Annotated in this window: 214 protein-coding genes and 6 pseudogenes (2 of these 220 cut by a window edge); 107 read left to right on the top strand and 113 right to left on the bottom strand. The window is 58.9% G+C overall.

Annotated features, from left to right (window positions below; all coding sequences use genetic code 11):
• Positions 1-218: the 3' portion of a class I SAM-dependent rRNA methyltransferase gene (locus tag ACP7BE_RS13865; protein ID WP_094999786.1), read on the top strand. 979 nt of this gene lie to the left of the window's left edge; 218 of the gene's 1,197 nt are visible here — the last part of the coding sequence; its start codon lies off the left edge, out of view; it ends in the stop codon at positions 216-218.
• A gap of 167 nt (positions 219-385) precedes the next feature.
• On the opposite strand, the gene ACP7BE_RS13870 is transcribed toward ACP7BE_RS13865, so the two are convergent.
• Entirely contained in the window at positions 386-2,077 is a 1,692-nt protein-coding gene (locus tag ACP7BE_RS13870; protein WP_426106215.1) for a DUF4153 domain-containing protein, read from the bottom strand.
• 381 nt (positions 2,078-2,458) lie between these two features.
• Between ACP7BE_RS13870 and ilvD the strand changes: the two genes are divergently transcribed.
• Positions 2,459-4,306 (top strand): dihydroxy-acid dehydratase, encoded by a 1,848-nt coding sequence (gene ilvD / locus ACP7BE_RS13875; RefSeq protein WP_094999784.1) that lies wholly within the window; start codon positions 2,459-2,461, stop codon positions 4,304-4,306.
• A 210-nt stretch (positions 4,307-4,516) separates the two neighbouring features.
• Here the strand turns inward: ilvD and ACP7BE_RS13880 are convergent, their stop codons facing one another.
• Positions 4,517-5,572 (bottom strand): phosphorylcholine phosphatase, encoded by a 1,056-nt coding sequence (locus ACP7BE_RS13880; RefSeq protein WP_095017836.1) that lies wholly within the window; start codon positions 5,570-5,572, stop codon positions 4,517-4,519.
• 219 nt (positions 5,573-5,791) lie between these two features.
• Between ACP7BE_RS13880 and ACP7BE_RS13885 the strand changes: the two genes are divergently transcribed.
• On the top strand, positions 5,792-7,183 hold the full coding sequence (locus ACP7BE_RS13885; protein ID WP_083369724.1) for an L-cystine transporter: 1,392 nt from the start codon (positions 5,792-5,794) through the stop codon (positions 7,181-7,183).
• 121 nt (positions 7,184-7,304) lie between these two features.
• On the opposite strand, the gene ACP7BE_RS13890 is transcribed toward ACP7BE_RS13885, so the two are convergent.
• Positions 7,305-7,817: a dihydrofolate reductase gene (locus tag ACP7BE_RS13890; RefSeq protein ID WP_094999782.1), complete on the bottom strand. Its 513-nt coding sequence runs from the start codon at positions 7,815-7,817 to the stop codon at positions 7,305-7,307.
• Between the two features lie 90 nt (positions 7,818-7,907).
• Here ACP7BE_RS13890 and ACP7BE_RS13895 point away from each other — a divergent pair, with 90 nt between their 5' ends.
• Together ACP7BE_RS13895 and ACP7BE_RS13900 are read left to right on the top strand one after the other, a co-directional pair.
• On the top strand, positions 7,908-9,290 hold the full coding sequence (locus ACP7BE_RS13895) for a DUF2868 domain-containing protein (protein WP_138738380.1): 1,383 nt from the start codon (positions 7,908-7,910) through the stop codon (positions 9,288-9,290).
• Positions 9,283-10,647 (top strand): GTPase/DUF3482 domain-containing protein, encoded by a 1,365-nt coding sequence (locus ACP7BE_RS13900; protein WP_426106219.1) that lies wholly within the window; start codon positions 9,283-9,285, stop codon positions 10,645-10,647. The genes ACP7BE_RS13895 and ACP7BE_RS13900 overlap by 8 nt, the downstream gene beginning before the upstream one ends.
• A 106-nt stretch (positions 10,648-10,753) precedes the next feature.
• Here the strand turns inward: ACP7BE_RS13900 and ACP7BE_RS13905 are convergent, their stop codons facing one another.
• The 7 genes from ACP7BE_RS13905 to ACP7BE_RS13935 form a co-directional block, all read right to left on the bottom strand.
• Positions 10,754-11,311, bottom strand: a complete 558-nt coding sequence (locus tag ACP7BE_RS13905; RefSeq protein WP_426106221.1) for a phosphonate degradation HD-domain oxygenase — start codon at positions 11,309-11,311, stop codon at positions 10,754-10,756.
• On the bottom strand, positions 11,311-12,438 hold the full coding sequence (locus ACP7BE_RS13910; RefSeq protein WP_095024868.1) for a TIGR03364 family FAD-dependent oxidoreductase: 1,128 nt from the start codon (positions 12,436-12,438) through the stop codon (positions 11,311-11,313). Before ACP7BE_RS13910 ends, ACP7BE_RS13905 begins: the two co-directional genes overlap by 1 nt.
• Positions 12,439-12,577: 139 nt before the next feature.
• A complete protein-coding gene (locus tag ACP7BE_RS13915; RefSeq protein WP_094999977.1) occupies positions 12,578-13,600 on the bottom strand; it encodes a putative 2-aminoethylphosphonate ABC transporter substrate-binding protein in 1,023 nt (340 codons plus the stop codon).
• Between the two features lie 38 nt (positions 13,601-13,638).
• Positions 13,639-15,363 (bottom strand): putative 2-aminoethylphosphonate ABC transporter permease subunit, encoded by a 1,725-nt coding sequence (locus tag ACP7BE_RS13920; protein ID WP_095017840.1) that lies wholly within the window; start codon positions 15,361-15,363, stop codon positions 13,639-13,641.
• Between the two features lies 1 nt (position 15,364).
• Positions 15,365-16,441 (bottom strand): putative 2-aminoethylphosphonate ABC transporter ATP-binding protein, encoded by a 1,077-nt coding sequence (locus tag ACP7BE_RS13925; RefSeq protein ID WP_095017841.1) that lies wholly within the window; start codon positions 16,439-16,441, stop codon positions 15,365-15,367.
• A 217-nt stretch (positions 16,442-16,658) separates the two neighbouring features.
• On the bottom strand, positions 16,659-17,522 hold the full coding sequence (locus tag ACP7BE_RS13930) for a LysR family transcriptional regulator (protein WP_094999777.1): 864 nt from the start codon (positions 17,520-17,522) through the stop codon (positions 16,659-16,661).
• 16 nt (positions 17,523-17,538) lie between these two features.
• Positions 17,539-19,800 carry a heavy metal translocating P-type ATPase gene (locus tag ACP7BE_RS13935; protein ID WP_426106225.1) on the bottom strand — a complete coding sequence of 754 codons (2,262 nt, stop codon included), beginning with the start codon at positions 19,798-19,800 and terminating at the stop codon, positions 17,539-17,541.
• Positions 19,801-19,886: 86 nt separating this feature from the next.
• Here ACP7BE_RS13935 and cadR point away from each other — a divergent pair, with 86 nt between their 5' ends.
• The 6 genes from cadR to ACP7BE_RS13965 all read left to right on the top strand — a co-directional run bounded on the left by cadR (position 19,887) and on the right by ACP7BE_RS13965 (position 25,055).
• The gene (gene cadR / locus ACP7BE_RS13940; RefSeq protein ID WP_094999775.1) at positions 19,887-20,336 is read left to right on the top strand and encodes a Cd(II)/Pb(II)-responsive transcriptional regulator; all 450 of its coding nucleotides are present in this window, start codon (positions 19,887-19,889) and stop codon (positions 20,334-20,336) included.
• Between the two features lie 105 nt (positions 20,337-20,441).
• The gene (locus ACP7BE_RS13945) at positions 20,442-21,482 is read left to right on the top strand and encodes a DUF5924 family protein (RefSeq protein WP_426106227.1); all 1,041 of its coding nucleotides are present in this window, start codon (positions 20,442-20,444) and stop codon (positions 21,480-21,482) included.
• Positions 21,483-21,561: 79 nt separating this feature from the next.
• Positions 21,562-22,692 (top strand): ABC transporter permease, encoded by a 1,131-nt coding sequence (locus ACP7BE_RS13950; protein ID WP_094999773.1) that lies wholly within the window; start codon positions 21,562-21,564, stop codon positions 22,690-22,692.
• Positions 22,693-22,700: 8 nt separating this feature from the next.
• Positions 22,701-23,492, top strand: a complete 792-nt coding sequence (locus tag ACP7BE_RS13955) for an ABC transporter ATP-binding protein (protein WP_153326752.1) — start codon at positions 22,701-22,703, stop codon at positions 23,490-23,492.
• 1 nt (position 23,493) lies between these two features.
• Positions 23,494-24,432, top strand: coding sequence for an MlaD family protein (locus ACP7BE_RS13960; protein WP_094999771.1), 939 nt, complete (start codon positions 23,494-23,496; stop codon positions 24,430-24,432).
• Positions 24,429-25,055, top strand: a complete 627-nt coding sequence (locus ACP7BE_RS13965) for an ABC-type transport auxiliary lipoprotein family protein (protein WP_094999770.1) — start codon at positions 24,429-24,431, stop codon at positions 25,053-25,055. The genes ACP7BE_RS13960 and ACP7BE_RS13965 overlap by 4 nt, the downstream gene beginning before the upstream one ends.
• A gap of 230 nt (positions 25,056-25,285) precedes the next feature.
• Here the strand turns inward: ACP7BE_RS13965 and ACP7BE_RS13970 are convergent, their stop codons facing one another.
• From ACP7BE_RS13970 to ACP7BE_RS13980, 3 genes are read right to left on the bottom strand one after another with little or no spacing between them, the layout of a single operon-like run.
• Complete coding sequence (locus ACP7BE_RS13970) at positions 25,286-28,348, bottom strand: efflux RND transporter permease subunit (RefSeq protein ID WP_095017844.1); 3,063 nt, start codon at positions 28,346-28,348, stop codon at positions 25,286-25,288.
• On the bottom strand, positions 28,345-29,412 hold the full coding sequence (locus ACP7BE_RS13975) for an efflux RND transporter periplasmic adaptor subunit (RefSeq protein ID WP_094999768.1): 1,068 nt from the start codon (positions 29,410-29,412) through the stop codon (positions 28,345-28,347). The genes ACP7BE_RS13970 and ACP7BE_RS13975 overlap by 4 nt, the downstream gene beginning before the upstream one ends.
• Positions 29,409-30,500 carry an efflux RND transporter periplasmic adaptor subunit gene (locus ACP7BE_RS13980; RefSeq protein WP_426106231.1) on the bottom strand — a complete coding sequence of 364 codons (1,092 nt, stop codon included), beginning with the start codon at positions 30,498-30,500 and terminating at the stop codon, positions 29,409-29,411. Before ACP7BE_RS13980 ends, ACP7BE_RS13975 begins: the two co-directional genes overlap by 4 nt.
• 117 nt (positions 30,501-30,617) lie before the next feature.
• Here ACP7BE_RS13980 and ACP7BE_RS13985 point away from each other — a divergent pair, with 117 nt between their 5' ends.
• On the top strand, positions 30,618-31,781 hold the full coding sequence (locus ACP7BE_RS13985; RefSeq protein ID WP_095020495.1) for an AAA family ATPase: 1,164 nt from the start codon (positions 30,618-30,620) through the stop codon (positions 31,779-31,781).
• Positions 31,782-31,832: 51 nt separating this feature from the next.
• Here ACP7BE_RS13985 and ACP7BE_RS13990 read toward each other — a convergent pair whose 3' ends face one another.
• The 3 genes from ACP7BE_RS13990 to ACP7BE_RS14000 form a co-directional block, all read right to left on the bottom strand.
• Positions 31,833-32,615, bottom strand: a complete 783-nt coding sequence (locus ACP7BE_RS13990) for a MetQ/NlpA family ABC transporter substrate-binding protein (RefSeq protein WP_095017848.1) — start codon at positions 32,613-32,615, stop codon at positions 31,833-31,835.
• Between the two features lie 224 nt (positions 32,616-32,839).
• Entirely contained in the window at positions 32,840-33,736 is an 897-nt protein-coding gene (locus tag ACP7BE_RS13995) for a sigma 54-interacting transcriptional regulator (protein WP_426106234.1), read from the bottom strand.
• 49 nt (positions 33,737-33,785) lie between these two features.
• The gene (locus ACP7BE_RS14000) at positions 33,786-34,367 is read right to left on the bottom strand and encodes an alpha/beta hydrolase (protein WP_426106236.1); all 582 of its coding nucleotides are present in this window, start codon (positions 34,365-34,367) and stop codon (positions 33,786-33,788) included.
• A gap of 121 nt (positions 34,368-34,488) precedes the next feature.
• Here ACP7BE_RS14000 and ACP7BE_RS14005 point away from each other — a divergent pair, with 121 nt between their 5' ends.
• Positions 34,489-34,968 carry a DUF962 domain-containing protein gene (locus tag ACP7BE_RS14005; RefSeq protein ID WP_094999762.1) on the top strand — a complete coding sequence of 160 codons (480 nt, stop codon included), beginning with the start codon at positions 34,489-34,491 and terminating at the stop codon, positions 34,966-34,968.
• A 100-nt stretch (positions 34,969-35,068) separates the two neighbouring features.
• Here the strand turns inward: ACP7BE_RS14005 and ACP7BE_RS14010 are convergent, their stop codons facing one another.
• Together ACP7BE_RS14010 and ACP7BE_RS14015 are read right to left on the bottom strand one after the other, a co-directional pair.
• Entirely contained in the window at positions 35,069-35,716 is a 648-nt protein-coding gene (locus tag ACP7BE_RS14010; protein ID WP_426106238.1) for an HAD family hydrolase, read from the bottom strand.
• A gap of 22 nt (positions 35,717-35,738) precedes the next feature.
• The gene (locus tag ACP7BE_RS14015; RefSeq protein ID WP_095017850.1) at positions 35,739-36,287 is read right to left on the bottom strand and encodes a gamma carbonic anhydrase family protein; all 549 of its coding nucleotides are present in this window, start codon (positions 36,285-36,287) and stop codon (positions 35,739-35,741) included.
• A 75-nt stretch (positions 36,288-36,362) separates the two neighbouring features.
• On the opposite strand from ACP7BE_RS14015, the gene prlC reads away from it, so the two are divergent.
• Positions 36,363-38,441, top strand: coding sequence for an oligopeptidase A (gene prlC, locus ACP7BE_RS14020; RefSeq protein WP_426106241.1), 2,079 nt, complete (start codon positions 36,363-36,365; stop codon positions 38,439-38,441).
• Complete coding sequence (locus ACP7BE_RS14025) at positions 38,438-38,716, top strand: YheV family putative zinc ribbon protein (RefSeq protein WP_094999759.1); 279 nt, start codon at positions 38,438-38,440, stop codon at positions 38,714-38,716. Before prlC ends, ACP7BE_RS14025 begins: the two co-directional genes overlap by 4 nt.
• Positions 38,717-38,842: 126 nt before the next feature.
• Here ACP7BE_RS14025 and ACP7BE_RS14030 read toward each other — a convergent pair whose 3' ends face one another.
• From ACP7BE_RS14030 to oscA, 5 genes are all read right to left on the bottom strand, one after another.
• Positions 38,843-39,823 (bottom strand): sulfate/molybdate ABC transporter ATP-binding protein, encoded by a 981-nt coding sequence (locus tag ACP7BE_RS14030; protein WP_094999758.1) that lies wholly within the window; start codon positions 39,821-39,823, stop codon positions 38,843-38,845.
• 3 nt (positions 39,824-39,826) lie between these two features.
• Entirely contained in the window at positions 39,827-40,699 is an 873-nt protein-coding gene (gene cysW / locus ACP7BE_RS14035; protein ID WP_094999757.1) for a sulfate ABC transporter permease subunit CysW, read from the bottom strand.
• A gap of 13 nt (positions 40,700-40,712) precedes the next feature.
• Positions 40,713-41,531, bottom strand: a complete 819-nt coding sequence (gene cysT, locus ACP7BE_RS14040; RefSeq protein ID WP_095017851.1) for a sulfate ABC transporter permease subunit CysT — start codon at positions 41,529-41,531, stop codon at positions 40,713-40,715.
• A gap of 90 nt (positions 41,532-41,621) precedes the next feature.
• Positions 41,622-42,635 carry a sulfate ABC transporter substrate-binding protein gene (locus ACP7BE_RS14045; RefSeq protein WP_095017852.1) on the bottom strand — a complete coding sequence of 338 codons (1,014 nt, stop codon included), beginning with the start codon at positions 42,633-42,635 and terminating at the stop codon, positions 41,622-41,624.
• A 65-nt stretch (positions 42,636-42,700) separates the two neighbouring features.
• Positions 42,701-42,883, bottom strand: a complete 183-nt coding sequence (gene oscA / locus ACP7BE_RS14050; protein WP_016782652.1) for a sulfur starvation response protein OscA — start codon at positions 42,881-42,883, stop codon at positions 42,701-42,703.
• Positions 42,884-43,313: 430 nt separating this feature from the next.
• Between oscA and ACP7BE_RS14055 the strand changes: the two genes are divergently transcribed.
• Positions 43,314-43,562 carry a TIGR02647 family protein gene (locus ACP7BE_RS14055; RefSeq protein ID WP_094999754.1) on the top strand — a complete coding sequence of 83 codons (249 nt, stop codon included), beginning with the start codon at positions 43,314-43,316 and terminating at the stop codon, positions 43,560-43,562.
• A gap of 36 nt (positions 43,563-43,598) precedes the next feature.
• Positions 43,599-44,840 (top strand): annotated as a pseudogene (locus ACP7BE_RS14060) (class I adenylate cyclase); the annotation flags it as partial.
• Between the two features lie 23 nt (positions 44,841-44,863).
• On the opposite strand, the gene rnk reads toward ACP7BE_RS14060, so the two are convergent.
• The 3 genes from rnk to cyaY all read right to left on the bottom strand — a co-directional run bounded on the left by rnk (position 44,864) and on the right by cyaY (position 46,117).
• Positions 44,864-45,277, bottom strand: coding sequence for a nucleoside diphosphate kinase regulator (rnk, locus tag ACP7BE_RS14065; protein ID WP_019828269.1), 414 nt, complete (start codon positions 45,275-45,277; stop codon positions 44,864-44,866).
• Between the two features lie 292 nt (positions 45,278-45,569).
• Complete coding sequence (locus tag ACP7BE_RS14070; RefSeq protein ID WP_153326713.1) at positions 45,570-45,788, bottom strand: DUF1289 domain-containing protein; 219 nt, start codon at positions 45,786-45,788, stop codon at positions 45,570-45,572.
• On the bottom strand, positions 45,785-46,117 hold the full coding sequence (cyaY, locus tag ACP7BE_RS14075; RefSeq protein ID WP_094999751.1) for an iron donor protein CyaY: 333 nt from the start codon (positions 46,115-46,117) through the stop codon (positions 45,785-45,787). The genes ACP7BE_RS14070 and cyaY overlap by 4 nt, the downstream gene beginning before the upstream one ends.
• A gap of 203 nt (positions 46,118-46,320) precedes the next feature.
• Here cyaY and lptM point away from each other — a divergent pair, with 203 nt between their 5' ends.
• The 6 genes from lptM to ACP7BE_RS14105 are packed head-to-tail and all read left to right on the top strand — an operon-like array spanning position 46,321 to position 50,878.
• Entirely contained in the window at positions 46,321-46,476 is a 156-nt protein-coding gene (gene lptM, locus ACP7BE_RS14080; protein ID WP_019828266.1) for an LPS translocon maturation chaperone LptM, read from the top strand.
• A gap of 9 nt (positions 46,477-46,485) precedes the next feature.
• Positions 46,486-47,733: a diaminopimelate decarboxylase gene (gene lysA / locus ACP7BE_RS14085; protein WP_094999750.1), complete on the top strand. Its 1,248-nt coding sequence runs from the start codon at positions 46,486-46,488 to the stop codon at positions 47,731-47,733.
• Between the two features lie 4 nt (positions 47,734-47,737).
• Positions 47,738-48,568, top strand: a complete 831-nt coding sequence (gene dapF / locus ACP7BE_RS14090) for a diaminopimelate epimerase (protein WP_094999749.1) — start codon at positions 47,738-47,740, stop codon at positions 48,566-48,568.
• 13 nt (positions 48,569-48,581) lie between these two features.
• Positions 48,582-49,298 carry a DUF484 family protein gene (locus ACP7BE_RS14095; RefSeq protein ID WP_094999748.1) on the top strand — a complete coding sequence of 239 codons (717 nt, stop codon included), beginning with the start codon at positions 48,582-48,584 and terminating at the stop codon, positions 49,296-49,298.
• Positions 49,299-50,195: a tyrosine recombinase XerC gene (gene xerC, locus ACP7BE_RS14100; RefSeq protein WP_426106248.1), complete on the top strand. Its 897-nt coding sequence runs from the start codon at positions 49,299-49,301 to the stop codon at positions 50,193-50,195.
• The gene (locus ACP7BE_RS14105) at positions 50,192-50,878 is read left to right on the top strand and encodes an HAD family hydrolase (RefSeq protein WP_094999746.1); all 687 of its coding nucleotides are present in this window, start codon (positions 50,192-50,194) and stop codon (positions 50,876-50,878) included. The genes xerC and ACP7BE_RS14105 overlap by 4 nt, the downstream gene beginning before the upstream one ends.
• A gap of 168 nt (positions 50,879-51,046) precedes the next feature.
• Here the strand turns inward: ACP7BE_RS14105 and sutA are convergent, their stop codons facing one another.
• From sutA to glnK, 3 genes are all read right to left on the bottom strand, one after another.
• Positions 51,047-51,373: a transcriptional regulator SutA gene (gene sutA / locus ACP7BE_RS14110; protein WP_094999745.1), complete on the bottom strand. Its 327-nt coding sequence runs from the start codon at positions 51,371-51,373 to the stop codon at positions 51,047-51,049.
• A gap of 482 nt (positions 51,374-51,855) precedes the next feature.
• Complete coding sequence (locus ACP7BE_RS14115; RefSeq protein WP_094999744.1) at positions 51,856-53,193, bottom strand: ammonium transporter; 1,338 nt, start codon at positions 53,191-53,193, stop codon at positions 51,856-51,858.
• 33 nt (positions 53,194-53,226) lie between these two features.
• Positions 53,227-53,565: a P-II family nitrogen regulator gene (glnK, locus tag ACP7BE_RS14120; RefSeq protein ID WP_002555808.1), complete on the bottom strand. Its 339-nt coding sequence runs from the start codon at positions 53,563-53,565 to the stop codon at positions 53,227-53,229.
• Between the two features lie 416 nt (positions 53,566-53,981).
• Here glnK and ACP7BE_RS14125 point away from each other — a divergent pair, with 416 nt between their 5' ends.
• Entirely contained in the window at positions 53,982-54,242 is a 261-nt protein-coding gene (locus ACP7BE_RS14125; protein ID WP_094999743.1) for an accessory factor UbiK family protein, read from the top strand.
• A 46-nt stretch (positions 54,243-54,288) separates the two neighbouring features.
• Positions 54,289-54,717, top strand: a complete 429-nt coding sequence (locus ACP7BE_RS14130; RefSeq protein WP_094999742.1) for a bleomycin resistance protein — start codon at positions 54,289-54,291, stop codon at positions 54,715-54,717.
• Between the two features lies 1 nt (position 54,718).
• Here ACP7BE_RS14130 and ACP7BE_RS14135 read toward each other — a convergent pair whose 3' ends face one another.
• On the bottom strand, positions 54,719-55,024 hold the full coding sequence (locus ACP7BE_RS14135) for a HigA family addiction module antitoxin (protein ID WP_094999741.1): 306 nt from the start codon (positions 55,022-55,024) through the stop codon (positions 54,719-54,721).
• Positions 55,025-55,031: 7 nt separating this feature from the next.
• Positions 55,032-55,310: pseudogene (locus ACP7BE_RS14140) on the bottom strand (type II toxin-antitoxin system RelE/ParE family toxin).
• Positions 55,311-55,485: 175 nt separating this feature from the next.
• Here ACP7BE_RS14140 and ACP7BE_RS14145 point away from each other — a divergent pair.
• Positions 55,486-56,979 (top strand): YifB family Mg chelatase-like AAA ATPase, encoded by a 1,494-nt coding sequence (locus tag ACP7BE_RS14145; RefSeq protein ID WP_150629344.1) that lies wholly within the window; start codon positions 55,486-55,488, stop codon positions 56,977-56,979.
• Between the two features lie 9 nt (positions 56,980-56,988).
• On the opposite strand, the gene ACP7BE_RS14150 is transcribed toward ACP7BE_RS14145, so the two are convergent.
• Positions 56,989-57,909: a LysR substrate-binding domain-containing protein gene (locus tag ACP7BE_RS14150; protein WP_094999739.1), complete on the bottom strand. Its 921-nt coding sequence runs from the start codon at positions 57,907-57,909 to the stop codon at positions 56,989-56,991.
• Positions 57,910-58,061: 152 nt separating this feature from the next.
• Between ACP7BE_RS14150 and ACP7BE_RS14155 the strand changes: the two genes are divergently transcribed.
• The gene (locus ACP7BE_RS14155) at positions 58,062-59,459 is read left to right on the top strand and encodes a NorM family multidrug efflux MATE transporter (RefSeq protein WP_095026821.1); all 1,398 of its coding nucleotides are present in this window, start codon (positions 58,062-58,064) and stop codon (positions 59,457-59,459) included.
• Between the two features lie 45 nt (positions 59,460-59,504).
• On the opposite strand, the gene ACP7BE_RS14160 is transcribed toward ACP7BE_RS14155, so the two are convergent.
• The gene (locus ACP7BE_RS14160) at positions 59,505-61,172 is read right to left on the bottom strand and encodes a putative bifunctional diguanylate cyclase/phosphodiesterase (RefSeq protein ID WP_094999737.1); all 1,668 of its coding nucleotides are present in this window, start codon (positions 61,170-61,172) and stop codon (positions 59,505-59,507) included.
• 261 nt (positions 61,173-61,433) lie between these two features.
• Between ACP7BE_RS14160 and rep the strand changes: the two genes are divergently transcribed.
• Positions 61,434-63,443 carry a DNA helicase Rep gene (rep, locus tag ACP7BE_RS14165; protein WP_016782673.1) on the top strand — a complete coding sequence of 670 codons (2,010 nt, stop codon included), beginning with the start codon at positions 61,434-61,436 and terminating at the stop codon, positions 63,441-63,443.
• 56 nt (positions 63,444-63,499) lie between these two features.
• Positions 63,500-64,072 (top strand): xanthine phosphoribosyltransferase, encoded by a 573-nt coding sequence (locus ACP7BE_RS14170; RefSeq protein WP_016782674.1) that lies wholly within the window; start codon positions 63,500-63,502, stop codon positions 64,070-64,072.
• A gap of 82 nt (positions 64,073-64,154) precedes the next feature.
• Here ACP7BE_RS14170 and ACP7BE_RS14175 read toward each other — a convergent pair whose 3' ends face one another.
• The 6 genes from ACP7BE_RS14175 to dadA form a co-directional block, all read right to left on the bottom strand.
• Positions 64,155-66,083: an acetyl-CoA hydrolase/transferase C-terminal domain-containing protein gene (locus ACP7BE_RS14175; protein ID WP_426106255.1), complete on the bottom strand. Its 1,929-nt coding sequence runs from the start codon at positions 66,081-66,083 to the stop codon at positions 64,155-64,157.
• Positions 66,084-66,198: 115 nt separating this feature from the next.
• Positions 66,199-66,612 carry a c-type cytochrome gene (locus tag ACP7BE_RS14180; protein ID WP_094999735.1) on the bottom strand — a complete coding sequence of 138 codons (414 nt, stop codon included), beginning with the start codon at positions 66,610-66,612 and terminating at the stop codon, positions 66,199-66,201.
• A gap of 180 nt (positions 66,613-66,792) precedes the next feature.
• Positions 66,793-67,341: a cupin domain-containing protein gene (locus ACP7BE_RS14185; RefSeq protein ID WP_016782677.1), complete on the bottom strand. Its 549-nt coding sequence runs from the start codon at positions 67,339-67,341 to the stop codon at positions 66,793-66,795.
• A gap of 127 nt (positions 67,342-67,468) precedes the next feature.
• Complete coding sequence (alr, locus tag ACP7BE_RS14190; RefSeq protein WP_094999734.1) at positions 67,469-68,542, bottom strand: alanine racemase; 1,074 nt, start codon at positions 68,540-68,542, stop codon at positions 67,469-67,471.
• Between the two features lie 100 nt (positions 68,543-68,642).
• Positions 68,643-68,996, bottom strand: a complete 354-nt coding sequence (locus ACP7BE_RS14195; RefSeq protein ID WP_095038491.1) for a RidA family protein — start codon at positions 68,994-68,996, stop codon at positions 68,643-68,645.
• Complete coding sequence (gene dadA, locus ACP7BE_RS14200) at positions 68,968-70,269, bottom strand: D-amino acid dehydrogenase (RefSeq protein ID WP_095017863.1); 1,302 nt, start codon at positions 70,267-70,269, stop codon at positions 68,968-68,970. The genes ACP7BE_RS14195 and dadA overlap by 29 nt, the downstream gene beginning before the upstream one ends.
• A gap of 155 nt (positions 70,270-70,424) precedes the next feature.
• Here dadA and ACP7BE_RS14205 point away from each other — a divergent pair, with 155 nt between their 5' ends.
• Entirely contained in the window at positions 70,425-70,913 is a 489-nt protein-coding gene (locus ACP7BE_RS14205) for an Lrp/AsnC ligand binding domain-containing protein (protein ID WP_016782681.1), read from the top strand.
• A 122-nt stretch (positions 70,914-71,035) separates the two neighbouring features.
• Here the strand turns inward: ACP7BE_RS14205 and ACP7BE_RS14210 are convergent, their stop codons facing one another.
• Positions 71,036-71,389 (bottom strand): YkgJ family cysteine cluster protein, encoded by a 354-nt coding sequence (locus ACP7BE_RS14210; protein ID WP_003437837.1) that lies wholly within the window; start codon positions 71,387-71,389, stop codon positions 71,036-71,038.
• 147 nt (positions 71,390-71,536) lie between these two features.
• On the opposite strand from ACP7BE_RS14210, the gene ACP7BE_RS14215 reads away from it, so the two are divergent.
• On the top strand, positions 71,537-72,838 hold the full coding sequence (locus ACP7BE_RS14215) for an NAD(P)/FAD-dependent oxidoreductase (RefSeq protein WP_095038490.1): 1,302 nt from the start codon (positions 71,537-71,539) through the stop codon (positions 72,836-72,838).
• A gap of 31 nt (positions 72,839-72,869) precedes the next feature.
• Here the strand turns inward: ACP7BE_RS14215 and ACP7BE_RS14220 are convergent, their stop codons facing one another.
• Positions 72,870-73,103, bottom strand: a complete 234-nt coding sequence (locus ACP7BE_RS14220; RefSeq protein WP_094999731.1) for a DUF1127 domain-containing protein — start codon at positions 73,101-73,103, stop codon at positions 72,870-72,872.
• A 169-nt stretch (positions 73,104-73,272) separates the two neighbouring features.
• Between ACP7BE_RS14220 and ACP7BE_RS14225 the strand changes: the two genes are divergently transcribed.
• Together ACP7BE_RS14225 and ACP7BE_RS14230 are read left to right on the top strand one after the other, a co-directional pair.
• The gene (locus ACP7BE_RS14225) at positions 73,273-74,694 is read left to right on the top strand and encodes a PLP-dependent aminotransferase family protein (RefSeq protein ID WP_094999730.1); all 1,422 of its coding nucleotides are present in this window, start codon (positions 73,273-73,275) and stop codon (positions 74,692-74,694) included.
• Between the two features lie 32 nt (positions 74,695-74,726).
• A complete protein-coding gene (locus ACP7BE_RS14230; RefSeq protein WP_426106263.1) occupies positions 74,727-76,277 on the top strand; it encodes a phospholipase D family protein in 1,551 nt (516 codons plus the stop codon).
• A gap of 246 nt (positions 76,278-76,523) precedes the next feature.
• On the opposite strand, the gene ACP7BE_RS14235 is transcribed toward ACP7BE_RS14230, so the two are convergent.
• Entirely contained in the window at positions 76,524-78,017 is a 1,494-nt protein-coding gene (locus ACP7BE_RS14235; RefSeq protein ID WP_094999728.1) for an aldehyde dehydrogenase, read from the bottom strand.
• A gap of 169 nt (positions 78,018-78,186) precedes the next feature.
• On the opposite strand from ACP7BE_RS14235, the gene ACP7BE_RS14240 reads away from it, so the two are divergent.
• Both ACP7BE_RS14240 and ACP7BE_RS14245 read left to right on the top strand, forming a co-directional pair.
• Positions 78,187-78,549 (top strand): cupin domain-containing protein, encoded by a 363-nt coding sequence (locus tag ACP7BE_RS14240; RefSeq protein ID WP_094999727.1) that lies wholly within the window; start codon positions 78,187-78,189, stop codon positions 78,547-78,549.
• Positions 78,550-78,760: 211 nt separating this feature from the next.
• Positions 78,761-79,054: an I78 family peptidase inhibitor gene (locus ACP7BE_RS14245; RefSeq protein WP_094999726.1), complete on the top strand. Its 294-nt coding sequence runs from the start codon at positions 78,761-78,763 to the stop codon at positions 79,052-79,054.
• Positions 79,055-79,124: 70 nt separating this feature from the next.
• Here the strand turns inward: ACP7BE_RS14245 and rpmG are convergent, their stop codons facing one another.
• Entirely contained in the window at positions 79,125-79,280 is a 156-nt protein-coding gene (rpmG, locus tag ACP7BE_RS14250) for a 50S ribosomal protein L33 (RefSeq protein ID WP_003437824.1), read from the bottom strand.
• A gap of 11 nt (positions 79,281-79,291) precedes the next feature.
• Positions 79,292-79,525 carry a 50S ribosomal protein L28 gene (gene rpmB / locus ACP7BE_RS14255; protein WP_019410280.1) on the bottom strand — a complete coding sequence of 78 codons (234 nt, stop codon included), beginning with the start codon at positions 79,523-79,525 and terminating at the stop codon, positions 79,292-79,294.
• A gap of 512 nt (positions 79,526-80,037) precedes the next feature.
• Here rpmB and ACP7BE_RS14260 point away from each other — a divergent pair.
• Entirely contained in the window at positions 80,038-81,624 is a 1,587-nt protein-coding gene (locus ACP7BE_RS14260; protein ID WP_426106267.1) for an ABC transporter substrate-binding protein, read from the top strand.
• Between the two features lie 3 nt (positions 81,625-81,627).
• Here the strand turns inward: ACP7BE_RS14260 and radC are convergent, their stop codons facing one another.
• Entirely contained in the window at positions 81,628-82,302 is a 675-nt protein-coding gene (gene radC / locus ACP7BE_RS14265) for a RadC family protein (protein WP_095017867.1), read from the bottom strand.
• 122 nt (positions 82,303-82,424) lie between these two features.
• Here radC and coaBC point away from each other — a divergent pair, with 122 nt between their 5' ends.
• The 4 genes and pseudogenes from coaBC to argB all read left to right on the top strand — a co-directional run bounded on the left by coaBC (position 82,425) and on the right by argB (position 86,502).
• The gene (gene coaBC, locus ACP7BE_RS14270) at positions 82,425-83,633 is read left to right on the top strand and encodes a bifunctional phosphopantothenoylcysteine decarboxylase/phosphopantothenate--cysteine ligase CoaBC (protein WP_094999723.1); all 1,209 of its coding nucleotides are present in this window, start codon (positions 82,425-82,427) and stop codon (positions 83,631-83,633) included.
• A gap of 5 nt (positions 83,634-83,638) precedes the next feature.
• Positions 83,639-84,094: a dUTP diphosphatase gene (dut, locus tag ACP7BE_RS14275; RefSeq protein ID WP_016782694.1), complete on the top strand. Its 456-nt coding sequence runs from the start codon at positions 83,639-83,641 to the stop codon at positions 84,092-84,094.
• Positions 84,095-84,149: 55 nt separating this feature from the next.
• Positions 84,150-85,571: pseudogene (locus ACP7BE_RS14280) on the top strand (phosphomannomutase/phosphoglucomutase); the annotation flags it as partial.
• Positions 85,572-85,596: 25 nt separating this feature from the next.
• Complete coding sequence (gene argB, locus ACP7BE_RS14285) at positions 85,597-86,502, top strand: acetylglutamate kinase (RefSeq protein WP_016782696.1); 906 nt, start codon at positions 85,597-85,599, stop codon at positions 86,500-86,502.
• 62 nt (positions 86,503-86,564) lie between these two features.
• Here argB and pyrE read toward each other — a convergent pair whose 3' ends face one another.
• Positions 86,565-87,206, bottom strand: coding sequence for an orotate phosphoribosyltransferase (gene pyrE / locus ACP7BE_RS14290; RefSeq protein ID WP_094999720.1), 642 nt, complete (start codon positions 87,204-87,206; stop codon positions 86,565-86,567).
• Between the two features lie 83 nt (positions 87,207-87,289).
• Between pyrE and ACP7BE_RS14295 the strand changes: the two genes are divergently transcribed.
• Positions 87,290-88,069 (top strand): exodeoxyribonuclease III, encoded by a 780-nt coding sequence (locus ACP7BE_RS14295; RefSeq protein ID WP_016782698.1) that lies wholly within the window; start codon positions 87,290-87,292, stop codon positions 88,067-88,069.
• A 76-nt stretch (positions 88,070-88,145) separates the two neighbouring features.
• On the opposite strand, the gene ACP7BE_RS14300 is transcribed toward ACP7BE_RS14295, so the two are convergent.
• The 3 genes from ACP7BE_RS14300 to rph form a co-directional block, all read right to left on the bottom strand.
• Positions 88,146-89,420, bottom strand: a complete 1,275-nt coding sequence (locus tag ACP7BE_RS14300) for a hypothetical protein (protein WP_130872188.1) — start codon at positions 89,418-89,420, stop codon at positions 88,146-88,148.
• Between the two features lie 639 nt (positions 89,421-90,059).
• Positions 90,060-90,428, bottom strand: coding sequence for a DUF4870 domain-containing protein (locus ACP7BE_RS14305; RefSeq protein WP_094999718.1), 369 nt, complete (start codon positions 90,426-90,428; stop codon positions 90,060-90,062).
• 49 nt (positions 90,429-90,477) lie between these two features.
• Positions 90,478-91,200, bottom strand: a complete 723-nt coding sequence (gene rph / locus ACP7BE_RS14310) for a ribonuclease PH (protein ID WP_016782701.1) — start codon at positions 91,198-91,200, stop codon at positions 90,478-90,480.
• Between the two features lie 206 nt (positions 91,201-91,406).
• On the opposite strand from rph, the gene ACP7BE_RS14315 reads away from it, so the two are divergent.
• The 6 genes and pseudogenes from ACP7BE_RS14315 (at position 91,407) to ACP7BE_RS14340 (ending at position 96,731) form a co-directional block, all read left to right on the top strand.
• Positions 91,407-92,270 (top strand): YicC/YloC family endoribonuclease, encoded by an 864-nt coding sequence (locus tag ACP7BE_RS14315; protein WP_095017870.1) that lies wholly within the window; start codon positions 91,407-91,409, stop codon positions 92,268-92,270.
• Positions 92,271-92,283: 13 nt separating this feature from the next.
• Positions 92,284-92,904, top strand: coding sequence for a guanylate kinase (gene gmk, locus ACP7BE_RS14320; protein ID WP_016782706.1), 621 nt, complete (start codon positions 92,284-92,286; stop codon positions 92,902-92,904).
• Positions 92,905-93,072: 168 nt separating this feature from the next.
• Complete coding sequence (gene rpoZ / locus ACP7BE_RS14325) at positions 93,073-93,336, top strand: DNA-directed RNA polymerase subunit omega (protein WP_016782707.1); 264 nt, start codon at positions 93,073-93,075, stop codon at positions 93,334-93,336.
• A 60-nt stretch (positions 93,337-93,396) separates the two neighbouring features.
• Positions 93,397-95,502: a bifunctional GTP diphosphokinase/guanosine-3',5'-bis pyrophosphate 3'-pyrophosphohydrolase gene (gene spoT, locus ACP7BE_RS14330; protein ID WP_016782708.1), complete on the top strand. Its 2,106-nt coding sequence runs from the start codon at positions 93,397-93,399 to the stop codon at positions 95,500-95,502.
• A gap of 24 nt (positions 95,503-95,526) precedes the next feature.
• Entirely contained in the window at positions 95,527-95,907 is a 381-nt protein-coding gene (locus ACP7BE_RS14335; RefSeq protein WP_016782709.1) for a RidA family protein, read from the top strand.
• Between the two features lie 67 nt (positions 95,908-95,974).
• Positions 95,975-96,731 (top strand): annotated as a pseudogene (locus ACP7BE_RS14340) (hypothetical protein).
• A gap of 33 nt (positions 96,732-96,764) precedes the next feature.
• Here ACP7BE_RS14340 and ACP7BE_RS14345 read toward each other — a convergent pair.
• On the bottom strand, positions 96,765-97,622 hold the full coding sequence (locus ACP7BE_RS14345) for an NAD-dependent epimerase/dehydratase family protein (RefSeq protein WP_094999714.1): 858 nt from the start codon (positions 97,620-97,622) through the stop codon (positions 96,765-96,767).
• 189 nt (positions 97,623-97,811) lie between these two features.
• Here ACP7BE_RS14345 and exbB point away from each other — a divergent pair, with 189 nt between their 5' ends.
• The 6 genes from exbB to ACP7BE_RS14375 all read left to right on the top strand — a co-directional run bounded on the left by exbB (position 97,812) and on the right by ACP7BE_RS14375 (position 104,607).
• Positions 97,812-98,792, top strand: coding sequence for a tonB-system energizer ExbB (exbB, locus tag ACP7BE_RS14350; RefSeq protein WP_426106275.1), 981 nt, complete (start codon positions 97,812-97,814; stop codon positions 98,790-98,792).
• Positions 98,793-98,798: 6 nt separating this feature from the next.
• Complete coding sequence (gene exbD / locus ACP7BE_RS14355; RefSeq protein ID WP_016782713.1) at positions 98,799-99,224, top strand: TonB system transport protein ExbD; 426 nt, start codon at positions 98,799-98,801, stop codon at positions 99,222-99,224.
• Complete coding sequence (locus ACP7BE_RS14360) at positions 99,221-99,967, top strand: TonB family protein (RefSeq protein ID WP_094999712.1); 747 nt, start codon at positions 99,221-99,223, stop codon at positions 99,965-99,967. The genes exbD and ACP7BE_RS14360 overlap by 4 nt, the downstream gene beginning before the upstream one ends.
• A 162-nt stretch (positions 99,968-100,129) precedes the next feature.
• Positions 100,130-101,050, top strand: a complete 921-nt coding sequence (locus ACP7BE_RS14365) for a hydrogen peroxide-inducible genes activator (RefSeq protein ID WP_094999711.1) — start codon at positions 100,130-100,132, stop codon at positions 101,048-101,050.
• An 11-nt stretch (positions 101,051-101,061) separates the two neighbouring features.
• Positions 101,062-103,137 (top strand): ATP-dependent DNA helicase RecG, encoded by a 2,076-nt coding sequence (recG, locus tag ACP7BE_RS14370; RefSeq protein ID WP_094999710.1) that lies wholly within the window; start codon positions 101,062-101,064, stop codon positions 103,135-103,137.
• A 75-nt stretch (positions 103,138-103,212) separates the two neighbouring features.
• A complete protein-coding gene (locus ACP7BE_RS14375; RefSeq protein WP_169916456.1) occupies positions 103,213-104,607 on the top strand; it encodes an aminoacyl-tRNA deacylase and HDOD domain-containing protein in 1,395 nt (464 codons plus the stop codon).
• A gap of 127 nt (positions 104,608-104,734) precedes the next feature.
• Here ACP7BE_RS14375 and ACP7BE_RS14380 read toward each other — a convergent pair whose 3' ends face one another.
• The 4 genes from ACP7BE_RS14380 to ACP7BE_RS14395 all read right to left on the bottom strand — a co-directional run bounded on the left by ACP7BE_RS14380 (position 104,735) and on the right by ACP7BE_RS14395 (position 107,127).
• Positions 104,735-105,115 carry a helicase gene (locus ACP7BE_RS14380; protein ID WP_094999708.1) on the bottom strand — a complete coding sequence of 127 codons (381 nt, stop codon included), beginning with the start codon at positions 105,113-105,115 and terminating at the stop codon, positions 104,735-104,737.
• Between the two features lie 190 nt (positions 105,116-105,305).
• Entirely contained in the window at positions 105,306-105,581 is a 276-nt protein-coding gene (locus ACP7BE_RS14385; protein WP_016782719.1) for an HU family DNA-binding protein, read from the bottom strand.
• 189 nt (positions 105,582-105,770) lie between these two features.
• Positions 105,771-106,919, bottom strand: coding sequence for an NAD(P)/FAD-dependent oxidoreductase (locus ACP7BE_RS14390; RefSeq protein ID WP_094999707.1), 1,149 nt, complete (start codon positions 106,917-106,919; stop codon positions 105,771-105,773).
• Positions 106,920-106,959: 40 nt separating this feature from the next.
• Positions 106,960-107,127: a rubredoxin gene (locus tag ACP7BE_RS14395; RefSeq protein ID WP_003437744.1), complete on the bottom strand. Its 168-nt coding sequence runs from the start codon at positions 107,125-107,127 to the stop codon at positions 106,960-106,962.
• 203 nt (positions 107,128-107,330) lie between these two features.
• Between ACP7BE_RS14395 and ACP7BE_RS14400 the strand changes: the two genes are divergently transcribed.
• From ACP7BE_RS14400 to ACP7BE_RS14420, 5 genes and pseudogenes are all read left to right on the top strand, one after another.
• A complete protein-coding gene (locus ACP7BE_RS14400) occupies positions 107,331-107,894 on the top strand; it encodes a chorismate--pyruvate lyase family protein (RefSeq protein WP_094999706.1) in 564 nt (187 codons plus the stop codon).
• Positions 107,894-108,784 (top strand): 4-hydroxybenzoate octaprenyltransferase, encoded by an 891-nt coding sequence (gene ubiA / locus ACP7BE_RS14405; protein WP_094999705.1) that lies wholly within the window; start codon positions 107,894-107,896, stop codon positions 108,782-108,784. Before ACP7BE_RS14400 ends, ubiA begins: the two co-directional genes overlap by 1 nt.
• A gap of 322 nt (positions 108,785-109,106) precedes the next feature.
• Positions 109,107-109,451, top strand: a complete 345-nt coding sequence (locus ACP7BE_RS14410; protein ID WP_353884538.1) for a hypothetical protein — start codon at positions 109,107-109,109, stop codon at positions 109,449-109,451.
• Positions 109,452-109,489: 38 nt separating this feature from the next.
• A complete protein-coding gene (locus ACP7BE_RS14415) occupies positions 109,490-109,762 on the top strand; it encodes a type II toxin-antitoxin system Phd/YefM family antitoxin (RefSeq protein WP_094999704.1) in 273 nt (90 codons plus the stop codon).
• Positions 109,759-110,096, top strand: a pseudogene (locus ACP7BE_RS14420) (type II toxin-antitoxin system RelE/ParE family toxin). The gene ACP7BE_RS14415 and the pseudogene ACP7BE_RS14420 overlap by 4 nt, the downstream one beginning before the upstream one ends.
• A gap of 18 nt (positions 110,097-110,114) precedes the next feature.
• Here ACP7BE_RS14420 and ACP7BE_RS14425 read toward each other — a convergent pair.
• Together ACP7BE_RS14425 and ACP7BE_RS14430 are read right to left on the bottom strand one after the other, a co-directional pair.
• The gene (locus ACP7BE_RS14425; RefSeq protein WP_426106282.1) at positions 110,115-112,496 is read right to left on the bottom strand and encodes a penicillin acylase family protein; all 2,382 of its coding nucleotides are present in this window, start codon (positions 112,494-112,496) and stop codon (positions 110,115-110,117) included.
• Positions 112,497-112,536: 40 nt separating this feature from the next.
• Complete coding sequence (locus tag ACP7BE_RS14430; protein WP_426106284.1) at positions 112,537-113,121, bottom strand: DUF6436 domain-containing protein; 585 nt, start codon at positions 113,119-113,121, stop codon at positions 112,537-112,539.
• Positions 113,122-113,229: 108 nt separating this feature from the next.
• Here ACP7BE_RS14430 and ACP7BE_RS14435 point away from each other — a divergent pair, with 108 nt between their 5' ends.
• A complete protein-coding gene (locus tag ACP7BE_RS14435; RefSeq protein ID WP_426106286.1) occupies positions 113,230-114,171 on the top strand; it encodes an alpha/beta hydrolase in 942 nt (313 codons plus the stop codon).
• A 19-nt stretch (positions 114,172-114,190) separates the two neighbouring features.
• Here ACP7BE_RS14435 and ACP7BE_RS14440 read toward each other — a convergent pair whose 3' ends face one another.
• Positions 114,191-114,943, bottom strand: a complete 753-nt coding sequence (locus ACP7BE_RS14440; protein WP_094999700.1) for a hypothetical protein — start codon at positions 114,941-114,943, stop codon at positions 114,191-114,193.
• 153 nt (positions 114,944-115,096) lie between these two features.
• Here ACP7BE_RS14440 and ACP7BE_RS14445 point away from each other — a divergent pair, with 153 nt between their 5' ends.
• Genes ACP7BE_RS14445 through ACP7BE_RS14455 form a run of 3 tightly spaced genes read left to right on the top strand, consistent with a single transcriptional unit; the run spans position 115,097 to position 116,979 of the window.
• Entirely contained in the window at positions 115,097-115,732 is a 636-nt protein-coding gene (locus tag ACP7BE_RS14445) for a 2OG-Fe(II) oxygenase (RefSeq protein WP_094999699.1), read from the top strand.
• Positions 115,729-116,223 (top strand): DUF523 domain-containing protein, encoded by a 495-nt coding sequence (locus ACP7BE_RS14450; RefSeq protein ID WP_094999698.1) that lies wholly within the window; start codon positions 115,729-115,731, stop codon positions 116,221-116,223. Before ACP7BE_RS14445 ends, ACP7BE_RS14450 begins: the two co-directional genes overlap by 4 nt.
• Before the next feature lie 42 nt (positions 116,224-116,265).
• Complete coding sequence (locus ACP7BE_RS14455; protein ID WP_094999697.1) at positions 116,266-116,979, top strand: carbonic anhydrase; 714 nt, start codon at positions 116,266-116,268, stop codon at positions 116,977-116,979.
• A gap of 116 nt (positions 116,980-117,095) precedes the next feature.
• Here the strand turns inward: ACP7BE_RS14455 and ACP7BE_RS14460 are convergent, their stop codons facing one another.
• Positions 117,096-117,731, bottom strand: a complete 636-nt coding sequence (locus tag ACP7BE_RS14460) for a hypothetical protein (RefSeq protein WP_094999696.1) — start codon at positions 117,729-117,731, stop codon at positions 117,096-117,098.
• A gap of 346 nt (positions 117,732-118,077) precedes the next feature.
• Between ACP7BE_RS14460 and coxB the strand changes: the two genes are divergently transcribed.
• The 9 genes from coxB to ACP7BE_RS14505 all read left to right on the top strand — a co-directional run bounded on the left by coxB (position 118,078) and on the right by ACP7BE_RS14505 (position 126,286).
• Positions 118,078-119,202, top strand: a complete 1,125-nt coding sequence (gene coxB, locus ACP7BE_RS14465; RefSeq protein WP_094999695.1) for a cytochrome c oxidase subunit II — start codon at positions 118,078-118,080, stop codon at positions 119,200-119,202.
• Positions 119,203-119,284: 82 nt separating this feature from the next.
• Positions 119,285-120,874, top strand: coding sequence for a cytochrome c oxidase subunit I (gene ctaD / locus ACP7BE_RS14470; RefSeq protein WP_094999694.1), 1,590 nt, complete (start codon positions 119,285-119,287; stop codon positions 120,872-120,874).
• Positions 120,875-120,931: 57 nt separating this feature from the next.
• Positions 120,932-121,504, top strand: a complete 573-nt coding sequence (locus tag ACP7BE_RS14475; RefSeq protein WP_094999693.1) for a cytochrome c oxidase assembly protein — start codon at positions 120,932-120,934, stop codon at positions 121,502-121,504.
• A gap of 12 nt (positions 121,505-121,516) precedes the next feature.
• Positions 121,517-122,404 (top strand): cytochrome c oxidase subunit 3, encoded by an 888-nt coding sequence (locus tag ACP7BE_RS14480; protein WP_094999692.1) that lies wholly within the window; start codon positions 121,517-121,519, stop codon positions 122,402-122,404.
• Positions 122,401-123,138 carry an SURF1 family protein gene (locus ACP7BE_RS14485; protein ID WP_150628793.1) on the top strand — a complete coding sequence of 246 codons (738 nt, stop codon included), beginning with the start codon at positions 122,401-122,403 and terminating at the stop codon, positions 123,136-123,138. The genes ACP7BE_RS14480 and ACP7BE_RS14485 overlap by 4 nt, the downstream gene beginning before the upstream one ends.
• Positions 123,113-123,706, top strand: a complete 594-nt coding sequence (locus ACP7BE_RS14490) for a hypothetical protein (protein ID WP_094999690.1) — start codon at positions 123,113-123,115, stop codon at positions 123,704-123,706. Before ACP7BE_RS14485 ends, ACP7BE_RS14490 begins: the two co-directional genes overlap by 26 nt.
• A gap of 11 nt (positions 123,707-123,717) precedes the next feature.
• Complete coding sequence (locus ACP7BE_RS14495; protein ID WP_094999689.1) at positions 123,718-124,767, top strand: COX15/CtaA family protein; 1,050 nt, start codon at positions 123,718-123,720, stop codon at positions 124,765-124,767.
• The gene (cyoE, locus tag ACP7BE_RS14500) at positions 124,767-125,654 is read left to right on the top strand and encodes a heme o synthase (protein WP_153399017.1); all 888 of its coding nucleotides are present in this window, start codon (positions 124,767-124,769) and stop codon (positions 125,652-125,654) included. The genes ACP7BE_RS14495 and cyoE overlap by 1 nt, the downstream gene beginning before the upstream one ends.
• Entirely contained in the window at positions 125,651-126,286 is a 636-nt protein-coding gene (locus ACP7BE_RS14505) for an SCO family protein (protein WP_153399008.1), read from the top strand. Before cyoE ends, ACP7BE_RS14505 begins: the two co-directional genes overlap by 4 nt.
• A 138-nt stretch (positions 126,287-126,424) precedes the next feature.
• Here the strand turns inward: ACP7BE_RS14505 and ACP7BE_RS14510 are convergent, their stop codons facing one another.
• The 3 genes from ACP7BE_RS14510 to ACP7BE_RS14520 form a co-directional block, all read right to left on the bottom strand.
• On the bottom strand, positions 126,425-127,195 hold the full coding sequence (locus tag ACP7BE_RS14510; RefSeq protein ID WP_094999686.1) for a MetQ/NlpA family ABC transporter substrate-binding protein: 771 nt from the start codon (positions 127,193-127,195) through the stop codon (positions 126,425-126,427).
• Positions 127,196-127,276: 81 nt separating this feature from the next.
• A complete protein-coding gene (locus ACP7BE_RS14515; RefSeq protein ID WP_094999685.1) occupies positions 127,277-127,951 on the bottom strand; it encodes a methionine ABC transporter permease in 675 nt (224 codons plus the stop codon).
• On the bottom strand, positions 127,951-128,958 hold the full coding sequence (locus tag ACP7BE_RS14520) for a methionine ABC transporter ATP-binding protein (RefSeq protein ID WP_094999684.1): 1,008 nt from the start codon (positions 128,956-128,958) through the stop codon (positions 127,951-127,953). The genes ACP7BE_RS14515 and ACP7BE_RS14520 overlap by 1 nt, the downstream gene beginning before the upstream one ends.
• A gap of 199 nt (positions 128,959-129,157) precedes the next feature.
• Here ACP7BE_RS14520 and katE point away from each other — a divergent pair, with 199 nt between their 5' ends.
• Complete coding sequence (gene katE, locus ACP7BE_RS14525) at positions 129,158-131,350, top strand: catalase HPII (RefSeq protein ID WP_254925214.1); 2,193 nt, start codon at positions 129,158-129,160, stop codon at positions 131,348-131,350.
• Between the two features lie 60 nt (positions 131,351-131,410).
• Here katE and ACP7BE_RS14530 read toward each other — a convergent pair whose 3' ends face one another.
• From ACP7BE_RS14530 to ACP7BE_RS14545, 4 genes are read right to left on the bottom strand one after another with little or no spacing between them, the layout of a single operon-like run.
• Complete coding sequence (locus ACP7BE_RS14530) at positions 131,411-132,130, bottom strand: PA5502 family lipoprotein (RefSeq protein WP_095020625.1); 720 nt, start codon at positions 132,128-132,130, stop codon at positions 131,411-131,413.
• Between the two features lie 37 nt (positions 132,131-132,167).
• On the bottom strand, positions 132,168-132,956 hold the full coding sequence (gene znuB, locus ACP7BE_RS14535; RefSeq protein WP_094999681.1) for a zinc ABC transporter permease subunit ZnuB: 789 nt from the start codon (positions 132,954-132,956) through the stop codon (positions 132,168-132,170).
• Entirely contained in the window at positions 132,949-133,737 is a 789-nt protein-coding gene (gene znuC / locus ACP7BE_RS14540; protein ID WP_426106293.1) for a zinc ABC transporter ATP-binding protein ZnuC, read from the bottom strand. Before znuC ends, znuB begins: the two co-directional genes overlap by 8 nt.
• Entirely contained in the window at positions 133,737-134,219 is a 483-nt protein-coding gene (locus ACP7BE_RS14545; RefSeq protein WP_094999679.1) for a Fur family transcriptional regulator, read from the bottom strand. Before ACP7BE_RS14545 ends, znuC begins: the two co-directional genes overlap by 1 nt.
• Positions 134,220-134,285: 66 nt before the next feature.
• Between ACP7BE_RS14545 and ACP7BE_RS14550 the strand changes: the two genes are divergently transcribed.
• Positions 134,286-135,206, top strand: coding sequence for a zinc ABC transporter substrate-binding protein (locus ACP7BE_RS14550; protein WP_413052282.1), 921 nt, complete (start codon positions 134,286-134,288; stop codon positions 135,204-135,206).
• 159 nt (positions 135,207-135,365) lie between these two features.
• On the opposite strand, the gene ACP7BE_RS14555 is transcribed toward ACP7BE_RS14550, so the two are convergent.
• Both ACP7BE_RS14555 and ACP7BE_RS14560 read right to left on the bottom strand, forming a co-directional pair.
• Positions 135,366-136,316 carry a homoserine kinase gene (locus ACP7BE_RS14555; protein ID WP_095020623.1) on the bottom strand — a complete coding sequence of 317 codons (951 nt, stop codon included), beginning with the start codon at positions 136,314-136,316 and terminating at the stop codon, positions 135,366-135,368.
• 56 nt (positions 136,317-136,372) lie between these two features.
• A complete protein-coding gene (locus tag ACP7BE_RS14560) occupies positions 136,373-136,663 on the bottom strand; it encodes a DUF2782 domain-containing protein (protein ID WP_019828138.1) in 291 nt (96 codons plus the stop codon).
• A 74-nt stretch (positions 136,664-136,737) separates the two neighbouring features.
• On the opposite strand from ACP7BE_RS14560, the gene polA reads away from it, so the two are divergent.
• Positions 136,738-139,506, top strand: coding sequence for a DNA polymerase I (gene polA / locus ACP7BE_RS14565; RefSeq protein WP_094999676.1), 2,769 nt, complete (start codon positions 136,738-136,740; stop codon positions 139,504-139,506).
• 331 nt (positions 139,507-139,837) lie between these two features.
• On the opposite strand, the gene yihA is transcribed toward polA, so the two are convergent.
• Complete coding sequence (gene yihA, locus ACP7BE_RS14570; RefSeq protein WP_094999674.1) at positions 139,838-140,488, bottom strand: ribosome biogenesis GTP-binding protein YihA/YsxC; 651 nt, start codon at positions 140,486-140,488, stop codon at positions 139,838-139,840.
• A 190-nt stretch (positions 140,489-140,678) separates the two neighbouring features.
• On the opposite strand from yihA, the pseudogene ACP7BE_RS14575 reads away from it, so the two are divergent.
• The 7 genes and pseudogenes from ACP7BE_RS14575 (at position 140,679) to ACP7BE_RS14605 (ending at position 146,896) form a co-directional block, all read left to right on the top strand.
• Positions 140,679-140,926: pseudogene (locus tag ACP7BE_RS14575) on the top strand (c-type cytochrome).
• Positions 140,927-140,972: 46 nt separating this feature from the next.
• Entirely contained in the window at positions 140,973-141,593 is a 621-nt protein-coding gene (locus ACP7BE_RS14580; RefSeq protein WP_094999673.1) for a c-type cytochrome, read from the top strand.
• A 200-nt stretch (positions 141,594-141,793) separates the two neighbouring features.
• Positions 141,794-142,432, top strand: coding sequence for a thiol:disulfide interchange protein DsbA/DsbL (locus ACP7BE_RS14585; protein WP_016782754.1), 639 nt, complete (start codon positions 141,794-141,796; stop codon positions 142,430-142,432).
• Positions 142,433-142,447: 15 nt separating this feature from the next.
• Positions 142,448-143,326 carry an endonuclease/exonuclease/phosphatase family protein gene (locus ACP7BE_RS14590; protein ID WP_094999672.1) on the top strand — a complete coding sequence of 293 codons (879 nt, stop codon included), beginning with the start codon at positions 142,448-142,450 and terminating at the stop codon, positions 143,324-143,326.
• On the top strand, positions 143,323-145,311 hold the full coding sequence (locus ACP7BE_RS14595) for a diguanylate cyclase (protein ID WP_426106299.1): 1,989 nt from the start codon (positions 143,323-143,325) through the stop codon (positions 145,309-145,311). Before ACP7BE_RS14590 ends, ACP7BE_RS14595 begins: the two co-directional genes overlap by 4 nt.
• A 271-nt stretch (positions 145,312-145,582) precedes the next feature.
• A complete protein-coding gene (locus ACP7BE_RS14600; protein ID WP_094999670.1) occupies positions 145,583-145,984 on the top strand; it encodes a hypothetical protein in 402 nt (133 codons plus the stop codon).
• Positions 145,985-146,116: 132 nt separating this feature from the next.
• Positions 146,117-146,896: an N-acetylmuramoyl-L-alanine amidase gene (locus ACP7BE_RS14605; RefSeq protein ID WP_150628800.1), complete on the top strand. Its 780-nt coding sequence runs from the start codon at positions 146,117-146,119 to the stop codon at positions 146,894-146,896.
• Between the two features lie 4 nt (positions 146,897-146,900).
• Here ACP7BE_RS14605 and ACP7BE_RS14610 read toward each other — a convergent pair whose 3' ends face one another.
• Complete coding sequence (locus tag ACP7BE_RS14610; protein WP_094999668.1) at positions 146,901-148,691, bottom strand: ATP-binding protein; 1,791 nt, start codon at positions 148,689-148,691, stop codon at positions 146,901-146,903.
• A 7-nt stretch (positions 148,692-148,698) separates the two neighbouring features.
• Positions 148,699-150,045, bottom strand: coding sequence for a sigma-54-dependent response regulator transcription factor AlgB (gene algB, locus ACP7BE_RS14615; protein ID WP_094999667.1), 1,347 nt, complete (start codon positions 150,043-150,045; stop codon positions 148,699-148,701).
• Positions 150,046-150,582: 537 nt separating this feature from the next.
• On the opposite strand from algB, the gene ACP7BE_RS14620 reads away from it, so the two are divergent.
• The 4 genes from ACP7BE_RS14620 (at position 150,583) to ACP7BE_RS14635 (ending at position 154,378) form a co-directional block, all read left to right on the top strand.
• A complete protein-coding gene (locus ACP7BE_RS14620; RefSeq protein WP_094999666.1) occupies positions 150,583-150,867 on the top strand; it encodes a hypothetical protein in 285 nt (94 codons plus the stop codon).
• A gap of 82 nt (positions 150,868-150,949) precedes the next feature.
• Complete coding sequence (locus tag ACP7BE_RS14625) at positions 150,950-151,114, top strand: DUF1328 domain-containing protein (RefSeq protein WP_019828122.1); 165 nt, start codon at positions 150,950-150,952, stop codon at positions 151,112-151,114.
• A gap of 610 nt (positions 151,115-151,724) precedes the next feature.
• Complete coding sequence (gene gltP, locus ACP7BE_RS14630; protein WP_094999665.1) at positions 151,725-153,044, top strand: glutamate/aspartate:proton symporter GltP; 1,320 nt, start codon at positions 151,725-151,727, stop codon at positions 153,042-153,044.
• Between the two features lie 104 nt (positions 153,045-153,148).
• Entirely contained in the window at positions 153,149-154,378 is a 1,230-nt protein-coding gene (locus tag ACP7BE_RS14635) for a nucleoside recognition domain-containing protein (protein WP_094999664.1), read from the top strand.
• A 102-nt stretch (positions 154,379-154,480) separates the two neighbouring features.
• Here the strand turns inward: ACP7BE_RS14635 and ACP7BE_RS14640 are convergent, their stop codons facing one another.
• The 8 genes from ACP7BE_RS14640 to ACP7BE_RS14675 form a co-directional block, all read right to left on the bottom strand.
• Entirely contained in the window at positions 154,481-155,110 is a 630-nt protein-coding gene (locus ACP7BE_RS14640) for a class I SAM-dependent methyltransferase (RefSeq protein WP_426106304.1), read from the bottom strand.
• Positions 155,111-155,151: 41 nt separating this feature from the next.
• Positions 155,152-155,796 carry a methionine ABC transporter permease gene (locus ACP7BE_RS14645; protein ID WP_094999662.1) on the bottom strand — a complete coding sequence of 215 codons (645 nt, stop codon included), beginning with the start codon at positions 155,794-155,796 and terminating at the stop codon, positions 155,152-155,154.
• On the bottom strand, positions 155,786-156,907 hold the full coding sequence (locus ACP7BE_RS14650) for a methionine ABC transporter ATP-binding protein (protein ID WP_426106306.1): 1,122 nt from the start codon (positions 156,905-156,907) through the stop codon (positions 155,786-155,788). The genes ACP7BE_RS14645 and ACP7BE_RS14650 overlap by 11 nt, the downstream gene beginning before the upstream one ends.
• 2 nt (positions 156,908-156,909) lie before the next feature.
• The gene (locus tag ACP7BE_RS14655; RefSeq protein ID WP_094999660.1) at positions 156,910-157,701 is read right to left on the bottom strand and encodes a MetQ/NlpA family ABC transporter substrate-binding protein; all 792 of its coding nucleotides are present in this window, start codon (positions 157,699-157,701) and stop codon (positions 156,910-156,912) included.
• Between the two features lie 114 nt (positions 157,702-157,815).
• On the bottom strand, positions 157,816-159,177 hold the full coding sequence (locus tag ACP7BE_RS14660; RefSeq protein WP_095017893.1) for an LLM class flavin-dependent oxidoreductase: 1,362 nt from the start codon (positions 159,175-159,177) through the stop codon (positions 157,816-157,818).
• On the bottom strand, positions 159,177-160,373 hold the full coding sequence (locus ACP7BE_RS14665; protein ID WP_094999658.1) for an SfnB family sulfur acquisition oxidoreductase: 1,197 nt from the start codon (positions 160,371-160,373) through the stop codon (positions 159,177-159,179). The genes ACP7BE_RS14660 and ACP7BE_RS14665 overlap by 1 nt, the downstream gene beginning before the upstream one ends.
• Positions 160,374-160,387: 14 nt before the next feature.
• Positions 160,388-161,629, bottom strand: coding sequence for an SfnB family sulfur acquisition oxidoreductase (locus ACP7BE_RS14670; RefSeq protein ID WP_095023164.1), 1,242 nt, complete (start codon positions 161,627-161,629; stop codon positions 160,388-160,390).
• Positions 161,630-161,802: 173 nt separating this feature from the next.
• Positions 161,803-162,612 carry a hypothetical protein gene (locus ACP7BE_RS14675; RefSeq protein WP_095031551.1) on the bottom strand — a complete coding sequence of 270 codons (810 nt, stop codon included), beginning with the start codon at positions 162,610-162,612 and terminating at the stop codon, positions 161,803-161,805.
• A 488-nt stretch (positions 162,613-163,100) separates the two neighbouring features.
• On the opposite strand from ACP7BE_RS14675, the gene ACP7BE_RS14680 reads away from it, so the two are divergent.
• Complete coding sequence (locus tag ACP7BE_RS14680) at positions 163,101-164,033, top strand: SdiA-regulated domain-containing protein (RefSeq protein ID WP_094999655.1); 933 nt, start codon at positions 163,101-163,103, stop codon at positions 164,031-164,033.
• A gap of 98 nt (positions 164,034-164,131) precedes the next feature.
• Positions 164,132-165,046, top strand: coding sequence for an SdiA-regulated domain-containing protein (locus tag ACP7BE_RS14685; RefSeq protein WP_150628803.1), 915 nt, complete (start codon positions 164,132-164,134; stop codon positions 165,044-165,046).
• 103 nt (positions 165,047-165,149) lie between these two features.
• Here the strand turns inward: ACP7BE_RS14685 and rpiA are convergent, their stop codons facing one another.
• The gene (gene rpiA / locus ACP7BE_RS14690; protein WP_048361307.1) at positions 165,150-165,821 is read right to left on the bottom strand and encodes a ribose-5-phosphate isomerase RpiA; all 672 of its coding nucleotides are present in this window, start codon (positions 165,819-165,821) and stop codon (positions 165,150-165,152) included.
• A gap of 143 nt (positions 165,822-165,964) precedes the next feature.
• On the opposite strand from rpiA, the gene ilvA reads away from it, so the two are divergent.
• On the top strand, positions 165,965-167,479 hold the full coding sequence (ilvA, locus tag ACP7BE_RS14695) for a threonine ammonia-lyase, biosynthetic (protein WP_094999653.1): 1,515 nt from the start codon (positions 165,965-165,967) through the stop codon (positions 167,477-167,479).
• Positions 167,480-167,519: 40 nt separating this feature from the next.
• Positions 167,520-167,948, top strand: coding sequence for a DUF2269 family protein (locus ACP7BE_RS14700; protein WP_095017898.1), 429 nt, complete (start codon positions 167,520-167,522; stop codon positions 167,946-167,948).
• Between the two features lie 109 nt (positions 167,949-168,057).
• Here the strand turns inward: ACP7BE_RS14700 and ACP7BE_RS14705 are convergent, their stop codons facing one another.
• Positions 168,058-168,714, bottom strand: coding sequence for an HAD family hydrolase (locus ACP7BE_RS14705; protein WP_094999651.1), 657 nt, complete (start codon positions 168,712-168,714; stop codon positions 168,058-168,060).
• Between the two features lie 143 nt (positions 168,715-168,857).
• Between ACP7BE_RS14705 and ACP7BE_RS14710 the strand changes: the two genes are divergently transcribed.
• A complete protein-coding gene (locus ACP7BE_RS14710; protein ID WP_019828104.1) occupies positions 168,858-169,337 on the top strand; it encodes an RNA pyrophosphohydrolase in 480 nt (159 codons plus the stop codon).
• Positions 169,338-169,358: 21 nt separating this feature from the next.
• Positions 169,359-171,638 carry a phosphoenolpyruvate--protein phosphotransferase gene (ptsP, locus tag ACP7BE_RS14715; protein ID WP_094999650.1) on the top strand — a complete coding sequence of 760 codons (2,280 nt, stop codon included), beginning with the start codon at positions 169,359-169,361 and terminating at the stop codon, positions 171,636-171,638.
• 57 nt (positions 171,639-171,695) lie between these two features.
• Here the strand turns inward: ptsP and ACP7BE_RS14720 are convergent, their stop codons facing one another.
• The gene (locus ACP7BE_RS14720) at positions 171,696-172,442 is read right to left on the bottom strand and encodes an NRDE family protein (protein WP_426106313.1); all 747 of its coding nucleotides are present in this window, start codon (positions 172,440-172,442) and stop codon (positions 171,696-171,698) included.
• 131 nt (positions 172,443-172,573) lie between these two features.
• On the opposite strand from ACP7BE_RS14720, the gene ACP7BE_RS14725 reads away from it, so the two are divergent.
• The 3 genes from ACP7BE_RS14725 to ACP7BE_RS14735 are packed head-to-tail and all read left to right on the top strand — an operon-like array spanning position 172,574 to position 175,197.
• Positions 172,574-173,356 carry a sulfite exporter TauE/SafE family protein gene (locus tag ACP7BE_RS14725; RefSeq protein ID WP_095020617.1) on the top strand — a complete coding sequence of 261 codons (783 nt, stop codon included), beginning with the start codon at positions 172,574-172,576 and terminating at the stop codon, positions 173,354-173,356.
• 12 nt (positions 173,357-173,368) lie between these two features.
• Positions 173,369-174,172, top strand: a complete 804-nt coding sequence (lgt, locus tag ACP7BE_RS14730; protein WP_094999647.1) for a prolipoprotein diacylglyceryl transferase — start codon at positions 173,369-173,371, stop codon at positions 174,170-174,172.
• A gap of 53 nt (positions 174,173-174,225) precedes the next feature.
• Complete coding sequence (locus ACP7BE_RS14735; RefSeq protein ID WP_095020616.1) at positions 174,226-175,197, top strand: thymidylate synthase; 972 nt, start codon at positions 174,226-174,228, stop codon at positions 175,195-175,197.
• 51 nt (positions 175,198-175,248) lie between these two features.
• On the opposite strand, the gene ACP7BE_RS14740 is transcribed toward ACP7BE_RS14735, so the two are convergent.
• Positions 175,249-175,914: a fumarylacetoacetate hydrolase family protein gene (locus ACP7BE_RS14740; RefSeq protein ID WP_094999645.1), complete on the bottom strand. Its 666-nt coding sequence runs from the start codon at positions 175,912-175,914 to the stop codon at positions 175,249-175,251.
• A gap of 31 nt (positions 175,915-175,945) precedes the next feature.
• Complete coding sequence (locus tag ACP7BE_RS14745; protein WP_094999644.1) at positions 175,946-177,340, bottom strand: FAD-binding oxidoreductase; 1,395 nt, start codon at positions 177,338-177,340, stop codon at positions 175,946-175,948.
• Positions 177,341-177,546: 206 nt separating this feature from the next.
• Here ACP7BE_RS14745 and serA point away from each other — a divergent pair, with 206 nt between their 5' ends.
• Entirely contained in the window at positions 177,547-178,776 is a 1,230-nt protein-coding gene (gene serA, locus ACP7BE_RS14750) for a phosphoglycerate dehydrogenase (protein ID WP_426106317.1), read from the top strand.
• Between the two features lie 58 nt (positions 178,777-178,834).
• Here the strand turns inward: serA and ACP7BE_RS14755 are convergent, their stop codons facing one another.
• Positions 178,835-179,272 carry a DUF4399 domain-containing protein gene (locus ACP7BE_RS14755; RefSeq protein WP_094999643.1) on the bottom strand — a complete coding sequence of 146 codons (438 nt, stop codon included), beginning with the start codon at positions 179,270-179,272 and terminating at the stop codon, positions 178,835-178,837.
• A gap of 139 nt (positions 179,273-179,411) precedes the next feature.
• On the opposite strand from ACP7BE_RS14755, the gene ACP7BE_RS14760 reads away from it, so the two are divergent.
• Positions 179,412-180,053 carry a transporter substrate-binding domain-containing protein gene (locus ACP7BE_RS14760; RefSeq protein WP_094999642.1) on the top strand — a complete coding sequence of 214 codons (642 nt, stop codon included), beginning with the start codon at positions 179,412-179,414 and terminating at the stop codon, positions 180,051-180,053.
• 107 nt (positions 180,054-180,160) lie between these two features.
• Here the strand turns inward: ACP7BE_RS14760 and ACP7BE_RS14765 are convergent, their stop codons facing one another.
• Genes ACP7BE_RS14765 through ACP7BE_RS14775 form a run of 3 tightly spaced genes read right to left on the bottom strand, consistent with a single transcriptional unit; the run spans position 180,161 to position 183,951 of the window.
• Entirely contained in the window at positions 180,161-181,411 is a 1,251-nt protein-coding gene (locus tag ACP7BE_RS14765) for a cytochrome c (protein ID WP_095026757.1), read from the bottom strand.
• A gap of 12 nt (positions 181,412-181,423) precedes the next feature.
• Complete coding sequence (locus ACP7BE_RS14770; RefSeq protein ID WP_094999640.1) at positions 181,424-183,208, bottom strand: GMC family oxidoreductase; 1,785 nt, start codon at positions 183,206-183,208, stop codon at positions 181,424-181,426.
• A gap of 2 nt (positions 183,209-183,210) precedes the next feature.
• Positions 183,211-183,951, bottom strand: a complete 741-nt coding sequence (locus tag ACP7BE_RS14775) for a gluconate 2-dehydrogenase subunit 3 family protein (protein WP_094999975.1) — start codon at positions 183,949-183,951, stop codon at positions 183,211-183,213.
• Between the two features lie 300 nt (positions 183,952-184,251).
• Here ACP7BE_RS14775 and ACP7BE_RS14780 point away from each other — a divergent pair, with 300 nt between their 5' ends.
• Entirely contained in the window at positions 184,252-184,884 is a 633-nt protein-coding gene (locus ACP7BE_RS14780; RefSeq protein ID WP_426106321.1) for a dual specificity protein phosphatase family protein, read from the top strand.
• Between the two features lie 6 nt (positions 184,885-184,890).
• Here ACP7BE_RS14780 and ACP7BE_RS14785 read toward each other — a convergent pair whose 3' ends face one another.
• A complete protein-coding gene (locus tag ACP7BE_RS14785; RefSeq protein ID WP_426106323.1) occupies positions 184,891-186,897 on the bottom strand; it encodes a M3 family metallopeptidase in 2,007 nt (668 codons plus the stop codon).
• A gap of 112 nt (positions 186,898-187,009) precedes the next feature.
• Positions 187,010-188,056 carry an aminopeptidase gene (locus ACP7BE_RS14790; protein WP_426106325.1) on the bottom strand — a complete coding sequence of 349 codons (1,047 nt, stop codon included), beginning with the start codon at positions 188,054-188,056 and terminating at the stop codon, positions 187,010-187,012.
• 74 nt (positions 188,057-188,130) lie between these two features.
• On the opposite strand from ACP7BE_RS14790, the gene ACP7BE_RS14795 reads away from it, so the two are divergent.
• Complete coding sequence (locus tag ACP7BE_RS14795; protein ID WP_133144125.1) at positions 188,131-188,547, top strand: hypothetical protein; 417 nt, start codon at positions 188,131-188,133, stop codon at positions 188,545-188,547.
• Here ACP7BE_RS14795 and ACP7BE_RS14800 read toward each other — a convergent pair.
• Positions 188,539-188,784, bottom strand: a complete 246-nt coding sequence (locus ACP7BE_RS14800; protein WP_094999635.1) for a DUF1161 domain-containing protein — start codon at positions 188,782-188,784, stop codon at positions 188,539-188,541. The two genes, ACP7BE_RS14795 and ACP7BE_RS14800, sit on opposite strands and share 9 nt — an antisense overlap.
• Before the next feature lie 147 nt (positions 188,785-188,931).
• On the bottom strand, positions 188,932-189,363 hold the full coding sequence (locus ACP7BE_RS14805) for an OsmC family protein (RefSeq protein ID WP_094999634.1): 432 nt from the start codon (positions 189,361-189,363) through the stop codon (positions 188,932-188,934).
• Between the two features lie 215 nt (positions 189,364-189,578).
• Here ACP7BE_RS14805 and ACP7BE_RS14810 point away from each other — a divergent pair, with 215 nt between their 5' ends.
• Positions 189,579-190,583, top strand: a complete 1,005-nt coding sequence (locus ACP7BE_RS14810) for an LLM class flavin-dependent oxidoreductase (protein WP_095020613.1) — start codon at positions 189,579-189,581, stop codon at positions 190,581-190,583.
• A gap of 120 nt (positions 190,584-190,703) precedes the next feature.
• Here the strand turns inward: ACP7BE_RS14810 and ACP7BE_RS14815 are convergent, their stop codons facing one another.
• Positions 190,704-190,928, bottom strand: coding sequence for a DUF1161 domain-containing protein (locus tag ACP7BE_RS14815; protein ID WP_094999632.1), 225 nt, complete (start codon positions 190,926-190,928; stop codon positions 190,704-190,706).
• Positions 190,929-191,047: 119 nt separating this feature from the next.
• Positions 191,048-191,263 carry a dodecin gene (locus ACP7BE_RS14820; protein ID WP_094999631.1) on the bottom strand — a complete coding sequence of 72 codons (216 nt, stop codon included), beginning with the start codon at positions 191,261-191,263 and terminating at the stop codon, positions 191,048-191,050.
• 154 nt (positions 191,264-191,417) lie between these two features.
• Here ACP7BE_RS14820 and ACP7BE_RS14825 point away from each other — a divergent pair, with 154 nt between their 5' ends.
• Positions 191,418-191,744: a DUF883 family protein gene (locus ACP7BE_RS14825; RefSeq protein ID WP_016782799.1), complete on the top strand. Its 327-nt coding sequence runs from the start codon at positions 191,418-191,420 to the stop codon at positions 191,742-191,744.
• Here the strand turns inward: ACP7BE_RS14825 and ACP7BE_RS14830 are convergent.
• Positions 191,741-192,637 carry a LysR family transcriptional regulator gene (locus ACP7BE_RS14830; protein WP_095038472.1) on the bottom strand — a complete coding sequence of 299 codons (897 nt, stop codon included), beginning with the start codon at positions 192,635-192,637 and terminating at the stop codon, positions 191,741-191,743. The genes ACP7BE_RS14825 and ACP7BE_RS14830 overlap by 4 nt on opposite strands.
• 113 nt (positions 192,638-192,750) lie before the next feature.
• On the opposite strand from ACP7BE_RS14830, the gene trpB reads away from it, so the two are divergent.
• A complete protein-coding gene (gene trpB, locus ACP7BE_RS14835; protein ID WP_094999629.1) occupies positions 192,751-193,971 on the top strand; it encodes a tryptophan synthase subunit beta in 1,221 nt (406 codons plus the stop codon).
• Positions 193,971-194,777, top strand: coding sequence for a tryptophan synthase subunit alpha (gene trpA / locus ACP7BE_RS14840; RefSeq protein WP_150629112.1), 807 nt, complete (start codon positions 193,971-193,973; stop codon positions 194,775-194,777). The genes trpB and trpA overlap by 1 nt, the downstream gene beginning before the upstream one ends.
• A gap of 113 nt (positions 194,778-194,890) precedes the next feature.
• Here the strand turns inward: trpA and epsC are convergent, their stop codons facing one another.
• The 7 genes from epsC to phoB form a co-directional block, all read right to left on the bottom strand.
• The gene (gene epsC, locus ACP7BE_RS14845) at positions 194,891-195,817 is read right to left on the bottom strand and encodes a serine O-acetyltransferase EpsC (RefSeq protein WP_094999627.1); all 927 of its coding nucleotides are present in this window, start codon (positions 195,815-195,817) and stop codon (positions 194,891-194,893) included.
• Positions 195,818-195,912: 95 nt separating this feature from the next.
• Complete coding sequence (locus tag ACP7BE_RS14850) at positions 195,913-197,289, bottom strand: M16 family metallopeptidase (protein WP_426106332.1); 1,377 nt, start codon at positions 197,287-197,289, stop codon at positions 195,913-195,915.
• An 83-nt stretch (positions 197,290-197,372) separates the two neighbouring features.
• On the bottom strand, positions 197,373-199,031 hold the full coding sequence (locus ACP7BE_RS14855) for a Na/Pi cotransporter family protein (RefSeq protein WP_094999625.1): 1,659 nt from the start codon (positions 199,029-199,031) through the stop codon (positions 197,373-197,375).
• Positions 199,032-199,326: 295 nt separating this feature from the next.
• Complete coding sequence (locus ACP7BE_RS14860; protein WP_094999624.1) at positions 199,327-200,634, bottom strand: CitMHS family transporter; 1,308 nt, start codon at positions 200,632-200,634, stop codon at positions 199,327-199,329.
• Between the two features lie 207 nt (positions 200,635-200,841).
• Complete coding sequence (locus tag ACP7BE_RS14865) at positions 200,842-202,182, bottom strand: hemolysin family protein (protein ID WP_094999623.1); 1,341 nt, start codon at positions 202,180-202,182, stop codon at positions 200,842-200,844.
• A 99-nt stretch (positions 202,183-202,281) separates the two neighbouring features.
• Positions 202,282-203,604 (bottom strand): phosphate regulon sensor histidine kinase PhoR, encoded by a 1,323-nt coding sequence (phoR, locus tag ACP7BE_RS14870; RefSeq protein ID WP_094999622.1) that lies wholly within the window; start codon positions 203,602-203,604, stop codon positions 202,282-202,284.
• A 44-nt stretch (positions 203,605-203,648) separates the two neighbouring features.
• Positions 203,649-204,341, bottom strand: a complete 693-nt coding sequence (phoB, locus tag ACP7BE_RS14875; RefSeq protein ID WP_094999621.1) for a phosphate regulon transcriptional regulator PhoB — start codon at positions 204,339-204,341, stop codon at positions 203,649-203,651.
• 151 nt (positions 204,342-204,492) lie between these two features.
• Here phoB and ACP7BE_RS14880 point away from each other — a divergent pair, with 151 nt between their 5' ends.
• A complete protein-coding gene (locus ACP7BE_RS14880) occupies positions 204,493-204,873 on the top strand; it encodes a COG4315 family predicted lipoprotein (protein WP_426106335.1) in 381 nt (126 codons plus the stop codon).
• 193 nt (positions 204,874-205,066) lie between these two features.
• On the opposite strand, the gene ACP7BE_RS14885 is transcribed toward ACP7BE_RS14880, so the two are convergent.
• The 8 genes from ACP7BE_RS14885 to ACP7BE_RS14920 form a co-directional block, all read right to left on the bottom strand.
• A complete protein-coding gene (locus ACP7BE_RS14885) occupies positions 205,067-205,957 on the bottom strand; it encodes an ABC transporter permease subunit (protein ID WP_016782811.1) in 891 nt (296 codons plus the stop codon).
• The gene (locus ACP7BE_RS14890; protein ID WP_029611643.1) at positions 205,954-206,874 is read right to left on the bottom strand and encodes an ABC transporter permease subunit; all 921 of its coding nucleotides are present in this window, start codon (positions 206,872-206,874) and stop codon (positions 205,954-205,956) included. The genes ACP7BE_RS14885 and ACP7BE_RS14890 overlap by 4 nt, the downstream gene beginning before the upstream one ends.
• Positions 206,871-208,013 carry an ABC transporter ATP-binding protein gene (locus tag ACP7BE_RS14895; protein WP_094999618.1) on the bottom strand — a complete coding sequence of 381 codons (1,143 nt, stop codon included), beginning with the start codon at positions 208,011-208,013 and terminating at the stop codon, positions 206,871-206,873. The genes ACP7BE_RS14890 and ACP7BE_RS14895 overlap by 4 nt, the downstream gene beginning before the upstream one ends.
• 69 nt (positions 208,014-208,082) lie before the next feature.
• A complete protein-coding gene (locus tag ACP7BE_RS14900; RefSeq protein WP_094999617.1) occupies positions 208,083-209,177 on the bottom strand; it encodes a polyamine ABC transporter substrate-binding protein in 1,095 nt (364 codons plus the stop codon).
• Between the two features lie 236 nt (positions 209,178-209,413).
• Positions 209,414-210,526, bottom strand: a complete 1,113-nt coding sequence (locus ACP7BE_RS14905) for a polyamine ABC transporter substrate-binding protein (RefSeq protein WP_095017910.1) — start codon at positions 210,524-210,526, stop codon at positions 209,414-209,416.
• Positions 210,527-210,710: 184 nt separating this feature from the next.
• Positions 210,711-212,075: an aspartate aminotransferase family protein gene (locus ACP7BE_RS14910; RefSeq protein WP_426106339.1), complete on the bottom strand. Its 1,365-nt coding sequence runs from the start codon at positions 212,073-212,075 to the stop codon at positions 210,711-210,713.
• 61 nt (positions 212,076-212,136) lie between these two features.
• Complete coding sequence (locus tag ACP7BE_RS14915) at positions 212,137-213,495, bottom strand: glutamine synthetase family protein (protein WP_094999614.1); 1,359 nt, start codon at positions 213,493-213,495, stop codon at positions 212,137-212,139.
• 36 nt (positions 213,496-213,531) lie between these two features.
• Complete coding sequence (locus ACP7BE_RS14920) at positions 213,532-214,308, bottom strand: gamma-glutamyl-gamma-aminobutyrate hydrolase family protein (protein ID WP_095017911.1); 777 nt, start codon at positions 214,306-214,308, stop codon at positions 213,532-213,534.
• A 278-nt stretch (positions 214,309-214,586) separates the two neighbouring features.
• Here ACP7BE_RS14920 and ACP7BE_RS14925 point away from each other — a divergent pair, with 278 nt between their 5' ends.
• Both ACP7BE_RS14925 and ACP7BE_RS14930 read left to right on the top strand, forming a co-directional pair.
• The gene (locus tag ACP7BE_RS14925) at positions 214,587-215,963 is read left to right on the top strand and encodes a glutamine synthetase family protein (RefSeq protein WP_094999612.1); all 1,377 of its coding nucleotides are present in this window, start codon (positions 214,587-214,589) and stop codon (positions 215,961-215,963) included.
• Positions 215,964-216,061: 98 nt separating this feature from the next.
• Positions 216,062-216,709, top strand: a complete 648-nt coding sequence (locus ACP7BE_RS14930) for a TetR/AcrR family transcriptional regulator (protein ID WP_426106342.1) — start codon at positions 216,062-216,064, stop codon at positions 216,707-216,709.
• 134 nt (positions 216,710-216,843) lie between these two features.
• On the opposite strand, the gene tauD is transcribed toward ACP7BE_RS14930, so the two are convergent.
• From tauD to tauA, 4 genes are read right to left on the bottom strand one after another with little or no spacing between them, the layout of a single operon-like run.
• Positions 216,844-217,677 carry a taurine dioxygenase gene (tauD, locus tag ACP7BE_RS14935; RefSeq protein WP_095017913.1) on the bottom strand — a complete coding sequence of 278 codons (834 nt, stop codon included), beginning with the start codon at positions 217,675-217,677 and terminating at the stop codon, positions 216,844-216,846.
• A gap of 49 nt (positions 217,678-217,726) precedes the next feature.
• Positions 217,727-218,563, bottom strand: coding sequence for a taurine ABC transporter permease TauC (gene tauC, locus ACP7BE_RS14940; RefSeq protein WP_094999609.1), 837 nt, complete (start codon positions 218,561-218,563; stop codon positions 217,727-217,729).
• Positions 218,560-219,354, bottom strand: a complete 795-nt coding sequence (gene tauB / locus ACP7BE_RS14945; RefSeq protein ID WP_094999608.1) for a taurine ABC transporter ATP-binding subunit — start codon at positions 219,352-219,354, stop codon at positions 218,560-218,562. The genes tauC and tauB overlap by 4 nt, the downstream gene beginning before the upstream one ends.
• A 26-nt stretch (positions 219,355-219,380) precedes the next feature.
• Positions 219,381-220,364 (bottom strand): taurine ABC transporter substrate-binding protein, encoded by a 984-nt coding sequence (tauA, locus tag ACP7BE_RS14950; protein ID WP_094999607.1) that lies wholly within the window; start codon positions 220,362-220,364, stop codon positions 219,381-219,383.
• A 499-nt stretch (positions 220,365-220,863) separates the two neighbouring features.
• Between tauA and ACP7BE_RS14955 the strand changes: the two genes are divergently transcribed.
• Positions 220,864-222,225, top strand: coding sequence for an OprD family porin (locus ACP7BE_RS14955; protein WP_426106345.1), 1,362 nt, complete (start codon positions 220,864-220,866; stop codon positions 222,223-222,225).
• A gap of 293 nt (positions 222,226-222,518) precedes the next feature.
• Positions 222,519-222,904, top strand: partial view of a peroxiredoxin gene (locus tag ACP7BE_RS14960; protein WP_083369699.1) — the 5' portion only. The gene runs 253 nt beyond the window's last position; only the first 386 of its 639 coding nucleotides appear in the window; it begins with the start codon at positions 222,519-222,521; its stop codon lies off the right edge, out of view.

Genomic DNA, 222,904 nt, shown 5'->3' on the forward strand with positions numbered 1-222,904 from the left:
TGCTCAACAAGGACGGCATTCTGGTCAGCGCATCGTGCTCGATGCACCTGCCCGAAGACGACCTGCAAAACATCCTGCTGACCAGCGCCCGCCATCTGGACCGCAACATGCAGCTGCTGGAGCGCGGCGGCCAGGGCCCGGACCACCCGGTGCACCCGGCCATCCCGGAAACACGCTACATCAAGAGCATCACCTGCCGTTTGCTGCCTAACAGCTAAGACGCACATCACCTCGTAGCAGCTGCCGAAGGAACGAGGCTGCGTTCGATTGCGAAGCAATCGTAAAACCTGAACTCCCGGTCTGTTAGTTAAACCGCGGGCTCAGGTTTTACGACGGCTGCGCCGCCGAACGCAGCCTTCGTTCCTCGGCAGCTGCTACGGGGGGCTCAAGGCTTGCGAGGCTTCTCCAGCTTCGGCGTCAGCTCAACCTCGCCAATCTGCAACGATTGATAAGTCGGCTTCACCACCTTCACATTGCCCTGGCGGATCTTCTCGATCAGCTCCAGCGCACTCTCATCCCCCAGGTAAGTGCCGGCTCGCCGCCATTTGCCCTGAGCATCACGCTTGAAGAAGTGCAACGGTTCGGACCACTTGTTCTTGGGTAATTGCAGGACCTCCGGCTGCCCATCCTGATCCAGATCAACGGCCCACAGGGCGCAACCTGGCGCCAGGCACAACTGCCCGTCAAACCCCTTGTCCTCAAACTGCTCACTGCCCTCGACCTTGGGCCCGATCCATTCCAGCAACCGCTCCGACCCTCTGGGGCCATTACCCGAACCTGCTTCCTTGAGGCGTTTCAGCAAGACTTGCCGCTGCGGCCCGGTCAGTACCAGCCCTTGCTCGACTTGCACCAACAACGCGTCATACGCCTGCTTGCCCTGAGGCCCCAGACGATTGCGCAAGGTATCTGCATCAAAGGTATCCACCGCAGTCTTGCCGCTGAGCAAGCGCTGCACCTGATTGTTCGCACTCAACTTGAGCGGGCTGAACCACGGCGTATGCAACCCCAGCAGCAGCACCACGCACAGCAGCGCAATCAGCGGATTGCTGGCGCGCAAGCTGCCCAGCCAGACGGCCCTTGAAGCAAACACGGCCCAAACCGCCGCCAGGCTGTGAACAAAAATAACCAGCACCAGCACCATGGCGAGGATCCGTGACGGGGTCAGGCCGTACTGCTCGATACGCAGCCAGGTCGAATACCCTGCCAACACCACCAGCACCGGTAAACACAGCAGGCACAGGTCGATCACCCGCACCAGCCAGACCGGGTACCCGCTGCCCTGGGTGCCATCCTGAAACACGCCATTGAGCAAAAACAAACTGACCGCCACCAGCCACAGCATGATCGGCGTCGAATAACCGGTATCCCAGATCGGCTCCAGCCCGGTAAAGGGCAAAGCGAAGGTGAACACAATGACAATCAACGCACTCAACGGCAGCAAAAAGCGGCATAGCGCCAGCAGAATCCCGCGCAGCAGCCCGATCACCCGGTCCTTTTCACGCCCCATATGAACGCCCAGGGCAAACACCATCGCCGAACTGACATACATAAACCCGTCAGTTGAGAACAGCTTGTTGAGCGCCACGATGCCGAGCATCTTGAACAGCCCGCCCCACAACAGCAGCAATGCCCAGAACACGCCATTCAACAGCAACCCCAGAAGCACGATAAACACCGTGTCCCAAGCATGGCGAAACAGGTCCTGGTAGCGTGGGTAGCGCCCTTCACGGGTCGGCCAGCTCAGAATAAAAACCGTACACACATAGGTAACGACTACGGCAAAGAAGGTCCAGCTGCCCACCAGCCAGCTGCCTGAGCGCCAATACTCATCGCCGTCCCAAAATACCCAGGCACTGATTGACGTCATGACTGCCGTGAGTCCGAGCACCCGCCATACCGTGCCACGCTGGCGGATATTCTCATCCAGCAGCAACAGGTTGATGCCACCCACCAGCACTGCCGTCATCAGGCCATAACGGACTCCCGGCTCGCCTATGGCGGTGCTCAGCCACAGCAACAGCCCTTGCACCAGGCCGATGACCAGATACGTTTTGACAGATCGCTCAAGCGTCAGCATTTGGAACCCTCACTACAAAACCAATCGCACACTATTACTTGATTGCCGTTAAATGGTCGTGCCACTTATTAAAAATAGTTCTTTCCCACACAAAAGCAGGCCAGGCCTTACTAGAGCTGATTGCCTCATGCAGTATCCCAAGTCGCTCATTTGTACCCTGGCGCAACCCTCGGGCCCATTCCCTCCCGCCGCCAGCCGTGTAGAATCGACGCATTCATCGCCAATCATCCCCGGCGGGTTTATGAGCTCAAGCCCAGACGCGCGGCGATCCCGCAGCGTTTACGGCAACTCGCGGATACGTGGTCATTTTCTGTGTGATCCGCCTGTCATTAGAAGCTCACTTCCCTGTTTGTTACCTGATTAGCCGCCCGGAGTTGCTCCATGCCTGACTATCGTTCGAAAACCTCCACCCATGGCCGCAACATGGCCGGTGCCCGCGCTTTGTGGCGCGCCACGGGGATGAAAGATGCCGACTTTAAAAAGCCGATCATCGCCATTGCCAACTCCTTCACCCAGTTCGTACCCGGCCACGTCCACCTCAAGGACATGGGCCAGCTGGTAGCCCGCGAGATCGAGCGCGCAGGCGGCGTTGCCAAAGAATTCAACACCATTGCCGTCGACGACGGCATCGCCATGGGCCATGACGGCATGCTGTACTCGCTGCCTAGCCGCGAGATCATCGCCGACTCCGTGGAGTACATGGTCAACGCCCACTGCGCCGACGCCATTGTGTGCATTTCCAACTGCGACAAGATCACCCCTGGCATGCTGATGGCCTCCTTGCGCCTCAACATCCCGGTGATTTTCGTTTCCGGCGGGCCGATGGAAGCAGGCAAGACCAAGCTCGCCAGCCACGGTCTGGATCTGGTAGACGCCATGGTGATCGCCGCCGACTCCAGCGCTTCTGACGAGAAAGTTGCCGAGTACGAGCGCAGCGCTTGCCCGACGTGCGGTTCGTGCTCCGGCATGTTCACTGCCAACTCGATGAACTGCCTGACCGAAGCCCTGGGTCTGGCCTTGCCGGGCAACGGCTCGGCACTGGCTACCCACAGCGACCGCGAACAATTGTTCCTGCAAGCCGGACGCACCATCGTTGATCTGTGCCGCCAGTACTACGTCGAGAACGACGAGTCGGTGTTGCCGCGCAATATCGCCAACTTCAAGGCGTTCGAAAACGCCATGACGCTGGACATCGCCATGGGCGGTTCGACCAACACCATCCTGCACTTGCTGGCTGCGGCCCAAGAAGCCGAAATCGACTTCGACCTTAAAGACATCGACCGCCTTTCACGTCATGTGCCGCAGCTGTGCAAAGTGGCGCCGAACATTCAGAAGTACCATATGGAAGACGTGCACCGCGCCGGTGGTATTTTTTCCATCCTTGGCTCGTTGGCCCGCGGCGGCCTGCTGCACACCGATTTGCCGACCGTACACAGCAAGACCATGGCCGAAGGCATCGCCAAATGGGACATCACCCAGACTGACGACGAAGCCGTGCACACGTTCTTCCGTGCAGGCCCGGCCGGTATTCCGACGCAGACTGCATTCAGCCAGTCTACCCGCTGGGACACCCTCGACGACGATCGTGAAAACGGCTGCATCCGCAGTGTCGAGCATGCCTACTCGCAAGAAGGCGGCCTGGCCGTGCTGTACGGCAACATCGCTCTGGATGGTTGCGTGGTTAAAACCGCGGGCGTCGACGAGTCGATCCACGTGTTCGAAGGCAACGCCAAGATCTTTGAAAGCCAGGACAGCGCCGTGCGCGGCATTCTGGCGGACGAAGTACAGGCCGGCGACATCGTGATCATCCGTTACGAAGGCCCTAAAGGCGGCCCGGGCATGCAAGAGATGCTCTACCCGACGTCGTACCTGAAATCCAAAGGCCTGGGCAAAGCCTGTGCGCTGCTCACCGACGGTCGTTTCTCGGGCGGTACTTCGGGCCTGTCCATCGGTCATGCTTCACCGGAAGCAGCCGCTGGTGGCGCGATTGGCCTGGTGCAGGACGGCGACAAAGTGCTGATCGACATCCCGAATCGTTCGATCAACCTGTTGATCAGCGACGAAGAGATGGCAGCCCGTCGTGCCGAGCAAGACAAGAAAGGCTGGAAGCCGGTGGAAGTGCGTCCGCGCAAAGTCACCACGGCCCTCAAGGCCTACGCGTTGCTGGCCACCAGCGCCGACAAGGGCGCGGTGCGTGATAAAGCGCTGTTGGACAAATTGGTGCCATAAGCCAATACGTTGAACAAAAATCCCGGCCATGTGCCGGGATTTTTGGTTCATACACCAACTCTGTAGCAGCTGCCGTAGGAACGAGGCTGCGTTCGGCGGCAAAGCCGTCGTGAAATCAGACACTTCGGAACATTAGAAATATTGAAGACTCAGGTTTACGACGACTACGTCGCCGAACGCAGCCTTCGTCCCTCGGCAGCTGCTACGTCACTACTGGATCTGATCCGGCTTGACGATTACCCAGTTTTTATCCGCCGTTACCGGCAACCCCTCTTTGGCTTGCGCCGCCGCATTCTTGGCCATCATGCCTTCCAGTTGCGCCATGTATTTGTCTTTGCGGTTGATCCACAAGTGCACCCCGCCCTTGGCCACGTCCACGCCGTGAAACAGCATATAGCCATCACTGGACGGCGTGTCGCCGCCCACCAGCACCGGCTTTTTCCACTGGTCGATATAGGTCAGGATCGCCGCCTGCTTGCCCGCCATCCATGTCGCCGGAGTCCACAGATAAGGGGTCAACTCCAGCCCCAGGTTGGCTTTCTCGTTGTATGTACCGGCGCTGATCTGTTTGCGGGCAGTGGTCAGCTCACCAGTTTTGCGGTCCTTGAGCAGCGTACTTACGCCAATCACGTTTTGCGGTTTGACGTTGTAACCGTACTTGGGATCGGCCGCGACCATGCGCACCAGCTCTTCCGAAGCCGCGGTCATGACATAGACCTCAATGCCGTTTTCCATCAGTTTGTTGAACAGTTCGACCTGTCCGGTAAACACCTTGGGCGGCTGAACCTCGGAGGTCTTGACCACATCCCCCTCGAAGTAAGTCACTGGCACCGGTTTGCCCGAGGCCATCAGCTCATCCACGTAACCCTTGAGCTGTTGCAGGGTAAAGCCGGAAAACACCTGGGCCACCCACGGGTAACACACCATGTCGTCCACTTCGCACAAGCGATAGTAGTAACTGAACAGGCTTTCTTTATGTTCGGCAGTGTCTTTGAACGGGATCAGTTTGAGCGACGGGTCGAGACTGTCACGGGTGATCAGGCCCTTGTTTTCCATAAACGGCAGCAGCGCTTCTTCCAGATCGTTGCGGTAGCTGGTGTTATCCATGTCAAAGACCGCGAAATTACCCTTGTTCGCGTTGGCAGCAATCATGGCGTCCAGTTGCCTGGCCTGATCGGCGGGCCAGTGTTTGAGTTCTGTGGCCAACACCTGGCCCGCAAGCCCCATACACAGAGTTAACGCTGTCAGCTTGGCGGTCAGGTTCATCAGCTATGCTCCTAGTCAAAAGCACAGACGCTAACAAACCTGTATGACAGTTTTTGGCTTGGGCACGACTGTCATCGTCCTGTCTGCGTCACCTGCTTATTCCAAAAACCTTGGTTGTCATTCCACATCGGTATATTTGTAGATATATCAACCTGTTACGATTTCCGGTTCGCAATAGTTACATCCAAGACTGGTACAAGTCGTCCCCTCGGAGCTTTCATGAATTTCCCGCTGATCCTCAATCTGCTGGTGTTCCTCGCGTTGCTGTTCGGCTTGTCGCTGACCCGCCACACTGCGTGGAGCCTGGCGAAAAAAGTCTTGCTGGCACTGGTTATAGGCGTGGTCTTCGGCCTGTGCCTGCACCTGACCTACGGTACAGACAGCCCGACACTGAAAGCCTCCATTGGCTGGTTCGACCTGGTCGGCAGTGGCTACGTACAATTGCTGCAAATGATCGTGATACCGCTGGTATTCGCCTCGATCCTCAGCGCCGTAGCCCGTCTGCATAACGCTTCGTCCCTCGGCAAGATCAGCTTCCTGACCATTGGCACATTGCTGTTTACCACCATGATCGCGGCACTGATCGGTATCGGCCTGACCAACCTGTTCGGCCTCACCGCCGATGGCCTGGTGGCCGGTGCTGCAGAAATGAGCCGCCTGCAAGTGATCCAGAGCGACTACGCGGGCAAGGTGTCGGACCTGAACGTGCCGCAACTGCTGCTGTCGTTTATCCCACAAAACCCGTTTGCCGACCTGGCGCGAGCCAAGCCGACCTCGATCATCAGCGTGGTGATTTTCGCGGCATTCCTGGGCATCGCCGCGTTGCAGCTGTTCAAGGACGAGCCGGAAAAAGGCGGCAAGATCCTCAGCGCCATCGATACCCTGCAAGCCTGGGTGATGCGCCTGGTGCGCCTGGTGATGAAACTGACCCCCTACGGCGTACTGGCCTTGATGACCAAAGTGGTCGCCATGTCCAACGTGCAGGACATCATCAAACTCGGCAGCTTTGTGGTGGTGTCCTACATCGCCCTGGCGCTGATGTTTGTGATTCACGGCGTGATCGTGTCGTTTTCCGGGGTTAACCCGCTGCGCTTCTTCCGCAAGGTATGGCCGGTTCTGACCTTTGCTTTCACCAGCCGTTCGAGCGCGGCCAGCATCCCGTTGAGCATCGAAGCGCAAACCCGACGCCTGGGCATTCCGTCTTCGATCGCCAGCTTTGCCGCTTCGTTTGGCGCGACCATTGGCCAGAACGGCTGTGCCGGTCTGTACCCGGCCATGCTGGCGGTGATGGTTGCCCCGACCGTGGGCATCAACCCGCTGGACCCTGTGTGGATCGCATCGCTGGTGGCCATCGTGACCTTGAGTTCGGTAGGCGTGGCCGGTGTGGGCGGTGGTGCAACCTTCGCTGCACTGATCGTGTTGCCGGCCATGGGCTTGCCGGTGTCGCTGGTGGCATTGCTGATTTCGGTCGAGCCGTTGATCGACATGGGCCGTACGGCACTGAACGTCAGCGGTTCGATGGTGGCCGGTACCGTGACCAGCCAGATCCTGCACCAGACCGACAAGGCCATCCTGGCTGAAGACGATCATGGTGATCTGGCGCACGCCTAAAAGCTTGCCCTAACCCTCTCCCGGAGGGAGAGGGGATTAAAGGCAAAAGCAGATTTGCGTAACACCACAGATCAGCCCCCTCTCCCTCCGGGAGAGGGTTGGGGTGAGGGGCTTTTTGTAACTAAGCCCTTTCCCACACCTCAAAACTGAACGCCGGCTTGCCCTCTGCAGCCTCGTGCAATTCCTCTGATACCCGTTTCCACTGCGCCTGATCAAACTCAGGGAACCACGCATCGCCTTCCGGGCTCAGGCCCACTCGCGTCAGGTACAACCGGTCGGCATCCACCAATCCCTGGGTGTACAACTGCGCGCCGCCAATCAGCATCACTTCACTGACGCCTTGCTCGATTGCCCACGCCTCGGCACGCTCCACGGCCGCCTCAAGGGATGCAAATACCTCGGCACCTTCAAGCTGCAAGCCGGTCTGACGACTGACCACCAGATTAAGCCGGCCCGGCAACGGGCGACCGAGCGAATCCCAGGTCTTGCGACCCATGATGATCGGCTTGCCCAGGGTGGTGGCCTTGAAATATTTGAAATCCGCTGGCAAATGCCACGGCATGCTGTTGTCGACGCCAATCACGCGGTTTTCAGCGAGTGCCGCGATCAGGCTAAGGGGGAGTGTTTTTTTCATGGCGCCGAGGATACCAGAGCCACCCGCGCCGACAGTACCCTGCCTGACTAACAGCGGTTATGCTCATGGCTCACTTGAATGGACTGGCCTGTGAATCAACTTTCCCCATTACAACGCCTCTGGCTGACCGAGACCGTGCGCCTGCGCGAAGAACACGCCGGCCCGCTGGACGATCTTGAAGCCAATCGGCGCGCCCGCACCAGCGCCGGCGACCTGCCCACACGCCTGCAAAACCGTGCCCTGTGGCTGGCGGAACGGGATGGCTTGCTCGCCGCCATGCAGCACTGGCTGCAAGGTGCGCGGCTGGCGCTGCTGGTATTGGCCGTACTGACGGTACTCAGCGGCGCCGGGCTGGCCTTTGCCGCCCTGGGCAACGGGCAAACCCCGGTCAATGTGTTCTGGGCGCTGGGCAGCCTGCTTGGCCTCAATCTGATCCTGCTGTTGAGCTGGGCGCTGGGCCTGCTGTTTGCCGGTGAACACGGCGCCAGCCTCGGCCGCCTGTGGCTGTGGCTCAGCGAAAAACTCGCCCGCGACGCCAAGGCCGCACAACTGGCCCCCGCCCTGGTGCTGTTGCTGCAACGGCGCAAGCTCAATCGCTGGGCACTCGGCACGCTGGTCAACGGCCTGTGGTTGCTGGCGATGCTCAGCGCGTTGGTGATGATGCTGCTGCTAATGGCCACCCGCCGTTACGGGTTTATCTGGGAAACCACGATTCTTGGTGCCGATGTGTTTGTCGCCGCCACCCGCGCCCTTGGCGCCCTGCCCAACTGGCTGGGCATGAGCGTACCCACCGTGGAGATGATCCGCATCAGCAACGACACCAACCTCTATGACAATGAACTGGTGCGTCAGGCATGGGCAGTCTGGCTGGTGGGCGTGGTCCTTATTTACGGGGTGATTCCGCGTCTGCTACTGGCGGCATTCTGCCTGTGGCGCTGGAATGCCGGGCGCAACGCACTGCAACTTGACCTTAATCTGCCCGGTTACAGCCAGCTGCGCGAGCGTCTGATGCCCAGCAGCGAGCGCCTGGGCGTAAATGACATAGCCCCCGAGCAGTTGCATAACGTGCAGGCCGGGCACAGCGACCTGCACACCGATGGCGCCTTGATCGTGGCCATCGAGCTGGACGATCAACACCCTTGGCCACCCACGTTGCCGGCTACGGTCAAGGATGCGGGCATTCTCGACAGCCGCGAATCCAGGCAAAAACTGCTCGAACAAATGACCCGTTTCCCCCCGGCGCGCCTGGCCATTGCCTGCGACCCGCGACGCTCGCCGGACCGTGGCAGCCTGGCGCTGATCGGCGAACTGGCCCGCAGTGCCCGCGAAACCCGCATATGGCTACTGCAAGCCCCCCCCGGCCAGGCACTGGACGCTGATCGCCTGGGCGACTGGCACACGGCGCTGGAGAAACTGGGTTTACCGTTCGCCGCCAGCGCCCCCCTGAACTGGCTGGAGACAGGCCATGACTAAGCCACTGACGCTGGCCGTGGTGGGCCATACCAATGTCGGCAAAACCTCGTTGCTGCGGACCCTGACCCGAGATGTCGGTTTTGGTGAAGTGTCCCATCGTCCCAGCACCACGCGCCATGTCGAAGGCGCACGGCTGTCGATCGACGGCGAGCCGTTGCTGGAGCTGTACGACACGCCGGGGCTGGAAGATGCCATCGCCCTGCTCGACTACCTTGAGCGCCTCGACCACCCCGGCGAACGCCTGGATGGGCCGGCGCGGGTGGCGCGCTTTCTCGAAGGCAGCGAGGCGCGCCAGCGCTTTGAGCAGGAAGCCAAGGTGTTGCGCCAACTGCTGGCCTCGGACGCCGGGCTGTATGTGATCGACGCCCGCGAGCCGGTGCTGGCCAAGTACCGCGACGAACTCAGCGTACTGGCCAGTTGTGGCAAACCGCTGCTGCCGGTGCTCAACTTTGTCAGCAGCCCGCAGCACCGCGAACCCGAGTGGCGCGAAGCCCTGGCCCGTCTGGGCCTGCATGCACTGGTACGCTTCGACAGCGTGGCCCCGCCCGAAGATGGCGAACGCCGTTTATATGAAAGCCTGGCGCTGCTGCTGGAGCATTCGCGGGGCGCGCTGCAACGACTGATTACCGACCAGGAGGCCCAGCGTGAAGCCCGCAAGCACAGCGCCCTGCGCCTGATTGCCGAACTGCTGATCGACTGCGCCGCTTGCCGACGCAGCGTGGCCAGCGAAAAAACCGCCGAACAACAAGCTACCCAGCAGTTGCGCGAAACGATTCGCCAACGCGAGCAACGCTGCGTAGAAGCCATGCTCAAGCTGTACGGTTTTCGCACCAGCGATGCGGCGGCCAGCGACTTGCCGCTGCTCGACGGGCGCTGGGGCGATGACTTGTTCAACCCCGAGACGCTCAAGCATCTGGGCGTGCGGGTCGGTAGCGGGATTGCCGCAGGGGCTGCGGCCGGGGCAGGCGTGGACTTGATGGTGGGCGGCCTGACGCTGGGCGCGGCGGCGCTGGCCGGGGCCATTGCCGGCGGTGCGCTGCAAACCGCGCGCAGCTACGGCAGCCGCTTGCTGGGCAAGTTCAAGGGCCAGCGCGAGTTGACCGTGGACGACAGCGTGTTACGCCTGCTGGCGTTGCGCCAACGGCAATTGCTGCACGCTCTCAATGCTCGCGGGCATGCGGCGGTGGACAGCATCAAGGTCGCCACCCCGCAGGACAAGACCTGGCGCGAAGGCAAACTGCCCGAAGCCCTGAACAAGGCGCGGGCGCACCCGCAATGGTCGTCGCTCAACCCGCATCCGAAGTTGAGCCAGGCTGAGCGTCAGGAGCAGATTGAGTTGTTGGCCGGGCAGATCTAAGTACCGGCTTACCCCCCGTGGGAGCGAGCCTGCTCGCGATTGGATCATCACTGATACACCGCGTCGTTTGTTTCGCGAGCAGGCTCGCTCCCACAAGAATGGGTACTTAACCCTCTAACAGGCGGACGGCTTTGGCCTTGAGGATTTGCAGGTCGATAACTGGCACATGCATCTGCTTGGCCTGTTCATCCCATACCCGCATGCGCAGGCTCAACCCGCACAACGGGTCCTGCTCGAAGGCATCCGCCTCGGCCTCGCTCATCACCCCGCCCTGATAACCCAGGGTGCGAATGCTCGCCTCACTCAACAAATCGAAATACCCCGGCTGACGCAAGGTCAGGTAACGCTTGGCCTGTACATGGTATTCCACCAGTTTGGCCAGCCGCTCGCTAAACCCGGCACGGCGCAGATAATCGGCGCCCACCCGCTCATGGCTGACTACACCGTATCCATCCATGTTCTTCGCATCATTGACGCAAAAGTGCCCGATATCGTGAAAGAACGCGGCCAACACCACTTCATCGTCATAACCTTCATCCAGCGCAAGCTGCGCGGCCTGGGACATATGCTCGATCTGTGACACCGGCTCGCCGATGTAATCATCGGTACCGAATTGCCGGTACAAGCCAAATACCTCTTCAACCACTTGCTGTGCGTGTGTCATCACATCTCCTCCAGCATCCGGGCGATATTGCCCTCGGCCATTGCCGGGCCCACGCTCATGCCCACGCCCGTGTGCATCAGCGCCGCATTCAGACCGGGCGCCACCTGCAGCCAGGTAAAAGGCCTGGCCCCTTTGGCACCATAGACGCCCTGCCAGCGCTCGACCACCTGCACTTCACAGCCCAGTGTGTCTTCGCACAGTTGCAGCATCCAGTTATCCACCTGTTCGCCGTTGAAGGGTGAGGGATCCTCACTGTAATCATGAGAATCGCCGACGATCAAATCACCATAAGGCGTCGGGCTGATCAGCAGGTGAATGCCGTGCTGCTCCAGATGCGGGCTGTCACGCTGGATTTCGGCCTGCACTGGCGCCGCTTCGGGCAAGTCGGCAAAAGCGCCGTAATGCACACAGCTCAGGCCGGTCAGCAGGGCGTGTTGCAGCCTCAAGTTGACCTTGGGCCGCACGCGCAGCATTTGCAGGCGACAGATCCTCGGGTTGAGCCGGGCCAGTGGCTCGGCCAGCAGGGTCAGGTAATCGTGCCCCGAGCACACAATCACCTGCGAACCCTTGAAACTCCCCGCCGTGGTATGGACCTGACCGGGTTCGACCTCGCGCACCAGGGTCGAAAAATGAAATTCGACGCCCAGCTCACACTGCAAATAGTTGATAAGGGCCGGAATGGCTTCGCGTGAATACACCTGCTGGTCGTCAAGGCCATGCAAAGCGGCGCGATGATGGCTGAACTGGCCACCGTACAGCGCATCCATTTCTGCACCGCGCAATAATTCGGCGCGGTAGCCGAACTCGCGAGCACGACCTTGGCAGAACGCCTCAAGCAAGTGCTCTTCGGCTTCGGTGCGGGCGAACAGGTACGAGCCGTTGCGCTTGAGATCAAAGCCTGCGCGCTGCGCCCAGACTGCCCAAATGTCGCGGCTGGCACGGGCCAGATCGAGCATCACGCCCGGTGGTTGGCCGGTGACCAGCGCCTGGCCGAAATTGCGCACCGAGGCGCCCAGTGGCGTGGCGGTGCGTTCGAAGACGCGTACCTTGAGACCGCGTCTTGCAGCGGCGTAGGCGTGGGACAAGCCCAGAATGCCGGCGCCGACGATAAGGATTGGTTGAGTCATCACGATGTCCTGAAGGGCAACTTCACTTCCCTTGTGGGAGCGGGCTTGCTCGCGATACAAGCGCCGCGGTGCGGCTGTCCAACCGCAGCGATCCAATCGCGGGCAAGCCCGCTCCCACAGGTCTTTTGTGGCTACAAAACTACTGCGCCGCTTTCTCGGACTTGCCGTCATAGCGCTTGCGCCATTCGGCCAGGATGCTGTCGCGGTTCTGCGAGGCCCAGGCGAAGTCGTTCTTGATCAGGCGCTGCTCGTAATCGGCTGGCAGCTCGGTCTGTGGCTTGGCGATGCCGGGCTGGGCGAGTACCGCGAAGTTCTCTTTATAAAGCTCCATCGCCGCGGGGCTTGCGGAGAAGTCAGCCAGCTTTTTTGCTGCCTCTTCGTGCGGCGTCCCCTTGATTACAGCCGTCGCTTCGATTTCCCAACCCAGGCCTTCTTTAGGCAACACGATATCCAGCGGTGCCCCCTGACGCTTGAGCTGTACGGCCGGGTATTCAAAGGAGATACCGATCGGGAATTCCCCCGCAGCTGCCAGCTTGCAAGGCTTGGAACCTGAATGAACGTACTGGCCGATGTTCTGGTGCAGGTCGTCCATAAATTGCCAGCCCTGTTTCTCGCCGAAGGTCTGCAGCCAGGCGCTCACATCCAGAAAGCCGGTGCCGGACGAGGCCGGGTTGGGCATCACGATTTTGCCCTTGTATTCAGGCTTGGTCAGGTCCTGCCAGCTCACCGGCTTGCTCAGGCCCTGTTTTTCCGCCTCGATGGTGTTGAAGCAAATGGTCGCGGCCCACACGTCCATGCCCACCCAGGCCGGCGGGTTGGCTGCATCGCGGTAGTTGCCGCCGATCTTGGCCAGGTCCCTGGGGGCGTAGCTTTGCAGCATGCCCTGCTGGTCGAGGATCGCCAGGCTGGATGCCGCCAGGCCCCACACCGCATCTGCTTGAGGACGGGCTTTTTCCGCCAGCAGCTTGGCGGTGATGATGCCCGTGGAATCGCGCACCCACTTGATCTCGATGTCCGGGTTGGCCTTTTCAAAGGCCTGCTTGTAGGTCTTGAGCTGTTCGGCTTCCAGGGCCGTGTACACGGTCAGTTCAGTTTTGGCAGCGAACGCATTGAAGCTAAAAGCAGTGAGGACAGCAGCGGCAAGAGCAAGAGGCTTGAACATGGTGCGGTTCCTTTTGGGGTGTAGGGGCAGGGTTGTTGTTATTGCGCGGGCGCACCCTGGCGCCAGGCCTGGGAGCGGCGCAGCAAACCGCGCGAAGCCCATGCCAGCAGCAAGGACATACCCGCCGAAGTGAACAGGATCAGGGTCGACATCGCCGCCGCGCCGCCAACGTTGCCGGCGTCGTCCATGTTCAGCACCGCCACCGCCGCGAGGATGGTGTCGGGGCTGTAAAGGAAGATCGCCGCCGACACGGTGGTCATCGCCGAGACAAACAGGTAGCGCATGATGTCCAGCAGTGCGGGTAGACAGATCGGCACTGTGACGCGCCAGTAATGGCGATAGAGCGGCGCCTTGAGCGACAGTGCGGCGGCTTCGAATTCGCCGTCGAGCTGGCGCAGGGCCGTGGTCGCAGTCATTTGTGCAGTGGTCAAATAATGCGCAATGGTGCAGGCCACCAGCAGGGTCATGGTGCCGTAGAGCACATGCAGCGGGTTGCCCGGCAGGTTGAAAAAGAACACGTAGCCCAGTCCCAGCACCAGCCCCGGCACGGCCATCGGCACAAAGCTGAGCATGCGCAGGGCCAGGTTGAGGCCTTTCTGGCTTCTGGTTTTCTCCATCAGATAGGCGCCGGTGAAGATCACCAGACTGCCAATCACCGCCGTACACAGCGCCATCGTTACACTGTTGCGATAGGCCAGCCAGCCGCCGCCTGCGGTGTCGTTGAACTGGTAGTGGTTGAGCGATAGCGACAGGTTATATGGCCAGAACTTGACCAGCGACGAGTACACCGCCATCCCGAAGACCAGCAACAGGGTGGCGCAAATCAGCAGCACAATGGCCAGATAACAGCGGTCACGGCCCTTCGACGGCACGGGTTTGAACACCTGGGCGCGGCCACTCATCGAATCGCCATGCTGGCGGCGCAGCCAGGCATCAACGCCGAAACTGAACAGTGCAGGCAACAGCAGGACCATGCCGATCAAGGCGCCGCGACCGAATTGCTGCTGGCCGACCACGGCCTTGTAGGCTTCAAGCGCCAGCACCTGATAGTCGCCACCCACCACCACGGGCACACCGAAGTCGGTGATGGTCAGGGTGAAGACCAGGCAGAACGCGGCAAACACGGCCTGTTTGGTGCCCGGCCAGGTAATGCTGCGAAAGGCCTTGAAAGGCCCGGCCCCCATGCTCGATGCAGCGTCAAACAAACGTGCATCGGCCAGAGACAAAGCCGACAGCAAAATCATCAAGGCGTGCGGGAAGGTGTAGATGGCCTCACCGAGAACGATGCCCCAGAAGCCGTAGATATTGTCGCTAACCAGCCCACGTAACATGCCCTGGTTACCAAACAGATACACCAGCGCGATGCCCGGCAGCATTGAAGGTGCCATCAGTGGCAGCAACGACAACCCGCGCCAGATGCGTTTGCCGGGGATCATTGTCCTTTGCAGGGCGTAGGCAAACAGATACGCCAGCGGTACGACGATGGCCGCCACGCTGAGGGAAACCTTAAGGCTATTACCCAGTAGCCAGTGAAAGTTGGCGCTGGTGACCAGTTCTCGCGCCGCGACCCAGCCGCCGCCCTGGCCGTCTTCGGCACTGAAGCCGCGCCAGAAGATTGCCAGCAACGGCATCAGCACCGCCACGCTCAACAACAGCAGTAACAGCAGCTTGCCGCCGACCACGAAGATACGGTCACCTAGTTCCGCTCTGCTGGCTTGGCGGGACATTTTGCCGGGCAATGGCAGGGCCATTTCAGCGGCCATGTCAGGCAAACACCTGCAGGCTGCCGGGTGGCAGGGCGACAAAAATATCCGGTGTGCCGAGGCGCGGCAGGTCCTGACTGCCGACTTCGGCCGTCAGGGCATGACCCGGCAGGTGGTTGAGTTCGAAGCTCATGCGGCAGCGATTGCCAAGAAAGGTAATTTCCCTAACCCGGGCCGGGAACAGGTTTTCCTGATGCAGTACCGGATTGACGCTGATGGCTTCGGGACGGCAGAACAAACGCCCCGAGGCGGCGCGGCCAGCGTCATCTGCCAGGCGCATGTTCATGCCGCCGACCTGAGCGTGGGTGGCACTGTTGCGCAAAAACGGTAGCCAGTTGCCCTGCCCCACAAATTCGGCGACAAACGGCGTGGCCGGCTTGTCGTAGATTTCTTGCGGGGTGGCGTACTGCTCGACCTTGCCGTTGTTCATCACAGCAATACGGTCGGCCATCAGCATGGCTTCGTCCTGATTGTGGGTGACCATCAGCGTGGTGATGCCCAGGCTGCGCTGCAATTGGCGCAGTTCGGTACATAAATGCTCACGGACGCGGGCATCCAGGGCCGACATTGGCTCGTCGAGCAATAGCAGAGACGGCGATGGCGCCAGGGCACGGGCCAGGGCGACCCGCTGCTGCTGGCCACCGGAAAGCTGACCCGGGAATTTCTTTTCGCTGCCGGTCAGGCCCACCAACTCCAGCATGTCGCCGACGCGCTTGCGCACCACCTCACGATTGCTGCCAGCCAGGCCGTAGGCAATGTTGGCCTCAACAGTCAGATTTGGGAACAAAGCATAGGACTGAAACAGAATCCCGTAATCACGGGCCTGCGGCGCCAGCTCGGAGACATCGCGATCACCCAGGTACAGTGCGCCCTTGTCCTGATGCTCCAGGCCTGCGATACAACGCAACAGCGTGGTCTTGCCGCAACCGGACGGGCCGAGCAGACACACCAGCTCGCCTGCAGCCACCTCCAGCGAGACGTTATCCAGCGCGGTAAAGGCGCCAAAGCGCTTGCTCACATTGCGCACCTTCATCGGCACGCCGGGCTGGGTAAAAGCGGTTGTGTTCGAGCTGTTCATGGATGCACCTCATCAAGCAGATAAGGGCCATCCTAGAGATGCAATGCGTACAAGATGTGGCAGCAAGGCCAAAGCAGCCGATAGTGGTATTGGTGGATTTGGGTATGGGTGCAGGGTCATTGTGGGAGCGGGCTTGCTCGCGATGGCCTTACCGCGTTTTGCCTGACACACCGCATCGTCTGCATCGCGAGCAAGCCCGCTCCCACAGTGGTTGTGGTCAGGCCGGGGCCATTTCCTGCGCCAGCCCCAGAAACGCCGCCGGCAAACGCGCGGCTTTTCGCTCTTTGAGGCAGTACAGGTATTCGTGGATGACCGGCGCATTTTCCAGGGTCAGCACCCGAAGCTGCGGGTCGTGGGGTACTTCTTGCCGGGCAATGATGCTGATGCCGATGTTGCGCAGCACGGCCTCGCGGATTGATTCCCGGCTACCGATTTCCAGCAGCGGGCCAAAGCTGACACCGGCGCTTTCAAGCAGTCCTTCCGTCAACTGGCGCGTGGTCGAGCCTTGTTCGCGCATCAACAGGCAATGCCCGGCAAGCGCACTCAACGGCACATGCTCAAGCTTGGCCAGCGGGTGATTGCGATGCACCGCCAACACCAGCGGATCGGCACCCAGGACGCGGCGGATCAGGCGCGGGTCTTCCACCAGTTGTGAGGAAGCCGCGATATCGACCCGGTATTCGTCCAGTGCCTCCAGCACCTGCTGGGAGTTGCCGATATCCACCGCCACCTCGATCTGCGGCAAGCGTTCGCGAAAGGCTTTGACCAGATCCAGGATGTAATACGGCGCGGTTGCGGCAATACGCAGCATGCCGGTGCCCTGGCCGCTGTTGCGCAAAAAGAATTCGATATCGGCTTCTTGCTGCAGCAACGCCTTGACCATCGGCAGCAGGCGTACGCCGTCATCGCTGAGGGTCAGGCGCCGGCCGCCACGGTAAAACAGCTCTACACCGTACTGGCTTTCGAGGTTGCGGATTTGCGTGGTCACAGTCGGCTGGCTCAGCCCGAGCTTTTTGGCGGCCTGAGTAATGCTGCCCAGTTGGGCCACCCGGTAAAACGCTTTCAGCTCGGCACTCAGCACAACAGCCCCTCTTGATCTATTTGCGCAACAGGCGCAAACCGTTGAACACCACCAACAGGCTGACGCCCATGTCGGCAAACACGGCCATCCACATGGTGGCCAAACCGAGGAAGGTTACCGCAAGAAAGATCGCCTTGATGACCAATGCCAAGGCAATGTTCTGTTTCAGGATGCTGGAGGTCTGCCGTGACAGGCGAATAAAAGCCGGGATCTTGCGCAGATCGTCGTCCATCAGGGCAACATCGGCGGTCTCGATCGCGGTATCCGTACCTGCCGCGGCCATGGCAAAACCGATCTCGGCACGGGCCAGGGCCGGAGCGTCATTAATGCCGTCGCCCACCATGCCTACATGATGGCCCTTGGCATACAGCGCTTCGATCGCCTTGAGCTTGTCTTCCGGGAGCAGGTTGCCCTGGGCTTCGTCGATACCGACCTGGGCGGCAATGGCGTTGGCCGTGTGAGGATTATCGCCGGTCAGCATCAGGGTCTTGATGCCCAACTCATGCAACTCGCGGATCGCTTCACGGCTGGTTTGCTTGACCGTGTCTGCCACGGCGAACAGCGCCAGCGGGCCTGCGCTGTCGCACAGCAAGATCACGGTTTTGCCCTGTTCTTCCAGCGCAAACAGCTCGGTCTCGAGTTCAGGAGAGCACAGGCCCAATTCTTCAACCAGGCGGTGATTGCCCAGGTGGTAGAGCTTACCGTCGATTTCGCCACGCACTCCGCGCCCCGCCAGCGCGGTGAAGTTATCCACAGCACTCAAAGGCAGATTCTTATCCACAGCAGCATTAGCCACAGCCAGCGACACCGGATGATCGGAACGGCTTGCAAGGCTGGCGGCCAACAGCACCGCGCTGTCAGTGACCAGCGGATCAAGGGGCAGGTAATCGGTTTGCACCGGTTTGCCGTGGGTGATGGTGCCGGTCTTGTCCAGGGCCAGGAAGTCGAGCTTGTGGCCGCCTTCCAGGTACACCCCGCCCTTGACCAAAATCCCCTTGCGGGCCGCAGCCGCCAGGCCGCTGACGATGGTTACCGGCGTCGAAATCACCAGCGCACAAGGGCACGCCACCACCAGTAACACCAGCGCACGGTAGATCCAGTCAAACCATACGCCGCCCATAAACAACGGAGGGATCACCGCCACTGCCAGGGCAAAGGCAAACACCAGCGGGGTATAGATTTTCGCGAAGCTGTCGACGAAACGCTGGGTCGGTGCCCGGGCGCCCTGGGCCTGCTCCACGGCGTGGATGATGCGCGCCAGCGTGGAGTGGCTGGCCTCGGCCGTCACCCGGTATTCCAGGGCGCCGGACTGGTTGATGGTGCCCGCGAACACCTTGTCTCCCACGGTTTTTTCGACAGGCAGGCTTTCACCGGTGATCGGCGCCTGATCGACTGTGGAGTTGCCCGCTACCACTTCACCGTCCAGGCCGATACGCTCGCCCGGCCGTACCCTGACCAGGCTGCCCAGGGCAATGTCTTTGACCTCTAGCTCAATCCAGCTGCCATCCGCCTGCTGCACGGTGGCCTTGTCCGGCGCCATTTGCATCAGACCACTGATGGCATTGCGCGCACGATCGAGGGATTTGGCTTCGATCAGTTCGGCCACGGTAAACAGGAACATCACCATCGCCGCTTCCGGCCATTGGCCGATCAACACGGCCCCCGTCACGGCGATGCTCATCAGTGCATTGATGTTCAGGTTGAGGTTTTTCAGGGCGATCCAGCCCTTTTTATAGGTGGTCAGGCCGCCGCTGAGGATCGACACCAGCGCCACCAGCGCAATCACCCAGGTGGGTGCAGCATCGGTAAAGTGCAGCACTTCAGCCGCCAACGCGCCCACACCGGCCACGGCCAGAGGCCACCAGTGTTTTTTCGCTGGCAGTGCAGGCGGGGCCGCATCCGCACCGGAATCGATGGGCTCGGCGTGCATGCCGAGGGATTTGATTGCGTCGACAATCGGCCCGACGGACGGCAGGTCGTGGGTCACGCCCAATACCCGGTTGATGAGGTTGAATTCCAGTTGCTGCACACCCGCCAGCTTGCCCAGCTTGTTCTGGATCAGGGTCTGCTCGGTGGGGCAGTCCATCGCTTCAATGCGAAAGCTGCTCAGGCGCGCGCCCGCAGTGGCCGCGGCGGCCAGCTTGACGACGCTCGGTCCCGCTGCGCCAGGGCAGCAGCTATGGGCGTGAGCGTGCGTGTCGCCATGCCCATGTTCGTGATCGTGATCGTGATCGTGATCGTGATCGTGCTTGTTCGGTGCGTGAATGGAATCGCTCATCAGATTGCGTCCGGGAAAGGTGCCTGTTGCCAAGTAAAGACCCTGTAGCCACTATAGGGTCAAGCATCCTTTTGGAGATCTGCTTGATGAAAATTGGCGAACTGGCGAAATTGACCGACTGTCAGGTCGAAACCATCCGTTATTACGAACGCGAAGGGCTGCTGCCAGAGCCTGCGCGCAGTGAAGGCAACTACCGTTTGTACACCCAGGCCCATGTTGAGCGGCTGACGTTTATCCGCAATTGCCGCAGCCTGGACATGACCCTGGAAGAAATCCGCAGCCTGCTCAACCTGCGTGACAGCCCCCAGGACCAGTGCGAAAGCGTGAATGCGCTGATCGACGAACATATTCATCACGTCAAGGCGCGGGTCGACAGTTTGCTGGCCCTGCAGGCGCAATTGCTCGACCTGCGGCAAAAGTGTGGCGAGGGGCCTGACGGGGAGCATTGCGGGATTTTGCAGCAGCTGGAAGTCAGCGGCTCGGTCAGCCCGCCGGAAGGCGAGCCCAGCCATGTGGGCAGAAGCCACGGGCATTGATTGCAGGGCGCCGATGCAGGCCTTGGCCCTTCAATCGTGCCGGACGCGGAGCGCCTAAAACGCTATTCTGTCCAGGTTTTCCCCTTACAGAATGTGAACTGCCAAATGCCAGACTGGAACCACTACCTACAGCGCATCCTTGAGTTGATGAAGCGCTATCCAGGGCTGATCGCGGCGTTTGGCTTTTGCTCGGGGGTGGGCAGTTTCATTCTGGTGGACCGCCAGCAAGGCATGGCCCGCTGGATTGCGGTGATCCTGCTGGTGAGCTGGGTCTGGTTGATGCTGGAAAACACCTTCACCCGGCTGTTCAACCGGGTGTTCAAGCGCGAAATACCTGAACCGCTGCTGCGCTATGCAACCCAGATGATCCACCAGGAAAGTTTTTTTTTCGTCCTGCCATTTTTCTTTATCACCACCACCTGGAACAGTGGCCAACTGGTCTTTACCGGACTTCTGGGCGTGTGCGCACTGATCGCCATCACTGACCCGCTGTATTACAAATGGCTGGCCCCCCGGCGCTGGCTGTTTCTGGCCCTGCACACCCTGGCCCTGTTCGCGGCCATGCTGACGGCGTTGCCGATCATCCTCAACCTCACCACCTCCGAGAGCTACAAGCTGGCGCTGGGCACCGCCGTGCTACTGTCCATTCCCAGCCTGGCCGTGAGCCTGCCGCTGAAAACCTGGCGTGGCTGGCTGGTATTGCCCTTGATAGTGCTGGCCCTGGGCGGCACCGGCTGGCTGCTGCGATCCTGGGTGCCACCAGCTACGCTGTGGATGACCGAAGTGGCCGTCACCACCCAGTTGCAGGACCGCACGCCGGGCGAGAGCATCAAGCACATCAGCGTCAGCGAGCTGCGCAGTCGTGGCCTGTACGCCTATACCTCGATCAATGCGCCCCGGGGTTTGAATGAGCGGATTTACCATGTGTGGCAACTCAACGGCCAGGAGGTCGACCGCATCGCCCTGGATATTCATGGCGGGCGCAAAGAGGGTTATCGCGCCTGGACCCACAAGCAGAATTTCCCGCCGGACCCGGTGGGTCGCTGGCAAGTCCGGGTGTTGACCGAGGATGGGCAACTGATCGGCGTTTTGCGCTTCAGGGTTAACCTGGATCAATCTGCGCCTGCGGTTGTTAAGGCAAACTGAAGCACTTTTGCCGGATTGTGCTATTACATAAGGTCTGCGTTCAAACGTACCGAGCTGGGAGCTTAAGACTATTACGGCCATGGCGGGCAATGCCCAACTAGACACTTCCGGTAATCCGGCGCGACTGCTGATCAGCGGCGACTGGACGCTTGCCCATTACACACGCCTCAAGCAGCAGACCGAACAGCTGGTCGGCAAGTACGATGCACAGACCGCCATCAACCTGGACGACGTGTCCAGCATCGATACGGCCGGGGCTTCGCTGCTGGTGGAGCTGCTGGGGGCAGAGCGCGTCAGCCAGTTGACCGACACCGCCCAAAAACTCCCCGCCGCCGACCGCGCCTTGCTGCAAACGGTCTATTCCTCGATGCGCGATTTTTGCGTGCCGGTCGCAGCCCAGGAACAGAACGTCGGCATCCTCTTGCTCAGCCGCATCGGCAGCGCGGTCTACAAGCTGTGGCAAGACTCCCTGCAACTGCTGGGGTTTATCGGCCTGATCCTGCAGACCCTGGCGCGCAACCTGTTTCGACCCAAACAATGGCGCATTACCCCGGTGGTGGCGCATATCGAGCAGATCGGTCTTAACGCCGCGCCGATCGTGGTGTTGCTGACCTTTATGGTGGGCGCCGTAGTGGCGTTTCTCGGGGCCACGGTACTGGCCAACTTTGGTGCGGGGATTTTTACCGTTGACCTGGTGGCGTTTTCCTTCCTGCGTGAATTCGGCGTGTTGCTCACCGCCATCCTGCTCGCCGGGCGCACGGCCAGTGCCTTTACCGCACAAATCGGCTCGATGAAAGCCAACGAAGAAATTGACGCGATCCGCACCCTGGGCCTCGATCCGATGGACTTGCTGGTGTTGCCACGGGTGCTGGCGCTGTTGATTTCCCTGCCGCTGCTGACATTCATGGCCATGATGGCGGGCATCCTCGGCGGTGCCGTGGTCTGCGTGGTGTCCCTGGGTATCTCGCCGGACATGTTTATTTCGCTGCTGCACTCGGATATCGGCGTGCAGCACTTTTTGGTGGGCATGGTCAAAGCGCCGTTCTTTGCCTTCCTGATTGCCGCGGTGGGCTGCCTTGAAGGCTTTAAAGTCAGCGGCAGCGCCGAGTCGGTGGGCGCCCACACCACGTCCAGCGTGGTCCAGTCGATCTTTATCGTGATCGTCCTCGACGCCGTGGCCGCGTTGTTCTTTATGGAGATGGGCTGGTGAGTACGTCCCTGCGCAAACCCGGCGAGACCGTGATCGAGGTGCGTGACCTGTGCAACCGCTTTGGTAGCCAGACCGTGCATGAACACCTCGACCTTGATGTGTACAAAGGTGAGATTCTCGGCGTGGTCGGCGGCTCCGGCACCGGCAAATCCGTGCTGCTGCGCAGTATTGTCGGTTTGCGTCGGCCCACTGAAGGGCAGGTCCGGGTGTTTGGCCAGGACTTGATGAGCCTTGATGAACAGGCGCGCTCGATGATCGAACGGCGCTTTGGTGTGCTGTTTCAGATGGGCGCGCTGTTTTCTTCGCTGACGGTAAAAGAGAACATTGCCCTGCCCCTGATCGAGCACGCCGGCCTGAGCCGGCCTGATGCCGAGCACCTGGCGTGCGTCAAGCTGGCGCTGTCGGGATTGCCCCTGTCGGCAGCAGACAAGTACCCGTCTTCACTGTCCGGTGGCATGGTCAAGCGCGCAGCGCTGGCCCGGGCGCTGGCGCTGGACCCGGACATCCTGTTTCTGGACGAACCCACCGCTGGGCTGGATCCGATCGGCGCGGCGGCCTTTGACCAACTTATCCTGACACTGCGCGATGCGCTGGGGTTAAGCGTGTTCCTGGTCACCCACGATCTCGACACGCTGTACACCATCACTGACCGGGTGGCGGTGCTGTCGCAAAAACGGGTGCTGGTGGCGGCACCCATCACTGAGGTCGAAGACTACGACGACCCGTGGATTCATGACTATTTCCATGGCCCCCGTGGCCGCGCCGCGTACGAAGCGGCAACCCACCTCAAGGAGCAATGACATGGAAACCCGTGCCCATCATGTATTGATCGGCCTGTTCAGCGTCCTGATTGTCGTCGGGGCCATGCTGTTTGGCCTGTGGCTGGCCAAGGCGAGCATGGACAGCACGTTCAAGGATTACGAAGTGGTGTTCAACGAAGCCGTCAGCGGCCTGTCCAAAGGCAGCTCGGTGCAATACAACGGCATCAAGGTCGGCGACGTGATCGAACTGCGCCTGGACGACAAGGACCCGCGCCGGGTACTGGCGCGCATTCGTCTGGCGGCCAACACCCCGGTCAAGGTCGACACCAAGGCCAAGCTGGCACTGACCGGCGTGACCGGGACTTCGATCATCCAGCTCAGTGGCGGTGACCCCAACAGCCCGCCCCTCAAGGGCAAGGACGGCAAGCTGCCGGAAATCGTGGCTTCGCCCTCGCCCATTGCCCGCCTGCTCACCGACGGCTCTGACGTGATGGCCAACGTCAATATGCTGCTGCATAACGCCAATGCGTTGTTCTCCGAAGACAACGTCAACCGTGTCAGCAAGACCCTGGACAACCTTGAGCAAACCACTACGGCCATTGCCGGTCAGCGCGGCGATATCAGCCAAACATTGAAACAGCTGGCCCAGGTCGGTAAACAGGCCAGCGTCACGCTTGAGCAAACCAACGTGCTGATGCGCAACGCCAACGGCCTGTTGAGCACCGAAGGCAAACAGATGTTCAACAGCGCCGAGCAGGCCATGAACTCGCTGCAGCAGAGCACGGCGACGATCAACAAACTGATCAACAACAATGAGGACTCGCTCAACAGCGGCCTGCAGGGGCTGAATCAGCTCGGCCCTGCAGTCAATGAACTGCGCGAAACCCTTGGCACATTGCGCTCGATCTCACGGCGCCTGGAATCCAATCCAAGCGGTTACTTGCTGGGCCGCGAGCAGAACAAGGAATTCACCCCATGAAGCGCACCTATCGCCTGGCAGGTTCCATCGCCCTTGCTACTGGCCTGAGCCTGCTCAGCGCCTGCTCGATTTTGCCCAAACCCGAGATAGTCGACGTGTATCGGCTGCCGGCGGCGCAAGCACCCATGGCCGTCAGCCAGAGTACGCCAGTGAAGTGGTCATTGCGTCTGGAAAAGCCGATGACCACTGGCGCGTTGAACAGCCAGAACATCGTGGTGGTGCCTGAGGGCAACCTGATCAGTAACTACAAAGGTGCCCGCTGGAGCGATACGGCCCCGGTGCTGTTGCGCAACCGTCTGCTTGAGGCCTTCTTGCAGGATGGCAGGATCCAGGGCTTGAGCACCGATGACAGCAACTTGCAGTCCGATTACGAACTGGGGGGCGAATTGTTGGCGTTTCAGACCCACTACAACGGCAAAAGCCCGGAAGTGCTGATCCAGTACAACGCCCGCCTGGTACGCAGCAGCGATCAGCGGGTGATTGCTTCCAAACGCTTTGAGACGCGCCAGCCGCTGAGCAACCCGATGGTACCAGGCGTGGTCGCAGGTTTTGGCCAGGCCAGTGATGTGCTGATGCCACAAGTGGTGCAGTGGGTGATGCAGCAGGGGCAGGCGCAGCGTTAAAAACGCCCGAAGCAAGAGCCCAAAGCCCCTCCCCCCAACCCTCTCCCTGCGGAGAGGGTTGAAACCAGGTTCACACCTCCCTTCAATTAAAGACCGCTGTCTTGATACCGGCATTCGTAAATTCACACTAATCACCCTGCTGTAGGAGCGGGCTTGCTCGCGATGGGATCGACGCGGTGTGTCTGTCAGACCACGTCATCCGAATCACGAGCAAGCCCGCTCCCACTGGGTTACGCATGTTCTGGCGGCGGGTTCTTGTTCTCCTTGATCTTGTACGAAGCCACATACAGCGCTGGCAAAAACAACAGCGTGAGCAAGGTGGCCGATAGAATGCCGCCGATCATGGCGTAGGCCATCGGCCCCCAGAACACGTCCCGGGCAATCGGAATCATGCCCAGGCTGGCCGCTGCCGCGGTCAGCAGAATTGGCCGACGACGATGCTGGGTGGCTTGCATCACCGCGTGCCACGGATCGAAGCCGTCGCGTTCGTACTGGTCGATCTGGGTCACCAGGATCACCGAGTTACGCACGATGATGCCCACCAGCGCCAGAATCCCCAAGATCGCCACAAAGCCCATCGGCGTGCCGGTGGGCACCAGCGCCAGCACCACACCGATCAGCCCCAGCGGCGCGACACTGACCACCAAGAACATCTTGTGCACGCTTTGCAGCTGGATCATCAGGAAGGTTGCCATCAAGAACAGCATCAACGGCACGACTTTGGCGATCGGGCCCTGGGCCTTGGCGCTCTGCTCTACCGTACCGCCGGTTTGCACGTTGTAGCCTTCTGGCAGGTTGGTGGCGAACTTGTCGACCTCGGGCTTGAGCACCTTGACCAGATCGGTCGGCTGCATCGAGCCGCGCACCGAGGCCTTGAGGGTCAGGGTGGGGATCCGGTCACGGCTCCAGATCAGCGGCTGCTCAAGCTCGTAGCGCACCGTGGCAAAGGCCAATAGCGGGATCGAGGTGCCGCTGGGGGTGGTGATCTGCAGGTTGAGCAGGGTTTCCGGGGTACCGCGCTCGTTGCTGTTGGCCCGACCGACGATATTGATCAGGTAAATGTTGTCCTTGACCTGGCTGACGGCGGCACCGCTGACGATGCTGTTCATCACATGGGCCACGTCTTCGGATGACAGCCCGAACTGGCGGGCCTTGTCCTGGGCAATGTCGATACGCAGCACCTTGCCGGGCTCGTTCCAGTTGAAGATGGTTTCACCGACATTGGGGTTGGCGTCGAGCACCGAGGCCAGGTCGATCGAGTACTTGCGCACCAGGTCGATATTCGGCCCGCTGACCCGATATTGCAGCGGCTGGCCCACCGGCGGCCCCAGTTCCAGGGTGTGCACGAAGCTGCCCACCCCCACAAAGTCCTCGCGCAAGCGTTTGTTGAGCCGTTCGATCAGGGCATCACGGCTTTCCAGGCCTTTGCTGACAATCACCAACTGGGCATAGAAAGGGTTTTGCAGTTGCTGATCGAGCGGCAGGTAGAAACGGATCGCGCCTTCACCGATGTACGAGCTCCAGCGCACGATATCGTCATCGCCCTTGAGCGACTCTTCAAAACGCTGGGTGACCTTGAGCGTCTCCTGGATCGAGGCGTTTTGCGGCAGGTTCAGGTCCACCAGAATCTCGGGGCGGTCAGAGGCCGGGAAAAACTGGTTCTGCACCAGGCCCATGCCGAACACCGCCAGTACAAACATCAGCACTGTCGCACCAATGGTCGTCCAGCGATAACGCATGCACCACAGCAGCGCGGTGTCGAAGGCCTGGGCCAGGCGCCCGGGTTTCTCGGGCTTGGGTTTGACCTTGGCGCTGAGGATATGCACGCCCAGCACCGGCGCGAACAGCACGGCCACCACCCACGACACCAGCATTGCCACGGCAATCACCGCGAACAGGGTGAAGGTGTACTCCCCCGCCGAGCTGTTGTTAAGGCCGATGGGCACAAAGCCTGCCACGGTCACCAGTGTCCCGGTGAGCATCGGGAACGCCGTGGAATGATAGGCAAAGGTCGCCGCCTGCTCCTTGGTTTCCCCAAGTTCCAGCCGGGTGATCATCATCTCCACCGTGATCATCGCATCGTCCACCAGCAGGCCCAGGGCGATGATCAGCGCACCCAGCGACACGCGCTGCATGGCGATGCCGGTAAATTCCATAAACACGAACACCAGCGCCAGCACCAACGGGATCGAGATCGCCACCACCAGACCGGCGCGCAGGCCCAGGCTGATAAAACTCACCGCCAGTACAATCACCACCGCCTCAAACAGGGCGCTGGTGAAGCCGCTGACAGCTTCCTCGACCACTTGCGCCTGATCGGACACCATATGCACGCCCACACCCACCGGTAACTGCGCGGTCAGGTCGTCGATGCGCTGCTGTAGTTGCTTGCCGAACTCCTGAATGTTGCCACCATCAATCATGGCGATTGCCAGACCAATGGCCGGCTTGCCGTTGTAATGGAACATGGGGGCCGCGGGGTCGACGTAGCCACGGGTGATTTCGGCAATGTCGGCCAGGCGGTAAAAACGGTCGTTGACCCGCAGATTCACGGCGGCCAGATCCTCAACGCTGTGGAACTGCCCAGAGGTGCGTACCGACATGCGCTCCGGCCCGGCCTCGATTACCCCGGCGGGAGTGACGGCGTTCTGCTCTTGCAGGCTTTCCAGAATGTGCTGTTGGTCGAGGCCCAAAGCTGCCAGTTTGCGGGTCGAGAAATCCAGATAGAAGGTTTCGTCCTGTTCACCGATGGTCATCACCTTGCCGCGATTGGGTACATCGCGAATGCCGGTGCGCACTTGCTCTACATAGTCGCGCAGCTGACGCATGGTGAAGCCGTCGCCGGTGAAGGCGAAAATGGTGCCATAGACATCACCGAACTCATCGTCGAACCCCGGGCCTTGAATGCCCTGGGGAAAGTCGCCGCGAATGTCGCCGATCTTTTTGCGCACCTCATACCAGATATGCGGGATGGCATCGGCTTTGGTGGTGTCCTTGAGGAACACAAACACCGTCGACTCACCGGGCCGGGTGTAACTTTGCACGTAGTCGAGAGAATCCAGCTCCTCAAGCTTTTTCTCGATGCGGTCGGTGATTTGCAGGCGGGTTTCGTCGACCGTAGCACCGGGCCATTTGGACTGGATGACCATGGTTTTGATGGCGAAGGACGGGTCTTCAGCGCGTCCGAGATTGATGTACGAAAAAATCCCGGCGACCACCGCGACAAACATCAAATACCAGACAAATGACTGATGCTTCAGAGCCCACTCGGACAGGTTGAACTTCCCATTCATTGCGAGCTTTCCTTATCGAGTCTGACTTTCTGCCCGGGGGTGAGGCTGTACACACCTGCACTGACCACCCTGTCGCCGGTTTTGATGCCACCCGACAACAGCACGTTGCGGGCGTCGCGGCGCAGTACGCTGACGTCACGCGGGCTGACGGTTTGGGTGGCGCTGTCAATGATCCATACGCGGCTGTGGCCGTCGACTTCCTGCAGGGCAGTGAGCGGCAGCTGGAAGTGCTCGGCTGTCGGGCTGCTGACGGTCACGCTCACCGAGCTGCCAAGACGGAATGCCGCCGGCGTCTGGTCCAGTGTCAGGCGGGTGCGGCGGGTGCGGGTGGCGCTGTCGGCTTGCGGGGCGATTTCGCGGACATGGGCGCGGGTGTTGATAGTCGGGTCGAGCTGGCCGGCGACGAGGAATTCGATACCTTTGGGCAGTGCTTCGGCCAACGGACCCGGGAGGTCGATGACCGCCTCCTTGATTTCAGGGCGGGCCAGTGTGACCACTTCCTGGCCAATGCTCACCACTTGCCCGGCCTCGGCATGCCATTGGGTAATCACGGCATCATGGTCGGCGCGCAGGTTGCAGTAGCTGAGCTGGTCCTGAGCCTGATTGACCGCAGCCTGCGCCTGCTGCATCGAAGCCTGTGTGGTCTTGAGGTCGGCTTGCGCGGTGTCCAGTTGGGCCTGGGCGCCCACACCACGGTCGAACAGCTCTTGCTGACGACGGGCATTGGCCCTGGCGTTGATCAATTGTGCCTGTACCTTGGCCAGATCACCCTGGGCCGCACGCAGCTGGTTTTGCTGATCGGTGGGGTCGAGGTTGGCCAGAATGTCACCCTGTTTCACCACCGCACCCACATCGTAATAACGGCGCACGATGCGCCCCGGAACACGAAAGCCCAGGGTGCTTTCATAACGAGCTTCGATACTCCCAGCAAAGCGGCCCAGATCCTGGACCAGCTCGGGCCGGGCAATCACATACAGCGCCGGGCGAACGGGTTCCGGCGGCTGTTTCTCCGAGCAGCCCATCAGCATCGCAGCAGCCAGCGGCATCATCCATAAACGCCTCATAACTGCACCCCTTCGGCCGGTGCGGGAACGATTTCAACTTTCATGCCCGGGTGTAACAACTGCCCCCCTGCAACCACGACTTTTTCTCCATCCTTGAGGCCTTCGCTGACAATCACGCTGCCGGTCAGGTAGCGCCCGACCTTGACCCGTTGCAGGCGTACATTGCTTTGCTCGTCGGCGATCCATACGGCGGGCTCGCTGATGTCCTTGGTCAGGGCCGACCATGGCAGTTCAATGCTGGCGCTGGGCGGCGGGGTCAGGTTGACGCTGACAATCGAGCCCAGGTCCATGCCCTTGGGCAAGGCGTCGAGCTGCACCTTGATCTGCAACGTACCGCTTTGTGCCGCAACCGTGGGAGTGATTTCACGGATCTGGCCGTTGACCTTGATTGTCGGATCGCTCAGCAGCGTGACCTGTACCGTGGGGTCTTTGGGCGGTTCGATAAACAGCGATTCATACACGTTGAATACGGCATCCCGTGCGCCATCGCGGGCCAGGGTAAAAATCGGCATGGTGGCCTGTACCACCTGCCCGACTTCGGCCTGGCGCGCGGTGATGATGCCCGGTGCCTCGGCCTCCAGGTTGCTGTAACTCAGTTGTTCGCGGGCGTTGGCCAATTGCGCCTGGGCCGCTGCGAGGGCACTTTTGGCGCTCAGTTGGGCGGTATTGGCAGCATCGTATTCGCTTTGGCTGGTGTAGCCCTTTGGCAGCAGCTTTTGCTGACGCACAAACGCCGCGCGGGTTTGCACCACTTGCGCCTGTTGCGCGTTAACGCTGGCCTGGGCGGTCTCGACCTGGATCTTCAGGTCTTTGGGGTCGAGACGGGCCAGCACCTGATGGGCCTGGATATGGTCACCTACATCCACCTTGCGCTCGATAATCTTGCCACCCACCCGGAATGACAGCTGGGTTTCGACCCGGGCCTGAATATCACCGCTGAGCTGGATCGGTGGGGCGAACTCACGGGTACTCACCTGTTGCACATACACCCGGGGGGACAGAGGCTCTTTGGGGCCCTCCTTGCCGCACGCGGTGAGAAGCGCCAACAGGCTCAAGCCCAAAATGCCCGTGTTCAGTGGACCAGCCATGCAAGCTCCTTTGCGTGATGCCGTTTAACATGCGGATACGGTTGATAGCGTAGAACAGTGTTCAGCGTCTGTGGGACTCTATTACCGCCTATCAGTTTCACGAAATGAGGTCACCCCATGCTCACCACCCTGGCCGTGGCCAACTACCGTTCCATCAATCAGTTGGTGGTGCCCCTGGCCCGGCTGAATCTGATCACCGGCCCCAATGGCAGTGGCAAATCCAACCTTTATCGCGCCCTGCGCTTGTTGGCCGAAACCGCCCAGGGGGGTGTGGTCAATGCCCTGGCCCGTGAAGGCGGCCTGAGCTCGACGTTCTGGGCCGGGCCTGAGGTGATCTCCCGCCGCATGAAGCTGGGCGAGGTTGATGTCAACGCCAGCGTGCGCCAGGAAGCCAAGCGCCTGCGCCTTGGTTTTGCCGGAGAAGACTTCAGCTACGCCATCGCCCTGGGCTTGCCGATACCCGGACGCACGCAGTTCAACCTCGACCCGCAGATCAAGCATGAGAGCCTATGGGCAGGGCCTTTTTACCGCCCGGCCAGCGAGCTGGTTGAACGTAAAGGCCCCATGATCCGCGCCCGTGACGGCCGCAACTGGCAGGTGTTGGCACAGCACACGCCGCTTTTCGACAGCCTGTTCGATCAGGTCGGCAGCTTGCAGGCCTCGCCCGAAGTGTTGCAGTTGCGCGAGTCCATCCGCGGCTGGCGTTTCTACGATCACTTTCGCACTGACCCCGACGCGCCTGTGCGCCAACCACAACTGGGCACGCGCACGCCGGTGCTGCATCATGATGGCCGTGATCTGGCCGCTGCGTTGCAAACAATCCTTGAGGTCGGCAACCCTGAAGCCTTGCATGCCGCGATCAGCGATGCATTCCCTGGCGCACGGCTGGAAATCGAATGTGTGCCCGGCGGGCATTTTTATATCGAGTTTTATCAAGAGGGGCTGTTGCGCCCGTTGTCTGCCGCCGAGCTCTCGGACGGTACCTTGCGCTATCTGCTGCTGGTTGCGGCTTTGCTGACCCCGCGTCCGCCGAGCATGATGGTGCTCAACGAACCGGAAACCAGCCTGCACCCCGACTTGTTGCCCGCGCTGGCGCGGCTGATCATCAGTGCTTCGCAGCACTCGCAGGTGTGGGTGGTATCCCATGCCCGGCGTCTGATCGCCGCCCTGCAACAAGACCCTGAGTGCAACTGCATCGTGCTGGAAAAAAACCTTGGCCAGACAGAAGTGGTCGGCCAACGCATGCTGGACCAGCCCGCCTGGTATTGGCCCGACAAATAAAAACGCCGACGCTATAAAAGCCGTCGGCGTTTTCAGTAGCCTGGCGTGTAATCAGAACGCTGGCAGTACCGCACCTTTGTATTTTTCAGCAATAAAGGCTTTTACTTCAGGGCTGGTCAGGGCCTTGGCCAGCTTCTGGATTGCGACGCTGTCCTTGTTGTCAGGGCGGGCAACCAGGAAGTTCACGTATGGCGAATCAGCACCTTCGATGATCAGCGCGTCAGTGGCCGGGTTCAGGCCTGCTTCCAGCGCGTAGTTGGTGTTGATCATGTCCAGGTCAACCTGGTCCAGCACCCGTGGCAGCAGTGCGGACTCAAGCTCTTTGAACTTGAAGTTGTGCGGGTTCTTGGCGATGTCCTTCGGGGTCGACACAGCGTTGGTCGGGTCTTTGAGTTCGATCAGACCGGCCTTTTGCAGCAGGATCAGGGCACGGCCGCTGTTACTGCCTTCGTTAGGGATAGCGATGGTTGCGCCGTCTTTAAGCTCGGACAGGTTTTTGACCTTCTTCGAGTAGCCACCGAAGGGTTCAACGTGAACACCGATCACGGTGGTCAGGTTGGTGCCTTTGCCTTTATTGAAGCTTTCCAGGTATGGAAGGGTCTGGAAGTAGTTGGCGTCCAGGTGTTTTTCGGCCACTTGCACGTTAGGTTGCACGTAGTCGGTGAACACTTTGATTTCCAGATCCACGCCTTCTTTGGCGAGGGTTGGTTTGATCAGCTCAAGGATTTCGGCGTGAGGCACCGGCGTTGCGGCAACCACCAGTTTTTCGCCAGCCTGTGCCAGGCCTGCAGTCAAAGCAGCCGCCAATGCGGTAAACAACAGAACCTTTTTCATGCGATACCCTTATGTGTGTGACCGTTCGTATGACGGTTTTCCTGGAAGACGAAGCGGACAATACCGAGTTTCTTTATTCCAGAACAATAATATTTATTCAGCTTCTTATGCCATTTTGTTCACTTGAGTTTTTTTTGGGGAGCGGGCTTGCCCGCGACAGGAACGCCGTGGTGTGACAGATACACCGCGTCGCTGCCATCGCGGGCAAGCCCGCTCCCACAGGGTCAAGGCAACAACTGCCTGATCGCCGCCAACTCCTGTGCCGTGGCGCCTTTTACAAACAGCTCGATCTGGCTCAGGGCGTCAGGCAGGTTCAAGTGCTCGGGCTGGATCTCCTCGCCGGTGCTCACCAGCAAGGCAAAATGAATCACGTTTTCCAGCTCACGGGTATTGCCCGGCCAGCTGTGGCGCTCAAGTACCCGCTGGGCTCTGTCGCTGATAAACGGCACGGGCAGGTTCAGGCGCTGGCTGTAAATACCCAGGAAATATTCGGCCAGCGAAAGGATGTCCCCCGGCCGCTCGCGCAACGCGGGCAAGTCCAGCCGCCCTTCGCTGAGGTAGTGATACAGCCGCTCGTGGAATTTTCCGGCAGCCACCGCCTGCGCCAGATCGATACTGGTGGCCGCCACCAGGCGCACGTCCACCGGGCTCGGTTGATGGGCGCCCACACGGGTGACTTCGTGGGTTTCCAGGGCAGCCAGCAGCTTGGTCTGGATTGCCCATGGCAAGTCGCCGATTTCGTCCAGATAAAGAGTCCCGCCATTGGCCGAACCAAACCACCCGGCGCGGCTGCTGGCCGAACTGCTGTGTGTTCCGGCGGCATAGCCAAACAGCTCGGCGTCAGCGTAAGTGGGGCTGATGGCACCGCAATTGACTGACACAAACAGGCCGGTGCGGTCACTGGCGCGGTGGATATGTCGAGCCAGCAGCTCTTTGCCGCTGCCGGTTTCACCACGAATCAGCACGGGCAAGGCGCGCGGCGCGAGCAGCTCCAGATCGTTGCGTAATTGGCGCGAGCGGGGGTCGACAAACACCAGCGCTTTGGCGCGAATGCTCAGCGGGCTTTTTTCCGCGTCAGGAAAGGTCAGCAGCGGCTGACCGAAGGTTTCATGCAGGCTCATGGCAGGCTCCCGCCCGCCGCCGGAGGGTGGGCGCGGGCGTTACAGGAATTCACGCGCGACGCAGGGCGCCGTGCTCGATACGGGTTTGCAGGCGGTATAAAAAGGCGAAGCCTTGCTCCCAGCGCTGGTGTCCGGATTTAACGTTGATATGCCCGGCGCCGCTGATGATGCCGATCTCGGCGCCCCATTGACGGGCAAATTCCATAGCCCGTGGCGCGCTGACAGCACCATCGTTATCCGAGCTGACGATGTGGCTTGGAAAAGGCAACGACCGGGTCGGGATCGGGGCAAAGTTGCGCAAGGCCGGCGCACAGGCCGGGCGCTCGACGTCTGCCGGGGCCACCAGCAACGCGCCGCGCACTTGGTTTAACAGGCTTTCTGGCGCACGCTCGGCCCAATGGGCTACGGTAATGCAACCCAGGCTGTGGGCGATCAGGATCACGGGGGTGCTGTCGGCAGCAATGGCTTCGGCCAGGGCGGCGATCCAGTCTTCGCGGCGGGGCGTCAGCCAGTCGGCCTGCTCCACCCGAGCACTGTTCGGCAAGTTGTTTTGCCAGTGGGTTTGCCAATGATCGTCGGACGAACCTTGCCAGCCCGGCACTATCAAATAGCGAATCGAATCGTTGCCCATGGGTGTGCGCCTCCAGCGGTATGTGTGTTACCGAGTCAGTATAGGGACGGTTTTTAGATTCGCTAAGGAATAAGAAGCTATTTGTTTATAACTAAAAATAAAAACTTGAGGGTTGTGCACCATGAAAAGCCTGGTCGACCATTTGAGCCAATATGCTGCCTATCACCGCGACCCGCACAATATCGCCACGCATTTCGTGGGCATCCCGCTGATCGTGATTGCCGTTGCAACGCTGCTGTCGCGCCCGCAATGGATGGGTATTTCACCGGCAGTGCTGGTGATGCTGGCCAGTGCCGTGTTTTACCTGCGCCTTGAGTTGCGCCTGGGGTTGTTGATGACGCTGCTGCTGGCTTTGACGGTGTGGCTGGGGCACGCGCTGGCGGGGTTGGGCACCGCTGCCTGGCTGGGCTGGGGAATTGGACTGTTTGTGGTGGGCTGGGTGTTCCAGTTTGTCGGGCACTATTACGAGGGGCGCAAGCCGGCGTTTATCGATGACGTCACCGGGCTGATCGTGGGACCGCTGTTTGTGGTGGTGGAACTGGGGTTTTTGCTGGGCTGGCGCGAGGATTTGCGTCGAGAGATGGCGCTGCGCGCCGGTTAGCGCATTGTGGGAGCGGGCTTGCTCGCGATTGGGCCACCGCAGGGTGAAAGAGTCACCGCGTCGTGGCCATCGCGGGCAAGCCCGCTCCCACAAGGGCAGGTCAGCGCTTGAACGCCTGATGCAACTGCGCCAGGGTTTCGAAGTGGTACTTGGGTGCAAACGAGTTCAGCTCTTCAAAGCTGCCAAAGCCATAGCCCACCGCCGCTGCGTCCATGCCGTTGTCGCGGGCACCGATCAGGTCGTGCTTGCGATCACCGATCATCAGGGTTTGCGCCGGGTCCAGTCCTTGTTCGTTGACCAGATGGGCAATCAGCTCAACCTTGTTGGTGCGGGTACCGTCCAGTTCGCTACCGTAGATCACCTTGAAGTGCCTGGCGAAATCAAAGTGGCGGGCAATTTCGCGGGCATAGATATGCGGCTTTGAGGTAGCGATAAACAGTTGGCGGCCCTGTGCAACCAGCTCTTCCAGCAAGGGAGTGACACCCTCGAACACTTCATTTTCGTACAGCCCGGTCACGGCAAAACGCTCGCGGTAAAAGCCCATCGCTTCCCACGCCTTCGCCTCGTTGAAGCCATAACTGGCCATGAACTGTTGCAGCAGCGGCGGGCCTATGAAGTGCTCGAGTTTGCTCAGGTCTGGCTCATCAATGCCCAGTTTGCTCAAACCGAACTGGATCGAGCGGGTGATCCCTTCCCGTGGGTCGGTCAGGGTGCCATCGAGGTCGAACAATACGTTCTGGTAATGCATGCAGGGCTCCAAAAAGGGGGGCTTAAACGGGCTGGGCGTAGCCTTCGGCCAAGTGCTGGTCCTTGAGCTTGACGTAATTGCCGGCACTGTAGGTAAAGAAGGCCTTTTCTTTTTCGGTCAATTCGCGCACTTGCTTCACCGGGCTGCCCACATACAGAAAGCCGCTGGCCAGGCGTTTGCCCGGTGGCACCAGACTGCCCGCACCGACGATCACGTCGTCTTCAATCACGGCGCCGTCCATCACGATGCTACCCATGCCGATCAGGATGCGGCTGCCCACGTTACAGCCGTGCAACATGACTTTGTGGGCGATGGTCACGTCATCACCGATCAGCAGCGGGAAGCCTTCAGGGTTGAAGGGCCCGGCGTGGGTGATGTGGAGTACGCAACCGTCCTGCACGCTGGTGCGCGCACCGATGCGGATGCGGTGCATATCGCCGCGAATCACGGTCAGTGGCCAGATGGAACTGTCGGCGCCGATTTCGACGTCACCGATCACCACCGCCGAGCGATCGACAAAGGCACGCTCGCCCAAGGTCGGTGTGTGCTGCTGGAATGGACGAATGGACACAAATAGCTTCCTTCTTTAGCCGTAATAGGGCGTTGCAATGCTGCGGTCAGCGTCGATTGTAATTAAGATGAGCCAATGTTTCTTCCAGCCAAGGTGCCAAACGTGAGCGAGAACAACCCTCTATTGCAGCCCTATGACCTGCCGCCGTTCTCGGCGATCCGTCCTGAGCACGTACAGCCGGCCATCGAGCAGATCCTCGCCGACAACCGTGCCGGCATTCAAGCCATCCTCAAGGATCAGGGCCAGAACCCGACATGGGCAGGCCTGGTATTGGCGATGGATGAGTTGAACGACCGGCTGGGCGCGGCCTGGAGCCCGGTCAGCCACCTTAACGCGGTGTGCAACAGCGCAGAGCTGCGTGAAGCCTATGAGGCCTGCCTGCCGGCATTGAGCGCTTACTCCACCGAGATGGGCCAGAACCGTGAACTGTTCCAGGCCTTTGAAGCCCTGGCCCACAGCCCGCAAGTCGGCGACTTCGACCAGGCCCAGAAAACCATTCTTGAGCATTCGCTGCGCGACTTCCGCCTGTCGGGTATCGACCTGCCGGAGGCCGAGCAAAAGCGTTACGCCGAGGTACAAAGCAAGCTTTCCGAGTTGGGCAGCAAGTTCTCCAACCAGTTGCTGGACGCCACCCAGGCCTGGACCAAGCACATCACCGACGAAACAGCACTGGCGGGCCTGACCGACTCGGCCAAGGCGCAAATGGCGGCTGCCGCACAGGCCAAGGGCTTGGACGGCTGGCTGATCAGCCTCGAGTTCCCCAGCTACTTCCCGGTGATGACCTACGCCGAAGACCGCGCCCTGCGCGAAGAAGTCTACGCGGCTTACTGCACCCGCGCCTCGGACCAGGGCCCGAATGCCGGCAAGTTCGACAACGGCCCGGTAATGGAAGAAATTCTCGACCTGCGTCAGGAGCTGGCCAAGCTGCTGGGTTTTGCCAGCTTCGCCGAGCTGAGCCTGGCCACCAAAATGGCCGAGACACCGGATCAGGTGCTGACCTTCCTGCGTGACCTGGCCAAGCGCAGCAAGCCGTTCGCTGCCCGCGACCTTGAGCAACTGCAAGCCTACGCCAGCGAGCAAGGTACCCCTGAGCTGAAAAGCTGGGACACCGGCTTCTTTGGCGAAAAGCTGCGTGAGCAGCGCTACAGCGTGTCGCAAGAAGCCCTGCGCGCCTACTTCCCGATCGACAAGGTACTGGGCGGGCTGTTCGCCATTGTCCAGCGCCTGTACGGCATCGAAATTGCCGAAATCAAAGGTTTCAATACCTGGCACCCGGATGTTCGCCTGTTCGAAATCAAGGAAAACGGCCAGCACGTCGGGCGCTTCTTCTTCGACCTCTATGCCCGCGCCAACAAGCGTGGCGGTGCCTGGATGGACGGTGCTCGCGACCGTCGCCGCACCGCAGCCGGCAAGCTGCAAAGCCCGGTGGCCAACCTGGTGTGCAACTTCACTCCAGCCGTTGCGGGCAAGCCTGCACTGCTGACCCACGACGAAGTGACCACCCTGTTCCACGAATTCGGCCACGGCTTGCACCATATGCTGACCGAGATCGAACACGCGGGTGTGTCGGGCATCAACGGCGTAGCCTGGGATGCGGTCGAACTGCCGAGCCAGTTCATGGAGAACTGGTGCTGGGAACCTGAAGGCCTGGCGCTGATTTCCAGCCACTACGAAACCGGCGAAGCACTGCCAAAAGACCTGCTGGATAAAATGCTCGCAGCCAAGAACTTCCAGTCCGGGCTGATGATGATTCGTCAGCTGGAGTTCTCGTTGTTTGACTTCGAACTGCACGCCACCCACGGTGACGGTCGCAGCGTTGCGCAGGTGCTTGACGGCATCCGCGACGAAGTCTCGGTGATGCGTCCGCCTGCCTACAATCGCTTCCCGAACAGCTTTGCGCATATTTTCGCCGGCGGTTACGCCGCGGGTTACTACAGCTACAAGTGGGCAGAAGTGCTGTCGGCCGATGCGTTCTCGCGTTTTGAAGAAGAAGGCGTGTTCAACCCGCACACCGGCAAAGCGTTCCGCCAGGCGATCCTGGCCCGCGGCGGCTCGAAGGCCCCGATGGAGCTGTTCAAGGACTTCCGTGGCCGTGAGCCGTCGATTGACGCCCTGTTGCGTCACAGCGGCCTGACCGAGGACTCGGCAGCATGAGTGATGCACCGGTGAACGTGAGCAAAAAACGCTTTATCGCCGGGGCTGTCTGCCCGGCGTGCAGCGAACCTGACAAGTTGATGATGTGGAACGAAGACGAAGTGCCGCACCGCGAATGCGTGGCCTGCGGTTATTCGGATACGTTGAATGAACAGGGTTTGTCGGTGCCCAAGGAGTTGGGTACGCGGGTCAATACGTCAGCGCTGAAAAAAGCACCGGATCCCAAGGTGCAGGCGGTGCAGTTTTTTCCTAATCCGAAACTGAAAAAGCCCTGAAGATCAACAGCCCCTCACCCTCTCCCGGAGGGAGAGGGGACTGAAGTCAAAAGCAGATTCACGCAACGCCATAGATCAAGCCCCCTCTCCCTCCGGGAGAGGGTTGGGGTGAGGGCGCTCGTGCTTTTAAGCCTTCTGCCACACCTTGGGCTTGAAGAACAACGTCTCGCCGCGCGCCAGATCGGTCAGGCTGTCATGGTCCTTGACCACTTCCACTTCGATCAATTCGCTCTGCCCTTCAACCTTCAATGTCACCCGTGTGGTTGCACCCAATGGGCGAATGTCACGCACCTCTGCAGCATGATGGTCTTCGATCTCGTGACGCGACAGTGACACTTCATGCGGACGGAACAGCACATGCTGGTCCTCACCGATATGCAGGCGGTTGGAGTCACCCAGGAAGTGATACACAAAGTCGCTGGCCGGGTTTTCATAAACTTCGCCCGGTGAGCCGATCTGCTCGATTACACCCTTGTTCATCACCACGATACGGTCGGCGACTTCCATCGCTTCTTCCTGGTCATGGGTCACGAACACGGAGGTCAGGTTGATATCTTCGTGCAGGCGCGCCAGCCAGCGGCGCAGTTCTTTACGCACCTTGGCGTCCAACGCACCAAACGGCTCGTCCAGCAGCAGTACCTTGGGTTCGACGGCCAATGCTCGGGCCAGGGCGATACGCTGACGCTGACCGCCTGACAGCTGCTCAGGGTAGCGATCCGACAACCAGTCCAGCTGCACCATGTTCAGCAACTCGTGGACTTTTTCAGCGATGCGGGTTTCGCTCGGGCGTTCCTTTTTCGGCTTCATGCGCAGGCCGAAAGCCACGTTATCGAACACCGTCATATGGCGGAACAAGGCGTAATGCTGGAACACAAAACCGACGTTGCGATCACGCACATCGTGCCCAGAGACGTCTTCACCGTGGAACACGATGTTGCCTTCGTCCGGGGTTTCGAGGCCGGCGATAATGCGCAGCAAAGTGGTCTTGCCGCAGCCCGACGGGCCGAGCAGGGCCACCAGCTCACCGCTATGAATGTCCAGATTGATGCTGTTCAGGGCCTTGAAGGCATTGAAGTTCTTGCTGACGTTACGGACTTCGATCGACATGGTTTATTCCTCCGCGGCGCTGGCGCGCAGGCGGTTAATACGGGATTCGCTCCACTGCTTGAGCAGCAGGATGAAGAGCGCCAGGATCAGCAACAGGGTGGCCACGGCGAAGGCGGCAACGTGGTTGTATTCGTTGTAGAGAATCTCGACGTGCAGCGGCAGGGTGTTGGTCACCCCGCGAATGTGCCCGGAAACCACCGACACCGCACCGAACTCACCCATCGCCCGCGCAGTACACAGCACCACGCCGTAGATCAGGCCCCATTTGATGTTGGGTACGGTCACGTGCCAGAACATTTGCCAGCCGTTGGCGCCCAGCAGGCGTGCGGCCTCCTCTTCCTGAGTGCCCTGCTCCTGCATCAGCGGGATCAGTTCCCGGGCCACAAAGGGCACGGTCACGAAGATGGTGGCCAGCACGATACCCGGCAAGGCGAATACGATCTGGATGTCGTGGTCCTGCAACCACGGACCGAGAAAGCCCTGCGCGCCAAACATCAGCACGTAGACCAGACCGGCGATCACCGGTGAGACCGAAAACGGCAGGTCGATCAGGGTGACCAGGATGCTCTTGCCGCGAAAGCTGTACTTGCTCACGCACCAGGCCGCGCTGACGCCGAAGACCACGTTCAGTGGCACCGAAATCACCACGGCGATAATGGTCAGCTTGAGGGCCGACAGGGCGTCGGGTTCGAGGATGGCGTCGAAAAAAGTACCTACCCCCATTTTCAAACCCTGGGACACCACGATCAGCAGCGGCAGCAGCAGGAACAGGGTGAAAAACAACCAGCCGAAGCCGATCAGCAGGCGCCGCGACAGCGGGCTGCCACGGCGGGCGGCATTGGCCACGGATGAAGCGCTCTGTGTTGAGCTGGACATGGTCAGGCCTCCTTCACGGTTTTTCGATGCGACGCTGAATCAAATTGATGATCAGCAGCAAAATGAAGGAAACCACCAGCATCATCACGCCAATGGCCGTGGCGCCGGTGTAGTCGTACTGGTCCAGCTTGACCATGATCAGCAGCGGCAGGATTTCGGTTTTGAACGGCATGTTACCCGCGATAAAAATCACCGAGCCGTACTCGCCCACACCGCGGGCAAAGGCCAGGGCAAAACCGGTCAACCAGGCGGGCAGCAAGGCTGGCACCAGGATGTAGCGGAACACTTGCAGGGGCTTGGCGCCCAGGCAGGCAGCGGCTTCTTCGATTTCACGGGGGATATCGGCCAGCACTGGCTGCACGGTACGCACCACAAACGGCAGCGTGACGAACGTCAGTGCCAGGGTGATGCCCATCGGGGTGTAGGCAATCTTGAAACCCAGGTCGTTGGCGAACTGGCCGATCCAGCCGTTGGGGGCGTACAGGGCTGTCAGGGCGATACCGGCCACGGCAGTCGGCAGGGCAAACGGCAGGTCGATCATGGCATCGATGACCTTGCGTCCGGGGAAGGTATAGCGCACCAGCACCCAGGCCAGCACGGTGCCGATCACGCCGTTGATAATGGCGGCGACAAAGGCGGTGCCAAAGCTCAGTTGCAGGGCGGCCAGCACCCGGGGGGCAGTGATAATGGCCCAGAACTGGTCCCAGGTCAGTTGGGCGGCATGCACGAACATCGCAGCCAGCGGGATCAGTACAATCAGACTGAGGTACACCAAGGTGTAGCCCAGTGTCAGCCCGAAGCCGGGTATGACGGGGGAGATACGACGAGACATAAGAGTCCTTGGTTAACGCACGAAGCCCGCAACTCGGTCGCGGGCTCTATGTTCTAGCTTTCAGCGAGGCCAAAGGCCCCACCCCACAGGTTACTGCGCCTGGTAGATCTGGTCGAACACACCACCGTCATTGAAAAATTTCGGCTGCGCAGTTTTCCAGCCACCGAAGTCTTTGTCGATAGTCACAAGCTCCAGTTTCGGAAACTGCTGTGCGTACTTGGCAGCGATTGCTGCGTCACGCGGGCGGTAGAAATTTTTTGCAGCAATTTCCTGGCCGGCCGGGCTGTACAGGTGTTCGAGGTAGGCTTTGGCGATTTCGGCATTGCCCTTTTTATCGGCGTTTTTGTCGACTACAGCCACTGGCGGCTCAGCCAGGATCGACAGGGAAGGTACGACGATGTCGAATTTATCGGTACCGCCATCCTCCTTGAGTGCCAGGAATGCTTCGTTTTCCCAGGCCAGCAACACATCACCCTGACCGTTGTTGACGAAGGTGATAGTCGAACCCCGGGCGCCGGTGTCCAGTACGGGCACATGCTTGAACAGAGTCTTTACATATTCTTTGGCTTTTTCTTCGTTGCCGCCGTTGGCTTTCAGGCCGTAAGCGTAGGCTGCAAGGAAGTTCCAGCGCGCGCCGCCGCTGGTTTTAGGGTTCGGGGTAATGACCGATACGCCGTCCTTGGTCAGGTCGCCCCAGTCCTTGATGCCTTTAGGGTTGCCCTTGCGCACCAGGAACACGATGGTCGAGGTGTACGGGGTGCTGGCGTCCGGCAGGCGGGTTTGCCAGTTTTCCGGCAGCGAGCCCTTGTTCAGCCTGGCGATTTCGTCGATGTCACCGGCCAGGGCCAGGGTTACCACGTCAGCGCGCAGGCCGTCGACCACGCCGCGGGCCTGTTTGCCCGAGCCGCCGTGGGATTGCTGGATTTTGACGTTGTCACCCGGGTGGCTGGCTTTCCAGAACTGGGTGAACTCAGTGTTGTAATCCTGGTACAGCTCGCGGGTTGGATCGTAGGAAACGTTCAACAACTCGTAATCTTTGGCTACAGCGGAGCCAGCAAAAATGGCACTGGCCAGCGCGGCCAAAGCGTAACGGCGTAGGGACATAGGTGAGGCTCCAAAGCATTTTTTAATTTTTATTGAGCGCACTCAGGTGAATGCGCTTGAACGATTCAGGCGTTTTTCTGACTCGGGTTTTGCAGGCGGAATTTCTCTTTGCGTTCGATCTGCACCACTTGCGCGTTATGCACAGTGATTTCCACAGCACCAAAGCGCAGGTCTCGCAGCGCGCTCTGGATTTCCCGCAGGATGGTTGCTTCGTCCTGGCCGTCAACGCTACGCAGAGATGCGCTCATGGTGCTGCTCCTGAAAATGGGGTGCCGACAGGGTTGCTGGCGTAGGGGCAATAGTAGTGAGGTGTAGATATTCTTAAAAATACTATTTAAGAATGTTTATATAACTGAAAGCTCAAAACAGGCGCTTGAGCACCATGTGTAGCAGCTGCCGAAGGCTGCGTACGGTTGCTAAGCGACCGTAAATACTGCGCGCGATGTTTTTCTGACACAGCCCAGGGTTCGGTTTTACGACCGCGGCGCGGCCGGACGCAGCCTCGTTCCTTCGGCAGCTGCTACGAATTTCCCAGCGGCAAAGTGGGACGCGACTACACTCCAACTGCCTTATAACGACAGGATGTTTTGCAAAGGTGGGAACTGTTGCTGGACAGTCAGCACAAGTGGGATCACCTTAGAGCGGCTGTCGTCTTTTCCTGCATAGTCTGGAGTCTTTATGTCGTTTACCCCTGAGTTGGTTGCCGAACTGGAAGTCCTTGCACTGTTTGACTTGGAAAGTACCCTTGAGGGCCTGAAGATTCATCAACATGCCGCGCCAGAAAAAGTCGCCGCGGCGCAGCGCCTGTTCGAGAAAAAACTGATCGATCAACCCGATGGTGGCTATCTGACAAGCCTGGGACGTGATGCTGCCGAAAGTGTCCAAGTACTGCTGTCGATTCTTGTTGAATCCAAAGAAGTTGCCTGACGCCACGCCCCGCCCTCGGGATCTGAACGATTAATGATTCCGCGGGCACACTTATCTCCGCCCGCACTGAACCAGAGAACTGAGCGACAGGTTCTCCAGCAGTTGCGTGGGCGCTTTTTGCGCGTCAATCAGGGTCGCCTGGCCCGAGCGGTAGAGGGGCTGGCCCCTCGCCAACAAGCGCTACTGAACCTGTTGGCGCTGCTCTTTCATATCAATCACCCGCTCTTGCCCGGTTATGTGTCTGACTGCACTCCCGCCGGGGTGTCGGGTTATAAACCTGACGCACTCGCCCTCGCCTCTGCCCGACATCTGGTTCACGACTTTTCTTGCAGCATGGGCAGCGCTTGCCAGTCACAACCGATCCATGGGCTTTTTTTGATGGGCAGCCTCGGCACATTGGCCCAGACCGCGCAAAGCGATATGGACGTGTGGGTTTGCCTCGCTCCGGACTTGAATGATGCCGCCGTGTCGGCCTTGCGCAAAAAATGCCGACGCCTGGAAGCCTGGGCGACGAGCCAGGGCTGTGAAGCACACTTTTATTTGATCGATGCACAATTGCGCAACGACGAGGGCGACGAGCCACGACAGAGGTTGCTGCTCGATGAGTTTTATCGCACCGCCATCTGGCTCGCCGGGCGCACACCGATGTGGTGGTGGGTGCCGGTGCATGAGGAAGCGCGGTACGCTGAATTCGCCTGTGGGCTACTGGAAACAGGGGTAATCGACCGTGACGAAACCATTGATCTTGGCCACCTGGCCCATATTGCCCCCGGCGAGTTTCTGGGCGCCGGGCTGTGGCAATTGCTCAAGGGCATTGAGGCGCCCTACAAGTCGCTGCTCAAGCTGCTGCTGATTGAGGTGTACGCCAGCGAGCACCCGCAGGTGAGCTGCCTGAGCCTGGGGTTCAAACAGAGGGTGTACGCCAATCAACTGGACCTGGATGAGATGGACCCCTACGTGGTGGTCTACCGACGTATTGAGCGTTACCTCGAGGGCCGGGGCGAGTTGCAGCGACTGGAACTGGTTCGCCGCAGCCTCTACCTGAAGGTCGGCCACGAGTTGAGCAATGGCGAGGCAGGCATGTTGTGGCAGCGGCGGTTACTCAAGCGCCTGACCCGCGAATGGGGCTGGGATGAGCAGCACCTGGCAATGCTCGACAATCGCTCGCAATGGCAGGCGCAGCAGGTCAGTCATGAGCGTCGGGCCCTGGCCCGGGAGCTGAGCGTCAGCTACCGGTCTTTGCGTCAGTTTGCCCGTGACGAGCAGACGCCTGCGCTGTGACATGACTGATCCGGAAGGTCTTAAGCGCTGAAATCGCTTGCTGCTTTTGGCTGGTATTCCACTTCAAGCAGTTCCAGCTTGAGGGTCTTGCCACCCGGAGCAGGCCAGTTGATGTGCTGGCCAACTTGCAGCCCCAGCAACGCGCTGCCCACAGGGGCCAGAATCGAAATCTTGCCTTCGTCGGCGTTGGCGTCTTTTGGGTATACCAGCGTCAGGCGGTAGTCCTTGCCACTGCTTTCTTCGCGACAATGCACACGGGAATTCATGGTCACGACGCCGGCAGGCACTTCTTCGTGGCCAACGATGGTTTCGGCGCGATCGAGCTCGGCTTGCAGTGCCTCAATGCCAGGAGTCGTTTCTGGCAAGCTGTCGATCAATTGCTCCAGACGCTGTACGTCCAGGCGGGTGAGGATGAGTGGGGTTGGTGTGCTCATGACCTGGCAGACTCCTTTTTTCTGCACGAAAAAGCAAAACCCCGCCGGAATATGGCGGGGTTTTGACGAACCTCGTTAGTGCGAGGCGAACCCGGACACTACCACAGCAAAATAAATACACAAGCAGGGGGGACACTGCCCCCTGATTGCGTACGACGATTATCCGTAGCAGCTGCCGCAGGCTGCGTTCGGCGACGCAGTCGTCGTAAAGTCAGGCTCTGCGGTGTGTCAGTTGAACAAAGGGCTCAGGTTTTGCGATTGCTACGCAATCGAACGCAGCCTGCGGCAGCTGCTACGGGAGCCGCTGCCGCAATTGGGCCTGTTCACAAATCACCCGGCGCCGCTGGTCGTCTGCCGAGCGCCACTCGCGAATATCTTCAACGTGGCGAAAACAGCCCAGGCAGACTTTGTGCTCATCCAGCCGGCAGGTGCTGATGCAGGGGGACGGCACTGCCGGACTGACGTTACTGTAGAGCGGTTTTGCAGGTTTAGCAGAAGCGGTCACTGTCAGATCTCTTCAAATTCCAGCTCGGCGCCTGCGTGTTCCAGTGTCAGGCGCTGAACCATTTCGCTGAGCAGCTCGTCGCTTTTATCGCACTTCCACGAACTGCGTTTTTCATCGTAGTCGAAGTGAAAACCGCCGCTGGGTGCCGCCAGCCAGAGCTGCAGCAGCGGCGCCTGACGGCTGAAGATCAGGGCTTTGCCATTCTCGAACTTGATAGTCAGGATGCCGGCGGAATTCTCTACATCTACATCCAGATCAGAGTCATCAAAGATGTCTTCCAGATTTTCCTGGGTGGCATCGACCAGATCGTGAAAACGGGCTTCAGTCAAACTCATGGTGGAACCTCGTAATATCTAGTCATGCTCGGAGCTCGCAAGATACGGGCGCTCCAGGCCGATTGCAAACCCCATAACAGCCATCTGCCCGCGACCACTGATCATCCACACAGGACGTAACGCTCGGCCGCTCTGCTGCATAGGCAAGCTGGTGGGTGCTCGGTATACTCGGGCGCAATTAATGCTTTTCAAAGGATTTCGCCATGAAGCGCCTGATCTCTTCTATTGCTGCGCTCGTCGCGGTCGCCTGCCTTGTTTCTGCCTGTGGTCAAAAAGGACCGCTGTATCTTCCCGATGACAGCAAATCCCCTGAAGACCAAGCGAAGTCGTCGCAATCGCAATCGCACAAGCACCAATAAGGGAACACCATGGACGCTTTTAATTACCGGGACGGCGAGCTGTTCGCCGAAGGTGTTGCGCTGACGGCCATTGCCGAGCGTTTTGGCACGCCGACGTATGTTTATTCCCGGGCACACATCGAGGCGCAGTACAACGCTTTCGCCGATGCCCTGAACGGCATGCCGCACCTGGTGTGCTTCGCGGTCAAGGCCAACTCCAACTTGGGCGTGCTCAATGTCCTGGCGCGTCTGGGCGCCGGTTTTGACATCGTGTCCCGTGGCGAGCTGGAGCGTGTTCTGGCCGCTGGCGGCACGGCTGACAAGATCGTGTTTTCCGGTGTCGGCAAAACCCGCGATGACATGCGTCGCGCTCTGGAAGTGGGCGTGCACTGCTTCAACGTCGAGTCCACCGAAGAGCTTGAGCGCTTGCAGGTGGTGGCCGCCGAAATGGGCGTTCGCGCCCCGATTTCGCTGCGGGTCAACCCGGACGTCGATGCGGGAACCCACCCGTACATCTCCACCGGTCTGAAAGAAAACAAGTTCGGCATCGCCATCGCTGACGCCGAAGATGTCTACATCCGTGCCGCTCAATTGCCGAACCTGGAAGTGGTCGGTGTCGATTGCCATATCGGCTCCCAACTGACCACCCTCGAACCGTTCATCGACGCTCTCGACCGCCTGCTGGCACTGATCGACCGACTGGGCGATTGCGGCATCTACCTGCGCCATATCGACCTCGGTGGCGGCCTGGGCGTGCGTTACCGCGATGAAGAGCCGCCACTGGCCGGTGATTACATCAAGGCCGTGCGTGAGCGCCTCGACGGGCGTGACCTGGCGCTGGTGTTCGAGCCGGGTCGTTACATCGTGGCCAATGCTGGCGTGCTGCTGACTCAGGTCGAGTACCTCAAGCACACCGAGCACAAGGATTTCGCCATCGTCGATGCGGCGATGAACGATCTGATCCGCCCGGCCCTGTACCAGGCCTGGATGGACGTGACTGCCGTTCGCCCGCGTGACAGCGAAGCCCGCGCCTACGACATCGTCGGCCCGATCTGCGAAACCGGTGACTTCCTGGCCAAGGACCGCCAGCTGGCGCTGGCCGAAGGTGATTTGCTGGCCGTGCATTCGGCCGGTGCCTATGGTTTTGTCATGAGCTCGAACTACAACACCCGTGGCCGCGCCGCCGAAGTACTGGTGGATGGCGATCAGGCGTTTGAAGTGCGTCGTCGCGAGACTGTTGCCGAGTTGTTTGCTGGCGAAAGCCTGCTGCCGGAGTAAACCCATGTTGCTGCGTTTTACCAAAATGCACGGCCTGGGCAATGATTTCATGGTTCTCGACCTGGTCAGCCAGCACGCGCACATCCTGCCCAAGCATGCCAAGCAATGGGGTGACAGGCACACGGGTGTCGGCTTTGATCAGCTATTGATCGTTGAAGCACCGAGTAACCCGGAGGTGGACTTCCGTTACCGGATCTTCAACTCCGACGGTTCCGAAGTGGAGCAATGCGGCAACGGGGCGCGCTGCTTTGCGCGCTTCGTGCTCGACAAGCGCCTGACCACCAAGCGCCAGATCAAGGTCGAAACCAAGAGCGGCATTATCGAACTGAACGTGCGCAGCGATGGGCAAATCAGCGTCGACATGGGGCCGCCGCGCCTGGTTCCGGCAGATATCCCGTTTGTGGCCGACGCCCAGGCGTTGAGCTATGAGCTGGATGTCGATGGCCAGACCGTCGAGTTGGCTGCCGTTTCGATGGGCAACCCCCATGCGGTGCTGCGCGTAGACGATATCAACGCTGCACCGGTGCATGAACTGGGCCCCAAAATTGAACACCATCCGCGCTTTCCCGCACGGGTCAATGTCGGTTTTCTGCACGTGATAGATCGTCAGCGCGGGCAACTGCGGGTCTGGGAACGCGGCGCCGGGGAAACCCAGGCCTGCGGCACCGGTGCCTGTGCAGCGGCCGTGGCAGCCATCAGCCAGGGCTGGATGGACTCACCGCTGATCCTCGATCTGCCTGGCGGCCGGTTGTCCATCGAATGGGCAGGCCCTGGCCACTCTGTGATCATGACCGGCCCGGCCATGCGTGTTTACGAAGGACAAGTCCGTTTATGAGCGAGCGCAACCGATGACCGACAAGACGCAGCCAGCAGCACTCGACGTACCTGTGGATAACTCGCAAGCCGCAACGGTTGCAGCGTATCTGCAGGAGCATCCGGATTTCTTCAGCCAGCGCGAAGAGCTGTTGCTGTCGCTGCGCATTCCGCATCAGCGTGGCGACACCATTTCGCTGGTGGAACGTCAACTGGAGCTGCTGCGCAGTCGCAATATCGAGATGCGTCATCGCTTGTCGCAACTGATGGACGTGGCCCGTGACAACGACCGTCTGTTCGAAAAAACCCGTCGCCTGAACCTGGCCCTGATGGACGCCACCAGCCTCGAAGAGCTGGTGATTGCCGTCGAAGACAGCCTGCGCCAGGACTTCCAGGTGCCCTTTGTCAGCCTGGTGCTGTTTGGTGACAACCCGATGCCGGTCGGCCGTTGGGTCAGCAGCGCCGATGCGCAACGGGCGCTGGGTGGCTTGTTGACTGAAGGCAAGACCGTCAGCGGCAGCTTGCGCGAGCACGAGCTGGACTTCCTGTTTGGCGAAGAGCAGCGCAAGCAAATCGGTTCCACGGCCGTGGTAGCCCTTAATCATCTGGGGTTGCACGGTGTACTGGCGATTGCCAGTCGCGATCCGCAGCACTACAAAAGCTCGGTGGGCACGCTGTTCCTCGGCTATATCGCCGAAGTGCTGGGCCGGGTGCTGCCGCGCTTTACCAACGCGCTGCGCTCGGTGCGCTAGATGGAACGGCAACTGGACGCTTACTGCATTCACCTGCGCAGTGAGCGCCAGGTGTCCCCCCATACGCTTGAGGCCTACCGCCGCGACCTGAACAAGGTGCTGGCGTTTTGCGCCAAGGAATCAATCCCCAGCTGGGCGGCACTGGATATCCAGCGCATGCGCCAACTGGTGTCGCGTCTGCATCAGCAAGGGCAGTCCTCGCGCAGTATTGCCCGTCTGCTGTCGGCGGTACGCGGGCTTTATCACTACCTCAATCGAGAAGGCCTGTGCGACCACGATCCGGCAAACGGCCTGGCCCCGCCAAAAGGCGAACGTCGCCTGCCCAAGACCCTGGATACCGATCGCGCCCTGCAATTGCTGGAGGGTGGTGTCGAGGACGATTTTCTGGCCCAACGCGATCAGGCCATTCTGGAGCTGTTTTACTCGTCGGGCCTGCGCTTGTCGGAGCTGACCGGGCTAAATCTGGAACAGCTGGATCTGGCGGACGGGCTGGTCGAAGTGCTCGGCAAAGGCAGCAAGACCCGCGTGCTGCCCGTCGGCAAGAAGGCCCGGGAGGCGCTTCAGGCCTGGCTGGCAGTGCGGTTGCTGACCAACCCCAAGGACGACGCCGTATTCGTCAGCCAGCGTGGTACGCGCCTTGGGCCAAGGGCAATTCAAATGCGGGTCAAGGCAGCCGGTGAGCGTGAGCTGGGACAGAATCTGCACCCGCACATGCTGCGCCATTCATTTGCCAGCCATCTGCTGGAGTCCTCCCAGGACTTGCGTGCCGTGCAAGAGTTGCTCGGGCATGCGGACATCAAAACCACGCAAATTTATACTCATCTGGATTTCCAGCATCTGGCATCGGTCTACGACAGCGCCCATCCAAGGGCCAAACGCAGTAAGGACAGTGAATGACGATTGAGCTGATTACCTTCGACCTCGACGACACTCTGTGGGACACCGCCCCGGTGATCGTCAGCGCTGAAGCCGTGTTGCGTAACTGGCTGACGGATAACGCACCAAAATTGGGCGCTGTTGAGGCCGGGCATTTCCAGGCGATTCGCGAGCGGGTATTGAGTGAGGAGCCGCAGCTCAAGCACCGGATCAGTGCCCTGCGTCGGCGCATTCTGTTTCATGCGCTGCACGGTGCGGGTTACGCCAACGCTGCGTCTTTGGCCGATGACGCCTTTGAGGTGTTTATTGAGGCGCGTCACGCCCTGGACGTGTTCCCCCAGGCCGAGCCGACCCTGATGGTGCTGGCGCGGGATTACGCCCTGGGTGTGGTGACCAACGGTAACGCCGATGTGCGAAGAATAGGTTTGGGCCATCACTTCAAGTTTGTGTTGTGTGCTGAAGACATTGGCATTGCCAAACCGGACGCGCGCCTGTTTCACGAAGCGCTGGCGCGCGGTGGCGTGGCAGCAGGGGCGGCGGTGCATGTGGGCGATCACCCCGGTGACGATATTGCCGGAGCGCAATTGGCAGGCCTGCGTGCAGTGTGGTTCAACCCCGGCGGCAAGCACTGGGACGGGGACAAGGCTCCCGATGCGGAAATTGGCTGTTTGAGCGAGTTGCCGCTGGTGTTGAAGCACTTGTAACTGTGGGAGCGGGCTTGCTCGCGATGCAGGCACCGCGGTCGCCAGACAAACCGGAATGTTGCAATCACGATAAGCCCGCGCCACAGGGATGTGAAGTTTTCCAACGCCCACAAAAAAACCCGCAGCGACGGCGGGTTTTTTCTTCAAGCATGCAAGCGGTCCTTATCCTTAGATAGGACGGCTGCCGTACTTGTTGTCAGGCTTTTTGGGCGGGTCAGCCACCACATTGGCCTCAACTTCCTGCACCTTGCCGCCCTTGGACAAAAACTCTTCCATGGCGCGGGCCAGAGCATCACGCTCCTTGTTTTTGGCTTCTACGCTCGGCAGGTCATCAACCGACACAGCGGCCTTTGACTTGCCTTTGGCCGCAGGGGCCGGCGCATCATCGCCACCATCGTCGTCAGCAACATCCTCGGCGGCCGTTTCCAGGCCCTCTTCGGTATCGTCGTCTTCGCCTACTTCGAGGTCATCGTTTTCCAGATCGTCGTCGCTCATGTTCTACCCCATGACATACGTATAGCAGATTAGTTATAGACCAGCTGTGGCGACTGTCGACCACCGCTGGTGAAAAAGTAGCCTTGGGCAAACCGCGGCTTACGCCTCTTCATCGTTGTAAGGTGAAGAGGGTTTGGCGAATACCACCATCATTACGGCATCCGCCTGAATTAACACCTCGCCAGGCGCCCTGTGCCGAATGCTCCAGCACACGGATCACGGGCCTTGAAAGCGTCGGGAGATCATCCTCGCCTTCGTCGTACTCGAGCATTGTTTTCTGCCCTCGGCGCGCATTCTAGCGTGCTGAAGAAAAAAGCAAAGCGGCTAATAGTCGAGTTGTGTCGCAAGCACGGGTCGCATAAACAAGCGTAGAACTTCGCAACCCCAATAACCTGTAGGGGAAATCATTTCATAGCACCGAATATCGCCTTATTACCGGCAAAAAAAAACCCGGCACGCCGGGTTTTTTTATAGAGGGAACCTTACAGGTTGTAACCACGCTCGTTGTGCTGAGCCAGGTCGAGGCCCACAGCCTCTTCCTCTTCTGTCACGCGCAGCCCCATCACGGCATCCAGTACCTTGAGGATGATGAAGGTGACGATCGCGGTGTAGACCACAGTGAAGGCTACGCCCTTGAACTGGATCCAGACTTGCGCTGCGATGTCGGTCACGGTGCCGAAGCCGCCCAGTGCCGGGGCTGCAAACACGCCGGTGAGGATTGCACCGACGATACCGCCGATACCGTGCACACCGAACGCATCCAGCGAGTCATCGTAGCCCAGCTTGCGCTTGAGGCTGGTGGCGCAGAAGAAGCAGATCACGCCAGCCGACAAGCCGATCACCACCGAGCCCATCGGGCCTACGGTGCCGGCAGCCGGGGTGATTGCCACCAGGCCTGCTACCACGCCCGAGGCGATGCCCAGTGCGCTAGGTTTGCCATGGGTAATCCACTCGGCAAACATCCAGCCCAGGGCTGCGGCTGCGGTGGCGATCTGGGTCACCAGCATGGCCATGCCGGCAGTACCGTTGGCGGCCGCTGCAGAGCCTGCGTTGAAGCCGAACCAGCCGATCCACAGCATGGCAGCGCCCACCAGGGTGTAACCCAGGTTGTGTGGCGCCATCGGGGTGCTTGGGTAGCCTTTGCGCTTGCCGAGCACGATGCACGCTACCAGGCCGGCGATACCGGCGTTGATATGCACCACCGTGCCGCCCGCAAAGTCGAGTACGCCCCAGTCCCACAGCAGGCCGCCGTTGCCGCTCCACACCATGTGCGCAATCGGTGCGTACACCAGGGTGAACCACACGCCCATGAAGATCAGCATGGCGGAGAATTTCATGCGCTCTGCAAAGGCACCGACGATCAGCGCCGGGGTGATGATGGCGAAGGTCATCTGGAAGGTGATGAACACGGCTTCCGGGAACAGCGCGGTGGATGAGGTCAGGCTTTCAGGCGTTACACCCGCCAGGAATGCTTTGCCAAACCCGCCGATAAAGGAATTGAAGTTGGTGACGCCCTGCTCCATGCCCGTGGTGTCGAACGTGATGCTGTAGCCGTAAATGACCCACAGAATGCTGATCAGACCGGTAATGGCGAAGCACTGCATCATCACGGAAAGAATGTTTTTGGAGCGCACCATGCCGCCGTAGAACAGCGCCAGGCCGGGAATGGTCATAAACAGCACCAAGGCTGTAGCAGTCAGCATCCAGGCGGTGTCGCCGGAGTTGAGGACTGGAGCAGCCACTCCGTCTGCCGCCATGGCCAGGCCAGGCATTACGACGGACAACAGGGCTCCGAGCCCTGCGATTTTACGCAGAGTCATAGTGTTTTCTCCTGGGGCGTTGGGTTTGGCGGCTTAGATTGCGTCGGTATCGGTTTCGCCGGTACGGATGCGAATAGCCTGTTCCAGATTGACTACGAAAATCTTGCCGTCACCAATCTTGCCGGTGTTGGCAGCCTTGGTGATCGCCTCGATAACCCGATCAAGATCCTTGTCGTCAATGGCGACATCAATCTTCACCTTTGGCAGAAAATCGACCACATATTCCGCACCGCGATACAGCTCGGTATGGCCCTTCTGACGGCCGAAGCCTTTGACCTCAGTAACGGTAATGCCTTGTACGCCGATCTCAGACAGCGACTCGCGCACGTCATCCAACTTGAACGGCTTGATAATGGCGGTGACTAGCTTCATGAAACTTCTCCCGAATTGGTGGACTTGCCCCAGGAAAACAAACCCGGCTCAAGTCTAAGCGCAGTGTCTGGCTTTGTAACGCATCGTCAGCCTTCTTCAGGCTGTACAACGTGTGTAAATCGCTGGTGACGAAAACACTCCTTGAACCACCTGCCGCACTGCCTTCGTCACAGCTACTGCATCAGTGCATGAGTCATGTTGGTCTTAGCAGAAACCTTGCCATGTCTGGAAAAATCAATAATTACAGCGATTTAGAGGAAGTTGATGGCTTTTGGCCTGATTTCTCGGGGTATTTGTGCTCGATGATGGTGCGCAGCTTGCGGGGGTGGTGCGCGAAAAATGTGCAGAAAGCCCCCGCCAATGGGGGCCTACACCCCGTGATACACTCGTCACCATCAGTTTTAAGGACCTTATCCATGCTCGCGCCCAAAGATTTTCTCGACGCCCTTGGCGGCCATGCCTCCCGCTTGTTCAGTGGCGAAACCGCGCTGCCGCGCAATGAAATCGAAAGCCAGTTCAAAGCCTTGCTGCAAAGCGGTTTCAGCAAGCTTGATCTGGTGAGCCGCGAAGAGTTCGACAGCCAGATGGTGGTTTTGGCGCGCACCCGTGCTCGCCTCGAAAGCCTGGAGGCCAAAGTGGCCGAAATGGAAGCAAGGCTGTTGCCGCCGAGCGAATAACGCTCAAAGGCGGTGCATTCGCCTGTATTAACAAGGATGTTTTTATATGCTGGTGATGAACCCGCTAGTGCCCGAGATGATCGTCTCGAACCTTTCGCGCAGTCTGCATTTTTACTGTGAAGTGCTCGGTTTCAAGATCGAGTACCAACGGCCCGAGCATCTTTTTGCGTTTCTGTCATTCCATGGCAGCCAGTTGATGCTGGAACAGGACGACCTCGAAGAGTCTTCCTGGCGGGTCGGCCCGCTGGAGCAGCCGTTCGGCCGGGGCATGAACCTGTCGATCAAATGCCCGGATGCCGATTGCCTGATCGAGCGCCTGCAAGCCGCTGGCCATACCCTGCGCAAACCCCTGGAAGAACGCTGGTACCGCAGCAATGAAGTGCTGTTTGGTGAGTGCAACTTTTTGGTGCTCGACCCCGATGGCTATTTGTTGCGCTTTGCCGAGGATCTGGGGACCCGAGCACTGGAGCAGTGAGTCAGGCGCAGTGGTGAATGGGTTGCACCTGTTCGCGAATCGCTGCACCGCGGTCGATTTCTGCCGTGCGCAGGTCGTAAGTGGTTTGCAGGTTAAGCCAGAACTCCGGGGTGGTTGCCAGGCAAATTGACAGGCGCAGTGCCATATCGGCACTGACGCCACGGCGCTGCAGCACGATATCGTTGACCGTCGGCGCGGACACCCCCAGCGCCCTGGCCAAAGCAGCAGACGAGAGGCTCAGGGGCTCAAGGTATTCTTCCTTGAGAACTTCACCCGGGTGAACCGGGCGCATGCCATTTTTGATCATGATGACCTCAGTGGTAATCAACTATTTCTACTGCTTCAGGGCCATTGGCGCCCCAGACGAAGCAGATCCGCCATTGTGCGTTGATGCGGATGCTGTGCTGGCCCTTGCGTGTACCGCTGAGAGCCTCGAGCCGGTTGCCAGGTGGTGACGCTAGATCTGTCAGCACGCTTGCAGCGTCCAGCATGGTTAATTTTCATTCAATGACATTGAGAATGTCTGACCATAAGCGCGTCTTGCCATTTCGATACAGACTTTCAGTTCTGTTGCATTTAAAACTTACAATCATGATTAATGAATAACGTTATTGATTAATAGTCGGGTCTTATAATTTTTTCGCCACCGCACTTTGGCAGTTCATTGGCCGTGCTCCCATACCCGTTAACATCCCGTATCCATTCCATGCCTGCCCCTGGCTTAAGATTCGCGCACCATGGTTTTTTTGCGAACTCAAGGAAAGAGTCATGGCTCTGGCGATTGTTTACAGCCGCGCCCAGGTGGGCGTCGAGGCGCCTGCCGTTACGGTCGAGGCGCATCTGGCCAATGGGTTGCCAGCGTTGACGCTGGTCGGTTTGCCCGAAACAGCGGTCAAGGAAAGTAAAGACCGGGTACGCAGCGCAATCATCAACTCCACCCTGGATTTCCCGGCCCGGCGTATCACCCTCAACCTCGCGCCCGCCGACCTGCCCAAGGACGGCGGGCGTTTTGATGTGGCCATTGCCCTGGGCATTTTGGCGGCCAGCGGGCAACTGCCGGCTGTGGCGCTGGAGCAGGTGGAGTGTTTGGGCGAACTGGCGCTATCGGGCGCAATCAGGCCAGTGCAGGGCATATTGCCTGCCGCCCTGGCAGCAAGGGCCGCAGGCCGGGCGCTGGTGGTACCGCAGGCCAATGCCGAAGAAGCCTGCCTGGCCTGCGGGCTGACAGTAATTGCGGCCGAGCACTTGTTGCAGTTGGTGGCCCATTTCGCAGGTCGGGAGGTGATAGAGCCCTATATCCCCAGCGGCTTGCTGCATATCAGCAAACCCTATCCCGACCTGAGCGATGTCCAAGGGCAGCTTTCGGCCAAACGGGCATTGCTGGTCGCTGCTGCTGGCAGTCACAACCTGCTGTTTACCGGGCCGCCGGGCACGGGTAAAACCTTGCTGGCCAGCCGCCTGCCCGGCTTGTTGCCACCGCTCAATGAGCAAGAGGCGCTGGAAGTGGCCGCCATTCAGTCAGTGGCCAGCCAGGTGCCATTGAACTGCTGGCCACAGCGACCGTTTCGCCAACCTCATCATTCGGCCTCGGGGCCGGCGCTGGTGGGCGGCGGCTCCAAACCGCGGCCCGGGGAAATAACCCTGGCCCATCACGGCGTATTGTTTCTGGATGAGCTTCCCGAGTTTGATCGCAAGGTTCTGGAAGTCTTGCGAGAGCCCATGGAAAGCGGCTTTATCGTGATTGCACGGGCGAAAGATCGCATGCGTTTTCCGGCGCGCTTCCAACTGGTTGCGGCGATGAATCCCTGCCCCTGTGGATATCTTGGCGAACCCACTGGCCGCTGCCGCTGTACACCGGAGCAAATCCAGCGCTATCGCAACAAACTTTCCGGCCCGTTGCTCGATCGCATCGACCTGCACCTGACCGTAGCCCGCGAGACCACCTCTCTCAACCCGCCGCTTGCCTCAGGTGAGACCACGGCCAACGCCGCCGGGCTTGTGGCTGCGGCGCGTGAGCGCCAACTGCAACGTCAGGGCTGCGCCAATGCCTTTCTCGATCTGCCGGGCGTGCGAACCCAATGCCGCTTGAGCGATATGGATAACAGCTGGCTGGAGGCGGCTTGCGAGCGCATGACCTTGTCACTGCGAGCGGCACACCGACTGCTGAAAGTGGCAAGGACCCTGGCGGACCTGGAGCAGGCACACAATATAGAGCGCAAGCATCTCGCAGAGGCGTTGCAATATCGGCCATTCAGTGGCTGATTATGGCGGTCAGTGCAACTGCTCAACGGTTGGCAACACCATGGCGGCGACTTCCTGCTGCAAAAAGTCGCTGAGCCGACGCAAACGCTCGCCCCCGGGACGGGTCTTGGGCCAAACCAGATAGTAATTATCGCCGCTGGCCACGGCAGCAGGGAACGGCAGGCTCAGGCGCCCCTGGGCAACGTCTTCGGCCACCATCAACAAATCCCCCATGGAAATGCCGTAGCCCCGGGCGGCGGCAATCATGCCCAGCTCCAGGGTGTCGAAAACTTGCCCGCCCTTGAGTGACACTTGCCCGCCCAGGCCCATGCAGTCGAGCCAACGCCGCCAGTCGCGGCGGTCAGGCGTAGGGTGCAGCAGCTCAGTGCTCGCCAGGCGTGTGACGTCCCATGGCGCGTCGCCCTGAATGGCGGGCGCACCGACCGGGATCAGCATCTCCGGGAACAGCAGCGTGGCCTCCCAGTCAGGCGGAAAGTGGCCGTTGCTCAACAGCACTGCACAGTCGAATGGCTCGTGATTGAAATCCACATGGTCAATGTCCATCCAGGCACTGGTCAGTTGCACCTCATTGCCGCTCTGCAAGTGGCGAAAGCGGCTCAGGCGGGCCAATAACCAGCGCATGGTCAGGGTCGAGGGGGCTTTCATGCGCAAGATGTCATCTTCGGCGCGCAAGGTAGTACAGGCGCGTTCCAGGGCGGCAAAGCCTTCGCGCACTCCCGGCAGCAGCAAGCGCGCGGCTTCGGTGAGTTGCAGGCTGCGCCCGCTGCGCTGAAATAACCGGCAGGCAAAATGCGCTTCCAGGGTTTTGATATGGCGACTGACAGCGCTCTGGGTAATGGACAACTCTTCGCCCGCCCGGGTGAATGAACTATGGCGAGCTGCAGCCTCAAAGGCGCGCAAGGCGTAAAGCGGAGGAAGGCTACGAGCCATTACTCATATTCCTATAGCTCAAAAGGTGATGGCACAGAAGGCAAGATCAACCATGAGTTTAAATCATGCCAATGATCGTTTTTATCCCTTTGCTTAAAACACTCAACGCGCCGAGAATCAAGCCTTTCAACGCACCTATAGAAATTTCTACAATGACCAAACAGCATCCTGCACGTATCGAACTCTCGGCCATTATGAGGTTGGCCGGGCCGCTGATCGCTTCGCAGCTGGCTCACATGCTGATGGTACTCACCGATACCCTGATGATGGCGCGCTTGAGCCCGGAGGCTCTGGCTGGCGGGAGCCTGGGAGCGGCCAGCTACTCGTTCGTGTCGATTTTCTGCATTGGCGTCATCGCTGCCGTGGGCACGCTGGTGTCGATTCGCCAGGGCGCAGGGGATATCGAAGGGGCGACCCGTCTAACCCAGGCCGGGTTGTGGCTCGCCTGGGCACTGGCGCTGGGCGGCGCGGTAATGCTGTGGAATATCAAACCGCTATTGTTGCTGTTTGGCCAAACGCCCACCAACGTTGAAGCGGCTGGCCAGTTTCTGCTGCTGCTACCGTTTGCCCTGCCCGGCTATATGACTTTTATGGCCCTGCGCGGCTTTACCAGTGCAATGGGCCGGGCCACGCCGGTGATGGTGATCAGCCTGATCGGTACCGTGGCCAACTTTGTGCTCAATTACGCGCTGATTACCGGCATGTTCGGCCTGCCAAAACTGGGCTTGATGGGTATCGGCCTGGTCACGGCGATTGTGGCGACCTGCATGGCGCTGGGGTTGGCCTGGCATATCCATCGGCATCCGGCCTACAACGCGTACCCGATCAGCAAGGGCCTGTCGCGGATCAATCTGACTTATCTGCGGGAACTGTGGCGGCTCGGCCTGCCGATTGGCGGGACCTATGCCGTGGAAGTCGGTTTGTTTGCCTTCGCAGCACTGTGCATGGGCACCATGGGCAGCACACAGCTGGCAGCGCACCAGATCGCACTGCAAATCGTATCGGTGGCATTTATGGTACCTGCAGGCATGTCGTATGCGATCACCATGCGTATTGGCCAGCACTATGGTGGTGGTGACTTACAGCGGGCGCGGCTGGCAGGACGGGTCGGTATCGGTTTTGGTGCATGTGTGATGCTCGGGTTTTCCGTGGTGTTCTGGTTTTGGCCAAGGGATCTGGTGGGGTTGTTCCTCGATTACAACGACCCTGCATTCCGTCCGGTATTTGAGCTGGCCGTCAGCCTGCTGGCGGTAGCGGCATGGTTTGAGCTGTTTGATGGCGCACAAACCATCGCCATGGGCGCGATTCGCGGGCTCAAGGATGCCAAGACCACCTTTCTGGTGGGGCTGTTCTGCTATTGGGTGATTGGCGCGCCAATGGCCTGGATGCTGGCCTTTACCTTCGGTTGGGGCCCGGCAGGTGTCTGGTGGGGGCTGGCGACGGGCCTGGCTTGTGCAGCGATCAGCTTGACCCTGGCGTTCGAGTGGAAGGTACGGCGCATGATCAAGCTGGAGCGCAAGGCGGCCAAAGTGGCGGGCGTAGCTGTGTAGCAGCTGCCGAAGGAACGAGGCTGCTACGGAAGTTTTTCTTAAGCCCTAGAGCGCAATTGGCACCTGCTGCCCGGCCCCAAACGTCAAATACTCCACCAGTTCGGCCAGCGGCAGCGGCTTGCTGATGAAGTAGCCCTGCACCTGATCGCAGCCAAAATCACGCAAAAGAGCAAGCTGTTCGGGAGTTTCGACGCCTTCGGCAACCACTTCCAGTTTCAGGTTGTGGGCCAGGTTGATCATGGCGTGGACCAGTTTGCGGTTCTCTTCGCGGCTTTCCATGCCGCCCACAAAGCTTTTGTCGATCTTGAGCAGCGTAATCGGCAGGCTATTGAGGTGCACAAACGATGAAAAACCCGTACCGAAATCATCCAGCGAAAAACGCACACCCAGTCGGCCCAGGGCATCCATGGTCTGTTTGACCAGATCACTGCGCCGCATCACGGCCGTTTCGGTCAGCTCGAACTCCAGCCACTGTGCTTCTACGCCGCGTTCGCTGATCAGGCGGCTGAGGGTCGAAAGCAACTGGCTGTCCTGAAACTGGCGAAACGACAGGTTGACCGCCATGTGCAGCGGCTCAAGCCCGCGTTCGCGCAACGCCTGCATATCCCGCAGGGCACGGGAGATAACCCAGTACCCCAGCGGTACAATCAGCCCGCTTTGCTCGGCCAAAGGCACGAACTCACTCGGAGCCAACAGGCCACGCTCGGCATGGCGCCAGCGCACCAGCGCTTCCAGCCCGACGATCTGCCCCGTGCCAAGATCCAGGCGCGGCTGGTAATGCAGTTCCAGTTCGTCACGGCGCAACGCCCGGCGCAACTCGCTTTCGAGGTCGGCCAGGCTGCGGGCATTGCGATTGATACGCTCGTTGAATACGTGGAAGGTACAGCCCTGGGTGCTTTTGGCCTGTTGCATGGCAATGTGCGCGTGCCACATCAACGGGTCGGCCCCGGCGTTGGCGCGGGCATGGGCAATACCCAGGCTGCAGCCGATCAACAGGCTTTCGCCGTCGACCCAGTAGGGCTCGGCCATCACCTCGGTAATGCGCTCGGCCATCCATTCGGCACGCTCGGGCGCGCGATGGGTATTGATCAACAGGGCGAATTCATCACTGCCAAGACGGGCCAGTTGGTCACCCGCTTCAAGCTGGCTTTTGAGGCGCGCCACTACTTGCAGGATCAGGCGGTCGCCAGCCTGATGGCCCAATGCATCGTTGGCGTGACGAAAGTTGTCCAGGTCCAGATGGCCCAGGGCAATGCCACGGCCGTCACTTTCGGCCAGACGCACGGCCAGCAGGGTCTGGAAGCCTTGCCTGTTGGCAATGCCGGTCAGTGGATCCTCTTCGGCGAGGCGCTGCAAGGTGTGTTCCAGCAGGCCGCGTTCACGCACATGGCGCAGACAGCGGCGCAGTACATCGCCCGTCAGGCTGGCGCCGACCAGCCAGTCGCTGACGCCCGCTGGAGCGCTATCAGGCTCGCTGTCGAGCAGCAAAACCGTGGGCAGGCGGCAGCGGCCCGCTGGGGGCTGCAGGGCCGGGGTCGTCAGGAGCAGCGCATTGCGATCGTTTTCGAACAGATGGCTGACAGACTCCCAGCTCGGCGCGCATATCAGGACGGCCGCACTTCCCATTGGCGCCAGACACTCGCGCAACAACGCTGCCCAAGATGGCTCTTCGGCCAATAGCAGCAAACGCAAGGGTTCGACAGGCGTAGACAAGCTAGCTCCCTAGACTCTGCAAAAATTCGGGCAGTGGGCATTATGACGTGCCGGCAACCAATGGCAATGACACTGGTTATCAAATACTTATTTGCTGCATTAACCCTACGGTAGCTGGAAATACTCTTTACATCCTGTGCGAAAGTAACAAAAGCAGTAAATTTAAAGGATGTGGCATGTCACACCGTCGCACAGAGGCAGCAATATTTGCTCAGCCTGTTAAAATGCCCGCCCTTTTTACAAACGACCCCTGATCTCGTCATGTCCCGACTCAATCCCCGGCAGCAAGAAGCCGTGAGCTACGTCGGCGGCCCTCTATTGGTGCTCGCCGGCGCAGGCTCCGGCAAAACCAGCGTGATTACCCGCAAAATCGCGCACCTGATCCAGAACTGTGGCATCCGTGCCCAATACATCGTCGCCATGACCTTTACCAACAAAGCCGCCCGCGAGATGAAAGAGCGTGTCGGCACCCTGCTTAAAAAGGGTGAAGGCCGCGGCTTGACGGTGTGCACGTTCCACAACCTGGGCCTCAACATCATCCGCAAGGAGCACGCGCGGCTGGGCTATAAGCCCGGCTTCTCGATCTTTGACGAGGCTGACGTCAAGGCGCTGATGGCCGACATCATGCAAAAGGAATATTCGGGCGACGACGGGGTCGACGAAATCAAGAACATGATCGGCTCGTGGAAAAACGACCTGATCCTGCCGCCCCAGGCTCTGGAAAACGCGCGCAACCCCAAGGAGCAGACGGCAGCCATCGTCTACACCCACTACCAGCGCACGCTCAAGGCCTACAACGCGGTGGACTTTGACGACCTGATCCTGCTGCCGGTCAAGCTGTTCGAAGAACATGCCGACATTCTGGAAAAGTGGCAGAACAAGGTGCGTTACCTGCTGGTGGACGAATATCAGGACACCAACGCCAGTCAGTATCTGCTGGTTAAATACCTGATCGGCAAGCGCAACCAGTTCACCGTGGTAGGTGACGACGACCAGTCGATCTACGCCTGGCGCGGCGCTCGCCCGGAAAACCTGATGCTGCTCAAGGATGATTACCCGTCCTTGAAAGTGGTGATGCTGGAGCAAAACTACCGCTCCACCAGCCGTATTCTGCGCTGCGCCAATATCCTGATTGCCAACAACCCGCACGAGTTTGAAAAGCAGTTGTGGAGCGAGATGGGCCACGGCGACGAAGTGCGGGTGATCCGCTGCCGCAACGAAGACGCCGAAGCCGAGCGAGTGGCCGTCGAAATCCTCACCCTGCACCTGCGCACCGATCGACCGTACAGCGACTTCGCGATCCTGTACCGCGGGAACTATCAAGCCAAACTCATCGAATTGAAGCTGCAGCACCATCAGATCCCGTACCGTTTGTCGGGCGGCAACAGCTTCTTCGGACGTCAGGAAGTTAAAGACCTGATGGCTTACTTCCGCCTGATCGTAAACCCGGATGACGATAACGCCTTCCTGCGCGTAATCAACGTCCCGCGTCGCGAGATCGGTTCGACTACCCTGGAAAAGCTGGGTAACTACGCGACCGAGCGAAAAATCTCGATGTATGCCGCCACCGATGAAATCGGCCTCGGCGAACATCTGGACGCACGCTTCACTGACCGCCTGGTACGTTTCAAGCGCTTTATGGACCGTGTACGTGAGCATTGCTCGGGCGAAGACCCGATTGCAGCGCTGCGCAGCATGATCATGGACATCGACTACGAAAACTGGCTGCGCACCAACAGCTCCAGCGACAAGGCGGCGGACTACCGCATGTCCAATGTCTGGTTTTTGGTCGAGGCGTTGAAAAACACCCTCGAAAAAGACGAAGACGGCGCCATGACCATCGAGGAAGCCATCGGCAAACTGGTGCTGCGCGACATGCTCGAGCGCCAGCAGGAAGAGGAAGACGGTGCCGAAGGCGTGCAGATGATGACCTTGCACGCCTCCAAGGGTCTGGAATTTCCCTACGTGTTCATCATGGGCATGGAAGAAGAAATCCTCCCGCACCGCTCCAGCATTGAAGCAGACACCATTGAAGAAGAACGGCGCCTGGCCTATGTGGGCATTACCCGTGCCCGTGAGACGCTGGCATTCACCTTTGCCGCCAAGCGTAAACAGTACGGCGAGATCATTGACTGTGCGCCGAGCCGTTTCCTCGATGAGTTACCCCCGGACGATCTGGCCTGGGAAGGCAACGATGACACCCCCACCGAAGTTAAAGCGGTTCGCGGCAATACAGCACTGGCTGATATACGCGCGATGCTAAAACGCTAAAATCGACTATTTTTTACTCTACCTTCAGCGCAAAAGCGCTATTTGAGGACGTTACGTTGGAAGCACTGCACAAGAAAATTCGCGAAGAAGGCATCGTGCTTTCCGATCAGGTTTTGAAAGTCGACGCCTTTTTGAACCATCAGATCGATCCTCAGCTGATGAAGGAAATCGGCGACGAGTTCGCGCGTTTGTTCAAGGATTCGGGCATCACCAAGATCGTCACTATCGAAGCATCGGGTATCGCCCCTGCTGTGATGACTGGCTTGAACTTGGGTGTACCTGTGATTTTTGCGCGTAAGCACCAGTCCCTGACCCTGACTGAAAACCTGCTGTCGGCCACGGTGTATTCGTTCACCAAGCAGACTGAAAGCACCGTTGCGATTTCCCCGCGCCACCTGCAAAGCAGCGACCGCGTGCTGGTGATCGACGACTTCCTGGCCAATGGCAAGGCCTCGCAAGCGCTGATTTCGATCATCAAGCAAGCTGGCGCCACCGTGGCCGGTCTGGGCATCGTGATCGAGAAGTCGTTCCAGGGCGGCCGTGCCGAGCTGGATGCACAGGGCTACCGCGTTGAATCCCTGGCCCGAGTCAAATCCCTGGCGGGCGGTAAAGTGACCTTTATCGAGTAACCCTTTCAGTCCGTAGCAGCTGCCGAGGCACGAAGGCTGCGCCGCCGAACGCAGCCTGGCGGCAGCTGCTACGAAAGGCGCGTCAATTGCTTTTCGCGGTTGCCTGCAGCCCTGCCAGCAGCAAACGCTGGTACAGCTCATCGCGCAACCCGTCGGGTTGTGCGAGCTGCATGCGCTCCAGGTGTTCGGGGAATGCCTGGGGCGAAGGCGCGTCCAGCGTAGCCTTGCCCAGTTGGTACATCTGCGTGAGCTTGAATTTGCTTTTAAGCCAGTTCAACGCTCGCAGCAGGTCTTGCTCCTGCGCGCTGAAATCACTGCCCAGCGGGTATTCCGGGAACAAATGCGGGTGCCGATCGGCGATCTCCTGCAAACGCTGCGGGCTGTTGTCGGCAAAACGTGGATCAAGGCGAAAGTCCTTGGGCAGCTTGCCCATCAGTTGTGCCTGGGTGGTCAGTTCGGTCTGGAAGCGCGAGTCGGTGATGTTGAGCAGCGCCTCGATGACTTTGCTGTCGGTTTTGCCGCGCAAATCAGCAATCCCGTATTCGGTGACCACAATGTCGCGCAAATGCCGCGGGATGGTGCAGTGACCGTATTCCCAGACAATATTGGAACTTACATCACCGCCCGACTCTCGCCAGCTGCGCAACATGATCACCGAGCGCGCGTCATGCAGGGCATGGCCCTGGGCAACAAAGTTGTATTGTCCGCCGACCCCGCTCAGCACCCGGCCGTCTTCGAGCTGATCAGCCACGGCGGCACCGAGCAAGGTCACGGTGAATGCGCTGTTGACGAAGCGCGCATCACGCCGTTGCAGGCGTTTCAACTCTTCCTGGCCGTATAGTTCGTTGATATAGCTGATGGCGGTCATATTGAATTCAAGGCGCTTGCTGTGGGGCAACTCCCTTAGCCGCTGGTAAAAATCGCGGGGGCCGAGGATAAAACCGCCGTGGATGCTGACCCCGTCACCCTGCAAGCTTTCATCCAGGGTGCCCGCATTGGCCTGGGCTTGCCTGTCGGCATCGGGGTAGACCTTGCGTCGCACAATCCCGGCATCGGCCAGCACCATCAGGCCGTGGACAAACATCTCGCTGCAACCATACAGGCCCCGGGCAAATGGCTCGACGCCACCTTGTTGCTCGATCAGCGTGCGCCACGGGGTGATATCGATAGCGTCGAGCAGGTCGCGGTAGCCCTCGTTGTCACCCTGGCGTGCGAGCAGGGCTGCACTCAGGGCATCACCCATCGAGCCAATGCCGATCTGCAGGGTGCCGCCGTCGCGTATCAGGGTGCTGGCATGCAGGCCGATCATATGGTCTTGCAGATTGACCGGCATGCTGGGCGTTGAAAACAACGTAGTGTGCTCATCTTCGTCGATCAGCAGGTCAAAATCGTCGATACTCAATTCCGAGTCGCCGGGCATATAAGGCAGGTCGTCATGTACCTGGCCCAGCATCAGAATGGTCTCGCCCGCCGCTCGCCGTTTGGCAATCATGGGCAACAAATCGAGGGTAATATCCGGGTTGCAGCTCAAGCTCAGACGCGCGGCATCCTCGGGGTGTCGAGCAACCAGTTGGGCCACCAGGTTCAGGCCGCTGGCATTGATGTCGCGGGCCGCGTGACTGTAATTGCTGCTGACGTAATCCTGCTGGGCAGGCGGGCTGTTGAGCAAACTGCCCGGCTGCAAAAAGAACTGCTCGACGTGGATGTTGGTGGGCATGCTGTTGTGAAGCAGGTCGGCCAGGTAATCCAGCTCAATGTAATCGCCAAATACCCGCTCGACAAAAGGTTCCAGAAACAACCGTTGCAGTCCGTCCCCAAGTGGGGGGCGGCCCAGACTCAAAGCGGTATAGATCGTCAGTTGGCGTTCGGGCAGCTGCCTGATCCGCTGATACAGCGCATTGACGAAGCGGTTGGCCTTGCCCAGGCCCAGCGGCAGGCCAAGGTGAATATGCATCGGTAGCCGCGCCAGCACATCATCGACTGCGCGCTCGATCGAACAGGACTGCACCATCTGATCCTCCTTATCCAGTCTTGAATATAGACGTGATAGCGCAGAGGACGCGGACGAGCTCAAATTTCGGGCACAAAAAAGCCGCCCATCAGCGGCTTTTTCAGAGAAGGTCGGGTTATTTCAAACCGGACATTTTCTCGATGGCGCCTTTTAGCTCTTCATCGGTACAGGTCATGCAAGTGCCTTTTGGCGGCATGGCGTTGATACCGGTGATGGCTTTGGCCAGGATGCCATCAAGGCCGCCCTGATGATCGGCGCGCTCTTTCCAGGCCGCGGTGTCACCGATTTTCGGTGCGCCCAACAAGCCGGTGCCGTGGCAAGCACTGCAGTGCTTGGCAATAATGTCGTCGGGGGTCATGCCACCGCCGCCGCCCACCGAGGCTGCTACGTCCATCCCTTTGCATTCTTGCCCTTGAACACAGACCTTACCCACTGGCTCAAGACGTTTTGCGATGTCATCGTTCGTTGCTGCCTGAGCGTTGACTGCCCATAGGGCCACTACTGCTGCTGGTACGGCCAGCATTTTCATAATTAGGTTCACGCGTTCACCCTCAATGGTGGCTATTCACGCCCACAACCACGGTTTCGCGGGCGGCGAAAGTATAACGGTTAGCCCGCCTCTCTGAAACAACCCTAAAGACAAAGGGGGAATAGAGCTGGCGAAATGCATCTACGGGTGCCTCTGCAAGTAGACAGGGCGCCTCTGTTCTTAGAAATTCGCCGGGGTGGCTGCGCTGATTAGTCGCGCCGCGACGTCGAACGGATTACGAAAGCGGTGTGGTTTGGAGCTTTCGAAATAATAGCTGTCACCGGCTTCCAGCACGAAGGTCTCAAGACCCACGGTTAACTCTAGGCGACCTTCCACCAAAATCCCGGTTTCTTCGCCTTCATGAGTCAGCATTTCGTCCCCGGTATCGGCACCCGGTGGATAAATCTCGTTGAGAAAGGCAATGGCCCGGCTCGGATGTGCCTTGCCCACCAGTTTCATGGTCACCGCACCGTCGGAAATGTCGATCAGCTCATTGGCTTTGTAGACAATTTGAGTTGGGTTTTCTTGAAGTATTTCTTCGGAAAAAAACTCGACCATGGACATGGGGATGCCACTCAGCACTTTTCGCAGGGAGCTTATGGACGGGCTCACGCTGTTCTTTTCGATCATCGAAATGGTGCTGTTGGTGACGCCCGCGCGCTTGGCGAGTTCACGCTGCGACAGGCCTTTGAGTTTGCGGATGGATTGCAGTCGTTCACCGACGTCCAATGCGGGAGCCTCCTGGGGGTCAGATTCGGGTCGAGAAGCCGCCATCATGGCGATAGCGTTCAGTATTTACAACACTTCGACTTCAAACCCGGACGCCCATTCGCCCCTGCATATTGGATACAACCCATCAGTTACCGGAATAGAGCCGTGGAACGCGTTTGAGGTTGCAGAAAATCTGGTAAGGAATGGTATCTGCTGCAGTGGCCACTTCGCTGGCGAGAATGTTTTTACCCCACAACTCGACCGTCGAACCCAGGCCCGCTTGCGGCACATCGGTGAGGTCGATGCACAGCATGTCCATCGACACACGACCCAGCAACTGGCTGCGCACACCGTCCACAAATACGGGGGTACCGGTGGGTGCCTGGCGCGGGTAGCCGTCGGCATAACCCATGGCCACCACGCCGATTCGCATGGGTTTTGGGGTGATGAACCTGGCACCGTAGCCCACTGGCTCACCGGCGGGCAGTTCGCGTACGCAGATCACTTTGGACTCCAGGGTCATCACCGGTTGCAAGCGAGAGGCAGTGGCCTGTGGCTCGTCAAATGGCGAGCTGCCATACAACATCAAGCCCGGGCGTACCCAGTCACTTGGCACGCGTGGCCAGCCGAGTACGGCCGGCGAGTTGCGCAAGCTGATTTCTGCCGTCAAATCGGCGCGAGCGCCGAGGAACACAGCAACCTGCTCTACGCTTCGAGTGCAATCGAGCTCATCGGCGCGGGCAAAATGGCTCATCAGCACGATTTTCGCCACATTGGCACTGGCCTGCAGACGCTGGTAGGCGGCCTTGTAATCGTTGGGGTGCAAGCCAACGCGGTGCATGCCACTGTCCAGTTTCAGCCACACATGGATGGGTTTGGCGAGTCGGGCCTGCTCGATGGCATCAAGCTGCCACAGCGAATGCACCACACACCAAAAGTCATGTTCGACGATCAGTGGCAGTTCATCCGCTTCAAAAAAACCTTCCAGCAGCAGGATTGGCGCGCGAATACCGGCAGCGCGCAGTTCCAGTGCTTCTTCAATACAGGCCACGGCAAAACCGTCAGCCTCGGCCTCAAGAGCCTGGGCGCAGCGCACGGCACCGTGGCCGTAGGCATCGGCCTTGATCACAGCAAGGGCCTTGGCCCCCGTGACTTCACGGGCCAGTTGGTAATTGTGACGCAGGGCTTGGAGGTCGATCAGGGCACGGGCTGGGCGCATGGCGGCGGGCTTCTAACGGCAAAAGAATAAAAAACGGTGCACACCCGCAGCGTGAACTGCGTGCTGCACCGCAAGAGGGACTGTTACGTGATCAAAAAACTTACGGCAATGCTGCCACAACAGACAGTTCAACCAGGATTTCGGGCTCGCACAGCTTGGCCTCGACAGTTGCGCGGGCCGGCGCTACACCCTTGGGCAGCCATTGGTCCCAGACGCTGTTCATGCCGGTAAAGTCGGCATCGATGTCTTTGAGGTAGATAGTGACCGACAGGATACGGCTTTTATCGGAGCCCGCCAGGTCCAGCAAATGCTCGATATTGGCCAGTGTTTCACGGGTCTGTTGCTCGACCCCGGCGTTCATGTCGTCGCCGACTTGCCCGGACAGGTAGACAGTGCCGTTATGGGTAACGATCTGGCTCATGCGTTCATTGGTGAGCTGGCGCTGGATTGCCATGTTTTGCAGTCTCCTGGTGGTTGCCGTAGCGGGAAATATCAAGGCCTTCGGCGCTGATTTGCGGGGTCTTTTTGGCCATTACGTCCGCGAGGAAACGACCGGAACCGCAGGCCATGGTCCAACCCAGTGTGCCATGCCCGGTGTTCAGGAACAGGTTTTTGAACGGGGTTGCGCCCACAATCGGCGTGCCGTCCGGGGTGGTCGGGCGCAGGCCGGTCCAGAAACTGGCCTGGCTCAGATCACCGCCCTGAGGATAAAGGTCGTTGACGATCATCTCCAGGGTTTCGCGTCGGCGCGGGTTCAGCGACAGGTCAAAACCGGCGATTTCAGCCATGCCGCCAACGCGAATGCGGTTGTCGAAACGGGTGATCGCGACCTTGTAGGTCTCATCGAGAATGGTCGAGGTCGGTGCCATGTCCGAATTGGTAATCGGAATGGTCAGCGAGTAGCCCTTGAGCGGGTAAACCGGCGCCTTGATGCCCAGTGGCTTGAGCATTTGCGGCGAGTAGCTGCCCAGTGCCAGTACGTAACGGTCGGCGGTTTCGAGTTTGCCGTCGATCATCACGCCATTGATGCGATCACCTGCGTAGTCCAGACGCTGGATATCCTGGCCGAAGCGGAACTCAACACCCAGGTTTTTGGCCATTTCAGCCAGGCGGGTGGTAAACATCTGACAGTCGCCAGTCTGGTCATTGGGCAGGCGCAGGGCGCCGGCCAAAATGTCGGTCACGCTGGCCAGTGCGGGCTCAACCCGGGCAATACCGGCACGGTCGAGCAGTTCGAACGGTACACCGGATTCTTTCAGGACCGCGATGTCCTTGGCGGCGCCATCGAGCTGGGCCTGAGTGCGGAACAGTTGTGTGGTGCCGAGGTTACGGGCTTCGTAGGCAATACCCGTTTCGGCACGCAGTTCGTCGAGGCAGTCACGGCTGTACTCGGACAGGCGAACCATGCGCTCCTTGTTCACGGCATAGCGGCTGGCGGTGCAGTTGCGCAGCATCTGTGCCATCCACAGGTACTGATCAACGCTGGTCGTGGCCTTGATGGCCAGAGGTGCGTGGCGTTCGAGCAACCACTTGATCGCCTTGAGCGGCACGCCCGGTGCGGCCCACGGCGAAGCGTAGCCCGGGGACACCTGGCCCGCGTTGGCAAAGCTGGTTTCCATTGCAACGGCTGGCTGACGGTCCACGACAACCACATCAAAACCGGCTCGGGCCAGATAATAGGCGCTGGCAGTACCAATAACGCCGCCACCCAATACCATAACTCGCATATTCATTCCCTCATCGCGGCCAGCCGCAGACGTTTATTGTTCGATGCAAAGATGAGCGCAGTATATGAAGCATTGAGCAGTGGTATTCACTGTATAAGAAGCTATATTTGGCGACAATTCTCGGGCATAACCCTTTTCACGGAGGAGAATCTCCTATGCGTACAAATCATCAAACAAAGCGTGAATTGGACAAGATAGATCGCAACATTTTGCGCATCCTCCAGGTCGATGGCCGCATCTCGTTTACCGAGCTGGGAGAGAAGGTTGGGTTGTCGACCACTCCATGTACCGAACGAGTGCGCAGGCTGGAACGTGAAGGGATCATCATGGGCTACAACGCCCGGCTCAACCCGCAACATTTACAGGGCAGCCTGCTGGTATTTGTGGAAATCAGCTTGGACTACAAATCAGGCGATACCTTTGATGAATTCCGACGCGCCGTGTTGAAGTTGCCCCATGTGCTGGAGTGTCATCTGGTGTCGGGGGACTTCGACTATCTGGTGAAGGCGCGGATCAGCGAGATGGCTTCTTACCGCAAGCTGCTGGGTGACATCTTGCTCAAGCTGCCCCACGTGCGTGAGTCCAAAAGCTATATCGTGATGGAAGAAGTCAAAGAGAGCCTGAATCTGCCGATTGCAGATTGACGGCGTCCCCTCACCCCAGCCCTCTCCCGAGGGAGAGGGAGCCGACCGCACGCGATTTCAAAAACAGCGCAAGTCAGTCCCCTCTCCCTCCGGGAGAGGGTCAGGGTGAGGGGGCTCTTGATCTAGACCAGCACCTGCCGCGTACTGGCGATGTATTCATGCACCAGCTTCTCTGCGCTGGGGTGAATCATCTCTACCGGGCGTCGGCCGTTGGGGCACGGCAAGGTGGGGGTAGTGCCAAACAACCGACAGATCAATGGCCGCTCTTCATACACCGTGCAGCCATTGGGCCCCAGATGCACACAGTTCAGCTCATCCATTGCTGCTTCTTGTTCGGCAGCCGTCTTGCGCGGCAAGCGGGCCATTTCTTCGGATGAAGTGGTCACAGGCCCGCAGCAGTCATGGCAACCCGGCACGCATTCGAACGAGGGGATTTGCTGCCTGAGAAAGCGGATCTTGTGACTGTTACAGCTCATCCAGAACGTACCGATTGAGAAAAGGCCGCAGAGTCTGCCTGAAAACCCCTGCCCTAGACAGGGCCATTCGGCTGTTCTTGCCCCACGGGAATGGCACGGCTTATGCTCCGTCAAATTTTCCAAACATCAACAATCAGGATTACGCACATGAACGCCCCTGTTCAGCGCAGCCAGCACACCGCTTCTTATTACGCCGCCAGCAGCCTGCCACAACCCGATCATCCGGTGTTGCAGGGCGAGCTGGTAGCGGATGTGTGTGTGGTGGGCGGTGGCTTTTCCGGCCTGAATACGGCGCTGGAGCTGGCCGAGCGCGGCATGAGCGTGGTCTTGCTGGAAGCGCACAAGATCGGTTGGGGCGCCAGCGGGCGCAATGGCGGGCAACTGATTCGCGGGGTCGGCCATGGTGTTGAGCAGTTTGAAGGCATCATCGGCAAGGACGGTGTGCGGCAAATGAAGCTGATGGGGCTGGAGGCGGTGGAAATCGTGCGCCAGCGCGTCGAGCGTTTCAATATTGCCTGTGACCTGACCTGGGGCTATTGCGACCTGGCCAACAAACCCCGTGACCTTGAAGGTTTTGCTGAAGAGGCCCAGGAGCTGCGCGATCTGGGTTATCGCCATGAAACCCGTCTGTTGCAGGCCAACGAAGTGCACAGCGTGGTGGGTTCGGACCGGTATGTCGGCGGCTTTGTCGATATGGGCTCGGGCCATTTGCACCCGCTGAATCTGGCGCTGGGCGAAGCGGCGGCCGCTGCGCAACTGGGTGTAAAGCTGTTTGAAAACTCCGCAGTAACCCGCATCGATTATGGCCCTGAGGTACGGGTGCACACGGCCCAGGGCTCAGTGCGGGCCAAAAGTCTGGTACTGGGCTGCAACGCCTATCTCAAGGACCTCAACCCGCAACTAAGCGGCAAAGTGCTGCCTGCGGGCAGCTACATCATTGCCACCGAGCCGTTGAGCGAAGCCCGGGCTCACGCCTTGCTGCCACAGAACATGGCCGTGTGCGACCAGCGCGTGGCGCTGGACTACTACCGTCTTTCGGCAGATCGGCGTCTGTTATTCGGTGGGGCCTGTCATTATTCCGGGCGGGATCCGCAGGATATTGCCGCGTACATGCGTCCTAAAATGCTCGAGGTGTTCCCGCATCTTAAAGACGTGAAAATCGACTACCAGTGGGGCGGCATGATCGGCATTGGTGCCAACCGCCTGCCGCAGATCGGCCGCCTGCAAGAGCATCCCAATGTGTATTACGCCCAGGCGTATTCAGGGCACGGGGTTAACGCAACCCACCTGGCGGGCAAGTTGCTGGCCGAAGCTATCAGTGGCCAGCACAGTGACGGTTTTGATCTGTTTGCCAAGGTCCCGCATATCACCTTCCCGGGTGGCAAATACCTGCGTTCGCCATTGCTGGCGCTGGGGATGCTATGGCACCGGTTAAAAGAGCTGCGCTGATTCAAACCTGTAGCCGCTGCCGCAGGTTTGGTTACGAACGCCAAAATGGCTTGCAGCCTTCCTGCCGGGCCATTTCGCGGGTCAACCCCACATCGCGCAGCTGCTGTTCGTCCAGGTTCAGCAGCATCCGGCGGCTGCGAGCACGGTGGCAGAACAGCCCCCACACCCCAAGACCGGCCGGGGTGCTGGTGACTTGACGGGCTTCATGCTCAGCCAGTAATTGTTGGCTGTGCAGCGTCAGGCGCACATCGCTCAAACCATTCATCAGACAGCTCCTTTTGACTCGATTGCCATGAGTCAGCATGATGGCCGTGCGCTGGAAACCATGACAGATTCAGCAAAGTCTTTTTAAATACATACAGATCTGCCATTTCAGGCGCTGAATCCTTGGTTTACGCCCCATCTGTACTGGTCCACCCTTCGGGAGTTCTGCCATGACCCTTTATGTCAACCTCGCCGACCTGCTCGGTACGCGCATCGAGCAGGGCTTTTATCGCCCTGGCGACCGTTTGCCGTCGGTGCGGGCGCTAAGCGCCGAGCATGGTGTGAGCCTGAGTACGGTGCAGCAGGCGTATCGCTTGCTGGAGGACAATGGCCTGGCGTCGCCGCGGCCCAAGTCCGGGTACTTCGTGCCGATGGAGCGTGAGCTGCCCGCCCTGCCGGGCATGGGTAAACCTGCCCAGCGACCCGTGGAAATTTCACAGTGGGAGCAAGTGCTGGAACTGGTTCGCTCAGTGCCGCAAAAGGACGTGATCCAGTTGGGGCGCGGCATGCCGGACGTCACCACGCCAACCATCAAGCCGCTGTTGCGCAGCCTGGCGCAAATCAGCCGGCGTCTGGACTTGCCCGGTCTGTATTACGACAACGTCTACGGGGTACTCGGCCTGCGCGAGCAGGTGGCGCGGTTGTTGCTCGATTCGGGCTGCCAGTTGGGCGCAGAAGATCTGGTAATCACCACGGGCTGCCATGAGGCCTTGTCGTGCAGTATTCGAGCCGTGTGCGAACCGGGTGATATCGTCGCGGTCGACTCGCCAAGCTTTCATGGCGCCATGCAAACCCTCAAGGGCCTGGGGATGAAGGCCCTGGAGATCCCTACCGATCCGCTGACCGGCATCAGCCTCGAAGCCCTGGAACTGGCCCTGGAACAGTGGCCGATCAAGGCTATCCAGCTCACCCCCAGTTGCAACAACCCACTGGGCTACATCATGCCCGAAGCCCGCAAGCGGGCGCTGGTGACCCTGGCCCAACGTTTTGATGTGGCGATCATTGAAGACGATGTGTACGGCGAACTGGCCTACACCTACCCTCGCCCGCGAACCATCAAGTCCTTCGACGATGACGGTCGTGTCCTGCTGTGCAGTTCATTCTCCAAAACCCTGGCACCCGGCTTGCGCGTTGGCTGGGTGGCGCCGGGGCGTTATCTGGAGCGGGTGCTGCACATGAAATACATCAGCACCGGCTCTTGCGCACCGCAGCCGCAATTGGCGGTTGCCGACTTCCTGAAAAACGGTCATTTCGAGCCGCACCTGCGCAAAATGCGCAGCCAATACCAGCGCAATCGCGACCTGATGCTGGGCTGGATCAGCCGCTACTTTCCGCCCGGCACCCGTGCCAGCAGGCCCCAGGGCAGCTTTATGCTGTGGCTTGAGCTGCCTGACGGCTTCGACAGCCTGCGCCTCAACCGCATGTTGCTGGACCAGGGCGTGCAGATCGCGGTGGGCAGTATTTTTTCGGCTTCGGGCAAGTACCGTAATTGCTTGCGCATGAACTACGCTGCAAAGCCTACGCCGCAGATCGAAGAAGCGGTGCGCAAAGTGGGTATGGCAGCCAGTAAACTGCTGGCAGATACCGTTTAACTCCAGTGACGTCTGGCCCGAGGCTTTACCCGTTGAAATCACTTTGCGCATTGTTTTTAGTCGTCTTGCTGGGAGGCTGTGCCACGTTGGACGTACCCCGTGAACCCACCCAGGCGTTACCCGCCGCAGACTCGGCCTTTGGCCGCTCGATCCAGGCCCAGGCCGCGCCGTATCAAGGTCGCTCGGGGTTCAGGCTGCTGCCCAACAGCGGCGAAGCCTTCAGGGCCCGGGCCGAGTTGATTCGCAACGCGCAAACCAGCCTCGACCTGCAGTACTACATCGTCCACGACGGCTTGAGTACGCGCATGCTGATTGACGAATTGCTCAAGGCCGCAGATCGCGGCGTGCGTGTGCGCATCCTGCTCGATGACACCGCCAGTGATGGCCTGGACGATATCCTGGCCACCCTCGCCGCTCATCCCAATATCCAGATTCGCCTGTTCAACCCCCTGCAACTGGGCCGTGGAACGGGTGTAACCCGGGCGATGGGAAGGCTGTTCAACCTCTCGCGCCAGCACCGGCGCATGCACAACAAACTCTGGCTGGCCGATAACAGTGCGGCGATCGTGGGCGGGCGCAATCTGGGCGATGAGTACTTCGATGCCAAGCCGGAGCTGAATTTTACCGATATCGACCTGCTTGGCGTCGGCCCGGTGGCCGAGCAGTTGGGGCACAGCTTCGATCAGTACTGGAACAGTGCCCTGAGCCAGCCGATTGGTGATTTTGTCTCCTCGCAACTCTCTGAGCAGGAGCTGGGCAAGGCGCGCAAACAACTGGAGACCTCGCTCAAGCGTGCGCAGCAACGCAACCCGGCGCTCTATCAGGAGCTGGCCTCATACGAAACCCGCCCGCAGCTCGACGTGTGGCGCAAGGAGCTGATCTGGGCCTGGAATCAGGCGCTGTGGGATGCTCCGAGCAAGGTGCTGGCCCGGGATGAGCCTGACCCGCATCTACTGCTGACCACACAACTGGCGCCGGAGCTGGTAGGCGTTAATCAGGAGCTGATTCTGGTTTCAGCCTACTTTGTGCCGGGTGAAACCGGGCTGGTGTACCTCACGGGCCGCGCCGATGCCGGGGTCGATGTACGTTTATTGACCAACTCCCTGGAGGCTACTGACGTGCCCGTGGTGCATGGCGGTTATGCACCCTATCGCAAGGCGCTGCTGGAGCATGGGGTCAAACTCTTCGAATTGCGCCGCCAGCCGGGCAGCAGCGGTGGCAGTGGCCCGCACTGGTTCAAGCCCGGGATGAGTTCGGATTCGAGCCTGCACAGCAAGGCGATGATCTTTGATCGGCAAAAATCCTTTATCGGTTCATTCAATTTCGATCCGCGTTCAGGCTTGTGGAACACCGAAGTCGGCGTGCTGGTGGACAGCCCCGAGCTGGCCGCCGAGGTCCGCAAACTGGCGTTGCAGGGCATGGCCCCGGCCTTGAGCTATGAGCCGAAACTGGAGCAGGGCAAGATGGTCTGGGTGACCGAAGACAATGGCCAGTTGCACACTTTGCATCATGAACCGGGCAACTGGTGGCGGCGGCTCAATGCCTGGTTCAGCAAAAGTGTGGGGCTGGAAAAAATGCTCTGATTGGCGGCTGCCCTCTCCCCAACCCTCTCCCGGAGGGAGAGGGATCTGATCGACGGCGATTCTATAGACGTATGCGACCAGCACGGCGAAACAAGTCGCCCAACGCATGTCTGTGCTCCAATTATGTGGTGTAAAAACCATTGTGGGAGCGGGCTTGCTCGCGATGAAGGCACCGCGGTCTGTCAATCAGACCCGGTGCTGTCATCGCGGGCAAGCCCGCTCCCACAGGGTGTTGCGTTTAGAGGATTACAGCTTGATCCAGGTGGACTTCAGCTCGGTGTATTTATCAAACGCGTGCAGAGACTTGTCACGGCCGTTGCCCGACTGTTTGAAGCCACCAAACGGCGCGGTCATGTCGCCGCCATCGTATTGGTTGACCCATACGCTACCGGCGCGCAGGGCCTTGGCGGTCAGGTGAGCCTTGGAGATATCGGCCGTCCAGACGGCTGCCGCCAGGCCGTATGGCGTGTCGTTGGCAATCTTGATGGCCTCTTCGGCACTGTCGAAGGTGATAACCGACAATACCGGGCCGAAGATTTCTTCCTGGGCGATTTTCATCGCATTGCTGACGCCGTCGAAAATGGTCGGTTCAACGTAGGTGCCGCCGGTTTCTTGCAGAATTTGATTACCGCCTGCTACCAGTTTTGCGCCTTCGCTATGGCCGGACTTGATGTACGACAGCACGGTGTTCATTTGCTGGGTATCCACCAGCGCGCCCACGGTGGTTTCCGGGTCCAGCGGGTTGCCGGGCTTCCAGCCCTTGAGGGCGTCGATCACCAGCGGCAGGAACTTGTCCTTGATCGAGCGCTCCACCAGCAGGCGCGAACCCGCAGTGCAAACTTCACCCTGGTTAAAGGCAATGGCGCTGGCAGCGGCTTCGGCAGCCGCTTGCAGATCCGGCGCATCAGCGAAAACGATGTTCGGGCTCTTGCCACCGGCCTCAAGCCAGATGCGCTTCATGTTGGACTCGCCAGCGTAGATCATCAGCTGCTTGGCGATTTTGGTCGAACCGGTAAACACCAGCGTATCGACGTCCATATGCAGGGCCAGCGCCTTGCCGACCGTGTGGCCGTAGCCTGGCAGCACGTTGAAGACGCCCGCTGGAATGCCGGCTTCAACGGCCAGCGCAGCGATACGGATAGCCGTCAGAGGGGACTTTTCGGACGGCTTGAGGATGACCGAGTTACCGGTCGACAGGGCCGGGCCCAGTTTCCAGCAGGCCATCATCAGCGGGAAGTTCCACGGCACAATGGCAGCGACAACGCCCACCGGCTCGCGGGTTACCAAGCCCAGTTGGTCGTGCGGGGTGGCGGCGACTTCGTCGTAGATCTTGTCGATGGCCTCGCCGCTCCAGCTCAGCGCGCCGGCAGCACCGGGCACATCGATGTGCAGGGAGTCACTGATCGGCTTGCCCATGTCCAGGGTTTCAAGCAGGGCCAGTTCTTCAGCGTTTTGCTTGAGCAGGCCGGCAAAGCGGATCATTGCGGCTTTGCGCTTGGCCGGAGCCAGGCGGGACCAGACGCCGGACTCGAACGTCTTGCGGGCCACTTCCACGGCGCGCTGGGCGTCAGCGCTGTCGCAGCTGGCAACCTTACCCAGCAAACGGCCATCGACCGGGCTCAGACACTCGAACGTTTCATTGGAGACCGCATCGGTGTATTCACCGTTGATGAAGGCGCGACCTTCGATTTTCAGCTGTTGGGCCCGTTGTTCCCAGTCAGCACGCGTCAGGGTGGTCATTCGAGTGTCCTCCTCTTGTTGAAATGGAAGCGCCACCCTAAACCAGTGGCCCTGGAACTTTCAATATATTTGACACAGGTGGCGTAAACACCATGGCTTGTTCGTTTTAATAAACATAGACTTTAATTTTGCTGACCACACATGCCGCAATTTCGGGGGGATAACAAAGATGAGCATCGCAAGCGTAGTCGACTTCAGCACTGCCAATACCCAGGCTGAACGTTTTAGCCCGGCCCCGGAAAAGGTACTTAAAGGCAACCCTGAGCAAGTTATCCACAACCACTACGACAGCCCCTGTGGGCAAATGAACGCCGGGGTGTGGGAAGGAGCTGTGGGCCAGTGGACCGTCAATTACACCGAGCACGAATACTGCGAGATCGTGCAGGGCGTTTCCGTTTTGCGTGACCATGAAGGTAACGCCAAGACCCTGCGCGCCGGCGATCGCTTTGTCATCCCCGCGGGATTCAAAGGGACATGGGAAGTGCTGGAGCCCTGTCGGAAAATTTACGTAGTCTTTGAGAGCAAGGCCTGAGACAGCTGATCCAGAGCCTTCAACAAGCCCTGCCACGCTTTGATGGCGGGGCTTTTTTATGCCTGCCCTCCAGGGCTACAGGCTACAAATTCAGAAATACGTCGCCAGCGCCCTTCGCGTCAATGTGAGCCAGTCTTGAGAGAACGCCGGGCACTTAAGGAATGAGCAGGCCCGCAGCGTTATTTCATTTATCTGAAAACAGGGAAGACCCATGTCCAGTCTGAATACTTTGAAACGCCTGTTGTTGACCACCAGCGTCCTGCTGGGGTTTTGCTCCATGCCCGCGATGGCTGAGGAGGACGGCAAGTGCAAAACGGTTGCGATCAATTTTCTGGTTGCGCCTGAGGCGACGCCTGCTTTGCTGGAGATGCTGCGCCGGGAGTCCGGGGCAACCGAGTTGCGTGTCGAGAGGCCGGGCATAGGCTACACCCGAGAGCACAACGCAGACCGCCTTCGCGTGGTCGTCGACGAAAACAACCTTATGCAGAGCTATATGTGCGGCTAAGGCTGACAAACGCGCACAAAAAAGGCCCGTATCGTGAGATATGGGCCTTTTTCGTAAGAAGAAAAACCAATTACTTGATTTTGGCTTCTTTGTAGATCACGTGCTTGCGAACCCGCGGATCGAATTTTTTGATTTCGATTTTGTCCGGAGTGGTGCGCTTGTTCTTATCAGTGGTGTAGAAATGGCCTGTACCAGCGCTCGACACCAAACGGATCAATTCACGCATGATTAGCTCCCTTAGATCTTGCCAGCACGGCGGATTTCGGCCAGCACGACAGTGATGCCACGCTTGTCGATGATACGCATGCCTTTAGCAGATACGCGCAGACGTACGAAACGTTTCTCTTCTTCAACCCAGAAGCGGTGATGCTGCAGGTTCGGCAGGAAACGACGACGGGTTTTGTTATTTGCGTGGGAAATGTTATTCCCAGTCACCGGACCCTTACCGGTAACTTGACAGACTCTCGACATGCCTCAGCCCTCTAAAACCACATGCCCAACCCGGCATGGGTTGGCCGCTTAATCTCTCAGTCATGGCGCCAGGCGCCGCGTTTCTTTAAGGGTCTTACCGGCTACACCTACAAACGCAGGAACCGGGCCCCTAGAAAAGAGCGCTGCTTTATACCAGAAAGACTAAAGAGCAACAACAAGCAGTGTGATTTGGTGTAATTAATGAAGCCGCCATTTTAACGCCAATCCGCGCGGCGTCTATGCCTTGTGGCGTTTTACCGCTCGTCGCTGGGTGAAAGGTTTCGGGGGCTGGTGCCCGCTCGTAGCCGCTGCCGAAGGCTGCGATCGAGCACGTAGGGGTCGCCTTTTCATGCTTGCTCAAGGCCCTGGAAGCCCTTTCCCGGCCTGCGACAGCGACTACAGGATGTCGAATGCCATTAAAAAGTGGTCATTTGAGTACCAGAACACTAGGGTAAGACTTTTCCAGACTGCACTTGCAGATGGGCCTTATCGACTTGTACAGGAAACAGATCATGCGCCTCGCTGCCGTCCCCTTTTTGCTCACCTTTTGCCTGAGCCCGCTCGTACACGCGGCCACCTTGAGCGTTTGCACCGAGGCCAGCCCTGAAGGGTTCGACGTTGTGCAGTACAACTCGCTCAGTACCACCAATGCCTCGGCAGACGTGCTGATGAACCGCCTGCTGGACTTTGACGCTAAAGCCGCGAAGCTGGTGCCTTCGCTGGCGCAAAGCTGGTCAGTGTCCCCTGATGGTCTTGTGTACGATTTCAAGCTGCGTCCCGGGATCAAGTTCCACAGCACGCCTTATTTTTCCCCCAGCCGTGAGTTGAATGCCGATGACGTGCGTTTCAGCTTCGAACGCATGCTTGACCCTGCCAACCCATGGCACAAGGTGGCGCAAAGCGGTTTTCCCCACGCGCAATCCTTGCAGTTGCCTGAGCTGATCAAAAAAATTGAAACTCCGGATCCGCTGACCGTGCGCTTCACCCTGAGTCGCCCTGATTCGACCTTCTTGCCAGCGCTGAGCATGGGCTTTGCCTCGATCTACTCGGCTGAATATGCCGACAAGCTGATGAAAGCAGGCACACCGGAGCTGATGAACAGCCAGCCGATAGGTACCGGGCCTTTTGTATTCAACCGTTTCCAGAAAGACGCGGTGGTGCGCTACAAGGCCAACCCGGACTACTTTGCCGGCAAGCCAGCCGTTGACGGGCTGATTTTTGCCATCACCCCGGACGCCAACGTGCGGCTGCAAAAATTGCGTCGCAATGAATGCCAGATTGCTCTCTCGCCCAAGCCGCTGGACGTCGCAGCTGCCGCCAAGGATCCAGCGCTGGCTGTAGCGCAGACCCCGGCCTTCATGACCGCGTTTGTGGCCATCAATAGCCAGCATCCACCGCTGGATAAACCCGAGGTACGTCAGGCCATCAATCTGGCTTTCGACAAGGACACTTATCTCAAGGCCGTGTTTGAAAACAGCGCCCAAGCGGCCAACGGTATTTACCCGGCGACCACCTGGAGTTATGCCAAAGACTTGCCGGGCTATGCCCACAATCCGCAAAAAGCCCGTGAATTACTGGCCAGGGCGGGTCTGAAAGACGGCTTCAAAACCACGATCTGGACGCGCCCGACAGGCAGCGTGCTCAATCCCAACCCGAGCCTTGGCGCGCAGTTGCTGCAAGCCGACCTGGCCAAGGTGGGTGTCCAGGCCGATATCCGCGTGATCGAATGGGGCGAGCTGATCCGTCGCGCCAAGGCTGGCGAGCATGACCTGCTGTTTATGGGCTGGGCAGGCGATAACGGTGACCCGGACAACTTCCTCACGCCGCAGTTTTCCTGTGCGGCAGTGAAATCCGGAACCAACTTTGTGCGTTATTGCGACAAGGCGCTGGACGGTTTGATCAGCCAGGGCAAGACCCTGACCGATCAGGACAAACGCAGTGCTTTGTATCAAAAGGCGCAAGCGCAGATCCAGCAACAGGCGCTGTGGCTACCGCTGGCCCATCCAACGGCCTACGCACTGACCCGTAAAGACGTACAGGGATATCAGGTGAGTCCGTTTGGGCGCCAAGACTTTTCAACAGTCAGCGTTAAGCCCTGAGCCTTACATCCAGCCGCGCTCGACCATTGAAAGCGGCTGGCCGTCACCGACTATAAAATGATCCAGCACCCGCACTTCGATCAGATCCAGCGCCTGGATCAGGCGCTTGGTCAACGTGCGGTCAGCCTGGCTGGGGTCGCTGATGCCCGAGGGATGGTTGTGGCAGAAAATCACCGCTGCCGCATTGTGCGCCAGGGCACGCTTGACCACCTGGCGCGGGTAGACACTGGCGCTGTCTATCGAGCCCCTGAACAGCACCTCGAAGGCCAGCATGCGGTGCCTGGAGTCCAGAAACAGGCAGCCGAAGGCTTCGTGCGGCTCATGGCGCAGCAATGACTTGAGATAATCCCGAACGACTTGCGGGCTCTCCAGCGCGCTGTCGCGGCGCAAGCGTTCGGCCAGGTGGCGGCGGCTCATTTCGAGTACGGCCTGCAACTGGCTGAACTTGGCCGGGCCCAGCCCGAGCGGGAGACAGAATGCGCGCAGATCGGCTTCGAGCAAGGCCCGCAGGCTGCCAAACTCGCTGAGCAGATGGCGCGCCAGATCGACTGCACTTTTGCCCGAAACCCCGGTGCGCAAGAAGATTGCCAGCAGTTCGGCGTCTGAAAGACTGCCTGATCCGTGTTGCAAAAGCTTCTCCCGCGGGCGCTCCGCCGCAGGCCAATCTCGAATGCTCATAACACCTCCTTGTAAATGGGCGCCGCTGTTCCCTGGCAGGCGCTGTGTTATCTTAGCCCATCATTTTTGCGCGGCATTTGGCCATTTTCTGCGCAGTCATCATCGAACTAAAAGGCAGGCCTATGCAGCGGCTGTATCGAAAACGCATTGTTTTGGGCGTCGGCGGCGGCATCGCGGCTTACAAGAGTGCAGAGCTGGTTCGCCGTCTACTGGACCAAGGCGCGGAAGTAAGGGTTGTCATGACCCGTGGCGGCAGCGAATTCATCACGCCTCTGACCATGCAGGCGTTGTCCGGGCACCCCGTTCATCTGGATTTGCTCGACCCTGCGGCTGAAGCGGCCATGGGGCATATCGAGCTGGCCAAGTGGGCCGACCTGGTACTGATTGCACCTGCAACCGCTGACCTGATTGCCCGCCTTGCCCAAGGCCTGGCCAATGACCTGCTGACCACCCTGGTGCTCGCCACGGATGCCACGGTTGCCATCGCTCCGGCGATGAACCAGGCCATGTGGCGCGACCCGGCCACCCAGGCCAATACCCGGTTGCTCGAAAGCCGCGGCCTGCGCGTGTTTGGCCCGGCCTCCGGAAGCCAGGCCTGTGGCGACGTGGGCTTTGGCCGCATGCTCGAAGCGGATGATCTGGTGAGCTGCGCCGCCGAGTGTTTTCAGCGTCAGGTGCTAACCGGCAAGCACGTGCTGATCACCGCAGGCCCTACCCAGGAAAACATCGACCCGGTGCGCTACATCACCAACCACAGCTCCGGAAAAATGGGCTTCGCCCTGGCTGAAGCAGCAGTGGAAGCCGGCGCCCGTGTGACCCTGATTACCGGCCCGGTACACCTGCCGACCCCGGATCGCGTGACCCGTATCGACGTGGTCAGTGCCCGTGACATGCTCGCAGCCTGTGAGGCGGCGATCCCCTGTGACGTGTTTATAGCGTCTGCTGCTGTTGCAGACTACCGCCCAGAAGTCATTGCCCCGCAAAAACTAAAGAAAGACCCTACCAAGGGTGACGGCCTGTTGCTGCAAATGGTGCGCAATCCAGACATTCTGGCCACTATCGCTTCACGCCCTGATCGCCCTTTCAGTGTCGGCTTTGCCGCAGAAACCGAGAACTTGCTCGATTACGCTGCGCGCAAGCTCAAAGACAAAAACCTCGACCTGATTGTCGCCAATGATGTGGCCAACCCCAGCATCGGTTTCAACAGCGAAGAGAACGCCTGCAGCGTGATCGATCGCGAACTGCACGCCACCGTATTTGCCCAGACCAGCAAGGGCAAGATTGCCCGCCAGCTGGTCACTTTTATCGCCGAACGTCTGAACCAGGTTTAACTCGTATGCACGCTTTGCAAGCCAAAATCCTCGACCCTCGCATTGGTAACGAATTCCCGCTGCCGCAGTACGCCACTCCTGGCTCTGCCGGCCTGGACCTGCGCGCCATGCTTAAAGAAGACACCGTTCTGGAGCCGGGCCAGACCCTGCTGATCCCCACCGGCCTGTCGGTGTACATCGGCGACCCGGGCCTTGCCGCCCTGATCCTGCCGCGCTCGGGCCTGGGCCATAAGCACGGTATCGTACTGGGGAACCTGGTCGGCCTTATCGACTCTGACTATCAAGGCGAACTGATGGTGTCGTGCTGGAACCGTGGCCAGACCGCCTTCAACATCACCATCGGCGAGCGTATCGCTCAACTGGTGCTGGTGCCGGTAGTGCAGGCGCACTTTGAGCTGGTCGAAGAGTTCGACGAAAGCCAGCGTGGCGCTGGCGGTTTTGGCCACTCCGGCAAGCTCTGATTTGTATTTCAAGGCCAGGCGTCCTGCCTGGCCTTTCACGCATCCCCGAACCCCTCTGAACATGGAGTCTCCCCCTACAATGAGTAGCTCAGCTTCGGTCGCACCGAAATTCCCTGACAGCATTTTTCGCGCCTACGATATTCGTGGCGTGGTGCCGGAAACCTTGACGGCTGAAACCGCGTACTGGATAGGCCGCGCCATTGGCGCCGAGAGCCTGGCCAAGGGTGAGCCCCATGTGTCGGTAGGTCGGGATGGGCGCTTGTCTGGCCCTGAGCTGGTCGAACGCCTGATCCAGGGTGTGGCGGACAGTGGCTGCCAGGTCAGTGATGTGGGGCTGGTGCCGACACCCGCCCTGTATTACGCGGCTAACGTATTGGCAGGCAAGTCGGGGGTCATGCTCACAGGCAGCCACAACCCGTCGAACTACAACGGTTTTAAAATCGTGATCGCGGGCGATACGCTGGCCAACGAACAAATTCAGGCATTGCATACACGCCTGAAAACCAACGATTTGACCTGGGGCGAAGGCAGCATTGAACGCGTTGACATCTTGTCGCGCTACGCCGAAGTGATTACCCGTGACATCAAGTTGGCCAAGCCCTTGAAGGTAGTGGTCGATTGCGGCAACGGCGCTGCTGGCGTGATTGCACCGCAACTGATTGAAGCGTTGGGTTGTGAAGTGATCCCGTTGTTCTGTGAGGTGGATGGCAACTTCCCCAACCATCACCCTGACCCGGGCAAGCCGGAAAACCTCGTGGACCTGATTGCCAAGGTCAAGGAAAGCAATGCCGATGTAGGCCTGGCCTTCGATGGTGATGGCGATCGCGTGGGCGTGGTGACCAACACCGGCACCATGGTGTTCCCGGACCGTTTGCTGATGTTGTTTGCCCAGGATGTCCTGGAGCTTAACCCGGCAGCCGAGGTCATTTTCGACGTGAAGTGCACACGTCGACTGGCACCCTGGATTGAAGCCTGTGGCGGCCGCCCGCTGATGTGGAAAACCGGTCACTCCCTGATCAAAAAGAAAATGAAAGAAACCGGCGCCCTGCTGGCTGGTGAAATGAGCGGGCATATCTTTTTCAAAGAGCGCTGGTTCGGTTTTGACGACGGTATCTACAGCGCTGCGCGCCTGCTGGAGATCCTCAGCAAGCGTCAGGCAACCGCTGAAGAGCTGTTTGAGACCTTCCCGAACGATATTTCTACGCCTGAAATCAATATCGATGTGACGGACGAGAGCAAATTCAGCATCATTGAGGCTCTGCACGATGCTCAATGGGGCGAGGCCGCCGAGTTGACGTCCATTGATGGTGTGCGGGTTGACTACCCTCATGGCTGGGGCCTGGTTCGCGCCTCCAACACCACGCCGGTGCTGGTGCTGCGATTCGAGGCCGAAACAGAGGCCGAACTGCAACGCATCAAGGATGTCTTTCACGCTCAATTGAAGCGTGTGGCACCTGATCTCCAACTACCGTTTTGATCGACTTGTTCTACCGGAGCCCTGAATGACCCTCGAACGTGATGCCGCCTCCAACGTCGCCAAGGTTTTGTCCGAAGCGCTGCCCTACATTCGCCGTTACGTCGGCAAGACGCTGGTGATCAAGTACGGCGGCAACGCTATGGAGAACGATGACCTGAAAACCGGCTTTGCCCGTGACATCGTGCTGATGAAGGCCGTGGGTATCAACCCGGTCGTAGTCCACGGTGGCGGCCCGCAAATCGGTGATCTGCTCAAGCGTTTATCCATCGAGAGCCATTTTATCGACGGCATGCGCGTGACCGACTCGCAAACCATGGATGTGGTGGAAATGGTGCTGGGCGGCCATGTGAACAAGGAAATCGTCAACCTGATCAACCGCCACGGCGGCAGTGCCATCGGCCTGACCGGTAAGGACGCGACGCTGATTCGCGCCAAAAAGATGGTCGTGACCCGTCAGACGCCGGAAATGACCAAGCCGGAAATCATCGACTTCGGTCATGTGGGCGAGGTCATCGACATCAATACCGACCTGCTGCACATGCTGACCAAGGGTGACTTCATCCCGGTTATCGCGCCAATCGGTGTGGGCGCCAATGGCGAGTCCTACAACATCAACGCCGACCTGGTGGCGGGCAAGGTTGCCGAAGCCCTCAAGGCCGAGAAACTGATGCTGCTGACCAACATCGCCGGCTTGATGGACAAGGAAGGCAAGGTGCTGACCGGCCTGACTACCGCTCAGGTGGATGACCTGATCGCCGACGGCACCATTTATGGTGGCATGCTGCCAAAAATCCGCTGCGCGCTGGAAGCCGTGCAAGGTGGCGTGACCACGGCGCATATCGTCGACGGTCGCGTGCCGAATGCCGTACTGCTGGAAATCTTCACCGATACCGGTGTGGGTACGCTGATTACCAACAGCAAACCGGCTTAAGCAGAACCAAAAAAAGCCCCGCCCGGAGTGATCCGGGCGGGGCTTTTTGATGGGCGAGGGGATTAAATCCCGTACTGCGCCCGGTACGCTTCAACGGCTGGCAGGTATTGCTTGAGGGTTTCGTCTTCGGCCAGGAACTGCAAAACCTGGTTCAACGAAACGATGCTGATCACCGGAATACCGAAGTCGCGCTCGACTTCCTGGATCGCCGACAGCTCGCCATTGCCGCGCTCCTGACGGTTGAGAGCAATCATCACGCCGGCCGCCTTGGCGCCCTGGGCCTGGATGATTTGCATCACTTCACGGATAGCGGTACCGGCCGTGATCACGTCGTCGATGATCAGGATATCGCCTTCAAGCGGCGAGCCAACCAGGCTACCGCCTTCGCCATGAGCCTTGGCTTCCTTGCGGTTGAAGCACCACGGCAGATCACGGTCGTGGTGCTCGGCAAGCGCTACGGCAGTGGTCGCCGCCAGGGGGATGCCCTTATAGGCCGGACCAAACAGCACGTCGAAGGAAATACCGCTGTCAACGATGGCGGCAGCATAGAAGCGCCCCAGCTGGGCCAGTGCAGAGCCGGTGTTGAACAGCCCGGCATTGAAGAAGTAAGGGCTGGTACGGCCCGACTTCAGGGTGAACTCACCGAAGCGCAAAACGCCACGATCGATGGCAAAGCGGATGAAATCGCGCTGATACGCTTGCATGAAAAAAGTCCCCAGATACCACGGATTTAGCTAATTAGTAAGACGGCGTGTATCATACACGCACGTGATTTTTGGGGCCATTTATGCGGATCATCAGTGTGAACGTCAATGGTATTCAGACGGCAGTCGAGCGCGGTTTGCTCAGTTGGCTGCAAGCTCAGAATGCCGACGTTATCTGCCTGCAGGACACCCGTGCCTCCGCCTTTGAACTGGACGATCCAGCCTACCAGCTCGATGGCTACTTTCTTTATGCCTGTGACGCCGAAGTCCCCGCCCAAGGTGGCGTGGCTTTGTACTCGCGGTTACAGCCGAAAGCAGTCATCACCGGGCTTGGCTTCGAGACGGCCGATCGCTACGGGCGCTACCTGCAAGCCGATTTCGATAAGGTCAGCATCGCGACCTTGCTGCTCCCTTCGGGGCAGAACGGCGATGAAGACTTGAATCAAAAATTCAAGCTAATGGACGACTTTGCCCGCTACCTGGATAAGCAGCGTCGCAAGCGTCGTGAGTACATCTACTGCGGCTCGCTGTATGTGGCGCAGCAGAAACTCGACATTAAAAACTGGCGCGACAGCCAGCAATCGCCCGGCTTCCTGGCGCCTGAACGGGCCTGGATGGATGAGATTGTCGGCAACATGGGATATGTCGATGCCCTGCGTGAAGTCAGTCGGGAAGGTGACCAGTACAGCTGGTGGCCGGATAACGAACAGGCCGAGATGCTGAATCTGGGCTGGCGTTTTGACTACCAGCTGCTGACACCGGGCTTGCGCCGCTTTGTACGAAGCGCTCGCATGCCGCGTCAGCCACGCTTCTCGCAGCACGCGCCATTGATCGTGGACTACGACTGGACACTGACTATCTAAGTGTTGATCGCAGATCCAGAAAAAGGCTCCCGCTCTGTTATCAAGGGCGGGGGCCTTTTTTGTATCCGAGGCACTTTCAGGCGAAACTGGGCGTTCGTTTATGCAAGGTGCGTATCCGGTACTGCAAAAGCACAGCGGCAATAAAAGTGACAACAGCCTGCAGTACGATGAATAGATAGATTGAAGGGCTATTAAAGTCATACAGGTAAATGACCGGGATAAACCCTGCAAGCATAAAGGTATTGATCAGTACTTGAGGGATCAGGGTGTCTCGCATTGCCCGCAAGTGGCTTGCCGTGAGCGAGAAGTAAAGCGAGCTCAATACCGACATGCATATCGCCACAAATCCTTCACTGGTAAACGTCAGCGAGCGGTCGCCAAAGATAAAAAACAAACCGCTTCCCAGCGCATAAAAACCCCCTGCAATCACGGCCATGAGCACGGCGGCGGCTAGTTGTCCGCGCGGGTAGATCTTGTCCGCATCCACGATATGCTGGCTGGTATAGACGCTATGAAGCTGAGCGAACGCTATGACCGGAATGCTGAGAAATCCGATAATAGACATACAGATCGAAAGATCGGCAACCAGGCTTTCATTCAGCGACAGCAGTTTGCCGTTAAGCAGGTAAAAGTACAATTTTTGCCCCGCTACCCCGGCGGCAATAGGAAAGCCCATTGAAACGACGTCTGCCAGTATTTTTGGCTTGACGAGGATGTGCCGGTATCCGAGCCGCATAGAGAGGCAGGCCAGGGAGATGAAGAGGGCTGTTTCGACAATCAAGAAGTAGCCAACAGCCAAGAAAACAAAGTCGTGCTTGCTGCAAAAAACAAAACAAAACATCAGGAATGCGCAGCCTGCACACGTGCACCACTTCTTTACGGTTGCACACGGCAAGGAGTGTCCAGAGGCTTCGTGGAAAAGATGGGTGAAGGTATTGATTACCAGCAAAGGGATGGCCGGAATATAAATAAGAGACAGGTAAAAAAGTTTATCCCTGTCAAGGCTGTCCAGAAAACGGATGGAGGGGAGGTAAGCGAATACGGCAAGGGCTGCGGCAAACGCAATGGCAGCGAATAAAACCGCTATCGACAGTCCGCTCTCAAAGATTGCCTGGGGAGTGAGCGCATTTTTTTGATGATGAACGATATTGCCAATGGCCGCCAGCGGCATGTAGAAAAGGGTAGATATAACTGAAAAGATCGCCAGGACATAGGCGAACACAGGAAGATCGGCAATATTCTTGTGCGCGAGCAGCGCCGCAGCGATGGAAATGCCAAAAAATGGAAAGAGTCGACTGACAATAAAATTCCATAAGTTTTCCTTTAGATTTTGCTCATAGGTCAACTTCACGTTCGACGTTTCCATAGGGTTATCATGTAATGCCCAAATATAGGCTAACAGGCATCCCTATAAGTTCGCATATCCAAGATAAGATGATGCCAGATTTCATCCACTTCCAGCGCGGGTGGCAGGACGGGATACATTGCTTGGTATTTTTATTGAGAAACAAAAGTTTTTATAATACTGGATCGCTATCTCTGCTTCTATCGGTGTCCACTGCCGGCAGAGCAATGGGGTGCAGCACCTTTTTGAGAGTTCATCACGGCAGTTTTCATAATATCTTTATCCTTAAAGATAGTGGCGAAGACTGATCAAGCAGTCGACATAAAAACTAGACGAGCAAAAACAAATAGTCAATAGAATATTTTCAAGTGCCACTTGGTCTTTTTTTTAAATTCGGTATTCACAGATGGCCATTGCACTAACATGGCGCGATAAATAACGGTGCGCTTTAAAATGAGGCTCTCTTAAAGGCATGGTTTATTTAGCGCGCATAAGTAAGTAGTTGTCGTTAAACGAATGCCTGGATAAACAAAGCATCGTACTGACGTCCACTCACCTGTTGATTTGGCTCCCGCAACCAGCAAGCGTAGAAAAGCCCACCGAGGTGGGCTTTTCAACAAGGCGCCTGAGTTGCTGACTGAAACGTTACTTGATCGGCCGCCAGGTGAAGGGATAACGGTACACCACCCCGTCATTGGCCTTGACCCCTGCAATCACCACCAGCACTACCGCGCCAATCAGTACCAGGCCCAGCAGCGCAAAGCCGATCAGCACGAACATCAGCACATAGCAAATGGCCGAAGCAATCGCCACGGTGATCTGGAAGTTCAGTGCTTCCTTGCCCTGGTCGTCAATAAACGGGTCGCTCTCGCGCTTTACCTGCCACAGGATCAGCGGGCCGATCAGGCTGCCAAACGGAAACCACATCCCGAGGAACGCCGAAAAATGACAGAACATCGCCCATTTCCGGGCGTCGCGGCCCGGTTTGGGTGTTGAAAGATCCAGCTCACTCATCACGTTCTCCGGTTGGTCGTTTGAAGGCTTTGACAGTCAATCCGGCAATTTAGTCGGCCAATGCCGCTTGTTGCAGGGCAAAAATTTCGTTCATGCCTTTTTGTGCCAGTGCCAGCATGGCGTTCAGCTCTTCAGGCTGGAACGGTGCGCCTTCGGCGGTGCCCTGAACTTCGATGAAACCGCCGCTACTGGTCATCACCACGTTGAGGTCGGTTTCGGCTGCCGAATCTTCAGGATAATCCAGGTCAAGTACCGGTACGCCCTGGTACATGCCCACCGATACCGCCGCGATCATCTGCTTGATCGGGTCACCGCCTTTGAGGCCGCCACGCTTCTTGATGATCTTCAGGGCGTCGACCAGAGCAACCATGGCGCCGGTGATCGAGGCAGTGCGGGTGCCGCCGTCAGCCTGGATTACGTCGCAGTCTACGTACAAAGTGATATCGCCCAGTTTGGACATATCCAGTGCAGCACGCAGGGAGCGGCCGATCAGGCGCTGGATTTCCAGGGTGCGCCCGCCTTGCTTGCCGCGGCTGGCTTCGCGCTGGTTACGGTCGCCGGTGGCGCGTGGCAGCATGCCGTATTCGGCAGTCAGCCAGCCCTGGCCCTGGCCTTTGAGGAACCGCGGTACGCCATTCTCGACGCTGACGGTGCAGATGACTTTGGTGTCACCGAACTCGACCAGTACAGAACCCTCTGCGTGTTTGGTGTAGTTGCGGGTGATGCGGATCGGGCGGAGCTGATCGGCAACGCGACCACTTGGACGTTTCATGTGGGATACCTGTACGGGACGGAAAACTGCCGAGCATTATAAAGGAAAGGCCATGGCTGCGCAGGGCGCGTCTGTGAACCCTGGCGGGGAACGAAGATTGGATGTATTTACGACCGACGCCATTTGGGGCAGTTGCCCGCACTGCGTTACAATCTGTCGTCTAACCTGCCGCCAGGCTTAACTCATCCAATCGCGAGGTACCGTCCATGGTGCACAGCATGACCGCCTTTGCCCGCGTCGAAAGCGCCGGCACTCAGGGCACCCTGAGTTGGGAGCTGCGTTCGGTCAACAGCCGCTACCTGGAGCCGCACCTGCGTCTGCCTGAATCTTTCCGTGACCTCGAGGGCGCGGTGCGTGAAGCGCTGCGCCAGGGCATCTCCCGGGGCAAGCTGGAATGCACTTTGCGTTTCACTGAAGAAACCACCGGCAAGCCGCTGCAGGTTGACCGCGAGCGTGCCGCCCAGCTGGTGGCCGCCGCCGAGACCATCGCCAGCCTGATCAAGCAGCCTGCCGCGCTCAACCCGCTGGAAGTCCTGGCCTGGCCCGGTGTTCTGGTAGCCGATGCCAGCGACCCGCAAGCCTTGAACACCCAGGCCCTGGCGCTGTTCAAGCAAGGCCTGCAAGAACTGAAAAACGGCCGTGAGCGCGAAGGCGCGGAACTGGCCCGACTGATCAGCGATCGCTTGACCGCCATCGAAAGCGATGTCGAAACGCTGCGCGAGCTGGTACCGCAAATGCTCGCCACCCAGCGTCAAAAGGTCCTCGATCGCTTTGCCGACATGAAGGCCGAGCTTGACCCCCAGCGCCTTGAACAGGAAATGGTTCTGCTCGCGCAAAAAAGCGACGTGGCCGAAGAGCTGGACCGCCTGAGCACCCATATTCTTGAAGTACGCCGCGTACTCAAGTCGGGGGGTGCTGCCGGGCGACGCCTGGACTTCCTGATGCAAGAACTGAATCGCGAGGCCAATACCCTGGGCTCCAAGGCATTCGATCCACGCAGCACCCAAGCGGCGGTCAACCTCAAGGTGTTGATCGAGCAGATGCGTGAACAAGTACAGAATATTGAGTAAGGCACACCCTGACATGACCCACAGCACTGGCACCCTTTATATCGTTTCTGCTCCTTCGGGCGCAGGCAAGACCAGCCTGGTCAAGGCATTGATCGACGTTGAGCCGCAGATCCGGGTATCGGTCTCGCACACCACCCGTGCCATGCGCCCAGGTGAAGTGAATGGCGTGAACTATCATTTTGTCGAGCGCGAAGAGTTCGTGAAAATGATCGAGCACGGTGACTTCCTGGAACGTGCCGAAGTGTTCGGCAACCTTTACGGCACTTCGCAAAGCCACCTGCAGCAGACCCTGGATGAAGGCCACGACCTGATTCTGGAAATCGACTGGCAAGGTGCAGAGCAAGTGCGCAAGCTGATGCCGCAGGCGCGCTCGATCTTTATCCTGCCGCCAAGCCAGGAAGCCTTGCGTCAGCGTCTGGACAACCGCGGCCAGGACAGCGACGAAATCATTGACGCTCGCATGCGCGAAGCCGTGAGTGAAATGAGCCACTATGTGGACTATGACTACCTGATCATCAACGACGATTTTGCCCTGGCACTTGAAGACTTGAAGGCCATTTTCCGTGCCAATCGCCTTCAGCAAAAACGCCAGCAACAGCGTTTTGGCAAATTACTGGCCGAACTGCTCGGTTAATGAACACTTCCCAAAACCCCTGTAAGGGCTTTACATTGGCGCTTACAGAGGTTTTAGGAGCAGTGACGGAAAAATCAGCGCTTCCCTAATGGCTGGTGATTTTTTAAACTGTTCAGTCCGCTCGCCCATCCGGGCAGCGCGCATATTGCATTTGCTACGAGGAAGACCATGGCCCGCGTAACCGTTGAAGACTGTCTAGAACACGTGGATAACCGCTTTGAGCTGGTCATGCTCTCTACCAAGCGTGCCCGTCAACTGGCCACCGGCGGTAAAGAGCCTCTGGTGCAGTGGGAAAACGACAAGCCTACCGTTGTTGCCCTGCGCGAAATCGCAGAAGGCCTGATGAGCTACGAGTTTATCGCCAACGCTGAAATCGTCGAAGACGAACCGCTGTTCGCAGCGTTCGAGGACGAGTCCAACGAGGCGAACTAAGCCTATGCCCGGTCGACGTAGCACGGCGAAGGGTAAAAAGTTTTGGCAGGAGGTTTCCTCATGCCGAGCATAGACGCCCTCGCCGATCGCTTGTCGGCGTACCTCGGCCCGGACCAGGTCAATCTGGTCCGCCGGGCGTACTTCTACGCAGAACAAGCCCACGACGGCCAACGCCGACGCAGCGGCGAGCCTTATGTCACGCATCCGCTGGCAGTGGCAAATATCCTTGCCGACATGCATATGGACCATCAGAGCCTGATGGCGGCCATGCTGCATGACGTGATTGAAGACACCGGTATTGCCAAGGAAGCGCTGGTAGCGCAGTTCGGCGAAACCGTGGCCGACCTGGTCGATGGAGTCAGCAAGCTGACTCAGATGAACTTCGAAACCAAGGCCGAAGCCCAGGCTGAAAACTTCCAGAAGATGGCCATGGCCATGGCACGCGATATCCGCGTGATCCTGGTGAAGCTGGCTGACCGTCTGCACAACATGCGCACCCTCGAAGTGCTGTCCGGCGAAAAACGCCGACGGATTGCCAAGGAAACCCTGGAAATCTACGCACCCATCGCCAATCGGCTGGGCATGCACAGCATTCGTATCGAATTCGAAGACCTCGGTTTCAAGGCGATGTACCCGATGCGCTCCGCGCGCATTTATCAGGCGGTCAAACGCGCCCGGGGCAATCGCAAGGAAATCGTCAACAAAATTGAAGAATCGCTCAGCCACTGCCTGGCCATCGATGGCATTCAGGGCGAAGTCAGCGGTCGTCAAAAGCATATCTACGGCATCTACAAGAAGATGCGCGGCAAACGCCGGGCCTTTAACGAGATCATGGATGTTTACGCATTCCGGATCATCGTCGACAAGGTCGACACCTGCTACCGCGTGCTGGGCGCTGTACATAATTTGTACAAGCCCCTGCCGGGCCGGTTCAAGGACTACATCGCCATTCCCAAGGCCAACGGCTACCAGTCGTTGCATACCACGCTGTTTGGCATGCATGGCGTACCGATCGAGATCCAGATCCGTACCCGTGAAATGGAAGAAATGGCCAACAACGGCATCGCCGCCCACTGGCTTTACAAGTCCAGTGGCGACGAGCAGCACACGGGCACCCACGCCCGGGCGCGGCAATGGGTCAAGGGCGTGCTGGAAATGCAGCAACGCGCCGGCAACTCCCTCGAATTTATCGAAAGCGTGAAGATCGACCTGTTCCCGGACGAGGTCTACGTGTTTACGCCCAAAGGACGGATCATGGAGCTGCCCAAAGGCTCCACGGCCGTCGACTTTGCCTACGCGGTGCACACCGACGTGGGCAACAGCTGCATCGCCTGTCGCATCAACCGGCGTCTCGCACCGCTGTCCGAGCCGCTGCAAAGCGGCTCCACGGTCGAGATCGTCAGCGCTCCCGGTGCCCGCCCCAACCCGGCCTGGCTTAACTTTGTGGTCACCGGCAAGGCGCGTACCCATATTCGCCATGCGCTCAAGCTGCAACGCCGTTCCGAGTCGGTCAACCTGGGCGAACGCCTGCTCAACAAGGTGCTTAACGGCTTCAACAGCGCGCTGGACAAGATCCCGGCCGAACGCGTTCAGGCCATGCTCCAGGAGTACCGCCTGGAGCAGATCGAAGACCTGCTCGAAGATATCGGCCTCGGCAATCGCATGGCCTACGTGGTGGCCCGACGCCTGTTGGGCGAAGGCGAAGCATTGCCGAGCCCGGAAGGCCCGCTGGCGATTCGCGGCACCGAAGGCCTGGTGCTCAGCTACGCCAAATGCTGTACGCCGATCCCGGGGGATCCGATCGTTGGCCATTTGTCCGCAGGCAAAGGCATGGTCGTGCACCTGGACAACTGCCGCAATATCAGTGAAATCCGCCACAACCCCGAAAAGTGCATTCAGCTGTCGTGGGCCAAGGACGTTACCGGCGAGTTCAACGTTGAATTGCGCGTCGAACTGGAACACCAGCGCGGCCTGATTGCGCTGTTGGCCAGCAGCGTCAACGCTGCCGACGGCAATATCGAAAAGATCAGCATGGACGAACGCGATGGTCGCATCAGCGTGGTCCAACTGGTGGTCAGCGTACACGACCGTGTACACCTGGCCCGCGTGATCAAAAAACTGCGCGCCCTTACCGGGGTTATCCGCATCACTCGCATGCGTGCGTAGCCATCTAATTACAAGGAGTCACCCATGTCCAAGACTGTTATCACCAGCGACAAGGCACCTGCTGCAATCGGTACTTATTCTCAGGCGATCAAAGCTGGCAATACTGTCTACATGTCCGGTCAAATCCCGCTGGACCCAAAAACCATGGAACTGGTTGAAGGCTTTGAAGCCCAGACCATCCAGGTTTTCGAAAACCTGAAGTCGGTCGCTGAAGCCGCAGGCGGTTCGTTCAAGGACATCGTCAAGCTGAACATCTTCCTGACTGACCTGAGCCACTTCGCCAAGGTCAACGAGATCATGGGCACCTACTTCGAACAACCCTATCCGGCCCGCGCCGCAATTGGCGTTGCTGCACTGCCAAAGGGCTCGCAGGTAGAAATGGACGCTATTCTGGTTATTGAGTAACGCCCTCGGCGCAGCGTCTTCATGCTGCGCCACCCCCCGCTCTTCCCGGCTTCAAAAGGATTCCACCATGCGCAAAGCGCTAGTGTTGTCACTGCTCTCCATTGTTTTGGGTGGTTGTGCCAGCGAACCCGCCCCCCGTGATATCAGTGGCATCTGGATAAATCAGGCAGCAATAGATGAAGCGGCCAAGGGTGGCGGCCTGCTTGACGCCTTGTCGTCGTCAGGGCCAACCCTGGAATGGAGCATCGACGCCGAAAACGCCAAGGCCACCTGGCGAAGCAGCTTTGAGCGGGACGAGGGTACGCTGGTGCCTGATGGCAGCGCGTCGTGGAAGGTCAATTTCTATGGCGGTGAGAATACTGACCTGAAGCTCGAAGGCTCTGAATTAATACAGGCAGCGACTGAATTCTTTCCGCGGCAGGCGTTCGTACGTCCAGCTCAAAGTGATGTCGGTGAAGTTTCCCGGGGCACAAATGCAGATTTGTTCAAATCGGTGCATTTTGAGCAGGCACTAAAGTCAGCCTATCTCGGGGGCGAATGGCGCGTACTGAGTGGTGCAGGTCAGGGTGACATTCTCGCCCAAGGGGCAAGTCAGTGGATTGCCTGGCATCAATGGCTATGAGCTGTGCCTGGGAGGTGACTGCGCCACTATGAGCGGCGGTTTGGACAGCCTCTGGCTTCAGCAGGGGGAAATGGGCGCAGCGCATATTTTTGTGCGCAAAGGCCGCACACTTGAAATCTTCGAGGCGGTGGACGTCTCAGCGCCCGACGAAATGCCCCAGTTCTACCCGGGCAAGCGTGAGTGGGCGCTGGAGAAGCTGTAAGCCAACCAAACGCCCGCTCCTACAAGACAACTCTCAGGCCTGCTCCCCCAAAATCGCAGCATAGCCCTCGCGATAATTCGAATAGCGCGGCTCCCAGCCAAGCGCCTTGGCGCGGGCATTGCTGCAGCGCTTGCTGCCTGCGCGGCGCACGCTCGCTTCGGCGGCCCATTCGGTAATGCCCAACCGCTCGCGCAACCAGTCCACCACTTCTGCCAGTGGCGCCGGTGCGTTATCCACACCTATATAGCAGTCATCCAGCGCCTTGCCCTGACGATCAGCCTCCAGCAGAAAGGCCAGCAGCCCCGCAGCATCATCGGCATGGATACGGTTGCCATACAGCGGCGGCTCAACCGCCACGCGATAACCTTTGCGCACTTGCCCCAGCAGCCATTCACGACCCGGCCCGTAGATCCCGGTCAGGCGTACCGCGCTGGCAGCGATGCCACTCTCCAGCGCCACCCGCTCGGCATCCAGGATGATCCGGCCAGAGTAGTTGGTGCTCAGGGCGGGCGATGTTTCGTCGATCCACTCCCCGTCTTTCTGGGCGTAAACGCCACTGCTGGATACAAACAGCAGACGCTTGGGTCGCTGACCATGCTGCTCCAGCCAACTCAGGGTGTTTTTCAGGCCGTCTACATATGCCGCCTGATAGCCCGCTTCGTCATGCTCGGTCGCCGCCGCGCTGTACACCACGTAGTCAATTTGCCCGGTTGGCCATTGCGTCGGGCATTGCTCGCTGAACAAATCGCCCTCCACACCGATAACGCCCGTGGGTAAACGGTCAATGGAGCGGCGCAGGCCGTAGACCTGCCAATCCTGGTCGAGCAGTTGAGTCGCCAGACGGCTGCCGACATCACCGCATCCGACGATCAATACAGAGGCTTTGGGCATCGCAAAAATCCTAATGAAAAGTTACAAAAAGACGTAATTTGGCACGACCAAAGTCGTGACTTCCGAAAAAAACAGATGCTATTGCTTTTGTTAACAAGAATTACTTGCAATAATAACCCATCATTTTGCCCTTGGTCTTACAACGCGTTGTAGGGCATTACCTCATTACTTTTCTCAGGTCCGGCTAGCATGACACGCAATCATCCCACCGCTTCGCCAACCCAGCCTTCGAGCCCTGCACGCGTCTGGCGTGGGGTGGCGGCGCTGATGTTCAGCTTGATGTTGGCACCTGTTGCGGCATTTGCCGACGAGCCTGCTGCCCCGGCCGTGCACGCGGCCACTGAAGCAGCTGCCCCGGCACCTGTTGCTGCACCGGGTACGACTGATCCTACACTGGTTGAAGGCGCTGCTGCGCCAGCCGATAACGCGCCGCAAATAGTCGCAGAAGAAGACAACAGCCTGGGCATGGCCCATGACCTGTCGCCTTGGGGCATGTACAAAAACGCAGACTTCATCGTCAAAATCGTAATGATCGGCCTGGCTATTGCTTCGATCATCACCTGGACGATCTGGATTGCCAAGGGCTTTGAAGTCCTGGGTGCCAAGCGTCGTCTGCGCAGTGAAATTGCCCAACTGAAAAAAGCTCGCACCTTGAAAGAAGCCAGCGAGACGGCTGGCAAAGAAGGCACCCTGGCCCACTTGCTGGTGCAGGACGCCCTTGAAGAAATGCGCCTGTCGGCCAACAGCCGTGAAAAAGAAGGCATCAAGGAGCGTGTAAGCTTCCGTCTTGAGCGTCTGGTTGCAGCGTGCGGTCGCAACATGAGCAGCGGCACTGGCGTACTCGCCACCATCGGTTCCACAGCACCGTTCGTCGGTCTGTTCGGTACCGTATGGGGCATCATGAACAGCTTTATCGGCATCGCCAAAACCCAGACCACCAACCTGGCAGTTGTTGCGCCGGGTATTGCCGAAGCCCTGCTGGCCACGGCACTGGGTCTGGTCGCAGCGATCCCTGCGGTAGTGATTTACAACGTCTTCGCCCGCTCCATCACCGGCTACAAGGCCCAGGTGGCGGATGCGTCTGCTGAAGTGTTGCTGTTGGTTAGCCGTGACCTCGATCACCTGCCGCCCGAGCGCAGCTCGCAACCGCACATGGTGAAAGTGGGGTAATCGGCCATGGGCCTGCATTTAAAAGAAGGCGATGACGATCTCGCCGAAAACCATGAAATCAACGTCACCCCCTTTATTGACGTGATGCTGGTACTGCTGATCATCTTTATGGTGGCAGCACCGCTGGCCACTGTGGATATCAAGGTTGACTTGCCTGCTTCCAGCGCCAAACCGGCGCCTCGCCCTGAGAAACCGGTGTTCCTCAGCGTCAAGGCTGATCAGCGCCTGTACCTGGGCGAAGAGCCGGTCACGGTTGAAGCCCTGGGCCCGACCCTGGATGCCAGGACCCACAACAACAAAGACACGACGATCTTCTTCCAGGCCGACAAGGGCGTGGACTACGGTGACCTGATGAGCGTGATGGATGCTTTGCGCGCAGCGGGTTATTTGAAGGTGGGTCTGGTCGGACTTGAGACGGCAGCCAAGAAATGACCATAGCGCGCCAAAAGATGACGCGTTACGCAATCAGCCTGGCCGCGGTGTTGGCCATCCATGCCGTGGCCGTGATTCTGGCCCTGCAATGGTCCAACCCGCGCGCTATCGAACTTCCGCCGCAAGCGATGATGGTTGACCTGGCGCCGTTGCCAGCACCACCGCCGCCTGCGCCGCCCAAAGTGGTGACACCGCCACAACCCCCGGCGCCGGTGGAAGAGTTGCCGATACCCAAGCTGGCCGAAGCGCCCAAACCGAAGATTTCTGTACCCAAACCGGTCAAGCCCAAGCAAAAGCCTCAACCGCCCAAGCCTGTGGAAAAACCGGACCCGGTCAAAGAGAAACCTTCAGAAGAGAAACCGAGCGACGCAACGCCGACCAAAAATACCAGCGAGAAATCCGCTGCACCGGCACCGGGGCCGTCGGCGCAACAACTGGCGGCCAAGGCCAGTTGGGAAGGCACTTTGCTCAGTCACCTGGGCAAGTACAAAAAGTACCCGCCTGCTGCGCAATCCCGTGGCAAGGAAGGCTTGAACCGTCTGCGCTTCGTGGTAGACGCCGAAGGCAAGGTACTGTCCTACGAACTGGTAGGGCGCTCTGGCAACGCCGATCTGGACCGGGCCACCCTGGAAATGATTCGCCGGGCACAACCCTTGCCCAAGCCGCCGCCTGAAATGCTGACCAATGGCAGCATCGAGATCGTGGCACCCTTCGTTTATTCCATCGATAAACGTCGGCGCTAACACCACAAAGGGCACCTCAGGGTGCCCTTTGTGCATCTGCGGTCTGGATAAAAAACCAGTCATACCTTGATTGGCTACTGTAGCTCTGAGGGTAATGTCTGATAACGTGCGTCTATCGATTGCAGCCGCTATGCTTGGCCCGCAACCACAGGGACGCACGCTATGACGCTTACAGAATTACGCTACATCGTTACCCTCGCCCAAGAGCAGCACTTCGGCCACGCCGCCGAGCGCTGCCATGTCAGCCAGCCGACCCTGTCGGTGGGTGTGAAAAAACTGGAAGACGAACTCGGTGTGCTGATTTTCGAGCGCAGCAAAAGTGCCGTGCGTGTAACCCCCGTGGGCGAAGCCATCGTGGCCCAGGCGCAAAAGGTGCTGGAGCAGGCCCAGGGCATTCGCGAACTGGCTCAGGCCGGCAAGAACCAGCTGACCGCTCCGCTTAAAGTAGGCGCGATCTATACCGTGGGTCCGTATCTGTTCCCGCATCTGATCCCGCAACTGCACCGGGTTGCCCCGCAGATGCCGTTGTATATCGAAGAAAACTTCACCCATGTGCTGCGCGACAAACTGCGCAACGGCGAGCTGGATGCAATCATCATCGCCCTGCCGTTCCAGGAAGCCGACGTGCTGACCATGCCGCTGTATGACGAGCCGTTTTACGTGCTCATGCCCAGCGAGCACCCGTGGACCAAAAAAGACACCATCGACGCCAGCCTGCTCAACGACAAGAGCCTGCTGTTGCTGGGCGAAGGTCACTGCTTCCGCGATCAGGTGCTGGAAGCCTGCCCGACTGTGGCCAAAGGCAATGATGGCGCCATGCACACCACGGTCGAATCCAGCTCGCTGGAAACCATCCGCCACATGGTCGCTTCCGGCCTGGGTATCTCGATCCTGCCGTTGTCGGCTGTCGACAGTCATCACTATGCCCCGGGCATCCTGGCTGTGCGTCCGCTGACCCCGCCGGTACCGTTCCGCACCGTTGCCATCGCCTGGCGCGCCAGCTTCCCGCGGCCAAAGGCGATTGAAATCCTCGCCGACTCGATCCGCCTGTGCTCGGTGGCCAAGCCGCCTGCCGCGACCTAAGTGCCACTGCAATGACCGAGTTGTCGAAAGTGTCGGTCACCGCGCTCAAGGGCGTCGGTGAGGCCATGGCCGAAAAATTGGCCAAGGTCGGACTGGAAAACGTCCAGGACGTGCTGTTCCATTTGCCGTTGCGCTATCAGGACCGCACCCGCGTTGTCCCGATTGGCGCTTTGCGCCCCGGTCAGGATGCCGTTGTCGAGGGCCGGGTCATTGGCGCCGACGTGGTCATGGGCAAGCGCCGCAGCTTGCTGGTGCGCATCAACGATGGCACCGGCGGCCTGAGTCTGCGCTTCTACCACTTCAGCAATGCGCAGAAGGAAAGCCTCAAACGTGGCACCGAAGTGCGCTGCTATGGCGAAGCCCGCCCCGGCGCTTCGGGGCTGGAGATCTACCATCCCGAATACCGCGCCATTACCGGCGACGAACCGCCACCTGTCGACACCACGCTGACGCCCATCTACCCCACCACCGAAGGCCTGACCCAACAGCGCCTGCGTCAGCTCAGCCAGCAAAGCCTGGCCATGCTCGGCCCGCGCAGCCTGCCCGACTGGTTGCCGCCGGAGCTGGCCAAGGACTATCAACTGGCCCCGCTGGATGAAGCCATTCGCTATCTGCATCAGCCGCCTGCCAATGCTGATGTTGAAGAACTCGCCCTGGGCCATCACTGGGCCCAGCACCGCCTGGCCTTTGAGGAGCTGCTGACTCACCAGCTGTCGCAACAGCGACTGCGCGAGAGCCTGCGTTCACAACAAGCCCCGGCGTTGCCCAAGGCGAAAAAACTGCCAGTGCAGTTCCTCGCCAATCTGGGTTTCCCGCCGACGGGCGCGCAGACCCGGGTTGGCAACGAGATTGCCTACGACCTCAGTCAGCCCGAACCCATGTTGCGCCTGATTCAGGGCGACGTGGGCTCCGGCAAGACCGTGGTTGCGGCGATGGCAGCGTTACAAGCACTTGAGGCGGGTTATCAGGTTGCCCTGATGGCCCCCACGGAAATCCTCGCCGAGCAGCACTTCATCAACTTCAAGCGCTGGCTCGAGCCTTTGGGCCTTGAAGTGGCGTGGCTGGCCGGCAAGCTCAAGGGCAAGGCCCGGGTCAGTGCGCTGGAGCAAATCGCCAGCGGCGTACCGATGGTGGTCGGTACCCATGCTCTGTTCCAGGACAACGTGCAGTTCAAAAACCTGGCGCTGGTGATCATCGACGAACAGCACCGCTTTGGCGTGCAGCAACGTCTGGCCCTGCGCAACAAGGGCGTGGGCGGGGTGATGTGCCCGCACCAGCTGATCATGACTGCCACGCCGATCCCGCGCACCCTGGCCATGAGCGCCTATGCCGACCTCGACACCTCGATCCTCGACGAGCTGCCGCCGGGCCGTACTCCGGTCAATACGGTGCTGGTGGTCGATACGCGGCGTCTCGAAGTGATCGAGCGGGTGCGCGCCGCCTGCGCTGAAGGGCGCCAGGCGTATTGGGTGTGCACCCTGATCGAAGAGTCTGAAGAAATGACCTGCCAGGCTGCCGAAACCACCTTTGAAGACCTCTCCAGCGCCTTGGGTGAGCTGCGCGTCGGGTTGATTCACGGGCGAATGAAGCCCGCTGAAAAAGCCGAAGTCATGGCGCGCTTCAAGGCTGGCGAGCTGCAATTGCTCGTGGCCACCACGGTGATTGAGGTGGGCGTCGACGTGCCCAACTCAAGCTTGATGATCATTGAAAACCCCGAGCGCCTCGGCCTGTCCCAGCTGCACCAGTTGCGCGGTCGCGTGGGCCGGGGCAGTGCCGTCAGCCATTGCGTGCTGCTGTATCACCCGCCGCTGTCACAAATCGGCCGTCAGCGCCTGGGCATCATGCGCGAGACCAACGATGGCTTTGTGATCGCCGAAAAAGACCTCGAACTGCGCGGCCCCGGCGAAATGCTCGGCACTCGCCAGACCGGTCTTCTGCAATTCAAGGTCGCCGACCTGATGCGCGATGCCGACCTGCTGCCCGCCGTGCGCGAGGCCGCCCAGGCGTTGATCGAACGCTGGCCGAGCCATGTCAGCCCCCTGCTTGATCGCTGGCTGCGCCACGGTCAGCAATATGGTCAGGTGTAAAAGACCATTCAGTAAATGGCCCGGCGGCCGATCAAGAGCTAATCAAAATCAAGTTGTACAGAACGGATGCAGACCATGACTGAAGTTGCCAGTGCCCTTGTTGCTGCGAGCACGCCGTCCGTTATCGGGCGCTTGCTCGGTGACCTGGCTGTTGCCTATCGCAAAGTCCCGGATCACCCGGGGCTCGACCCTGCGCGCAAGGTGCACGCCGTACTGCTCGACGATTCGATCGGTCCCCTGCTGGTGCTGTTCACCCAGAATCATTTACTTGATCTGAACCGTCTGGCCGACTTGACCGGGCGGCGCATGACCGCCGTTGCGCCGGAGCGCCTGCAGGTCTTGCTGGACAAGCATGGCCTGAGCCAGCTGCCGGGCTTGCCGGCGCTGGTCAACTCGCCCTGCCTGTACGAAGAACACTTGCTGCAACAACCCTCGCTGCTAATCAGCACGGGTGAACCGGGCCTGTGGCTGGAGATTGCCCAGCAAGACTTCAAACCCCTGCTCAAAAACGCCAGCGCCGGCCGTTTTGGCGAGCCTTTGGGCGCCATCACACCTGATCTCGGCGGGGACGATGGCGAGGCCATCACCCGGGCAGTGCAGGCCTTCACGGCGCGGCGCATCCAGCAGCGGCTGGAGGCCACCATCGAACTGCCACCGCTGTCCGAGAGCGTGCGCAGAATCATGCGGCTGCGCTCCGACCCTGACGTAACCATCGATGAAATCACCAGCGTGGTGGAAACTGACCCGGCGCTGGCGGCGCAGGTCATGAGCTGGGCCTCGTCATCGTTTTACGCCTCGCAGAGCAAGATTCGCTCGGTCGAAGACGCCATTGTGCGCGTGCTGGGGGTTGATCTGGTGATCAACCTGGCACTCAGCCTGTCGCTGGGCAAAACCCTGAGCCTGCCCAAGGACCATCCGCAATCGAGCACTCCTTACTGGCAGCAGTCGATCTACACCGCGGCGGTGATTGAAGGGCTGACCCGGGCCATGCCCCGGGAGCAGCGCCCCGAAGTCGGCATGACTTATCTGGGCGGGTTGCTGCACAATTTTGGTTACCTGCTGCTGGCCCATGTGTTTCCGCCGCATTTTTCGCTGATCTGCCGGCATCTTGAGGTAAACCCCCATGTCAGCCACAGCCTGATCGAGCAGCACCTGTTGGGTATCAGCCGTGAACAGATGGGCGCCTGGCTGATGCGCTTTTGGGGGATGCCGGATGAGCTGGCGATTGCCGTACGCTATCAACACGACCCGGCTTATGTGGGGGTGGATGCGCAGTATCCGAACCTGGTGTGTGTGGCGCTGGGCTTGCTGCGCAGCCGCGGAGTCGGTCACGGTGCGTGTGCGCCGTTGCCGGATGCGTTGTTCGAGCGTCTTGGCGTGCCACGAGAAAAGGCTGAGGCGGTGGTGGGCAAAGTATTGGAGGCTGAAGTGTTGCTGCGCGAGATGGCGGCGCAGTTCGGTCAGGCTTGAATAGCTAAAAGCACAAGCCCCATCCCTCTCCCGGAGGGAGAGGGAGCTGATTGTCGGTGTTCTTGAAATCGCGCGCGGTCAGTTCCCTCTCCCTCTGGGAGAGGGCTAGGGTGAGGGGCTCTTGATCTTAAGCCTTGGCCTTTTTACGCGGCTTGAGGTACTTGGTCAGGCCCTGGAACCAGATCACCAGCGCCGGGTTACCCTTGATCTGAATCGACTTGTCCTGAATCCCTGTCATGAACGCCAGCTGCTTGTTCTTCGCCTGCAGCGTAGCGAAGCCGTAGGCGGCATCTTTAAAGGCGATGGCAAACGCCGGCTCGGGGTACAGGCCGCCGTGGCTGGTGATGCGCTGGTCTTTGACCTTGAAATGACGGGCCACCTTGCCGTCGAGGGTTTGCAGCTGGAACACCAGATCCTTGTCCACCAATTGTTGCTGGAAAGCAGGATTGTTGCGGCTGGCTTTGCCCATCAAAAAGCCCAGCATCCAGAGCAGAAAACGAAATTTCATGTACGCGGCCTCGGGGAAATAAAAAATGGCCGGCGCAGTGTAACGATTTGAGCGAAGAACGCCATATTTCTGCAGAGTTAGGCGTAGATGGGCTAGGTTTTGCCACTTATGGCCGCACAATCGGCCCGTGTTTTCTCAAGAACGGGCCGCTGGCAAGGCCAGCTTGCCCATTCTTCATGTAGCCCGTGCCTTAAGGATTCACGCTGTCCTTGAGGAATTTGCCCGGTTTGAACGCCACCGTGTTGCTGGCCTTGATGGTGACCGGCTGGCCGGTTTGCGGGTTTTGCCCCGTACGGGCACCGCGGTGGCGCTGGATAAAGGTGCCAAAGCCGACCAGCGTAACGCTGTCCTTGCGATGCAGGGCCTGGGTGATTTCTTCCAGCACCGCATTGAGAACGCGGTTGGCTTGTTCTTTGGTTAGGTCAGCCTTTTCAGCGATAGCTGCGGCGAGATCGGGTTTACGCATGATGAAGCCTCATTGACGGTTTTTTGTTGTTATGTCCGTGCTGCTCTCTACGGAACAGCGCCCAAGGCGCCGCAGGCTCTAAACTGCGGCAGACCCGTGTGAGAATGGCACGCGACCAAGGTCGGCGCCAGCCTCTGCACAGGCTTTGTTGAGTCAAGGCAATGGCATATGCGACAGAATGAGCCGCTTTTACGCCAAAAGTGCAGGCAGCTCTTTGTTTAGCGCGAGTTTTTCTCGAACAGCCTCACCCGTCAGCGCATAACCGAGCAACTTGCCGTCTGCGTCGCGGCACAGCGCCTTGATATCGGCGCCCTGACCTTCCACGGTCCACACACCCTCGTAGCCACGCGGCACAGGTGACACCACCAGCGGGCAAACCGGGGTTTTCACCGTAATGGGCATGGCTCCGTAACTGACCGCGGTCGGGTTGCCTGCCAGGGTTTGCGCCAGCGCCCGGGCGCAACTCATCAACGGCATCACATACAGCAGGTTAAGGCCGTCGACCTCGGCACAATCGCCCAGCGCGTAGATATGGGAGTGAGAGGTTTTAAGCTGACGATCCACCTCAACCCCGCGATTGACCTTGATCCCCGCAGCGGCGGCCATATCAATGCGAGGGCGCAAACCGATGGCGGACACCACCACATCGCACGGAACGACACTGCCATCCGACAAATGCGCCTCGAGGCCGCTGTCGGTACGTTGCAGGCGGGTCAACACCGGGCCCAGATGAAAGCGTGCGCCCAGGCTTTCGAGGCCAGCCTGCACTGCCGCTGCAGCAGCGGGGTGTAAAAGGGTTGGCATCACTTGCTCGCAGGGCGCGACCAGATCGACCTCATAACCGCCTGCGATCAGATCGTTGGCAAATTCGCAGCCGATCAGCCCGGCGCCCAGGATCAGGACGCGGCGTTTACCTGCGGCAGCTGCGCGAAAACGCGCGTAGTCTTCCAGGTCATTGATCGGGAAGATCGCATCCTGAGCGTCGCCCTCCACCGGGACCTGCACCGTTTGCGCACCCCAGGCCAGCACCAGGTCACGATAGGGCACCGCCTCTTCACCGATCCACAATTGCTTGTGGCCCGGGTCGATACCGCTGATGCGGGTATGGATACGCACCTGGGCCTTGAGCTGCTCGGCCATCGCCTCGGGCGTGGCCATGCTCAGGCCGTCAGCCTCTTTGTTTTTGCCAAAGCCGGTAGACAGCATTGGCTTGGAGTAAGAGCGCCCGTCATCGGAGGTGATCAACAGCAGCGGGGTTTCGCTGTCCAGCTTGCGAAACTCACGGGCCAGGTTATAGCCGGCCAGCCCGGTGCCAACGATCACGACAGGTGCGTTCATGCCAATCTCCAGAAGTTGAATCAGGTTTTAAAAGGGTTGATCAGTTGATTTCAATCATCTCGAAATCCATTTTACCGACGCCACAATCCGGGCACAGCCAGTCTTCAGGTACGTCCTGCCACAGGGTACCGGGGGCGATGCCATCATCCGGCCAGCCGTCGGCTTCGTTATAAATCAGTCCACATACAATGCATTGCCACTTCTTCATCTGGGTATTTCCTAAAGGTTCAGGCTTGGACAAGGCCACGGACTTATCAACAGGCGCCGTGTTACTCGTCAAATTCAGGGCGTTTTGTACTGATGACCACCCGCAGATGCAAGCACCAATACGGGCAAAAGTCCCTTGGACGCTCATTCGAGGATCCGCGTGATAAGCTCGCCGACCTCAATGGCTGCCAATTATGACCCACCGTGCCGCACATAACTTCTCCGCTTATCCCCCCTGTCTGGCTTGAACAAGGCCAACTTCCTGCGCTGCCTGACACACAGACCCTGGACTGGCTATTTGACGAGGGCTCTCTGACTCGGCGTCTCACTGCAATTTCAGATAATGCCTTCAGCGTGCTTCCACTTTATGAAGGTTGGCAAGTACTGCGCCCGGATGAATGCGCTGCGCTGGACCTGCCTGAAGGCGTTCAGGGCTGGGTGCGCGAAGTGTATTTGCGCGGGCACGGTGAGCCTTGGGTGTTTGCACGCAGTGTCGCGGGTAAAAGCTCACTGCAAGAGGGTGGCCTGAACATGGACGAACTGGGCAACCGCTCGCTGGGGGAGTTGCTGTTCAGCGACCAGGCCTTTGAGCGCGGAGCCCTGCAGGTGTGCCACTACCCGCGTAACTGGTTGCCGCAGGCTGATCAGGTCGATCACCTGTGGGCACGCCGCTCGCGCTTTGTGCGTGGCAAACTGAGCGTGCTGGTGGCCGAAGTGTTTTTACCCAAACTGTGGGCCGCCCTCGGTGCCCGGTCGGAGAACAATTGATGTACACGCGCCTGCTCAAATCACTCAACCGTTTCAACCCCCGTGCCTGGGACTTTATCCAGCTGACCCGCATGGACAAGCCCATCGGCATCTACCTGCTGCTGTGGCCGACCTTGTGGGCATTGTGGGTGGCCGCCAAAGGCGTACCCTCGCTGGGTAACCTGCTGATTTTTGTCTTAGGCGTGGTGTTGACCCGTGCTGCCGGCTGCGTGATCAACGACTTTGCCGACCGCAAGGTGGATGGTCATGTCAAACGAACAGAACAACGGCCTATGGCCAGTGGCAAAATCAGCAGCAAAGAAGCCCTGGTGTTCTTTGCGCTGTTGATGGGGGTCAGCTTCCTGCTGGTGCTGTGCACCAATGCTCCGACCATCTGGCTTTCATTTGGCGCGCTGGCACTGGCGGCCACTTACCCGTTCATGAAGCGCTACACCTACTACCCGCAAGTGGTGCTGGGCGCAGCGTTCTCGTGGGGCATACCGATGGCCTTTACGGCCGAGACCGGCAGCCTGCCGGCTGCGGCCTGGCTGCTGTACATCGCCAACCTGCTGTGGACAGTGGCCTACGACACCTACTACGCCATGACCGACCGCGAAGATGATCTCAAGATCGGGGTTAAATCCACCGCCATCCTGTTTGGCGATGCCGACCGCGTGATCATCCTCAGCCTGCAGGGTCTGGCCCTGGGTTGCCTGCTGCTGGCAGGGTCGCACTTTGAGCTGGGCGGCTGGTTCCACCTTGGCCTGCTGGCGGCGGCGGGCTGTTTTGTGTGGGAATTCTGGTACACCCGCGACCGTGATCCGCAGCGCTGCTTCAAGGCCTTCCTGCACAACCACTGGGCAGGGTTGGCGATTTTTGTGGGGATCGTGCTGGATTACGCGCTGGGCTAAACCCACAGGAATTGCATCCCATGCCTACAAATGCGAGTTTGCTCGCAAATTGAATCGACACTTATAGTTTGTTTCGCTCACTGACCACTGTCAGTGGCAGGGTTTCGCAGCCCATACACTATAGGTGTCATTCGTCAAAGAGCCTGTTGAAGGTACTTTTCAGTATCTGAAATTTCGTTTTATGGCGGTTGTACGCGGGAGACCTTCGGGTCTGCCGGGGCACCTATAGCTCGGTCTGCGAACCTGCGTGCAACTGCCACCCAAACCGTTTCGCAGCGACCGGTAGTAGTACCTCTTTTAATTCTCTATAGGTGCTGCATTCATGAATACTCAAATCCAACGTTTTCTCCCTCTCGACACCTTGACCACCCAAACCCCTGTGTTATTTATCGACAGCCATGCACCGTTGGCGGATTTGCACGCCTGTGTGGCCGAGCGCCTGTCTGCGCTGCATAAATTGCTGACTATTTTTGCCTGTTGCCCGCTTGTTGCTGCAAGATACCAACGATGTATTCGAGGTGATCCAACAGCACGGCATGAACGCCTGAGTCCCCTTACTCACGATGCGAACGACGTGGTGGGGCTGCAGACCGCGGCGATTCGATCGCGAGCAAGCCCGCTCCCGCGCAGGGGGCACGGCAATGGCGCCGCCCCCCTTCTGAATTAAGACTAAAATCGGTCTTATCATCGTCCAAGGGGGGCGCCATGAAATATTCATCCCAAGTTCGACCTATCAGTTATCTGAAAAGCCATACCGCCGAAATCGTGAAATCCATCACCGAAAATCGACAGCCTTTAGTTATTACCCAAAATGGCGAGGCAAAGATGGTCGTCATGGACGTCAAAAGCTACGAAGAGCAAGCCGAGACCATGGCTTTGCTGAAGCTGTTGGCACTGGGCAATCGAGAGATAGATAACGGTCAGTTCAGTGACATCGAAGATGTATTTGCCGAGCTGGAACAGGCAGATGTGCAATGACGTTCAAGGTGGTAATGCTTCAATCTGCACAAACCGACCTTAAAACGCTCAGGCACTACATCATCAAGCAATTCTCTGCCGTACCTGGCAAGTCACTTACGAGCACTTGAAAAGCTCAATTCGCATGCTCGCAGCGTTGCCTCACTCCGGGTCAATTCCCGATGAGTTGCAGGCCCTGAGCCTGAATCACTTTCGGCAAGTGGTCAGTGGCATGAACCGGATTATTTACGAAATTCGCTCACAGACGGTCTACGTGCACATCATTGTTGATTCGCGTAAAAGTTTGCAGTTGCTGCTCACGCAAAGGCTGCTAAGGGCTGAGTTTTATCGCTGATTGAGTGCCCTGCACCATTCACTGCTCAGGCACCAACCGCAACGTACTGCGGGTATTGAGCTGGATTTCGTTTTCCTCCATATGCGGCTTGTCGTAATCGCCCTCAATGTAGGACTCGGCCTGGTCGCGGTAGTGTTTGTCGAACGGCACGCCGCTTTGACCCACCGGGTTGATGGTCAGCCCGTGAGACGGGTTGGCAAAGTCGATCAGGCGCCGGGTGGACGGGCCGTAGATCACCGGCCACGGGGCGTTGCCGAGTTTGGCGCTGAGGTTGTTGGGCACTTCGTGGCTACCGGGTGCAGCGAAGGGGCCGACGTTGAACAGCCAGTCCAACGGCTTCTGCCGCCCCAGCGGATGAACGTGGGTCAGGGTGTGGGCACGGCCCCAGCGCCATTGCCCGGGGTCATCACCCAGGGTGCTCTTCAGGTGGGCAATGCTGGCCTGCCAGGCAACCTTGACCGTATCGGCGCGAGTCTCTTTGTGTGCTGTGCTGCGGTTATCCCACCACGGTGAATCAGGGCTTGCCGCCAGGCGCGGCAAAGCCGCATCGATCACACGGGTCGTGAGCATGGCGTCAAAAAATTTGTCGCCCAATTTGTCGCCCATGGTGACTTCTGTGAGGCTGTACAGGAACTGGTTGAACACCGTGGCGACCGTTGAATTCAACGGGTAATCGCCTTTCCACTGTGCCAGTTGCTCCACCAGTTTGCGTTCGCCCGGGTCCGTGACCACTTCGCGCAGCACCGGCAACAGAGGCTTGAGCACACGTTCACCGTAGCCCGTGGCGGTACCCAGCTGCAGAGCCTGGCTGTTTTTCAGGTTCCACTTGACGCTGTCATCGCGGAGCTGACGATCAAGCTGCTGGCCGCGATCAGCCAGGTTGTAATAACCGGGGATCTCGATGCCGACAGGCGACAATGGCTGGAAGTTGGCTGACACGATATAACCCCGCGCCGGATTTTCTTCCTGGGGGTTGGCGCTGAACGGGTAAAAACCGTCTTTGTCGGCCTGTGCTGTGCCGCCGTCGAGGATAAACGCCGGATTGACTCCGGCCGGGCGCTTGGGCAGTTGCGCCGCTGCCCACCAGCCGATATCACCTTTGGCGTTTGCCCACACCAGATTCAGACCGGGCGCCTGAATATAGGTCGCAGCCGTACGCGCCTTGCTCAGGCTGTCAGCACGGTTGAGCTGGTAGAAGCCTTCGAGGATCGGGTTCTTGCTCTCCAGGAAGCCCCACCACATGGCAATCGGCGTGTTGCCCGCGGTAGCGCCCAACACGTCGTTGATAATCGGCCCGTGGGGCGACTGGCGCAGAGTAAGGGTCACCGGCGCCTCGCCCTTGACGGCAATCTGCTGTTCGCTGCGGGTCATGTCGACCCATTGGCCGTGATACCAGACCTGATTGGGGTTATCGGGGTTGGTCTTCTCGGCGATCAGGTCCAGATCGTCGTTCTGGAACATGGTCAGGCTCCAGCCAAAATCGGGGTTGTTGCCCAGAAAAGCGAACGGCACCAGCGCCTGATGGTAGCCATACAGGTCGAAATCCGGTGCCGACAGCTGCGCTTCGTACCACACAGACGGTGCCGCAAAACGGATATGCGGGTCACCCGCCAGCAGTGGCTTGCCACTTTGTGTGCGTTTGCCTGACACCACCCAGGCGTTGCTGCCTTCAAACTGCGGCAAGCCCGCCTGGCTCAGGGCCTGATCGCTCAGTTGGGCCAGCGCCCCCAGGGTTTCCCAGTCGCTGGCCACCAGTGCAGGAGACAATACGCCCTGGGGCTGCCAGTCGAGGTCGAAGATTTTCAGGTAATCGCTGCCCAGCTGGTCACGTATATAGGTCAGCAGCGGTTCGGTACGAAAGCCGGCGGCAAAGCTGTAAGCCATGTAGCCGGCGACACTGATGGTATCTTCGCCGGTAAAGGGCCGGGGGGCGATGCCCAGCAGGTCGAACTCCACGGGTTTGGGGTTGTTGGCCTGGTATTGATTGATCCCGTCCAGGTACGCCTGCAAGGCCAGAAATGACGGGGACTGGTGATCCAGCTCAGTCACGTAACTCGCAGCCCGCTCACGGATGCGCAGGCTGCGAAACAGCTTGTCGGTATCGACCAGCTTGGGGCCCAGCACCTCGGCCAGTTCGCCCCGGGCGAGGCGGCGCACGATCTCCATTTGAAACAGCCGGTCTTGTGCCTGAACGTAGCCCAGGGCCCGGTACATATCCGCCTGGTTGCCTGCACGAATATGCGGCACACCGCGCTCGTCATAACGCACCGTGACCGGCCCCTGCAACGCTGCAAGCGCCACTTGCCCCTGGCGTACGGGCAGTTTGCTCTGCACGTACCAGGCCCCGCCGCCTGCAAGGACGACAATGGCAACGGCGATAACGGTCAGGCTGCGATTCATGAAGCAACTCCTTGTTCTGGTCGTACGCGCCGGGGCGATATCAGTGGGCGGCGCTTTTATCTTGCCAGGAGCAGTAACAGCCCACCGCCATGGTATGGGTGGCCTTGACCGGGCGACCTTCGCTCAGGGCTTGCAGGATGGGTTCTATGAAACTGTTGCTGGCGTTGCAGGTGGCCCCTTCGCTGTAGGGGCCAAAGTAGGCCAGTTGGCCACTGCGGTCCCAGATGGCCACGGCCGGGCTGGCACTCAGATGCTCGGCGCCGGGCAGGCTGGCCAGCGCCTTGATCGCGCCCAGGGTGGCGGGTAATTGACCGTGAGTGCCGGGCTTTTGCAGTGAGTAGAATTCGACGCCTTGGGGCGCGTAATGAGCCAGCAGCTCGCCAAGGTGCTGCTGGTTGCCGACGTTGCAGGGGCACGCCGGGTCCCAGAAGTGCAACACGCGAATGGCACCCGGACCCGACAGTTCGGCGGGCAGGCTCAGTACATCCCCGGAGAACAAAGCGGCCTGATCACTGAAGGCACGGATATAGCGGCCCTGGAACCAGTCGTAGGCCGTCCACAACCCCACCGAGCAGATCAGCGTCAGCAGGCAGGCCAACAGGGTTTTGAACGGGGGCACCGGCATTGGAAAGCTCCTTGAAGGCCGCGTAGCTTGCCATGCTTGACCTGACAGATGAATATTGAAGGTCTATAAAGCCTGTTTTGCGCGCCTGCGCCCTGTCTGGAAGCCTCTATGCCTGCCCTGTTTTCTCCCGATTCCTTGCGCGCCAGCCTGCAGCCGCTGGCGGCGGGCCAGCCGTTATCGAGTGAAGCCCTGGCGTATCAGCGTTATTACGGTCTGGATTTTCCCCATCGTCAGGCGCCAGTCAAACGTCAGTTGGGGCGCTTCACTGCGGGGGGTTACGAGATCGTCAGTCAGGTGTGGTGGCCAGCCTCGTCACCCGTGGCGACCTTGTTTGTGATTCACGGGTTTTACGATCATATGGGGCTATACCGGCATGTGATCGAGTGGGGGCTGAACCACGGATTTGTGGTGATCGCCTGTGATCTGCCGGGGCACGGGCTGTCCAGTGGCGAGCGGGCCAGTATCGACGATTTCGCGCAGTACCAGGCAGTGCTGCAAGGCCTGTTTATCGAGGCTCAATCATTGCAGTTACCGCAGCCCTGGCATCTGTGCGGGCAAAGCACGGGGGGCGCGATTGTGCTCGATCACCTGTTGCACTACGGCGCGCAAAGCCCGGCACAGGGCCAGGCGATACTGCTTTCGCCCCTGGTGCGACCCAAGGACTGGGGCTGGTCAAAATTCAGCTATTACCTGCTGCGCCCATTCGTCAAAGGCATTGCCCGGCGTTTTAGCGAAAACTCCAACGACCCGGCTTTTTTGCCGTTTCTGCAAGCCGACCCTCTGCAACCGGTGCGTTTGCCGACAGCCTGGGTGGGTGCGCTGGCGCGCTGGATCCCGCGAATTGAAGGCGCGGCACCGAGTGCGCGGCAGCCGCTGGTGATTCAGGGCCAGGACGATAAAACGGTGGATTGGCAGCATAACCTTGAGGTGCTCAAGGCCAAGTTCAATCAGCCGCAGACACTGCTGTTGCCTGAAGCCCGGCACCATCTGGCGAATGAAACGCCCGAGATACGTGCGCGATATTTCGCTTTTCTGGACAAGTATTTCTGAGACCCTGAAGGGCGCTGTCCTATGGATTCAGGTTGGCCGTGCTTTGCCCCACTGCCAGCCCGGCGCGAACCGCTGCCAGGGCTGCTTGATAATAGGTCTTGCCTTCAGGCGATTGCGCAAAGGTAACGAACTCTTCCAGCTCCGGGTCAGACAGATCGCGATACACGTAGAGCAAGGTGTTATCCAGCTCGCCGCCGATCTGATCCATCAACCGCTGGCGCTGCCCGTTCAACATGCTCTGCGCTTGCCCGCCACCCAGTAGCCCCGGGATCATCGAACTCAAGCTGTCCGCGGCAACACCGGCAATCGCCAGGCTGACTTCGGCCCCGGCTTCACGGGCAGGCAGTGCGCGAGACAAATGATTGATCAGCAACTGGCGGGTAGCGTCGGCGTCCATGCGCGGCAGGCCCTGCGCATGCATGGCCAATTGATCGCGGCGCGTGGCCAACAGCTCGGCGGCGACAATTTTGCCGCCCAATGGCGAGCGGAAAAATACCAGCGCCGGCTTCGGATCAGGCAAGTTGCTACGCATCTGTTCCTTGGCCCGCTTATCCATCGCCGCAGGTGCAAAACGCTGGCTACTGTTGTTGACCAACGCCTGGTAGACCGCTGGCGGCAAATTGTTGCGATAACGCTCCTGAGCAGCGCCCAGCGCATCATTGAAGTGCTCACGTTGTTGCGGCCAGCCGGCGACCGTAAACAGATCATCAAGGTTGTCTGCCCATGCGGGTAACGTACAAAACATCATTAACAGTAAAAACAAGCGGCGCATGAGGGGCTCCTGTCTGCAGGGCGCTATTGTCCGGGTGTGGCGTAGGACTTGTCGAGAATTCGTCTCGCTCATATGGGCATTAAAGCGTGCAGGTGATTTATTTCGACATTGCCAGCCAGACGGAGCTGTCAGATTTTGAGGCGGCTCGATACTATGCGCGCCATGCAAATACCCTCTGATCACCCGCTGTTGCTACGCATCGTCGACGACCTGTATACGCAGGGATGGTCACAGCAAAATATTTTCCTGCCCGAGGCTCTGACCCTCGAACTGGCGGCTGAGTGCCATAAACGTTCAGCTGAAGGCGAACTGACCCCGGCAGCGGTCGGCCGCGGTGTGACTCAGGAGGTACGCGAGGGAATACGCGGTGACCATATCCAATGGCTGGAGCCGGGAGAGGCGCTGGCTTGCGACAGTTACCTGGGGTTAATGGAAAGCCTGCGAATCGCCATGAATCGCAGGCTTTTTTTGGGCCTGGAGGACTTTGAAAGCCACTTTGCGCTCTACCCGCCCGGTGCGTTTTACCTCAAGCATCTGGACCGCTTTCGGGATGATGACCGGCGCATGGTTTCGGCCGTGGTCTATCTCAACCAGGGCTGGCTGCCCGAGCATGGTGGGCATTTGCGCATGTACCTGGACGGCGATATCGACTATGACGTGTTGCCGACCGGCGGGTGTCTGGTGGTCTTTCTCTCGGGCGAAATCCCCCATGAAGTCATGCCTGCGACCCGTGACCGTCTGTCGTTGACCGGTTGGTTTCGCCGTCGTGCCACAGAGGTGTTTGTATGAGCCCCAAAGTACTGGTCAGTCGCTGCCTGCTGGGGCATCGCGTACGCTACGACGGCGGCGCCAGCGGCCCCTATGCACTACTGGCGCAATGGCAGGCCGAAGGCCGGGTGATTGCCTTGTGCCCGGAAGTGGCGGGCGGCTTGCCCACGCCACGCGCTGCAGCAGAGATCCCCGGCGGCCAAGGGGTCGAGGTGCTCGCGGGCAAGGCTGCAGTCATTACCACTGAAGGCGAAGACGTAACCGAGGCGTTTGTGTCCGGCGCGCGTCAGGCACTGGCGCTGGTTGAGCGCCACGGCATCCGCATTGCCATTCTCAAGGCCAACAGCCCGTCCTGCGGCAATCGACTGACCTATGACGGCAGCTTTAGGGGTGTCAAAGTCGAGGGGCAGGGCGTGACTGCAGCCTTGCTGACCCGTGCAGGGGTGCAGGTATTCAGTGAGCTGGAGCTCGAAGAAGCGGCCAAAGCACTGGGTGTTTTGACGCAGAAATGAGTTCAGGTAATATCCGTCATCACATTGCCCAGGGATACAACGATGACTGACAAGCCTAAATCGCAGCCCTCGGCCGCAGCTGAAAGTGCCGATTCAGCACTGCACCATATCGTTGATGGTTTTTTGCACTTTCATCACGAAATCTTCCCTGAACAAGAAGCCTTTTTCAAAAAGCTGGCCACGGCGCAAAACCCCCGTGCGATGTTTATTGCCTGCGCCGATTCGCGCATCGTGCCGGAGCTGATCACCCAGAGCGCACCGGGCGATCTGTTCGTGACCCGTAACGTCGGCAACGTTGTACCGCCTTACGGTCAGATGAACGGTGGTGTTTCCACGGCGATCGAGTACGCGGTACTGGCACTGGGCGTGCAGCACATCATCATTTGCGGGCATTCCGATTGTGGCGCGATGCGCGCCGTGCTCAACCCCGCCAGCTTGAAAAAAATGCCGACGGTAAAGGCCTGGTTGCACCACGTGGAAGTGGCCAAGACCATGGTGCAGGACAACTGCAACTGCGCCAATGAATCTGAAAGCATGCACGTGCTGACCGAAGAAAACGTGATTGCCCAGCTGCAGCACTTGCGCACGCACCCGTCGGTAGCGTCGCGTATGGCCAATGGGCATCTGTTTATCCATGGCTGGGTCTACGACATCGAAACCAGCGCAATCAAGGCCTACGACGCCGACAAGGGCGAATTCCTGCCACTGGACGGCACCAGCCCGATCCCGAGCGCGACGCCCAAAGCGCGGTTTTAAACGCGCATGAGCGGTGGGAGCGGGCTTGCTCGCGATTGCATCAGCGCGGTATGTCAGTTAAACCGCAGCGTCTGCATCGCAGGCAAGCCAGCTCCCACAAAAAGCCTGCAAAAATCTTACAACGCCAGGCCAACGCCCAATTGCTTGGACAGGCACGGCCAGCGCTTCCAGGCTGCGCCCGTTTCAGGGCTGGTCAGGCGCTCGCGATAGGCTTCGACCGACTCCAGGGCAAAGCTCTCTTCGTTGAGCATCAGGTCAACCGCATGATGCACGGCGGCATCCAGCTGGTTGGCAAAGTCTTCGCCAATCAACTGGTGGGCGATCAGGTTGGCCACGGTCATGTCCAGCGGAATCAACGGCTGCTGGAAGTGCTTGATATAGAGGTCGTTGACCTCTTCGACCAGGCGGTGCGCCAGGTACGCTTCGTCCAGCAAACCCTCCAGCCCTTCGTGGCCAACGAGCAGCGGCAATGGCTGGGCAAAGAATTGCTCGGCGATTTTCAGGATCGGCTTGATCTGCGACTCGATACCGGCCTCGCGAGCGACTTCATTGGCCGCATCGAGCAAGTCGGGCACCTGGTCGATATAGGCGCTGACGAAACGCGTCATCACCACATTACGGTCGACTTCAGGCAATTGGATGGCGGTGTGAAGGTGTGGCAATTGAGCGGCCAGATGCTTGGCGAGCAGGCCCGTTTCAGCCTCATGGTCTTGGGCACGCGAGATCTGCACGCGGATGGCGGCGGTGTTCATGGGAACTCCAGGGGGGTGCTAGACAGGGGGGTACTTTTAAAAAAGTAGCCCTCTCAGGTCAAGGAGAGGGGTTTTTCAGGGGGAGTATTGTCATTCATTTTGTGACCGGGCAGTGAGTGCCATTTGTCGATGGCCCCTTATTTCATTGTTTTGGCCCCTCATATTGCGGGGCCGGGCCCTGTGTCTATACTCGTTTTTGTAACCGTTATTCGATGACGCCCGACTGCTTGAGCAGACGAGGCTCGGCGGTAAGGAACAGCTGGTTGGAACACCGCCCCCTTGTAGCGCTGCCCGTGTACAGATGCAGACCGGCGCAATAACAAGAAAAATAAAGGGGAACACCGCGATGCGACATCCACAGTTATGGATGGGCCTGCTGTTGTGGTCAGTGTTCAGCCAGGCACAAGCGGCCTGGACCGTGAATATGACGCCAGGTGCAACCGAAGTCAGTCATGCGGTCTTCGACCTGCACATGACCATCTTCTGGATCTGTGTGGTGATCGGCATCATCGTCTTCGGGGCCATGTTCTGGTCGATGATCGTTCACCGTCGCTCCACCGGCCAGCAACCGGCCAGGTTTCATGAGAGCACCAAAGTCGAAATCCTGTGGACAGTCATCCCCCTGGTGATCCTGATCGCCATGGCTGTACCCGCGACCCGCACCCTGATCCATATCTACGACAGCAGTGAATCGGATGTGGATATCCAGGTCACTGGCTATCAGTGGAAATGGCATTACAAATACCTGGGCCAGGACGTCGAGTTTTTCAGCAACCTGGCCACCCCCGCCGACCAGATCCACAACCAGTCCCCCAAGGGCGAGCATTACCTGCTCGAGGTCGATGAACCGCTGGTTTTGCCCATAGGCGCCAAGGTGCGGTTTTTGGTGACCTCGGCCGATGTCATCCATTCCTGGTGGGTGCCGGCCTTTGCAGTCAAACGTGACGCCATTCCGGGGTTTATCAACGAGGCCTGGACCCGCGTCGAGAAGCCTGGCCTTTACCGCGGCCAGTGCGCCGAACTGTGTGGCAAGGACCACGGCTTTATGCCGATTGTGGTTGATGTCAAAACCAGGGCCGATTACGACGCCTGGTTGACCGAACGCAAGGCCCAGGCCGCGCAACTCAAGGAGTTGACCAGTAAAGAGTGGACCCTCGACGAGTTGGTGGCGCGTGGCGACAAGGTCTATCACACCGCCTGCGTGGCCTGTCACCAGGCTCAGGGCCAGGGCCTGCCGCCGATGTTCCCGGCACTCAAGGGTTCACCTGTTGCCACCGGCCCTGCCGCCGACCACCTGCACCGCGTGTTCTTCGGCAAACCGGGGACCGCCATGGCCGCTTTCGGCAAGCAACTGTCGGAAGTCGACATCGCTGCGGTGGTGACTTACGAGCGCAACGCCTGGGGCAACAACAAGGGCGACATGGTGACACCAAAAGACGTGCTGGCGCTCAAGCAGGAACAAGGCAAATGAGCCGCCCGGGGATGTGTGCACGTAACGGTCGGGGGCAATCTGCCACTGGCTTCTTGGTCCAGCTGTTTGCAGGAGTCAGGACATGAGTGCTGTTATCGATGACCACGGCCATGCAGACGGTCAGGCCCATGGCCCGGCCAAAGGCCTGATGCGCTGGGTGCTGACCACCAACCACAAGGACATCGGCACCTTGTACCTGTGGTTCAGCTTCTGCATGTTTCTGCTTGGCGGCTCGTTTGCCATGGTGATTCGCGCCGAGCTGTTCCAGCCCGGCCTGCAGATCGTGGCCCCGGCCTTTTTCAACCAGATGACCACCATGCACGGTCTGATCATGGTCTTCGGCGCAGTGATGCCAGCGTTTGTCGGCCTGGCCAACTGGATGATCCCGCTGATGATCGGCGCACCGGACATGGCCTTGCCACGGATGAACAACTTCAGCTTCTGGCTGTTGCCCGCCGCATTTTTACTGCTGATTTCGACGCTATTCACCGCCGGGGGTGGGCCCAACTTCGGCTGGACGTTCTACGCGCCGCTGTCCACGACCTACGCACCCGAAAGCGTGACCTTTTTCATTTTTGCAATCCATTTGATGGGCATCAGCTCGATCATGGGCGCGATAAACGTGATCGCCACCATCCTCAACCTGCGCGCCCCCGGCATGACCCTGATGAAAATGCCCCTGTTTGTCTGGACCTGGTTAATCACCGCCTTTCTGCTGATTGCGGTAATGCCGGTGCTCGCGGGCGTGGTGACGATGATGCTGATGGATATCCACTTCGGCACCAGCTTTTTCAGCGCCGCAGGTGGCGGTGACCCTGTGCTGTTCCAGCATGTGTTCTGGTTTTTCGGCCATCCCGAGGTGTACATCATGATCCTGCCGGCCTTCGGTGCCGTCAGCGCGATCATTCCAACCTTCTCGCGCAAGCCGCTGTTTGGCTACACCTCGATGGTCTACGCCACGGCCAGCATCGCCTTCCTGTCGTTTATCGTATGGGCGCACCATATGTTTGTGGTGGGCATTCCGCTGGTGGGCGAGCTGTTCTTCATGTACGCCACGCTGCTGATCGCGGTGCCCACCGGGGTCAAGGTGTTCAACTGGGCCAGCACCATGTGGCAAGGCTCACTGACCTTTGAAACGCCGATGCTGTTTGCCGTGGCCTTTGTGATTCTGTTCACCATCGGCGGGTTTTCCGGGTTGATGCTGGCCATTGCCCCGGCGGACTTTCAGTACCACGACACCTATTTTGTGGTGGCGCATTTCCACTATGTGCTGGTGCCGGGGGCAATCTTTGGCATCTTCGCTTCGACCTACTACTGGCTGCCGAAATGGACCGGCCACATGTACGACGAAACCCTGGGCAAGCTGCACTTCTGGCTGTCCTTTGTGGGCATGAACCTGACGTTCTTCCCGATGCACTTTGTCGGACTGGCGGGTATGCCGCGGCGGATTCCGGACTACAACCTGCAATTTGCCGATTTCAACATGGTGTCGTCGATTGGTGGGTTCATGTTTGGAGCGACGCAGTTTTTGTTCCTGTTTATTGTCATCAAATGCATCCGCGGTGGGCCGCCAGCACCGGCCAAGCCGTGGGACGGCGCCGAAGGTCTGGAATGGAGCGTGCCTTCGCCCGCGCCGTACCACACCTTTACCACGCCGCCGGAAATCAAGTGAAAGGTCAAAGTCCCCTCTCCCTTTGGGAGAGGGGCTTTTGCTCCAAGGAGATCAAGCGTGAACAACTCAACCCCCATCAAACGCCTGGTCCTGCGCCTGTCGCTGCTGGTGGTGGTGATGTTTGCCTTTGGCTTTGCCCTGGTGCCGATTTACGACGTGATGTGCAAGGCCTTCGGCATCAATGGCAAGACCGCCGGGCAGTACGAAGGGGAGCAAGTGGTCGACCCGAGCCGTCAGGTACGGGTGCAATTCCTGTCTACCAATGCCATCGACATGGTGTGGGAGTTCTACCCCAAGGGCGATCAACTGGTGGTCAATCCGGGCGCGGTCAACGAGATGGTCTTTGTTGCCTACAACCCTACCGGTCAACCGATGTCGGCGCAGGCAGTGCCGAGCATTTCGCCCGCCGAAGCGGCCCGGTACTTCCACAAGACCGAGTGCTTTTGCTTTACCCAACAGGTGCTGCAACCGGGTGAGCGGATCGAAATGCCCATGCGCTTTATCGTCGATCAGGCCATGCCCAAGGATGTGAAACACCTGACGCTGGCTTACACGCTGTTCGATATCACCGCTCGCCATCCGCCCGTCGCCGCCATCGCCGGCAAGGCCGCTGACCAGCCTTCCCGATAAGGAGAACGCCCCATGGCAACTCACGATCAGTACTACGTCCCGGCGCAAAGCAAGTGGCCGATCATTGCCACCATTGGCTTGCTGGTCACGGTGTATGGACTGGGGACATGGTTCAACGATCTGAAGGCTGCGCGGCCTGAATCCCACGGGCCGCTGATCTTTTTCGTCGGCGGTCTGATCGTTGCCTACATGATGTTCGGCTGGTTTGGCGCGGTGATCAAAGAGAGTCGCGCCGGGCTCTACAGCTCGCAGCTCGACCGCTCCTTTCGCTGGGGCATGACCTGGTTTATTTTTTCCGAGGTGATGTTCTTTCTCGCCTTTTTTGGTGCGCTGTTTTATGTACGCCACTTTGCCGGCCCGTGGCTGGGGGGCGAAGGCAGCAAGGCGGTGGCACATATGCTGTGGCCCGACTTTCAGTTCACCTGGCCACTGCTGCACACCCCCGACCCTGCCCTGTACCCGCCGCCCAAAGGGACCATCAGCCCGTGGGGCTTGCCGCTGCTCAACACCGTATTGCTGGTCAGTTCCAGCGTTACCCTGACCATTGCCCACCATGCACTGAACAAGGGCCATCGCGGCGCGCTGAAGTTCTGGCTGGGGCTGACGGTGTTGCTGGGTGCAGGCTTCCTGGGGTTCCAGGCCGAGGAATATGTCCACGCCTACAAAGAGCTGGGGTTGACTCTGGGCTCAGGCATCTACGGTGCGACCTTCTTTATGCTCACCGGTTTTCACGGTGCCCACGTGACCATCGGCGCGCTGATTTTGCTGATCATGCTGATCCGTATTGTGCGCGGTCACTTCAATGCCGAGCACCAGTTCGGATTCCAGGCCGCAACCTGGTACTGGCATTTTGTTGATGTTGTGTGGCTCGGCCTGTTCTTGTTTGTTTACGTGCTATGACGCGCTTTCGCCCTGGTTTTGCCCCCACGCTGGTGGTGTTGGCGGTGCTGCCGCTGCTGGTGTTTCTGGGCTTCTGGCAGCTTGACCGGGGCGAGCAAAAGCGTGAGTTGCTCAACCACTACGCCGAGCGTCAGGTGGCTGCACCGGTGACCGTCGGGCAATTGCTCACCTTCGATGATCCGGCCTTTCGCCGCGTGCAGTTGCGCGGCCATTTCGACGGTCAACACAGCCTGCTCCTGGACAACCGTATGCGCGATGGCAAGGTCGGTGTGGAGTTGCTGCAGCCCTTTCAGGATCAGGCCAGCGGCCAGTGGCTGTGGCTTAATCGCGGCTGGTTGCCATGGCCGAGCCGCCTTAAGCCACCCGAGTTCAGCACCCCGGAGCAGATACTGGATATTCAGGCCTGGGTCTACGAATCACCGGGAGCGCCCTTCCAGCTGCACCCCGACCCGCTGGGCGCGCCCTGGCCACGGCTGGTGACGGCTGTGATGCCAGCCAAACTGTGGGCCGAACTGGGCCGTGAAGGCTTTGCCGACGAGGTGCGTATCGCCCCCGGGCCCGCAGCGTATCTGGCCGACTGGCCACTGATCTCCACGGGCATGGGCCCGGAAAAACACACCGCCTATGCCGTGCAATGGTTCGCTATGGCACTGGTGTTACTCGGTCTTTATCTGTATCTCGGTTGGCACACTGCTCAGGAGAAACGCCATGGGAACGGCCATCAATCCGCCTGAAAGCACACGCACCCTGCCCCCGACCACACGACGGCGCGGGCGCTTGCAACTGATCCTTATCCTGCTGCTCACTATCGGCCCCATGGTGCTGGCCACGTGCATGTACCAACTCAAATTCTGGCTGCCCGAAAGCCGCAGCTACCACGGCGAGCTAATCGGCAACGGGCAAAGCCGCGCTGCCCTTGGGGTGACGGCCGATGAACAACGCTGGCAGCTGCTGGTGACCGCGCCTCAGGGTTGCGCTACGGATTGCCAGCAACTGGTGTACCTGGCCCGCCAGCTGCAGATCGGCCTGGGTCGCGATGCCTCCCGCGCAACCCACGCACTGGCAGCGGCACACCCCGTAGATGCGGCCTACGCGGCCAAGCTGCAACTCGAATACCCGCAACTGCAGCGCTACGCCCTGGACCTGCCAACTTATACGCAGGGTGCCGAGGGCAACGGTGCAGCGCAACTGTGGATCATCGACCCCCACGGCAATCTGGTGCTGCGCTACGCCTACGGGGTGATCGGCAAGGACGTGCTCAACGACCTGCGCCTGCTGCTGAAGCTGTCCAATATCGGATAGAGGGCTACGCCATGGCCAAAGCCGGATTTCGTCTCGCCTTGCTTGCCACCTTGCTGGCGCTGGTGGTGGTGCTGCTCGGCGCCTACACCCGCCTGACCCATGCAGGGCTGGGCTGCCCTGACTGGCCGGGCTGCTACGGTTTTATCAGCGTGCCCAAGACCGAGGCGCAACTGGCCCATGCCGAGCTGCATTTTCCCGATGCCCCGGTGGAGGCCGATAAAGGGTGGAGCGAGATGACCCATCGTTACTTCGCGGGCACCCTGGGCCTGTTGATCGCACTCCTGGCGGCCCGGGCCTGGCGGCAGCGACACTTGCCCGATCAGCCGCTCAAGCTGCCGCTGTTTATTCTGCTAGTGGTGATCGCCCAGGCGGCCTTTGGCATGTGGACGGTGACGCTCAAACTATGGCCGCAGGTTGTCACCGGGCATCTGCTCGGCGGCTTTGCCACCTTGAGTTTGCTGTTTTTGCTGACGTTGCGCCTCTCTGGCGTATTGCCCGCGCTGGCGGTACCGCGGCGTTTGCAACGTTGGGCCAGCGCCGGGCTGATGCTGGCAATCCTGCAGATCGCATTGGGGGGATGGGTCAGCTCCAACTATGCCGCCGTGGCGTGTGTTGATGTGCCGACCTGCCATGGCCAATGGTGGCCTGAAGCCGATTTCGCCAATGGTTTTCATCTGACTCAGCACATTGGCCCCAACTATCTGGGTGGGCAACTGGACAGCGAAGCCCGTACAGCGATTCACCTCACCCATCGTTTGGGCGCCATGCTGCTGACCGGCGTGCTGCTGGGTCTGGCCTGGCAATTGCGCAAGGTCGGCATGAGCCGTCTTGCGGGGTTACTGCTGGTGGCGCTGGCGGCACAGATCGGCCTGGGCCTGAGCAATGTGCTGTTTGGCTTGCCGCTGGCAGTGGCGGTGGCCCACAACGCCGGGGGTGCGGCTTTGCTGCTGACCCTGGTGCTGGTCAATTACCACGCACGCGCAGTGCTGGTACGGGCCCGGGCGCCACGATTTTCCCGCTGGACCTACAGCCTCAAAGGAGAACAACCGTGGCGACCTTGATGGGCGAGCAGGCACAGCGGGCGTTGTGGCGCGATTATCTGGAGCTGACCAAGCCCAAGGTGCTGGTCTTGATGCTGATTACGTCGCTGGTGGGCATGTTCCTGGCGACCCGCGCCGGCGTGCCCTGGCCGGTGCTGATCTTCGGCAATCTGGGCATCAGCCTGTGTGCCGGTGCTGCGGCCGCGGTCAATCATGTAGTGGACCGGCGCATTGACGCCGTCATGGCCCGCACCCACAAGCGCCCGTTGGCACAGGGGCGAGTGTCGCCGGTTGCTGCGCTGACCTTCGCTCTGTTGCTGGCGCTGGCGGGCATGGGATTGCTGCTGGTGTTTACCAATCCGCTGACAGCCTGGCTGACGCTGGCGTCGTTGCTCGGCTATGCGGTGATCTACACCGGTTTTTTGAAACGGGCCACACCGCAAAATATCGTTATCGGGGGGCTCGCCGGGGCTGCCCCACCGCTGCTGGGCTGGGTGGCGGTTACCGGGCAGGTCACCGCCGAGCCGTTGCTGCTGGTGTTGATCATCTTCGCCTGGACCCCGCCGCATTTCTGGGCCCTGGCCATTCATCGCAAGGAAGAATACGCCAAGGCCGATATCCCGATGCTGCCGGTCACTCACGGCGAACACTACACCAAGGTGCATATCCTGCTGTACACCTGTGCCCTGCTGGCAGTGAGTCTGCTGCCGTTTGTGATCCATATGAGCGGCTTGCTCTATCTGGGCTGTGCGCTAGGGTTGGGCGCACGCTTTCTGTATTGGGCGTGGGTGCTGTACCGTGGCACCCAGCCGCACGCGGCGATCAACACGTTCAAGTACTCTATCTACTACCTGTTCCTGCTGTTTATCGCGCTGCTTGTCGACCACTATCTGATGTTGAACCTATGACTAAAATTCAAAAGACCGTCTTTATTCTCGTTGCGCTGGTGGCCTTGGTCATGGGCCTGACGTTTAACAAAATGATGTCGGGTAAAAACCAGGGCGATAACACGTCGCTGATCGATGCCGGGATCATTTTGCTGCCGCAAAGCCGCCAACTGCCGGACGTGACGATGACCAACCAGGATGGTCAGCCGGTGGTGATGAACGCGCTGAAAGACAAATGGAGCATGCTGTTTTTTGGCTACACCTTCTGCCCGGACATCTGCCCGACAACCCTCGCCCAGCTGCGCCAGATCAAAAGTGAACTGCCTGAAGAAGTGCAGGACAAGCTGCAGATCGTGCTGGTCAGCGTTGACCCCCATCGCGACACGCCGCAGCAGCTCAAGCAATACCTGGGCTACTTTGACCCGCAGTTTGTGGGGCTGACGCCGGGCTCCATTGAAGAGCTGCAGACACTCGCCAACGCGGTGAGTATCCCGTTTATTCCCGCCGATACCAGCAAGGCGAACTACACGGTGGATCACAGTGGCAATCTTGCGCTGATCGGGCCGGACGGCACTCAGCGAGGGTTTATCCGCGCACCGTTCAACAACCAGAAGATGATTGCCCAGTTGCCGGGATTGGTTGAACGCAAGTAAGGAGGGGGGCTGCAGGTTACTGGGTGGGCGCTGGCTTGCCTGCGATGCAGGCGACACGGTCTTTCAGACAAACCGCAATGATGCCATCGCGAGCAAGCCCGCTCCCACAGAGGGGCGGGATTGCTCCGACAGTGGGTGTCAGAACGCCGGAACGATGGCGCCTTTGTACTTCTCAAGAATGAACGCTTTCACTTCCGGGCTGTGCAGGGCTGCAACCAGCTTTTGCATGTCAGCCGAGTCCTTGTCATCCGGGCGAGCTACCAGAATATTCACGTAAGGCGAGTCGCTGCCTTCGATGACCAGTGCGTCTGTTTCCGGGTTCAGCTTGGCTTCCAGCGCGTAGTTGGTGTTGATCAGCGCCAGATCAACCTGGGTCAGCACCCGTGGAATGGTGGCTGCTTCCAACTCGCGGAACTTCAGCTTCTTGGGGTTGGCGGTAATGTCTTTGGGGGTCGACAGGATGTTGGTCTTGTCCTTGAGCGTAATCAGCCCGGCCTTATCCAGCAACAACAGCGCACGGCCGCCGTTGGTGGCGTCATTCGGGATCACCACGGTAGAACCGTCTTTGATTTCATCCAGCTTTTTGTACTTGCTCGAGTAAGCGCCCAGCGGCTCCAGGTGAACGGCTGCAACGTTGATCAGGTGGGTGCCCTTGGCCTTGTTGAACTCATCCAGGTACGGTTGGTGCTGGAAGAAGTTGGCGTCCAGGCGCTTTTCGGCCACCTGCACGTTTGGCTGGATGTAGTCGGTGAACACCTTGACCTTGAGGTTTACACCCTCTTTGGCCAGTGCAGGCTTCACGAACTCCAGGATTTCGGCGTGAGGCACTGGGGTGGCCGCAACCGACAGATCGCCCGCGTGGGCCGAGAACGCCGCAACAGCGGCCACAGCAGCAAATAACTTCTTCATGCAGCAACTCCTTGGGAATACCTGAAATCAGGTATCTGCCAGCCACAGGCTGGCGGTTACGTTTATTAATCCGGGGCGTACTTACTTGCGCGAAAAATGCACCACCAGCCTGTCGCCAACGGTTTGCAGAATCTGCACCAGAATCAGCAGCAGCACCACCGTGACGATCATCACGTCGGTCTGGAAGCGCTGATAACCGAAGCGGATCGCCAGATCGCCCAGACCACCTGCGCCCACCACACCGGCCATCGCGGTGTAGCTCACCAGGGTAATGGCGGTCACGGTGATCGCCGCAAAGATACCAGGGCGCGCCTCAGGCAACAGGGCGCTGGTGATGATCTGCCGCGTGCTGGCGCCCATGGCCTGGGTCGCCTCGATGATGCCGCGGTCCACTTCACGCAAGGCAGTCTCCACCAGACGGGCGAAGAACGGCGTGGCGCCGACCACCAGTGGTGGGATGGCGCCGGCAACGCCCAGCGAGGTGCCGGTAATCAGTACCGTGAAGGGGATCATCACAATCAGCAGGATGATGAACGGCAGCGACCGCAAAATGTTCACCGCCAGCGAAAGAAAGGCGTACACGGCCTTTTGCTCAAACAGTTGGCGCGGGCTGCACAAAAACAGCAGCACGCCCAGCGGCAGGCCCAACACGATGGTAAACAGCAGCGAACCGCCGAGCATCATCAGGGTGTCGCCGGTAGCCAGCCAGATTTCCAGCCAGTCGATATTGGAGAAAAAACTCAAGAAAGCGTCCATTAGCGCAGCACCTCCATATGAACGTCAGCGGCAACGAAGCGGGCGAACGCCGCTTTCATATCGCCACCGGTGATGGCGAGGGTCAATTGCCCATAAGGGGTGTCTTTGATGCGGTCAATACGACCGGCCAGGATGCTGTAGTCCACACCTGTTTCGCGGGCGATGGTGCCCAGCAGCGGTGCGTAGGTAGCTTCGCCCTGGAAGGTCAGGCGTACGATGCGACCAGGTACATGAGCGAAATCGTCGCGCTGCTCACTCTCGTCGATCTGCTCGTCTTCCTGCACAAAACGCTTGGTGGTCGGGTGCTTGGGGTGCAGGAATACATCGGCCACCGGGCCTTGCTCAACGATCACCCCCGCGTCCATCACTGCCACTTCGTCACACACGCGACGGATAACATCCATCTCGTGGGTGATCAGCACGATGGTCAACTTCAGCTCACGGTTGATCTCGGCCAGCAATTGCAGCACCGAGGCGGTGGTTTGCGGGTCGAGGGCGCTGGTGGCTTCGTCGCACAGCAACACTTTTGGCTTGGTGGCCAGCGCACGGGCAATGCCCACACGCTGTTTTTGGCCGCCTGAAAGTTGGGCCGGGTATTTTTTGGCGTGATCAGACAGGCCCACGCGCTCGAGCAACTCTGCAACGCGCTTATCAATGGCACTGCGGGACAATTCACCGGCCAGTGTCAGAGGCATCGCGACGTTATCGGCCACGGTCTTGGAAGCCAGCAGGTTGAAGTGCTGGAAAATCATGCCGACCTGCTGACGGAAACGGCGCAGGCCGTTGGCGTCCATCGCGGTTACGTCTTCGTTATCGACGATGATTTTGCCGCCGCTCGGCGTTTCGAGGCGGTTGATCAGGCGCAGCAATGTACTTTTACCCGCACCGGAGTGGCCTATCAGGCCGAACACCTGGCCGCTCTCAACACGCAAAGTGGTGGAGTGCAGCGCGGGGATGTCCTTACCGGCAACCCGGTAAGTTTTATGAACGTTATGAAACTCAATCACGTAGCGAACCTTGTGGGCGCGTAAATAGAAGTTCAGCGGTAAGCCGGGCGCGCATTTTAGCCTGTCCGTATAGATGCACTTAGCATTTATTTGCGCACAAACCTTTGATTTGGCAATAAGACGACTAAAGGTCAGAAAAAAGGAACGACGGTAACGGCCAGACGTCAGTACTTAGGCAACTCGCATCCGCTTGGGCGGTATTTGTCTACAAAGCCCTTATCACAGGGCTTTCGCATACAAGGAGTTTAGTCTGATGAGCAGCAAAAAACCGTCTTCCAACAAGAGCCAGATGGCCGGCACCGACACCCTGGATCGTGGTAACACCAACGTCAAACTGGAAAGCCTTGAAACCTTTCGCGACGACGCCACCGATCAGGCCTTACGAACCAACCAAGGGGTGAAGATTGCTGACAATCAGAACACCCTCAAGGCCGGTTCGCGCGGGCCGTCGCTGCTCGAAGACTTCATCATGCGCGAGAAGATCACGCATTTTGACCATGAACGTATTCCCGAGCGCATCGTGCATGCGCGAGGCACTGGTGCTCATGGCTATTTTCAGGCGTACAAGTCCCACAGCGCACTGACCAAAGCAGGATTCTTGCAGGACCCCGGCAAGCAAACCCCCGTATTCGTGCGTTTCTCCACCGTGCAAGGCCCGCGGGGCTCCGGGGATACGGTGCGTGATGTTCGCGGTTTCGCGGTCAAGTTTTTCACCGACGAAGGTAACTTCGATCTGGTCGGGAACAATATGCCGGTATTTTTCATACAGGATGCGGTGAAGTTTCCAGACTTTGTACATGCTGTAAAACCTGAGCCACACAATGAAATCCCTACTGGCGGCTCGGCCCATGACACCTTCTGGGACTTTGTCTCACTGGTTCCGGAATCCGCTCACATGGTCATTTGGGCCATGTCCGACCGGGCCATTCCGAAAAGCCTGAGAAGCATGCAGGGCTTTGGCGTGCACACCTTTCGTTTCATCAACGCGCAAGGCCAGTCTAACTTCGTCAAATTTCACTGGCGCCCAAGTGTAGGCACTTGCTCGTTGGTGTGGGACGAAGCGCAGAAGCTCGCAGGCAAAGACACGGACTTCCATCGCCGTGACCTGTGGGACGCCATTGAGACGGGCGATTACCCGGAGTGGGAGTTCGGTGTCCAGATCATCCCGGAGGAAGATGAGCATAAGTTTGATTTCGATATCCTTGACCCGACCAAGCTGATCCCGGAAGAACTGATACCGATTACGCCATTGGGAAAAATGGTCCTCAACCGCAACCCGGACAATTTTTTCGCAGAAACCGAACAAGTCGCCTTCTGCCCTGGCCACATTGTTCCAGGGATCGACTTTTCCAATGACCCGTTGCTGCAAGGGCGCCTGTTTTCCTATACGGATACGCAGATCAGTCGCCTTGGCGGGCCGAATTTTCATGAGATCCCGATCAACCGTCCGGTGGCGCCATTCCACAACAACCAGCGTGATGCCCAACACCGCAGCACCCTCCACAAGGGGCGTGCAGCCTACGAACCCAACTCGATCGATGGCGGCTGGCCAAAAGAAACCCCACCGGCGGCCAGTGACGGCGGTTTTGAGAGTTACCCGGAACGCATCGACGCCAACAAAATCCGTCAGCGCAGCGAATCATTCGGTGACCATTTCTCCCAGGCGCGGCTGTTCTTCAACAGCATGAGCAACCATGAGCAAGAGCACATCATTGCTGCCTACAGCTTTGAGCTGGGTAAAGTTGAGCGCGAGTCTATCCGTGCGCGGCAGGTGAATGAGATTCTGGCCAATATTGATTTGGGCCTGGCCAGGCGCGTCGCCGAAAATCTGGGCTTGCCCGCACCCAAGGCCGGTACGGTAGCTGAGCGCAAGACTCGCTTTACCCAGTCGCCGGCCCTGAGCCAGGCCAATCTGCTGGCGGGGAATATCAAAACCCGAAAAGTGGCGATCCTGGCGGCCAACGGGGTGGATGGCAAAGCGATCGATGCGCTGAAACAGGCGCTTGCAGCAGAGGGTGCCCACGCCAAATTGCTGGGGCCGACGTCAGCCCCGGTGAAAACCGCTGACGGCACATTGCTGGCTGTGGATGCGTCGATGGAAGGCTTGCCTTCGGTGGCGTTCGACGCGGTGTACGTACCGGGTGGCGCGGCGTCGATCAAGGCACTGAGCGGCGACGGAGTGGCCTTGCACTACCTGCTGGAAGCGTACAAGCACCTCAAGGCCATCGCCTTGCAGGGTGATGCCAGACAACTGCTGGACGTGCTGCACCTACAGGCAGATGAAGGGTTGCTGGCGATCAAGGATGCCCAGGATCTAAAAGCCTTTTTTGCAGCCATCGGGCAACACCGCGTGTGGTCACGGGAGGCCAGGGCCAAGGCAATACCGGCCTAGCCGAAAACAAAAAACCCGTAGCAGCCTTTGGCTGCTACGGGTTTTTCATGCCCGGATGTTTTATTCCGGTTTGCTGGGGATCAGCACCATTTGTGCGGGTACGTGGCGAATGACTTGACGGTTCAGCTTGAGGTCAAACCCGGGGTCGATCTTTTTAACCCGCTTGCTGATCAGTGTGGCCAGCCATGGATAATCCGCCGTACGCGGAACCTGCAGGCTGACGGCGCACTGGTAATTGACGATATCTTGCGCGATCAAATCCAGTTGATGGCGAAGTTTGGCAATATCGTTGATGTTCAGTGCAACGGTGGTGCTTTCGGCCGCCGGGTCGATCACCTTGGCCGGTGGTCGGGCCTCGGCAGCCTTGAGGGCGGCTTCAGCCTTGTCCAGCTCGGCCTTGCGGGCCTGGGCAATGGCGCTATTGACCCCACCGGTCAGTGCAGGGGCCTTGGGCATCAGGGCGCGGGCACGGCTCAGGGCGGTAGCTGCCGCGTTGACATCACCCTTTTGCAGGACGATCTGGCTGCGTTGCAGGTAGGCCTCGGCCAGTTGGCGCTGGTACTGCACCAACTGCGGATCATCCGGGGTTTGCGTCTGCAAGGCGCTCAATTGGTCTTCAGCGGTCGCGAGTTCACTGCTGGCCAGGTTTTGCTCCAGCTGTGCGATGGCCGTAGCGCGTGCGGCGGCGGCAGTAGTGTCGGCCGACGGCGTGCTTTGGCAGGCGCCCAGCAGCAGAGAAAATGCGGCCAGGAGCAAGTAACGGGAGTTGAACAGCTTCATTCCTGCGGCTCTCTAAGTGCGCAAAAAACAAGCAAGTCTACACCCCTCGACGGGGTAGAACAAAACTCAACAAAAACAGTGCTGCGGCACACACCACAATCGACGGGCCTGCTGGCGTGTCCTTAAACCATGACAGCGCAAGGCCACCCACTACGGCCAATATGCCCAGTGCGCTGGCGCCCAGTGCCATTTGCTCCGGCGAGCGAGCATGACGCTGGGCCGCGGCCGCCGGAATAATCAGCAAGGAGGTAATCAGCAACACGCCGACGATTTTCATCGCCACGGCAATCACCACCGCAATCAACAGCATCAGGGCCAATCGTAACGCCGCCACGGGCAGGCCTTCAACCATGGCCAGCTCTTCATGCACGGTGATCGCCAGCAATGGTCGCCACAGTGCAACCAGCAAGGCCAGAACCGTCGCGCTGCCACCCAGGATCCACATCAGGTCGGTTGGGCTGATGGCCAGCAGGTCACCAAACAAATACGCCATCAGGTCGATCCGCACTTCATGCATGAAGCTTAGTACGACCAGCCCGAGGGACAAGGTGCTGGGGGCGAGAATTCCGAGCAGTGTGTCGGATGCCAGCGACTGTCGCTGCTGCAGCGTGACCAACAGCACCGCCAGCAACAGGCAGCCCACGGTCACGGCAATGGTCGGGCTGATATCCAGCAGGAACCCCAGGGCTACGCCCAACAGGGCTGCGTGCGATAACGTGTCGCCGAAGTAGGCCATGCGCCGCCACACCACGAATGACCCCAAAGGGCCTGCAACTATTGCCAAAGCCAGACCTGCCAGCAGGGCGTAAAGCAGAAAATCAGCCATGCTTGCAGCCTTCTCCATGAACGTGGGCGGATGCCGCCGGGTTATTTTCGCTAACCACTGAGCCATGCAAGTCATGAGCATGGTCGTGATGGTGGTGATAAATCGCCAGGCTTTGTGCGTTTTTGCCAAATAGCTCAACGAAAGCCGGGTCACCACTCACCTGCTCGGGATGGCCCGAACAACAGACGTGGCGGTTGAGGCATACCACCTGATCGGTGGTGCTCATCACCAGATGCAAATCGTGGGAGACCATCAGCACGCCGCAGCCGTGGCGGTCGCGCAGGCGGGTGATGAGGGCATACAGCTCCGATTGACCGGCCACGTCCACGCCTTGCACCGGCTCGTCGAGCACCAGCAATTCGGGCTTGCGCAGCAGGGCGCGGGCCAGCAGCACGCGCTGCATTTCACCACCGGACACGCTTTGCACCGGGCTATCGATGACCTTTTCAGCACCGACTTCCTTTAGCGCCTCAAGGGCCTGGGCACGGTCTACACCGGGCACCAGGCGCAAAAAGCGCAACACGGACAATGGCAGTGTCGGGTCAACGTGAAGCTTTTGCGGCATATAGCCCACGCGCAGCTTGGGCTTGCGCCATACGCTGCCGCTGGTGGGCTTGAGCAGGCCGAGCACGGCTTTGACCAGCGTGGTCTTGCCGGCGCCGTTGGGGCCGATCAGGGTCACGATCTGGCCCGGTTCAACGCTCAGCTCGATATTGTCGAGTACGTTTTGCCCGGCATAGGTCACGGTGACCTGTTGCAGGCGAATCAGTGCAGCGCTCATCAGGCCTCCCGGCAACCCGAACACAAACCGACCACTTCGACAGTCTGGCCTTCGACAGTAAAGCCGACATCCCGGGCGCTGTTGATAATGGCGTCGCTGATGGACTTTTGCTCAAGCTCGATGGCGGCGTGGCAGTTGCGGCAAATCAGGAACTGGCCCTGGTGCGGGTGCTCGGGGTGGCTGCAGCCAACAAAAGCGTTGAGTGAGGAAATGCGGTGCACCAGGCCATTGTCGAGCAGGAAGTCCAAAGCCCGATAAACGGTAGGCGGCGCAGCGCGACGGCCATCCTGCTCGCTCAGTACTGCAAGAATGTCGTAGGCACCCAGCGGCTTGTGGCTTTGCCACACCAGCTCAAGCACCCGTCGACGCAAGGCGGTCAGGCGCAGGCCCTTTTGCGCACACAAGGCATCGGCCTCGGTCAGGGCGCTATGGACACAATGAGAATGGTCGTGGGGACGGCTGGCAAGCGGTGTTATAGGCATGGGCGGCGACGATTATTGAGAGAGACGTTATTATGTTACCTGTTTCAGCCATCATGAGTGCTTATCGTGCCCCGTCTTTTTTCCCTTTTTCTTGCTCTAAGCGCCAGTTTGCTTGTGATCAGCCCGGCCCGGGCCGAAGTCAACGTGCTGACCAGCATCAAGCCCCTGCAACTGATTGCCGCTGCCGTGCAGGACGGCGTGGGGCATCCGGAGGTGCTTTTACCGCCCAATGCCTCACCGCATAACTATGCGCTGCGCCCATCCGACGTACGGCGCGTGCAGTCAGCAGACCTTCTCTACTGGATCGGTCCGGACATGGAAGGGTTTCTGCCACGAGTGATCAAGGGCCGCACCCTGCCATCGGTTACGGTACAAAGCCTGCCGGGCTTGAAATTGCGTCATTTCGCCGAAGATAGCCATTCGCACGAAGAAGATGCCGCCGAACATGATCACGATCATCGTCCCGGTACCCTGGATGCACACTTGTGGCTGGCTCCGGACAATGCGCGGGTGATCGCCGCGAAAATGGCGGCGGACCTGAGTGAAAAAGACCCTGCCAATGCCGGTAAATACCAGAGCAACCTCAAGGCTTTCAACGAACGCCTGGACGGGCTGGATGCGCGCCTCAAGCAGCGTATGGCCGGGATTGCCGACAAACCGTTCTTCGTCTTCCACGAAGGCTACGATTATTTTGAAAGCGCTTACGGCATCAAGCACACGGGCACCTTCAGTGTGGCTTCGGAAGTTCAGCCGGGCGCCCAGCACGTAGCCGCCATGCGCAAGCGTTTGCAGGAAGTGGGCAAGACGTGTGTCTTCAGCGATCCGCCGCTGCGTCCGCGCCTGGCGGACACCCTGACAGCCGGGTTGCCGGTCAAGTTGGCGGAGCTGGATGCCCTGGGTGGCTACACCCCGGCGACGGCGCAGGGGTATGAGCAGTTGCTGGAAAAACTCGGCAATGACCTGGCGGGGTGTCTGGAAAGCTTGTAAGCCGACTCCCACAGATTGTGTGACATTCACAAAAGTTGCGGCTTGCCAGAACCTCTGTGGGAGCGGGCTTGCTCGCGATTGGATCGACGCGGTTGTTCAGATACACCGCGTCGCTACAATCGCGAGCAAGCCCGCTCCCACAATTGATTTCAGTGTTTGTTACAACGCGAACGGCAGCTGTACGGTCACCGTCTGACGCAAAGCCAGGCGTTTTTCAAACTCGCCCGGATCATGAATCAGCACGTCCTGACCGGCAAAGGTCTGGGCTGCGATCAGGCGCGACAGCCAGAACCGCACGCAAGCAACGCGCAACAGGGTCGGCCACAACTCGGCCTCGGCGGCAGTGAACGGACGCAGGGCGGCATAGGCACCCAGCAGCGCACGGGCGCGGGGAGCATCGATCTGACCGTCTTCGTCTGCACACCAGTCATTCAGGGCAATGGCCACGTCGTACAGCATCGGGCCCGAGCAGGCGTTGTAAAAATCGATCAGCCCGGTCAGATGAGTGCCTTCAAACATCGCGTTATCACGAAACAGGTCGCCATGCAGGTTCGCCCGGGGCAGTGCCAGAATCTGCGCCTTACGCTCAGTAATTTCCTGCAGCGCCTTTTGCAGCAAATCTGCTGAATCAGGCGACAAACCAGCCATCAAGGCAGGACCTTCAGCCAGCATCCAGTCCAGGCCGCGGTCTGTCTTGCGTTCCAGTACGTTGTTGCGGGTCGCGGTATGCAAGTGGCCGAGCAGTTCCCCAACCTGGGCGCAATGCTGGGCGTTGGCCTCACGAATATGCTTGCCCGCCAGGCGCGGCTGCAGCAGCGCCGGCTTGCCCTTGAGTTCGCGCAGGGCCTGGCCGTCAACGGTGCGCAAGGCGAATGGCACCGGCAGGTCGGCGTCATGCAGCACATCCAGCAGCTCGATAAAGAACGGCATCTCTTTGACCGGCCCACGCTCAACCAGGGTCAGGACAAATTCACCGCGCTCCAGGCTGATGAAGTAGTTGGTATTTTCGCTGCCCGCAGCAATCCCCTGGAAATCGAGCAAACGGCCGAGTTCATAAGGCGCAAGGAAGGTTTCCAACTCGCTGCGAGTCAGTGGGGTGAATACAGACATGATTTAAATTGCCAGTACGGGCGCCGCGCAAGGCGGCGCCAATTAAAGTTAAGACGCTACTTCCATTCGAAGATTTTCCACGAAGGAATCAGCATATCCGGCTGGTCGGAACGGATGTAATTGGCATCAGTACCATCAGCCCGTACCAGGAAGTACGGTTTGCCCCCTTTTGGGGTGACCTTGATGGCGTACAGGAAACCGTTTTGACGGTACTCCTGAATGGTTTTATCGCCTTCCGTGCGAATGGTTACATCTGGATCGGCGGTGACTGCTTCATCTGCTGCGAAGGTTACCAGCGGAGTGAATGCAAACAAACCGGTCAGCAACAGGCGATTGAGTGTGCGCATGATAACCTTGTCCCTTTGTCGTCATTGGTCCGGACATTCTAGCGCCGGACTCGCCGAAAAGGTTGATCCTGCTCATGAGCCAAGCTCCCCTCGTCCTGGTGGACGGTTCTTCATATCTGTACCGCGCCTTCCACGCGCTGCCGCCGCTGACTACGTCCAAAGGGCTGCCGACAGGCGCCGTGAAGGGCGTATTGAACATGCTCAAAAGCCTGCGCAAGCAGTATCCGGACAGCCCGTTCGCGGTGGTTTTCGATGCCAAGGGCGGGACATTTCGCGATGACATGTACGCCGAGTACAAGGCCAACCGCCCGAGCATGCCCGATGACATGCGGGTGCAAATCGAGCCATTGCACGCCAGTGTGATTGCGCTGGGTTTCCCCTTGCTGTGCGTTGAAGGCGTGGAGGCCGATGATGTCATCGGCACGCTGGCCCGCAGCAGCGCCGCGGCAGACCGACCAGTGGTCATCTCCACCGGTGACAAGGACATGGCCCAGCTGGTTGATGGCCACATCACGCTGGTTAACACCATGACCGGCAGCGTGATGGACATTGAGGGCGTTAAAGAGAAATTTGGCGTATCGCCCGAGCAGATCATCGACTACCTCGCGCTGATGGGCGATTCGTCTGACAACATTCCAGGCGTACCTGGTATTGGTCCCAAGACAGCGTCCGGCTTGCTGGTGGGTGTAGGCGGTGGTTTGGTCGATCTGTACGAAAAGCTCGATATCGTGCCGACCCTGCCCATTCGCGGCGCCAAAAACTTGCCTGCCAAACTCGAAGAACATCGCGAAATGGCGTTTTTGTCCTATCAATTGGCGACGATCAAGATCGATGTGCCGCTGGATATCGGCCTGGAAGACTTGCACCTCAAGGCGCCTGACTGCGAAAAGTTGATTGAGCTGTACACCGAACTTGAGTTCAAAAGCTGGATTGCCGAAGTTGAGCGCGAGGCCAAGCGTGCCGGGCAGGTGATTGTGCATGAGGCTCCTGAAGCGCCCGCCGAAGCGGAGCAACAGTACGAGACCATCCTCGATCAGGCTCGCTTTGATGTATGGCTAAAAAAACTCAACGACGCCAAATTGATTGCCTTTGATACCGAAACCACCGGCCTGGACGCGCAGCAAGCGCAGCTGGTGGGCCTGTCGTTCGCGGTCAAGCCTGGCGAAGCGGCTTACATTCCATTGACCCATTCCTACATGGGCGTACCCGAGCAACTGGATCGCGACACGGTATTGCGTGCCCTCAAGCCGCTGCTGGAAGACCCGAGCAAAGCCAAGGTCGGACAACACGCCAAGTACGACATGAATATTCTGGCCAACTGCGCCATCGGTGGCGATCAATCCTGCGGGATCATGGTTCAGGGCGTTGCCTTCGACACCATGCTTGAGTCCTATGTGCTCGACTCCACGGGCAGCCGCCACGATATGGACAGCCTGGCCCTCAAATACCTGGGCCACACCACCACCAGCTTCCAGGACATTGCCGGCAAGGGCGTCAAGCAACTGACCTTCGACCAGATTTCCCTGGAGCAGGCCGGCCCGTATGCGGCCGAAGATGCCGACGTGACCTTGCGCCTGCACCATGTACTGCACGAAAAACTCGCAGCGATCCCTAGCCTCAACAGCGTATTGACGGACATCGAGATGCCGCTGGTGCCGGTACTGGCGCGTATTGAACGCCAGGGCGCGCTGGTGGATGCCAACCTGCTGGGTATCCAGAGTGTTGAGCTGGGTGACAAGCTGGTTGCGCTGGAGCGTGAGGCTTTTGCCATTGCCGGTGAGGAGTTCAACCTGAGCTCACCCAAGCAACTGGGTGTGATCCTGTATGAAAAACTCGGTCTGCCAATCATCAGCAAAACGGCCAAAGGCCAGCCTTCGACTGCCGAAGCCGTGCTGGCGGAACTGGCCGAGCAGGACTTCCCGCTGCCCAAGGTGCTGATGCAGTACCGCTCCATGAGCAAGCTGAAAAGCACCTACACCGATCGCCTGCCTGAGCAGATCAACCCGCGTACGGGCCGTATCCACACCTCCTACCACCAGGCCGTCACGGCGACCGGTCGTTTGTCTTCAAGTGATCCAAACTTGCAGAACATTCCGATCCGTACCGCCGAAGGTCGTCGGATCCGTCAGGCCTTTGTGGCCCCTAAAGGCTACAAACTGCTGGCGGCCGACTACTCGCAAATCGAGCTGCGGATCATGGCCCACCTGGCCAAGGACGAAGGTTTGCTGCATGCCTTCCGCAACAACCTGGACGTGCACAGCGCCACCGCTGCCGAGGTATTCGGGGTTGATCTGGCGGACGTCACCACCGACCAGCGCCGCAGTGCCAAGGCCATCAACTTCGGCCTGATCTACGGCATGAGCGCCTTTGGCCTGGCCAAACAGATCGGCGTCGACCGCAAACAGTCGCAAGCCTATATCGACCGTTATTTCGCACGTTACCCGGGCGTGCTGGACTACATGGAGCGCACGCGCACCCAGGCTGCCGAGCAAGGCTATGTCGAGACCATTTTCGGTCGTCGCTTGTACCTGCCGGAAATCAACGCGAAAAACCCGGCGCTGCGCAAAGGCGCCGAACGCACGGCAATCAACGCACCGATGCAGGGCACGGCAGCCGATATCATCAAAAAAGCCATGGTGTCTGTGGATAACTGGCTCAGCGCCTCAGGCCTCGATGCCCGCGTCATCCTGCAGGTACACGATGAACTGGTGCTCGAAGTGCGCGAAGACCTGGTGGACCAGGTGCGTGATGAAGTGCGGATACACATGAGCGAAGCGGCGAAGCTGGATGTGCCGCTAGTGGTTGAAGTAGGCGTGGGCAACAACTGGGATGAAGCGCATTAATGAGGGAATGTGGGAGCGGGCTTGCTCGCGATGCAGGCGACGCGGTCTGTCGCAATGACCGCGTTGATGCCATCGCGAGCAAGCCCGCTCCCACACTAAAAATTTATTGCTGCTGCAGAGACCGGGCTTATTCCAAAGAGTTTTTAAGCTCCCGGAACTAAATCTGCCAACACCACTCAGATTTATTGAATGGGTGGTGAAGCCCTTCAAAGCTCCTAATGTTGTGTTAAGTGTTGGCAGATACCTGAACCCCGCCCTAGCGGTTCAGTACTTGAACCCCGGACCTCCTTCCCCCCATGCGAAGTCCGGGGTTTTTTTTGCCTGCGATTTGTTACTCGTCGGCTTCAACCAGTTCTTCGCCTTTGTTCGGCAATTCCATCCAGCGTGCCAGCACGGTGTACGCCTCTTCCAGGCCCATGCGCTTTGGCGTGGAGAACAACTGGATGGTGACGGCATCGCCCCATTGCTTGCGAATGTCCGACTGGATTTTAAGCAGCGTATTTTTTGCAGCGCCGTACGTCAGTTTGTCCGCTTTGGTCAGCAAAATGTGCATAGGCATGCCGCTGGACACGGTCCAATCAAGCATCAAAAGGTCGAAATCGGTCATTGGATGACGGATATCCATCATCAAGATCACGCCCTTGAGGCTTTCACGGCTGCCGAAATATGCTTCAAGGTGGCGCTGCCAGTGCAATTTCAGCGGGATCGGCACCTTGGCATAACCGTAACCTGGCAAGTCGACCAGGCGACGTTCTTCGTCCAGTTGGAAGAAGTTCAGCAACTGAGTGCGGCCCGGAGTTTTCGACGTGCGCGCCAGGCTGGCGTGGGTCAAAGTGTTGAGTGCACTGGACTTGCCGGCGTTGGAGCGCCCGGCAAACGCGACTTCGTAGCCTTCGTCATCGGGGCATTGATCGACTTTGGCAGCGCTGAGCATGAAGGTGGCCTGTTGGCACAGACCGAGAATGGGGTTCTTGAGTTGCATGGGATTTCCGATGTGAGCGGCGTCAGGAATGGACGCGGCGAGCGTGTCGTTTCCGTTTCAGTGACGCCAGTATATAATGCCGCAGATTTTGTGTGCGCTTTGTCCCAGCGTAGGATGAAGAACACGGGAGCAAAAAACCCAGGTTGCGCATTAGAACGCAGCAGGCTCCCAACCCTGAAAAGGTCGTTTTATGACTGCTGGTGACGGTGTCTTGATGCCACGTTACAGCATTCAGGCTACACAGGATCCGGAAGCCGTGTACAACCGCGTTTGTATTGTCTGCCATGCTGGTCAGCTAATAGGCCAAGGTAAGAGCAAGGTATGTAGGCGCTGGTACGACATGTGACCCAGGGTTTCAAGGCGATGCCGCCGCGTGGTTTGTGCATGGACTGCAGTGTCGAGGATTACCGAACTGTCCTACAGTGGATAAGCGAGTGAGCCCGGCCCATAACTCTTTAACCCTTAGCCGTAGTTGGATTAGCTGATGAACAAATTACTCGTGAGTCTGCTGTTGACCTTGGGCGTCAGCGGTATTGCCCAGGCTGCTAGCACCGCTGTGGTAGGTGATGCTGCTGCAGGTCAGGCAAAAACCGCTGTATGTGGCGCTTGTCACGGTCCGGACGGCAATAGCATGGCCCCAAACTTCCCCAAGCTGGCCGGGCAAGGTGATCGCTACCTGCTCAAGCAGTTGCATGAAATCAAGGACGGCAAGCGTCAGGTGCTGGAAATGACCGGCCTGCTGGCGAACCTGAACGATCAGGACCTTGCCGACATCGCTGCCTACTACTCAAGCCAGAAAGGTTCGGTTGGCGCTGCTGACCCGGCCCTGGTAGCCCAGGGTGAGGCCCTGTTCCGTGGTGGCAACCTTGAGAAAGGCATGCCAGCGTGCATCGGCTGCCACTCGCCAGACGGCCAGGGCCTTGCCGCTGCCGGCTTCCCGCACCTGGGCGGCCAGCACGCCAGCTATATCGAGAAACAGCTGACAGACTTCCGTGAAGGCGACCGCACCAACGATGGTGACTCGATGATCATGCGCGGCATCGCGGCCAAAATGAGCAACAAGGACATCAAGGCGCTGGCCAGCTATATTCAAGGCCTGCACTAAGGTCTGTACGGTCGGCGGGGCCAGGTCTTGATACCAGAGGTCACGTTAACGATCGTTTAATCCTTGAATGTGAACCTCAAAGGGCAGCTTCGGCTGCCCTTTTGCATCGCGTCTACAGTTACACTATCGAACTCAAGCCAGCATGGACCTGTCTGAATACAGGTCACGTTGATATGACCTTATCTCTCCAGGAGTAAAGCATGCGTAATCTGATTCTCAGCGCCGCTCTCGTCAGTGCCAGCCTGTTTGGCATGACCGCTCAAGCTGCCGAGCCGCTTGAAGCGGGCAAACAATATGTAGAGCTGAGCAGCGCCGTTCCGGTTGCCGTGCCTGGCAAGATCGAAGTGGTCGAGCTGTTCTGGTATGGCTGCCCGCATTGCTTTGCATTCGAGCCAACCATCAATCCCTGGGCAGAAAAACTGCCCGCCGACGTGAGCTTCGTGCGTATCCCTGCCATGTTTGGCGGGATCTGGAATGTTCATGGCCAATTGTTCATCACCCTTGAAGCCATGGGCGTTGAAAACAAGGTTCACAAAGCCGTGTTCCAGGCCATCCACGACGGCAAGAAGCTGGCAACCCCAGAAGAAATGGCTGATTTCCTGGCCGGTGAAGGCATCGATAAAGACAAGTTCCTGAGCACTTACAACTCGTTCGCCGTCAAAGGCAAAGTTGAAGACGCCAAGAAGAAGGCACAGGCCTATCAAATCTCCGGCGTACCGACCATGGTCGTCAACGGCAAGTACCGCTTCGACCTGGGCACTGCCGGTGGCCCTGAAGGCGCTTTGAGCGTGGCTGACCAGCTGATCGCCAAAGAGCGCGCAGCGGGCGCAAAAAACTAAGCGGCGCCCTCGCCCATGCTCCGCTGGAAAGGCGAGCGAAGTGTTGGTCTGCATGAGCCGCAGATCAACGAAGATCATCTGGCGTCCTGCGGGATGCCGGATGATCGACGTTTACGACTGCTCAGTTTCAATATCCAGGTGGGTAACAGCACCCAGGGTTACCGGCATTACCTGACCCGCAGTTGGCAGCATGTGCTGCCCCATAAGGGGCGGGCCGGTAACCTGGAGCGTATTGGTGACCTGCTCGGCGACTTCGACCTGGTCGCCCTGCAAGAGGCCGACGGTGGTAGCCATCGTTCTGGCTACATCAATCAGGTCAAGTATCTTGCCCAGCAGGGCGAATTTCCCTACTGGTATCAACAACTCAATCGCAATCTAGGGCGTCTGGCCCAGCACAGTAATGGTGTGCTCAGCCGGTTGCGCCCTGCCGCGATTGAAGATCATCCCTTGCCCGGCCCTGCGGGGCGTGGTGCGATTCTGGTGCGCTTTGGTGAAGGCCCCGACGCTTTGGTGGTCGTGGTCATGCACCTGGCGCTGGGAACCAAAACCCGTACCCGGCAGCTGGCCTATATTCGCGAGTTGATTGGCGACTATCAGCACCAGGTGTTGATGGGCGACATGAACACCCATGCCAACGACCTGCTGCACACCTCGCCACTGCGGGACCTCGGGCTGCTGGCGCCGCAAATGGAGGCCACCTTCCCCAGTTGGCGCCCGCAACGTTGCCTGGATCATATTTTGCTCAGCCCAAGCCTGACCCTTGAGCGCGTCCAGGTACTGGATCAGCCTATCTCGGACCATCTGCCGGTAGCCGTCGATATCCGTCTGCCAGGCTCTGTCGGCGTCGACTCCCAGATCGCGCTGCGCCCGCCTGACAACGGGGCGAAGGCATGAGGGACGAGGCCGCGCGCTGGAAAGAGAAATACCTTAAAAGCGTGGAGCTGCAAGACAAGCTTGAGCGCCGCTGGAATGCCCGCCTCGACTTGCTGCGCCGTGGCCTGGTGCGTAGCACCCTGGCCGCTGAGGGCACGGACCGCACGGTCGACCAATGCATGAAAGAAATGCGCGAAGCGGTGCGCACCAATGAGATGGACGCCGCCCTTGCCGCCTTGCTGCCGCGCCTTGAAAAAGCCGTACTCGATTCTGAACAGCGGCGTGAAACCCGGGTTGAGCAAGTCAGCGCAGCGCTCAATACGCTGGTCACCCAACTGCAGGCCCTGCCACTGCCCCGTGAGGTCAGCAAGCCGCTCAAGGCCTATGCCAAACAGCTCGAAAACCGGGTGACGCACGCCCGTGAAATACCGCTGCTGCTTGATGAGCTGAGTCACTTGCAAGGGCAGGCACTGGCGCCGCAACTCAATGACGCCCAGCCGCCCAAGCCGGGCTTGTTACAGCGATTATTTGGTGCACAAGACGCTGAAAAGGCACTTGGCGAAGCGACTGTGGTTCCGATTCCGGTTGAGACTCAGGCGCCGCGACCGGCTGCGCCGAACAGTGTGGTCCCAGCGCATGTTGCCGAGCCGCCGGCAGTACCCACGCCTCAGCCTGAACCGGTAATTGTTGAAGCCGAACAACAGCCCTTGCCGCCCGTTGCTACGGCTGACGATGACGCCCAGGCGCTTGCCGAGCCGTCCCCTTCGGTACCTCAAGAGGCTCAAGAGCATGCATCCAGCGGTGCACTTGAGTCAGTGGTCGCGATGGTTGAGGCCGAAAATGATCAAGCCAGGGATTTCGTTGAGCAGTCGCCGCTCGACGAACAGACTGAGCTGGCCGAAGTCGATGCTGTCTATGCCCTGCCTGATGCCCCCGAGCCAACCTACAGCAGCGTGGCCGAGCACATTGAGTCCACACTGCTCGGGTTGTTGAGCGGCCTGTCGCTGCCTGAACACCACAGGCCACAGGCCGAGGCCATGTGCCGGCGTCTGGAAAAAGGGCTCAACTGGTACGAATTACTGCCGATCCTCGACGATCTTGCGGTTTTGATGCTGGCCATCACTGACAGCGGCCAGCATGAATTCGAAGCTTACCTCAAACAGCTCAATGAACGCCTGGAGTCATTTCAGAACAACCTCCAGGCGGCCAGCGAGGGTCATGCCGAGGGTCGATCCGCCGCCGACGACTTGCACAGCCAGCTGCGCGAACATGTGGACGGTTTGCAAAACAGCGTGCAGGACGCCGTTGACCTTAACAGCCTCAAGCACCTGCTGGAGAATCGTCTCGAAGGGCTGCTGGGCACGATGGACCAGCACCAGCAGCAGCGCATCGCCCGTGAACAGGAGGTCTCGGCCCACCTCCAGGGGCTGGCCGAGCGTATCGCGAGCATGGAACAGCAGGCCCAGGGCTATCGCGAGCATCTTGAAGAACAGCGCCAAAAAGCACTGATAGACCCCCTGACCGATCTGCCTAACCGGGCGGCATGGGGCGAACGCCTGCAATATGAAGTCGATCAGTGGCAAAAAAACGGTAATCCTCTACTGATTGCCATGCTCGACCTCGATCATTTCAAGCGTATCAATGATGGTTACGGCCACCTGGCGGGCGACAAGGTGCTCAAGATCATTGCCACCCAGTTGCGCAAGCATCTGCGGCCGATCGACTTTATTGCCCGCTTTGGTGGCGAAGAGTTTGTGCTACTGATGCCCGATACGCCGATGAGCGCAGGTTTGCATCTGATCGAGAAGCTGCGGGCAGCAATCCAGGCCTGTCCGTTCCACTTCAAGGGCGAACCCGTGACCATCACCACGTCTATCGGTGTATCCGCGTTCAGGCCGGGTGATCGCAGTGACCATGTGCTTAAACGGGCTGATGAAGCACTGTATCGGGCCAAACGGCGTGGACGTAACTGCGTGGAGCCTCAAGCAGCGACTATTGAAACTTGATATTTATTTGTCGCTTTATGTAGTTACTTTCTAGACAGCAAGTAGTCCCTGTCGGTATTTAAAATTAATTAACGGATTCCCTCGCGGCTTTCTTGACGGGTTGTGAGTGGGCGACTTATATAAAATAACAGACCGGTTTGGTTACCCGACAAGTAACGACGGCACTGTAGACATCTCTTTATCAAACCCCCATCGACAATGCCGCCGGGCACTGCAGGCTCTAGCCCGGTGGTATAAAGCCAGTACGGTGTACGGCCGTAAAAGGTAGTGTATGAAAATATTGATTTACTTGTTACCTGTGTTCTTTTTGATCACGGGCTCTGTTTCGGTAAGTGCAGCCACTAAAACCCCGATCTATTCGGCCTCCATTAACAAGGATGGAACACTGGCCGCACAATCGCCGCACTGGATTGAAAGTATTGAATACTCCAGCCAACCCGATTATGCAGCCAGTTATAAAGTTAATCTGATGCCCGATGCCTTTCAAAAGGAGCCAAAATTTTGTGTGGCATCGACTTACGACAATTCAAGCTATGAACATACCCTTTATGGCATCGCCAAATTGTCGAGCAAACCGACCCGATCCGAAGTGAATGTTATAGGCTTGATGCTGGGTGCCAACGGGCCATCCGGGGATTCATCGATGAGTTTTTACCTGGTGTGCGGCAAATAAATCACCTTACGAAGGCTGCGACCCTGTTGGTGTTTACAAGGTCGCAGCCCTTGTCTTCATCCGGTACAGCTGCACGACACGGGCGGTAAGGTATGCTTGCCTATTAATTGCTCAGTCGTGTTGTTCTCGCCCATGAAATTCTCCGCCCTGATCTTGTCCCTTGCCCTGCTGGCCGGTTGCAGCAACGGTCTGCGCATGGACACCAGTCATCCTTCGGTCAACCACGACAGCCGCGTGCAGTTTGTGGTGCTTCACTACACCTCAACCTCGCTGGAGCGCTCCCTGGAGCTGTTAACCCGCGGCCCGGTCAGCAGCCATTACCTGGTCGGGGATACTCCGCCGACCATTTACAAACTGGTGGATGAAAACCAGCGCGCCTGGCACGCCGGTGAAAGCCAATGGAAGGGCCGCACCTGGCTGAACTCCAGCTCCATCGGCATTGAAATCGTCAACAAGGGTTTTCGCGATACGCCCGAAGGTCGAGTCTGGTACCCCTATACAGAGGGTCAGGTCCAGTCGGTTATCGCACTGCTAAAAGATATTTCAACCCGCTATCAGATCGACCCGCGCAACATTATTGGCCATAGCGATATCGCGCCCTTGCGCAAGCTGGATCCAGGCCCGCTGTTTCCCTGGAAGCGCCTGGCCGACGCAGGCTTTGGCATCTGGCCGAACGCCCGGGCCGTAGCCCGGGAGCAAGCACTGTACGCCAGCAACTTGCCAAGCATCACCTGGTTCCAGCAGCAACTGGCGCTTCTGGGCTACGAAACCCCGCAAACCGGAGAGCTGGATGTCGCCACTCGCCACGTTCTGGCCGCCTTCCAGATGCATTTCAGGCCTTCGCGATACGATGGCACTCCGGATGCTGAAAGTGCGGCCATTTTGAAAGTGCTGAACACGCAAAAGCACTGATGAGCTAGAGCAATGGCAGGGCCATGTAAAATTGTGTGCCTTGCCCTGGACGCGAATACACCCCAATGCGCCCGCCATGCAGTTGCACAATCTCTTTGCACAGTGCCAGCCCAAGGCCGGCGCCACCCTTTTTGCGCCCCACTTGCACAAAGGGCTCAAAAATCCGCCCTTGTTGGCTATAGGCAATGCCTTCGCCATTGTCTTCGATGCTGATAATCACCCGTTCCCCATGGCGCCTGGCCTGCAGGCAGATCTGCCCGCCACTGGCGGTGTGGCGCAAGGCGTTGTCCAGCAGGTTGTCCAGCACCCGCTCCAACTGGGCCTGATCGGCCCGCAACTCAGGTAGCGGTTGTTGCAGCTGCACCAGCAGCTCGACATTTTTTACCCGCGCACGGTCGGCGAAACGGACACGGGCGTCCTCGAGCATGTGTTCGACACTGCAAGGGGCCAGCGTCAGCTTCTGCATGCCGTTTTGATAGCGGGAGAAGTTCAGCAGGTCATTGATCAACTGCATCAGGCGCTGCATTTCTTCGTTGACCGTGTTGAGCAGGTCGGTTTCCCGTGACTGGGGATCAAAGCGTGAACGCTCCAGAAACAACCCGAACGCCATATGCATGCCGGTGACGGGGGTGCGCAACTCATGGGAGGCCCGCAACACGAACTCGCTGCGTACCCGCTCAAAGGCACGCTGCTCGGTGACGTCGTGCAGCACCATGACGGCGCCGAGGATAGGCCCCTTGGGCTGGCTCACCGGGGTCAAGCTGTAGGTCAGCAGTCGGGTTTCGCCTTCAATGTCGACGCTCAAGTCTTCCGGCAAGCGCTCAAGACTGCCTCCGCGCAGTACTGTTTGCAGTTGCTGGTCGAGTTCCGGACGTTGCAAGGCCTCACCCAGCGACTGCCCCAATCGCCCTTCATCCCAACCCAGCTGGCGCTGTGCGACGGGGTTCAAGTGCTCCAGCCGACCTTGCTGATCGATCATCAACAACCCGTCATCGATACTGTCGAGTACCGCTTGCAGCCGCTGCTGGCCCGCCAGCAGCTCGTCGATGTTGGTTGCCTGATGCTGGCGCAATGCCTCGGCCATAATCCCAAAGCGCCGCGTCAGCAGGTTCATCTCTGTGGCCGAGGAGAGCGGCAACACCACTTCGAAATTGCCTTTGCCAATGTTATCCGCGGCCTTGGCCAGTGCCTCGATCGGGGCACCAAAACGCCTGGCAATACCGTGGGCGGTGATAAAGCCGATGATCAGCACGGCAATGCCAACCAGGCCGAGCAAGGCGGCGACGACCAAGGCGCGATCCCGGGCTGCGGCCTGGGCGGCATATATGGTGTCGAGCGCACGACGGTGTTCGGTAATCAGACCGTTGCGCAGTTGATTGAAGCGGCTGGTCAGATCCTTGTCATTGCTCAGGTTCAGTTGCGCGTCGCTGGCCTTGTTGAAGGCCAGCAAAAAACTGCTGTAATCCTCCCGGGCCTGGGCAAAACCGCTATGCAGATTGTTTTTACGCTCATGCTCGATGCCCTCGTCGAGCAGCTTCAAATACTCCCGGGCTGATGACTTCAGCGCTTCAGGATCTGGCTGGTTATGCAGCATCATCACCAACTGATCGCCCAGCGACTGACGCAGTTTGAGGCCCAGATCGAGGGTAATGAAGTTGTTACGAATCAGCGCTTCCTGGGTTTTCGCCATTTGCATCACGCTGACGACGCCAAGCAACAGGCCAAGCAGCGCCACCGTGATTAACGCGGAAATGCTCAGGAACAGGCGGGTGCGCAGCTTGATCGCAAGTTTCATCGCGGGCTCACAGGTTGTACTGCTTACGTTTGCGGTACAGCGTCGAGGCATCGATACCCAGGGTTTTTGCTGCCTGATCCAGGGTTTCACTGGTGGCCAGGACGGCGCCGATATGGGCTTTCTCCAGTTGGTCGAGGCTCAGAGCAGCACCAATCCGCGGGGCGTTGGGTACCGTTTGTTCGGCCATGCCCAGATGGCTGACTTCAACCACTTCCTGCGGGCAAATAATACTCGCGCGCTCAACCACATTGCGCAACTCGCGGATATTGCCCGGCCAACGGTAATTGGCCAGGGCCCGGCGGGCTTCCTCACTGAAGCCGCGGGCAGGGCGAGCATATTCCTTGACGAAACGGGCCAGGAAACGGTCGGCCAGGGTCAGGATATCCTCACTGCGCTCGCGCAGCGGCGGCAAATGCAGGGTGATCACGTTGAGACGGTAGAGCAGGTCTTCACGGAAGCGGCCATCGCGCACCATGTCCTCAAGGTGGAGGTTGGTGGCGGCCAGAATCCGTACATCGGCGCGGCGGGTAACGGGGTCGCCGACGCGCTCGTATTCTTTGTCCTGAATAAAGCGCAGCAGTTTTGGCTGTAGGGCCAGCGGGAAATCGCCGATTTCATCGAGGAACAAGGTACCGCCATCGGCCTGATTCACCCGGCCCAGGGTGCTTTCGCTGGCACCGGTAAAGGCTCCACGGGTATGGCCAAACAGTTCGCTTTCCATCAGCTCGGCCGTCAGTGACGGACAATTGATCGTGACACAGGACTTTTTCGCCCGTTTGCTCCAACCGTGGATTGCGCGTGCCAGTTCCCCCTTGCCGGTACCCGACTCGCCCAGAATAAGAATATTGGCATCCGTACCGGCCACCTGGCGGGCGGTTTCGAGCACCGCCATCATGGCCGGGCTATGGGAGTCGAGGCCTTCTTTGGGCTTGCGTACTTCACCCTCCAGGGCTTCAAGCCGGGCCGCCAACTGGCGCACTTCCAGTTGCTTGGCCGTGGCCAGCCTTAGCTGGTCGGGGCTGCACGGCTTGACCAGATAATCGGCGGCACCTGCCTGGATCGCATCAACGGCTGTATCGACGGCCGAGTGGGCAGTGACTATCACAACACGCATCCACGGCGCCTGGATACGCATTTGAGCCAGCACATCCAGACCGTTGTCTTCGCCCAGGCGCAGATCGAGAAAACACAGATCGAACACCTGTCGTTGCAGCAGTGCGTCGGCCTGCGCTGCGCTGTTGGCGGTGGCGACAGTGTAGCCCTCGTCTTCGAGGCAATAGCGGAATGTACGCAGGATGGCGGACTCATCGTCGACCAGCAGAATGCGGCCCTGTTGCTCTTTGGCTGAATCCATTTCCTACGTTCCTTTATATGTGGTCTTGGTTAGTGTCGGAATAATCGGGCAAGTTGCATGATTTTTCTGATTGATTCCGAGGCTAGCACCGAAGGCTCTGGCCTGCATAAGGTAACTGGCTGATTTTGCGGCTTTTTGCGTTGAGTCGCAGGTCGAAATTAATCCCTCTCGCAGCAGCTGACTCGCGGAGCAAGGCTGCGTCCGACGGCACAGCCGTCGTAAACCCTGAAAACCGAATTTTACTGGCACACCGTGGTGTCTGATTTGCGACGGCTGTGCCGCCGCACGCAGCCTCGCTCCGCGAGTCAGCTGCTGCGCGACGTGTGGTATCCCCTGATCGTGCAGAACGCCCGACCCGCAGGCCGGGCATCGTGCAGGTTGCGCGTCAAATCCATCCGAACAAATAGATAACATATTGATTTATAACGGTTTTTTATTGTGCCAAAAGCTGGCACGGCCCCTGCAATTACCCTTGTACAGAGCGTCGCACAGAGCGGCTCAACCTCACATTGACCACCGGGTGGCAGGAGTTTGAACATGAATATTCACGAATTCTCCAACTTGCGTGTTTCGTCATTGCATCTGCAACAAGGTCTGTTCGCCAGCCTTGCGTTGTCGGTGACCCTGATCGGTGGTCAGCAGTTGGGCCGGTTGGAGCAAGCACCGCAGCCGGTTGCCGCTGCACAGCACTACATCGCTCCCCAGCAGCACTTCAAGGCATTTGGCCCAGTGTCTGATACCACTGGCCGTTACGAACTCGCAGCCTCGGACGAAACCCAAATCGCCCGCTCGCAACCAGCACCTGAACGTTGGGTGTTTTAAGTGTTCACAACCTTGAGGCCCTGATCGGGCGTCGAGACACACCCTCATCACCCTGTTTCGCACAGTAATAAGGAGAATCACCATGTTGAGTTGGGCCATTACCTTCCTGATTATCGCCATCATCGCTGCTGTCCTGGGCTTCGGTGGTATTGCGGGCACCGCTACCGGCATCGCCAAGATTCTCTTTGTCGTGTTCCTGGTGATGTTTGTGGTGTCCTTTATCTTTGGTCGCCGCGGTCGAGGCTAGAGATGACCGCCCCCTCCTTTAAGGCTACGGTCGCTGTCCTGGTAACGGGCGGCGGCCGAGGGGCATGAAACCGGTTACATGGATGCAGGCAGCCAAGGTTCTACCTTGGTTTTTTTGTGCCCGGAGAAAATCTTTCGGCGGCTGTAATGCCTTATCAGGGTTCATTTTTTTGAAAACAAATGTGGCCTGAACAGCACTTCGAAACGTCGACCGTATATCGACTTGTAGAAAAATAGCCCGGACTTATATCTGATTTGTGTTGTCGGATATTTCTTGGATATAAGCGGCTTAATGCCACCCCCTCCTTAGCCAAAAAGACCTTGAAACAGCCGGTCTACGGCACTTATGTCGTCTATTCTGTGGATTCTCAGGAGGGGCGATTTGAGGTCTTGTCGGACAAAACCCATGCCGATTCGGCATAGGGTAGGCGTTTACGGCATTAGACGGCCACCTCATGCATGGGAATAGTTGCGCCTTTTTTCGCCTGCCAAAGAGCCTTTCGGGCTCGGTTTGGGCGACCTTCTACGGGGGTGGCGGTTTCTGCTTTTTGCGCTTTCAAGCGCTCTATTCAGAGCCTCTGCCCGAGTCCACTTGAAGTAAGGGTAATGACATGAAGAAGGCAAAACTTAGCCTCGCCTGGCAGATCCTGATTGGTCTGGTCCTCGGGATTGCAATCGGCGCGCTGCTTAACCATTTCAGTGCTGAAAAGGCCTGGTGGATCAGTAACGTTCTGCAACCTGCCGGCGATATCTTTATCCGTCTGATCAAGATGATCGTAATCCCAATCGTGATTTCTTCACTGGTTGTCGGGATTGCAGGCGTGGGAGATGCGAAGAAACTCGGTCGTATCGGTTTTAAAACCATCATTTACTTCGAGGTGGTCACCACCATCGCGATCCTGGTCGGCCTGGTGCTGGCCAACGTGTTCCAACCCGGTGCCGGGATCGACATGAGCACCCTGGGCACGGTCGATATTTCCAAGTACGCAGCCACGGCAGCTGAAGTCACGCATGAACATGCGTTTATCGAGACCATCCTCAACCTGATTCCATCGAACATCTTCGCGGCCATGGCTCGCGGTGAGATGTTGCCGATCATCTTCTTCTCGGTGCTCTTCGGTCTCGGTTTGTCGAGCCTGAACGCCGAACTGCGCGACCCGCTGGTGAAAACCTTCCAGGGCGTGTCCGAGTCGATGTTCAAAGTCACTCACATGATCATGAACTACGCGCCAATCGGTGTGTTTGCCCTGATCGCCGTGACCGTCGCCAACTTCGGTTTCGCCTCGCTGGTGCCTCTGGCCAAGCTGGTGCTGCTGGTTTACGGCGCCATCCTGTTCTTCGCCGTTGCGGTGCTGGGCCTGATTGCCAAGCTGTTCGGCTTCTCGGTGTTCAAACTGATCCGTATCTTCAAGGATGAACTGGTTCTGGCTTACTCCACCGCCAGCTCCGAAACCGTGCTGCCACGCGTGATCGAGAAGATGGAAGCCTACGGCTGCCCGAAAGCGATCTGCAGCTTTGTGGTACCGACCGGCTACTCGTTCAACCTTGACGGCTCGACCCTGTACCAGAGCATCGCGGCAATCTTTATCGCCCAGCTGTATGGCATCGACTTGTCGATCAGCCAGCAACTGCTGCTGGTACTGACCCTGATGGTGACCTCCAAAGGCATCGCCGGTGTACCAGGTGTATCCTTCGTGGTACTGCTGGCGACCCTGGGCAGCGTGGGTATCCCGCTGGAAGGCCTGGCCTTTATCGCCGGTGTTGACCGTGTGATGGACATGGCCCGTACGGCCCTGAACGTGATCGGTAACGCCCTGGCGGTACTGGTAATCTCCCGTTGGGAAGGCATGTACGACAACGCCAAGGGCGAGCGCTACTGGAACTCGCTGCCGCACTGGCGCAGCAAGGAAGCCCTGCCAAAAGGTGAGTAACCTCGCCTGGTAGCGCAACTCCCACAAACCCCGGCCCTGGCCGGGGTTTGTTGTTTCTGGGGGTAGGCCGCTATCATTCGCATCATCTTCCAGGAGTTTTCTTGATGCTCAACGGCCTATGGCTCAGCTTTTTCGTCGTCGCTACGGTGTCGGCGCTCGCCCAATGGCTGGTGGGGGGCAACGCGGGGATCTTCTCGGCGATCGTGGAAAGCATCTTCGCCATGGCCAAGTTGTCCGTCGAAGTGATGATCTTGCTCTTCGGCACGCTGACGTTATGGCTCGGCTTCCTGCGCATTGCCGAAAAAGCCGGCATCGTCGATTGGCTGGGCAGGGCCCTGGGGCCTCTGTTCAAGCGCCTGATGCCAGAAGTCCCGCCTGGGCATCCGGCGCTGGGCTTTATCACCCTGAACTTCGCCGCCAACGGCCTGGGGCTGGATAACGCGGCCACGCCCATCGGCCTCAAGGCCATGCGTGCCCTGCAAGAGCTCAACCCGAGCCCGACCAGTGCGAGTAATGCACAGATCCTGTTTCTGGTGCTCAACGCCTCGTCCCTGACCCTGCTGCCGGTCACTATCTTCATGTACCGTGCCCAGCAAGGGGCGCCGGACCCGACACTGGTATTCCTGCCGATCCTGCTGGCCACCAGCGCCTCGACCCTGGTCGGCTTGCTGTCGGTGGCCATTGTCCAGCGCCTGCGTCTGTGGGACCCGGTGGTGCTGGCGTACCTGGTGCCTGGCGCGCTGATCCTGGGCGGTTTCATGGCATTGCTGGCGACCCTGTCAGCCACGGCGCTGGCCAGCTTGTCGTCGATCCTGGGCAACCTCACGCTGTTCGGCCTGATCATGCTGTTTCTGGTGATCGGGGCGCTGCGCAAGGTCAAGGTCTACGAAGCGTTTGTGGAAGGGGCCAAGGAAGGCTTCGACGTCGCGAAAAACCTGTTGCCGTATCTGGTGGCGATGCTGTGTGCGGTGGGTGTGCTGCGTGCTTCCGGGGCACTGGATTTTGGCCTGGACGGTATTCGCCATGTGGTTGAGTGGCTGGGTTGGGATACGCGCTTTGTCGATGCGCTGCCAACGGCCATGGTCAAACCCTTTTCGGGCAGTGCGGCGCGGGCCTTGCTGATCGAAACCATGCAGACCCAGGGTGTGGACAGCTTCCCGGCGCTGGTGGCGGCCACGGTGCAGGGCAGCACGGAAACCACGTTCTATGTGCTGGCGGTGTACTTCGGCGCCGTGGGCATCCAGCGTGCCCGGCATGCGGTGGGTTGCGCCCTGCTGGCCGAGTTTGCCGGCGTGGTGGCGGCGATTGCGGTGTGCTACTGGTTCTTCGGCTAACCCAGGCCACCTTGTGGGAGCGGGCTTGCTCGCGATGGCATCACCGCGGCCACGCAGGTAAACCGTGTTGCCTGCATCGCGAGCAAGCCCGCTCCCACAGGTTTACAGGGTTTTACGCCACACACTCACCAGCCACGGTTGCTGGTCACGGGGCAAGCCCGCCGGGCGGTAGTAGTGCTCCAGCTCGGCAAACCCTGCAGCCGTCAGCATCGCCCGCCAGTTCTGCAGATCGTGATAAGCCCCATAACGCTCACCGTTCCAGCCTTCGCGGTTGTCGCCGCGCGGGTTGGAACTGAGCAGTACGCCGCCGGATTTCAGGGCTGCATGCAGCTTGCCCAGCACCTGACCCAGTTCCTGGGTCGGCACATGGAACAGCGAAGCATTGGCGAAGATGCCGTCGAAGTGTTCAGCGGGCAAGTCGAGCTTGAGGAAGTCCTGGTGCCACACTTCACAGCCGCTGTCTTCGCGGGCCATTTGGGTGAAGCGTTCGGTGCCGTCCAGCCCGATTGCCACATGCCCGAGGCGGGTGAAAGCCTGCAGGTCGCGACCCGGTCCGCAGCCGAAATCCAGGACAGTGAAGGGCGCCGAACCTTGAATATGACGCAAAAGGGCGTCGATGTTCTGGCTCACGTCATGGTCGCGGGTGCCTTCACGAAAGCCCTCGGCGCTCTGTTGATAGTGGCTCAGGGTCGTGGCGGCAATCTGTTCGAGAGTTTTTGCATCGAGGGTCATCGCAGGCTCGGTCGGCGGCAGGGCTGGCCGCCGACTATACCTCAGCGTTTGTTCAGTGCCAGGGCCAGGCGGTCACCACCCAGCTGAATCACGGCCACCAGAATCACCAGCAATACGATCACGGTCAGCATCACCTGCGAGTCGAAGCGCTGGTAACCATAGCGGTACGCGATGTCACCCAGCCCGCCAGCACCAATCGCACCGGCCATGGCCGACGAATTGATCATCGTCACCAGGGTGATGGTAAAACCGCCGACGATGCCGGGTAAGGCTTCGGGCAGCAGTACGTGCCAGATAATGTGATGGCGCTTACAGCCCATGGCTTGGGCGGCTTCAATCAAACCGTGATCCACCTCACGCAGGCTGACTTCAGCTATGCGTGCAAAAAACGGTGTGGCGGCGATGGTCAGCGGTACGACCGCCGCCCATACGCCGTAGGTAGTGCCCACAATCAGGCGGGTGAACGGGATCAATGCCACCATCAAAATCAGAAACGGGATTGAACGGAACAGATTGACGAACGCACCCAGTGCCTTGTTCAGTGTGGGGGCTTGATAAATCCCGCCTTTGCCACTGGTGACCAGGATCACCGCCAGCGGTATGCCCAGAACCAGCGCGATCAGCGACGACACACCGACCATCAGGAAGGTGTCGATCACCCCCTGCCACAAACGATCAAATCCCATAGCCCACTACCTCGACCTGTTGTGCCCATTGCCCGGCCCGTTTGCGCAGCTCTTCGGCGCCCAGCGAAGTGCTGGTTACGCTGAGCAGCAGTTGCCCCAGGGCATGCCCCTGGATGTGTTCGACGCCGCCGTGGAGCAGCCGCACTTGCCCTCCCAGCGCGCTGAACAGCGCGCCCAGGTCAGGCTCTTGGGCCTGCCGGCCGGTAAAACGCAGGCGCAAGATCACGCTGGCTTGTGCGGACTGTGCCTGCGCCGAAATACGGTTACGCAGCGCTTCAGGCAGGGTCGCCTGCAAGGGCGCCAACAGGGTCTTGCTGACGTCATGCTGAGGATCGCCGAAGACCTGCCACACAGGGCCTTGCTCGACCACGCGACCTTGCTCCAGTACCACTACGCGGTGACAGATATCACGAATCACGGCCATTTCATGGGTAATGAGGATGATGGTCAGGCCCAGGCGCTGGTTGATTTCGCGCAGCAGACCGAGGATCGACTGAGTGGTTTCGGGGTCCAGGGCCGAGGTGGCTTCATCGCACAGCAAAATCGCCGGATCGTGCACCAGCGCACGGGCAATGCCCACACGCTGTTTTTGCCCGCCCGACAGTTGCGCCGGGTAAGCCGTGTGCTTGCCTTGCAGGCCAACCAGATCCAGCAGCTCACGCACCTTCTGCTCCCGTTGCAGCTTGGGCACGCCCGCCACCTTGAGTGGCAACTCGACGTTCTGCCATACGGTTTTGGCCGACATCAGGTTGAAGTGCTGGAAGATCATGCCGATCTTGCGCCGCAGCGCCACCAGCTTGTCTTCGTCAAAGCTGGCGATATCGACCTGATCGATCAGCACGCGGCCGCGGGTAGGCTGTTCGAGGCGGTTGATGGTGCGAATCAACGACGACTTGCCAGCACCGCTGCGCCCGATGATGCCGAAGATCTCCCCGCGCTGGATTGCCAGATCAATACCCGTGAGGGCATCCACAGGGCCCTGGCGGCCGTCATAGGTTTTGCCGATACCGATAAAACGCACATGGGCGTGGCTCAACTCAGGGTGCAGCTCGGTGTGGTTGGCGCCGGGCTGCGGCTGATCGAGCCGCTCGCGAGCAATGGCCACATTCATGGTCAGCCTCCCCAGCCGGGCTGGTACAGAGTGCCGTAGGTCTTATCCAGCGCAGCTTTGACCACTGGCGAGTGCTGATAGATATCAATAAATTTGGCCAGACGCGGGTCGTCTTTGTTCTTGGGCTGGATCACGAACTGAATCACATATTCAGGGTGGTCGATGCCGTCGAACAGCAAGGCCGACTCGGCATCGAAGGTTTTCGACAGGCGAATGTAGGCTGGATAACCCTGCACCAGGTCGGCATCGTCGTAGGCGCGTACCAGTTGCACGGCCTCAACCTGCAGGATCTTGATCTTTTTCGGGTTGGCGATGATGTCCTCTTCCGTCGCCTTGTAACCAACGCCCGGCTTGAGTGTAATCAGCCCGGCCTTGGCCAGCAGTTGCAGGCCACGCCCGCTATTGATCGGGTCATTGGCAATGGCAACAGTTGCGCCTTCAGGCAGGGCGTCGAGGCTTTTGTATTTTTTCGAGTACAGGCCCACGTTGTTGATGATGCCTTTGGCGTAGGGTGCCAAATCGAACCCGGCGGCGGCCTTGGCGTTTTCCAGGAACGGGATGTGCTGGAAGTAATTCACATCGATATCGCCGCTGGCCAGGCTGACGTTGGGTGCGATCCAGTCGGTGAACTCCACCAGCTCGACCTTGAGCCCTTGCTTGTCGGCCTCGGCCACTGCGGTTTCCAGGGGAATGGCGAACGCGGCGGTGGTACCGACCTTGAGCGGCTTGTCGGCCGCGTGGAGCAAACCGCTAAACAGCCCGAGGGCCAGAACCAGTGCGTGTTTTTTGTTCATGATAATTGCCCAGTCAAAGAGTCGGAATTCGAACCCTGTGGGAGCGAGCCTGCTCGCGAAAGTTTGGCAGTCCTGCAAGCTTCGCGAGCAGGCTCGCTCCCACAACAAAAAGGGTTAAGGGTTGTGTCTGTAAGCCGCACCTGTATGGCGTTGCGGCAAGTGCGCATCGCCTTCCACAAACAGCTTCTGACGCAGGCTGCCAGTGTCATAAGCGGTTTTATAAGAGCCCCGGCGCTGCAGTTCGGGGACCACCAGGTCGATAAAATCGACGTAGCTTTCAGGGGTGACGATGCGGGTCAGGTTGAACCCGTCCAGGCCGGTTTCTGCAATCCAGGATTCCAGCTCGTCGGCCACTTGCGCAGGCGAACCCACCAGCGTGATGTAACGCCCGCCCAGGGCGTGCTGTTCGAGCAGCTTGCGCCGGGTCCAGTCGTTGTTTTGCAGCACTTTGGTGGCGGACTGGATCGCGTTGCTCTTCACGTACTGGATCGGCTCGTCCAGTTCGTAATCGGCAAAGTCGATACCCGTGGAGCTGGAAAAGTGCGCCACGCCGGCTTCGGCACTGGCATAGCTCAGGTACTCGTCACGCTTGGCCAATGCCTGGGCCTCGGTCGGCGCCACGATCACGTTGATCCCCATAAACAGCTTGATGTCGTCCGGGTTGCGGCCCGCAGCCACAGCGCTGGCGCGCACCTTGTCGACCTGGGCTCTGGTCGCTGCCTTGGTCTGTCCGCTGATAAACACGCACTCGGCATGACGACCGGCAAACACCAGGCCGCGATCCGAGCTGCCCGCCTGAAACAGCACCGGGGTGCGTTGCGGCGACGGTGCGCAAAGGTGATAACCCTCCACCTGATAGAACTCACCTTCGTGTTTGATCTTGTGCACCTTGTCGGGCCGGGCATAGATGCGCCGGGCCGGGTCATTGAGCACGGCGTCGTTTTCCCAGCTGCCTTCCCATAGCTTGTAGAGCACTTGCAGGTACTCATCGGCCTGATCGTAGCGCCGGTCATGCTCGACCTGTTCGGTCAGGCCCATGGCTTTGGCTGCACTGTCGAGGTAGCCGGTAACAATATTCCAGCCAACGCGACCGCGGGTCAGGTGGTCCAGGGTCGACATGCGACGCGCGAATAAATACGGCGTTTCGTAGGTCAGGTTGGCGGTCAGGCCAAAGCCGAGGTTCTTGGTGACGGCAGCCATCGCCGAAACCAGCAGCAGTGGATCATTGACCGGCAGCTGGATCGCCTCTTTGAGCGGCATATCAACCGATTGTTGATAAACGTCATATACGCCCACGATATCGGCGATAAACAGCCCGTCAAACAGCCCGCGCTCCAGCAGCTGCGCCAACTCAGTCCAGTATTCAAGGGTGTTGAAGGTGGTCGAGTTGTCACGTGGATGAGTCCACAGACCGTGGTTGATATGACCAATGCAGTTCATGTTGAAGGCATTGATCAGAATCTTCTTTTTGCTCATCAGATGGTCCCCCGCAATGGCGGGTTGGCATCATTTAGGTAGTAATTGCCTACCGCGTGGTACTTCCAGCGCACCGGGTCATGCAGGGTGTGCACGCGGGCGTTGCGCCAGTGACGGTCAAGGCCGTGCTCGGCCAGCGTGGCCTGGCTGCCCGCCAGCTCGAACAGGGTGCTGCCGGCGGCCAGGGAAATTTCTGTACTCAGGGCCCGGGCTTCTGCGATGGCAATCGAGGCTGCGGCGACGGTGCTGGCGCTGGTGTTGCTCTGAGCAATATCCAGAAACGCTCCGGCACGTTCCAGCAGGGCTTCGGCGGCATGCAGACGTACGCTCAAATGGCCGAAGCTTTTGAGGGTCAGCGGGTCTTCGCTGGCGATATCCGTAGTGGCATCAATCCAGGGCCGGGTTTTGCTGCGCACAAAATGCAGGGCGTCTTCAAAGGCGGCGCGGGCGATACCGGTATCGATGGCCGCGTGAAGGATCTGCGCCAGCGGACCAACCGGGGTCGGACGCTCGAAGGCGCTTTGAAACGGGATCACGTCTTGTGCTGCGACCAGTACGTTGTCGAAAACCACCGAACCGCTGCCCGTAGTACGCTGGCCAAAACCGCTCCAGTCGTCGATCACGCTTAGGCCATCGCTGTCGCGGCGCACGAATGCAAGATGCTGGATGCCGTTATCGTCCACAACCGAGGTAGGTATCCGCTGTGCATACAGTGCGCCAGTGGCGTAGAACTTGCGCCCGGTGATGCGGTAGCCGTGTTCGGCCTGGGCCAGATGGGTGGTGCGATCGTGTGCAGTCTTGGTGCCGATTTCAGCCAGGGCATTGCCGAAGCGCTCTCCGGCCAGCACTTCGGCATAGAGCCGCTGCTTTTGCTCGTGTGTGCCATTGACCCGTAAAACTTCGAGTGCATAAAAGTGGTTTTGCGGGATTTGCCCCAGAGAGGCATCGGCCGCAGCGATCAGCGCGATCACTTGCGCCAGGGTGACGCTGGACACGCCTGCGCCGCCGTAGGCCTTGGGCACGGTGATGCCCCACAGGCCGGTATGGGAAAACAGCTCAAGCTCATCAAACGGCAAGCGCCGCTCGCGGTCACGCAGGGCACTGTCGCGTTTGAAAAACGCCGCCAGTTCACGGGCTACGCTCAGGGCCTCGGCATCGCTGTGGATAACCGGGACCTGTTTGGATATCAGTGACATGGGTGTCTCCAGGGTCAGATCCAGGAATGCCGGGCAGGCAGGGTGCCGTTGAGGCGATACGCGCCGATGGCGTGGTATTTCCAGCGCACCGGGTCGTGCAGGGTGTGCACCCGGGCGTTGCGCCAGTGGCGGTCGAGGTTGAACTCGGCAAGGCTGGCGCGGCTGCCGGCCAGTTCGAACAATTTTTCGCTGGCCAGCAGCGACAGCTCGGTGCTCAGCACCTTGGCTTCGGCCACCGCAATCGATGCGCGGGCAGCGCCAGGGGCGTCGATCGCTGCCGCGCTGACTTCGTCCAGAACGCGTCCGGCTTTGCGCAACAAGGCTTCGGCTGCGTGCAGCTCAATGTGCAGTTTGCCGATATCGGCAATCACATAAGGATCATCGCTGTTGCGTTCGACCTTGGCGTCGATCCACGGGCGTGAGCGCTCGCGGACAAAACTCAGGGTGTCGGCAATGGCACCGCGGGCAATGCCCAGGTCAATGGCGGCCTGGATCAATTGCGACACGGCGCCTTGAATGTTCGGAGCATCGTTGAGGCGCGAACTGTCGACCACCTGTTCGGCTTCCACCCGCACGTTGTTAAGCAATACGGTGCCGCTGGCGGTGGTGCGCTGACCAAAACCGGACCAGTCATCCACGACGCGCAAGCCTGGTGTACCGCGACGAACGAAGGCCATGACCTGCCTGCCTTCATCGTTGACGGCTTTTACCGCAATCCAGTGGGCGAACAGGGCGCCGGTGGAGTAAAACTTCTGACCGTTAATGGCGAAGTCGTCGCCATCGGCGATGATCCGGGCCTTAATGTCCAAGGTGTTTTTGCTGCCGCGTTCCGGGCCCGCATTGCCGATGCGCCAGCCTTGCAGCACGCTGGAGAACAGTTGTTCTTTTTGCGCCTGGGTGGCCGTGGCAGCGATCAGGCTGAGAATGCCAACCTGATTTTGCGGGATTTGCCCCAGCGCCGGATCGGCAGCCGAGATGATCGCGAACACTTCAGCCAGGGTCACAAATGACACCTGGGGGCCGCCAAATTCGCGGGCAATGGAAATACTGCCCAGGCCGCTGCGGGTGAAGGCTTCTATGAGCGACCACGGCAGCTTGCGTTGCTGGTCGCGTTTGCCCGCGTGTTCGCGTGCACTGGCTGCCAGTGTGTGTGCGGCTTCAAGGGCTTCGTTGTCGGTGCGCAGAACCTGCGCTGCCAGCAACAGAGGCGCGACATCCTGGTCGCTTTGCAGGTGTGCATTGGCCAAGCTGGACATTAGTTGCGCTCCTTGGCTGCACTCAATGCCCTGGCGTTATGCACAAGGGTGATTGTGTTACGGACCATACCTACCTCACGTTTCATGGGAGCGCCGCTCGTGCGGCGCGGATAAAAGCTGAGAGTCCGGTGGTCCGGTTCATATACCCTAATCGAGTATAAAAATTTTAAGAACTAACTTTTAGGAATATGAATAGACGATTCCCTGGCTCCCTGCTCCTGGTTACGCCAGTTGGAACGGGGCTCTGCGGCGTGCAGTACCTCCCTCGGGGCAGGGTTGAGATAGAGCTTGGGAGCACCTACCTTGAGCACTCGCGCCGGTGCCCAGCGCGAATTGTTGCCCACGCGGTCGATCACGCAGTAGGTGACTTCCAGCTTGGCGTCTTCGCCAGCCTCCTGGATGATGTGGGGGGGCACGAACACGCTGACGGGTTTGTCGATATCCACTTTGCGCAGTTTGGGCAAATCCAGGCGCACATCCCCCCAGAGCAGGGTGATGGCGTCATTGTTGGCCATGTTGCGATAGGGTTCGATACTCACCGGAACACCGCGTTTCATCTGGCTTGGGTTAACCCCGTAGCGCTGGATGGGCTGCGGAATTACAAGCGGGGCCAGGCCCTGGTTTTCGTCGCCAATGGCTTCGCCGCCAGGGCAGTCAAGTTTGACCAATATTTTAAGTTGCGCAGAAAGAACCGGGCTGCTGCCGATATGCATCACCCGGTAGTAAAGGCGCGCCGTACCATTTTGAATAAAACTCTCTGGCACTCTTAACATGACAGGCTGGCCAATACCGGCTTTGAAAATCTGCCGCGAGGCGACATAGCAACCATCCCAGAACAACTCGACAAGGTCACCTTCTTCCATGTTCTTGTAAGGGTTTATTGTAATAAGCAAGTGCTCGGCCGCGCGCGCGCACACAGTATGCCTTGCGGGGTTTGAAAGTACGGGCGGAGGGAGTTTGTTGAAACATGAGGTAAAGGGCATATTTAAAGATTCCTTTCCAGTATGTAAGGGAACGGTACACGTCTGCGCAGACCGGCCCTCGCTTTCAGCACCGAGTACTGGCCGCACATGGTTAACGCGATAAATATTTGCTTTTTGACAAGTGGCTGGGCTCGATTATTTTTATTAGATAAGAGTCTGTGGGTATGAGTGTCAAGGGCGAACAGAAGTAATATAAATGTCCCTGAATTATTCAGAATGTTCCTACTGAAAGAGTACTTTAAAGTTGCATGACAAGTAGTTCTGGCGATGAGCGATGAGTCATCAGTCTAAGTTTACAGACTGTTTAATGGTCCTCTCTCACCAGGCCTTTGCACGCGCCCAATCACTCGGGACCACAGCCAGCATGATTTTTTTGCGTTTTTGCCATTTATTTCACACTCCGTCTGCATAATCGCCATGCACGAGGCAGCTGGTTAGCCCGCTTTGTGATATTTAGATCTGGCCCAACATTTCGGAAGCCCACTCAAATGGCAACAAACCCACAGTTGATACCGCCTGTTCCCCGGTCCTCACGTTTCAGCATGCGCTGGTATTCCTGGGTATTACTGGTGGGGGTATTGGTCTACGGGCTCGCGTGGATCATGCATTGGGATGACCGCGGTGCGTTGTGGGTACTGGAGCGGTTTGAGAGCCCGTCCGAGCAGAACGAAAGCATATGGCTACCTGACTACAGGGCGGTGATTGATGCCAAGGTGTTGCCGGGAATGGAAAAGGACGAGGCATCGGACCTGGCCTATAACCCGCTGACCAAAACACTGTTCTCGGTGATGGGTAAAAACCCTTTTCTCGTGGAACTGACTCTGGATGGCGACGTACTGCGCAAAATCCCGCTGGTGGGCTGGAGCAACCCGGAGGGCCTGACAGTCATGGAGAACGGCCTGCTGGCCATTGTCGATGAGCGTGAGCATATGCTGAGCATCATCAACATCGACGCGGACACCAAGTCCCTGAATATTGCCGACTTCCCCAAGTACGACCTGGGGCCGTCGAAAAACCAGAACAAGGCCTTCGAAGCCATTGCCTGGGACCCTCGCCGCCAACAACTGCTGCTGGGTGAAGAGCGTCCGCCGCAGTTGTTTGTATGGAAGAGCGACGGTAGCCAGGTGCTAACCGGCAGCAAGCAGAAAGTGCCAAGCGATGAGCTGGATCTACGCAACCTGTCGGCCCTGAGCATCGATCCGCGTACAGGCCATACACTCGTTCTGTCGGCCGATTCGCACATGCTGCTGGAGCTCGATGAGCTGGGTGAGCAGGTCAGCTTCATCACCTTGCTCGGAGGCTTCAATGGCCTGAAGAACACCATTCCCCGGGCCGAAGGTGTCGCGATTGATGAACACGGCACGCTGTATATGGTGAGCGAACCGAACCTGTTTTATCGCTTCGAGAAGGTGGCCAAATAAATCCCGCGCCCGCGCAAGACATGTTGCCCGTTGAGGTTTAAGGTTCAATTCAGACAGCCGTGGTATTTCATTGGCCTGATCTGTTTAGAGTTCGACCCATGCGCCGTGTCAACCGCACTACCGTTTTTACTCTCTGTATAACGCTGGTGGCCTTTCTGGCCGCCGGCTTTGCCGCGCAACATTTTCGCCTGTTTGAACGGACCTGGTTCCAGATCAGCCAGATGTGGCACCCCGCCAATCCTGATGCAATCAACCTGGGAGACTACCGCGCCGTACTGCAGGGCAAGGTCATCGAAGGGCTTGAGGATGATGTCTCGGCACTGACCTTCGATCCATTGCGTAAGAGCCTGTTTACCGTGACCAACAAGAAAGCCGAGCTGATCGAGCTGTCCCTTGATGGCCGGGTCTTGCGCCGCATTGCACTGGTCGGGTTCGGCGATGCCGAGGCAGTCGAATTTATTGGCGAGAATACCTACGTCATTACCGATGAACGCCAACAGCGCCTGATCAAGGTCAAGGTCGATGACAACACCCGGGTTCTGGATGCCCGGGATGCCGAGCAATTGACGCTGGGGATCAATCAGTCGGGCAACAAGGGCTTTGAAGGTTTGGCTTATGACTCGGTGGGCAAGCGCCTGTTTGTAGCCAAGGAGCGCGACCCCATGCTGATTTATGAAGTGCGCGGCTTCCCTCAAGCTAACCCCCAGCAACCTTATGCCACCCATGTTGTGAGCAATCCGCGACGGGATGCACGGTTGTTTGTAAGGGATTTGTCGAGCTTGCAGTTTGACGAACGCACCGGGCATTTGCTGGCACTGTCAGATGAGTCGAAATTGCTGCTTGAACTGGGTCTGGACGGGCAACCGATCAGCACACTGTCGCTGAAGAAGGGCAAGCACGGTCTGACCCGCTCAGTACCACAGGCAGAAGGCGTCGCGATGGACGATGAAGGGACTATCTATGTGGTGAGCGAGCCGAATCTGTTTTACGTGTTCAAGAAACCGGCTTTGTAGATGAGAAATGGCCGATCATTTTCTCTTGTGGGAGCGAGCCTGCTCGCGAAGTTCGTTCGCGAGCAGACTCGCTCCCACAGTTGAAATTTTCCTGCTGGCGCAGTTACTTGCTCAGGGTTTTCACGCCCTCAGGCGTGCCCAGTAACAGCAGGTCGGCCGGGCGGGCGGCGAACAGACCGTTGGTCACAACACCGACGATGGCGTTGATCTGACGCTCCAGCTCAACCGGGTTGGTGATCTGCATGTTGAACACGTCAATGATGATATTGCCGTTGTCCGTAACCACACCTTCGCGGTACACCGGATCGCCGCCCAGTTTTACCAGCTCGCGGGCCACGTGGCTGCGGGCCATCGGGATAACTTCGACTGGCAGCGGGAACGCGCCCAGCACCGGAACCAGCTTGCTGGCATCGGCGATGCAGATAAAGGTCTTGGCCACGGCGGCGACGATTTTTTCGCGGGTCAGGGCTGCGCCACCGCCCTTGATCAGGTTGAGGTTTTCGTCACTTTCATCGGCGCCATCAACGTAGAACTCAAGATCACTGACCGTGTTCAGTTCGTACACCGGAATGCCGTGGCCCTTGAGACGCGCGGCGGTGGCTTCGGAGCTCGCTACCGCGCCGTCGAATGCGCCCTTGTGCTGGGCCAGGGCATCGATAAAGCAGTTGGCAGTGGAGCCGGTACCGACCCCGACGATGCTCTTGTCATCCAGTTTTGGAAGGATGAAGTCGACAGCAGCCTGGGCTACGGCCTGTTTGAGTTGATCCTGGGTCATGCGGGCTCCGGGGCGGGAAGGGGGGAAAAGAAAGGAGCTGAGTATAACCCAAGGCTTTAAAACCTTTGGATTCGTATGGTCGCCTGCGCAAACGCTGGGGTAGACTCCTTGGTCCCTGCCAACCCGCCCAGTGAAGCTTTCCGATGCTCGAACAGTACGTTAAGAAGATCCTCACCTCGCGCGTTTATGACGTTGCCGTAGAAACCCCACTGCAAGCTGCCAACCAGCTTACCCAGCGGTTGGGCAACCAGATTTTGCTCAAGCGCGAAGATTTGCAGCCGGTGTACTCGTTCAAGATTCGTGGCGCTTACAACAAACTGATGCACCTGACCGACGCCGAGCGCGCGTGCGGCGTGGTGACGGCGTCAGCGGGCAATCACGCCCAGGGCCTGGCCCTGGCGGCCAAGGTGCTGGGGGTCAAAGCGACCATCGTGATGCCCAAGACCACCCCCGAGATCAAGGTCGAAGGCGTGCGCTCCCGTGGTGGCATTGTGGTGCTGCATGGCGACACGTTCCCCGAGGCGCTGGCCTACTCGCTGCAACTGGTCGAGAAAGAAGGCTACGTCTACGTTCACCCCTACGATGACCCGCACACCATTGCCGGGCAGGGCACCGTGGCGATGGAAATTCTGCGCCAGCACCCGGCGCCTCTGGATGCGATCTTCGTACCTGTGGGCGGCGGCGGGCTGATTGCCGGTATTGCGGCGTATGTGAAGTACCTGCGCCCGGACATCAAGATCATTGGTGTCGAGCCCGATGACTCCAACTGCCTGCAAGCCGCGATGGCGGCGGGTGAGCGCGTGGTGCTGCCAACCGTGGGGATTTTCGCCGACGGCGTGGCCGTGGCGCAGATTGGCCAGCACACGTTCGATATCTGCAAGGACTATGTGGATGAAGTGATCACCGTCAGCACTGACGAGATCTGCGCAGCCATCAAGGATATCTTCGACGATACCCGCTCGATCACCGAACCTGCCGGTGCGCTGGGCGTGGCCGGAATCAAGAAGTACGTCGAGCAGCGCGGCGTGCGCGGCCAGACCCTGGTGGCAATCGACTCCGGTGCCAACGTCAACTTTGACCGACTGCGTCATGTGGCCGAGCGGGCCGAGCTGGGTGAAGGCCGTGAAGCCATCATTGCGGTGACCATTCCTGAGGTGCCGGGTAGCTTCAAGGCGTTCTGCCAGGCCGTGGGCAAGCGTCAGATCACCGAGTTCAACTACCGCTACCACACTGGCAGCGAAGCGCACATTTTCGTTGGCGTGCAGACCCACCCCGAGAACGATCCCCGCAGCGCGCTGCTGGCCAGTCTGACTGAGCAGGGCTTCCCGGTGGTCGACCTGACCGAGAACGAGCTGGCCAAGTTGCATATCCGTCATATGGTTGGCGGCCATGCTGCGAAGGTCAGCGATGAGCTGCTGTTCCGTTTCGAGTTCCCGGAGCGGCCGGGGGCGCTGTTCAACTTCCTCAACAAGCTGGGCGGGCGCTGGAACATCTCGATGTTCCATTACCGCAACCACGGCGCGGCGGATGGCCGGGTCATGGCCGGCCTGCAGGTACCGGCGGACGAGCGCCACCTGGTGCCGGCGGCGCTGGAAGAAATCGGCTACCCGTACTGGGATGAGAGCGATAACCCTGCCTACCAGCTGTTTCTTGGCTGATAGGCGCTACGCTGATTGAACGGCTCAAGGGATTAATCAAATGGAAACGTTCACAGCGTTAAAACTGCTGCATGGCGTGTCGACACTGCTGCTGTTTGTCAGCGCCATTGCCTTGCTGGTTGTGGTAATTCGCCGCTGGCGGGCAGGGGATAAAAACCTGTCAGGCGGAGTGGTGCAGCGGCCCTGGAGTTATGTTTGGGCGCTGATGGGCCTGTGTCTGCTGGCGTTGCCCGTCAGTGGCTGGTTTCTGGTGCATCTGGCCGGTTGGCCGTTGAGCCAGATATGGCTGCTGGCGGGCAGTTGTTTGTACCTGCTCGGCAGCCTGAGCTGGCTGTGGCTGGTGGTGCGCCTTAACCGTCTGCGCTTGGGGCGAATGGCCAGATACCCGTGGTTTACCCTGGTGCTGGCCATTTTTTGTGCAGTCTGCTTTATCGCCATCGCGGGATTGATGGGCGCCAAGCCGGTTTAAGCACACGTGCTTGTGTGGGAGCGGGCTTGCTCGCGATGGCATCACTGCGGTCTTGCAGAAAAACCGCGGCGATCTTATCGCGAGCAAGCCCGCTCCCACAGGTTGTGTGTCAGTCGCGCAGCGAGATGACTTCCCAGCCACGCTTGATGGCCTCCGCCCGCAAGTTCGGATCCGGGTCTACCGCCACCGGATGATCAACCTGCTCCAGCAGCGGCAAGTCGTTCATCGAGTCGCTGTAGAAGTAGCTGTCTTCCAGGCTGTAGCCGTTTTCTTCGATCCAGCGGTTCAGGCGTGTCACCTTGCCTTCACGGAAGCACGGTACGTCTGTGCTGCGACCGGTGTAACGGCCATCGATGATTTCGCATTCGGTGGCAATCAAATGTTCCACGCCGAGTTTTTCGGCAATGGGGGCCGTGATCACGCGGTTGGTGGCAGTGATGATCACCAGGGTGTCGCCGGCTTCACGGTGTTTGGCCAGCAGGGCATGGGCCTTGGGCAGCATCAGGCCATCAATGCAGTCGCGCATGAATTCGCGGTGCCATTGATCCAGTTGCGCCATGTCATGGCGGCCAAAGATTTCCATGCTGAAATTAAGGTAGGCGGCGTTGTCCAGCTTGCCGGCCAGGTAGTCCTGATAGAACGCGTCGTTGCGCGCCTTGTAGGCGTCGCCGTCGAGAATGCCCCGGCGGCACAGGTAATCGCCCCAGGCGTGATCGCTGTCACCGCCCAGGAGGGTGTTGTCCAAGTCGAATAAAGCCAGACGCATTGAGGTTACCCGTTGAGTTGCCTGAGAAAAGGCCACAAGAATACGGTCTTTTAACAAGAGTGCACATAAGGCAGGAAGGCGCGTTGCTGCTTTCACAACCTTTGTGGAACAATGCGGCGACATGCGTTTGCGAGGTTGTTGCCGTGATCGACCCCGATGGTTTCCGCCCTAATGTCGGGATTATTCTGACAAATGACGCTGGTCAGGTACTTTGGGCTCGCCGTATCAATCAAGACGCCTGGCAGTTTCCACAGGGTGGCATCAACCCTGACGAAACGCCGGAAGACGCCTTGTACCGTGAGCTGAACGAAGAAGTTGGCCTTGAACGCGAAGATGTAGAAATACTCGCCTGCACGCGAGGCTGGTTGCGTTATCGTTTGCCGCAACGCCTGGTACGTACCCACAGCCAACCGCTGTGCATCGGCCAGAAGCAAAAGTGGTTTTTGCTGCGCCTGGTCTCCAACGAGCAACGGGTGCGGATGGATTTGACCGGTAAACCGGAGTTCGATGGCTGGCGTTGGGTCAGTTATTGGTACCCGTTGGGCCAGGTGGTGACATTCAAGCGCGAGGTCTACCGTCGCGCTCTCAAAGAGCTTGCCCCGCGCCTTTTAACGCGCGCCTGACACGGAGTTCGACCCCGAGCCATGCTCAATACGCTGCGCAAGATCGTCCAGGAAGTTAACTCCGCCAAGGATCTCAAGGCGGCGTTGGGGATTATTGTGTTGCGCGTCAAAGAGGCCATGAGCAGCCAGGTCTGCTCGGTCTATTTGCTTGATCCAGAGACCAACCGCTTTGTCCTGATGGCCACCGAGGGCTTGAACAAGCGCTCGATCGGCAAAGTCAGCATGGCGCCCAACGAAGGCCTTGTCGGCCTTGTGGGCACCCGTGAAGAGCCTCTGAACCTCGAAAACGCCGCCGATCACCCGCGCTATCGCTACTTTGCCGAAACCGGTGAGGAGCGCTATGCCTCCTTCCTGGGTGCGCCGATCATCCACCACCGGCGCGTGGTCGGGGTCCTGGTCATTCAGCAAAAGGAGCGCCGTCAGTTCGACGAAGGTGAAGAAGCCTTCCTGGTGACCATGAGCGCCCAGTTGGCCGGGGTTATTGCCCACGCCGAAGCCACGGGTTCGATTCGTGGCCTGGGCCGTCAGGGCAAGGGCATCCAGGAAGCCAAGTTCGTCGGCGTACCGGGTTCGCCGGGCGCTGCCGTGGGTACCGCCGTGGTGATGCTGCCACCCGCGGACCTGGATGTGGTGCCCGACAAGACCATCACCGATATCCCCGCCGAAATTGCGTTGTTCAAGACCGCCCTGGAAGGCGTGCGCAACGATATGCGCGCGGTGTCAAAGAAACTCGCCACCCAGTTGCGCCCCGAAGAACAGGCATTGTTCGACGTGTACCTGATGATGCTCGACGATGCGTCGCTGGGCAGCGAAGTCAAAAATGTCATCAAGACCGGTCAATGGGCCCAGGGCGCGCTGCGCCAGGTCGTGACCGATCACGTCAACCGTTTCGAACTGATGGACGACGACTACCTGCGTGAGCGGGCGTCGGATGTGCGTGACCTTGGCCGTCGTCTGCTGGCCTATTTGCAGCATGATCGCCAGCAAACCATGGTCTACCCGGACAACACCATTCTGGTCAGCGAAGAGCTGACGGCCACCATGCTCGGAGAAGTGCCCGAAGGCAAGCTGGCAGGCCTGGTGTCGGTACTGGGTTCGGGCAACTCCCACGTTGCCATCCTGGCCCGCGCCATGGGTATCCCGACGGCGATGGGCGTGGTCGACCTGCCGTACTCCAGGGTCGACGGCATCCAGATGATCGTCGACGGCTACCACGGCGAGGTCTATACCAACCCCAGCGAAGTGCTGCGCAAGCAATACGCCGAGGTGGTCGAGGAAGAGCGCCAGCTGTCCCTGGGGCTTGATGCCCTGCGCGAGCTACCCTGCATCACCCCTGACGGGCATCGCATGCCGCTGTGGGTCAATACCGGCCTGCTGGCCGATGTGGCGCGAGCACAACAGCGTGGCGCTGAAGGCGTAGGTCTGTACCGCACCGAAGTGCCGTTCATGATCAACCAGCGCTTTCCCAGCGAAAAGGAGCAGCTGGCGATTTATCGCGAGCAATTATCTGCCTTCCATCCGCAACCGGTGACCATGCGCAGCCTGGACATCGGCGGCGACAAGTCACTGTCTTACTTCCCGATCAAGGAAGAAAACCCGTTCCTGGGCTGGCGCGGGATTCGCGTGACCCTCGACCACCCTGAAATCTTTCTGGTGCAGGCCCGGGCCATGCTCAAGGCCAGTGAAGGCCTGAACAACCTGCGTATCTTGCTGCCGATGATCTCGGGCACCCACGAACTCGAAGAAGCCCTGCACCTGTTGCACCGCGCCTGGGGTGAAGTGCGCGACGAAGGCACCGACGTGCCGATGCCGCCTATTGGGGTGATGATCGAAATCCCGGCTGCGGTTTATCAGACCAAGGAGCTGGCCCGTCAGGTCGACTTTCTGTCGGTGGGTTCCAACGATTTGACCCAGTATTTGCTCGCTGTGGACCGCAACAACCCACGCGTGGCGGACTTGTACGACTATCTGCACCCGGCGGTGCTGCAGGCCCTGCAGTCGGTGGTGCGTGACGCCCATGCCGAAGGCAAGCCGGCGAGCATCTGTGGAGAAATGGCCGGTGACCCGGCGGCGGCGATCTTGTTGATGGCGATGGGCTTTGACAGCCTGTCGATGAACGCCACCAACTTGCCGAAAGTGAAATGGATGCTGCGTCAGGTCAGCCTGAGTCGCGCCAAGGAACTGCTGGCCGAAGTGATGACCATCGACAACCCGCAGGTCATTCGCAGCACCATTCAACTGGCGCTGAAAAACATGGGCCTGACCCGCATGATGAACCCGGCGGCGATCAAGCCTTACTGAAAAGCGCCCTCACCCCAACCCTCTCCCGGAGGGAGAGGGTTGGGGTGAGGGCTAGCGTCACACCGCCAGCCTTACCTCTCCCAACCGCCCCCCATGCGGCCCGAAGCTGTGTTCCACCATCACCCTTGACCCGTCTGCATTCACAATAAGCGCGGTACTGGCACGGGTGCCATAGCTGGGGCTGGTGATAAACACACTCGACAGCAGACTCTCCGTGGCCAGACCTACGCCGGTGTCCGGCAGTTCGCTGAACGGGGCCGTCTGCGGGTCCTTGAGCAACGCCAGCAGCGCTTGTGGCTGCGGGTTGTCCAGCACCTCGGCCAGCGCGGCCTTGGCTTTGAGCAGTTTGGGCCACGGCGTATCCAGCCCGCCGTTGGACAAACCATAAATCCCCGCGCTCAGCGGTTGCGACGCCGGGTCCCCGGAATTGAAATGCCAGAGCTGATCTGCGGTGCCCAACAGCAGATTAAAACCGGCATAGTCGACAGAACGTCGGCCTACCTGGGTGAAATACTCGGCAATTGACTGGTGGCCGGTGAGAAAGTCTGCCACCAGCTCGCCCCGTGAGCGCCGTGAAGGCGGCTTGTGCGGTTCGCGGATATTGGTCAGGGCCGCAAAGCGTCCATCGGCGCCGATGCCCAGCCAGGTTCCTCCCGCTTCAAGGTCGCGCCCGGCATATACCTGTGGCGCATTGGCCCACTGCGCCAGGGGTTTGGCGGGGCGGGCATAGAATTCATCGCGGTTGGCCGCAACGACCAAAGGCTGTGCATGGCCGGGGCGCCAGGCGAAGACAATCAGACACATGGGCAGTCCTTAATGTTTTTTTAACCACACTACTTATAGATTGCTCGGGCGGCTCGCGCCATACCGTGCAGCGCAGTGGAGCCAAAGCCCTTGCTCCGTTACCATGCGGATCAAATTTGGGGGGGGGCGTCATGGAATTTCTGCTCTATCTGGTACTGGGAGGTTTTGCGGGGGTGCTGGCCGGGCTGTTCGGGGTCGGCGGCGGGTTGATCATCGTGCCAGTGCTGGTGTTCAGCTTCACCTTGCAGGGTTTTGACAGCGAGGTGCTGACCCATCTGGCCGTTGGCACGTCACTGGCCACGATCATTTTTACCTCGATCAACTCGATTCGCGAGCACCATCGAAAAGGCGCCGTGCGCTGGCCTCTGGTGCTCTGGATGACGCTGGGCATCCTGATCGGTGCGGGCATCGGTGCGTTAACCGCAGAAGCCATTGCCGGCCCCCACTTGCAGAAAATCATCGGTGTGTTCGCCGTGGTGATCGCCATTCAGATGGCCCTGGGCTTGCAACCCAAGGCCACTGGCACGGTACCTGGCAAGGTCGGGCTGACCCTGGCCGGTACGGTGATTGGCTGGGCTTCGGCGATTTTCGGCATCGGCGGCGGCTCGCTGACCGTGCCATTTCTGAGCTGGCGTAGCGTGCCGATGCAGCAGGCCGTGGCCACGTCGTCAGCCTGCGGGCTGCCGATTGCACTGGCAGGTGCAGCAAGTTTCATGATCATTGGCTGGCACAACCCCGACCTGCCCGCGCATAGTCTCGGTTTTGTCTACCTGCCCGCGCTGCTCGGGATCGCCCTGACCAGCATGTTTTTCGCCCGTTTCGGTGCGCGACTGGCCCACAAGCTCTCGCCACGCCTGCTGAAACGGCTGTTTGCCGCACTGTTGTTCTGTGTCGGCTTGAGTTTCCTGATCTAACAAGGAGTCGCAATGCTGCCTTACCCGCAGATTGATCCGGTGGCACTGGCCATCGGCCCGCTGAAAATCCATTGGTACGGCTTGATGTACCTGATCGGCATTGGCGCTGCCTGGCTGATCCTGTCACGCCGCCTCAACCGCTTCGACCCGACCTGGACCAAGGAGAAACTCTCCGACCTGGTGTTCTGGGTGGCCATGGGCGTGATTGTCGGCGGGCGCCTGGGCTATGTGCTGTTTTACGACCTGAGCGCCTATATCGCCAACCCGCTGCTGATTTTTGAAGTGTGGAAAGGCGGCATGGCGTTCCACGGCGGCCTGATCGGCGTGATGCTGGCGGTGTGGGGTTTTGGCAAGCGCAACGGCAAGTCATTCTTCCAGATCATGGACTTTATCGCCCCTGTAGTGCCCATTGGCCTGGGTGCAGGGCGCATCGGCAACTTTATCAACGCCGAACTGTGGGGCAAGGCCAGCGATGTGCCGTGGGCGATGATCTTCCCTACCGACCCACAACAACTGGCGCGTCATCCGTCGCAGCTTTACCAGTTCGCCCTCGAAGGTGTGGCACTCTTCCTGATTCTTTGGCTGTACTCGCGCAAACCCCGTCCAACCATGGCGGTTTCCGGGATGTTCGCCCTGTTCTACGGCATCTTCCGCTTTATCGTCGAATTCGTCCGTGTGCCGGATGCCCAATTGGGTTATCTCGCGTTCGGCTGGGTGACGATGGGGCAAATTCTCTGTATCCCGATGATCGCGGGCGGCCTGTTCCTGATCTGGTGGGCTTACCACCGCGATCCAGCGGCTCAAAAAGCTGCGTAATACATTCGAATGGCGGGGCTTATAGAGCCCCGCATTCAAACGGTAGGAAAACCATGAAGCAATATCTCGACCTCGTTGCCAACGTCATTAAAAACGGCACCCTGCAAGCCAACCGTACCGGCGTAAAAACCATCAGTCTGCCCGGCGCCATGCTGCGCTATGACCTCAAGGAAGGCTTCCCGGCCATCACCACCCGGCGCATGGCGTTCAAATCGGCCATTGGCGAGATGTGCGGTTTCTTGCGCCCGGTCAATAGCGCTGCAGACTTCCGCGCATTGGGCTGCAAGGTGTGGGACCAGAACGCCAACGAAAACGCCCAGTGGCTGGCCAACCCGTTCCGTCAGGGCGAAGACGACCTTGGCGAGATCTACGGTGTGCAATGGCGCAAATGGCCGGCCTACAAGCAAGTTGATCGCAGCAATGTGGCCGCTATCGAGTTGTGCCTGAGCCAGGGTTATCGCCAGATTGCCGAAGGCGAAGAAGACGGCCAGGCCTATGTGGTGCTGTACAAGGCCATCGACCAGGTACGCCAGTGCGTCGACACCATCATCAATGACCCGGGCAGCCGCCGTATCCTGTTCCACGGCTGGAACTGCGCCCAGCTCGACGAAATGGCCCTGCCACCGTGCCACCTGCTGTACCAGTTCCACCCGAATGTCGAGACCAGGGAGATTTCCCTGACCCTCTACATCCGCTCCAACGACCTGGGCCTGGGGACACCGTTCAACCTGACCGAAGGCGCTGCGCTGCTGAGCCTGATCGGCCGCCTGACCGGCTATACACCACGCTGGTTCACCTACTTTATCGGCGATGCCCACGTGTACGAAAACCACCTGGACATGCTTAACGAGCAGCTCACCCGCGAGCCGTTCCCGATGCCCAAACTGGTAATCTCGGACCGCGTACCGGAATTCGCCAAGACCGGCGTGTACCAGCCGGAGTGGTTGGGCATGATCGAGCCGGGCGACTTCAGCCTCGAAGGCTACCAGCACCATGCACCAATGACCGCGCCGATGGCGGTGTAATGCCAAAGCCTGTGGACGTTGCCACAGGCTGTTTCAATTGCCAGGCCCGGACTAACGAACGCGGCTCTCGAAGCGGCTAACGCCCGTCAGCTCCAGCACCAGCTCATCGCCCACATTCAGTGGGCCGACGCCCACCGGTGTGCCAGTCATGATCACATCACCGGCTTGTAGCGAGAAGCACGCAGCCATGTGCTGGATCATCGGTACGATCGGGTTGAGCATCAGGGCGCTATTACCGTCCTGACGCACTTCGCCATTGATGGTCAAACGAATGCCGATATCGGCCAGGTCAGCAAAAGTGCTGCTCTGTACGAAAGGAGCCAGCACACAGGCGCCATCGAACGACTTGGCAATTTCCCACGGCAGGCCTTTGCCTTTGAGCTCGGCCTGTTTGTCGCGCAGGGTCAGGTCCAGGCCAGGGGCAAAACCGGAGATCGCATCCAGCACTTCTTCGGCGCTCGGGTTGTTCGACAGGGGCTTGCCGATCAGTACCGAAATTTCGGCTTCGTAATGCACCGAACCGCGCTCGGTGGGGATCGCAAAGCCGCCTTCCAGTGGCACGACACAACTGCCCGGTTTGATGAAGAGCAGGGGCTCGGTCGGGATCGGGTTGTCCAGCTCTTTGGCGTGCTCGGCATAGTTGCGGCCGATGCACACCACTTTACCGATGGGAAAGTGGATCCGGGTACCGTCGACATACTGGTGCTGATAGCTCATGGACAGACTCCGCTATTGAATAACGTTAACTTTAAACCGCAAAAATCTTGCCGGGGTTCATGATGCCTTTAGGGTCGAACACGGCCTTGAGCGCTTTCATGTACTCGATCTCAACCGGCGAACGGCTGTAGGTCAGGTAGTCACGCTTGGTCATGCCCACGCCATGCTCGGCAGAGATCGAGCCGTTGTATTTCTCAACGGTTTCAAACACCCACTTGTTCACCGTCGCGCACTTGGCGAAGAACTCATCCTTGCTCAGGTTTTCGGGCTTGAGGATGTTTAGATGCAGGTTGCCATCGCCAATGTGGCCGAACCAGACAATTTCGAAATCCGGGTAGTGTTCGCCGACGATCGCGTCAATTTCTTTCAAAAAGGCCGGGACTTTCGACACGGTGACCGAAATGTCGTTTTTGTATGGCGTCCAGTGGGAAATGGTCTCCGAGATGTACTCGCGCAGTTTCCACAGGTTCTGCAGTTGGGTTTCGCTCTGGCTCATCACGCCATCAAGTACCCAGCCTTCTTCCATGCAGTGCTCGAAGGTTTCCAGTGCCGCATTGGCAACCTCTTCAGTGGTCGCCTCGAATTCCAGCAGCGCATAGAACGGACAGTCGGTTTCAAACGGGGAAGGCACGTCGCCACGACCCATGACCTTGGCCAGCGCCTTGTCGGAGAAGAACTCGAAAGCCGTCAGATCGAGCTTGTTCTGGAAGGCGTGCAGTACCGGCATGATCGAATCGAAATCTGCCGTGCCCAACACCATCGCCGTCAGATTTTTCGGCGCACGGTCCAGGCGCATGGTGGCTTCCACCACAAAGCCCAGGGTGCCTTCGGCACCGATAAACAGCTGGCGCATGTCATAGCCGGTGGCGTTCTTGATCAGGTCCTTGTTGAGCTCCAGCACATCGCCCTTGCCGGTGACCACTTTCATGCCGGCCACCCAGTTACGGGTCATGCCGTAGCGAATCACCTTGATGCCGCCGGCATTGGTGCCGATATTGCCGCCAATCTGGCTGGAGCCAGCCGAAGCGAAGTCCACCGGGTAGTACAGGCCGTTTTCTTCGGCCAGGTTCTGCAGATGCTCGGTGACCACCCCAGGCTGGCAGACCACGGTGCGGTCGGTCAGGTTGATGTCCAGCACCTGATTCATGTAGTCGAACGACACTACTACTTCGCCATTGGCGGCCACGGCAGCAGCGGACAGGCCGGTACGGCCACCCGACGGTACCAGTGCCACATCATGGGCGTTGGCCCACAGCACGATGGCCTGCACCTGCTCGGTGGTTTTCGGAAACACAATGGCCAACGGGGCGGGAGCGAAATGCTTGGTCCAGTCCTTGCCGTAAGCATTAAGGGAGTCGGCGTCGGTCAAAACCTTGCCAGGCTCTACCAGGGTCTTCAGCTCATCAATCAAGGCAGGATGGGTCATCAACAGAACTCTCGAACAATTCATGGTCATCCTGAGAACGCTTCACGTCGCAGGAATGGGTGTTTAGCGGGGCGCTTATGCTAGCATACGACCCCCTCGCAGAATCGAGCCACAGGACGATTCTCGGGGCCGGTTTTCACGCCGGCCAGGTCAGCTCTCGCTGTCCATTCCCTGCCATTTTTTCTCTGGGACACAGGTTTACGCAGATGAGCAAGACTTCTCTCGATAAGAGCAAGATCAAGTTCCTTCTTTTGGAAGGCGTCCACCAATCCGCTGTTGAAGTGCTCAAATCCGCCGGGTACACCAGCATTGAGTACATCACCAGTTCCTTGCCTGAAGCCCAGCTGAAGGAAAAGATCGCTGATGCCCACTTTATCGGCATCCGTTCTCGTACCCAGCTGACCGAAGAAGTGTTCGATTGCGCCAAGAAACTGGTCGCTGTTGGTTGTTTCTGCATCGGCACCAACCAGGTCGACCTCAACGCTGCTCGCGAACGCGGTATCGCTGTTTTCAACGCCCCTTACTCCAACACCCGTTCGGTGGCCGAGTTGGTGCTGGCTGAAGCGATCCTGTTGTTGCGTGGCATCCCTGAGAAAAACGCTTCCTGCCACCGTGGCGGCTGGATCAAAAGCGCAGCCAACTCCTTCGAAATCCGCGGCAAAAAGCTGGGTATCGTGGGTTACGGCTCGATCGGTACTCAGCTGTCGGTTCTGGCTGAAGGTCTGGGCATGCAGGTGTTCTTCTACGACACCGTGACCAAGCTGCCATTGGGCAACGCCACCCAGGTCGGCAATCTGCACGAACTGTTGGGCATGTCCGACATCGTCACCTTGCACGTACCGGAAACCGCAGCCACCCAGTGGATGATCGGCGAGAAAGAAATCCGTGCCATTAAAAAGGGCGGCATTCTGATCAACGCCGCTCGCGGCACCGTGGTTGAGCTGGACGAACTGGCTGACGCAATCAAGGACAAGCACCTGATCGGCGCCGCCATCGACGTGTTCCCGGTTGAGCCGCGCTCCAACGACGACGTGTTCGAAAGCCCGCTGCGTGGCCTGGACAACGTGATCCTGACCCCGCACATCGGCGGTTCTACCGCTGAAGCGCAAGCCAACATTGGTCTGGAAGTGGCAGAAAAACTGGTCAAGTACAGCGACAACGGTACCTCGGTATCGTCCGTGAACTTCCCGGAAGTGGCCCTGCCGGCCCACCCTGGCAAGCACCGCCTGCTGCACATCCACCAGAACATCCCGGGCGTGATGAGCGAGATCAACAAGATCTTCGCCGAAAACGGGATCAACATCTCCGGCCAATTCCTGCAAACCAACGAGAAAGTTGGCTATGTAGTGATCGACGTCGACGCCGAGTCTTCGGACCTGGCGCAAGAGAAGCTGCAGACCATCAACGGCACTATTCGCTGCCGCGTGTTGTTCTAAACGCCTCTCACTAAAAAGGGAGACCCTCGGGTCTCCCTTTTTTATGCGTCGAAAAAGCTTATTTCACATTAACCGTGATTTTTTCCGACACGATGCTTGGCTTGAACGGCACATGAACCTGGTTACCCAGCACCAGTTGCAGGGTGTGCTTGCCAGGTGGCAGGGTGACCTGGGTTTCGGTCTGGGCCTTGCCGAAATGGATATGGTTGGCATCGGCCGGGATCGGTGCGTTCTCGGCCGGCAACTGGTCGACATCGATCAGCAGGTGGTGATGGCCCGCATGCGGCGTGGCCTCGGTGATAGGCGCCAGAGGCATGCCTTCAATACCGAATTTAACGGTGAAAGTTTGATCAACTGTGGCACCGTCTTTAGGTTCGACGATAAACACTTTGGCGCCTTTTGGTGCAGGCTCCGATTCCAGGCCAGCCGCTGTGGCCATGACCGAAGCGCCCATCAATACAGAAGCCAGCGCAACACGAGACAGTAGAGCTTTCATTTTTTTCTCCGGTTTTTTGCAAAATTCTTCGGTGCCTGACAACTTAGAGCCAAACCGTTGTCCAACCCCGCAAGTGACCAACATAAAGCAAAGCGAACGTTAAATGCGATTCGCTTGCATCCCAACCAAAGGAGTGACCATGCGTTTATTGCCGGGCCTGATGCTTTTACTGCCACTGGCGAGCCCTTTTGCTCAGGCCGAACTGATCGACGACATCAATGACCGTGGTGAACTGCGCATAGCCCTGGAAGCCGACATGGCACCGTTCAGCTTCAAGCAGGACGGGCGTCTGACCGGCTTTGACGTTGAACTGGCCGAGTTGCTGGCTCAGGAACTGGAAGTACATTCCTCCATTCTGGTCACCGATAACGCTGACTTGCTGTCAGGGGTTGAGAGCGGCAAATACGATGTCGCGATCAATCATGTGGCTTTGACCCAGGAACTCCAGGATCGGTTCGATTTCAGCGAACCTTACAGCCATCTGCCAGCGCAGACGATTGCCCGGCAAGAGCAGCCGCGCTCACTCAACAGCCTTGCAATGTTTCAAGGCCAGACTTTAGGCGTAGCTCAGGGCAATGGGTTTGTCGAACGTGGGCCATTGGTCACGGTGGCGCAGAAAACGCCGGTCACAGATGAGGAAGTTGCCCTGGTAATCCCCTTCCAGAAAGGCAACCCGGCGTTCCAGGCCAGCCTGGACAAGGCCTTGCAGCGGATCAAGGCAGACGGGAGGCTGGAGGCGTTGTCGCAGAAGTGGTTCGGGATGTCTGCAAGACAGCCCTGAAGACCCAATGTGGGAGCAGGCTTGCCCGCGATGGGAGCGACTCGGTAAGTCAGGCATACCGAGTTGTCTGCATCGCGAGCAAGCCCGCTCCCACCGAATACTCAGGGTTAACGAATCGCCTTCACATCCCCGGCCTTCACCTCAGCCGCCTGGTTGCCCCAACTGGTGCGGATGAAATTGACCACATCGGCCACTTCCTGATCCGACAAACGCCAGTCGAAAGCGGGCATGGTGAACGTCGATGGCGCTGTATGCGTTGCAGGCAACGTCCCTCCCTTAAGCACGATATGTATCAACGACGTCGGGTCGGCCGACTGCAATACCGGGTTGCCCGCCAGGGCAGGGAACACACGGGTATAGCCGTGACCGTCGGTACGATGGCAAGCCGCACAGTTGTCGATGTACACCGCAGCGCCACGCTTGCTGTCATCACCGTTCCACAAGGCATCCGCCACTGCCGGGTTGTACTGATGCGGTTTGTCAGCCGGATTCACCGCTGGCAACGACTTCAGGTAACGGGCAATGGCCGTCAGATCAGCGTCGGACATGTACTGCATGCTGTGTACGATCACATCGCTCATGCCGCCAAATACCGCACTGCGATCACTGCGACCGGTCTTGAGGAACTGCACCAGCTGGTCTTCGCTCCAGCTGCCCAGACCGTCCTTGTGATCACCGCGCAGGTTCTTCGCGATCCAGCCTTCCAGCGGGGCACTGCCTGACAGAAATGCCGGGCTATCACTGGCACTCAAGGCTTTTTCCTGCATGGTCAGGGCCCGTGGCGTATGGCATGCACCGCAGTGGCCCAAGCCTTCCACCAGATACGCCCCACGACTGACTACCGCGTCCTGCCCGGCTTGCGGCTTGAAATCTTCAACCGCAGGGGCAAACAGCCAGCGCCAGATCGCCAGCGGCCAGCGCATGCTCAACGGCCACGGGATATCGGCTTCCTGGTTCGCTTGCTCGACAGGTTTAACGCCCTTCATGAAGTAGGCATACAACGCCCGCATATCGGCCTCGTTGACCCGTGCATAGGACGGATACGGCATGGCCGGATACAAGGTGCTGCCGTTCTGAGCAACACCGTGACGCACGGCTTTGTCGAAATCTTCAAAGCTGTAAGTGCCAATGCCGTTTTTGTCTGGCGTGATGTTAGTCGAATAAATGGTGCCGATCGGCGTCTCCATCGCCAGGCCACCGGCGAACGGCTTGCCGCCCTTGGCCGTATGGCACGCCACGCAGTCACCGGCACGGGCGAGATATTCACCTTGTTTGATCAACGCCTGCGGGTCGCTTTCAGCGGCCACCGCCGAAAAGCTGGCGAGCAGGCTCAGGGTTGCGATAACAAGTGCTTTCATGGTCATCGCTCCTTATGCCTGAACCAGTGGGCCGGGGTTCTTCAGATACTGCTCACGGATTGCCCGCGCCGACCAATAGGTCAATGCAGCCACCAGCCCCGTAGGGTTGTAGCCCAAACCTTGTGGGAAAGCCGATGCACCCGGCACAAACACGTTGTGCACGTCCCAGCTTTGCAGGTAACGGTTCAGTGCACTGGTTTTCGGGTTGGTCCCCATGATCGCTCCACCATTAAGGTGGGTGGTCTGGTACGACGACGTATTGAAGTGGTCACCCACTTGTTTGCCGATACGCGCAATGGCCTTGGGGTTCATCGCTTCGGCGATCTTGCCCATTTTTTCCATCATGAAACGGTTCATCTTGATGTCGTTTTCTTGCCAGTCGAACGTCATGCGTAGCAACGGCTGGCCGTAGGCATCGCGATACACCGGGTCCAGATCGAGGTAGTTGCCACGGTAGGACTGATGCGCACCGTGGGCGTCCATCGACACTTGGTGAGTGTAGTAATCGGCGGTTGCACGCTTCCACGCGCTGCCCCAGGCCGGCGTACCCGGCGGGTTGGACGTGCCTGCAATCGGCCGGCTACCGGCCTGGTTGACCCACATCGGCGAGCCGCCGACAAAACCGTGCGGCCCGTGGTCGAAGTTGTCGGCGTTGAAATCATCAATTGCCACGCCATTGCCGCCTGCACCGATAAAGTTATTGGTGTGCACGTCTTTGTCGAAGTAGGCCTTGATGGTGCCCATGTTCTGGTAAGCAAAGTTTTTACCGACAACACCTTCGCCGGTTTTCGGGTCATACGGCTTGCCAATGCCCGACAACAACATCAGACGCACATTGTGGAACTGGAACGCGCCCAGGATCACCAGATCGGCCTGCTGCTCGATTTCTCGGCCCAGGGCATCGATATAGGTCACGCCGGTAGCCTTGGTTTTGCTGCTGTCCAGGTTGACCCGGATCACATGGGCATTCGGGCGCAGCTCGAAGTTCGGCAACGGCTTCAGGGCAGGAAGAATGTTTACGTTGGGCGATGCCTTGGAATACATGTAGCAGACATAACCGCTGCAAAAACCGCAGAAGTTGCACGGACCCATCTGCGCGCCATAGGGGTTGGTGTATGGCCCGGAGGTGTTTGCCGACGGCAAGTTATAAGGCTTGTAGCCAACCTCATTGGCCGCTTTCTGAAACAGCTGTGCGGAGTAGGTGTTCTTCTGCGACACCAACGGAAAGTGGTCCGAACGGTCCGGCGCATAAGGGTTGCCGCCCTTGCCTTCACCGACCCGTTGGCCATTGACGGTCCAGGCCTGACCCGACGTACCAAAAACCTTTTCGGCATAGTCGAAGAACGGCTCCAGCTCTTCGTAGCTGACGCCGAAGTCCTGGATGGTCATGTCCTTGGGGATAAAGTTCTTGCCGTAACGCTCTTCGTAATGGCTGCGCATGCGCAGTTCGATCGGGTCGACCCGAAAGTGCACACCCGACCAGTGCAAGCCTGCACCGCCCACACCGTTACCCGGCAGGAAAGCGCCCAACTGGCGGTTGGGCAGGGCCACGTCATTGACGCTATGGCGAATGGTGACGGTTTCTTTGGAGACGTCCTGGAACAGCTTTTTGCGCACGCTGTAGGTAAGTTCGTCGATGACCTGTGGATAGTTGCCGTCTGGATAGGTGTCCTGCATCGGACCGCGCTCCAGGGCCACAACATTCAGGCCGGCTTCGGTCAGCTCTTTGGCCATGATCGCGCCGGTCCAACCGAAACCAACGATTACTGCATCAACTTTTTTCATAACGGTCGACATGCTCAAGCCCTCTCGCCGCGAATGGAAACTGCCGGGAAGGGGTATTGCTCGTTGCGTTCTACCCAGTCCATGAAATCAGCGCGCGCGCCGGGGAAGCCGATCATGGTCCAGCCGATCATGCCTTTGTTGCCACCGTGAATAGGGTCGCAAAAGAAGCCTTCCTTGGTGTTTTGCAGCAAAAAGCTGAAAAACATCTTGGCCGGGACGCTATCGAATTTAGGCGTGCCGGCTTCCAGCTGTTTGAGCACTTCGTCTCGGGTAGCGCTGTCTAGCCCAGCAAATGTTGAGTTATAGGCTTTTTTGCAGAGCTCCTCCGTGGCAGCAATGCCCAGGCGATAGATCTGTTTTGGCACCAGTTTGCTCTGCCAGCCCATTTCCGGCGCAGCGTCGGCATTGAACGGCCCCTGCATAAACCACAGCGCGCCGCTGGCGTAAGGCGTGTTCATCTGACGGTCGATATATTCCGGAACGCCAGCTTCGAGCGCACCCGGGCCTTGCTCGTCAGCCGGGATCAGACGCGCGACGGCGGCGTTAACGAACGCCCACTCTTCAGCCGTGAAGTACGTTGGTTCATAGGCCGGGCCTGATGCGGCAACGGGCGGCGCAGCGACCGGTGCGGCTTGAGCGTCTGGCGTAGCCATCAGAACGGAACCACCCAGGCCCGTGCTCGCAACAGTGACCACTGGAATCAGGGTCAGGGTTTTGCGCAAAAACTCACGCCGGGGGTTGTCTTGCTCAGACATGCGGGGCACCTCATCAGGCATTCACGGATTACAGCCGCTCATGGGCAGCTTTTCGTTTTGGCAGCGATACGGGTCGAAATCGACCTGAGAAAAAAAACGCAGGCAAAGTTTGGTTACAAATACTAACAGGCCAGGCGACCAGATGAATCGTTTCATGCGTAAATTTGCCGCACCAATAGCATCAGGCCATCACTGGCTGCGCCCTCACGCTTTTTTGACAAATGCCTGACACAGTTTTGATAAGTCATCCCTCAATCTAGCGTTTCAACTTCCAAATTCTTTGTTAATGGTCGAACTGATATGCCCAAAGCCCGGTTTTTTCCTGCTCTGTGCCTGACCTTGCTGGCAGCGTTTTCTGTGCCTCAGGCCCTGGCCGACGAAACAGCCCAGGCCCGGCCTGTACAGTGGGCACAGCCCATTGCCACGCAATACAACCTCTATCAAATGTCCCCGACCCTGTACCGCAGCGCACTGCCTGACAGTGCCGCGCAGCCGCTGCTGGAAAAATTACAGATAAGCACCGTCATCAACTTCTTGCCTGATGCCGACAGTTCCTGGCTCAAGACTCCAAGCGTCGCTCAAGTCCAACTGCCTTATCGCACCAACCATGTAGATGACACCGATGTGCTGGCCGCGCTGCGTGCCATCCAGACGGCACAAGCACAGGGCCCTGTATTGATGCACTGCAAGCACGGTTCGGACCGTACCGGGCTGATGGCGGCGATGTACCGCGTGGTCGTGCAGGACTGGAGCAAGGAAGACGCCCTGAAAGAAATGACCCAGGGCGGCTTTGGCGAAAACTCGCACCACAAAGATGGCGAGAGCTACATGATGAAGGCGGATATCCCACAGTTGCGCGCAGCCCTGAGCAGCGGCGCATGCAGTACCAGCCCTTTTGCTTCATGCGTGGTGAAGAACTGGCTCAAGTCCTGAAGATACCTACACGCTCGCGGGCGGCTGGCCCATAAATACCTCGAAAGACTCATGCAGCGGGCGTTCGATGCCCGGTGCATGGAAGGCTTCGCGATAGGCCAAGCCCGTTTGCGGGTTAAACACACCTTGCTGTTCAAACCTTGCAAAAACCTGCTCAGCCATCGCTTCGGCCCATTCATTGACGAAATAAGCGCCATCATGGCCCGAGACGATCGCATCGAAAGTGTTGGCAGATCGGTCGTTCTGCGCCAACGGTAACGGCTGGAGTTCATTGTGTGCACTGCGCCAGATCTCTTCCACGCTGCGGCCATCGCCCCAGGTGCGGTGCAGTTCAAAATCAAACAGCGCAAGCCCAAGCTCGCGGGCCGTTTCAAGCCAACGCTCGGCACTGCGCGCTTCAAGTACTTGGTCTATCTGCTCATAGGTCAGCTCACTGTCATGCTGGGCATGCCTGGCCAACCAGCGCAGACCGTCCCGTGACCAGCACCACTTTTCAGCGCATTTGCCTGAAAACCCGGACGCCTCAGCATTCAGTACATCCACGCGGGAAAATGCACCGTAGGGACTGCGGGTCAGCAGTTGCTTCATGCAACAACCCAACTCATGGAAAAGCAGCGTTAACTGCTGCGGTGTCAGCAGTGATGGGGAGCCAGGGGATTCGGGTGAGAAGTTGCCATAGAGAATGGCCACCGGGGTGGTCAGGTCCCCTTGCTGATTGATTCTGCGGTTACGTGCCGACTGCATCCAGCACATATTCGGCTTGGATTCACGAAGGTAAGGATCGAGATAAAGATGCCCCACCCGAACACCTGACTCGACCACCTCAAACAAACGAACGTCCGGGTGCCAGGTATCAAACGATACCTGTTCGACCAGATCGACCGCGAAGAGGCGCTTGATGAGTAACACGATGCCTTCAAAAACACGTGTGAACGCAAAATATGATTTCAATTGATCGCCCGCCAGCGGGCTTAGTTGCAGAGCGCGTTTTTGCGCCAGAAACAACAGATCCCATGGTTTGAGTCCGTCGTATTGCATGGCCGACGCCAGGGCATTCAGCTCTGCGGTTTGAGTTGAAAAAAATGCCGACTTGCGTTCAATTCGAGTGCGCAGAAAACTCAGCACCTCATCAACCGAGGTTGCCGTCTTGCCCTGCAGGCTCAGCTCGGCATGGTTGTCATACCCCAGCAGGCGCGCCTTCTGCTGACGCAGCCTGAGCAGATCATGGAGCACCGGGCCATTGCCATATTGCCCGCCTGCGGGGCCCTGCTCGGAAGCCCGCGTGTTGTAGGCCGTGAACAACTCCTCGCGCAGCGCCCTGTTTTCGCATGAGCGCATGATCGCGGTGTAGGTAGCGCGCTCCTGAAGAGTTATCAGCCAGCCTTGCAGGTCGGCGTCCGTGGCAATGTCTGCCAACTGCCCCTTGAGTTCACTCGCAAGCCCCGCAAGCAAGGACTCATCGGTAACCAGCTTGCTCCAGGATTTTCTGGATTGTCGTGCGTTTTCGTAAAAAACCCATTCCTGTCGGGATATCTCGTGGTTGAGCTCGATGAGTTCGCCTCTGCCAGAGGCTGACAGCTCACTCCCAGCCAACCGGTAGTCGCGCAGTATCTTGCCCAATAGAGCCTGCTGCGAGCGATCAAATTGCATGGCTTCAGGGCTTTCTGCCAAAGCCTTGCAGGCCAGATAAAGCTCGCGATTTTGCAAGACTTGCGCCTTGTAATTGTAGGCAGCCAGAAAGCATTGGCCGATGTCTGTTTCCCATGACACTTCTCTTGGTACCTGCCCCAGTGTCGTGATGACGGCAATGGCTTCATCCAGCCGCGCCGTCAGGGCTTCCATCGGCAACACCAGACCCGACCATGTGGGTTGGGACTGGGCACTGACGATTCGGCTGATTGACTGCAGGTTGTCGGCAACAATGTGTTCGATTGCCGGCTTGAGATGTTCTAGACGTACCTTGCTGTAAAGGGGCAGAAGGGTCGCGCTCAACAGCGGGTTGGTTGGCTCCATGGCAGCATTCCTTGAAAGTTCTGCTTCATTTCGGGCTGAGTATCGGTGGGTTCTCAGCCTATTGAGACAGGGATTTCAGGGGGGCTATCTATGTAGTGCAGCCTCAAAAAGCTCAGCGTTCTGCCCATTTATACAAGGCAGCCTTACGCTGTTCGGGGGGCAATTTACCCAGCTGTTCAACTTCGGCATAAAAACTCGGCCAGTCGCCGCCCACGTGCTTGAACAGGGCTGCGAAGGCAGGCACCCATTGATCGTAAAGACCGAAGGGCAACAATTTGGCGTTATTGAGAGGGCCATTGACCCACGCGTCATAGCGCGGATTTCCCGCCCATTGCTCATCCCGTAACTGACGATAATCACGGCGCATTCGTTCGAATGCAGCGGTTTTACGCTGCTGCATTTCGGCTGCAGGCAACGGCTGTGCATAAAGGGTCTTCAAGCGCTGGCGAGTGTCGAGCACCAGGGTGATAAATTGTTCACGTTGCTGCACATGGCTGCCGTCGGAGGGTGGCAAGCCTTGTTCGACGCGCCATTGGCGGGTGCCTTCCTGTTCCACGAAACTGGCAAAAGACTCATTGAATTCAGTGTCGTCCTTCACATAAAACTGCTGATGGGCCAGCTCGTGAAAGATCAGTGTGGCCAAGCGCTCATCACCCCAATTGAGCATGCCATTGAGGATCGGGTCATCAAACCATCCCAGGGTGGAATAGGCTTCAACGCCGCTGACAAACACGTCCATGCCCTGCTGGCGTTGCAGGGCCGCCTCGCCTCGCGCCGCTCCCTGGCTGTAATAACCCCGGTAGGCCACGCACCCGGCTATGGGAAAGCAATGGGTGACGGGGTCGAGGGAGTACGCCGGGGTGGCAAAGACATTCCACACCACATACTGCCGTTTCAGGTCGGCATACAGACGATAGCTCTGGTTGTCCGGCAGGTGTAAATGCTCGCTGGCGAAGGAGCGCGCAGCCTGGGCTTTTGCCAATTGCTCACGCAACGCTGTCGGGCGCCGGGGATCAACAATCACCTTGCTCACGGGTTCACGGGCCTGCAATAAATTCCATTGGCCGGTGGCCAATTGCGAGTAGTAGCCCGCACTGGAGCAACCGCTGAGCAGAAGCGGCAAGGCAAGGACCAACAAGCCGCGAACACGCGAGGTCATAAAGCGATCCAGTAGGCGAGTGATGTGACCATAATGCACGCTATGCTTGCGTAACACTTTTTTTGGACATCATCATGCGCACGCTTTTGTGGTTGCTGGCTGCTTGTCTGCTCAGCGCCTGTACCAGCACGCCAATCCCCCCGGCTGATCCCACAATGGCCTGGGTCGACCTTGAAACCCAAACCGGCAAGCTGGTAATGGCCGAGCGTCTGGATAACAAGCGACAGGCCGATGGCCGCTATTTTCAAGTAACGCCAGGTAGCCACGAGTTGATGGTGCGCTTCGATTTCGAGGTGTTTGTCGGCGGCATGGGTATGTTCAGTGATCCACAGGAACGCCTGTGTTACGTCACCGTCGATTACGACAACTTCCAGCCCGGCCAGCGTTACCGGCTACAGGCCCGCTCACTGGGCTTCAACGCCTACGCCCGGCTGTACGACGCAACGGGCAAGGTGGTCGCCGAGGAGCGGCTGGTCAACTGCTTACCTTGAAGGCTGACGGTCGTTGTTCTGGTAGATGATTTTCTTGGTGCCGCTTTCACACGAACCAACCACCATGTTCTCGTCATGAACTTCTTCATTGCTCACGATTTCGAGGGTGTAGGACGACACATTGTTCGCCTGGATCTTGGCTTCGATTTCGGCTTTCAGTTCTTCGCACGGCTTGGGCGCCGCCAGAGCCGAGGTGGCCAAGGCGCAGCAAACTACAGCTAGAGCAAAACGTTTCATGGTGAGACTCCCTTGAGGCAGAACGCAAAGTCATGATCTGACGCGAGTAACGACCATTCGATCACATATCGCACAGCGCAGGACTGATCTGTCGCAGCCGGGTATCGATTGTGCCCCGCTAGCGGTTAGCGGGGCACACAGGTGGTGTCAGCTCACCAGCGTCGCGTCGAGGGTGATTTTGGCGTTCAGTACCTTGGACACCGGGCAGCCCTCTTTGGCTTTGGTGGTCAGTTCGTCGAATTGCGCCTGGGTGGCGCCGGGCACCTTGGCCTTGAGCACCAGATGCACGGCCGTAATTGCAAAGCCGCCGTCCACTTGATCCAGGGTTACTTCAGCAGTGGTATCGATACTGTCGGCCTTGAGGCCGGCATCACCGAGAATCATCGACAAGGCCATCGAGAAACAGCCTGCATGGGCTGCGCCGATCAGCTCTTCGGGGTTGGTGCCCTTACCGCCTTCGAACCTCGCCTTGAAGCCATAAGGCGCTTCGCGCAGCACGCCGGTTTCTGTGGAGATGGAGCCAATGCCGGTTTTAAGGTCGCCTGCCCAATGAGCCGATGCTTTCTTTTTAATACTCATGCGTGCCTCCTGAAGAACGGCGCGAAGGTTTCACGCCTTGAATGAACTAGTGAGGGTAGTTCGCCCCACAAAGTTCACCCTGTCGGACCAATCTTCATTTTTAGTAGCTCAATTCCCAGTCGACCATTGAAACTCGGGTATATGCCCATATTGCTGTAAGTACTGGCAGGTTATGCGAGCACCCTGACCTGCATCCCACCTGGAGTAGCCGGCTGATGAAACGACTGTCTGACATCAAATTCTCGACCCTCGACCTGGTCCCTGTCCGCGAAAACGGCAGTGCAGCCCAGTCGTTGCGTAATTCGCTGGATCTGGCACAGCATGTGGAAAAATTCGGCTACAACCGTTTCTGGGTAGCGGAACACCACAACATGGATGGGATTGCCAGTTCGGCGACCTCGGTGTTGATCGGTTATCTCGCCGGCGGTACGTCAACCATCCGTGTCGGCTCGGGCGGCGTGATGCTGCCCAACCATGCGCCGCTGGTTATCGCCGAGCAGTTCGGCACCCTCGAAAGCCTGTACCCGGGACGCATTGACCTGGGCCTTGGCCGCGCGCCCGGCTCGGATCAGATGACCGCCCGCGCCCTGCGTCGTGAGCGTTCGGGCAGTGCCGATGATTTCCCGCAGGATGTGGCCGAGCTGATGCGCTATCTGGGCCCACGTACTCCCGACCAACGGATCATCGCCATGCCGGGCACTGGCACCAATGTGCCGGTCTGGCTGCTGGGCTCCAGTCTGTTCAGCGCACAATTGGCCGGTGAACTGGGTTTGCCTTACGCCTTTGCATCACATTTCGCACCACGGTTGATGCATGAAGCGATTCGCGTTTATCGCAACCACTTCAAGCCTTCTGCCGTGCTGGACAAGCCCTACGTGATGTTGGGCGTGCCGCTGGTGGCTGCTGATACCGACGAGCAGGCCGAGTACCTGGCCACCTCGGTGTACCAGCGAATCCTGGCGCTGATGCGCGGGCAGAGTCTGGTGCAGCGCGCGCCGGTGGCGACGATGGACGGTTTGTGGCTGCCCCACGAAAAAGAGGCGGTGATGAGTTTCCTGGGCCTGGCGATGGTCGGCAGCCCGCAGAAGATCAAGGCCAAGCTGGACGTGCTGGTCGAGCAGACCCAGGCCGATGAGTTGATTTTTACCTGTGATCTGTACGAACACGCAGACCGCATTCACTCGTATGAATTGCTGTCGCAGGTGATGAAAGGGGCCTGACACAAAGGGAAGTGTGGGAGCGGGCTTGCTCGCGATGGTATCGACGCGATTGATCTGAAACACCGCAGCGTGCGCATCGCGAGCAAGCCCGCTCCCACAAGATCTACTACTGCGCTGGACTTACCCGCGCTTGTAGACAATTTCTTTGGTGCCGGCTTCGCAAGAGCCCACTACCTTGCCGTCAGCGGCAGCACCTTTTTCCACAACCGTCAGCGAATAATGTCTGGCGCCGTTAGCTTCAATCTTCGCCGCGATTTCGCTTTTCAGTTCTTCGCACGGCTTGCCCGCCGCGAACGCCGTTCCTGCCAGACTCAGCAAACCTACAGCCAATAAAAGCTTTTTCATCGGTCACATTCCCCGGTCAAAACAAAAAGGGTGCAATGCGAACATGCCGCATTGCACCCAGACTGTGTAGCGGACTTTATGGCAAACGGCCAGTCCACGGGGCAAAACCTTGCCTCAAATCAACTGCTGGCAATCCTGAAGCCGATTTTGAGCGTTACCTGATAGTGCGCCACCTTGCCGTCCTTGATATGGCCGCGGGTGTCGATCACCTCGAACCATTCAAGGTGCTTGATGCTTTTGTTGGCTTCGGCCAGTGCATTACCGATGGCGTCTTCTATGCTGGTCGGGGACGAGCCTACCAATTCGACTTTCTTGTAGGTGTGATGGTCAGACATAACGTTCTCCTTTGTCGTAAATCAAAGCCTAGCAGCGAATGTGCTAAATACTTTGTAGGCAATCTAAAAGGAAAAGTTCAGGTTAACTGCACTTTCTCACGCCCCTGTAGTCCGACTTAACAAGCACCTCACTCATCAATGCAGGAGAGCCCTAATGGCTAGCAACTCTTTACGTAAAGCCTCATTGCAAAGCATGGAAGCAGAGATCGAGAGCCTGCTCAAGTCTCTTGAAAGCCTCAAGCACGACGCTTCGGACGAGTCCAAAAAGACCCTTGGCATCCTCAAGAACAACGCCGAGAACGCGCTGAAGCATTCACGTCATCTGCTCAGCGATGCGCTGGAAGAAGTGAAGGACAAAACCCGCGAAACCGCGATCGCTACCCGTGAATACGCCCAAGAGCATCCGTATGCCACCGCTGGCGTTGCCATCGGCGCACTGGGTCTGCTGGCAGCCTTCCTGTTGTGCAAGCGCGGCAATTAATCTGCGCTGCGCGCAAGCTCTGCCTTGAGCCATTGCGCAAGTTGCCTGGCGCGTCCGTCTGCGGCGCGCTTGGGCAACCATAACGTCAGTTGCCCCGGGGTTTCATTGAAGCCCCAGGGCGCAGCCAGCCGTCCTGCTTGCAGGTCCTGGGCCACCAGCGGCTCGGGAGCAATCGCTACACCCAGCCCCGCAACGGCGGCTTCCAGCAAGTAATACAAGTGCTCAAACCCCTGCCCGTATTTTAAATCCTTCGTCTCAATTGCGTTTTTTTGCGCCCAGCTCGGCCATGCCTGCGGCCGCGAAGTGGTGTGCAGCAACGGTTCGTCGAGCAAGGCGCTGGCCGGGGCATGGCGCAGTTGTTCGTACCGCGCATAACGGGGGCTGACCACCGGGCCAATGCGCTCGCTGGCTAACTCATAAACCTGCATGTCTGCTGGCCAGGGTGGCTCGGCAAACACCAGCAAAGCATCCAGCCCGGGGCGACGCGGGTCCAGATCGCCTTCACCGGCCGACAGGTGCAGGCGCAAGTCAGGCAAATCGGCATTCAATCGGCCCAGGCGCGGAATAAACCAGCGTGCCAGCAAACTGCCTGAACAGCCGAGCACGAACGGAGCGTCAACCTGGCTTTGCGTGAGTTCAGCGCATACATTTCTCAAGCGCTCAAAGGCTTCGCTACTGGCATCCCGCAAGCGGATACCGGCTTCGGTCAGCTTTAGCCCGCGCCCTTCCTTGACGAACAGGCTCACCCCCAGGTGCTCTTCCAGCACTTTCAATTGCCGACTGACGGCACCGTGGGTGACGTGTAGCTGCTCAGCCGCCTGGCTGACGCTGCTCAGGCGGGCGGTGGCTTCAAAGGCACGCAGGGCATTAAGAGGGGGGAGATCGCGGCTCATGGTATCTGTGAGTTTTCCTGACAGGTTACGGCGATCTTATCGGTTTTCATCCCGGGCTGTCACGGGTACAGTCAGGCCCATAGACCTTCGCCATTTTTTATCTGGAGCGTCACATGACTCAATCCACTTTGCGTACCGGCCCTGATGCCAATGGCCTGTTTGGCTCATTTGGCGGCCGTTATGTGGCTGAAACCCTGATGCCGCTGATCCTTGACCTGGATCGCGAGTACGAGCTGGCGAAAAAAGACCCTGAGTTCATCAAGGAGCTGGCCTACTTCCAACGCGACTACGTGGGCCGCCCAAGCCCGCTGTACTTCGCCGAGCGGCTGACCGAGTTCTGTGGCGGCGCCAAGATCTACCTCAAGCGCGAAGAGCTGAACCACACCGGCGCCCACAAGATCAACAACTGCATCGGCCAGATCCTGCTGGCACGGCGCATGGGCAAAAAACGCATCATCGCCGAGACCGGCGCCGGCATGCACGGCGTGGCCACTGCCACCGTGGCTGCGCGCTTTGGCCTGCAGTGCGTGATCTACATGGGCACCACCGACATCGAGCGCCAGCAGGCCAACGTGTTCCGCATGAAGCTGCTGGGCGCCGAAGTGATCCCGGTGGTGGCCGGCACTGGCACCCTCAAAGATGCAATGAACGAAGCCTTGCGTGACTGGGTGACCAACGTTGACAGCACCTTTTACCTGATCGGCACCGTGGCTGGCCCGCATCCTTACCCGGCGATGGTGCGCGACTTCCAGGCCGTGATCGGCAAGGAAACCCGCGACCAGATGCAAGCCCAGGAAGGCCGCCTGCCGGACAGCCTGGTGGCATGCATCGGCGGTGGCTCCAACGCCATGGGCCTGTTCCACCCGTTCCTGGATGACACCGGCGTTGAAATCATCGGCGTAGAAGCCGCCGGCTACGGTATCGAAACCGGCAAGCACGCGGCCAGCCTCAATGGCGGTGAGCCGGGCGTGCTGCACGGCAACCGTACCTTCCTGTTGCAGGACGACGATGGCCAGATCATCGACGCCCATTCGATTTCCGCAGGCCTGGACTACCCGGGCATCGGCCCTGAACACGCCTGGTTGCACGATATCGGTCGCGTCCAGTACACCTCGGTGACCGACGCTGAGGCGCTGGATGCCTTCCACAAATGCTGCCGCCTTGAAGGCATCATCCCGGCCCTGGAAAGCGCCCACGCGCTGGCCGAAGTGTTCAAGCGCGCACCGACCCTGCCGGCCGATCACCTGATGGTGGTCAACCTTTCGGGTCGCGGCGACAAAGACATGCAAACCGTGATGCACCACATGGAACAGTCTCAACAGGAGCAACACTGATGAGCCGCCTGCAAACGCGCTTTACCGCTCTCAAGGAACAAAACCGCGCGGCGCTGGTGACCTTTGTCACCGCCGGTGACCCGGATTACGACACCTCGCTGGCCATCCTCAAAGGCTTGCCGGCAGCAGGCGCCGATGTGATCGAACTGGGCATGCCCTTCACCGATCCGATGGCCGACGGCCCGGCGATCCAGCTGGCCAACATCCGTGCATTGGGCGCCAAGCAGAACCTGGCAAAAACCCTGCAGATGGTTCGTGAATTTCGTACCGGTAACAACGACACTCCGCTGGTGCTGATGGGCTATTTCAACCCGATCCACCACTATGGCGTGGCGCGTTTTATCGCCGAAGCCAAAGAGTCGGGCGTAGACGGCCTGATCGTGGTCGACATGCCACCCGAGCACAACAGCGAGCTGTGCGACCCGGCGCAGGCTGCAGGCCTGGACTTTATCCGCCTGACCACGCCAACCACAGACGACGTGCGCCTGCCGACCGTATTGGCCGGCAGCTCGGGCTTTGTGTACTACGTTTCGGTCGCAGGCGTGACCGGTGCCGGTTCGGCCACCACGGAACAGGTGAGCGCGGCTATCGAGCGTCTGCGTCGGCATACTGATTTGCCGATCAGCGTGGGCTTTGGTATCCGTACCCCTGAACAGGCTGCGGCAATTGCCCGCCTGGCCGATGGCGTGGTGGTGGGCTCGGCCCTGATCGACAAGATCGAGAATGCAGCGACGCCTGAACAGGCGGTGGATGGTGTGCTGAGTTTGTGTGCTGCGCTGGCTGAAGGTGTACGTAGCGCCCGCTAGATCAAGAGCCCCTCTCCCGGAGGGAGAGGGGACTGATTGGGGGATGTCACCACACATCGGCTCCCTCTCCCCCCGAGAGAGGGCTGGGGTGAGGGCAAGAGGCTTACACCGTATTACTTCTGCGTCCCGTCATCATGCAGCAGGTTAGCCTGGGTCAGGTTGCTGCCTGCCGGTACGCTGCGGGTCAACCATACGTTGCCACCAATGGTCGAACCCTGACCAATGGTGATACGCCCCAAAATCGTCGCTCCCGCATAAATCACCACATCATCCTCAACGATCGGATGGCGTGGATGGCCTTTTTGCAGCTGGCCCGACTCATCCGCCGGGAACCGCTTGGCACCCAACGTCACCGCCTGATAAATCCGCACACGCTCGCCGATAATCGCGGTTTCACCAATCACCACACCCGTACCGTGATCGATAAAGAAACTGCGGCCAATCTGCGCGCCGGGGTGAATGTCGATCCCCGTGGCCGAATGGGCGATTTCTGCGCTGATGCGCGCCAGCAACGGTAACCCGGCACGGTACAGGTGGTGCGCCAACCGGTGATGAATCACCGCCAGAATCCCCGGGTAGCACAGCAACACTTCATCGACGCTGCGCGCCGCCGGGTCGCCGTGATAGGCGGCCAGTACGTCTGTATCAAGAATGCTGCGCAAACCCGGCAATGCCAGGGCAAAGTCCTGAATCAGCAAGGTCGCCGTCGCATCCACTCCCTCATCCGGCAACCCGCCCTGACGCGCGACATAACGCAACTCCAGCCGGGCCTGGGTCAGCAACGCATTGAGGGCTACGTCCAGGGTGTGGCCCACGTAGAAATCTTCGCTCTCTTCACGCAGGTCCACCGGGCCCAAACGCATCGGAAACAAAGCACCGCAAAGAGCTTCAAGAATATCGGCCATTGCAGCACGCGACGGCAGCTCGCGACCGCCCTGTTCGCCACTGACGCGGCCGTTTTGCGTACGCCACTGGTTTCGCGCCGCGCGCAGTTGGCAGACGATGGCCTGCAATTGCCAAGGATTGGAACGATCACTCACGATGAATACTCCGCACGCTGGCGGCTGGATCAACCAGCCGCGAATAGGCAATGATTTTACGGTATCAAAACGTTTGCGACTCCGGCAATCAAGCCTTAACGCCGGCGCCAGAGGCGCCAACCCACCACGGCGCAGATCAACAGCAGCAACCCGCCCAAAATGGCCATGCTCAAGCCGTGATAGCTGAATAGCGGCTTTTCGATGCGAATGTACCCGGGCTCGGCAAATAACTCGCGCAGTGCGGCATTTGCCTGCTCCAGGTTAATGGCCTGCAACTGCCGGGCAGGGTCGGCAAAACGGCCTTCATCGTAGTCTCCCAGCGAGGCCCAGTAGTAATCGGCCAGCGCACTGCTGCCTTGCACCGTCCACGCCTGACGGGAAATGGCCGTTTGCTTGAGTCGGGCAAACACCTGCGGATCCAGCCCGTCCTTGAGCAGCCGTGACGTGAGTTGCTGCATCACCTCACGGGCCCTGGGCACGTTCTCGCGTTCAAGATCCGCATTCAGACTCAGAAAACTCACGCCGCCAAACACCTCGCGCTCAGCCCAGGGGCCGTAAGACAAGCCGTGCTTGAGCCGCAGTTCGCTGTACAGCGCCCACTCCAGATAATCGCGCAGCAGGGTCCAGGTTTCATCGGATTGCCCTTCGATAACCGGTTCGGGCAGCAACCAGTGCAGGGTTGCCGTATCGCCCACCACACCGCGCACCAGCTCGCGCTCTGCGTCGGCCTTGGCATCGATGGCGGCGAGGGGACGGTGCTCGCTGGGGTCAACCGGCTCGAGGGCACCGTAGGCTCGCTCGAGATAAGCTGGCAAGAAACGGTCAAGGTCGCCGACGATAATCAGCGTCATGTTGTTGGGCGCGTACCACTTCTGGCGTACAGCCTCTAGCTGCTGGCGGGTAAGGTCATGCACTTCGGCCCGCTCGGCGCACTTCAGGCCCAATTCGACAGCCAGCTGGTTGCTGGCGCTGTGGCCCAGATCCTGACGGTCCAGCCAGCGCTGCAAGTGCGAATAATGGCCGCCGTCTTCGCGCTCGACCACCTGTTTGGCGTCGCTGATACGTTGTTCGGTCAGCTGGGTGCGGGTCAGCAACCCCAGCAGCAGGTCGAGAATCTTGCGCTGATTTTTTGCCGGGGCCTCGATTACAAAGGTGGTATCGGCGCTGCTGGTAAAAGCGTTCCATTCGCCCCCCAGCGCTTGCATGCGCTCCTCCAGCCCCCCTTCACCGGTGTCGTCGATGCCGCTGAAGAGCAAATGTTCCAGCAGATGGGGCAATTGCTGATCGGCGCAGGAAAAGTCATCCATACCCACCCCCACCACCAGCCGAATAGCCACATGATCGCGATCGTTGTTGGGTTTGAGGATCAGTTGCAGACCATTGGGCAGTTGATAGCCCTCAACGCTGTAGCGATCCACGGCAAAGCCTTGGGCAGCGCCAAGCAGCAAGCAGATAAACAGCAGGCAACGCATAAAAAATCCCTGAATTCTCGAATCCTTGAGCCCGTGCAGCTTAGTCGCTGCATAACGGCTGACAACAGCCCGACGTACAACGTTCAAGGCGAATGTTGCGTGTCGGCTGCGTCATCCAGCTCCAGGGCCCCGGTTTCAGAGGTCTCCAGCACCACGTAGGCGCTGCCGCAAAACAGCGAGTTAAGGCGTTTCATGTCCGCGATCAGCTCCAGATGCATAGAACTGGTCTCGATACTTTGTGTGACTTTACGCTGCAAGCGACTTACGTGAGCGTGGGCCAAACGCCGCTCCTGGGCGCGAAAGCGGCGTTTTTCACGCAGCAATTGGCGGGCGTTCTGCGGGTCGGAATTGAGAAACACCGTCAGCCCAAGACGCAAATTATCGATCAACTGGGTTTGCAGGCCCACCAGCTCCTCCAGCCCTGTTTCTGAAAATGACCGGCGCTGGGAGGTTTTCTGCTGCTGGACTTTGCGCAGCATGCGTTCGATTACATCACTGGCAAGTTTGAGGTTGATCGCCAGTTCGATGATTTCAGCCCAGCGCCGACTGTCCTGCTCGCTTAAATCCTCCCGAGGCATTTGTGCCAGATAGAGTTTTACCGCGCTGTAGAGCACTTCGACTTCATCGCTCAACGTGCGCATTTCCGCGGTGATAGCCGTTTGCTTGCCGCGTAGAACGTCGAGCATATTGACCAACATGGTGTCGATCAGGTCGCCAATGCGCAGGGTTTCGCGCACCGCATTGGCTAGCGCCAGGCTCGGTGTATCGAGGGCGGCGGGGTCCAGGTGGCGCGGTTTGGCGACACCGTTGGTTTGCTCGCGCTCAGGCAGCAGCCAGGCGCAAATGCGCGCCATCAGGCCTACTGTCGGCAACATCAAGAAACAGCGGGCGGTGTTGTAGAGCAGATGGAAGCCGATCACCAACTCCTGGGCGCTATAGCTCAGGCTGTCCATCCAGGCCACCAGCGGGTCGAGCACGGGCATGATCAACAACAGGCCGATCAGCTTGTACAGCAGGCTGCCCAATGCCACCTGCCGGCCCGCTGCGTTCTGCATATTGGTACTGAGAAACGCCAGTATGCCGCTGCCGATATTGGCGCCAATCACCAGGCCGATGGCCACATGCAGGCTGATAACCCCCGCGCCCGCCAATGTGGCGGTCAGCAGCACGGCTGCCAGGCTTGAGTAAGAAACCATGGCGAACAGGGCGCCAACCAGGGCATCGAGCAGAATATCGCCGGTCAACGAAGCAAAAATCACCTTCACGCCCTGAGCATGGGTGATGGGTGTGGCGGCTTCGACAATCAATTGCAACGCCAGGATGATCAAGCCCAGGCCAATGCCCACCCGCCCCAGTTGCCCGGCACGGGTTTGCTTGCGGGTCAAAAAGAAAATCACACCCAGAAAAATCAACAGCGGCGACAGCCACGACAGGTCGAAGGTCAGCACCCGCGCCATCAAGGCCGTACCGACATCGGCACCGAGCATGGTGGCCAGCGCGGGCGTCAGCGCCATCAGCCCCTGGCCGACAAAGGAAGTGACCAGCATGGCCGTGGCGTTGCTGCTTTGCACCATGGCGGTAACCACGATCCCCGCGACAAAGGCAAACATGCGCCTGGAGACGTTTTGCCCGATGACATGGCGCAGGTTGGTACCGTAGACCCGCAAGATGCCGGTTCGGACGATATGCGTGCCCCAGATGAGCAAGGCCACGGCGGAAAGCAGATTGAGCAGGGTCAGCATGCTGGCTCCCTGTGGTAGATGTGTCTAAGGATCAGATAGCTGCGGGCCGTTCCTACAGATGTTTCTTAAGATGTAGTCGGCAATTGAGCAGAGCGCCAGCATCGCATAGCAGGGGCAGGGTTGAAAGATTAATACCTCGTAGCAGCTGCCGAGGAACGAAGGCTGCGTCCGGCTGCGCAGCAGTCGTAAAATCGGCGATTGCGGTGTGTCAGGCACACCATAGGCTCAGACTTTACGACCGCTTCGCGCTCGAACGCAGCCTACGTTCCTCGGCAGCTGCTACGCGATTGCTGTGTTACAGCGTACTGAACAGCGGGAATGTGCCCAGCAGCAGCGCGGCGACCATGATGCACAGGCACACCAGAATCGCCCACTTGAGGGTGAAACGCTGGTGATCGCCAAACTCGATACCGGCCAGGGCTACCAGCAGGTAGGTCGAGGGCACCAGTGGGCTGAGCAAATGCACTGGCTGGCCGACAATTGAGGCACGGGCCATTTCGGCGGCAGTGATGCCGTAGTGGCTGGCCGCTTCGGCCAATACAGGCAGTACCCCGTAGTAGAACGCATCGTTGGACATGAAGAAGGTGAAGGGCATGCTCACCAGCGCGGTGATCACCGCCAGATACGGCCCGAGCGCAGGCGGAATCACGGCCAACAGGCTTTTGGACATGGCATCGACCATCCCGGTGCCCGACAGGATGCCAGTGAAGATACCCGCGGCAAAAATCAGCCCAACCACTGCCAGGACACTGCCAGCATGGGCCGCTACACGGTCTTTTTGCTGTTGCAGGCATGGATAGTTGACGATCATCGCGATACTGAACGCGACCATAAACAACACGGGCAGAGGCAGCAGGCCAGCAATCAGCGCGATCATCAGCGCCAGGGTCAATGCACCGTTGAACCAGATCAGTTTAGGTCGACGTGCATCCGGATACTGCGACACGCTGATTTCGCTGTGGTCGACTTCATCGCCGTGCAGGTGCAATTCGCCCAGACGCGCACGCTCGCGCTTGCCGTAGAACCAGGCGATGACCAGGATCGCTGCGCAGCCGGCGAGCATTGCCGGGATCATCGGTACAAAAATATCCGAAGGATCGACGTGCAGCGCACTGGCCGCCCGTGCTGTCGGGCCGCCCCAGGGCGTCATGTTCATCACGCCGCCGGCCAGGATGATCAGGCCGGCCATGATTCGCGGGCTCATCCCGATACGGCTGTAGAGCGGCAGCATGGCCGCTACGCAAATCATGTAGGTGGTCGCGCCGTCGCCATCCAGGGACACCACCAGCGCCAGCACCGCCGTGCCCACCGAGATTTTCAGCGGATCACCCTTGACCAGCTTGAGGATCTTGCGCACTGCCGGGTCAAACAGACCGGAGTCGATCATCAGGGCAAAGTAGAGGATGGCGAACATCAGCATCACCCCGGTAGGGGCCAGCTTGGTGATGCCTTCGAGCATCATCGGGCCGATTTTCGGGGCAAAACCGCCGAAAACGGCAAACAGGATGGGCACCAGAATCAGGGCGATCAGGGCGGAAAGACGCTTGGTCATGATCAGGTACATGAATGTAATGACCATGGCAAAGCCAAGGAAGGTCAGCATGAAAGTCACCCTTATTGTTGTAGTAAGGCGCTGACCGCGGGTTGTACGCGTGGCAGGCCAACCGGTCTGTTGCCGGTAATGACTCGATGCTAGAGAGGGAAGCTTTCAGCCAGCTTTCGCTGGCAAAAGTTCTTACAGAAGGGAGAGTTGCATAAATCTTTGTAGCAGCTGCCGAAGGAACGAGGCAGCTGCTACAAAGAGCGGGATTTAATCCAGCTTGAGGACTTTGGCCAGGACGATTTTCGGACCTTTCATCTTTTTGATGATGATGCGCAGGCCTTCGACTTCCAGTTGTTCTTCTTCGGCCGGAACCCGCTTGAGGGTGTCGTAGATCAGGCCCGCGACGGTTTCGGCTTCAACGTGGTCAAGGTCCACACCCAGCAAGCGTTCAATCTTGAACAACGGCGTGTCGCCGCGCACCAGCAGCTTGCCAGGCTGATACGACAGAATGCCGCGCTCGGCCTTGCGGTGTTCGTCCTGGATATCACCCACCAGCACTTCCAGCACGTCCTCCATGGTCAGGTAGCCCACCACCTTGCCGTCAGCTTCTTCAACCAGGGCAAAGTGCGCGCCGCCCTTGCGGAACTGCTCAAGCAACTGACTCAGCGGCATATGCCGCGACACCCGCTCCAGCGGTCGGGTCAGTTCTTCAAGGTTGAAGGTTTCGGGCAAGTGGTCCAGGTCGGCCAGTTCCAGCAGCAGATCCTTGATGTGCAGCAAACCGACGAAGGTGTTGGTGTCGGCATCATAGACCGGGTAGCGGCTGAATTTGTGGCGACGGAACAGCGCCAGGATGTCCTTGAGCGGCGCCTTGGAATCCAGGGTCACCAGGTCTTCGCGGGAGTTGGCCCAGTCGACCACTTCCAGCTCGCCCATTTCCACGGCAGAAGCCAGCACGCGCATGCCCTGGTCGCTCGGATCCTGGCCACGGCTGGAGTGCAGGATCAGCTTGAGTTCTTCACGGCTGTAAGCGTGATCGTGATGGGCACCGGGCTCACCCTGGCCGGCAATACGCAAAATCGCGTTGGCACTGGCGTTGAGCAGGTAAATCGCCGGGTACATGGCCCAGTAGAACAGGTACAGCGGCACGGCGGTCCACAGCGACAGGGTCTCTGGCTTGCGGATGGCCCAGGACTTGGGCGCCAGCTCACCGACCACGATGTGCAGATAGGAAATGATAAAGAAGGCGGTAAAGAACGATACGCCCTTGATCACTTCAGGCGACGAGACACCGATGGCGCCCAGCAGCGGCTCCAGGATATGGGCGAACGCCGGCTCGCCGACCCAGCCCAGGCCCAGCGAGGCCAGGGTGATACCCAACTGGCAGGCAGACAGGTAGGCGTCGAGCTGGTTATGCACGGTGCGCAGGATCTGCCCGCGCCAGCCGTTGTCTTCGGCTATCGCCTCAACCCGGGTGGAGCGCAATTTGACCATGGCAAATTCGGCCGCAACGAAAAAACCGTTGAGCAAAACCAGGATCAAAGCAAAAAGAATCATGCCGAAGTCGGCGAAGAGTGTCGCGAGGGTCAAGCCAGGGGAAGGGTCCATGATGGAGTTTTACGGGTTCCGTCGTTACAGATAGGGAGGTATGGCCAAACAATGTAACGGCTGATGTAGCCCTTGCCTAGTGGGAAAGGGCTACAGGGCCTAGTCAATAAGTGTCTTTGGCTGGGGTTTTGTCACCTGGCCCGGTGCGAAATGGCAGGTGAAGGTGCTGCCGTGTCCCAATACGCTGCTGATCTCCAGCCGCGCGCGGTGGCGCAGCAACACATGCTTGACGATCGCCAGGCCCAGCCCGGTGCCGCCGGTGCTAGCGTTGCGGCTGGAGTCGACACGGTAGAAGCGTTCCGTCAGGCGCGGCAAATGCTTGTTGTCGATACCCACGCCCGAGTCCTGCACGCTCAAGTGGGCGCCCGCGCTGTCTGCCCACCAGCGAATGCGTACGCTGCCGCCATCGGGGGTGTATTTGACGGCGTTGAACACCAGGTTGGAGAACGCGCTGCGCAATTCGGCTTCGCTGCCCTTGAGCGCGCAATCGGCTTCCACGTCCAGGGTGATCGTCTGGTTGCGCTGACCGGACAACGCCTGGGCGTCGCTCTTGATCGAACGCAGCAAGCTGTCGATGGCCACCGGCTGGTTATCCGAGGGGTAATCCGTGGCCTCCAGCTTGGCCAGCAACAGCAGGTCGTTGAGCAGGGTCTGCATGCGTTCACCCTGTTGCTGCATTTGCGACAGGGGGCGCTTCCAGCGCGGGTTTACGTCGTCGACGTTATCGAGCAGGGTTTCAAGATAGCCACAGATCACCGTCAACGGCGTACGCAGTTCATGGGACACGTTGGCGATAAAGTCTTTGCGCATCTGCTCCAGTTGATGAATGCGCGTCACGTCGCGCACCAGCATCAGGTGTTCGTTGTTGCCGTAGCGGGTGATATAGAGCTGGATGCGCAAGTGATCGTTGACCGGCGAGGGGATATCCAGCGGTTCGCCATAATTACCTTGCTCGAAGTATTCCTTGAAGCGCGGGTGGCGTACCAGGTTGGTCACTGGCTGGCCGCTGTCCTGTGGCGTCTTGAGACCCAGCAGGGTCTCTGCGGCAAGGTTCCACCACTCCAGGTTGCCGTCACTGTCGAGCATGATCACCGCGTCCTTGAGCGCCGCCGTGGACTCTTGCACGCGATCGATCACCGCTTGCAGTCGCCCGCGTACGCGCTGGTCACGGCGCTGCAGGTGGTAGATGCTGTCGAACACCTCGCCCCACAAACCGTAGCCATCGGGCGGTGCTTCGTCGGGTTTGTGCTGGCGCAGCCACTCGTGCAGGCGCAGCAACTGCTTGAGGGTCCAGCCCAGATAGAACGCCAGGCCAATGGCCAGGCTCCAGCCGTAATAGCCACTGATCAGCCCGACCAGCAGGCAGCCAGTGACCAAAAGCAACAAATGACGGATCAGAGTGCCATGCCAGTTTTGATTCACGTCGCGCGAGTCCTTGCTTGCCGCTGGATCAGTGAGAGCCGGTATCAGGCCTTGGTGGAAAACCGGTAACCGGTACCACGCACGGTTTGTACCAGATTTTCGTAAGCCTCACCGAGCGCTTTGCGCAAGCGGCGGATATGCACGTCCACAGTGCGCTCCTCCACATACACGTTGCCGCCCCAGACCTGGTCCAGCAACTGGCCCCGGGTGTAGGCGCGCTCCTGGTGGGTCATGAAAAATTGCAGCAGGCGGTATTCAGTGGGGCCCATTTCGGCAGGGGTGCCGTCGATGGTCACGCGGTGGCTGATGGGGTCGAGCAGCAGACCGCCAATCTCGATGGGCGATTCGGCATCGGCCGGGCCGGCGCGGCGCAGCACAGCCTTGAGGCGGGCGACCAGCTCACGGGGGGAGAATGGTTTGGTGATGTAGTCATCCGCGCCCACTTCCAGGCCCTGGATCTTGTTGTCCTCTTCACCCTTGGCCGTGAGCATGATGATGGGAATATCGCCGGTCAGCTCTTCGCGCTTGAGGCGTCGGGCCAGCTCAATGCCCGACGTGCCGCCGGGCAGCATCCAGTCGAGCAGGATCAGGTCCGGTTTACGGTCCACGATAATGGCATGGGCATCCTGGGCATTATCGGCTTCAAGGCAATCGTAGCCCGCCATTTCCAGGGCCACGGCGATCATCTCGCGGATCGGCGCCTCGTCATCAACGATCAAAATGCTCCTGCCAACCATGCCGTAATCCTCTCGTCATTAAACTGTCTTGTGGCGCATTAGATAACGCAATTATTGCAGTCGTGTGACAGCTTTGGGGATGGGCGCGCGCTAACGGTTCGTGAACTACGCTTTAGTCTCAAATCGTACAACCACAAAAAGGACGATTCCAATGACATCTAGCTCGTTTTCCCTAAAGACATTGTTGCTGGCCGTAGCCTTCACCTTGCCCGGGTTGGCGTATGCGGCTGAACCGGCGATGACCAAGGACGGCATGCTGGTCGACCACAAAGGCATGACCCTCTACACCTTCGCCAAGGATGCGGGCGGCAAATCGATGTGCAATGACAAGTGCGCCGCCAACTGGCCGCCGCTGGCAGCCGAGAGCACAGCCATGGACATGGGCAAGTGGGCGGCCATCAAGCGCGATGACGGCCACATGCAATGGGCCTATGACGGCAAACCGCTGTACACCTTCGTGATGGACAAGAAAGCCGGTGACATGACCGGTGACGGTAAAATGGACGGGGCGTGGAAGGTGGCCAAGCCATAGGAAGATCAAAAAAACCCTCACCCTGACCCTCTCCCAATGGGAGAGGGGACTAAAAGCAAAAGCAGATGTACGCCTCACTGAAGATCGGCTCCCTCTCCCTCCGAGAGAGGGCTGGGGTGAGGGGCTCTTGATCTCAGGCAAAAAAAAACCTCGCCTCCCTGTCACAGGGGGCGAGGTTTTTTATGACGCTGTCTTAAACCGCGCTGGTCGACTGCGGACGACGCACGTCCGGCTGCTTCCACGATTCCGCCGCAGACTCATCGATAGCCTGCTGAATCGCCTTTTTGCGATGCTCTTCGGCACGGCGGCTGAAGAACCACACCATAAAGGTCACCAGTGACACTGCCAGCAAAATCAGGCTGGCCACGGCGTTGATCTCAGGTTTGACCCCCAGGCGCACCGCCGAAAACACTTCCATCGGCAAGGTCGTCGACCCCGGCCCCGACACAAAACTGGCCAGTACCAGGTCATCCAGCGACAGGGCAAAGGACATCATTGCGCCGGCCGCCAGGGAGGGCGCAATCATGGGAATGGTGATCAAAAAGAACACCTTCCACGGCTTGGCGCCCAGGTCCATGGCCGCTTCTTCGATCGACAGATCCAGCTCACGCAAGCGCGACGACACCACCACCGCCACATAGGCCGAGCAGAACGTCGTGTGCGCGATCCAGATGGTCACCAGGCCACGTTCTTGCGGCCAGCCAATCATCTGCGCCATCGCCACGAACAGCAGCAACAGCGACAGACCGGTAATCACCTCTGGCATGACCAGCGGCGCCGTCACCAGGCCGCCAAACAGCGTGCGACCCTTGAAGCGGCTGATACGCGTCAGCACGAACGCCGCCAACGTACCCAGTGCCACCGCTGCAATCGCCGTGTACAGGGCGATTTCCAGCGAGCGCATCACCGAACCCATCAGTTGCGTGTTGTCCAGCAGGCCCACGTACCACTTCAACGACCAGCCGCCCCACACCGTCACCAGCTTGGAGGCGTTGAACGAGTAGATCACCAGAATCAGCATCGGCAGGTAGATGAACAACAACCCCGCGACCAACATAAAGCTAGAAAAACGGAAGCGATTCATATCTTGCCCTCCAGCTCTTTAGCCTGGCTGCGGTTGAACAGAATGATGGGCACGATCAGGATCGCCAGCATGACCACGGCAAGCGCAGACGCCACCGGCCAGTCACGGTTGTTGAAGAACTCTTGCCACAGCACTTTACCGATCATCAGGGTTTCCGGGCCGCCCAGCAGTTCCGGGATCACGAACTCGCCCACCACCGGGATAAACACCAGCATGCAGCCGGCGATAATGCCGTTTTTGGACAGCGGCACGGTGATCTTCCAGAAGCTGTTGAAGGTGCTCGACCCCAGGTCTGACGCGGCTTCCAGCAAGCTGGTGTCGTGTTTCACCAGGTTGGCATACAGCGGCAGGATCATGAATGGCAGGTACGAATACACAATGCCGATATACACCGCGATATTGGTGTTGAGGATCTGCAGGGGTTCACTGATCCAGCCCATCGACATCAAGAAGCCATTGAGCAGGCCGTTGTTGCTGAGAATGCCCATCCACGCGTAGACGCGGATCAGGATCGCGGTCCAGGTCGGCATCATGATCAGCAGTACCAGCACGGTCTGCATCTCTTTACGGGCATTGGCGATGGCATAGGCCATCGGGTAACCGATCAGCAGGCACAGCAGGGTGCTGAAGAAAGCCATCTTCAGGGAGCCCAGATACGCGGCGATATACAGTTCATCGTCGCCGAGCATGGCGTAGTTGCCCAGGTTCAGCAGTACCTGGATTTTCTGGTCAACGTAGCTATAGATCTCGGTATACGGCGGAATCGCGACGTCCGCTTCCGCGAAGCTGATCTTCAGGACGATAAAGAACGGCAGCATGAAGAACAAAAACAGCCACAGGAATGGAATCCCGATGACCATATGGCGGCCACCGGGGGTTATTCGTTGCAGTCGGCGTTTGAGTTTTCGCATGTTCATGAGCGCAATACCACGCCGCTGTCGTCTTCCCACCACACGTAGACTTCGTCGTCCCAGGTCGGGCGGGCGCCACGGCGTTCGGCGTTGGCCACAAACGACTGCACCAGCTTGCCGCTCGGCAGCTCGACGTAGAACACCGAGTGCCCGCCCAGGTAAGCGATGTCATGCACCTTACCGCGCGACCAGTTGTATTCGCAGGTCGGCTTTTCGGTGGTAACGAGCATTTTTTCCGGGCGAATCGCGTAGGTGGTGTGCTTGTCTTCCACCGAGGTGCTCACGCCGTGACCGACGTAAATGTCGTTCTCCAGCTCCGGGCACTTGATCCGCGCATAGCCTTCAGCGTCATCGACCACTTCACCGTCGAACAGGTTGACGTTGCCGATAAATTCACACACCAGGCGGCTGACCGGGGTTTCGTAAATGTCGATCGGGCTGCCGATCTGGGCAATCCAGCCCAAATGCATGATCGCAATACGCTGGGCCATGGTCATGGCCTCTTCCTGGTCGTGGGTCACCATCACGCAGGTCACGCCGACGCGCTCGATGATCTCAACCAGTTCCAGCTGCATCTGCGAACGCAGTTTTTTGTCCAATGCGCCCATCGGTTCATCGAGCAGCAGCAACTTCGGGCGCTTGGCCAGCGAACGGGCCAGGGCAACACGCTGGCGCTGGCCACCGGAAAGCTGATGCGGCTTGCGCTTGGCGTACTGGCTCATGTGGACCAGCTTGAGCATCTCGCCCACGCGGGCATCGATCTCGGCGGTCGACATCTTGTCCTGCTTGAGGCCGAAGGCGATGTTCTGCGCCACGGTCATATGCGGGAACAGGGCATAGGACTGGAACATCATATTGATCGGCCGCTCATAGGGCGGCAGGTCGGTGATATCGACACCGTCAAGGAAGATACGACCCTCTGTTGGGCGCTCGAAACCGGCGAGCATGCGCAGCAAAGTGGATTTGCCCGATCCCGATCCGCCGAGCAGGGCGAAGATTTCGCCCTTGTTGATTTCCAGGGACACATCGTCCACGGCAATCGTCTCGTCGAATTTCTTCGTGACCCGGTCGATTTTGACCAGCACCTGCTTAGGTGTCTGGTCGCCCTCGAGGGCTTTCTTATAGGCGCCGGAGGCAACAGCCATTACGTAACTCCCAACAAATTTAGCAGCCCGGCCTTGATGGCCGGGCCTTGGATAGGTGGTCTGGCGAGATTACTTGCCCGTCTTGACCTTGGTCCACGTACGCGTCATCAGACGCTGTATTTTCGGGGGCAGCTCGGTTGAGACGTATGTCTTGTCCAGCACCGCCTGGGTTGGGTAAACCGCTTCGTCGGTACGAATGGACTCATCCATCACCTTGTCGGCCGCCGGGTTAGGGTTGGCATAACCGACATAGTCACTGACCTGAGCGATCACTTCAGGCTTGAGCAGGTAGTTGATGAATGTGTGGGCCTCCTTGACGTTGCTGGAATCCTTGGGGATGGCCAGCATGTCAAACCACAGGGCGCCGCCTTCCTTGGGCACGATATAGGCGATGTTCACGCCTTTTTTTGCATCCTCGGCACGCGCCTTGGCCTGGAATACATCACCGGAAAAACCAATCGCAACGCAGATGTTGCCGTTGGCCAGGTCGGAGATGTATTTGGAAGAGTGGAAGTAGGTGACGTATGGACGCACCGACATCAGGACTTCTTCAGCTTTCTTGTAGTCCTTGGGGTTGGTGCTGTTGGCATCCAGGCCCAGGTAGTTGAGTACGGTAGGCAGCATTTCATCCGCCGAATCCAGGAAAGCCACGCCGCACTTGGTGAGCTTCTTCATGTTCTCGGGTTTGAACACCGCATCCCAGGAGTCGATACTGTCGACGCCCAGCACTTCTTTGACTTTATCGACGTTGTAGCCAATGCCGTTGGTGCCCCACAGGTAAGGCACGGCATATTGATTGCCCGGGTCATTGGCCTGCAGGCGCTTGAGCAGGGCCGGGTCGAGGTTGGAATAATTCGGCAACTGCGCAAGGTCGAGCTTCTGGAACGCACCCGCCTTGATCTGCTTGCCCAGGAAGTGGTTAGACGGAACGACCACGTCATAACCGGTACGCCCGGCCAGCAGTTTGCCTTCCAGGGTTTCGTTGGAATCAAAGACATCATAAATCGGCTTGATGCCGGTCGCGGCTTCAAAATCAGCCAGCGTGTTCGGCGCGATATAGTCCGACCAGTTGTAAATGTGCACTGTGGGTGCCGCTTGTACGCTGACGGCAAGCGTCAAACCAGCTCCGACCAGCAAGGTCTTGCGAAACAGAGATATAGACACGTGATGGTCCTCTAAATAGTTGGGCCTGAGTTGCCCGCGTCATACGGCAGTCGAACCGCCAAAGACAAAACCGGCGCGCAACTTACCCTCGATAAACCTGCACAGCAAAGTTTTCCGCGAATAATTGCCCTAACACCTTGTTTTTCCGACCATTGCGCCGGTTTTTGTGAAACCGGAAGGCATCAGCCCTCCGGTCTCAATCGCAGCCTTCGGCAGCGGCTACAAGGGGCGAGGCGTTATTTACCGGACTTGATTTTGGTCCAGCTGCGCGTCAGCAACCGCAGGGTGGTCGGTGGCAAATCGCTGATGGCGTAGAGCTTGGCCTTCACTTCATCGGACGGGTAAATGCTCGGGTCGCCCGAGATATCTTTATTCACCAGCGGCGTTGCAGCCTTGTTACCGTTGGGGAAACGCACGCTGTTGGTGATTTCGGCCATCACTTCAGGCTGCATCAGATAATTCATCCAGGCATAGGCGGCGTCGACGTTCTCGGCATCCTTGGGAATGGCGACCATGTCATAGAAGCTGCCGGCACCTTCTTTAGGGATCGCGTACTTGAGCTTGACCTTGTCACCGGCCTCTTTGGCGCGGGAAATGGACTGCTCAAGGTCACCCGAGTAACCCACGGCCACGCAGATGTTGCCGTTGGCCAGGTCGGAGATGTACTTGGAGGAATGGAAGTAGCCGACCGAAGGGCGAATCTTCAGGAACAGCGCTTCGGCTTCAGCCAGTTGTTTCTTGTCTTGCGAATCGGTCGGGTAGCCCAGGTAGTGCAGGGCGGCCGGGATCATTTCGGTCGGCGAGTCGAGGAAGCTTATGCCGCAGCTTTTAAGCTTGGCAGCGTTCTCCGGCTTGAACAGCACGTCCCAGGAATCGATGGTGTCCACGCCCAGCGCGGCCTTGACCTTCTCCGGGTTGTAGCCGATGCCGATGGTGCCCCACATGTACGGGAACGCATGTTTGTTGTCTTTGTCGCTGGCATCGCCAACGGCCTTGAGCAACGCCGGGTCGAGGTTTTTCCAGTTGGGCAGCTTGGACTTGTCCAGCTCCTGGTAAACCCCGGCCTTGATCTGCTTGGCCAGGAAATTGTTGGAAGGCACGACGATGTCGTAGCCGGACTTGCCCGCCAGCAGCTTGGCCTCAAGGGTCTCGTTGCTGTCGAACACGTCGTAGACCACCTTGATACCGGTCTGATCTTCGAATTTTTTAACCGTGTCCGGTGCGATGTAATCGGACCAGTTGTAGATGTGCAGAACCTTGTCTGCTGCTTGAGCTGCCCCGGCCATCACACCCATCAAGGAGAGGGCGAGAAGGGTCTTGCCAGCTTTTTTAAAACCTGATGCCTTCATCTGTAATGCTCCAATTGTTCTTTTAAACCACCGATTCAGCGACCTGATCTCAAGGTGACTAAAGCCGGCGGCTAGTCTGGCAAGATCCGGGGCAGGCTTTCAAGGGAAGAGCCTTGATTCTTAAGGCTCTGAGCGCAATTGCCTGCTTTAAAACAGCAGTTCTCCTGCGCTCAAAGCCTAGCAGTTAACCTTGCAAAGTTTCCAAGGTCAGATCCAGGCACTTACGCGCCTTGGTCACCAGCTCGTCGATCTCGTCCTTGCTGATCACCAATGGCGGCGAGATGATCATGGTGTCACCCACGGCACGCATGATCAGACCGTTATCAAAACAGAACTGCCGGCAGATCATGCCGACACCACGGCCTTCGTAACGCTTGCGTGTGGCTTTGTCCTGTACCAGCTCAATGGCACCCAGCATGCCCACACCACGCACTTCGCCCACCAACGGGTGATCGTTCAGTTCACGCAGACGCTTTTGCAAATACGGTGCCGTTTCGGCATGCACCTTCTCGACAATTTTTTCTTCGCGCAGGATGCGGATGTTTTCCAGTGCCACGGCGGCGGCTACCGGGTGACCCGAGTAGGTGAAGCCGTGGTTGAAATCGCCGCCCTCATTCAGCACCGCCACCACTTCGTCGCGCACGATCAGGCCGCCCATCGGGATGTAGCCCGAGGTCAGGCCCTTGGCGATGGTCATCATGTCCGGCTTGAGGTCGTAGAAATCACTGCCGAACCACTCGCCGGTGCGACCAAAACCACAAATCACTTCATCGGCCACGAACAGGATGTCGTACTTGGCCAGGATTTCCTTGATGCGTGGCCAGTAGGTGGCTGGCGGTACAATCACACCGCCCGCGCCCTGGATCGGCTCGGCAATAAAGGCACCGACAGTGTCGACGCCCAGTTCGAGGATTCTTTCTTCAAGCTGATTGGCCGCCCAGATGCCGAACTCTTCCGGGGACATATCGCCACCTTCACCGAACCAGTACGGCTGCGGGATGTGGGTAATGCCCGGAATCGGCAAATCGCTTTGTTCGTGCATGTAGGTCATGCCGCCCAGGCTGGCACCGGCCACGGTAGAACCGTGGTAGCCGTTTTTGCGGCTGATGATGGTCTTTTTATTCGGCTGGCCCTTGATCGCCCAGTAATGGCGAACCATGCGCAGCATGGTGTCGTTGCCCTCAGAGCCTGAGCCGGTGAAGAACACATGGTTCATGCCTTCAGGTGCGATCTCGGCGATGGCTTTGGACAGTTCAAGGACCGGCGGGTGGGCGGTCATGAAAAACAGGTTGTAGTACGGCAGTTCACGCATTTGCTTGCTGGCCGCTTCAGCCAGCTCGTCACGGCCATAGCCGATGGCAACACACCACAGGCCGGCCATGCCGTCGAGAATCTTGTGGCCTTCGCTGTCCCACAGGTACACGCCCTTGGCGTGAGTGATGATGCGTGGGCCGACTTCTTTCAACTGTTTGAAGTCACTGAACGGTGCCAGGTGGTGATCGTTGCTCAGTTGTTGCCATTCGAGGGTTTGCGGGTTCTTGTTGGTCATACGGCTCTCCTTTAGTCAGTAGAGGAGGGGCGGCGCCTTCCTGGCTCGCCCCTCCAGCGTGTCAGACGGCGAACAGCAGGAATTCCCGCTCCCACGAACTGATGACGCGCTTGAAGTTTTCATGTTCGGCACGTTTGACTGCCACGTAGCCGGTGATGAACTTGGTGCCCAGATACTTCTCGACCGTCTTGCTGTTTTCCATACGCTCCAGGGCGTCTTCAATGGTCAACGGCAAGCGCAGGTTGCGGCGCTCGTACCCACGGCCCACTACCGGCGCACTCGGGTTGATGCCTTCGACCATGCCGATGTAGCCACACAGCAGGCTGGCGGCAATGGCCAGGTACGGGTTGGCATCGGCGCCCGGCAGGCGGTTTTCGACACGACGGTTCTGCGGCCCGGCATCCGGTACGCGCAAACCCACGGTACGGTTCTCCTCGCCCCACTCCACGTTTACCGGTGCCGAGGTATCAGGCAAGAAACGGCGGAACGAGTTCACATTCGGAGCAAACAGCGGCAACAGTTCTGGAATGAACTTCTGCAGCCCGCCGATGTGGTTCAGGAACAGGTCGCTCATGGTTCCATCTTCATTGGAGAAGATGTTTTTGCCGGTGTTGATATCGATGATGCTCTGGTGCAAATGCATGGCACTGCCAGGCTCGCCGGTCATGGGTTTGGCCATGAACGTGGCGGCGACATCGTGCTTGAGCGCGGCTTCGCGCATGGTGCGCTTGAACACCAGAATCTGGTCGGCCAGGGACAGTGCGTCGCCGTGACGGAAGTTGATTTCCATCTGCGCCGTGCCGTCTTCGTGGATCAACGTGTCCAGATCCAGCTTTTGCAGTTCGCACCAGTCGTATACGTCTTCGAACAACGGGTCGAATTCGTTGGCCGCTTCAATGGAGAAGGACTGACGACCGGTTTCCGGGCGGCCGGAGCGGCCCACAGGCGGCTGCAACGGGTAATCCGGGTCGTCACTGCGCTTGGTCAGGTAAAACTCCATCTCCGGCGCCACAATCGGCTGCCAGCCGTGGTCGGCGTAGAGTTTGAGCACCTTTTTAAGCACGTTGCGCGGCGACAGCTCGATCGGGTTGCCCTGCTTGTCGTAGGTGTCGTGAATCACCTGAGCAGTTGGCTCAATTGCCCACGGCACCACAAAGACTGCGTTCTGATCGGGACGGCAGACCATGTCGATGTCGGCCGGATCGAGGAGTTCGTAATAGATGTCGTCTTCGACATAGTCGCCCGTTACGGTTTGCAGCAATACGCTCTCGGGCAGGCGCATGCCCTTTTCGGCAATGAACTTGTTGGTCGGCGAGATCTTGCCGCGAGTAATCCCGGTAAGGTCGGCGATCATGCATTCGACTTCTGTGATCTTGTGGTCTTTCAACCAATCGGTGAGCTGGTCGAGGTTGTTACTCATAAATGCCTCTGGGCTGAGTGTCCTGACTTGAATAAGTCAGGCGTTTACTGACGCATCTGCGTCGCGTTGTGTTGCGCGCCGTCTGCAGGCATCTCCAAATGCCTGGAAGATGGCGAGGTAAATCGGGTTGGAGCTTACCTGCCATTCGGGGTGCCACTGAACCGCCAAAGCAAAAGCCTTGCCGTCTTTGACCGACACGGCTTCGACCAGACCGTCCGGTGCAAGGGCTTCTGCGCGTAAACCGGGGGCCAGGCGATCGATACCCTGGGTATGAATCGAGTTGACCTCGAACTCAGTGGGCAAGCCCAAAGCTGCCAACACTCCGCCCGGCTGGACGTGCATGGCGTGGCTCGGTGCATATTGCACCTCAACAGGGGCACTGGGGTCTTCGCGATGTTCGATAAAACCTTCGACTTCATGCAATTTCTGGTGAAGTGAGCCACCCAGAGCTACATTCAACTCCTGAAAGCCGCGGCAAATGCCGAGCACCGGAACGCCCGCTGCCAATGCAGCACGAATCAGCGGAAGGGTGGTGCGATCACGCTCGGGATCATGCAGCGTGTCTGGTGCGCTGGCGGGGCCGTGATACAAGTGGGGTTCAATATTGGAAGGCGACCCGGTAAAGAGCAGGCCGTCCAGACCGTCAATAATATCGGTCGGATCAATCAGTTCCGCCAGTGACGGAATGATCAGGGGCAAGCCTTTGGCGGCCACTGCAACTGCTCGCACGTACTTATCGCCAGTGATGTGATAAGGATGCAAACCGATCTGCTTGGTGCAGGCGGTGACGCCGATTAACGGCAGGCGTGACATGTAACACCCCGGTATTATTGCTGTTATGGGTTTGAATCGAGCTTAGCCTTGTTCATTTTTTTACACAACACCCCCGTAAAAAATACAACACGGCCCGCTCAAGCCTGCGGGCGCCACCCGTCAAAACAGAACAAATACGCCCCAAAAAGCGTCAAAAATGGCCTTCCGGCGCTTTTTCAGGGCAAAAAAGAGGCTGCTTGACTTCGGTATGCCGTTCGGGTTGACTGAATCCCGTAGCGCTCAATGATTGATATTTTTAACAACAAAGGTGTTGCATCATGTCGGTACCCCCGCGTGCCGTTCAGCTTAACGAAGCGAACGCGTTCCTTAAGGATCATCCTGAGGTTCTGTACGTAGACCTTCTCATTGCGGATATGAATGGTGTGGTGCGCGGCAAGCGCATCGAACGCACCAGCCTGCACAAGGTTTACGAGAAAGGCATCAACCTGCCTGCCTCTCTGTTTGCACTGGATATCAATGGCTCAACGGTGGAAAGCACCGGCCTGGGTCTGGATATCGGTGACGCAGACAGAATCTGTTATCCCATCCCCGACACCCTGTGCAACGAACCCTGGCAAAAGCGCCCTACCGCGCAACTGCTGATGACGATGCACGAACTTGAAGGTGAACCTTTCTTCGCCGACCCTCGCGAAGTACTGCGTCAAGTTGTTACCAAATTTGACGAGCTGGGCCTGACCATTTGTGCCGCTTTCGAGCTGGAGTTCTACCTGATCGACCAGGAGAACGTTAACGGTCGCCCGCAGCCACCACGTTCGCCGATCTCCGGCAAACGCCCGCATTCGACTCAGGTTTACCTGATCGACGACCTCGATGAATACGTCGACTGCCTCCAGGACATTCTGGAAGGTGCCAAAGAGCAAGGCATCCCGGCTGACGCCATCGTTAAAGAAAGTGCCCCGGCGCAGTTCGAAGTGAACCTGCACCACGTTGCCGACCCCATCAAGGCCTGCGACTACGCGGTACTGCTCAAGCGTCTGATCAAAAACATCGCCTACGACCATGAGATGGACACCACATTCATGGCCAAGCCTTATCCGGGCCAGGCGGGCAACGGGCTACACGTTCATATTTCGATTCTGGACAAAGACGGCAAAAATATTTTTGCCAGCGAGGATCCCGAGCAGAACGCCGCATTGCGTCACGCGATCGGCGGTGTGCTCGAGACCCTACCGGCACAGATGGCGTTCCTTTGCCCCAACGTGAACTCCTACCGTCGTTTCGGCGCACAGTTCTATGTGCCCAACTCGCCGTGCTGGGGCCTGGACAACCGTACCGTGGCCATTCGCGTCCCGACCGGCTCGGCCGACTCGGTACGGATCGAACACCGGGTTGCCGGTGCCGATGCCAACCCGTATCTGTTGATGGCCTCTGTGCTGGCCGGTGTTCACCACGGTCTGACCAACAAGATCGAACCGGGCGCACCCGTCGAAGGCAACAGCTACGAGCAAAACGAGCAAAGCCTGCCGAACAACCTGCGCGATGCATTGCGTGAGCTGGATGACAGCGAAGTGATGGCCAAATATATCGACCCGAAATACATCGATATTTTTGTCGCCTGTAAAGAGAGCGAGCTGGAAGAGTTTGAACACTCCATCTCCGATCTCGAATACAACTGGTACTTGCATACCGTGTAAGCGATTGCAGTCCACGAAAAACGCCGCCGGCCTTACAGCCCGCGGCGTTTTTTCATGCTCACAGGTCTACAATGCCGGCTGCCCTTGAGGAGACGCTGATGTCCAGCCGCGCCACACCCCGAAAGCCACGCGCTCGCAGCCAGGGCCGCATCGACACGATACTTGACGCTGCCCGCAGGCTGCTGACGGCGCAGGGCGTATCCAACCTGTCGATTTACAACGTGGCAGAGCACGCACAAATCCCGCCATCGTCGGTCTATCACTTTTTCGCGGGCGTACCCGCGCTCCTTGAGGCGCTGACCGGTGATATTCACGCAGCCTTCCGCGCCTGTCTGCAGGCGCCGATCGAGCATGATGCGTTGAAAGACTGGCGTGATCTTTCGCACATTGTTGAACACCGGATGCTGACGATCTACAACGAAGATGCAGCCGCCCGGCAGTTAATTCTCGCCCAGCATGGCCTTACCGAAGTCACACAAGCCGACCGCCAGCACGACCTTGAGCTGGGGCAATTGATGCACGCGCTGTTTATGCGCCACTTTGAATTGCCAGCACTGCCACAGGACGTGGACGTGTTTGCCCTGGCGATGGAGCTGGGCGACCGCGTGTATGCACGCTCCATCCAGCTGCACGACAGCATCACCCCGCGTATGGCCGAAGAAGGCATGCGCGTGGTGGATGCTTATCTGGGGTTGTATTTGCCGCCGTTTTTGCCGAAACGCAAGAGCCCGACGGTAAACCTGTAGATACTCTGTTGCAGGTCAAACCCTATTGTGGGAGCGAGCCTGCTCGCGAACGACCTTCGCGAGCAGGCTCGCTCCCACAGTTGCAGTGTTCATGCCGCTGCGCTCGTCAGCGGCTACACGTCATCCCGCGCCCATCAGAACGGAGCATCACCCAAAATCGTTGCACGGTGCATCACACGGCGGTTCGGACGGTAATCGTCCACGGCGTAATGCTGGGTTACGCGGTTATCCCAAAACGCCACATCGTTCTCCTGCCAGCGCCAGCGAATGGTGTATTCCGGGCGGGTGGCATGGGCAAACAGCAACTTCAGGATCGCTTCGCTCTCTGCTTCAGACAGTTCATTGATGCGCGTGGTGAAACCTTCGTTGACGAACAACGACTTGCGCCCGCTTACCGGGTGGGTGCGGATAACCGGGTGCGACAGCGGCGGGTTATTTTTTCGGGTCTGTTCCCAGCGTGCCAAATCTTCCGGGGTCGAACCAAAGCGCTCCAGCGGGAATGACTTGGTGAAATCGTGGGTTGCGGTCAGTCCATCGAGCAGCACCTGCAACGGTTTCGACAACCCTTCAAAAGCGGCAATACCGGCTGCCCACAACGTGTCACCACCAAAAGCCGGCAGTTGCTTGGCACTCAATACCGCGCCCATGGCCGGGGTTGGCAAAAAGGTCACGTCGGTGTGCCATACCGCGTTGTCACGCACGTCGGTCACGGCGGTGTCCAGCACCAGCACTTCCGGCTGGCCAGGCACGTTGGGGTAGATCGGGTGAATATGCAGGTCGCCAAAATTGGCGGCAAAACGGGCCTGCTGCTGCGGTGTAATCGACTGGTTCTTGAAAAACACCACATGATGCTCAAGCAAGGCTTGCTCGATGGCATCACGGTGCTCAAGGCTCAGCGGTTGAGTCAGGTCGACACCCTCAATCTGGGCGCCCAGGGCAGAGCTAATCGGGGTAATGGTCAGGCTCATGATCTCTCTCTTAATCAGCGCGCCGATTAATCAGCGTCGAGTTCTGTTGTTAGTGAGCCTGGCCGTGCCACGGCACCAGCTTGCGTTGCAGGGCGCGCAGGCCCATTTCCATGGCAAAGGCGATGATGGCTATCACCAGAATCCCCAGTACCACCACATCGGTCACCAGGAACTGCGCGGCGGACTGCACCATAAAACCCAGGCCACTGGTGGCGGCGATCAGTTCGGCGGCCACCAGCGTCGACCAGCCCACGCCCAGACCGATACGCACACCGGTCAAGATATCCGGCAAGGCGCTCGGCAAAATCACATGGCGAATCAACTGCCAGCGCGTCGCACCCAACGACTGCGCAGCACGGACCTTGGCCGGGTCAACGGTACGCACGCCGGTGGCGGTGGCAATCGCGATCGGGGCGAAAATCGCCAGGTAAATCAGCAGCACTTTCGACAGCTCGCCAATACCGCACCAGATCACGATCAGTGGCAAATAGGCCAATGGCGGGATTGGGCGATAGAACTCGATCAGCGGATCGAAAATCCCCCGCGCAATGCGGTTGTGGCCAATGGCGATGCCCACCGGCACTGCTGTCAGAATCGCAAAGCCCAGACCCAGGCCGATACGGCTCAAGCTCGCGCCCAGGTGCTGCCACAGGGTGGAATCCATATAGCCCGTGGTCGCCAGCAGCCAGCCTTTTTGCAACACGGCAGAGGGCGGCGGCAGAAACAGGGGTTCAATCAGCCCGGCAGCGGTAACGGCCCACCATACGGCGATCAGGGTGACGAGGGTCAGCACGCTGATCCAGCGTGTGCTCAGGCTGCGCTTGACCGGGCGTGGGGTGTGGGGCGCAGCAACCGGGTTGGCGGCGACTGCTTCATAACTGCTCATGCGCGCTCCTGCCGCTGGGCGGCACCGCGTTGTGAAAACACGCGATCAAGCACGTGCTCACGGGTTTCAATAAAGCGAGGGTCGGACTTGATCGAACGTGCCGATTCGCCGGCGTTGTAGCGCTGGCCAAAATCCAGGCTCAGACGCTCAACAATGCGGCCGGGGTTGGGCGCCAGCAAAATCAGGTCAGTGGCCAGAAACACCGCTTCTTCAATGTCGTGGGTAATCAGAAATACCGGCTTGTCGGTGCGCCGGCACACTTGCAGCAACAGTTCCTGCATCTGCTCACGGGTGAACGCATCGAGGGCACCGAAGGGCTCATCCATCAGCAATACGCGAGGGTCGGCAGCCAGCGCGCGGGCCAGGCCCACCCGCTGTTTTTGACCGCCAGACAGCTCCCATACGCGGCGCTTTTCAAAGCCGGACAAATCCACCAGCGAAAGCATTTCACGGGCACGGGCTTCGCGCTTGTCCCGTGGCACACCGGCCAGTTCAAGGCCGAAAGCCACGTTGGCCAGTACGTCTTGCCAGGGCAGCAACACATCGTCCTGAAACACCACACCGCGCTCGGCACTCGGGCCGTGGACGGGTACGTTGTCGAGGGTAATTCGACCAGCGCTGGGCTCGACGAAGCCAGCGATCAGGTTCAACAAGGAGGTCTTGCCGCTGCCCGACGGGCCAAGTGCGACCAGCAGTTGCTGTGGCCCGAGGCTGACGGAAATATCCGACAGCACCGGCTCAGCGGCGCCCGGGTACTGTGCGCTGATGCGCTCCAGTGTTAACAAGGCCATGACGGTCGACTCCTCAGCGGCGTTGATTATTGAGTAACAAAAGTGGCGTTGACCGACGGCGCGTAGTCCGGCAGTACAGCGTCGACTTTTTTCTGCTCTTTCAGGAAGGCAGCAGTGTCGGCCAGGGCTTTGGTAGTCGGTGCGCCCAGCAATACCACCTGATCAGCCGCCAACGGGTAGACGTTGCCTTGCAGCAGCAGCGGGATATCGGCCGCCTTGGCGCCCGAGAGCTTCACAACCTTGTCGATATTGCCCTGATTGGCCAGCCAGGCTTTTGGGTCCTTGTGGTAGTCGGCGTAGGCATCCAGAGTCACTTTGGCGAACTGCTTAACGACTTCCGGGTGCTTGGCGGCGTAGTCCTTGCGCACGATCCAGGCATCAAAAGTCGGCGCACCGAGCTTGCCCAGCTCACCGGAAGTGATCAGCACTTTGCCGTTCTCTTTGGCAGTGCCCAAAGCCGGGTCCCATACGTAGGTGGCGTCAATATCGCCACGCTTCCAGGCCGCGACAATGGCAGGCGGTGCGAGATTCAGAATCTGTACTTTCGAAGGGTCGATGTTCCAGTGCTTCAATGCAGCCAGCAGGCTGTAGTGACCGGTGGACACAAACGGCACGGCTACTTTTTTGCCGACCAGGTCCTGCGGGCCGTTGATACCGGAGCCGTTGCGGGCGACCAGGGCTTCAGAACCGCCCAACTGAGTGGCGATCAAAAAGGTTTCGACCGGTACGTTACGGGTCACGGCGGCGGTGAGCGGGCTCGAACCCAGGTAGGCAATCTGCACATCACCCGAGGCAATGGCCGCAATGATGTCTGCGCCGTTATCGAATTTGCGCCAGTTGATCTTGGCGTCAGTGGCTTTTTCGTAAGCACCGTCGGCCTGGGCGACTTTGGCCGGGTCAACGGTGGTTTGGTAAGCCACGGTGACATCCGAGCTGGCAGCCTGCGCGAAGAAGCTGGCACCCGCCAGAGACAAAGCAGCCAAAAGGCGTAGGGGAGAGTGCAGTTTCATCAGGTAGCTCCTCGGCAGGTGGCCGGATATCGGCTGGATGCGAGGTTAAATGATCTAAGAATCAGTAAATAAATAACTTTTAAGCATTAGCTTATGTAGTTACGCAACATACAGGCGCGCACCCGCGCCCTAACTGCCAGGGCGTTTTAGCCAGCGGGTGATTAGGTCGAGTGTTTAATAACCAAAGGCTATTAAAAGATTCATGAAATTATGTTTAGAAATTAGACAAAAGACCGATAGCATTCCCACGCGCGCGTGTAGGAGAAACCCTGCTATATGCCTATTTGATCTGAAAAGATCAGAAACAATTCTTTTTAGGTTTATTAAATAGTCATTAATCTGCGCACAAACGACGAATGATTAGACAAAGGTCGTAGCCATGATGGGTTGCGATTGACTTGCCGGTCACCGTCTGGCGCTAATCGCGCATCTGCAGCACCCAGGCATCAGATCCGGGGCTGAGGAACTACAAAAATTAGAAACGCAAAGGAGCAACACAATGCACAAGTCCACCTTGGCCATCGCTGTGGCCGTAGGATTGTTGGCACAACAAGCCAGCGCTGCCGGCTTTATCGAAGACAGCAAGGCCACGCTGAAGCTGCGTAACTTCTATATCAATAACGATAACCGTGACTCGGGCACCAAAGCTGCCGGTGCGCAAAGCAAGACTGAAGAATGGGGCCAGGGCTTCCAGCTGGACTTCACTTCGGGCTTCACCCAGGGCACAGTCGGTTTCGGTATTGATGCCATTGGCCTGTTGGGCGTCAAGCTCGACTCCAGCGCTGGCAAACACGGCAACCCTACCGGCGCAAACTATGGCGGTTCGGTGTTCCCAAGCGATGGCAACCACGCTGTAGACGATTTCTCCAGCCTGGGCCTGACCGCAAAAGCCAAGGTGTCCCAGACCGAACTGCGCATCGGTACCCTGCAGCCTAAACTGCCGGTTATCGTTAGCAACGACGGTCGCATGCTGCCGCAAACCTTCCAGGGTGGCCAGATCACTTCCAGCGAGTTCAAGGACCTGACCTTCACCGGCGGCCAGATCGAGCACGCCAAGGGCCGTAACTCGAGCAACAACGAAGGCCTGTCGATTGCCGGCGCGAACAATTCCATTACGGGCAAGTTCGTTAACAAGTTCTACTACGGCGGTGTGGACTACAAGGTCAACAAAGACCTGTTGCTGCAGTACTACTACGGCAACCTGGAAGATTTCTACAAACAAAACTTCCTGGGCCTGGTTCACAACTGGTCCATCGGTCCGGGCGTGTTGAAATCTGACCTGCGCTACTTCAACAGCACCGACGACGGCAAGAACGGCCACGACTCTGCGTATTACACCACCGGTGATTACGCCAACAGCTCTGCAGGTAGCGGCAGAGGCAAGGTCGACAACAACCTGATCAGCGGCCTGTTCCTGTACACCGTTGAAGGTCACACCTTCGGTGGCGGTTATCAGGTGAGTAACGGCAGCAGCGACTTCCCGTTCCTGAACCAGGGCGACGGCGCATCGGCGTACATCCCTACCGATATGCAGATCTCGAAGTTCGCCCGTGCTGGCGAGCGTACCTGGCAGGCGCGTTACTCGTATGACTTCGCCAAAGTCGGCGTACCTGGCCTGACGGCGGGCGCGGTTTACCTGCGTGGCGACAATATCGACACCTACAACAGCAAAAATGTGCAAACCAGCAATGGCTCTTCCGAGTGGGAACGCGATATCACCGTGGCTTACGTGATCCAGGAAGGCACGCTGAAAAATCTGGGCTTCATGTGGAAAAACGCCATGTGGCGCAACGATATTGCTGGCCAGCGCGACCAGGACGAAAACCGTCTGATCGTGAGCTACTCGATCCCGTTGCTGTAAGCGTGAATTAGTACAAAGTAAGAAAAATCCTGCCCGGCGCAATGCCGGGCAGGGTGTTTACCGAAGACCTCAACGGTCAATTCGCAACACATTAATAGTCGCAGCTCCCTGCCGCTCCCCTTGCCTAAACCAGAACCCACAGTGGCCCCACGCCTGGGCTGCGTCCAATGAAACAGTTTTTAATATCTCTTTTTGTTCTAATCAAATCGATATTTATTCTTTTTAATTAGCTCCAGAGGCAGGCAGAGTGGCTCCATCACGCCCCGCCATTGCCAATAAAAAGGAGCTGCACCATGAGCCTCAGACTCGGCGACATCGCCCCCGATTTCGAACAGGATTCCAGCGCCGGCAAGATCCGTTTCCATGAATGGCTGGGCGACAGCTGGGGCGTGTTGTTTTCGCACCCGGCGGACTTCACCCCGGTGTGCACCACCGAACTGGGCTTCACCGCCAAGCTCAAGGACGAGTTTGCCAAGCGCGGCGTCAAAGCCATCGCACTGTCGGTAGACCCGGTGGACTCACACCACAAGTGGATCGAGGACATCAACGAAACCCAGAATACCGTGGTCAACTTCCCGATCCTGGCCGATGCCGATCGCAAGGTGTCTGACCTCTACGACCTGATTCACCCCAATGCCAGCGACACCCTGACCGTGCGCTCGTTGTTCGTGATTGATCC

The sequence above is a fragment of the Pseudomonas sp. TWR1-1-3 genome (assembly GCF_049896805.1).
GTDB classification, from domain to species: Bacteria; Pseudomonadota; Gammaproteobacteria; order Pseudomonadales; family Pseudomonadaceae; genus Aquipseudomonas; species Aquipseudomonas bubulae.

What these genes read in the sequence shown, in the direction of transcription:
- ACP7BE_RS13870 (WP_426106215.1), bottom strand. Translation starts at nt 2,077, where the DNA reads ATGCTGACGCTTGAGCGATCTGTCAAAACGTATCTGGTCATCGGCCTG.
- ilvD (WP_094999784.1), top strand. Translation starts at nt 2,459, where the DNA reads ATGCCTGACTATCGTTCGAAAACCTCCACCCATGGCCGCAACATGGCC.
- ACP7BE_RS13880 (WP_095017836.1), bottom strand. Translation starts at nt 5,572, where the DNA reads ATGAACCTGACCGCCAAGCTGACAGCGTTAACTCTGTGTATGGGGCTT.
- ACP7BE_RS13885 (WP_083369724.1), top strand. Translation starts at nt 5,792, where the DNA reads ATGAATTTCCCGCTGATCCTCAATCTGCTGGTGTTCCTCGCGTTGCTG.
- ACP7BE_RS13890 (WP_094999782.1), bottom strand. Translation starts at nt 7,817, where the DNA reads ATGAAAAAAACACTCCCCCTTAGCCTGATCGCGGCACTCGCTGAAAAC.
- ACP7BE_RS13900 (WP_426106219.1), top strand. Translation starts at nt 9,283, where the DNA reads ATGACTAAGCCACTGACGCTGGCCGTGGTGGGCCATACCAATGTCGGC.
- ACP7BE_RS13905 (WP_426106221.1), bottom strand. Translation starts at nt 11,311, where the DNA reads ATGACACACGCACAGCAAGTGGTTGAAGAGGTATTTGGCTTGTACCGG.
- ACP7BE_RS13910 (WP_095024868.1), bottom strand. Translation starts at nt 12,438, where the DNA reads ATGACTCAACCAATCCTTATCGTCGGCGCCGGCATTCTGGGCTTGTCC.
- ACP7BE_RS13915 (WP_094999977.1), bottom strand. Translation starts at nt 13,600, where the DNA reads ATGTTCAAGCCTCTTGCTCTTGCCGCTGCTGTCCTCACTGCTTTTAGC.
- ACP7BE_RS13920 (WP_095017840.1), bottom strand. Translation starts at nt 15,363, where the DNA reads ATGGCCGCTGAAATGGCCCTGCCATTGCCCGGCAAAATGTCCCGCCAA.
- ACP7BE_RS13925 (WP_095017841.1), bottom strand. Translation starts at nt 16,441, where the DNA reads ATGAACAGCTCGAACACAACCGCTTTTACCCAGCCCGGCGTGCCGATG.
- ACP7BE_RS13935 (WP_426106225.1), bottom strand. Translation starts at nt 19,800, where the DNA reads ATGAGCGATTCCATTCACGCACCGAACAAGCACGATCACGATCACGAT.
- cadR (WP_094999775.1), top strand. Translation starts at nt 19,887, where the DNA reads ATGAAAATTGGCGAACTGGCGAAATTGACCGACTGTCAGGTCGAAACC.
- ACP7BE_RS13945 (WP_426106227.1), top strand. Translation starts at nt 20,442, where the DNA reads ATGCCAGACTGGAACCACTACCTACAGCGCATCCTTGAGTTGATGAAG.
- ACP7BE_RS13950 (WP_094999773.1), top strand. Translation starts at nt 21,562, where the DNA reads ATGGCGGGCAATGCCCAACTAGACACTTCCGGTAATCCGGCGCGACTG.
- ACP7BE_RS13960 (WP_094999771.1), top strand. Translation starts at nt 23,494, where the DNA reads ATGGAAACCCGTGCCCATCATGTATTGATCGGCCTGTTCAGCGTCCTG.
- ACP7BE_RS13965 (WP_094999770.1), top strand. Translation starts at nt 24,429, where the DNA reads ATGAAGCGCACCTATCGCCTGGCAGGTTCCATCGCCCTTGCTACTGGC.
- ACP7BE_RS13970 (WP_095017844.1), bottom strand. Translation starts at nt 28,348, where the DNA reads ATGAATGGGAAGTTCAACCTGTCCGAGTGGGCTCTGAAGCATCAGTCA.
- ACP7BE_RS13975 (WP_094999768.1), bottom strand. Translation starts at nt 29,412, where the DNA reads ATGAGGCGTTTATGGATGATGCCGCTGGCTGCTGCGATGCTGATGGGC.
- ACP7BE_RS13980 (WP_426106231.1), bottom strand. Translation starts at nt 30,500, where the DNA reads ATGGCTGGTCCACTGAACACGGGCATTTTGGGCTTGAGCCTGTTGGCG.
- ACP7BE_RS13985 (WP_095020495.1), top strand. Translation starts at nt 30,618, where the DNA reads ATGCTCACCACCCTGGCCGTGGCCAACTACCGTTCCATCAATCAGTTG.
- ACP7BE_RS13990 (WP_095017848.1), bottom strand. Translation starts at nt 32,615, where the DNA reads ATGAAAAAGGTTCTGTTGTTTACCGCATTGGCGGCTGCTTTGACTGCA.
- ACP7BE_RS13995 (WP_426106234.1), bottom strand. Translation starts at nt 33,736, where the DNA reads ATGAGCCTGCATGAAACCTTCGGTCAGCCGCTGCTGACCTTTCCTGAC.
- ACP7BE_RS14000 (WP_426106236.1), bottom strand. Translation starts at nt 34,367, where the DNA reads ATGGGCAACGATTCGATTCGCTATTTGATAGTGCCGGGCTGGCAAGGT.
- ACP7BE_RS14005 (WP_094999762.1), top strand. Translation starts at nt 34,489, where the DNA reads ATGAAAAGCCTGGTCGACCATTTGAGCCAATATGCTGCCTATCACCGC.
- ACP7BE_RS14010 (WP_426106238.1), bottom strand. Translation starts at nt 35,716, where the DNA reads ATGCATTACCAGAACGTATTGTTCGACCTCGATGGCACCCTGACCGAC.
- prlC (WP_426106241.1), top strand. Translation starts at nt 36,363, where the DNA reads ATGTTTCTTCCAGCCAAGGTGCCAAACGTGAGCGAGAACAACCCTCTA.
- ACP7BE_RS14025 (WP_094999759.1), top strand. Translation starts at nt 38,438, where the DNA reads ATGAGTGATGCACCGGTGAACGTGAGCAAAAAACGCTTTATCGCCGGG.
- ACP7BE_RS14030 (WP_094999758.1), bottom strand. Translation starts at nt 39,823, where the DNA reads ATGTCGATCGAAGTCCGTAACGTCAGCAAGAACTTCAATGCCTTCAAG.
- cysW (WP_094999757.1), bottom strand. Translation starts at nt 40,699, where the DNA reads ATGTCCAGCTCAACACAGAGCGCTTCATCCGTGGCCAATGCCGCCCGC.
- cysT (WP_095017851.1), bottom strand. Translation starts at nt 41,531, where the DNA reads ATGTCTCGTCGTATCTCCCCCGTCATACCCGGCTTCGGGCTGACACTG.
- ACP7BE_RS14045 (WP_095017852.1), bottom strand. Translation starts at nt 42,635, where the DNA reads ATGTCCCTACGCCGTTACGCTTTGGCCGCGCTGGCCAGTGCCATTTTT.
- oscA (WP_016782652.1), bottom strand. Translation starts at nt 42,883, where the DNA reads ATGAGCGCATCTCTGCGTAGCGTTGACGGCCAGGACGAAGCAACCATC.
- ACP7BE_RS14055 (WP_094999754.1), top strand. Translation starts at nt 43,314, where the DNA reads ATGTCGTTTACCCCTGAGTTGGTTGCCGAACTGGAAGTCCTTGCACTG.
- rnk (WP_019828269.1), bottom strand. Translation starts at nt 45,277, where the DNA reads ATGAGCACACCAACCCCACTCATCCTCACCCGCCTGGACGTACAGCGT.
- cyaY (WP_094999751.1), bottom strand. Translation starts at nt 46,117, where the DNA reads ATGAGTTTGACTGAAGCCCGTTTTCACGATCTGGTCGATGCCACCCAG.
- lptM (WP_019828266.1), top strand. Translation starts at nt 46,321, where the DNA reads ATGAAGCGCCTGATCTCTTCTATTGCTGCGCTCGTCGCGGTCGCCTGC.
- lysA (WP_094999750.1), top strand. Translation starts at nt 46,486, where the DNA reads ATGGACGCTTTTAATTACCGGGACGGCGAGCTGTTCGCCGAAGGTGTT.
- dapF (WP_094999749.1), top strand. Translation starts at nt 47,738, where the DNA reads ATGTTGCTGCGTTTTACCAAAATGCACGGCCTGGGCAATGATTTCATG.
- ACP7BE_RS14095 (WP_094999748.1), top strand. Translation starts at nt 48,582, where the DNA reads ATGACCGACAAGACGCAGCCAGCAGCACTCGACGTACCTGTGGATAAC.
- xerC (WP_426106248.1), top strand. Translation starts at nt 49,299, where the DNA reads ATGGAACGGCAACTGGACGCTTACTGCATTCACCTGCGCAGTGAGCGC.
- ACP7BE_RS14105 (WP_094999746.1), top strand. Translation starts at nt 50,192, where the DNA reads ATGACGATTGAGCTGATTACCTTCGACCTCGACGACACTCTGTGGGAC.
- sutA (WP_094999745.1), bottom strand. Translation starts at nt 51,373, where the DNA reads ATGAGCGACGACGATCTGGAAAACGATGACCTCGAAGTAGGCGAAGAC.
- ACP7BE_RS14115 (WP_094999744.1), bottom strand. Translation starts at nt 53,193, where the DNA reads ATGACTCTGCGTAAAATCGCAGGGCTCGGAGCCCTGTTGTCCGTCGTA.
- glnK (WP_002555808.1), bottom strand. Translation starts at nt 53,565, where the DNA reads ATGAAGCTAGTCACCGCCATTATCAAGCCGTTCAAGTTGGATGACGTG.
- ACP7BE_RS14125 (WP_094999743.1), top strand. Translation starts at nt 53,982, where the DNA reads ATGCTCGCGCCCAAAGATTTTCTCGACGCCCTTGGCGGCCATGCCTCC.
- ACP7BE_RS14130 (WP_094999742.1), top strand. Translation starts at nt 54,289, where the DNA reads ATGCTGGTGATGAACCCGCTAGTGCCCGAGATGATCGTCTCGAACCTT.
- ACP7BE_RS14135 (WP_094999741.1), bottom strand. Translation starts at nt 55,024, where the DNA reads ATGATCAAAAATGGCATGCGCCCGGTTCACCCGGGTGAAGTTCTCAAG.
- ACP7BE_RS14145 (WP_150629344.1), top strand. Translation starts at nt 55,486, where the DNA reads ATGGCTCTGGCGATTGTTTACAGCCGCGCCCAGGTGGGCGTCGAGGCG.
- ACP7BE_RS14150 (WP_094999739.1), bottom strand. Translation starts at nt 57,909, where the DNA reads ATGGCTCGTAGCCTTCCTCCGCTTTACGCCTTGCGCGCCTTTGAGGCT.
- ACP7BE_RS14155 (WP_095026821.1), top strand. Translation starts at nt 58,062, where the DNA reads ATGACCAAACAGCATCCTGCACGTATCGAACTCTCGGCCATTATGAGG.
- rep (WP_016782673.1), top strand. Translation starts at nt 61,434, where the DNA reads ATGTCCCGACTCAATCCCCGGCAGCAAGAAGCCGTGAGCTACGTCGGC.
- ACP7BE_RS14175 (WP_426106255.1), bottom strand. Translation starts at nt 66,083, where the DNA reads ATGGTGCAGTCCTGTTCGATCGAGCGCGCAGTCGATGATGTGCTGGCG.
- ACP7BE_RS14180 (WP_094999735.1), bottom strand. Translation starts at nt 66,612, where the DNA reads ATGAAAATGCTGGCCGTACCAGCAGCAGTAGTGGCCCTATGGGCAGTC.
- alr (WP_094999734.1), bottom strand. Translation starts at nt 68,542, where the DNA reads ATGCGCCCAGCCCGTGCCCTGATCGACCTCCAAGCCCTGCGTCACAAT.
- ACP7BE_RS14195 (WP_095038491.1), bottom strand. Translation starts at nt 68,996, where the DNA reads ATGGCAATCCAGCGCCAGCTCACCAATGAACGCATGAGCCAGATCGTT.
- dadA (WP_095017863.1), bottom strand. Translation starts at nt 70,269, where the DNA reads ATGCGAGTTATGGTATTGGGTGGCGGCGTTATTGGTACTGCCAGCGCC.
- ACP7BE_RS14205 (WP_016782681.1), top strand. Translation starts at nt 70,425, where the DNA reads ATGCGTACAAATCATCAAACAAAGCGTGAATTGGACAAGATAGATCGC.
- ACP7BE_RS14210 (WP_003437837.1), bottom strand. Translation starts at nt 71,389, where the DNA reads ATGAGCTGTAACAGTCACAAGATCCGCTTTCTCAGGCAGCAAATCCCC.
- ACP7BE_RS14215 (WP_095038490.1), top strand. Translation starts at nt 71,537, where the DNA reads ATGAACGCCCCTGTTCAGCGCAGCCAGCACACCGCTTCTTATTACGCC.
- ACP7BE_RS14220 (WP_094999731.1), bottom strand. Translation starts at nt 73,103, where the DNA reads ATGAATGGTTTGAGCGATGTGCGCCTGACGCTGCACAGCCAACAATTA.
- ACP7BE_RS14225 (WP_094999730.1), top strand. Translation starts at nt 73,273, where the DNA reads ATGACCCTTTATGTCAACCTCGCCGACCTGCTCGGTACGCGCATCGAG.
- ACP7BE_RS14235 (WP_094999728.1), bottom strand. Translation starts at nt 78,017, where the DNA reads ATGACCACCCTGACGCGTGCTGACTGGGAACAACGGGCCCAACAGCTG.
- ACP7BE_RS14240 (WP_094999727.1), top strand. Translation starts at nt 78,187, where the DNA reads ATGAGCATCGCAAGCGTAGTCGACTTCAGCACTGCCAATACCCAGGCT.
- ACP7BE_RS14245 (WP_094999726.1), top strand. Translation starts at nt 78,761, where the DNA reads ATGTCCAGTCTGAATACTTTGAAACGCCTGTTGTTGACCACCAGCGTC.
- rpmG (WP_003437824.1), bottom strand. Translation starts at nt 79,280, where the DNA reads ATGCGTGAATTGATCCGTTTGGTGTCGAGCGCTGGTACAGGCCATTTC.
- rpmB (WP_019410280.1), bottom strand. Translation starts at nt 79,525, where the DNA reads ATGTCGAGAGTCTGTCAAGTTACCGGTAAGGGTCCGGTGACTGGGAAT.
- ACP7BE_RS14260 (WP_426106267.1), top strand. Translation starts at nt 80,038, where the DNA reads ATGCGCCTCGCTGCCGTCCCCTTTTTGCTCACCTTTTGCCTGAGCCCG.
- radC (WP_095017867.1), bottom strand. Translation starts at nt 82,302, where the DNA reads ATGAGCATTCGAGATTGGCCTGCGGCGGAGCGCCCGCGGGAGAAGCTT.
- coaBC (WP_094999723.1), top strand. Translation starts at nt 82,425, where the DNA reads ATGCAGCGGCTGTATCGAAAACGCATTGTTTTGGGCGTCGGCGGCGGC.
- dut (WP_016782694.1), top strand. Translation starts at nt 83,639, where the DNA reads ATGCACGCTTTGCAAGCCAAAATCCTCGACCCTCGCATTGGTAACGAA.
- argB (WP_016782696.1), top strand. Translation starts at nt 85,597, where the DNA reads ATGACCCTCGAACGTGATGCCGCCTCCAACGTCGCCAAGGTTTTGTCC.
- pyrE (WP_094999720.1), bottom strand. Translation starts at nt 87,206, where the DNA reads ATGCAAGCGTATCAGCGCGATTTCATCCGCTTTGCCATCGATCGTGGC.
- ACP7BE_RS14295 (WP_016782698.1), top strand. Translation starts at nt 87,290, where the DNA reads ATGCGGATCATCAGTGTGAACGTCAATGGTATTCAGACGGCAGTCGAG.
- ACP7BE_RS14305 (WP_094999718.1), bottom strand. Translation starts at nt 90,428, where the DNA reads ATGAGTGAGCTGGATCTTTCAACACCCAAACCGGGCCGCGACGCCCGG.
- rph (WP_016782701.1), bottom strand. Translation starts at nt 91,200, where the DNA reads ATGAAACGTCCAAGTGGTCGCGTTGCCGATCAGCTCCGCCCGATCCGC.
- ACP7BE_RS14315 (WP_095017870.1), top strand. Translation starts at nt 91,407, where the DNA reads ATGGTGCACAGCATGACCGCCTTTGCCCGCGTCGAAAGCGCCGGCACT.
- gmk (WP_016782706.1), top strand. Translation starts at nt 92,284, where the DNA reads ATGACCCACAGCACTGGCACCCTTTATATCGTTTCTGCTCCTTCGGGC.
- rpoZ (WP_016782707.1), top strand. Translation starts at nt 93,073, where the DNA reads ATGGCCCGCGTAACCGTTGAAGACTGTCTAGAACACGTGGATAACCGC.
- spoT (WP_016782708.1), top strand. Translation starts at nt 93,397, where the DNA reads ATGCCGAGCATAGACGCCCTCGCCGATCGCTTGTCGGCGTACCTCGGC.
- ACP7BE_RS14335 (WP_016782709.1), top strand. Translation starts at nt 95,527, where the DNA reads ATGTCCAAGACTGTTATCACCAGCGACAAGGCACCTGCTGCAATCGGT.
- ACP7BE_RS14345 (WP_094999714.1), bottom strand. Translation starts at nt 97,622, where the DNA reads ATGCCCAAAGCCTCTGTATTGATCGTCGGATGCGGTGATGTCGGCAGC.
- exbB (WP_426106275.1), top strand. Translation starts at nt 97,812, where the DNA reads ATGACACGCAATCATCCCACCGCTTCGCCAACCCAGCCTTCGAGCCCT.
- exbD (WP_016782713.1), top strand. Translation starts at nt 98,799, where the DNA reads ATGGGCCTGCATTTAAAAGAAGGCGATGACGATCTCGCCGAAAACCAT.
- ACP7BE_RS14360 (WP_094999712.1), top strand. Translation starts at nt 99,221, where the DNA reads ATGACCATAGCGCGCCAAAAGATGACGCGTTACGCAATCAGCCTGGCC.
- ACP7BE_RS14365 (WP_094999711.1), top strand. Translation starts at nt 100,130, where the DNA reads ATGACGCTTACAGAATTACGCTACATCGTTACCCTCGCCCAAGAGCAG.
- recG (WP_094999710.1), top strand. Translation starts at nt 101,062, where the DNA reads ATGACCGAGTTGTCGAAAGTGTCGGTCACCGCGCTCAAGGGCGTCGGT.
- ACP7BE_RS14375 (WP_169916456.1), top strand. Translation starts at nt 103,213, where the DNA reads ATGACTGAAGTTGCCAGTGCCCTTGTTGCTGCGAGCACGCCGTCCGTT.
- ACP7BE_RS14380 (WP_094999708.1), bottom strand. Translation starts at nt 105,115, where the DNA reads ATGAAATTTCGTTTTCTGCTCTGGATGCTGGGCTTTTTGATGGGCAAA.
- ACP7BE_RS14385 (WP_016782719.1), bottom strand. Translation starts at nt 105,581, where the DNA reads ATGCGTAAACCCGATCTCGCCGCAGCTATCGCTGAAAAGGCTGACCTA.
- ACP7BE_RS14390 (WP_094999707.1), bottom strand. Translation starts at nt 106,919, where the DNA reads ATGAACGCACCTGTCGTGATCGTTGGCACCGGGCTGGCCGGCTATAAC.
- ACP7BE_RS14395 (WP_003437744.1), bottom strand. Translation starts at nt 107,127, where the DNA reads ATGAAGAAGTGGCAATGCATTGTATGTGGACTGATTTATAACGAAGCC.
- ubiA (WP_094999705.1), top strand. Translation starts at nt 107,894, where the DNA reads ATGTACACGCGCCTGCTCAAATCACTCAACCGTTTCAACCCCCGTGCC.
- ACP7BE_RS14410 (WP_353884538.1), top strand. Translation starts at nt 109,107, where the DNA reads ATGAATACTCAAATCCAACGTTTTCTCCCTCTCGACACCTTGACCACC.
- ACP7BE_RS14415 (WP_094999704.1), top strand. Translation starts at nt 109,490, where the DNA reads ATGAAATATTCATCCCAAGTTCGACCTATCAGTTATCTGAAAAGCCAT.
- ACP7BE_RS14425 (WP_426106282.1), bottom strand. Translation starts at nt 112,496, where the DNA reads ATGAATCGCAGCCTGACCGTTATCGCCGTTGCCATTGTCGTCCTTGCA.
- ACP7BE_RS14430 (WP_426106284.1), bottom strand. Translation starts at nt 113,121, where the DNA reads ATGCCGGTGCCCCCGTTCAAAACCCTGTTGGCCTGCCTGCTGACGCTG.
- ACP7BE_RS14435 (WP_426106286.1), top strand. Translation starts at nt 113,230, where the DNA reads ATGCCTGCCCTGTTTTCTCCCGATTCCTTGCGCGCCAGCCTGCAGCCG.
- ACP7BE_RS14440 (WP_094999700.1), bottom strand. Translation starts at nt 114,943, where the DNA reads ATGCGCCGCTTGTTTTTACTGTTAATGATGTTTTGTACGTTACCCGCA.
- ACP7BE_RS14445 (WP_094999699.1), top strand. Translation starts at nt 115,097, where the DNA reads ATGCGCGCCATGCAAATACCCTCTGATCACCCGCTGTTGCTACGCATC.
- ACP7BE_RS14450 (WP_094999698.1), top strand. Translation starts at nt 115,729, where the DNA reads ATGAGCCCCAAAGTACTGGTCAGTCGCTGCCTGCTGGGGCATCGCGTA.
- ACP7BE_RS14455 (WP_094999697.1), top strand. Translation starts at nt 116,266, where the DNA reads ATGACTGACAAGCCTAAATCGCAGCCCTCGGCCGCAGCTGAAAGTGCC.
- ACP7BE_RS14460 (WP_094999696.1), bottom strand. Translation starts at nt 117,731, where the DNA reads ATGAACACCGCCGCCATCCGCGTGCAGATCTCGCGTGCCCAAGACCAT.
- coxB (WP_094999695.1), top strand. Translation starts at nt 118,078, where the DNA reads ATGCGACATCCACAGTTATGGATGGGCCTGCTGTTGTGGTCAGTGTTC.
- ctaD (WP_094999694.1), top strand. Translation starts at nt 119,285, where the DNA reads ATGAGTGCTGTTATCGATGACCACGGCCATGCAGACGGTCAGGCCCAT.
- ACP7BE_RS14480 (WP_094999692.1), top strand. Translation starts at nt 121,517, where the DNA reads ATGGCAACTCACGATCAGTACTACGTCCCGGCGCAAAGCAAGTGGCCG.
- ACP7BE_RS14485 (WP_150628793.1), top strand. Translation starts at nt 122,401, where the DNA reads ATGACGCGCTTTCGCCCTGGTTTTGCCCCCACGCTGGTGGTGTTGGCG.
- ACP7BE_RS14490 (WP_094999690.1), top strand. Translation starts at nt 123,113, where the DNA reads ATGGGAACGGCCATCAATCCGCCTGAAAGCACACGCACCCTGCCCCCG.
- ACP7BE_RS14495 (WP_094999689.1), top strand. Translation starts at nt 123,718, where the DNA reads ATGGCCAAAGCCGGATTTCGTCTCGCCTTGCTTGCCACCTTGCTGGCG.
- cyoE (WP_153399017.1), top strand. Translation starts at nt 124,767, where the DNA reads ATGGGCGAGCAGGCACAGCGGGCGTTGTGGCGCGATTATCTGGAGCTG.
- ACP7BE_RS14505 (WP_153399008.1), top strand. Translation starts at nt 125,651, where the DNA reads ATGACTAAAATTCAAAAGACCGTCTTTATTCTCGTTGCGCTGGTGGCC.
- ACP7BE_RS14510 (WP_094999686.1), bottom strand. Translation starts at nt 127,195, where the DNA reads ATGAAGAAGTTATTTGCTGCTGTGGCCGCTGTTGCGGCGTTCTCGGCC.
- ACP7BE_RS14515 (WP_094999685.1), bottom strand. Translation starts at nt 127,951, where the DNA reads ATGGACGCTTTCTTGAGTTTTTTCTCCAATATCGACTGGCTGGAAATC.
- ACP7BE_RS14530 (WP_095020625.1), bottom strand. Translation starts at nt 132,130, where the DNA reads ATGAAGCTGTTCAACTCCCGTTACTTGCTCCTGGCCGCATTTTCTCTG.
- znuB (WP_094999681.1), bottom strand. Translation starts at nt 132,956, where the DNA reads ATGGCTGATTTTCTGCTTTACGCCCTGCTGGCAGGTCTGGCTTTGGCA.
- znuC (WP_426106293.1), bottom strand. Translation starts at nt 133,737, where the DNA reads ATGAGCGCTGCACTGATTCGCCTGCAACAGGTCACCGTGACCTATGCC.
- ACP7BE_RS14545 (WP_094999679.1), bottom strand. Translation starts at nt 134,219, where the DNA reads ATGCCTATAACACCGCTTGCCAGCCGTCCCCACGACCATTCTCATTGT.
- ACP7BE_RS14555 (WP_095020623.1), bottom strand. Translation starts at nt 136,316, where the DNA reads ATGTCTGTATTCACCCCACTGACTCGCAGCGAGTTGGAAACCTTCCTT.
- ACP7BE_RS14560 (WP_019828138.1), bottom strand. Translation starts at nt 136,663, where the DNA reads ATGCGCACACTCAATCGCCTGTTGCTGACCGGTTTGTTTGCATTCACT.
- polA (WP_094999676.1), top strand. Translation starts at nt 136,738, where the DNA reads ATGAGCCAAGCTCCCCTCGTCCTGGTGGACGGTTCTTCATATCTGTAC.
- yihA (WP_094999674.1), bottom strand. Translation starts at nt 140,488, where the DNA reads ATGCAACTCAAGAACCCCATTCTCGGTCTGTGCCAACAGGCCACCTTC.
- ACP7BE_RS14580 (WP_094999673.1), top strand. Translation starts at nt 140,973, where the DNA reads ATGAACAAATTACTCGTGAGTCTGCTGTTGACCTTGGGCGTCAGCGGT.
- ACP7BE_RS14585 (WP_016782754.1), top strand. Translation starts at nt 141,794, where the DNA reads ATGCGTAATCTGATTCTCAGCGCCGCTCTCGTCAGTGCCAGCCTGTTT.
- ACP7BE_RS14590 (WP_094999672.1), top strand. Translation starts at nt 142,448, where the DNA reads ATGCTCCGCTGGAAAGGCGAGCGAAGTGTTGGTCTGCATGAGCCGCAG.
- ACP7BE_RS14595 (WP_426106299.1), top strand. Translation starts at nt 143,323, where the DNA reads ATGAGGGACGAGGCCGCGCGCTGGAAAGAGAAATACCTTAAAAGCGTG.
- ACP7BE_RS14600 (WP_094999670.1), top strand. Translation starts at nt 145,583, where the DNA reads ATGAAAATATTGATTTACTTGTTACCTGTGTTCTTTTTGATCACGGGC.
- ACP7BE_RS14605 (WP_150628800.1), top strand. Translation starts at nt 146,117, where the DNA reads ATGAAATTCTCCGCCCTGATCTTGTCCCTTGCCCTGCTGGCCGGTTGC.
- ACP7BE_RS14610 (WP_094999668.1), bottom strand. Translation starts at nt 148,691, where the DNA reads ATGAAACTTGCGATCAAGCTGCGCACCCGCCTGTTCCTGAGCATTTCC.
- algB (WP_094999667.1), bottom strand. Translation starts at nt 150,045, where the DNA reads ATGGATTCAGCCAAAGAGCAACAGGGCCGCATTCTGCTGGTCGACGAT.
- ACP7BE_RS14620 (WP_094999666.1), top strand. Translation starts at nt 150,583, where the DNA reads ATGAATATTCACGAATTCTCCAACTTGCGTGTTTCGTCATTGCATCTG.
- ACP7BE_RS14625 (WP_019828122.1), top strand. Translation starts at nt 150,950, where the DNA reads ATGTTGAGTTGGGCCATTACCTTCCTGATTATCGCCATCATCGCTGCT.
- gltP (WP_094999665.1), top strand. Translation starts at nt 151,725, where the DNA reads ATGAAGAAGGCAAAACTTAGCCTCGCCTGGCAGATCCTGATTGGTCTG.
- ACP7BE_RS14635 (WP_094999664.1), top strand. Translation starts at nt 153,149, where the DNA reads ATGCTCAACGGCCTATGGCTCAGCTTTTTCGTCGTCGCTACGGTGTCG.
- ACP7BE_RS14640 (WP_426106304.1), bottom strand. Translation starts at nt 155,110, where the DNA reads ATGACCCTCGATGCAAAAACTCTCGAACAGATTGCCGCCACGACCCTG.
- ACP7BE_RS14645 (WP_094999662.1), bottom strand. Translation starts at nt 155,796, where the DNA reads ATGGGATTTGATCGTTTGTGGCAGGGGGTGATCGACACCTTCCTGATG.
- ACP7BE_RS14650 (WP_426106306.1), bottom strand. Translation starts at nt 156,907, where the DNA reads ATGAATGTGGCCATTGCTCGCGAGCGGCTCGATCAGCCGCAGCCCGGC.
- ACP7BE_RS14655 (WP_094999660.1), bottom strand. Translation starts at nt 157,701, where the DNA reads ATGAACAAAAAACACGCACTGGTTCTGGCCCTCGGGCTGTTTAGCGGT.
- ACP7BE_RS14660 (WP_095017893.1), bottom strand. Translation starts at nt 159,177, where the DNA reads ATGAGCAAAAAGAAGATTCTGATCAATGCCTTCAACATGAACTGCATT.
- ACP7BE_RS14665 (WP_094999658.1), bottom strand. Translation starts at nt 160,373, where the DNA reads ATGTCACTGATATCCAAACAGGTCCCGGTTATCCACAGCGATGCCGAG.
- ACP7BE_RS14670 (WP_095023164.1), bottom strand. Translation starts at nt 161,629, where the DNA reads ATGTCCAGCTTGGCCAATGCACACCTGCAAAGCGACCAGGATGTCGCG.
- ACP7BE_RS14675 (WP_095031551.1), bottom strand. Translation starts at nt 162,612, where the DNA reads ATGCCCTTTACCTCATGTTTCAACAAACTCCCTCCGCCCGTACTTTCA.
- ACP7BE_RS14680 (WP_094999655.1), top strand. Translation starts at nt 163,101, where the DNA reads ATGGCAACAAACCCACAGTTGATACCGCCTGTTCCCCGGTCCTCACGT.
- ACP7BE_RS14685 (WP_150628803.1), top strand. Translation starts at nt 164,132, where the DNA reads ATGCGCCGTGTCAACCGCACTACCGTTTTTACTCTCTGTATAACGCTG.
- rpiA (WP_048361307.1), bottom strand. Translation starts at nt 165,821, where the DNA reads ATGACCCAGGATCAACTCAAACAGGCCGTAGCCCAGGCTGCTGTCGAC.
- ilvA (WP_094999653.1), top strand. Translation starts at nt 165,965, where the DNA reads ATGCTCGAACAGTACGTTAAGAAGATCCTCACCTCGCGCGTTTATGAC.
- ACP7BE_RS14700 (WP_095017898.1), top strand. Translation starts at nt 167,520, where the DNA reads ATGGAAACGTTCACAGCGTTAAAACTGCTGCATGGCGTGTCGACACTG.
- ACP7BE_RS14705 (WP_094999651.1), bottom strand. Translation starts at nt 168,714, where the DNA reads ATGCGTCTGGCTTTATTCGACTTGGACAACACCCTCCTGGGCGGTGAC.
- ptsP (WP_094999650.1), top strand. Translation starts at nt 169,359, where the DNA reads ATGCTCAATACGCTGCGCAAGATCGTCCAGGAAGTTAACTCCGCCAAG.
- ACP7BE_RS14720 (WP_426106313.1), bottom strand. Translation starts at nt 172,442, where the DNA reads ATGTGTCTGATTGTCTTCGCCTGGCGCCCCGGCCATGCACAGCCTTTG.
- ACP7BE_RS14725 (WP_095020617.1), top strand. Translation starts at nt 172,574, where the DNA reads ATGGAATTTCTGCTCTATCTGGTACTGGGAGGTTTTGCGGGGGTGCTG.
- lgt (WP_094999647.1), top strand. Translation starts at nt 173,369, where the DNA reads ATGCTGCCTTACCCGCAGATTGATCCGGTGGCACTGGCCATCGGCCCG.
- ACP7BE_RS14735 (WP_095020616.1), top strand. Translation starts at nt 174,226, where the DNA reads ATGAAGCAATATCTCGACCTCGTTGCCAACGTCATTAAAAACGGCACC.
- ACP7BE_RS14740 (WP_094999645.1), bottom strand. Translation starts at nt 175,914, where the DNA reads ATGAGCTATCAGCACCAGTATGTCGACGGTACCCGGATCCACTTTCCC.
- ACP7BE_RS14745 (WP_094999644.1), bottom strand. Translation starts at nt 177,340, where the DNA reads ATGACCCATCCTGCCTTGATTGATGAGCTGAAGACCCTGGTAGAGCCT.
- serA (WP_426106317.1), top strand. Translation starts at nt 177,547, where the DNA reads ATGAGCAAGACTTCTCTCGATAAGAGCAAGATCAAGTTCCTTCTTTTG.
- ACP7BE_RS14755 (WP_094999643.1), bottom strand. Translation starts at nt 179,272, where the DNA reads ATGAAAGCTCTACTGTCTCGTGTTGCGCTGGCTTCTGTATTGATGGGC.
- ACP7BE_RS14760 (WP_094999642.1), top strand. Translation starts at nt 179,412, where the DNA reads ATGCGTTTATTGCCGGGCCTGATGCTTTTACTGCCACTGGCGAGCCCT.
- ACP7BE_RS14765 (WP_095026757.1), bottom strand. Translation starts at nt 181,411, where the DNA reads ATGAAAGCACTTGTTATCGCAACCCTGAGCCTGCTCGCCAGCTTTTCG.
- ACP7BE_RS14770 (WP_094999640.1), bottom strand. Translation starts at nt 183,208, where the DNA reads ATGTCGACCGTTATGAAAAAAGTTGATGCAGTAATCGTTGGTTTCGGT.
- ACP7BE_RS14775 (WP_094999975.1), bottom strand. Translation starts at nt 183,951, where the DNA reads ATGTCTGAGCAAGACAACCCCCGGCGTGAGTTTTTGCGCAAAACCCTG.
- ACP7BE_RS14780 (WP_426106321.1), top strand. Translation starts at nt 184,252, where the DNA reads ATGCCCAAAGCCCGGTTTTTTCCTGCTCTGTGCCTGACCTTGCTGGCA.
- ACP7BE_RS14785 (WP_426106323.1), bottom strand. Translation starts at nt 186,897, where the DNA reads ATGGAGCCAACCAACCCGCTGTTGAGCGCGACCCTTCTGCCCCTTTAC.
- ACP7BE_RS14790 (WP_426106325.1), bottom strand. Translation starts at nt 188,056, where the DNA reads ATGACCTCGCGTGTTCGCGGCTTGTTGGTCCTTGCCTTGCCGCTTCTG.
- ACP7BE_RS14795 (WP_133144125.1), top strand. Translation starts at nt 188,131, where the DNA reads ATGCGCACGCTTTTGTGGTTGCTGGCTGCTTGTCTGCTCAGCGCCTGT.
- ACP7BE_RS14800 (WP_094999635.1), bottom strand. Translation starts at nt 188,784, where the DNA reads ATGAAACGTTTTGCTCTAGCTGTAGTTTGCTGCGCCTTGGCCACCTCG.
- ACP7BE_RS14805 (WP_094999634.1), bottom strand. Translation starts at nt 189,363, where the DNA reads ATGAGTATTAAAAAGAAAGCATCGGCTCATTGGGCAGGCGACCTTAAA.
- ACP7BE_RS14810 (WP_095020613.1), top strand. Translation starts at nt 189,579, where the DNA reads ATGAAACGACTGTCTGACATCAAATTCTCGACCCTCGACCTGGTCCCT.
- ACP7BE_RS14815 (WP_094999632.1), bottom strand. Translation starts at nt 190,928, where the DNA reads ATGAAAAAGCTTTTATTGGCTGTAGGTTTGCTGAGTCTGGCAGGAACG.
- ACP7BE_RS14820 (WP_094999631.1), bottom strand. Translation starts at nt 191,263, where the DNA reads ATGTCTGACCATCACACCTACAAGAAAGTCGAATTGGTAGGCTCGTCC.
- ACP7BE_RS14825 (WP_016782799.1), top strand. Translation starts at nt 191,418, where the DNA reads ATGGCTAGCAACTCTTTACGTAAAGCCTCATTGCAAAGCATGGAAGCA.
- ACP7BE_RS14830 (WP_095038472.1), bottom strand. Translation starts at nt 192,637, where the DNA reads ATGAGCCGCGATCTCCCCCCTCTTAATGCCCTGCGTGCCTTTGAAGCC.
- trpB (WP_094999629.1), top strand. Translation starts at nt 192,751, where the DNA reads ATGACTCAATCCACTTTGCGTACCGGCCCTGATGCCAATGGCCTGTTT.
- trpA (WP_150629112.1), top strand. Translation starts at nt 193,971, where the DNA reads ATGAGCCGCCTGCAAACGCGCTTTACCGCTCTCAAGGAACAAAACCGC.
- ACP7BE_RS14850 (WP_426106332.1), bottom strand. Translation starts at nt 197,289, where the DNA reads ATGCGTTGCCTGCTGTTTATCTGCTTGCTGCTTGGCGCTGCCCAAGGC.
- ACP7BE_RS14855 (WP_094999625.1), bottom strand. Translation starts at nt 199,031, where the DNA reads ATGCTGACCCTGCTCAATCTGCTTTCCGCCGTGGCCTTGCTCATCTGG.
- ACP7BE_RS14860 (WP_094999624.1), bottom strand. Translation starts at nt 200,634, where the DNA reads ATGCTGACCTTCCTTGGCTTTGCCATGGTCATTACATTCATGTACCTG.
- ACP7BE_RS14865 (WP_094999623.1), bottom strand. Translation starts at nt 202,182, where the DNA reads ATGGACCCTTCCCCTGGCTTGACCCTCGCGACACTCTTCGCCGACTTC.
- phoB (WP_094999621.1), bottom strand. Translation starts at nt 204,341, where the DNA reads ATGGTTGGCAGGAGCATTTTGATCGTTGATGACGAGGCGCCGATCCGC.
- ACP7BE_RS14880 (WP_426106335.1), top strand. Translation starts at nt 204,493, where the DNA reads ATGACATCTAGCTCGTTTTCCCTAAAGACATTGTTGCTGGCCGTAGCC.
- ACP7BE_RS14885 (WP_016782811.1), bottom strand. Translation starts at nt 205,957, where the DNA reads ATGAATCGCTTCCGTTTTTCTAGCTTTATGTTGGTCGCGGGGTTGTTG.
- ACP7BE_RS14890 (WP_029611643.1), bottom strand. Translation starts at nt 206,874, where the DNA reads ATGAACATGCGAAAACTCAAACGCCGACTGCAACGAATAACCCCCGGT.
- ACP7BE_RS14895 (WP_094999618.1), bottom strand. Translation starts at nt 208,013, where the DNA reads ATGGCTGTTGCCTCCGGCGCCTATAAGAAAGCCCTCGAGGGCGACCAG.
- ACP7BE_RS14905 (WP_095017910.1), bottom strand. Translation starts at nt 210,526, where the DNA reads ATGAAGGCATCAGGTTTTAAAAAAGCTGGCAAGACCCTTCTCGCCCTC.
- ACP7BE_RS14910 (WP_426106339.1), bottom strand. Translation starts at nt 212,075, where the DNA reads ATGACCAACAAGAACCCGCAAACCCTCGAATGGCAACAACTGAGCAAC.
- ACP7BE_RS14915 (WP_094999614.1), bottom strand. Translation starts at nt 213,495, where the DNA reads ATGAGTAACAACCTCGACCAGCTCACCGATTGGTTGAAAGACCACAAG.
- ACP7BE_RS14920 (WP_095017911.1), bottom strand. Translation starts at nt 214,308, where the DNA reads ATGTCACGCCTGCCGTTAATCGGCGTCACCGCCTGCACCAAGCAGATC.
- ACP7BE_RS14925 (WP_094999612.1), top strand. Translation starts at nt 214,587, where the DNA reads ATGTCGGTACCCCCGCGTGCCGTTCAGCTTAACGAAGCGAACGCGTTC.
- ACP7BE_RS14930 (WP_426106342.1), top strand. Translation starts at nt 216,062, where the DNA reads ATGTCCAGCCGCGCCACACCCCGAAAGCCACGCGCTCGCAGCCAGGGC.
- tauD (WP_095017913.1), bottom strand. Translation starts at nt 217,677, where the DNA reads ATGAGCCTGACCATTACCCCGATTAGCTCTGCCCTGGGCGCCCAGATT.
- tauC (WP_094999609.1), bottom strand. Translation starts at nt 218,563, where the DNA reads ATGAGCAGTTATGAAGCAGTCGCCGCCAACCCGGTTGCTGCGCCCCAC.
- tauB (WP_094999608.1), bottom strand. Translation starts at nt 219,354, where the DNA reads ATGGCCTTGTTAACACTGGAGCGCATCAGCGCACAGTACCCGGGCGCC.
- tauA (WP_094999607.1), bottom strand. Translation starts at nt 220,364, where the DNA reads ATGAAACTGCACTCTCCCCTACGCCTTTTGGCTGCTTTGTCTCTGGCG.
- ACP7BE_RS14955 (WP_426106345.1), top strand. Translation starts at nt 220,864, where the DNA reads ATGCACAAGTCCACCTTGGCCATCGCTGTGGCCGTAGGATTGTTGGCA.